Origin of the sequence: Nocardia sp. NPDC101769 (assembly GCF_044766925.1) — a bacterium.
GTDB lineage: Bacteria > Actinomycetota > Actinomycetes > Mycobacteriales > Mycobacteriaceae > Nocardia.
This window is the reverse complement of sequence record NZ_JBIWMX010000003.1, coordinates 113126-343811: the sequence shown is the minus strand read 5'-3', so window position 1 is coordinate 343811 and position 230686 is coordinate 113126. Positions and strand designations below refer to the sequence as shown.

The window sequence follows — 230686 nt, the reverse complement described above, 5'->3', positions numbered from 1 at the left end:
CGGCTGCTGGGTCGGCGCGTGACCCATGGGGTCGGCGGCGCGATCCAGCGGGGGCGGCACCCGATTGCCCTGTGGCGGAACGCGATTCCCCGGCGGCCGCTGCCAAGGGGCCGGGTTCCCGGGCGGGACCCGCGAATAGGCCAGGTCCGGACCGGATTCATGGTGTCGGATCACCTGAGTTGGTTCGATGCCCGGCCCGTCGTCGTTGACGGGCCGGCCGTCCCCGGGTGACCGCTGAGACGAAGGTCTCTGCGATTGCCGGAGATTCGCTGCTGGTCGAGGCGGATACGTCGGGGGCTCGCCCGGGCGTCCCGGCGGCGGCTCCCGGCGTATCCGTGCGAAGTGCTGGGGGTCGTCGCCGTTCATCACTGGAAACGGTACCGACCGCGGCGCCCGCGTGGCTCGTTCCGATTGGATCACGGCAGCCAGGAGACGTGTCCGTGCAGGAAGGTGTACCCGATGTAGGCGATCGTGTCGATGAGCGCGTGCGCCAGCAGCAGCGGCCAGAGCCGGTTGGTGCGTTGCCAGTAGCGACCGAAGACCAGCCCCATCACCAGGTTTCCGAGCCCGCCGCCCAGGCCCTGGTACAGGTGGTAGCTGCCGCGCAGGATCGCCGACGCGAGCAGCGATCGATTCTCGGTCCACCCGAGGGCCCGCAGCCGCGAGATCAGGTAGGCGACGACCAGTACCTCCTCGGCCGCCGAGTTCGCCCACGCGGACAGCACCAGCACCGGCAGCCGCCACCAGTGCGCGAGCGAACTGGGCACGATGGTGACGCTCACACCCAGTGCGTGTGCCGCGAGATACAGTCCCAGCCCGGGGATTCCGATCACAGCCGCGAGCGTGAGTCCCGGAAGCACGTCCGCCCGCCAGCGCAGCCGCCGCACCAGCCCGATCGCCCGCGGCGCGATCCCGCTGCGCCACAACAGATAGAGCCCCAGCGCCGCCCAGCCGAGCAGGCGGGCCACGCTCAGCAGCTGGAAGAGCAGGTCGATGGTCGACCGGGTGGCTCGCGACGCATTCAGCGCGATGGTCTGCCCGCCCACCCCGCCGGGCGCGAGGGCGCTCTCGAGCAGCGACAGTGCCGCATTGGCCCCGCTCAGCCCGAAGGTGACGACCAGCACCAGCGCGATCTCGAGTTTGATCGCCCGCCGGCCCGGTTCGGACGATTCGGGCGCGGGCCACACGGGTGCGGGATCAGCCGAAACCATGCCCGCCAATCTAGGCGGGCGCCCGGCGAACTCGTCAGATGCGGTGCAGGCCGCCGTGGAAGGGGTTGCCCGCCAAGGCGTGTACCGCGCGGCTGAGGGATTCGATGTCGTGCGCCGGGGCCTCGAACGGGATGCGGATGTCGTGGTCGGCCTCGATGGCCTCGACGCGCAGGGTGACGCCGTAGCGGTCGATGGCCAGCGGATGGATGAGAGCCCCGCGGCGCAGGGCGTGCGGTAGGTGGCGGGCCAGGCGATCCACCACATCGGGGTGATCGGCCTGAAGGTGTTGCAGCCAACCGGCTTCCAGCGCGCAGAACGGATCCGCACGGGCGTCGCGCAGCTGCTCGCGGTCGACCGAGTCGGCGCCGGTGGTGTCGGCCACCACCGCGGAGTCGATGACCAGCCGCAGCAGGACCGCGGTGTGGCCGACGTCGAGCAGGTCCGGATGCGGATGGTCGGCGGCGACCGCGCCGGCCAGCGCGCGCTGCGCGTGCGAGGGCACGGCGTGCGCCCAGCCGCGCAGCCAGACCAGGGCGCGGACGCGTTCGCGCAGCGGCAGGGGGACCTGGTCGGTGAGTTCGAGGACCGCGGGGGATCCGTTCGCGCCGCAGCCCAGCACGAGACCGGCGGCGGTGGAGTTCATCGGGACCGCCAGCACCATGTCCCCGCACTGCCGCAGCAGGTGCACGGAGGTGGGTACCGGGTCGAGGCCGGGCAGGGCCAGCACCGCGCTCTCGGCGTGCGCGCAAGCGGTGTGCACGCGTTCGGCGGTAGTGGGTGCGACGACCTGGGCCGCTGGTGGCATACACACCTCCGGGAGTAAATTTAGGTAAACCTAAGCTAAGTGATGTGGGTCGCGTGCGCAAGGACTTCCCGGGTGGCCGCGCCGGCAACGTCGCGCCGATCGCTACCGTGAAGGCGTGCCGCACGATTCGTCCCCCGCACCCGAACCGATCGCCCTCACCCTGTCCGTCCCGCCCCGCCCGGCCCGCGGACTGACCGAGGAGCTTGTCCGCCCGGTCTCCGTCGATCCGGGTGTCGAGGTGCTGGACCTGGCGCTCGACGACGAGGCGGTGTCGGAGTTCCTGGTGCGAATCGTGCACGGCGACAGCGGTTTCGTGGCCCGCACCGACTCGGGTGAGCGTGCGCTGGCGGGTGTGGCGGCGACCGTGGCCGCGCTCTGCGGAGAGGACATTCGCGCCGCGCTCGCCACACCGGACATCGCGTTCCTCGGCGGGCTGAAACCGCCCGCGGTCGAGGCCTTCCGCGAGGTGCTGCTGGCCATCGAAACCGGCGAGGTCGCGGCCGTGACCACCGCGCTCGCCGGGCTGGGCGGTTGAACCCGCCGCGCCCGGGGTGCGAAGTTACCCAGGAGTTGGCCAAAGCCGGGGGTGACCGGGCGCACGCAAGTAATGTCGTAACCGTGCCGCGTATCGCCTACTTCGGGCCGTCGGGAACCTTCACGGAGATGGCCCTCGCCAAACTGGAGTCCACCGGAGTCTTCGATGGACCGGTAGAGCGTGTCCCGGCCCCGAGCCAGGGCGCGGCCGTCGAGCTGGTGCGGGCCGGTAAGGCCGCGGGCGCGGTGGTGCCGATCGAGAGTTCGGTCGAGGGCTCCATCGCGCCGACGCTGGACGCGCTGGCCGTCGGCCCGCGGCTGCAGATCATCGCGGAAACCGACCTGGATGTGGCCTTCACCATCGTGGGCCGTCCCGGCATCGAGCTCGACGAGGTGCGCCGGATCGCGGCCTATCCGGTCGCGGCCGCGCAGGTCCGCATATGGCTGGCCGTCACCATGCCGCTGGCGCAGCTGTACACCTCCGCCTCCAATGCCGCGGCCGCCGAGGACGTCGTCGCCGGGCACGCCGATGCCGCCGTCTCCACCGCGCTGGCCGGCGCCCGCCTGGGGCTCACCACCCTGGCTGACGGCGTCGCCGATGTCGATCGGGCCATCACCCGCTTCGTGCTGGTCGCCGCCCCGCAGCCGGCGCCGCCGCGCACCGGGACCGACCGCACCTCCATCGTGCTGGAGCTGGCCAACGAGCCCGGCTCGCTCATGCGCGCCTTCGCCGAATTCGCCACCCGCGGTATCGATCTCACCCGCATCGAATCCCGGCCCACCCGCACCGGCATGGGCACCTACCGTTTCTACCTGGACTGCGTCGGGCACATCGACGACGCCGCGGTCGCCGAGACACTGAAGGCGCTGCACCGCACGGCCGCCCGGATCCGATTCCTCGGCTCCTGGCCCGCCACCGCGGCCACCGGCACCCCGCCGCCGCCGGACGCACCCGGCGCGGCTTGGCTGGCCGATCTGAAGAAGGGGGTGGCCGACCTGTGACCGGCAAACTCATCCTGGTCCGGCACGGTGAAACCGAGGGCAATGTCGGCAAGATCCTCGACACCCGCCTGCCGGGCCTGCCGCTCACCGAACGCGGTGTGGCGCAGGCGAAGAGCTACGGCGCGAACCTGACCGTCCCGCCGCAGCGGCTGTTCTCCTCGGCCGCGCTGCGCGCGCGGCAGACCGGCGGCTATATCGAGGCCGCCACCGGTGTCGCACTGGATGTGCTGGAGGATCTGCAGGAGGTGCAGCTCGGCGACCTCGAGGGTTTGAACACCCCGGCCGCGCACGAGGAGTTTCAGAAGGTTTATCACGCTTGGCATTTCGGTGATCTGAGCGTCCGGGTGCCCGGTGGCGAATCCGGTGAGGACGTGCTCGCCCGCTACGTACCGGCGCTGCAGCGACTGCGCGACGGCTTTCTGAGCCGCCCGGACGCCGACGATGTCATCGTGGTCAGCCACGGCGCGGCCATGCGGCTGGTCTCGCGCGAATTGACCGGGGTGCCCAGGCTTTTCGCCGCCAATAATCACCTGGACAATACCGAGACCATCGAGCTGCAGCCGTTCGAGGACGGCACCTGGGAGTGCACCCGCTGGGGCCGCTATGCCGCACCGTTCGGCGACGCCATTGCGGCCGGTGGCGATGACCCCATGGGCTAGGCCGGGAATTCCGTTCGCAGCGGCAGGGATTCGATGAGATCCCGCAGCGCCGTGCGCAACCGGGCCGGGGTACCGCCCGCCAGCGACGTCCACTTCGTCCCGTCCGCGGCGGTGCCGGTGATGGCGAGAAAGCGGCCGTGCCGGGTGTTGTACACCGCGAGGTGGGTGCCCGCCATGTCGCGTGAGCCGTCGCCGTAGCGCACGCCGACGATCTCCGCATGCGAATTCACCTGCACCAGAGCTGAAGCGAGGACCGGTGCGTCGCGGGCCGGTGTGCCTACCTCGGCGAGTCGCGCGGCCGTGGCGGCGGCATCGCCCGCATCGTCGAACACGGGGGCCAGATCCCTGGTGGGCGCGTTCATTCCGGACAGTTCCAGCGCATCGGCCGGGCCGAGCGCGGCCATCACGGTGCCCGGGAGATCGTGACCGGCCTCGTCGACGACATAGGAGCCGGGGCCGCGCAGCGCCACCACCTCGAAGTCGTCGCCCTTGGCCAGGCAGCACCGGTTGACCTGCCCCGCCATATACCAGCGCAGGGCCAGCACCCAGTGCGGCCGGTAGAGCACGCGCAGTCGTTCGGCCAGTTCCGGATGTACCTCGTCGCCGTCGAGCAGTTCACGCTCGGTCAGGGCGGCGGCCGCTGCGGACATGGCGGTGTCGTGGTCGGCGGTATTGTCGTAGCGGCCCATGCCAGCCAGCACCACGGGCAGCTCGTCGATCCCCAATGTCTCCAGCAGATACTGCATTTCGTCGAGCGACAGCGTGACCGACCGCAGCGTCGACGGCCCGCGGCCCGCTCCGAGGACGGTCACCGGTCGGCGGGCGGGTCGCCGCCGATGACCGCGGGCGCGATGAACCGGCCGTCGGTGAACACCTCCATCGAGCGGCCGTAGTCGTGGCCACGGTGCGACTCTTCCTCGTCATTGCCCCGGGTGCCGAGCAGCGGGGCGGCTCCGGCCGAACGGACCGGCGCGGTCGCGGTCGGGGTGGTGGTCACGGTCACGGGTTCGGCGATCGGTGCCGCGGGAGTCGGTGCGCCACCGGTGTTTCCGAGACCCGTGCCCCAGCCCTCGGGCAACTTCAGTGTGCCCGCGCCATTTCCGATGTGCACCGACGTGCCGCCGCCGGTGACGGCCACCGCCTGCGTGGCCAGTGCCGCGCCGCCCGCGCCGGTGGCCGCGGCACCCGCGCCCGCGGTGACCGCCAGGTCGGAGGTGCCGAGGCCGGACGTCTGTGTCACCGTGTCGACGACGGCGGTAATCGCCGTGCTCGCAACGTTTCCCGCGCTGGTGACCACCGTCCCCGCCACCTGCGCGACCTGTGACAGGGCACCGGTGACGGCCGGATTCTGCGCCAGCGCGGCGGCCGCGCCGAGCGCCGCCCGCAGCGGATCGCCGCCATCGGTGAGCCCGTCCCCGCCCGCATCGGCGGAGCCCGCGCCCAGGGCGATGGGCGGCGGCATCAGGAACCGGCCGGGCGTGGCCACCATCAAACTTGTTGCGGCCTCATAGGTTTCCATCACCAGCGCGGCCCGGATGTCCAGCGCCAGCTTGGCCGCCTCGGCCGCCTCCGCGGTGCCGCTGAGGGCGCCGCCGCTGGAATAGGCGGCCACCCGTGCAGTTTCGACGGCCATGATCTCAGGCAGGCTCGGCATGGTGAGGGCGGCCACGGTGTACGCGGTGGCATTGGCGGCGGCCTTGCCCGCCAGCACGCCGGCCATGACGGCCTGCTGTTCTGCCCACACGGTGAAACCGCCCAGCCGGGCCAGCACATTGAGCCCGTTCAGTCCTTCCAGACCGACACCGATCTCGGCCATCACCCGCGCCACCGTGGTGGTGGCGTCCACCCAGGAGGCGGTGAGCGCGCCCCAGGCGCTGCCCGCGGCCGCGATCGGAATGGCGTGCGCGCCGGCATTGAGGCAGAGGGAATTGAATTCGGCCATCCGAGGCAGCCAGAACACCCCGGTGATTCCCAGCGTCATGCGTGTGTCTCCTCGTCAGACCTGAATCGCGGCGATGCCGGCCGCGCGCACGGCGTCCTGGGCCAGGTACTGGGCCAGCTGGCTGCGCAGGGTGGCGGCGGCGTGATGCAGTTCGAGAATGCCCTGGGCGACCGAGTGGTCGTGGGTCAGCGCGGCATTGTTGAAATGCGCTGCGGCCAGGAAGGACACCTCTTCGGTGCCGGAGGGGAGCACATGGGTGGCTGGAGCCGTCGCACTCGCGGCCGCGGCGAGGCGTTCGGCGAGCAGTTCGAGTTCCAACGCGGCCGCGAGGATGACCTCGGGCTGCACCAGGACGTGGCCGACCATGATCGGGCTCCCTTCTCCGTTCCACCCCGGTTGTGAAGATTGGACGCGGAGGTTTGCCGATCGGTTCCCGGCGCGACTGGTCAGCCCCAGCCCAGCTGATGCAGGCGCTCGTCGTCGATCCCGAAATAGTGCGCTATCTCGTGAATCACTGTGATCGCCACCTCTTCGACCACCTCTTCTTCGCTGTGACACATCCCGAGGATGGCCTCGCGATAGATGGTGATGGTGTCCGGCAGCGCGCCTGCGTAGTGGCTGTAGTCCCGGTCGGTGAGGGCGATGCCGTGGTAGAGACCCAGCAGGTGCGGGTCCTCGTCGCTGCGCGGCTCGATGAGCACCACCACATTGTCGATCGCTCGTGACAACTCCGGTGGAATCAGATCGAGGGCGTCGCCGACCAATTCCTCGAAGCGGTCGTCGGACATGGAGACGGGCATGCCTACAACTTCCGCCGCATCACCGTGGCTGGGGGATGACCGGCGGGGCCGCGCCGGGTAGCGGCGGCGGGGTGTAGCGGCCGTTGTTGGGCGGCGGCACCGGGGCCTGGCCGTCGATCTGGATGTCGCCCTTGGCCGATCCGGTGATGGTGGCGAAGCCCTCCTGATCGGCGCCCTTGCCGACCATGCAGTTGAGGCTGCGGGAACCGGCCAGCCAGCTGCGGGCGTCGAGCGCGTCCCAGAACAGGGTGAGGGTCTTGTTGCGCAGTGCGTCGGGGGCGCCGAGGTAGTCGCCGGCGTCCTTGGCGCACTCGTCCTCCATGAACTTGTCCTGATCGTCCTTCGAGGGCGGGCCGCCATTGAAGTGGGTGGCCAGGTCCACGGTGGAGACGATCTCGAAGGCGTGCGGCTGGGTGCAGTCGACCGGATCGGTGGGCAGGTTGGACTTGATGCCGACGCAGGTGCCGATGTCGTAGACCTTGGACTGGTTGATGTCGCGCACGCTGCCGGTGATGGGCTTGGTGGCGAGGCCCTGGCTGCCGGAGACCTGCAGGCCGCAGCGCAGCGTCCGCTCGCCCGCCTTCCAGCCAGCCTCACCCGGATTGATCAGGCCGACAACGAATTTGCCGCGCGGGTCGAGGCGGCCGTCGAGGTATTCCTGGGCGGCGCTGACACAGTGCTCGTCGCGCAGCTCGGAGAAGCGCAGCGAGTCCGGGAAACGGGAGCCGGGCCCGAACTCCTTACCCGGGTACTTGCTCAGGTCGATGTCGGCGGTGACCTCGAACAGGTGCTTGCTGGCGCAGTCGACCTTGGTGAGGTCGCCGGCATTGGCCTTGGACCAGGTCAGGCAGTCGCCTTCCCGGGCGGTGCCGAAGGCCGCACCCGCGACCGCGCCGGTGGGCTGGGCGGCCCCCGGCGCGTGCGCCTTCACGCGATTGGAGTCGAAGCCATTGGAGACGAACATGGTGATGAGCACGGCCAGGGTGACGCCGAGCGCCATGGCCAGCAGCCCCCACCGCACCGTCGACGCCGAGAGCGGACCATTCTGGTCCAGCCTGGATTCCATGGCGCGGAACGGCGTCAGCAAACGATCCAGCGCCGTCGGTTTCCGACGATTCGGCGGCCCCTGCCGCTGCGGGGACGGAGGCGCGGGCCACTGCGGAGGCATTTGTTGCTCAGGCATCGCGTCCCATCCTATTTGCCTCCGCTTCGCTCCGGCGGGTTCGCGGCCCTGCAAGCTCGATTCTTCCCTCCTCCAAGGCGCAGGTCTATGGAGCCGTTCGCTCCCCCGCTCCGAGCGCGGGGAGGCGGAGCGCAGTCCAGAATCGAGCCGGGCCGCGAACCATGGGTGCTGTGGTTGGGCCGTCGGTGCCGGTGGGGGCCTTACGACAGGATGAGCTCGGCCGCCTTCTCGCCGATCATGACCGCCGGGGCGTGGGTGTGGCCGCGGGTGATCATCGGCATGACCGAGGCGTCGGCCACACGCAGGCCCTCGATGCCCCGCACCCGCAGTTCCGGATCCACCACACTGGATTCGTCACGGCTCATGGCACAGGTGCCGACCGGGTGGTACAGCGTGTGCGAGTGGTCCTCGAGGCAGCGCCGCAGCACCTCCTCCATCGGGGTGTCGGAGGCGACGGCCGGCTGCATGAGCTCGCCGATGTGCTCCTTCAGAGCCGGCTGGTTCGCCAGTTCGGTACAGATGCGCAGCCCCGCGAGCAGGGCGGCGCGGTCGGCCGGCTCGGCGCAGTAGCGCGGGTTGATGCGGGGCGCGGTGAACGGGTCCGGGGAGGTGAGGGTGACGCTGCCGATGGATTCCGGCTTGAGCAGCACGGCGGCGAAGGTGAGGGCGTGCCCGTCCGGATCACCCAGTCCCTCGGCGATATACGGCGCGGGCGCGAAGATGAGTTCCAGGTCGGGCAGGTCGAGATCCTCGCGGCTGCGCGCGAACCCGTAGGCCTCACCGATGTTCGAGGTCAGCTGCCCGCGCCGCAGTACCAGATAGTTGGCGAGCTCGAGCAGGTTCTTGTCCGCGCCGTACAGGCTGCCCGCGCCGGTGCGGTAGACGATGGGCGCGGCCAGGTGGTCGCGCAGGCCGCGCCCGACCTCGGGTAGGTGCTGCACGACGGGGATGCCCAGCTCCTGCAGCCGGTCGCCGTCGCCGATGCCGGAGAGCATGAGCAGCTGCGGGCTGTTGATGGCGCCGCCGGACAGGATGACCTCGCGCTTGGCGGTGATCTGCTTGGTCTCGCCGCCGACCCGGAATTCCACCCCGGTGGCGCGCTTGCCGTCGAACAGCACCCGGGTGGCGTGCGCGTCGGTGACGACGGTGATGTTGCGCCCCTGCAGGCGCGCGGGCCGCAGGTAGGCGTCGGCGGTGCTCCAGCGCGAGCCGCGCTTCTGGGTCACCATGGTCTGCGAGAAGCCTTGTGGCCGATCCTGATTCGCGCGTTCCACCGGGTATCCGGCTTCGGCGGCGGCCTGCAGGTAGGTGTGGGTGAGCGGGCGCGGGCTGCGCTGGCGGGAGATGTGCAGCGGTCCCTTGCGGCCTTCACCGGGTTCGCTGGCCTCCTCGACGGCTTCCATCCGCTGGAAGATGGGGAGCACCTGTTCGAAGGACCAGCTCGGTCCGGCGTATCGGGCCCATTCGTCGTAGTCGGCGGCGAAGCCGCGCACCCACATCATGGCGTTCATGGAGGAGGAGCCGCCGAGCATCTTGCCGCGCGGCCAGTAGACGCGCCGGTTGCTGAGTTCGGGCTGGGGTTCGGTGCGGTAGTTCCAGTCGTTGGGTCCCTGGAACAGCTGGTTGAACGCCGCGGGAATGTGGGCGAATTTGTCGCTGTCCTCGCCGCCGGCCTCCAGGACCACGACGCTGACGCCGGGTCGCTCGCTCAGTTTCGCGGCCACTGCCGCCCCCGCGGATCCGGCTCCGACGATCACGAAATCGGCGGTGTGCGGGGTGTATTGGGGCATGCTCACTCCTCGGAAAGACCACGGCGGAGCCGCTGCCGGACTCCCTGCCGTCCCATGCCGCTAACCCTAGGGCGCGAATCCCCCGGTCGTGGGCCGGATGGGTCGGATCAACTCGAAGGCTCGCGGCCCGGCTCGATTCTGGACTGTGCTCCGCCTCCCCGCGCTCGGAGCGGGGGAGCGAACGGCTCCATAGACCTGCGCCGTGGAGGAGCGGAAGAATCGAGCTCCCGGCTTCATAGGCCCGCGGCTTGGCCGCGAACCCGCCGGAGCGAAGCGGAGGCAATCAAACTACGCTCACTAGCCATGATCGACCTTCGATTCCTGCGGGAAAACCCGGATGTGGTCCGTGCATCGCAGCGTGCTCGCGGTGAGGACCCCTCCCTGGTGGATGCCCTGCTCGAGGCGGATGCCGCCCGTCGCGCCGCGGTCGCGACGGCCGACAATCTGCGCGCCGAGCAGAAGGCCCTGGGCAAGAAGGTCGGCAAGGCTTCCCCGGACGAGCGTCCGGCGCTGCTGCAGCTGGGTCAGGAACTGTCGGCGAAGGTGAAGGAGGCCGAGGCCGCCGAGACCGCCGCGGACGCCGACCTCGACGCCGCCCAGCGCGTGCTGTCGAATGTGGTCCAGGAGGGCGCGCCCGCCGGCGGCGAGGACGACTACATCGTGCTCGACACGATCGGCACGCCGCGCGAGTTCGATTTCGAGCCCAAGGATCACCTGGACCTGGGTGAGTCGCTGGGCGTGATCGACATGGAACGCGGCGCGAAGGTGTCGGGCTCGCGTTTCTACTTCCTCACCGGCAACGGCGCACTGTTGCAGCTGGGCCTGTTGCAGCTGGCCGCGCAGAAGGCGGTGGCCAACGGGTTCACCATGATGATCCCGCCGGTGCTGGTGCGTCCGGAGATCATGCAGGGCACCGGCTTCCTGGGCCAGCACGCCGCCGAGGTCTACCACCTGGAGGACGACGACCTGTACCTGGTCGGCACCTCGGAGGTGCCGCTGGCGGGCTACCACTCGGGCGAGATCCTGGATCTGAGCGCGGGCGCCAAGCGCTACGCCGGCTGGTCGTCGTGCTTCCGCCGGGAGGCGGGCAGCTACGGCAAGGACACGCGCGGCATCATCCGTGTGCACCAGTTCGACAAGGTGGAGATGTTCGTCTACACCACCCCGGACCAGGCCGACGCCGAGCACAAGCGGCTGCTGGCCTGGGAGCAGGAGATGCTCGCCGCCATCGAGGTGCCCTACCGCGTCATCGATGTGGCCGCCGGCGACCTGGGTAGCTCGGCCGCCCGCAAATTCGATTGCGAGGCTTGGATTCCCACGCAGCAGACCTACCGGGAGCTCACCTCGACGTCGAATTGCACGACGTTCCAGGCCCGTCGCCTGAATGTCCGGTACCGGGACGAGAACGGCAAGCCGCAGATCGCCGCCACCCTGAACGGCACTTTGGCCACGACTCGGTGGATTGTCGCTTTGCTGGAGAATCACCAGCAATCCGATGGTTCGGTGCGGGTGCCCGCTGCGCTGGTGCCTTTTGTCGGCACCGACGTGCTGGCACCTCGCTGAATATTCGCTACTCGGTGTGGCTTATTCCGCCGGTTGTGTCTACTGGTGTCAGGGCTTGTGTCTAGGCTAGGCAGCGTGCGAGGAATCGGGTCCCGCGGCGATACCCGGACCCGGGTACGGGCGGCATCGGCGCTGGCGACGGCAATGGTCATGGCTCGGACCACCGGGGCGTTCTACGTCATGGGCGGGGTCCTGGGCCTGGTTCTGACTGCGGTCGCTCCGGGTAACGAGGGCAATCGGCCGCTGGTGGGAGCGGCGGCGTTCGTGGCGCTGCTGTTGGGTATCAGTCTGCTGATCTGGGGTCCGCGGCTGCCGCATTCGGTGCATCACGCGTATGTGGCGACCGCGACCGTGTTGGTGACCGTTGCGGTGCACTGGTTTCCGAATACGGTCGGCGCGATCAGTCTGGCGGCGTTCTATGTCTTCGTCGCCTGTGATGCCGCCATCTTCTTCTCCTGGCGCTGGCTGGGCGGGCACATAGCGTTCGCCATCGCCTGCTGTCTGTGGGTGGTGCCGTCGCGCGGGTTGCCGTGGTGGTCGGGCATCATTCCGGCGGGTATCACGTTCGGAATCGGCATCGTGGTCGGCATTTTGACGCGCATGGCGTCGGACGCCGACATCGATGTGCTGACGGGGCTGCTGAACCGGCGTGGTTTCGATCGGGCGCTGAGCAATGCCATCGCGCACGCCACCCGCACCGGCCAGGGCCTGGCCCTGGTGCTGGTGGACCTGGACCGATTCCAGAAGATCAACGATCACCTCGGGCACCGGGCCGGTGACGCCGTGCTGCGGCGGGTGGCCGACAGCTGGTCGAAACTGCTTGCGCCGGAGCAGCGGCTGGCCCGCTACGGCGGTGACGCGTTCGCGCTGCTGCTGCCCGGGACCACCGAGCAGGCCGCGATCCTGCTGACCGAGGAGCTGCGGGCGGCCGTCACCACCGGCTGTTCCGCGGGTGTGACGTCCTGGCAGCCGGGCGAATCCGGGTCGCTGCTGGTGTCGCGCGCGGATGTGGGCCTGTACCGGGCCAAGCAGGCGGGCCGCAATCGCACGGTGCTGGAGTCCTCGCGGCAGCTACCGCTGGCGGTGGAGCTGCGGGAGGCCATCGATCGCGGCACGCTGGACGTGCAGTACCAGCCGATCGTCAGTCTCACCGAGGGCGCGACCCGCGCGGTCGGCGTGGAAGCCTTGCTGCGCTGGTCTTCCCACGCGCAGCCCGATGTGACCACCGAGGGACTGATCCGGGTCGCCGAGGAATACGACCTCATCTCCGATCTGGACGAGCTGGTGCTGCGGCGTGCCTGCGCCGATGCCGCCCGGTTGCAGGAGACGTTCGCCCAGCTGGATCTGACCCTGAATGTCAATGTGAGCGGGCTGGAGCTGGCCGAAACCGAGTACGCCGACCGGGTTTCCGGCATCCTCGCGGAAACCGGCTGGCCCGCCGAGCAACTGGTGCTCGAGGTGACCGAGAGCGAGCTGGCCGCCGAATCCGAGACGGCCATCGCGAACCTGCACACGCTGCGCGAGTTCGGCGTCCGCATCGCCATCGACGATTTCGGTACCGGCTACTCCTCGCTGAGCCGGCTGGCCACGCTGCCGTCGGACATCCTCAAGGTGGACCAGTCCTTCGTGGCGTCCATCCGATCGGATTCCCCGGCGCCGCCGCTGCTGGGTGTGATCGCGGCGCTGAGCAAGTCCCTGGACCTGCAGGTCATCGCCGAGGGCGTGGAGACCGACTACCAGGCCGCCGTGCTGACCGAGCTCGGTTTCGCGCTGGCCCAGGGCTACCACTACAGCGATTCGCACCCGGTGTCCGAGCTCATCAACGACCTCAATGACCGGCACGGTCTGGTCGGCGCGTCGGTGTCGGAGGGCGAGCCGTCCACCAATGGCTGGATCCCGCTGGACAATCCACTTGACGGTGGGGCTCCCGGCGCGCAGGGTTGATCTCATGCGGCTGCTCGTCTACGCCTGTTGATTCGTAATCCGTAGTGCGCTGCCCCGGGCTCACGCCGAGCGCGTGGGCTCGACATGTGCACCGACCCACCCGATACGGGTACAAGCCCTCTCGATACGCGCACTGACGCTGCGGGCGATGCTGTTCGCCGTCACGGCGGATCTGATCCCGCTCTACGCGATCTATGCGCTGTTGTTCGCCGACCACGGCCTGAACGCGGCGCAGATCTCGTCGCTGTTCGCCATCTGGTCCGCGACCTCGTTCCTGCTGGAGATTCCCTCCGGCGCCTGGGCCGACACGGTCTCGCGGCGCGGCCTGCTCGTCCTGTCGGGTGCGCTGCTGGCAGCGGGCTTCGCCGTGTGGACGCTGTACCCCTCCTACCTGGGATTCGCCGTCGGCTTCGTGCTGTGGGGCACCTCGGGCGCGCTCCGCTCGGGCACCTTCGAGGCGCTGATCTACGACGACCTGCACGCTCGTGCCGCGACGGCCGAATACCCGCGACTGATGGGCTATGTCCGCGCCGCCACCGAATCGGCCGCGCTGGCGGGCATTCTGGTGGCGGCCCCGCTCTACGCGTGGGGCGGCTACGCGCTGGTCGCCTGGTCCAGCGTCGCGATCGCCATCGTGCACACCGTCACCGCGGCACTGCTGCCGACCGCACCGAAGTCGGTGTCCTCGGCGGAGGTCGAGGAGCTCGAGGATGTGGATGACGCAGCCGAGGACGCGGATGACGGTGTCGCCGAATCGGAATCCGGTGGCTACCTGGCAATGCTGCGCGCGGGCTTGCGAGAGGCCGTGCGTGTGCGGGTGATTCGGCGCGGCGTGATCCTGGTGGCGCTGCTGAACGGCATCACCGCGTTCGACGAATATTTCGCCCTGCTGGCCGATCACGCCGGCGCCGGCCCGTCCCTGGCCGCGGTCCTGGTGGGTGTCACGGTGGCCGGAGCCCTGGCCGGCGCGACGCTGGCGAGCCGCACCGAGGGCATCTCGGCGCGAGTCATGGCTGCGGCCTTGGTGGTGGCCGGTGTCCTGTTCATCACCGGCGCGCTGCTGGCGGGCGCGGGCGCCGACCACCCGCAGGCAATGTATGTGCTGACGGCCGTGGGCTTTTCGGCGGTGGGCATCGCCTACGGCATCGACTACAACGCCGATGTCATCGCCTCGGCCCGCCTGCAGGACGCCATCTCGGGCCCGGCCCGTGCGACCGTGACCTCGGTGTCCGGCTTCGCCACCGAAATGATCGCCCTGCTGGTCTTCGCTTTCGCGGCATTTGCCACAACCTGGCTGTCACTGCCTGTGATGGTCGCTCTGCTCGGTGTACCGCTGCTGCTGGCCGCGGCACTGGTCCCCACCTGGCTACCCCGGGCGGCGTCGGTTGTCGGACGCTCGGGGTAGTGCCCGACTGTGGTTGGGGGACGTCCTGTGCTGGAGCGGGATCCGAGCACAGTGCGGCGCGGCGTGTCGCAGCGATGCGCGACATGATCTGGTCGATCGCTTCTGTGCCGGGGAAGGCGGGGACAATCGGGCGGTGGCGATGCGGCGGTGGGTGGGTTTGGGGTTCGGGGGGTCCATCGGCGCGGCCGTGGCCATTCAGGCGCGGATCAATGGGGAGCTCGGGCAGCGGCTGGGGGATGGGATCGCGGCGGCCACCATCAGTTTCGGGAGCGGGTTGCTGATCCTGGCCGTCGTGTTCGCGGGCAGCGGGCGCTTGCGTGCCGGGGTCGGGCGGGTGCGGGCCGCGCTCGGTACCGGTGAGTTGCGGTGGTGGCAGCTGCTGGGTGGACTGTCGGGCGCGTATTTCGTTGCGTGCCAGGGGCTTACGGTGGCGACCATCGGGGTGACGGCGTTCACGGTGGCTGCGGTGGCCGGGCAGCTGGTGAGCAGCCTCGTAGTGGATCGGCTGGGGTGGGGTCCGGGCGGACCGACGCCGGTGACGGCCGGGCGGATCGGTGCGGCGGTGCTCGGGCTGGTTGCCGTGCTGCTCGCGGTGGTCGGCCGGAGCGGCGCCGGCGCGGTCGCCGGGCATTCGGCGGCCTCGATGCTGCTGGTGGCGTTGCCGCTGGTCGCCGGCCTGCTGGTGGCTTGGCAGCAGGCGGTGAACGGCCGGGTGGGTGCGGTCGGCGGGCCGCTGTCGGCGACGCTGGGTAATTTCGCGACCGGCACGGCGGCGCTGGTGGTCATCGAGGCGGGCGTGCTGGTCCGGCGCGGTGATCTCGGGCCGCTGCCGAGCGAGCCGTGGCTGTATCTCGGTGGCCTGATCGGGATTTCGTTCGTGGCGCTGGCGGTGCTGGTGGTCCGCTGGATCGGGGTGCTGCTGCTGGGCCTGACCTCGGTGGCGGGCCAGCTGCTGGCGTCGCTGGTGCTGGATGTGGTGGCGCCGACCGGGGTCGCGGTCTCGGCGTCGGCGATCATCGGCTGCGTGCTGACCTTGGTGGCGGTCGCCGTGGCCGCTCGATCGCGCTGATGAAATCTGTTCCCCGGATTCGTAATTCGCTGTCCACATGAGTGTGCGATGGTGCGATCATGGCTATCGACTACGTGGTGTGGGTCGCGCGTCTGGTGCTGGCCGTGGTGTTCGGCCTTTCGGCGTGGGGAAAGCTCGCCGATGGGCCCGGCACCCGGAAGGCGGTGGGGGAGTTCGGGATCCCGCTGACCTGGGTACCCGCGGTGGCCTGGGCGCTCCCGGCGGTGGAGGCCGTGGTGGCGGTGGCGCTGCTGCCGCCGTGGACCGCGGCCGGTGCGGCGCTGGTGGCGATACTGCTGCTGGGGATGTTCACCGGGGCGGTGGTACGACTGCTGCGTCAGGGAAAACGGCCGGTCTGTTCGTGTTTCGGGGCCGCCAGCGCCGCGCCGATCGGGCGGGGCACCGTGGCGCGCAATATCGTGCTGATCGCCCTGGCCGGCGTGACGGCCGTGGCGACGCTGGCGGAGCCGCGGGTGCCGGGCGGTCTGCCGGTGGATCACGTGGTCGCGATGGGGGTGGCGGCCGGATTCGGTGCGGTGCTGGTTTCCCTGTGGGGTGAGCTGCGGGCCCTGCGCCGGCGTCTGGACGAGAAGGTGCTGTCGACCCTGGGGGAGGAGGGACTGCCGCCGGGTGCCGTCGCGCCGGAATTCCAGGTGCTGAGGACCGCGGGCGGCCGGGCCGGAGGCCGCGCTGCGGTATCGCGTGCGCGGGACGTCCTCGGGCGTCCTGATCGATGAGCAGAACCGGGTCGCGGCCGATGCACCGGGCATCGGCCGCGATCACCGGGTCAGGCCAGTTTCTGCGAGCGCAGCTCGTGGCCCTTGGAGGTCTTGCAGCGGCCCGATTCCAGGTCCCACTGCCAGCCGTGCAGGTTGCAGGTGAGCGTATTGCCCTCGACCACACCGAATTTCGACAGGTCGGCCTTGAGGTGGGGGCAGCGGCGCTGCACCTCCCAGCCGTCGAGCTCGGTGGAAGCGGAATCGTCGTGCGCCTCGGCGAACCAGCCGTCGGCGTAGGCGATGCGCTCGTCGGTGAGGCACTTGAAGAAGGTGTAGAGGAATTCGTTGTAGCCGCCGATGCGCCAGGTGGTGAAGCGCGTCGACAGGAAGATGGTGTTCACCCAGTCCGGTTCGTCGTCACGCAGCACGGTGCGCACCAGCTGCGGGTCGATGCGGAATCCGTAGCGGTACTTGCCTTCTCCCTCGATGGGCTCGCGCACCACCCGCTTGGGGAAGTCCAGCACCACGGTCTCCTCGCCCATGACCAGGCCGACCGGGTAGCCGATGCCGTCGCAGATGACATCGCTCTGCGCCATGATCGGCTCGAACTTGGCCTTGAGCGCGGGCAGCAGCGGCTCGCCCTCGGCCGGGGCCCAGGTGGCCTTCTCGGCGGCCAGCACGGGAGCCATGCGCTGGGCCATGGCCTCGATGTAGGCGGCCTTGTCGCCGTAGATGGTGTCCGGGTCGACCGGGTGGGTGAGCGAATTCAGTTCCTTGCCACGCAGATCCGCGGTGGAGCCGGGGATCATGAGCAGCCCGCCCTCGTTGCCGTGGATCTTCATCTGGTCCAGGAAGACGATCTGGTCGGGGAAGATATTGCCCTCGTCGCCGCGGTCGTCGTTGAGGTAGCGCAGCTCGTCGTCGAGGAAGACCGGCGGGCCGGCCGACGGGACGACCCAGGTGGCCCCGACCTGTTCGATGTAGGAGCGGCATCGGTCCATGCCGCGCTGGCGCTTCTGCTTGCCGAAGTTGGCCTTGGTCTTGGTCGGAATGTCGTAGACCATCGGGTACCAGATGGCGCCGGAGTACTGCAGCAGGTGGATGTCCACGTGCCCGAAAGCGTCGTGCAGCACGTCCATGTCGACGGGCCGGGCGTCGTTCATGTTGAAGCACACGGTTTCCCCGTCGGCGACGACCAGGGCGGAGTCGCCGATGGGGCCGTCGGCGGGCGCGCGCAACGCGATGATCATGATGTCCAGATCGCCGCCCGGACCGGTGACGGTGGTCTTGACCGAGTCCTCGGTCTCCACGAACTTGGTGAAGCCGAGCTTCTCGAGCTCTCGCTTGAGGTCCGGCACCGGGTAGTCGGGCAGCAGGACGGTGGCGTCCTTGTTGACCTTGTCGGCCAGATGCTTGGCGTCCCAGTGGTCACGGTGCAGGTGCGAGACATAGAGGAAATCGCAGTTGCCGAGCTCGTCCCAGTCCAGCTGGGTGTTGTCGGGGAACGGGAACCACGATCCGAAATAGGCCGGATTGACCCACGGATCGCACAGGATCGTTCCGGCAGCGGTTCGAATGTGGAATCCGGCGTGTCCGACGCTGGTGATCTGCACGAGCTTCATTCCTCCCTGACCGTTACCAGCCACCCAGAGTACTGGCTAGCCGGGGACGTCGCCGATGCAGTAACCCTCGGAGCCCGACTTCAAGGTGTATATCTGCTTTGTCTGGTTCCCGGTGCCGTCCGGATCCCAGATCCGGCCCGCGGCGCAGACCAGCGCCGGCAGCCGTCGGCCAGTTCGTCCAGTCCCCTTCCCCGCAGGTCGGTTTTCCACTCGTGTGAAGCTCTTTCAGTCTGGGGAAGTCACATCGACTGATTTGCTGTTGCCGGGATCACTGGATGCCGCGCGGGCAGCGACTACGCTAGCGGAACTGTGGAACCCGTCTACTACCCCGTCATCGGGCTCGCCCGCACGATCTTCGCGCTGCAGGGCCTGAAGTTCACCGTCAAGGGCGACGAAAACATTCCGGCGACCGGTGGCGCGGTGATCGCGATCAACCACACCGGGTACATGGACTTCACCTACGCCGGTCTGCCCGCGCGCGCCACCGGGCGCTATATCCGTTTCATGGCCAAGAAGGAAGTCTTCGACAATTCCATCTCCGGCCCGATCATGCGTGCCCTCAAACACATTCCGGTGGACCGTGCGGCGGGTGCGGAGTCGTACCACGAGGCCGTCAACCGCCTGCGCGCCGGTGAACTGGTCGGCGTCTACCCCGAGGCCACCATCAGCCGCAGCTTCGAACTCAAGGAGTTCAAGTCCGGCGCGGCCCGCATGGCCATCGAGGCCGGCGTCCCCATCATCCCCACCGTCATCTGGGGCGCCCAGCGCGTGTGGACCAAGGGCTTCCCGAAGCGCCTGGGCCGCACCAACACCCCCATCTCCATCGCGGTCGGCAAGCCCATCCAGCCCTTCGAACCGGCCTCGGCCCTGACCGAGCAGCTACACAAGACCATGTCGGAAATGCTCCTGGACCTGCAGAAAGACTACGTCCACGAGCCCGGCGCGTACTGGGTGCCCGCGCGCCTGGGCGGCAGTGCCCCCACCCTCGAAGAGGCCAACGCCATGGACGCCGCCGAAGCGGAGGAGAAGGCCGCCCGCCGCGCACAGAAGCCGACCGAGTAACACGGCCCTACGTTGAACGGCCTGCTACGGGGAATCGGAGCCCCCGGAGCAGGCCGTTTCCGCTTCGGGCACGGAGCCCGGATGGCTTCGGCTCAGCTCGGGTCGGAGCCGCGAACAGCCGCCAGCCAGGTGGCCGCTGCCGCCGCGACCAGCGTCGCGACCACGAATGCCGGCCATCCGCCGCCGGCGGAGTACACCCACAGCAGTCCCGCGAACGGCCCGACCACTGCGGACTGCGCATCCAGCAAGAGCCCCCGCCCGATCCCCGTCCGCCCCATCGCCTCCGGGTCCGGCCGCACCGGATTATCGATCAGCTTCCCCACCGGCTCCGAATCCCGCAGTCGCCCAGCCGGATACATCCGGTGCCCCCCGACATGTACAGCCCGACCGGCCAATTCGGCCGTGTCCTGCGTGAGCGTCACCAGCGCCGGATCGAAATACACCGGCAGCCAGTGATTCTTCCCCCCGATCGTGAACTCCAGCCACGACCGGCTGACCAGCCGATGCTGCTGCCGCACCCGCCGCACCGCCACCTCCCGGCGCTCCTGCCCGGCGGGCAACCCCCCGGGCAGATAACCCAGCGCGACAGCGAACCGAAACCCGCTGTAGCCCAGGACGAGCACGGCCGTGGTACCCAGCATGGCCACCTGCTCCGGATCAGCGAACGGGACCCAGGCGAGGGTGATCGCCAGGGTCCCGATCGTCACGAGCGCCGGATAGGCCAGGGGATGGCCCGTCCGGAGGTTCACTTCAGGAAGCCAACCTTCAGGTAATCGGCGGTCGCCAGGCCGAATGCGCCCCAGTTGGCCAGGTCGGTGCGGGCGGCGTGGGTGCCGGACGCCTGGTTGAACAGCATCGAATGCCCTTCGTCCCAGATCATCTTGTCGGCTTTGTTGGCCAGTTCGACGGCCTTGTCCGGGTTCAGCTCCGCCATCGCCTGATCGATGACCGCGTTCAGTTCCGGCGAACCGAGACGAGACTTGTTGCCCTGCCAGTTGTTCGGGTCGTAGTAGTAGAACTGCTTCAATGCCCCGATCGGCAGCACGCTGGTGCTGCGGCTCCACTGCGCGAGATCGTAGTTACCTGGGTCGATGACATTGGTGAACAGGCCGGTGCCGGGGACGGTCTGGATGTCCAGCTTGACGCCGATCTTCTGCAAGTCGGCCTGGATGATCTTGGCGGTGTTCACCCAGGAGTCCTGCTGATACATGACATCCCGGATGATCAGCTTCTTGCCGTCCTTCTCGCGCACGTCACCGTTGCGGATCCAGCCGAGGGCATCCAATTCCTTGGCGGCCTGGTCCAGATTGAAGGCCACGTTCTGCGAATTGTCCTGGTAGCCCTTCTGACCGTCGATGTAGACATGGTTGTTCAGCGGCTTCGGGTTGTCGACGATCCCGTGCTGGCTGGTGTCCACGATGGTCTGACGGTCGATTGCCTTGGCAATGGCCAGCCGCAGCTTCATGTCCTCGAACAGCGAGCCGGGCGCACCATTGAACGCGATGAAGCTGTAGGTCGGCTCCGCGGCCCGCCGGATTTCGACGCCGGGCGCTTGACGTGCACCCGTGACGGCCTCGAGCCCGGAGACATAGGCCTCATCGAGTTCGTTGTTCTGGATCGCGGGCACGATGGCGGAGTAGTCGAGCACACTGAAGGTGATGTTGTCCAACTTCGGCGCGTCACCCCACCATTTAGGGTTGCGGCTCAACGTGATCCGGTTCTGGGTGCGGTCGATGTTGGTGATCATGAACGGGCCGCCGCTGACCGGCAGCGAGTTGCGTGCCCAATCGTTGAAGGCCTGTGGGGTCTCGGTGTCCGCCTTGGGGAACAGCTGGCCGAACAGGCTCTGCCACTCGCCGTAGGGCTGGGCGAAGGTGACGACGGCCTGGCGGTCGTCGACGCCTCGCTCGACCTTGCCGACGTGGTCATAGCCCGAGGTGGAGGCCACCTGGTACTCGTTGTTGGTGCCGTTCGAGGCCTGCCACTGCGACTTCATGTCCTCCCAGGTGATGGGAGTTCCGTCGGTCCACACCGCCTTGGGATTGATGGTGTAGGTGACGACCTCCGGGTTGGTGGAGGTCAGCGTGATGTCGGTGAAGAAGTTGTGGTTGACGGTGAGTTCGCCGGCCGCATTGCTGTCGAACGCCACGGGCAGCGTCGGCGACACGACATCGGAGGTGTCCTGGGTATTTCCATCCACGTGCAACGCGTTGAACGAGGCTGGGAACGAGGTCAGAGACAGTCGGAGGTTGCCGCCGTCCTTCAGATCCGAGACCGGATGCGGGTTGATGGCATTGGTCGTGCCGAGGGTCGCGGTTCCGCCTTCGGTACTGCTGGAACTACACCCCGTCACGACCAACCCGAGAGCGACCATCGGGATCGCGAGTCGAATCATGGTCGAACGTATCCGCATGGACCGCTCCTTCCGCCGCTGACGGCTGTCGAAACTCTTGGCCGGGCCTATTTCAAGAACCCGATCGCGGTGTAGTCGTACGAGGCCAGCCCGGCGGAGCCGAAGTTGGCCAGGTCGGACCGTACCCCGTAGTTACCTTCATCCTGCATCAATGGCAGCGAGTGGCCCTCCTCGAAGATCTTGCGGTCGACCTGATTCGCCATCTGGATGGCCTTGTCCGGATCCAGTTCGGACAGGGTCTGGTCGATGAGGGCGTTCAGTTCCGGCGATCCGATGCGCCCGTAGTTGAGCTCCAGGTCATTGGGGTACAGCCCGAAAATCTGCGGGATACTGCTGAATACGAAGGCATCGCCGGAGAGGGAGAACTGGCAGACGTCGAAATCCCCGGGTTGGATGACGTCGGTGAAGAAGCGTTGCGCCGGGCGGGCGTCGATGGTCAGCTCGACGCCGATCCGGCGAAGGTCCTGCTGGATCAGCTTGGCGATCTGAACCCAGGTGTCATCGTTGTAGAAGACGTCCCGGATCGATAGTTTCTTGCCGTCCTTTACCCGATAGTCGCCCTGTTTCACCCAGCCGAGCGCATCGAGTTCCCGGCCGGCGGCGTCCGGGTCGAAGCCGAGACTGTTGTCCTGATAGCCATGCTGCCCGCGCAGGAAGACATGATTGTTCAGCGGCTGTGGGTTGTCGACCAGCCCGTTCTGCATGGTCTCGGCGATGCGCTGCCTGTCGATCGCCTTCGAGATGGCGACGCGTAGTTGGGGATCGGCGACGATCGAGCCCGGTGCACCGTTGAAGGCGAAGTAGCGCCACCGGTTCAGCGGTGCGTGGCGGATGGACACACCCGGCACCGAGCGGAGGTTCTGCAGATCGCCGACCGTGCTGAGCAGCGCCGCGTCGAGTTCGTTGTTCTGCACCGCCTGCGTCCACGCGTTGCGGTCCAGTACCCGGATTGTGACAGTGTCCAGCTTGGGAGCGTTTCCCCACCATTTGGGGTTGCGGGCGAGCGTTATCAGGCCGCCGGTGCGGTCGATGGATTTCAGCACAAACGGTCCGGCGGAGACCGGGAGCCCGTTCACCAGTGACTTGTTGAACGAATCGGGGTCGGCTGTCACCGATTTCGGGTACAGCATGGCGTTGCCCGCGAACTGTCCACGCCAGTCGGCGTAGGGCTTGTCGAAGGTGATGACGGCCTGCCGGTCGTCGGGGCCGCGCTCGACCTTCGCCACCCGGTCGAAACCGTTGCTGATGGCGATCTGGAAGTCCTTGTTCCTGCCTTTGAGCGAATTCGCTTCGGACGCAATGTCTTCCCAGGTAACAGGGGCGCCGTCGGACCACACCGCCTTGGGATTGATGGTGTAGGTGACCACCTGCGGGTTGGTGGACGTGAGCTGCACGTCGCTGAAGAAGTCGTGGTCGACGGTGAGGTTGCCTGCGCCGTCGGTGTCGAAAGATCGCGGCATCAGGAATCGGAGGATGTCCGCGTAATCACCGTCATTGCCGTCGATCTGGAGGATGTTCCAGTTCACGGGGACTTCGGGGGTAGGCAGCCGGAGGTTCCCGCCGTCCTTGATGGCGTCGCGAGGATGGGGATTGATGTCGGACACGGTGCCCAGCTGACCGGTCCCGGTCGGGGCCGGGGTGCCGCCACTGCACGCCGCCAGCGCCAGCCCGCTCGCGAGAACCATTGCGGCGCATGCTCGTCCATTCCGCATACGACACCCTTCCTATCGGGTCGCCACCGGTACCGGCACCGCGTCGATCAGTGCGCGGGTGTATTCGTGCTCCGGACTGGCGAAGATTCGTTCCGCCGGACCGTATTCGACGATCTGCCCGCGGTACATGACTGCAATGTCGTGGGCAAGGTTCCGCACCACCGACAGGTCGTGTGAAACAAACAAATACGACAGACCACGCTCGGTTTGCAGGTCGCGCAACAGGTTGAGTACACCGGCCTGAATGGAGACGTCCAGTGAGGAGACCGGCTCGTCGAGCACCAGCAGCTCCGGATCCAGGGCCAGCGCACGCGCGATATTGATGCGCTGCTTCTGGCCACCGGAGAAGTCCGCCGGGTACCGGTCTGCATGTTCGGGCCGGAGCCCCACCTGCTCGAGCAACTGCGGTACCCGCCGGTTGATCTCCTCGCGGGACCGCCCGTCGATGCGCAGCGGTTCGGCCAGCGCATCCGAGATCGGCAGGCGCGGATCCAGCGATGCCGATGGGTCCTGGAATACGATCTGCATCTTCCGGCGGATGCTCCGGCGCTGCTGCTTCGTCAGTGCGGCTACGTCACTCCCCAGGATTTCGATGCTGCCGCCCTCCGGCCGCAACAGGTCCATGATCTGGGTGAGCGTCGTCGACTTACCCGAGCCGGATTCGCCGACCAACGCCAAGGTGCGGCCTGCCCGCACCTCGAAACTGATGCCATCCACCGCCTTGACTTCGCCGACCCGGCGACGGAACACCACACCCTTGGTGAGTGGGAACGTCTTGCGCAGGTCGGTCACCTTCAGCACCACGTGCGAGGAGTCCACTTTCGCGATCTCCTCCGGTACCTCGATCTCCTTGCGATAGGCCGTGAACAGTTCCCGGCTGCCCACCTCCGCGGTCCGGATGCAGGCCGCTCGATGCCCGGGCCCGGTATCCTGCAGCGGCGGTTCGGCCGCGCGGCACTCGTCGATGGCGACAGGGCAGCGGGGCGCGAAGGAGCAGCCCTGTGGCAGGGCGTGCATGGCCGGTGGGTTGCCGACGATCGGGATCAGCGGGGTCCGTGCGGGCCCGTCCATGCGGGGGATGGAGCCCAGAAGCCCGACCGTGTAGGGCATCCGGGGCGCGGTGAAAAGCTCCTGCGCAGGTGCTGTTTCGACGATCCGGCCCGCGTACATGACCGCCACCCGATCGGCCAGCGTCGCCGCGATGCCCATGTCGTGGGTGATGAAAATGACGCCCGCACCGGTGATGTCGCGCGCCTTGCGCAACAGGTTCAGGATCTGCTTCTGCACGGTCACGTCGAGTGCCGTGGTCGGTTCGTCGCAGATGATGAGTTCGGGATCATTGGCGATGGCCATGGCGATGACAACGCGCTGGCGCATGCCGCCAGAGAATTCGTGCGGAAATGCCTTGGCGCGCTGGACCGCATCCGGAATTCCCACCAGGTCGAGCAGTTCCACCGCCTTGGCGGCGGCTTCCTGCTTGCTCATCTTCCGGTGCGCCAGCAGGGCTTCCGCGATCTGGTCGCCGATGCGGTACACAGGTGTCAGTGCGGAGAGCGGGTCCTGGAAGACCATGGACACCTTGCTGCCGCGCAGGACGGACATCTGTTTGTCGTTCAGCCCCAGCAGTTCCCGGCCGCGCAGCCGGATCGATCCCCGCACGCGCGCCTGCTCCGGCAGCAGGCCGATGACGGCCATCGCGGACACCGACTTGCCGGAGCCCGATTCGCCGACGATCGCCAGCACCTCGCCGTCATTGACCGTGAAGTTCACCCCGCGCACGGCATCGACGCGGCCCTCCTCACCGGGGAAGGACACACGCAGGTCGGAGACTTCCAGCAGCGGCGCGGTCGTCCTTGCCGACGGTGCGGCCGTATCCGCCCGCTCGGCCGAGTCCTGGCTCATTTGTGGGCCTTTCGTGCCTGCTTCGCCCGCGCTTTCCTGGCGGTCGGGTCGAAGGCGTCGCGCAGTCCGTCGCCCATGAGGTTGGCGGACAGCACGATGATCACCAGGAACGCGCCGGAGAACATGAACGTCCACGGGTAGGTGAGTGCGTTCTTGGAGTAGTCGCCGATCAGCGAGCCCAGCGATACATCGGGCGGCTGGACACCGAAACCTAGGAAGCTCAAACCGGTTTCGGCCATGACGGCCCCGCCCACGGCGAGCGTGGTGTCGATGATCAGGATCGAGGCGATGTTCGGGACGATGTGCGTGGTGATGATCGTCCACGTGGAGGCGCCCATATACCTGGCGGCGCGTACGAATTCGCGATCCCGCAGGGTCAGCGACAGTCCGCGAACGATGCGTGCCGAAATCATCCAGCCGAAGGCCGCGATCAGTACCACCAGCAGTACCACCGAGCTGTTGCCCTTGGTCTTCGGGGCGAACAGCGCGATGAAGATGAAACTGGGTACCACCAGCAGCAGATCGACCAGCCACATGATCGCGCGGTCGGTCCAGCCGCCCAGCAGGCCCGCCACCGAACCGGCGATGGTCGCGATGATCGCCGAGATGATGGCCGCGCCGAACCCGATCACGAGGGACTTCTGCAGGCCGTGCAGGGTCTGTGCCAGCACGTCTTCACCCAATGAGGTGGTGCCGAACCAGTGTTTTCCATTGGGCGGCTTGAGTTTCGCCGTGGTGTCGATGTCGGTGTAGCTGTACGGCAGGAAATGTGGGACAGCGAACGCGATCACGAACAGCAGGATCAGCACGATCGCCGCCGTCACCGCGATCTTGTTGCGCAGGAACCGCCGCCACACCAGCTTCCGGCGGCCTGCGGCGGCGATCTGTGGCGCGCCCTGGACGATGGTCTCCACCTCGGTCATCAGACACGCACCCTGGGGTCGAGAATCGCGTACACGATGTCGGACAGCAAGCCGGACAACAGGATCACCAGCCCTGCGAAGAGCGTCACCGTCAGCACGACATTGATGTCCTGGGCGTGGATGGAGTCCACCAGCCACTCGCCCATACCGTGCCAGCCGAAGATCTTCTCGGTGAAGGTGGCGCCGGTGACGAGTCCGCCGAAGCTGTACGCGAACAGTGTCGCCATGGGGATGAGCGCGGTGCGGAGCCCGTGCTTGAACAATGCGCGGGTCCGGGTGAGGCCCTTGGCACGGGCGGTGCGAATGAAATCGCTACCGAGCACGTCGAGCATCGCATTGCGCTGGTAGCGGCTGTATCCGGCCATCGCTCCCAGCGCCAGGCCAAGGGTCGGGATCAGCATGTGCTGGGCTCGGTCGACGATCTGGTTCCACAGCCCGTGCACGGCCGTCGCCGAGGTCTCACCGGTATAGAGGAAGATCTGCTTACCCATGGCCAGATTGATTTCGAGCGCACCGTATTTCAGCAGCGTCGCGAGCAGGAACACCGGTGTCGACAACAGCAGCATCGACACGATGGTGCTGAAGTAGTCGCTGAACTTGTACTGCCGGATGGCATTAGCCGCACCGATCAGCACACCGAGCACCGTGCCCACCACCGAACCGATCACCAGCAGCCGGAGACTGACACCGATGCGGCGGCCGAGCTCATCTTTGACCGGCTGCCCGGCCAGGGTCTTGCCGAAGTCGCCGTGGACAACCCCGCCCGCCCACGCCAGGTACCGCGTCGGAATCGGATCGTTCAGATGCAATTCCGCCCGTTTCGCGTCGATCACCGACTGCGGCGGCCGCGGATTGCGTTGCTCCAGATAGTCCAGCGGGGTGAACGTGAGGGACGCCACCGTGAACACCAGGAACGACGCCAGCACCAGCAGCACGACATAGTTCAGCGCACGTCGCAGCAGAAAACCGGCCATCATTCCCTTTCGGGGTCGAGTTCTGACCCAGATCATAGGGAGTGAGAAGCGTAAACGCGGGGTACGGACCGCGGACGCCGCGGCAATCCGTGTGTTATTGCGCCCGTCCTGGTTGGTATGGGGGTTGCGAGGTGGTGTGGTGCGGGGCGGTGTCCGAAAGATCTCGTTTGTACGGCGGGGTCCGGAATCCACGGGCGCGGCGGTTGTGGCTCGAGGCAGGATGGAGTAGGTGACGCTCTTTCACCTGCCCAAACCCAAGATGGTCGCCTCCGATGTGGACGGCACGCTCATCGACCACCGTGAGCAGGTGAGCGCCCGCACCAAAGCCGCCATCAACGCCCTCATCGCGGACGGGGTGCCGTTCGTGCTCGCTACCGGAAGGCCGCCGCGCTGGATCGATCCGGTCGTCGATGGGCTCGGCTTCTCGCCGCTGTGCGTGTGCGGCAACGGTGCGGTCATCTACGACAGCGCCGCGGATCGGGTGCTGGACACCCGCACCCTGGATATCGAAACCCTCACCTGGGCCGCGGATCTGGCCGAGCGCCTGCTGCCGGGCTGCGGCCTGGCCGCGGAACGGGTCGGTTTCAGCGCGCACGACGCGGCCACACCGCAGTTCGTCAGCTCGCCCGAGTACGAGCACGCCTGGCTGAATCCGGACGACACCCAGGTCTCCCGCGCCGAGGTCATCTCCGCGCCCGCGATCAAGATGCTGATCCGCCTACCCGGCGCCGCCAGCGGGGATATGCGCGCCGCGCTGGACCCGCACCTGGCCGGCCGCGCGGACCTCACCTACTCCACGGACAACGGCCTGATCGAGCTGTCCGCCCCCGGCGTCACGAAGGCCACCGGCCTCGCGACCATCGCGCAGCGCCTGGGCGTCCAGCACAGCTCCCTCATCGCCTTCGGCGACATGCCCAACGACGTCCCCATGCTCCTCATGGCCGGCCACGGCGTCGCCATGGCCAACGCCCATCCCGAGGCCATCGCCGCCGCCGACGAGGTAGCCCCCTCCAATATCGAGGACGGCGTCGCCCGCACCCTCGAACGCTGGTGGTCCTGAACAAGATCAGGGAGTTCTCAGTGCGGGCATTCGGACAGAATTCCGCGCTGAGAACTCCCTGACCCTCTAGTTGGGCGCGGGGATGGGGGCGACCTGGGCTGGGGTGCCGGGGGCGGGAATGGGCTTGCCGGGGATGGGGTCCTGGACGGCGCCGTAGTTCTTCAGGACGGTGGTGACAATTCCGGTGAGTTTGTCGAAGATCAGGGCGCCGTTCTGGAAGTCGGTGCGGACGCCGTCCTGGACCGGATATTCATTGCTGGTGGGCATGCCGAGAAGCCCTGTGCCCGCACCCAATTGCAGGAAGCGCTCCAGGATCTTCCCGACCACCGAGAAGATCTGACCCGTCGGCGAGGAATACACGTAGCCATTGGTGAATTGGCCGTACTGGCCGCCGTCCGCCAAGGCGATCGGTTCCGCTTTCGGTTGTCCCAGTGGGCCGTTCGCGCCACCCTGATCGTTCCAGTAGCGGGCCACCGGACTGCGGTCGAGCATGCTCAGGATCTTCTGGGTGAGGTCGGCCAGGGCGGCCAGATCCAACTGGTTGTCGACGTCGGGGGCGGGTGCGGGCTGCGGATTGCCCGCGTTCTGGCCGGGCCGGACCCGCGTCGGACCGGGTTGCTCGGGCGTGTTCGTCCCTGCCGCCACATCCTCGGCGATCTGCCGGATCCTGTCCATCAGGGCGTAGACGGCGTCACCCGGGCAGGTGGTATTGCCGACATCGCGGTGCGCGAAGATGTTCGGTAGATCGACCGCTTGTCCCAGAGCGTATTTCGTGTAGTCGCTGCCCTCCGAGTACATGGTGGTCCGGCCCTCGGGATCGATACCCGCCACCTTGGCACGCCAGCCGATGTACTTGCCGATCGCCTGGATGGACACGTCCGTCGGCGCCTCGTCCTCGTAGTCGCCCATCAGCGCGACACCGGCGGTATTGGTATTGAAGCCGCCCGCGTGCGCGCCCTCGACCGGCCGATCCAGGCCGCCGTAGCGACCCTCGAAGATCTGCCCGTACTTGTCGACCAAGGCGTTGTAGCCGATGTCGCACCAGTCCAGCGTCTTCGCGTGATACGAGTAGATGGCGCGCACGATGCCCGCGGACTCGGCCTTGGTGTAGTCGTTGCGACCAGCGGTGTGGTGCACCGTGATCGCGGAGACGCCGTCGTCGTAGGTGGGTTCCTCGCAGCGCAGCGATTCGTCCGCGCCCCACTGCGCGCGAGTGATCACCTTGGGCCCGCCGCCGGGCAGCGGCTCCGCCACTGTCTGCAGGTTCTCGTCGATGCTGCCGCGGCCCGGATCGATCAGCACCGCGGCCAGCTTCTCCAGTTTGATCTGCGCCGGATCGGCCGAACCGTCGTCCAGCGGTGTGGGTTCGGCGGGTGCGGCGGCCGGCTTGCGGGTCACCAGCATCTGCACGGTCTTGGTATTGCCGACGTAGACCGGCTCGGTGCCGGTGCGCTTGCCCGGCGCCGGATGGTCCTTGCCGTTCTCGGTTTCGGCGTCGTACCAGGGTCCCCAGGTGCCGTCGGGGCGCTGAGCGCGGAGCTTGGTGGTGGTGCCGGCCAGGTCCGGCGCGGTGAGCGCGACCATGCTGAACGGGGTGTCCCGGGTCAGCTCCTTGACCTGTGCACCGACTTTGTCGACCAGATCGGTGGGCACCGCGCCCGCGTTCAGCGCGGGGGTGCGCAGGTCACCGGTGAGGCCGGGCACGGGGTGCGGGCCGGGGGCAGCCGGATCATCGGCGGTCGGGATCGGAGCCGGAACCCCGGAATCGGCTGGGGCGACGGGTGTTCGACTGCCGGGATCGGGTGTGGTGGCGGAAGTTACTGGCGCGGACGGGGTTTCGTCGCCCGGTGGCCCGGGGACCTCGGGCCCGGGTTCGGCGATGAAGCCGGGCGCGCCCGCGACCGGGGGGGAGCCGGGGGTGATGGGGGTGGCGTTGGGGAGCGATCCCGGCAGGGTGGGGCGGGCCGAGCGCGGCGCGGTGGCGGGCACCGGCTGCTGCTGCGAGTCGTTCAGCCGCGGTAGTGGGATCTCGCTGGGTAGTTGGACGCCCGGAATGAGATTCGGCGGGATCGGAATCGACTTGGGCAGCGGCAACATTCGCAGATCGGACAGGTGCAGATCGGGCAGGTCCAGCCCGGTCAGCTCGCGCAACGGCAGCACGATGTCGGGCGCCGAGGACAGCGCGACCTCTGCCATTTGTGCAGGTATAGCTGCCCAGTTGCTTTCATCGGTGTTCCGGACATCCCGGGAATCGCTCAGCGCCAGAATGCCGACGGGAGCGGACAGCGCGAGGACGGTGATGACCGGGAGCGTATAGGCAGGTTTCGGTTTGCGATACGGCACAAGCATCTCCCATTCAGGTAAATCCGTCTAACCGCGCCCGGAGCACAAGCTTGCTACTTGGCGCATCAACGATCACACTAGTCCCTACTGTCACATTGTCTGAACGTAAGGTTGAGGCTTAGTTTTTTGGGTAACTCGAATGTAGCTTCGGCTCTCGACAGAACGGGTATGACATGCCGAACGGGTACCTAGCCGAGCGCCGTAGACGGCGCGGTCTGCTCACCCTCTCCCTCGCTGTCACGGCCACCACCGGCGGCACCGCACTGCTGTTCTGGGCCTGGCCCGACAATGCCTTCCTCTTCACCGCCGGCGCCGGTCACGGGCGCGGTCTGAGCCAGAACGGCGCCTTCGACAAGGCCGTCGCGGGCTGGAACGCCGACCGCATCCTGGCCAACTACTACTCCGGAGCCGATCTCGCCGACGTCGGCCGGACCACGGTCCGCGTCCGCCTCATGGAGCAGGACGACAAGACCCTCGACCTCGGCTCCGACTCCGTCTTCTACGTCGCCGGCCGCCGTGTCATCCCCGGCCAGGCCGCGCATCTGACCCCCACCGCCACCGGCGCCGACGTCACCATCACCCAGGGCTGCGGCGGAGACACCCTCTGGGAGGGCAGCACCGACGACCCGTGGGCCTACCCCGTCACCGACGGCACCGACCGCCCCGCCAATGAACAGCTCGCGATCTGCGGCGGCAATGCCTACCGCGGCGTCCTGGGCGTCGCCCTCGACGATGGCTCCCTCCGCACCGTCAACGAGCTCGACCTCGACGACTACCTCAAGGGCGTCGTTCCCGCCGAAATGGTCCCCGGGTGGGCCGACCAGGGCGGTACCGAGGCCCTGCGCGCCCAGGCCATCGCCGCCCGCTCCTACGTCCTCGCCGAAGACCGCTACTCCTACGCCCAGACCTGCGACACCACCGACTGCCAGATGTACCTCGGCACCGACAAGGAAGACCCCCGCACCACCAGCGCCGTCGAGGCCACCTCCGGCCGAGTCCTGGTGCGCGACAACCGCCTCCTGCGCGCCGAATACTCCGCCGCCCCCGACGGCGGCCTCCCCACCCCCGCCTCCGCCATGGAGGTCGGCCCCGCCCTCACCGACTTCCCCGCCGCCGTAACCCCCGGCGACCCCAACCTCCCCTTCCTCAACCCGCAGTCACCCCAAACCCAGCCCACCTCAACGGAATCCGACCCGGCCGCGCCCACCACCCCGGACGCCACCACCCCGGACCCCGTCACCCCGGGCACTGCGACCCCGGACGCGACGGTCCCGACCTACACCGACCCGACCAACACGGTCCCGGGCACCCGAGCTCCCGTGACCCCGGGCAATGTCACCCCGGCGACCCCGGTGCGCCCCACTCCCGACAACCGCTCACGGGTCACCATCCCCCTGCCGTCCCCCGGCAGCGCCGACCCCAACCCCACACTGTCCGACCCACGCACCGCCCCGGCCCCGGCCGGCTCGGGCCCGAGCAACCCGGTGATCCCGGCCGCGACTCCGGCTCCCCGGACCGTCTCCACCCCCACCCCTCAGACCTCCCCGGCCCCGGCCTCGGCCAACGCCCCGGCCCCAGCCAACGCCCCGGCCCCAGCCAACGCCCCGGCCCCGGCCGATGCTCCGGCCCCGGCCGATGCCCCGGCCCCGGCCAACGCCCCTGCCCCGGCCAACGCCCCGGCACAACCTGTCCCTCCCGCCTTGGCGCACTAGCGTTTTCGGCCCGCAGTTCAGTCCAAGGAGAGGTCGCCGAGGGATTCGGCGAACTTGCGGAGTAGGGGGATGAGGGCTGCGCGGTCGGTGGGGGAGAGGTCGGCCAGGAGCCGTTGCTCATTGTCCATGTGCAGAGGGAGGATTCGGTCGATCAGGGCTCGGCCGGAGTCGGTCAGGTGGACCTGGATGGCTCGGCGGTCCTTGGGGTCGGGGACGCGTTCGACCCAGCCTTTGGCGGTCAGGCGGTCGATGCGGTTGGTGATGGCGCCGGAGGTGATCATGGCGGCCTTGTTGAGAGCGCCTGCGCTGAGGCCGGATTCGTTGCCGGAGCGGCGGAGGGTGGCGAGGACGTCGAACTCCCAGCGTTCCAGGCCCTGGGCGCGGAAGAAGTCGGAGAGCTCGCGGTCGACCATGCGGCCCAGGCGGGCGAGGCGGCCGAAGATCTCCATGGGGGAGGTGTCGACGTCGGGGCGTTGCTGACGCCAGGCGGCGGTGATCTGGTCGACGGCGTCGGGCACCGGCGGGCTCCTCTCGGGGCGGAATAAATCTCAACATTGAGATACTTGACGGTGAGGTATCTGGATGGTGTTATCTCAACGTTGAGATTATCAATGAGGAGCTATCGATGACCACCGCACGCGCCGGAGCCGCCGGACTCGCCGGGACGCTCGCCCTCACCGGGCTCGCGCCACTGGTCTGGGGGTCGACCTACGCCGTCACCACGACGTTCCTGCCGCCCGAGCGGCCCATGTTCACCGCGCTCATGCGGGTGCTGCCCGCGGGGCTGCTGTTGCTCGCCATCACGCGGAAACTGCCGCACGGGCAATGGATTCCACGCGCGCTCGTGCTGGGCGGGCTGAACATCGGAGTATTCACCGCGCTGTTGTTCGTGGCCGCCTATCGGCTGCCGGGCGGAGTGGCGGCGGTGCTCGCCGCGGCCGCGCCGCTGTTCGCGGTCGGTTTCGCCGCACTCGGTCTCAATGAGCGACTCACCGTGCGCAAGGTGGCAGCGGCGCTGATCGGGCTGGTCGGCGTGGCACTTGTAGTGCTCAGGGCCACAGCCACTCTCGACACGATCGGCATCATCGCCGGACTGCTGGCCGCCATCGCCATGGCCGCGGGCACGGTGCTGACCAAGCGCTGGGGACGGCCCGAGGGCATCGGCCCGCTGGCCATGACGGGCTGGCAGCTCACCGCGGGCGGACTCCTGCTGCTGCCGGTCGCCGCCATCGCCGAGGGCGCGCCGCCCGCGCTGGACGGCCGGGCCATCGGCGGCTACCTCTACCTCGGCCTGATCGGCACCGCCGCCGCGTACGCGCTGTGGTTCCGCGGCATCGCCAAGACCAATGCCACCTCGGTGGCCTTCCTCGGCCTGCTCAGCCCGCTGTCGGCGGCCGTCATCGGCTGGGCCGCGCTCGGCCAGACGCTGGCCCCGCTGCAGATCCTGGGTATGGCCATCGCACTGGGCGGCACCCTGCTCGGCCAGACCGGATCCGCTCCCCGCGCAACGGAACCCGCGCCGCAAACCGATGACGACAATCCCAAGAACCGCGTCGCGGCTTGACCCGAACCCTCGATAAGGAGCGAAAGACCATGCAGATCACAGTGTTCGGAGCGAGTGGAGACGCCGGCAGCCGGGTCGTGGCCGAGGCGCTGAGCCGGGGCCACCGGGTACGGGCGGTCGCCCGCTCCGCCGAGCGGCTGCGGGACCTACCCGCGCAGGTCGAGGTGTGGACCGGCAATGCCGCCGATCCCGCCGATGTCGAGAAGGCGGCGGCCGGCAGCGATGTCGTTGTCAGTGCCACCCGCCCGGTCCCGGGCCGCGAGCATGAACTGGCCGAGGTTGCCGCCGCGCTGCTGGAAGGCCTGGCGGACAGCGGGATTCGGCTGTTGGTGATCGGCGGCGCGGGCAGCCTCACCGTCGCTGGGACCGGCAAGACCCTCACCGAGCAGCCGGGCTTCCCGGCCGAGCTGGTGCCCATCGCCGAGGGCGGCAGCCGCCAGCTCGAGGTGTTCCGGACGACCGCGCACGCGGTGAACTGGGCCTACGTCAGCCCGGCCGCACTGTTCGAACCCGGCGAGCGCACCGGCGTCTACCGCCTCGGCCGGGACGACCTGCTCACCGACGACCAGGGCAATTCGGCGATCTCCATGGAGGACATGGCCATCGCCCTGCTCGACGAGATCGAGCAGCCCGCGCACCACCGGACCCGGTTCACCGTCGGCTACTGAAAAACCGCACGACACAACCGAACACCTGCCGAATGCGCCGCGGGGCGTGACCGGACTACCCGGTCACGCCCCGCGGCGTAGCACTGTTTTGGAGATCAGGCGACGTGGAAGCCCGCGCCCGCACCGCCGTGGCGGTCGATATCCGCCAGCACGGTGCTGATATTGGTGGCCAGCTCCGGCTCGTGGATCAGGTTGCCGCCCCCGGTGCACAGCGGCAGCTCGATGCTGACCGGCCCGGCGTCGAAGTCGGTACCCGCCACCACCATGCCGATCAGCTGGTCGCCGCGCAGCACCGGCGCGCCGGAGTCACCGTGGTTGGCGCACACCTGGCTGCGGAAGTAGGTGGACTTGGTCTCCCAGACCGGGCCGCAGGTGAAGCCGGTGGTGCGGCCGTTCTTGCAGACGTTCTCCCCGATCTGCGGCGGCGCGCCGACCGAATTGATGACCGACTGCGCGACCTGACGGGTCGGGTTCACCCGGTCCGGGTTGAACACGATGATGCCCCAGTCCATCTCCTCGCTCTTCTCGGCGACGACGCCGATGCCCCCGGAGCGGGTGTACTCGGCCGCGACACGCGCGCCGACCTCGCCGCAGTGGCCGGCGGTCAGCCCCACGAGCTGGTTCTTGTTGTCGTAGCCGATGGCGGTGATGGTGCAGTCGTTGACCGAGCTGGAGTCGGTGAGGTCCTCGACGTAGACGCCGGAACCACCGCCGAGCACCACCGGTGCGGCCGCGTCCGCGGGCCCGGCGAACAGGAGCGTGGAGCTCACGGCGGTGGCGGCCACGGCCGCCCAGGACAGAACTCGGGCGCGGCCCGCAGACAACATTGGGTTTTCCTCATCCCCCGAATATCGAAATTCGTGCGCGCGCGGAAATCGGGAGTCCGGTAGCGCGCGCGTGGAGCATGTCACGCCCGCCTACCCGGCGCAAGTCACGTCCGGCCCGACCGATTCGATGGCCTATTCGGAAGGCTTTGCCCGCCAGCAGGTTCCGGCGCGAAACCGACTTGGCCGTGTCGGTGGCCCGTGATAGAACTCCGGCAGTGGTGATCGCACCACCGGAGTGCAAGCGGAGCGGCCATTTTCGCCGCTGCCGAATGGGGAGAATTTCTAATGGCTTTTTCGGGCAAACTCGCCCTGACCATGTTCGTTTCCGCTGCCGCGGTACTGGTTTCGACGGTGGGGGCCGGCGCCGCGAGCGCCGAGCGCGGACCGGACGGCTCACTGTACGGCTCGCTCGCCATGAGCACCGACGGCGGCACCTTCTACGGCGCGGCCTGGAACTACCCGAGCTGGGGCGGCTCCGACGCCGACGCGCTGGGCCAGTGCGGGCACCGCGGCTGCAAGATCATGGTGCAGTTCCGGGACGGCTGCGGCGCCATCGCCGAGAGCGACGACCACACCTACTACTACGGCGGTTCGGGCAGCAACCGCGCCGACGCCGAGCAGGACGCCATGACCCGGCTGACCAACTGGATGCCGTCGCCGCCGGCCATGTTCGGCAGCTCGGCCCCGGCGAAGCAGGGCGTGCACATCCGCTACACCCAGTGCACCGACGGCGCCTAGGCTTGACCTTGACGCAACGTCAACTTGCATCCTGAATTCGTCGAGGAGAACGAGGGGAAACGAAAGGCCTGAACGTGGCAGCCGAATGGTCCATCCAGGAATTGGCCAAAGTGGCCCGAACCACCAGCCGCACCCTGCGGCATTACGGTGACCTCGGGCTGCTGCCGCCCAGTCGGATCGGATCCAACGGCTATCGCTATTACGACCAGGAATCCCTCGTACGGTTGCAGCGCATCCTATTGCTCCGGGAACTCGGCCTGGGCCTGCCGGCCATTGCCGAAGTCCTCGCCGGGCAAAAGGACACCGCTGCCGCCCTGCGCACCCATCTGGAATTGCTGAAACACGAGCAGGACCGGATCGCGCGCCAAATCACCTCGGTGCAAACAACATTGCGTAAAACGGAAGCAGGTGAGCAACTGATGGCGAACGAGGTATTCGACGGATTCGACCACGCCCAGTACCAGGACGAGGTCATCGAACGCTGGGGCAAGGACGCCTGGGACAGCGGCAACCGCTGGTGGAACTCCATGAGCGAGGCCGAGAAGAAGGCCCACCTCCAGACCCACGTGGATATCGCCGCCGATTACGGTCGCGCCCGCGCGGCCGGAGTCCCGGTCGACAGCGACGAGGTACAGGCGATCGTGCAGCGCCACTACGACTGGCTCGGTACGACCCCGACGGGCGGACCCGTCAGCGCCCAGTACTTCAACGGTCTCGGTGAAATGTACGTAGCCGACCCGCGATTCGCGAAGAACTACGACAAGCACGGCGAGGGAACCGCCGAGTACGTCCGCGACGCGATCCGGATGTACGCCGCCACCCGGTTGTAGCCGGAACCCACCTCCGCAGCCCTTTCGGTCATGGCCGAAAGGGCTGCCGTCGTCACCGGCCCGGCACCGGACGAATCGTATTGCGGATGTCTGCGGAGCCTCGGATCACGGTGTGCACCAGAGCCTTCCGGGTCGACACCGGATGGTCAGCCGCCCAGCCCGGTGAGTTCGATTTCCATCTCGAACGGCTGGGTCGTCCGCAGCAGTTTCCGGTGGACGTCGACGGGGGAGTACTTACCGGTGGTGTCGTCCAGCCGGAAGGTGTAAACGGCGGGTTCGAAGTCCTCGGATTCGATTCGCCAGAAGTACGGAATCCCGGCGCGGGCGTAGTCCATGGGCCGGATCATCCGATCCTTCCGGCGAGTACCCGGCGAGACGATCTCGACTGGACTGCATGTCCACTGACCGGAAAGCGAACAGCCGCCCGGTCTTTCGACCAGGCGGCTGCGGTGCTCTCAGCGGCGGATCAAGCCGCGCACATGGACTGCATGACGCCCCGCAGGATCGGCGCACCATAGGTGGTGGGCGCGAAGGCGATGGCCTGGGCGATGCTCAGCGGGGTCAGGATGGTGTCGGCCACCCCCGTCCAGCCGGCCGCCGTATTGCCGACCGTCAGCAGCAGGCTGGTGGTGTCCAGAGCGAAGGTGATGAGCGCGAAGACGTTCTCCACCTTCACATCCGCCAGCGGCACGGTGTTCAGTGCGCGGCCCTCGTAGATGTCGAAGCCCAGGTTGGCCAGGAAGGTGAGTGGGCCGTAGTCCAGTGCGTCCACGATCGGCCCGAGCTGCTCGGTGCGGCGCAGCATCATGATATCGGCGACCCGGTTGTCGTGCAGGAAGCCCTGCAGCGCAGCGGCATTGGCGTTCACGGTTGCCGGATCGACGGGCAGCCCCGCGGCGGTGGTGAGGAAGCTGCGGGTGCGCTCGACCAGGTTGGAGGTCGTCAGCTCGGCCAGCGGGGTGCAGTTGCCGTCGGTCTTCACCAGCTGGTTGGCCAGATCGATGAGCGGCTGCGGCACGTCCACATGCTCATCGGGCAGGTCCAGCTGCAGCTTCTGGTAGACGCCATTGGCATTGCAGCCCAGCGACAGCTGCGATTGCACCGCCCTGGCCAGCGACTTCACGCCGTTGAACAGTTCGCCCACGATCGGCGAGAGCACAAAGCCGACAGTCGGCACCAGACTGGCGGCGAACTCGGCCGGGATCTTCACGATCCGGGTGGCGAGGATGAACACCTCGACCACGTCCTTCACCTTCAGCTGCGAGATCGCGATGGCCCGGTTCAGCCGCCCGGTCCGGATCGCGTCCAGGTTGTTGACGATGTAGGTGACGATCGGGTCGTCGAGGAACTGGGTGCGGTCGTTCACCTCGTCCGGACTCAGCGGCAAGCCGTCGCGGTGCACGTGGATCGTCGCGATGTTCTGCCGGAAGTCGTTGACCGCCTGGTCGTAGGCGGTCTGCTGGCCGGCCGGGACCACGGTGCGGACAGCGGTGGCGGCCGCGGTGATGACATCGTCGAAGGTGGCCGCGGACTTACCGCAGACATCCCCGGCGTCGGTGATTTCGGCGGCGGCGAGGGTGTCGCCCTCGTCGGCGTGGGCGGGCGCCACACCGGGGACCAGTGCGGCGGTGCTCATGACGGCGGTGATGGACAGTGCACCCACTAGTGGGGCGAATCGAGCGAAGCGCAATTACGTGGTCTTCCGGGTCGGGCGAGGGGCGCTGCCGCGCATAGCACACGACAACAAACTGGTCGGATGTTTAGTTTTAGGGTGGAGATGTAATACAGCTCCTGTGACGCCGCTGTCTGCGCCTTCATGAACTCTGCGCAAAAATCTTGCGACCAATCTCACTCGGCAGGATGGCCTGCGTCACTCTACGGAGCCCCGCGTGGGGTCGGTCACCGCCCTCCGCAGCGCCGCCGCATCGACTCGGCACCGAGCCCGTCGGCCTTCGCCGCCGGAGCCCACGCGCGCCGCCCGGCCATGCCGGTAGTCTGGGCACCCGTGACCGTCGCATCCCCGTTCGATCTCATCGTCGTCGGCTCCGGCTTCTTCGGGCTGACCATCGCAGAACGCACCGCCAACCTGCTCGGCAAGCGAGTTCTGGTGGTGGAACGCCGCTATCACCTGGGTGGCAATGCGTACTCCGAGGCGGACCCGGAAACCGGCATCGAAATCCACAAGTACGGCGCCCACCTTTTCCACACCTCGAACAAGCGCGTGTGGGATTACGTCAACCAGTTCACCGAGTTCACCGGCTACCAGCACCGCGTCTTCGCCATGCACAAGGGCCAGGCGTACCAGTTCCCCATGGGACTGGGCCTGCTGTCGCAGTTCTTCGGCCGCTACTTCACCCCGGACGAGGCCCGCGCGCTGATCTCGGAGCAGTCCGCCGAGATCGAGACCCAGGACGCCACCAATGTCGAGGAGAAGGCCGTCTCGCTGATCGGGCGCCCGCTCTACGAGGCGTTCATCCGGGACTACACCGCCAAGCAGTGGCAGACCGACCCCAAGGAACTGCCCGCCGGCATCATCACCCGCCTGCCGGTCCGCTACACCTTCGACAACCGCTACTTCAACGACACCTACGAGGGCCTGCCGAAGAACGGCTACACCGCCTGGCTGTCGAAGATGGCCGAGAACGACCTCATCGACGTTCGCGTGGACACCGACTGGTTCGAGGTGCGCGATGAGATCCGCGCCCAGAACCCGGACGCCCCGGTCGTCTACACCGGCCCGCTGGACCGCTACTTCGACTACGCGGAGGGCGAGCTCGGCTGGCGCACCATCGATTTCGAGACCGAAGTACTGGAAACCGGTGACTTCCAGGGCACCTCGGTCATGAACTACAACGATGCGGACGTCCCGTTCACCCGCATCATCGAGCCGCGCCACTTCCACCCCGAGCGCGACTACCCGACCGGCAAGACGGTCATCATGCGCGAGTTCTCGCGCTTCGCCCAGACCGGCGACGAACCGTACTACCCTATCAACACCCCCGACGACCGCGCCAAGCTGCTGGCCTACCGGGAGCGCGCCCGGGCCGAGACCACCGAGGCCAAGGTGCTGTTCGGTGGCCGCCTGGGCACCTACCAGTACCTGGACATGCACATGGCCATCGGCGCGGCGCTCAGCATGTTCGACAATGTGCTGCGCCCGCACCTGGAGTCCGGTGCGCCGCTGGTGGATCAGGAGGCCTGATGAGCCACACCGCGCAGCCCACTGATCAGGCCGACGGGGTGCGGGAACTCCCGCAGGATCGAGCCGCCGAATGACCGCCCAACTCACGCGGGAAGACATGACCACCGAGACTCGCGCCGTATCCCTGCTCCAGCGCGTCATCCTGCCCCGGCCGGGTGAACCGCTGGACGTGCGCAAGCTGTACCTCGAGGAATCCGAGACCAATTCCCGTCGGGCGCATGCCATTACACGCACCGCGCTGGCCATCGGCGCGGAGTCGGAGGTCTCCTTCTGCACCTACTTCAACGCGGTCCCGGCCAGCTACTGGCGGCGCTGGAGCGTTCTGAAGTCGGTGGTGCTGAAGCTGGAGCTGTCCGGCCACGGTCGCGTGGACGTGTACCGCTCCAAGGCCGACGGCTCGCGAATCCACGTGCAGGGCAACGAGTTCAGCACGCCCGGTGAGGGCGCGGCGGCCGCCGCCTTCGTGGAGTTCGAGGTGGATCTGGGCCCGTTCGAGGACGGCGGCTGGATCTGGTTCGACATCACCACCGACAGCCATGTCGAAATGCGCAGCGGCGGTTGGTACGCGCCGGTCGAGGCGCCGGGTGAGGGCAGCATCGCCGTCGGCATGCCGACCTTCAACCGCCCCACCGACGCGGTGAAAACCCTGACCGCCCTTGGCTCCGACCCGCTGGTGCTGGAGAAGATCAAGGCCGTCATCATCCCCGACCAGGGCACCCGCAAGGTGGTGGACGAGCCCGGCTTCACCGAGGCCGCGGCCCGCCTGGCCGATCGGCTGGCCATCCACGACCAGCCCAACCTGGGCGGGTCCGGCGGATACAGCCGGGTCATGTACGAGGCGCTCAAGACCACCGACGCCGAATACATCGTCTACATGGACGACGACATCGAGATCGAGCCGGACTCCATCCTGCGTGCGCTGGCGTTCTCGCGATTCGCCAAGTCGCCCATCCTGACCGGTGGCCAGATGCTCAACCTGCAGGAGCGTTCGCACCTGCACACCATGGGTGAGATCGTCGACCGCTCCATCTTCATGTGGACCGCGCCCGCGACCGTCGAGTACGACCACGACTTCTCCAAGCACCCGCTGCGCGACCGCGACAACTCCAAGCTGCTGCACCGGCGCATCGACGTCGACTTCAACGGCTGGTGGACCTGCGTCATCCCGCGCCAGGTGGCCGAGGAGATCGGGCAGCCGCTGCCGCTGTTCCTGAAGTGGGACGACGTCGAATACGGTTTGCGCGCACGCGAACACGGCTACCCGACCGTCACTCTGCCGGGTGCCGCCGTGTGGCACATGGCCTGGTCCGACAAGGACGACGCCATCGACTGGCAGGCCTACTTCCACCTGCGCAACCGCCTGGTGGTGGCGTCGCTGCACCTGCCGAACGACGGCCGGCCGATGGTGGTCAACACCATCAAGGCCACGCTGAAACACCTGCTGTGCCTGGAGTATTCGACGGTCGCCATCCAGAACGAGGCGATCCGCGACTACCTGGCCGGACCGGACAAGCTGTTCGAGCTGCTGCCGACCGCGCTGGGCAAGGTGCACGCCATGCGCAAGGAATACCCGGACGCTGTGATCGTGCCGTCCTCCACCGAACTGCCGCTGGCCTCGCACGCCGAGGTGGGCGCGGTCGGTGAGCCCGGCAATCCGATCGCCAAGGTGGCCCGGCTCGGCAAGGGTGTGCTGCACAACTTCCGCAGGGCCAACCCGAAGCACCACGAGACCCCGCAGCTGAACGTGCCCACACTGGACGCGCGCTGGTTCCTGCTCTCGCAGGTGGACGGTGTCACCGTTACCACCGCCGACGGCCGCGGCGTCGTCTACCGTAAGCGGGATCCGCGAAAGGCCATGGAGCTGTTCAAGGAAGCGATGCGGCTGCGCAAGGAGCTGGCCGAGCGCTTCCCGGAGGTGCGCGAGCAGTACCGTCGCGCGCACGCGCAGCTCACGAGCAAGGCCGCGTGGGAGAACGTCTTCGGTATCGATACTGAATCAGGAAACGAACCCAAATGACCGCTGCTCACACAGCTTCCGGCCCGGACCGCGGCCTGCACGTGGTCCCGGACGCGCCGGCGGCCCCGGTCGCGTCCCCGGCCGAGGTCAAGATCATCAACCTGGTGCAGGGCACCATCGGGCAGAACCCGGCGGTCGTCAAGGCCGCGCGCGGTATGTCGCATTTCGGTGAGCACTCGCTGGGCTGGCTGGGCATCGCCGCGGTCGGAGCGCTGCTCGACAAGCCGCGCCGCCGCCAGTGGGCGGGCGTGGCCGTCGGCGCGTTCGGCGCGCACGCGGCCTCGGTGGTCATCAAGCGCATTGTCCGCCGCCCCCGTCCGCACGATCCGTCCGTGCAGGTCAACGTGTCGACACCGTCGAAGCTCAGCTTCCCGTCCTCGCACGCCACCTCCACCACGGCGGCGGCTGTGTTGCTGGGCAGGCTCACCGGGCTACCCTTGCCTGCGGTGCTCGTCCCGCCGATGCTGCTCTCCCGGGTCGTCCTCGGCGTGCATTACCCCTCCGACGTGCTCGCGGGTTCCGCGCTGGGCGCAGCATCAGCCGCAGCCGTGCTCGCCGCCGAAAAGAGACTCGCCAAGTGACAGCCCAGGAAAGAGCCACCGTTGACATGAGCGAAGAGCTGACCAGCACCGACCTAGCAGAGGCGGTCATCAAGGGACCGCCGAAGACGTTGGGCGGCGGCTTGATCAAGGCCATGCGCCCCCGGCAGTGGATCAAGAACGTGCTGGTGCTCGCCGCGCCGCTGGCCGCCGGGAAGACCGCCGGCGGCACGCTCGTGATCACCGACCTGTCGGTGCTCGGGCACGTCGCCATCGCCTTCGTGGTGTTCTGCATGGCCGCCTCGGGCATCTACCTGGTCAACGACGCGCTCGACGTCGAGGCCGACCGGGCGCACCCGACCAAGCGTTTCCGGCCCATCGCGGCCGGCGTGGTGCCGGTGAACCTGGCCTACGGGCTGTCGGCGGTGCTGCTGCTCGGCTCGATCCTGTTGTCCTTCACCGCGAACTGGCATCTGGCCGTGGTGATGGCGGTGTACATCGGCATCCAGCTGGCCTACTGCTTCGGTCTCAAGCACCAGGCGGTGCTGGACATCTGCATCGTGTCCTCGGGCTTCCTGCTGCGCGCGGTCGCCGGTGGCGTCTCCTCGGATATCCATCTGTCCCAGTGGTTCCTGCTGATCATGGCGTTCGGCTCGCTGTTCATGGCGGCCGGCAAGCGCTACGCCGAGCTGAAGATCGCGCTCGACACCGGCGCCAAGATCCGGAAGTCGCTGGAGTACTACACGCCGACCTACCTGCGTTTCGTCTGGACCCTGTCGGCCACCGCGGTCGTCGTGTTCTACGGTCTGTGGGCGTTCGAGCAGGATCGCGCCAAGGACACCATCTGGTTCGCCATCTCCATGATTCCGTTCGTCATCGCCATCATGCGGTACGCGGTGGACGTCGACGGCGGCGAAGCGGGTGAGCCGGAAGAGATCGCCCTGGGGGACCGTGTCCTCCAGTTCCTCGCAGTCGCCTTGATCGGAGCCCTGGGTGTCGCTGTCTATCTCACCTGACGTGGTAGAGGGAGAAGAGCGAGAGACGGGCGCGCCGACGGCACAATTGCCGGTCGGTCGCGCCCGTCGGCGTGCGGATGCCTCCGCACGCTTCCCGCGACTATCCCGCGCCACGTTCATCGGTGGGATCGTGCTGACCGCGACGCTGTTCGCGGCCGGCGCGTGGCAGCGGCGCTGGATCGCCGACGACGGCCTGATCGTCCTGCGCACGGTGCGAAACCTGATGGCGGGCAACGGTCCTGTCTTCAACGCGGGCGAACGCGTCGAGACCAATACCAGCGCGGCCTGGACCTACGTCGTCTGGTTCTTCAGCTGGCTGACGCGCATGCGGCTGGAGTACGTGGTGCTCGGCATCACGCTCACGCTGTCGGTGCTGGCCATCGTGTTCGCCATGCTGGGCGCGGCCCGGCTGTGGGGCGGCACCCGGTCCGCGCTGCTGGTGCCCGCGGGCGCGATCGTCTACATCGCGCTGCCCCCGGCCCGCGACTACGCCACCTCCGGACTGGAGAACTGCCTGGTCATCTTCTGGCTGGCGGTGATGTGGTGGGGGCTGATTCGCTGGAGTCAGGCCGAGCGGGTGCGTCCCGCAGGCTTTTTCGGCCTGGTGTTCTTCGCCGGGCTGGCGCCGCTGGTGCGGCCGGAGATGACGGTGGTCGGCGCCCTGGCGCTGCTGATCCTGTTCTGCGCGCCGGTGCCGCAAACCCGGCTGCGGCCCTGGGTTTTCCGCTGCCTGGTGGTGGCGGTGGCCGGGCTGGTGCCGCTGGGATACCAGATCTGGCGGATGGGCTACTACGGTCTGCCCTATCCGAATACCGCCGTGGCCAAGGACGCCGGTGGCGCGAAGTGGCACCAGGGCGTCCTCTACATGTGGGACCTGGTGGGCCCGTACTGGTTGTGGCTGCCGTTGCTGGTGCTGGCGGTCGCCGCGATCGTGCTGGTCCGGCAGCGCCGGGCCGAGCATCCGGCCGTCGGAGATGCGACCGCCGGCGCCGGAGACAAGAACTGGCGCACGCGGATTCACCGTCTCAGCGTTCGGCTGCGCACCCCCGCCGCGATCGTGACGCTCATGGTCGGCAGCGGTGTGCTGCTCACCGTCTACGAGCTCCGGGTCGGCGGCGACTTCATGCATGGCCGCATGCTGCTGCCGCAGCTGTTCCTGCTGCTCCTGCCGGTGTCCGTGCTGCCGCTGCGGCCCGCGCGGGGCTTCGGCCGGGGTGAGTCCGGAATGCGCGGCCTGGACTGGGCTTTCGTTCTGGTGACGGCCGCCTTCGTGGGTACCGCCGGCTGGGCGCTGTTCGCGGCGAACACCACCGCCATCACCACCGGGACCAAGATCCGCGCCAACGGCATTGTGGACGAGCGCATCTACTACGTGCTCAATACCGGGCACGACCACCCGATCCGCGCCGAGGACTACCTGGACTATCCGCGCATGCGCGCCATGGTCCGGGACATCGCCAACTCGCCGGACGGTGCGCTGCTGCTCAACTCGCCCTCGTTCACGAACTGGTATCTGGTGCCCGCGCCGGTGCCGGAGGGCAATGGCGAGCACGTGGTCTTCTTTCTGAATCTGGGCATGACCAGCATGAACGTCCCGCTGGACGTGCGTGTCATCGACCAGATGGGCCTGGCGTATCCGCTTGCCTCGCATACCGATCGGCTCACCGACGGCCGTATCGGCCACGACAAGAACCTCTACCCCGACTGGGTGGTCGTGGACACCGGCATGGTGGACCGGCACCCGTGGATGCCGTGGTTCCTCGACGAGAAGTGGAGCGACCAGGCCCGAACGGCGCTGTCCTGCCCGGATACTCAGGCGATGCTGGCCTCCTCGCGGGCGCCGTTGACCTTCGACCGCTGGCGGCACAACCTGATGCAGGCGTTCGACTTCGCCAAGTACCGCATCGACCGGGTGCCGAAGTACGAGATCCAGCGCTGCCATCTGGAGGATCCGACCCAGCCGGCGCCGCCCGCGCCGCCGAGGTAATCCGCGCGCTGCACGTGTGAAAAGACCCCGCGTCCTGTCCGGATGCGGGGTTTTCGCTTCTCCATGAGGGGGTTTGACCGAAACGTCACGCTCAGGGGTGCGAGTTGTGGTTAGCTATCTCGATTTGGTAACACCCCGGCGTGGGTTTCGCGATAAGCTCCGCGAGTACTTCCGACGCCGACCAGAAACCCGCTGTGCGGCAACGGTTGTCGCAATACGAACCTGGGCGTATAGACAGGCTGGCCCGGGGCGCACGGGACGGAAGGCCGAATATGCGGGGCGTGACGGTTCAGGGTGGGGCGCGGAGCTGGTTGCGGAAGTCGGTGCTGGCCTTGGCATTGGCGACGATGGTGCCGATGGGGGTGTCGGTGTTGGGCGCGCCCGCCGCGCAGGCGGCCTTCGGCCCGGACGGTATGGACTTCTACGTCGACTCCAGCATGGGCCCGATCAAGTCGCGCGTCTTCCGTGCGGCCGACGGCAATACCAACCGGGTGGTCTACGCGCTGGACGGTGAACGCGCGCGCGAGGACGACAACGGCTGGGAGATCAATACCGATGTCGCGCATGCGCTGACGGCCGCCAATATCAATGTCGTCATGCCGGTCGGCGGCCAATCCAGCTGGTATGCCGACTGGAACTCGCCCAGCACCTTTCTCGGCGTCCCGGCGGGCGCCGCCTCCGGGCAGTCCGGATCCGGTGTCACCCAGGTACTTTCCGGTGGTCCCGGCAAGTCCTACACCTACAGGTGGGAAACCTTCCTCACCACCGATCTACCCAACGCGCTGCGGGATCGCCTGGGATTCAGCACGACTCGCAACGGCATCTTCGGCCTGTCCATGAGTGGCGGTTCCGCGCTGATGCTGGCCGCCTTCCATCCGAACCAATTCGCCTACGCCGGTTCGATGTCCGGTGCGCTGGACCTGTCGCTGCCGGAAATGCGCACCGCCGTCCGGCTGGCCATGGTGGACGCCGGCGGCTACAACGTCGACGCGCTGGCCGGGCCGAAGGACTTCAAGTGGCAGCACCTGGATCCGTTCCAGTTCGCGCCCAAGCTGAAGGCCAACGGCACCAAGATGTTCATCTCGGCGGGCAGCGGCCTGCCCGCGTCCACCGACGCCATCAATGCCTCGACCATCGAGGCCATGGGCATCGAGGCGGTGGCCCTGGTCGGCACCAAGGCCTTCCAGGCCCGCTGGGCGGCGCTGGGTGGCGGCAATGTCGTGTACGACTTCCCAGCCGTCGGCGTGCACAACTGGCGCAACTGGGAAGCCGAGTTGAATCGGATGCTCCCGGATCTGTCGGCGAACATCGGGTGAGCGGGCCGGCCAGCGGTGAGTTCCCTGAGACTTTCGAAAGTTGCAGCGCGCCTGCGGTATTCGCCTTGCAATATCGGGGATGCTGAAGTCGCGCAGTGTGGTTCGCGCAGTATGGAGTGATAGTTGATGCGCATGAGTCCGTGGGGGCGGAATTCGACTCTCGAGTCGCAAGCTGGCGCTGATGCGCGCCACATTCCTCGCCCACAGTGGCGCTCGTCACTTTTGTCACGATCCGATAACGTCTTGTTGGCCTGTGCACGATAGGGTCGCCGAGACCTCAAACGTGGTTACGAGCACACGGTGAGACCGAACGACCGGAAAGGCCGGACAAGTAAATGCGAGGCGATAGACGTCACAGATCCCGCGGTTGGCTCAAGAATTCCGTGGTCGGATTGGCGCTGGCGATTGCACTGCCGTTCGGGGTGTCGGCGGTGGGCGTCGGCACAGCGAACGCGGCACTGGATCCCGACGGGTTCGACTTCTACGTCGACTCCGCATCGATGGGCCCGGTCAAGTCCCGCGTCTTCCGCGCGGCCGACGGCAATACCTCCCGCGTCGTCTATGCCCTCGACGGCATGCGTGCCCAGCAGGACCTGAGCGGCTGGGAGATCAACACCGATATCGCGCACGCGCTGACCGCGGCGAACATCAATGTCGTGATGCCGATCGGCGGCCAGTCCAGCTTCTACGCCGACTGGAACGCGCCCAGCAGCGTGCTCGGCGTGGGCGACGGCACCGGCTCGTCCTCCGGCTCCTCCAAGCTGTCCTCCGGCTCGGGCTCGGGCTCGTCCTCCGGCTCGGGCGCCTTCCAGATCCTGGGTGGCGGCCCCGGCAAGAGCTACCGCTACACCTGGGAGACCTTCCTGTCCCAGGACCTGCCCAACGCGCTGCAGAGCCGGCTCGGCTTCAGCCGCACCCGTAATGGCGTCTTCGGTCTCTCCATGGGTGGTTCCGGCGCGCTGACCCTGGCCGCCTACCACCCGGATCAGTTCAGCTTCGCGGGCTCGTACTCCGGCTACCTGAACATCTCCGCGCCCGGCATGCGTGAGGCCATTCGCGTCGCCATGATCGACGCCGGCGGCTACAACGTGGACTCCATGGCTCCGCCGTGGGGGCCGCAGTGGCTGCACATGGACCCGTTCGTCTTCGCGCCGCGTCTGAAGGACAACAACACCCGGCTGTGGATCTCGGCCGCGAGCGCGCTGCCCGGTCCGGGTGACGTCTCGGGTGTGATGTCGGTGGTCCAGGGCATGCCGCTGGAGGCCCTCGCGCTGGTGAACACCCGGGCGTTCCAGGCTCGGATGGCGTCCCTGGGTGCCAACAACGTCACCTACGATTTCCCGGCGACCGGTGTCCACAACTGGAACAACTGGAACGCAGAGGTCTACCGGATGCTGCCGGACCTCTCGGCCAACATCGGATAACAGCGCCGGCTCTCCGCGCTGCAGAAAGCCCCCGCCTTCTCGGGCGGGGGCTTTTTGCATGTCTTGACACCATCTCATTGAGACTATAGTTTTGGTGCCATAGAAACGGTATCAATGAGACTATGGAGTGATCGTGAACAGTATGGCCGTCCATCCCGAACTGGCCGACGTCCTCGCCGCGATGCACGAGCGCCCGAACTTCTTCGATGACCTCGCGGCCACCCGCCGCAACTTCGAGGCGACGATGGATCGGTTGCCGCTGGACACCTCGCGGGTCGAGATCGAGAACCTCGAAATCGAAGGACCCGACGGCAATCTCGTGCCGATCAGCGTGTACCGGCCGAAGGGTGTGGCGGACGTGCTGCCCGCGGTGCTGCACCTTCACGGCGGCAGCTTCGCCTTCGGCCGATCCCGGCCCGGCGCGGACCGGACCGCCATCGCCATCGCGGAACAGGTTGGCGCGGTGGCCGTTTCGGTGGACTACCGGCTCGCGCCCGAGCATCGATACCCGGCCGGCATGGAGGACTGCTACGCGGCGCTGGAGTGGATTGCCGAGAACGCCGGTGACCTTCGCGTGGATCCGGAGCGGATCGCGGTCACCGGGAAGTCGGCGGGCGGCGGTCTGACCGCGGCGCTGGCGCTGCTGTCCCGGGATCGCGGCGGGCCGGCCATCGCCTACCAGTCGATGTACATCCCGACCGTCGACCACCGGCACGACACCGAGTCGGCCCGCGCGATCACCGACCGCCGGTTCCTCAACGACACCGATATGACCCAGACCTACGCGCACTACCTGCCGCAGCCGGTCGCCGATGCGGTCCCGGTCTACGCCAGCCCGGCGCACGCGACCGATCTGTCCGGTCTTCCGTCCGCCTTCGTCTTGGTCTGCGATCTGGATCCGCTGCGCGACGAGGCGCTGGACTATGCCCGCCGACTCATGGATTCCGGCACGCCGGTCACGGTGTGCAATGTGCCGGGCGCCTGGCACATGTTCGAGCTCTCGGCCCCCGACTCCGCGCTCGCCCGGGATACGCAGCGGAAATGGCTGGGAGAGCTGCGCGTGGCCCTGGATCGCTGAGAGCGCGGTACCGAATTGTTGAAGATCGATTCGCGACTCGCCGTAGTGTCCGCACCGGACACACCCAGTTGGACATCCGATACTCAGGTTGTACCGAAGATCAGTTCTGCGTGATCAATGTTCTGCTCAAACCGAGAAGGGCTGGGTCGATGCGGGTTCGAGGCTTCACACGGAAGGTACTGGGCGTCGCCGCTGCCGCCCTGCTGGTGCCCCTGATGGCGGTGATCGAATTGCCACCGGCCACCGCGGCGTTCGACCCGGCCACCTTCGATTTCTGGGCCGATTCCCCGGTCATGGGCCCGATCAAGACCCGCGTCCTGCGCGCTCGCGACGGCAATACCCAGCGCGTCGCCTACGTCCTGGACGGGATGCGCGCCCAGCCGGACCTGAGCGGCTGGGAGATCAACACCAATGTCGCCGAGGTGCTGGCGGACTGGAACATCAATGTGGTGATGCCGATCGGCGGCGAGTCCAGCTTCTACGCCGACTGGGATGCGCCGAGCTCGTTCTTCGGTGCCGCGCCGGGCACCGGATCCGCGTCCTACGGCACCGGATCGGGCGTCACCGAGTCCATGGGCGGCGGCCCGGGCAAGAGCTACCGCTACGCCTGGGAGGACTTCCTCACCAACCACCTGCGCTGGGAGCTGCAGAGCCGCCTGGGCTTCAACCCGTATCGCAACGGCGTTTTCGGGTTGTCCATGGGCGGCAGCGCCGCGCTCACCCTGGCCGCCTACCACCCCGACTTCTTCAGCTACGCCGGTTCGTACTCCGGCTACCTGAACATCTCGGCGCCCGGTATGCGCGAGGCGATCCGGTCGGCCATGATCGACGCCGGCGGCTACAACGTGGACTCCATGGCGCCGCCATGGGGGCAGCAGTGGCTGCGCATGGACCCGTTCGTCTTCGCGCCCATCCTGATCGCCCACCACACCCGGATGTGGATCTCCGCCGGCAGTGGCGCGCCCAGGCCCGACGATCTGAACATCCCGCTCGGCGCGGCAGCCGACCGGCTGATACGCGGCGCGCCGCTGGAAACGTTGGCGCTGGCCAATACTCGCGCCTTCCAGGTCCGCATGCTCACCCTGGGCGCGCAGAACATTGTCTGGGACTTTCCGGCCGCCGGGCTGCATGCCTGGACGAACTGGCAGGACGACGCCTATCGAATGATCCCGGATATGTCCGCGAACATCGGATAGACCCGACTCCCGGATGCGGCCGCCGTCCCTGGGGGGACGGCGGCCGTCGTGTATTTCGCACCGGGGTGGTGATCCATCACGGTTCGATCGCGGGAGGTGTTTCGATGCCCGGCGACTCCGAATATGCGCCTGAAAAGCTCCTGCGACAACAGTTTCTGCATTTCGGATGTGGTCATGGAGACCACGCTCGCGAAAGGCGAGTCGATGCGGTCTGTTCGGGTACGCGAGCCGGTGCGGCGGTCAATGGCCGGTTCGGTCCGGGCGGTTTCGGCGGGTTTGGCAGGGGCGGTGACGGTTCCGCTGGCTGGGACAATCGGGGCGATGGCGACTGCGCATGCGTCATTCGATCCGGGTGGTTACGACTTCTGAGTCGATTCCGGCATGGGCCCGATCAAGTCGCGCATCTTCCGCGCCGATGACGGCAATACCCGCCGCGTGGCGTACGCGCTGGGACGGATTGCGCGCCCGCAACGACTTTCCGGATGGTAGATCGACACCGATATCGAGCATGCCCTCACCGCGTGGAACATCAATGCGGCTGGGCTTCGATCCGCGCGAGATCGGGGTGTTCGGGCTGTCCATGGGTGGCAGCGGCCCTGGTGCCGGGGCCTGTCATTCGGGCCAGTTCCGTTATGCCGGACCGTATTCCGGCTATTTGAACATTTGGCCCCGGGTATGCGGACGGCGCTGCTGGACGCGGGCGGCTTCGACATCGACGCCGTGTGGGGGCCGCCCTGGAGCGTATTGTGGCAGCGCAACGATCCTTTCGAATTCGCACCGATGTTGCGGGACAACGGCACCGGGATGTGGATCTCCAGCGGCAGCGGTGTTCCCGGTCCGCGGGATGTCGTGCAATCCCCACTGGACGCAGCCGACCTGACGATTGCGATGGTCTGGAATCCATAGCACTTGCGAATACCCGCGCGTTCCAGGCGCGCATGGACTCCCTGGGCCGCGGTAATGCGGTGTTCGACTACATCACCGAGGGTGTGTACGCCTGGCTCCACTGGTCGGATCAGGTCTACAAGATGCTGCCGGACCCGAGCGCCGACCCCGGCTGAGCGAAACCGCCAAGCTTCCTTGCGGCGTAAGGGATTTGCATGTTGCCGCGACATCATGAGGGATTCGCGATATGGTCACCGCACCATTACGGTCGTATGCGACAGTGACTGAGTTGATTCACTGAACCAGCCACTCATTAGCGTGGCCTTGCCAACCGCTCGGAGCGTCGAATACCCTCCAGCGAGCAAGTGTGACCAACCCGTGGTAGCGCTTCACTCACAGGGAAGTGTCGGGATTCGCTGTGAGTGGTGATCGTGCATGTCCGCGCATGACTTTGTCATGCCCGGGGGTGCGTGATTGACAACTTAAGACACCGCAGCAGCGCAGTGCTGCGGTAGAGAAGGAGCAATATCCATGCGTTTCGGCAGGTCCGCCGTGCCGGGAGGAGTTTCGTCGCGACGCCGTGCGCAGAGTGCTTGGCGCACACGGCTTGTCGCGGCCACCGTCACCGCAGCGGCGCTCGCGGTCCCGACCGCCTCCCTGGCCGTCCCGTCCATCGCCTCGGCCGCCCCGGCGTTCGGTCCGATGCACCGCGGTATTCCTGGCAGCTTCGAAGAGCTGATGGTGCCGTCCAGCATGGGCCCGATCAAGGTCCAGGTGCAGTGGGCCAAGAACGGCGGCAGCTCCGCGGTCTACATGCTCGACGGCATGCGCGCTCGCGACGACCGCAACGCGTGGGCCAATGCCGATGAGGGCGACGCCCCCGGCATCTTCGCGAACGACGACGTGAACGTCATCATGCCGGTCGGTGGTCAGTCCAGCTTCTATGCCGACTGGGTGTCCCCGTCCAACACCAACGGTCAGAAGTACACCTACAAGTGGGAGACCTTCCTGACCAAGGAACTCCCCGATTTTCTTTCCGGCTACGGCGTCGCGCGTAACAACACCGCCATCGCGGGTCTGTCCATGGGTGGTTCGGCCGCCCTCATGATGGCCGCCTACCACCGCGACATGTTCAAGCAGGCCACCTCGATGTCGGGCTACCTGAACCTGTCCGCGCCGGGCATGCGCGAGGCCATCCGCCTGGCCATGCTGGACGCCGGCCGTTTCAATGTCGACTCGATGGCCGCTCCGTGGAGCCCGGCCTGGCTGCGCATGGACCCGTTCGTGTTCGCGCCGCAGCTCAAGGGTCTGCCGATGTACATCTCGTCCGGTAACGGCATCCCCGGCCAGTACGACGGCATCGGTTCCGCCGCAGACGTTTTCAATACCGGTAACGCCGTCGCGCTGGAGGCGCTGGCGAGCGTGAACACCCGTGCCTTCCAGGCGCGGCTGGGGCAGATCAGCATTCCGGCCCAGTTCGACTTCACCGCGACCGGTACCCACAAGTGGCGCTACTGGCACGACGAGCTGGTGAAGGCCCGCCCGCAGATGCTGAGCGCGCTGGGTCTCGCCTAGTAGAAACGACCGCTACTCGCCCCGGGCGATAGCGTGAACGAATGAACCGGCCATCCGACAGGGTGGCCGGTTCTTTTTATGACTCCCCATCATTCGCCGCGACGCGGTAGAAACCTACTGTGACAGCTGTGGCAATTGGTAGATGGGGGAGAGGCGGCCGCAGAGGGCTGGTCGCGCTCGCGGTAGCCACGACAGCTTTGCTGACGGGTGGGGTTGCCGGCGGGGGCGCAACGGCATTCGCGGAACCGGGGGCCGCTCCACCAGCGGCCGAGCCGGCGAAACCCACCAAGCCCGATATTCGAAATGTGTTGTGGCTGAGCGACAGACGCGTGACTCTGTGGGTCTACTCCCCCGCCATGGGCACGCAGATCCAGGTGCAACTGCTCCTGGCCAGAGACTGGAACACCAAGCCGGACACCAGATTTCCCGTGCTCTATCTACTCGACGGTCTGCATGCCGGCGACGATCAGAACGGCTGGACCAAAAATACTGGGGCGGAAGGCTTCTACGCCGACAAGGACATCACGGTGGTGTTGCCTGTCGGCGGCGCGGCCAGTTTCTATTCCGATTGGAAGCAGCCCGACAACGGCAAGGCCTACAAGTGGGAAACCTTCCTCACCAAGGAATTACCGCCGCTGCTGGACCGCGACTGGCGCACCACGAATGTGCGCGGCCTGACCGGGCTCTCCATGGGCGGCACCGCGGCCATGACGCTGGCGTCCCGCAATCCCGGATTCGCGCGCTACGCCGCCTCCTTCTCCGGCTTCCTCACGCTGACTACTCTCGGTATGCCGCAAGCGATCGCGTACGCCATGCGTGACGCGGGCGGCTACAACGCCGACGCCATGGACGGCCCGCCCACCGACGCGGAATGGGAATCGCACGATCCCTACGTGCTCGCGGAAAAACTGAAGGGCCTCAGCCTGTATGTGTCCAGCGGCAGCGGCCTGGCGGGCGTCTACGACATTCCGGCCGGGGTTCCGGGCGTGAGCACCAACTGGACGGGCATGGCGTTGGAAGTGTTGGCGCGCTTCTCTTCTCAGCAGTTCGTGGCCAAGCTGGACAAGCTCGGCATCCCGGCGCAGGTGAACTACCGGCCCTCGGGCACGCATTCCTGGCAGTACTGGGATTTCGAGATGCGGCAGTCCTGGCCGCAGGCGGCGGCCGCGCTGGGGGTGGAGGCGACCAAGCCGGACTGCGCCGCAGCGGGCGCGATTGCGCCTGTGGCGCTGGCGAAGTCGTGGCTGGGCGACTGCCTGACCGCGGAGTATCCGCTGGCCGGTGGTGCGGCGCAGGACTTCCGGGGCGGGCGGGTGGTGTGGTCGGCGGCCACCGGCGCGCATCCGGTGGGCGGCATGATCGGCGGCGCGTACGAGGGCGCGGCGGGACCCGCTGGGGCACTCGGCTTTCCCACCTCCGACGAAACGCCCATACCGGGCGGAGCGCAGCAGGCTTTCCAGCACGGCACCATCGTCTTCCACGACGGTACGGTCGAGATACACGCCAGCTGAACCGGATACCCGCCGACAACCTCCGGGACGAAGGTAGAGTGCACGGTTGTCCGTGACTCCCGTCACGTCGGTGTGGTTCCCCCTGCGGTTCAGGAGATCGATCTCTATGGCAGTACAGGGCGCTTCGTCATGCCCGCAGCACGGTTCGATTCGGATTTCCGGACGCGCCCGCGTCAGACACGGTTGGCGGCGCGCCCTCGCGGTCGTCGCGGCAGTGCTGGCGCTCCCGGCGCTGGCGGGGCCCGCCCTCGCCATGCCCGCGCATCCCCAGCACCGCGCCCGCGAGGGCGGCTTCGAGGAGCTGATGGTGCCCTCCAGCATGGGCCCGATCAAGGTGCAGGTGCAGTGGGCCGCGCACGGTGGCGACGCGGCGCTGTACCTGCTCGACGGCCTGCGCGCCCGCGACGACTCCAATGCGTGGGTCCTCGAGACCAATGCTCTGCAGCAGTTCGCCAATGACAATGTCACCCTGGTGATGCCGGTCGGCGGGCAGTCCAGCTTCTACACCGACTGGCGATCGCCGTCGAGCACCAACGGGCAGAAGTTCACCTACAGGTGGGAGACCTTCCTGACCGAGGAGCTGCCCGCGTTCCTCGAGGGCTACGGCGTCTCGCGGACCAACAACGCGGTGGCCGGGCTGTCCATGGGCGGGTCGGCGGCACTGGCGCTGGCCGCCTATCACCGCGGCCAGTTCAAGCATGCCTCCTCGTTCTCCGGCTACCTGAACATCTCCGCGCCCGGCATGCGCGAGGCCATCCGCATCGCCATGCTCGACGCCGGCCGGTTCAATGTCGACTCCATGGCCTGGCCGTGGAGCCCCCAGTGGCTGCGCATGGACCCGTTCGTCTTCGCACCGCAGCTGCGCAACCTGCCCATGTTCATCTCCGCGTCCTGGGGCGTGCTCGGCCCGCACGACCACCCGGACTCGCCCATCGGCATCTTCAACACCGCGAATGCCGTTGCGCTGGAGGCCCTGTCGATGGTGAACACACTCTCGTTCGTGGGCCGGATGACCCAGCTCGGTATCGGCGCCCATTACAACCTCCAGGTCGAGGGCACCCACTCGTGGCCCTACTGGCAGGACCAACTGGCCACCGCCCGCCCCGATATCCTCGCCGCACTGGGGGTTTGACCGGAATGGGCGTTTGACCGGACTCGGGCGTTTGACCGGACTCGGGCGTTTGACTGGACTGGGAGTCTGATTCTGGACGTATGCCAACGCGGCGGCTGATTTCGTGACGGTCGGGGTAACTCCGGGGGTACGTCCGAAATAGGTTTGCTACCTGACCGCCGGCACGCGTGCGGGACGCCGACGGCTCTCGGCTATGCGCTGAAGGTGCGGGGCGGCGGGCCGGCAGGTGCGGGGCGGCGGGCCGGCAGGTGCGGGGAGGCGGGCCGGTAGATGCGGGGAGGCGGGCCGGTAGATGCGGGGAGGCGGGCCGGCAGGCGTGGGGAGGCGGGTTGGCAACTGGACGTTTGCTGTCGAACGGTCCGTTTCCGTGTGTCCTGCCGGGTCTCACGCGTGTTCGGAGGTACAACACTTGTGTGGCTGGAGTTGTCCGTGGGATCAAAGGAAGGCGCGTGCGCTGGATGGCATGTGCTGTAACGGCGCTGCTTCCGCTGGCCGCGGGCACTTTCGCGCAGTGTGGACCGGCAGGTGCCGCACCGGATGCTCCCGCCGCTCCCGCGGCGTCCATCCAGAAGATGTCGTGGCTCAACGACCGCCGGGTCGCCCTGTGGGTGAATTCGCCGGCCACCGGCGCACCCGTCGAAGTCCAGTTGCTGCTGCCGCGTGACTGGAACTCCAAACCGGATGCCAGATTCCCCGTCGTCTACATGCTCGACGGCCTGCGGGCCACCGACGACGAGAACGGCTGGACCAAGGACGCGGGCGCGGCCGGCTTCTACGCCGACAAGAACTCCCTCGTGGTGCTGCCCGTCGGCGGCCAGTCCAGCTTCTACACCGACTGGCTGGCCCCCGACAACGGCCACAACTACCAGTGGGAGACCTTCCTGGTGAAGGAGCTCCCGCCGCTGCTGGAGAGCCAGTTCCGCGCCACCGACGTGCGTGCGGCGGAGGGACTCTCGATGGGCGGCACCGCGGCCATGACGCTGGCCGCCCGCAATCCCGGCTGGGTGCGCTCGGCCGCCTCCTACTCCGGCTTCCTCACCCTGACCTCGCTCGGCATGCCGCAGGCGGTCAACTTCGCCATGCGCGACGCGGGCGGCTTCGACTCGTCGAAGATGTTCGGCCCGCCGACCAGCCCGGCCTGGAAGGAACACGACCCCTACGAGCTGGCCGACAAGCTCAAGGGCGTGGCCCTCTATGTCTCCAGCGGCAACGGCGTCGCGGGCACGACCGACCCGCTCTCCGACATTCCGGGCATCACAACCAATTACGCGGGCCTGGGCCTCGAGGTGCTGTCCCGGCTGAGCACCCAGAATTTCGTGGCCAAGCTCAACAAGCTGAATATCCCCGTCTCGGTGAACTACCGCCCGTCGGGCACCCACACCTGGCCGTACTGGGATTTCGAGATGCGCCAGGCCTGGCCGCAGACGGCCACCGCGCTGGGCGTGGACTCGACCCCCGTCGACTGCCGGGCCGGTGGAGCGATCGCGCCGGTGGCGCAGGGCAACTCCTGGATCGGTGACTGCCTCACCGCGGAGTATCCGGTGCCCGGCGGCGTGGCCCAGGACTTCCGCGGCGGCAAGGTGTTCTTCTCGCCGGGCACGGGCGCCCAGCCGGTGGCGGGCGCGATCGGCGGCAGCTACGGCGGACTGGGCACGGCGGCAAGCGCTCTGGGCTTCCCGACCGCGGGCGAGGGCGGCCTGCCCGACGGCCGCGGCAGGCTGCAGCCGTTCCAGCACGGGTCGATCTACTGGACTCCGCAGACCGGTGCACAGGCGGTGCGCGGGGCCATCCTCGACGAATGGGCCAGGCAGGGCTACGAGCGCGGCCCGGCCGGGTACCCCACCGGCCAGGAGGCCCGGACGCCCCAGAGAGACGGCGCGGTGCAGGGTTTCGAGAACGGGTCCATGTACTTCAGCGCCAAGACCGGCGCGCACCTGGTGCAGGGCCTGATCCTGGGCAAGTACGCGCAGCTCGGATTCGAGAACAGCCCTTACGGTTTCCCGACCTCGGGTGAGCAGCCGCTGCGCGATTTCGGCCGCTGGTCCGGCTTCGAGGGCGGCAATATCTACTGGAGCCCGCTCTCGGGCGCCTGGGGCGTGCGGACCGGTCCGATCATGGACGCCTGGGGTGCGACCGGATTCGAGAACGGACCGCTCGGCTACCCGATCTCCGATGAGAGCCAGACCCCGGGCGGCACCCAGCAGACCTTCCAGGGCGGCACCATCACCATCCGCGACGGCCGGGCCTCCGCGGCCACCCTCGACGGCCGCCCGATCGCCATCCCAGGCAGCGAGCAGCCCAAGCCGGACCCGGCCCAGCCGGCCGCCCAGCAGCCCGCACTTCAGCTGCCGGGCCTGCCCGCCCTGCCGCAGCCGGCGCCGCCGGCCCCCGCTCCGGCGGCTCCGGTCCCCGTGCCGGCGACCCCGGCCGCCGCGCCGGCCCCTGCCGCGATCCCCGCGCCCGCTCCGGCCCCCGCGCCTGCCGCAGCTCCGGCCCCCTCACCTGCCCCGGCGCCCGAGCTCCCACCTGCCGATCCCGCGCAGCCCACGCTCATTCCGGCGCTGGGCCCGGAGGTCCGTCCCAACTGAGACTTCCGGCCGAACGACCCTAATCAGCCCTAAGAAGTAGGTGTGGTTCCGTTGTGGCCCGGGACTCCGTCCCGGGTTGCGGCTAGCCTGGGGGCGACCTCTTGCCCCCGGACAGATATAGGAAGCGAATTGATGCACGGTACCCGTGGAAAGGTATTCGGCGTGGTGGCCGCCATCGCCGCCACCGGACTGCTCGCCGCCTGCGGTAGCAATGACTCGACCGCCAAGAGCACGCCCACGCTGACCACCACCAAGACCACGGCCGCCGCGCCCGCCACCCCGGGCGACGCGACGCCGTCCACCGATCAGCAGGCTCCGCAGGCCGCGCCGGATGCCGGGACCCCCAGCTCCACGGTCGAGCGCCCGGCACCGGTGCCGAGCCAGTTCATCACCACCCCGAACGGCTCCCCGGCGCTGTCGGACAAGGAGAAGAGCTTCCTCGACGATCTGAAGAAGGCCGGTATCACCCCGGGTTCCCCGGACATCGCCATCACCGCGGCCAATCTGGTGTGCCAGGGTAAGTCGGAGAACGCCCCGCAGGATCAGATCATCACCTACGTGACCGCGATCGCCGGTTCCGATCCGTCCTTCGATCCGTCCAAGATGACGGTCGAGCAGGCGGGCAAGATCTACTACGACGTCGCCTCGAAGAGCTACTGCAACAAGTGACGACGCGACGCCGAATCGGACAACGCCGGTCGCGGCCGGTGGGTTGCATGCTGCTCGTCATCGCCGCGATCGTGATCGTGGTCGTGGTGGCGCTGCTGCTGTGGTACCTGCTGGCCGGGCGGCTGCGGCTGCCCGGCCCCAAGCCGCCGGCCCCGCCCCGTCCGAGTTCGCAACCGGCCGCCTGCCCGGACGTGCTCATGCTGTCCGTGCCGGGCACCTGGGAGTCGAACAGCAATGACGACCCCTTCAACCCGGCCGCGAACCCGGCGTCGTTGATGTTGAACATCTCCAATCCGATTCGGGCCAAGTTCCCCGATGAGCGGGTCGAGGTCTACACCGTCCCGTACGTCGCCCAGTTCTCCAACCCGGTCGCCATTCCGCCGGACGGGCAGTCCTCCTACAACAACAGCCGTTCCGAGGGCGCCAAGCGCGCCACCGACAAGCTCGCGCAGACCGCCGCCCAATGTCCGCTCACCACTTACGTTCTGGCGGGTTTCTCGCAGGGCGCGGTGATCGTCGGCGATATCGCCGCGCAGATCGGCGCCGGCAAGGGCCCGGTGGCCGAGGACCTGGTGCTGGGCGTGACCACCATCGCCGACGGCCGCCGTGATGTCGGCGATCCGAGCGACGCCACCGAGATCGGCCCGACCCCGCCCGGGGTCGGCGCGGAGGTGGCGCTCAAGGGCCTGAACGTCCCCGGCATCACCATGACGGGACCGCGCGGCGGCTACGGCAAGCTCACCGGCCGCACCTTCACCATCTGTGCCGCAGGCGATTTGATCTGCGATTCCCCTCGCCAGGCGCTGAGCCCGAGCAATATCCTCGGCAGCCTGAACATCCTGGTCCGCGCCGCGGGCAATCCGGTGCACAGCCTCTACAACGGCTACCAGGTGGACGACAACGGCACCACCGCCACCGAGTGGACGGTGACCTGGGCGTCCGGTCTCATCGAAAACGCTCCGCACCCGGCACATACATAAGCATTCGCCAAGGCTTCCTCATGTGAGGGCAGCCACCCTTGACGGGTAGGCCTGCTCCACCTCGAGCCAGTTGGAGCGGAGCCTTCGGGATGCGGATTCGCACCCCCTCTTTCGCGGATCACCAGGCTGTTCGCGGCCCGCCTCGGTCTGGACTGCGGCTTGATAGACCTCCGCCTTGGAGCGGGGGAGCGAAGCGGAGGAGGGAAGACCGAGGTAACAGGGCCGCGAACCCGCCCGGAGCGCAGCGAAGGGCAATCAAACACAGCCCCCCCAGTTTCGGGGTCACCCGGTAAAGTGCTCCGGGTTGCGACACTGCCGAGACCCGGTGCGTGCGGCAACTCACATCCAGTCCTAGTTGTGTCCTATGTGGGGCGCTCCCCACCCATTTGGAGGCATTCGCACCGGTGAAGCACTAGTCCAGAGGTGTGAGCTGGGAGATGTTCGGCCGCTCCGAAGCATGGCCGGGCAGCTCCTCTGTAACATGTCCCTGGTTTGAGAACATCTAGCCATTAGACGGTCACCGCGCAGACCGCAACACAATTCTGCAGGTTGGCTCTCGTATGGAGCTCCCGCGGGCGAAGAGAGTCGGGGCCTCACAGGTAACAGCGGCAATGCTTGCCGTCTCATGCCGCGTGTGCCTCGGAGGAGAAGAAGGAATGGACGAGACTTTCGACGATTACCTCGACGAAACGGGGAACATCACGATTCCCGAGGGACGCACCCTCGTCGACTACGTCGAGAAGCACACTCACGGTAACGACGCCAATGACTTGGCCTACCGCTACATCGATTACTCACGCGAGCGCGACGGTGAGTACCAGGACCTCACTTGGAGTCAGTTCGGTACGCGGCTGCGCGCGGTGGCCGCCCGACTGCAGCAGGTGACCAAGCGGGGCGATCGGGTCGCGATCCTGGCTCCGCAGGGCCTGGATTACGTCATCTCCTTCTTCGCCGCCATCTACGCGGGCACTATCTCCGTGCCGCTGTTCGATCCGGACGAGCCGGGCCACACCGATCGCCTGCATGCGGTCCTCGGTGACTGCACGCCCTCCGCGATCCTGACGGCGAGCTCCTCCGCCGCCGGTGTCCGCCAGTTCTTCCGGTCGCTGCCCGCGGCCCAGCGCCCGCGCATCATCGCCGTCGACGCGATTCCCGACAGCGTCGGGGAGTCCTGGATCCGCCCCGACATCGTGGTCGACGACATCGCCTACCTGCAGTACACCTCCGGCTCCACCCGGGTGCCCGCCGGTGTCGAGATCACCCACCGCGGTGTCGGCACCAATGTGCTGCAGATGGTGAACGCGCTTGACCTGAACGAGAGTTCGCGCGGAGTGACCTGGCTGCCGCTGTACCACGACATGGGTCTGCTGACGGTGATCCTGCCCGCCGTGGGCGGCAAGTACATCACCATCATGTCCCCGGCCTCGTTCGTGCGCCGGCCCTCGCGCTGGATCAACGAGCTGGCCGCGGTGTCCGACGGCGCCGGAACCTTCGCCGCCGCACCGAACTTCGCCTTCGAGCACGCCGCCGTGCGCGGTCTGCCCAAGCCTGGCGAGTCGCTGGACCTGTCGAACGTGCTCGGTCTGATCAACGGCTCCGAGCCGGTGACCACCACCTCGATGAAGAAGTTCAACGAGGCGTTCGCCCCGTACGGCCTGCCCAAGACCGCCATCAAGCCGTGCTACGGCATGGCCGAGGCCACCCTGTTCGTGTCGGCCACCCGGCACGAGGACGAGGCCAAGGTCATCTACGTGGACCGGCTCGAGCTCAATGCCGGTCGCGTGAAGAAGGTCGAGCAGGGCGCGGAGAACTCCATCGCCCAGGTGTCCTGCGGTTACATCGCGCTGTCGCAGTGGGCGGCCATCGTGGACGGCGACTCCATCGACTCTCCCGATGGCGCGCGTGAGCTGCCCGACGGGCACGTCGGCGAGATCTGGCTGCACGGCAACAACATCGGTATCGGCTACTGGGGCCGCGCCGAGGAGACCCAGAAGACCTTCCGTAACCAGCTCGCGCATCGACTGTCCGAGCACAGTCACGCGGAGGGTGTGCCGACCGACGGCATCTGGCTGCGCACCGGTGACTACGGCGTCTACGTGGACGGCGAGCTCTACATCACCGGCCGCGTCAAGGACCTGGTCATCGTGGACGGCCGCAACCACTACCCGCAGGATCTCGAGTACTCCGCCCAGGAGGCCTCGACCATGCTGCGCCCCGGTTTCGTGGCCGCCTTCGCGGTGCCCGCCAACCAGCTGCCCGCCGAAGTCTTTGCGCAGGACAGCCATTCGGGCCTGAAGTACGACGCCGACGATGCCAGTGAGCAGCTGGTCATCGTGGCCGAGCGCGGCCCGGGCGCGGGCAAGGCCGATCCGGGTCCCATCGCGGACGCGGTCCGCGCGGCCATCTCGTCCCGGCACGGTGTCACCGCTCGTGACATCCTCCTCGTTCCGGCCGGTTCGATCCCGCGTACCTCCAGCGGCAAGATCGCGCGTCGCGCCTGCAAGGCGGAGTACATCGGAGGCACGCTGCGTGGTGGTTACACGCAGCAGGCCTTCCCCGATGCACCAGACGAGGAGTGAGACGACCGTCTCGAAGTTGGATGGCGCGAGCCCGTTCGGTTCGCGCCATTCACGCATGAAAGGCAGTGCCGTTCCGGCACGCGAAGACAGAGCCGTTCGGGCAGGGAACGGCGAGAGTCCCGACAACAACGCCGCGCACCGTGAGCAGACAGGTAGCTTGAGGAACTGATGGCTGAGAACGAGGGCACGGACCCCACCCAGACGACCGAGAACGCACCGGCGGCCGATGGTGCGGCCACGCGGAAACCTGCCGCGGCCGACATGTCGGTAGCCGACCTGCGGGAATGGCTATGCCGCTGGGTCGCCGACGCGACCGGGCAGCCGATCGAGAACATCACCGTGGACCGGCCGATGGAGGAGTTCGGCCTGGCCTCGCGCGATGCCCTCGCACTCGGTGGCGATATCGAGGAGCTGACGGGGGTCGTGCTGAACGCGACCATCGTCTACCAGCACCCGACCATCGCGTCGCTGGCCGAGCGAATCATCAATGGGGAGCCCGACCTTCCGGCCGAGGCGGCCGACGACTCGTTCTACACCCAGGGTTTCCAGCCGGGCCAGGCGCACGATGTCGCCATCGTCGGCCTGTCCACCCGGCTGCCGGGTGCGGGCGATACGCCCGAGTCCACCTGGGAATTCCTGATCAATCGCGGTGACGCGATCCGCGACCTACCCGAGGGCCGCTGGGCGGAGTTCCTCGACGATCCGCGCCTGGTGGAGCAGATCGCCAAGTCCAACGTCAAGGGCGGCTACCTCGACCAGGACGTCCTCAAGAGCTTCGACGCCGAGTTCTTCGCCCACTCGCCGGTCGAGGTGGAGCGCATGGACCCGCAGCAGCGGATGGCGCTCGAGCTGACCTGGGAAGCACTGGAGCATGCCAGGATTCCCGCCAACACCCTCAAGGGTGAGCAGGTCGGCGTCTTCATCGGTTCGACCAGCACCGAGTTCATGATCATCGCGGGCATGGCGGTCGGGACCACCGATCCGGGCACGCCGCTCTCGGCCGAGGGCTACGGCATCATGGGCAGCGTTTCGGCCATCATCCCCAACCGTGTCTCGTACTTCTACGACTTCCGCGGCCCGTCGGTGGCGGTCGACACCGCGTGCTCGTCCTCGCTGGTAGCGGTGCACCAGGCCGTTCGGGCACTGCGCAACGGCGAGGCCGACCTGGCGCTGGCCGGTGGCACGAACGTGCTGCTGTCCCCGGCCGCGACGCTCGCCTTCGACGCCAATGGCGGTGTGTCGAAGGACGGTCACATCAAGGCGTTCTCGTCGGACGCCGACGGCATGGTCCGCTCCGAGGGCGGCGGTCTGGTGGTGCTCAAGCGCCTCGCCGACGCCGAGCGCGACGGCGACACCATCTACGCGGTCATCAAGGGGTCCGCGGTCAACAGCGACGGCCGGTCCAACGGCCTGCTCGCCCCGAACCCGGACGCGCAGGCCGCCGTGCTGCGCAGCGCCTACCGCGATGCCGGGATCCCGCCGTCCCAGGTCGACTACATCGAGGCGCACGGCACCGGCACACCCATCGGCGACCCGATCGAGGCGGACGCCCTCGGCCGCGTCATCGGCCGCGGCCGCGAGGACGACAAGCCCGCGCTGCTGGGTTCGGCCAAGACCAACTTCGGCCACCTGGAGGCCGCCGCCGGCGCTGCGGCCCTCGCGAAGGTCATCCTGGCGTTGCAGCACAACGTCATTCCGCCGCATCTCAACTACGCGGGTCCCAGCCCCTTCATCCCGTTCGACCAGGCGCACCTGAAGGTCACCGACCAGCCGACCGAATTCCCGCGCTACAGCGGCAAGGCCACCATCGGCGTCTCCGGCTTCGGCTTCGGTGGCACCAATGCGCACGTGGTCGTTCAGGAGTACGTGCCGCCCACTGTCGCAGCGGAGGTTCCCGAGACCACCGACCTCGACAACGAGACCACCGATGTGGTCGCCGAGGCCGAGGCCATCACCGAAGTCGTTGCGCCGGAACCGGAGTGGGGCAATCGCGAAGAGCCGATGCCGCTGATCCTCCCGGTGTCGGGCTACCTGCCCTCGCGGCGCAAGCGTGCCGCCAAGGACCTGGCCGACTGGCTGGAATCCGAAGCGGGACAAGCGACTCCGCTCGAGGATGTGGCCCGCACCCTGGCGAAGCGCAACCACGGCCGTTCGCGCGGCGTGGTCGTGGCCAAGACCCATGACGAGGCCATCGCGGGCCTGCGGGCCATCGCCGAGGGCAAGCCGGGCAATGGCGTCTGGACCGCCGATTCCCCCGCCGCCAAGGGCGCGCTGTGGGTGATGGCCGGTTTCGGCGCGCAGCACCGGAAGATGGGCAAGCAGCTCTATACCGAGAACTCGATCTTCCGTAAGGCCGTCGATCAGGTCGACGAGCTGGTCATCGACGAGGCCGGGTACTCGGTCAAGGAGATGATCCTCGACGACTCCATGGACTGGGACATCGGCACCGGCCAGGTCGGTACCTTCACCATCCAGGTGGGTCTGGCCTCGATTCTGCGCGCGCACGGCGCCGAGCCCGAGGGCGTGGTCGGCCACTCCCAGGGTGAGGTTGCGGGAGCGTACATTTCGGGCGGTCTGCCGCTCGAGGACGCGGTGCGGGTGATCTGCGCGCGCTCGCGGCTGATGGCCGAGGGCGAGGCCATGCTCACCGACGACCAGGTCCGCAATATGGCGCTGCTGGAGTACTCCGCCGAGGAGGTCGCCAAGCTCGTCGAGACCGAGTTCCCCGAGATCGAGGTCGCGGTGTACGCCGCGCCCAACAACACGGTGATCGGCGGCATGCCGGACCAGGTGCACGCGATCGTGGCGCGCGCCGAGGCCGAGGGCAAGTTCGCCCGCGTGCTGCAGACCCGCGGCGCGGGCCACACCTCGCAGATGGACATGCTGCTGGGCGAACTCGCCGCCGAGCTGGCCGGCATCGAGCCCACCAAGCTCAAGCGGGACCTGTACTCGACCGTCCACAAGGACACCGTCTACCGCGCCGGCCACGCGCCCGTGCACGACGTGGACTACTGGGTCATGAACATGCGCGGCTCGGTGTACTTCACCAACGCCATCCGGCAGGCCGTCGACACCGGTATCACCACCTTCCTGGAACTTGCACCGAATTCCGTTGCTCTCATGCAGGTCCTGGGCACCACCTTCGCGGCGGGCGTGCACAATGCGGCACTGATCCCGACCCTCAAGCGCAAGGAAGACGAGGCCGCGGGCGTCATCTCCGCACTGGCGCAGCTGTACGTGCAGGGCCACAAGGTGGACCTGCCCTCGTTGCTGCCCGCCGGTGACTACGCGGCGGCGCCGCGCACCGCGTTCCTGCGCAAGCAGTACTGGCCCAGGGTGACCGGTGGCTTCGGCGGCGGCGCGGGCAATGCTCGTGTCCCGGGTGCGCATGTGGCGCTGCCGGACGGCCGCCACGTCTGGGAGGTGCAGGCCCCGGCCGTCACCGACCTGGCCGCACTGGTGAATGCCGCTGCCGCGCAGGTACTCTCGGACGTGACCGTCGGCGCGTCGGTCGCGCACGGCGCGGTCCCCGCCGCGGGCACGCTCACGACCACGCTCACCCCGCACCCGGGCGGCGCGTCGGTCTCGGTGCACGCCAAGGAGGGCAATGCCTTCCGCCCGCTGTTCGACGCGGTCGTCGTCTCCGGCGCGCCGCTGCCGGAATCGGCTGTGGCACAGCCGGTCGCGGTCGTCCAGGCGGCGCCGGCGGTCGAGGTGGCCGCGGCGGCTCCCGGCGAGCGCTGGGATCCGAAGGGCACGCAGACCATCGAGCAGCGCCTGGCCATCATCGTGGCCGAGTCCATGGGCTACGCGGTCGAGGACCTCCCGATGGAGATTCCGCTGATGGAGCTGGGCCTGGATTCGCTCATGGCCATGCGCATCAAGAACCGTGTCGAATACGAATTCGACATTCCGCAGCTGCAGATCCAGGCCGTGCGCGACGCCAGCCTGCTCGAGGTCGGCAAGGTGCTGCGCTACGCCATCGAGCACCGCGATCAGCTCGACGACATCGCCGCGCGGCAGGCCGCCGGCGAGGACATCACCGTCGACGCCGACTTCATCTCCGCCGCGCGGGCCGCCATGGACGCGGGCGAGGACCCGGCCGCGCTGCTGCCCAAGGCCGAGACCACCGACGTGGTGGCCGAGGCCGAAGAGGTCGTCGCGGAGCACGATTCCGCCGCGCCGATCGCCGAGACCGACGCCGACAATGTGCCCCCGCGCAATGGCGAGGAGCGGCTCGCCTTTGCCACCTGGGCGCTGGTGACCGGCAAGACGGCGGGCGGCATCTTCAACCCGCTGCCCGAGATCGACGACGCCACGTTGGAGAAGCTGGCGGGCCGGCTGTCGGAGCGGGTCAAGGCGGAGGTCGATCCGGCCGAGGTGCGGGCCTGCAAGACCATCGAGCAGCTGTCCGAGGTCGTTGTCCGCTACCAGGGCAAGAGCTCCGATCTGGAGGGCTTCGTGCGCACGCTGCGCGCGAAGGAGGCTGGTTCGAATGCGGTGCCGGTCTTCGTGTTCCACGCCTCGGGCGGCAACACCCTGGTGTACGAGCCGCTGCTGAACCGACTCCCGGCCGGGACACCGATGTACGGCCTGGAGCGGGTCGAGGGCACCATCGAAGAGCGTGCGCGCCAGTACATTCCGGAGATCCGCAAGCGGCAGCCGGAGGGCCCGTACATTTTCTACGGCTGGTCGCTGGGCGCGGTGTTCGCGTTGAAGGTCGGCGAGATCATGCGCGCCGAGGGTGCGGACGTCCGGCACATCGGCCTGATCGACCTGGCCATTCCGGTCGAGCCTTTCAGCGACGCTCCCGACGAGCGGGTGGAGCGGATCCGCCGCTACCAGTCGTTCGCGCAGAAGACCTATGGCTTCAACGGCGAACTCGATCAGGAGCAGCTCGAGGAGCTGGCCGCGGCGTCCGACGCGGAACAGATCGACATCATCATGGAGTTGCTGAAGTTCGCCGGAGTCGACATCCCGGGCGGCGTGATCGAGCATCAGCGCACCTCGTGGATCGACAGCAAGGAGCTGCAGAAGATCGAGCCGTCGAAGTACGACGGCGCTGTTGCCCTCTATCTCGCCGATCGCTACCACGACGGAATGATCGAGCTGGAACCGCGTTTCGCGGACCGGCGGCCGAACGGCGGCTGGCAGGAACACATTCCGAATCTGGAGATCATCCACATTCCGGGCGATCACATCCAGATCATCGACGAGCCGCGGATCGCCACCATCGGCGCCGATCTCAGCAAGAAACTGTCGGAGGTCGACACCACAACGAAATAGCACCACCGCTACACGGATTCTGCGAAAGTAGGTTTTGCCGAAAGGAGTCCCAGTGCGCACCACCGCCGAGAAACTCGCCGACCTTCGACATAAGCTCGACATCGCGAGGGAACCGGCGGGAGATGCGGGAATCGCCAAGCGGGCCAGGAAGGGAATTCCCTCGGCACGCGACCGCATCAATATGCTGCTGGATCCCGGGACTTTCGTGGAAGTCGGTGCGCTGGTGCGCAATCCGGGCGACAAGAGCGCCCTCTTCGGGGATGGCGTGGTCACCGGCCACGGCCTGGTGGAGGGCCGCCCGGTGGCCGTCTTCTCGCACGACCAGACCGTCTACGGCGGTTCGGTCGGCGAGATGTTCGGCCGAAAGGTCGCGGGCATCATGGAATTCGCCGCCAAGGTGGGCTGCCCGGTGGTCGGTATCAACGACTCCGGCGGCGCCCGCGTGCAGGAGGCGGTGACCTCCCTGGCCTGGTACGCCGAGCTGGGCCGGCGTCAGGAACCGTTGTCCGGCTTGGTGCCTCAGATCTCCATGATCCTGGGCAGCTGCGCGGGCGGCGCGGTGTACGCGCCCATCAATACCGACGTGGTGGTGGCCACTCGGGCGGCCTACATGTTCGTCACCGGCCCCAAGGTGATTCGCGAGGTCACCGGCGAGGACGTCAGCCTGGAGGAGCTCGGCGGCGCGAATTCCCAAGCCCAGTACGGCAATATCCACCACGTGGCCGAGAACGAGGCCGCCGCCTTCGAGTGGGTGCGCGACTACCTCGGCTATCTGCCGTCGAGCTGCCAGGAGCTGCCGCCGGTGGTGAATCCCGGTCTGGAACCAGAGATCACCGACACCGATCTGGAACTCAACGGCATCGTGCCCGACGCCGACAATTCCGGCTACGACATGCACGAGATTCTGCTCCGCATTTTCGACGACGGCGCGTTCCACGAGTTCGGTGAGGCCGCGGGCAAGAACGTCATCTGTGGCTTCTCCCGGGTGGACGGCCGCACCGTCGGGGTGGTGGCCAATCAGCCCATGGTCTACGCGGGTGCGCTCGATGCCCGGGCGTCGGACAAGGCCGCCCATTTCGTACGGCTGTGCGACGCGTTCGAAATCCCGCTGGTCTTCGTCGTCGACACACCGGGCTTCCTACCCGGTGTCGAGCAGGAGAAGATCGGCGTCATCAAGCGCGGCGGCCGGTTCATCTTCTCCTTCGTCGAGGCCACGGTCCCGAAGGTCACCGTGGTCATCCGCAAATCCTACGGCGGCGGCTATGCCGTCATGGGGTCCAAGCAGCTGGGCGCGGATGTGAATCTGGCCTGGCCCACCGCCCGCATCGCGGTCATGGGTGCGGAGAGCGCGGTCTCGCTCATCGGTGCCAAGACCCTGGCGGCGGCGCCGGAGGAGCAGCGCCCGGCCATGCGCAAGCAGATGATCGACTTCTACAACGCCACGGTCGCGACCCCGTGGGTGGCGGCCGAGCGCGGTTATATCGACGCGGTCATCGAACCGGCGAGCACCCGGCTGGAAATTCGCCGGGCCCTGCACCTGCTGCGAGACAAGAGAATTCCCCAGAACCCCCGTAAACACCACCTGCTTCCGCTGTAATCGGCCGGAACCGTTGCAACCCGCCCCACCGTGTGAAACCATCTCATTTCAATTTAGCTCGGCAATGAGAGTTGGGGCGAAGCGCTTATGGCTACCCATCGAATTCGGAACACGCTCATCGGCGGCGCGGCGACCGCCGCCACCGCCCTGGCGGTCCTCTCGGCCGCGCCGGCCGCGGACGCACAGGTCACCGGGCTGTCGGCCGGGACCGGGCTGGCGCACATCAATACGACCTACACACTGACGGCGTCCGTCGGCGGCTCGAACGCGGGCAGCCAGGTGGGTTTCTGGATCGAAAGCCCGTCCGGCGGCGCAGCCGCGTACATGGGCGCCTCTCCGGTGGATTCCACCGGTCACGCGACCTACCAGTGGACCCCGACGACTGCGGGTACGTACACGCTCATCGCCAGTGACGACGGCAGCAGCACCAGCAGCAACGCCCAGACCATCGGCATCAGCGTCACCGCGGTTCCGGTCGGCGGCATGGGCACCGGCAGCGCCTCGAAGATTCCGATCATCGGTGGTGTGCTGAGCAGCCTGCTGAGCCAGTTCGGCCTCTTCTGATACCGATTCCTTCCGCCTGAGGCCGACCCGTGCCCGGTTCACGGGCGGCTTGTTCAGGCGGCTCGCCGATTGCGCTGAATCTATCGGGTGACCCGTATAGATGTGAGAGCCTTCAGCTATGAGTACCTCACCTTTGGCGCTACTCGAAGGCGGGCCGGATGGCCTCGAAACGCGGATCGTCCCGATCACGCCACCGGGCGTCGAGCTGCGAGTGGCGTTCGGGGGCGGGTACGAGCGCTACAGAGTGACCTCACGCTGGCAGGACACTCCGGAGGGGAGTCTGCCCGTCTACGAGTGGGTGGCGCACGTGGAAGCAAAAAAATAAGGTCCAGGACGCGGCAACTGATTTCACGCGGTTCCGGGTAACTCGTCGGGTACGACCAAAATCCGCTCGGCTCTCGACCTCCGGCACGGGTGCGAGACCGGTAACGGCTCTTGGCCGCCCGCTGAAGGCCCGGGGAGGCGGAACAGCGGTGGCCGCCCGCGAAGTCGCGGGCGGCCACCGGTTACGGCGTGTCCGGGGTTAAAAAACTCGCATCTTCCCCGGCGACCAGAACCCGGAGCGGGTCACCACGTGGGTGTCGACCTGCGCGGGCTTGGGGAACTTGGCCTTGGCCGGGTCGGACGGATCCGGATAGAACGGCTCGTACTGCTCCAGGGAGCCCCAGTCGCGGGCGTAGTTGTCCTTCAGATAGGTCGGCACCGTCTTGGAGGCCGACAGCATCTCCGCCCAGCCCAGCGGACCACCGAATTCCTCGGCCTGCCAGGTATTGGTGGAGCTGATGGCCAGCGGCCGGTCGGGCAGGATGCGGTACTCGGGCGCCGCGTCCACCACACCGTTGCGGTGATCGAACGGGTGCTGGCACGGGAACTGCAGGCCCACGGCCCAGTCCAGCAGGATGGGCTGGGTGGAGCCCAGATAGCTGTTGAGCGACACCAGCTTCGGCACCCGCGGCGGGGTGAAGGCCAGCCACTGGTCGCCGATCAGCACCCGGCGTTCGGCGTGGATGCGCACCACATTGGCGTCGCCGGGCAGCGCCGAGAACGGGATGCGCAGGTTCCGCCACGAGGGGGCCGGGCCGATGTCCAGCGGGCGGTACGACTGGATCTCACCGATGCTGCCGTCCGGACTCCGGTGGGCGTACTCGAGGAACAGATCCTGTCCGTAGGTCATATTGCCGGTGTCGTCGAACGACATGATGCGACCGGCCGCCGAGATGACGATCAGCGGTGTGTCATCCGATCGAGCCGGCAGCTCGTACCAATTCGAGGTGAGCGAGGCGGGCTGCTGCACACCGTCCTGGTAGGCGCCCTGCACCGGGGTGGTGGCCGGATCCAGGCCGAAGGGCAGCGCCACCGTGGAGCCGTTGACGCCCTCTGCGCCCTTGCCGCCTCCGGTACCCGCGTTCTGGCCCTTCTCGAAGGCCGGGCCGACGGTCTGGGTGGAGGTGTTGCCGGTGCCCGGCTTCACCTCGACACTGTCGGCATCCAGCTTGTCGGCGACGCCGTTGGGGGAGAAGCCCTTCGGGTTCTCGCCCGCCAGCGGATCGCCGTTCAGCGGCGGGTGGGCCGGATCGATGATCGGGGTCAGGTTGCCGCCGTTGACATTCCTCTCCACCAGCACGTCATTGGCCAGCCCGCAGGTCTTGCCGGTGAGCGCGTCGATGTTCGAGCGCGCCAGCGAGTACGCAGGGTACTGCTGTACCGCGCCCTTGAGCAGCGACATCACCTCGAAGGCCACCATGAGCGCGGCGACCACGGTGAGCGGGATGGCGGCGAACTTGCGGACCCGCCTGCCGCGCTTGGTCTTCCCGTTCTCCATCGGCTTGGCGTAGCCCTCGCGCAGCGACTGCCAGGCCACCACGGCCAGCGCCAGCCCGAACAGCACCAGCATCAGAGTGTTGGATTGGAAGCCGTGCAGGGAGACGGTCTTGTCGAACCATGGCACCCCGTAGCTGGAGACGTACCAGTAGCCGTTGATGCCGGAGAAGGCGACGGCGAGGGTGAAGAGCAGCCCGGCCAGGAACACCGACCGGTTCTTCCGGGAGCGAAGTGCGGTGGCGGACACGGCAACCGCCGTCACCGCTGCCAGCGAACCCGCGATGCCCGCGTACGAACCGAAGTGGTGGGTCCACTTGGTCGGGTTGAACATCATGAAGAAGATGGTTCCGAAGACCACGCCCATGAGCCGCCAGGTCGGCGCGCTCGCGATGCCCGGCACCTGCCGCCGGCGCAGCAGCACCAGCATGGTGGTGATCAGGCACAGGATCATGAGCAGGAATGCGAAGCGGCGCGCCAGCGAGCCGTCCACGGTCTCGACGAAGAGGTAGTAGTAGCGCAGGTAGTCCTCGTACCAGGCCAGATTCGGCCCGGTCACCTGCCGCACCCGGTTCGCCTCCATGATTCCGGCGAAGGTCTGGTCGGCGAAAACCACCACCAGCACCAGGAATCCGGCCGCCGCGATAGGGGCGAGCAGGGCCAGATCGCCGAACTGCTTGCGCCGCCGCACCACGATCCGCACCAGCGGCCGGATGCCCGCGAGCAGCGCCGCCACACACATCAGACCGGTCGGCGCCGCGGCCAGCGTGAACGCTGCCACCAGCACCGCGACCGCGGCGGGCAGCAGGCGCGAGGTGGCGATGGCGCGCTCGATCGAAACCCAGGTCAGCAGGGCGCCCAGGGCCACGATCGGCTCCGAGCGCAGGCCGTTGTCGTAGGGCAGCCAGAAGGCCAGGAACACCATGCCGCCGGTCCACAGCGCGACCTGGGACTTCGCCACCGCGTTGCCCAGTCGCAGTACCACCTCGCGGCTGATCACCAGCCAGCACAGGATTCCGCAGAGCAGCGCGGGAATTCGCACCCACGGGCTGGCGGTGGAGACCTCTGCGAAGGCCTGGATGACGTAGTAGTACCAGCCGAACGGCGCCTCGGGCACGCCGAACCAGCGGAAATAGTTGGCCAGGTAGCCCGCGTGCGGTGCCACCCGCACCATGGTCAGGATGTAGCCGTCGTCGGAGGTGTTGGCGCCCACGAAGTGCCACAGCAGCAGGGTGCCGATGATGCCGCCGTCCGCCCAGGTCGGCTTCAGCCAGTGCGCCGGCAGGATGCGCCGGTGCCCGCGGCCGTCACTGGTGTCCAGCCTCGCCAGCGCGCCCATGGCCAGCAGGGTTAGCAGGACCGCGGCGATGATGGCCACCAGCTTGATGACCGTCGGCGAGGAGGAGAATCGGGAGTCCACGGTCATGTGGAATGAAAGGCCCTCCGGCACGCCGCCTTTCATATCGGTGAACACGCCGACCACCTGGGGACGCAGATCGCCGAGCAGGCGGCCGTCGACGGGCACGGTGGCCAGTTCCCGTCCGCCGTCGGCGGTGGGCTTCTCGACGGTGCGGGTGACGCCCTCGAAATTGGCGTAGGTCTGGGTGCTGTCGGAGGTGATGACCAGCTGCGAGCACTGGTTCATCTCGGCGCGGGTGGCGCTGGCCACCACGGCATTGCGGTCCAGCACATCCACGCTCTCGCCGGAGACGCGGACGAACAGGGCCTCCAGGTCCGCGCTCCTGCCCTGCGGCGGCGCTGTTGCCAGCAGGATGCCGCCGCGCGGATCCAATTGCTGGACGGCGGAACACGGGATGGTGGCCTTCGCGTCGATGGGCACCTGCGACATCAGCGCCGCCTGCACCGGATCGAGCGAGCCGCCCTGCGGCCAGCTCACCTCCGCCTGGGTCTGCTGCACCGGCAGGAACGGTGTCGCCAGCGCGAACAGCGCTCCGAGCACGCCCGCGACGATCGCTATGAGCTTCGCGACGCGGTAATCGCGCGGTGTCGCGGGGGCGGTCGCCGGGCTATTCGGCTTTGTCAGTACAGCAGATGCGTCTGGCACGGTTGCTGATGGTAGCCCCCCCGCCTCCCCGAGACTTGGCGCACGGCTTGGGCGCCGTTGCCAGTTTCGCACGCGCGCCGGCGGTTGGTGCCAACCCGATTTTGGCCGTACCCGACGAGTTACCCTCGCCTCACGAAATCAGTGGTCACCTTTCACTTCGTCCTGATGGGTGAATCCTTGGCCAGGCCGGAGCGGGACTGGACGGTCACGTCCAGGGTGGGCTTGGCATTCGCATCCGGGACATACGGGGTGAACTTCTCGAGCGAGCCCCAGTCTCGCGCCCAGTCGTGATTCAGGTACGACGGCCGGGTCTCCGACTTGAGCAGCAATCCCGTCCAGCCCAGTGGTCCGCCGCCGATGTCGTCCTGCCAGGCATTGGCGGCGTCCTGGCCGACGCGGTCCGGCAGAATGCGCCATTCGGGCACCTCGGCCACGCCGTCGTGGTGGTCGAAGGGACGCTGGCACGGGAAGGCGAGGCCGACGTGCCAGTCCTCCAGCACCGGAACACTGTCGCCGACAAGGGAATTCAGGTTCTGCAGCCGGGGCAGCCGGGGCGGGGTGACGGCCAGCCACTGGCGCGGGGTGATGTCGGCGTCGATGAGCACCAGGCGAATCGCGTTGGCGCCCGCGGGAATCTGATCCAGCGGCACGCGCAGGTTGCGCCAGGACGGGCTCGGGCCGATATCGATCGGCCGGATCTGCCCGGTGTTCGTGACGGTGCCCTGGGCATCGCGGGTGCCGTACTCGACGAACAGATCCTGCCCGTAGGTCTCCACGCCGTCCTTGTTGAAGGACCGGATGCGCCCCGCGGCCGTCACGACCAGCACCTTGTAGGCGGGATCATTGCGGACGCTGTTCAGCTTCTCCGCGTTGTACCACTGCGTGGTGAGCTTCGAAACCTGCTGCTCGCCATCGGTGTAACTGCCCTCGACCGGGGTCCTGGCCGGGTCCAGGCCGAAGGGCAGGGCGACGGAGCTGCCGTTGATGCCGGTCTCTTCGCTCTTGCCGCCGCCGGTGCCCGCGCCGGTGGTCTTGGACGTCTTGTTGCCGGACTTCTCGTTCACCGAGTTGGCCCCGCCGGTGACGGTTTCCTCCGCGTCCGCGGTGAGGTCGGAGGCGACACCATTCGGGGTGAACCCGGTGTTCTCGGCGGACAGGCCGTCGGCGTCGGATCCGGTCCACGGGTGCAGCAGTGAATCTGCGGTATCTGTCTCCACCAGTACCTCATTGGCCAGCGCGCACGAATCACCGCGCAGTGCACGCAGATTCGACTCCGCAATGGAGTAGGCCGGGTACTGGCCGACGGCCGCCTTGGCCAGCGACAGCACCTCGAACAGCACCAGCGCGGCCGCCGCGATGGTGAGCGGCATGCTGGCGAACCTGTCGAAGCCGCGCACCGGTTTCGGCTGCGTGTACGGCTCGCGGAAGTGCTGGTAGGCGGCGATGAGCAGGCACAGCACCGCCAGGCCCAGGAACAGCGTGGAGAAGCCCTTGCCGGCGATGAGCGGCGCCTTGTCGAACCACGGCACGCCGTAGCTGGACACGTACCACCAGCCGTTGGGCCCGGTGAAGGTCATGGCCAGCAGGAAGAACACCGCGGCGGTGAACAGCGTCCGGTTGCGCGGTGAGCGAATCCCGTTGACCCCCACCGCGACCGCGGCCAGCGCCGCCACCGATCCGGCCAGTCCGGCGTACACGCCGAAGTGGTGGGTCCACTTGGTGGGCGTGAACATCATCAGGAACAGCGACATGAAGATGATGCCCAGGATCCGCGCCGACGGCCCGCGCGAGGTCCCCGGGATGCGGCCGTTCTTGCGCAGCATCACCATCACGCACACACCCAGGCACAGCAGCATGGCCAGGATGCCGAAGCGGCGGGCCAGCGAGCCGTCGGGGGAGAGCATGAGCAGTGAGTCCCAGCGCGTGCGCTCGTCGAACCAGGCCACATTGGGGCCGATGAGCTTGCGCACCCGGGTCGCCTCCATGACCGAGGCGAGGGTCTGATCGCCGAAAACAACCACCAGCACCAGGGTTCCGGCGGCCACGCCGGGCGCCAGCAGCGCGCCGTAACGCAGCAGCCAGGACCCCTGGCCCTTGGCGCGCTTGATGACGACCATGAGCACCGGTCGCGCGCCCGCGATGAGCGCCGCGATGCAGATGAGCCCGGTCGGCCCGGCGGCCAGCGAGAAGGCCGCGATCAGCACGCCCACGGCGGCGGGCAGCAAACGCCCGGTGGCAACGGCCCTTTCGATGGAGCACCAGGTCAGCAGCGCGCCCGCGGCGATGAGCGGCTCCGGGCGCAGGCCGTTGTCGTAGGGCATCCAGGCGGCCAGGAACACCAGTCCCGCGGTCCAGATGGCGATGGTGTCGCGTCGCACTCGTGAACCCAGGCGCGGCAGCACTTCCCGGCTGATGACCAGCCAGCACACGATGCCGGCCAGCAGTGCGGGCAGGCGCATCCACGGGCTGGAATCGCTGATCCGGGTCATCCAGGCCAGCACCTCGTACGGCCAGCCGAAGGGCGCCTCGGCCACCCCGAACCAGCGGTAGTAGTTGGCCATGTAGCCCGAAACCTTCGAGGCCCGAGCCATATTCAGGATGTAGCCGTCATCGGAGGTGTTGGCGCCGATGAGGTGCCACACCACCAGCGTGCCCAGCACCGCGACGTCGGCGAGCCGCACCCGCCACCAGTGCGCGGGCAGGAACCGGCGCGGCTTGCGGCCGTCGGAGGTGTCCAGCAGGTGCAGCGCGTAGAGGGCGAGCAGGGTGAAGAGCACGGCGCCGAGCGTCGCGATGCGCTTGAGCCAGGTCGGGCTGGAGGTGAAGCGCGCGTCGATATCCACGGTGGCGGTGGCGTTCCCGAGCTGATCCCGCTTCAGATCGGTGAACAGGCCCACCACCTGCGGCCGGGTGTCCCCGCCGACCCGGCCGGCGAAGGACGTGCCGTCCTGGCGGTGCACCCCGGCGAATTCGACCCGGGTCTCGGCGGCGTCCGAGTGCACGGTGATCGCCGTGCAGTCCTGGATCTCCGCCGCCGGCGCGCTGAGCAGCGGAATCAGCCGCACCAGTACCGATACCGTGCGTCCCTTGCCGGGCTCGTCGGTGACCTTGACGACCAGGCCCTTCGACTCGGCCTGCCCCGAGGCCGCGGGCACCGTCGAGAACAGCGTGCCGGTCGGCAGTTCCCGCAGCGCCTGGCACGGCAGTGTCACGTACAGCTGCAACGGCACGTACGACACCAGCGGCGCCGCGACGTCGGCCGTATCCCCTTGCGGCCAATGCAGTGTCGGCCGGTCCTGGTTGACCGGCAGGATCGGCGTGATCACCGCCAGCAGGAATCCGAGTAACCCGGACGCCAGGGCGAGGATGCGGATGCGGTGGAACGCTCGGGAGTCTGCGCGCACGAGCACCGACTCTAACCATCGCGCCCGCGGTGGCTGCACATCTCCCGGCGTTCCGGCCGCCTCGAAGCGGCTGACCTGTAGCCGAATCGGCGGATGTCCGTCAGGATGGTTGTTATCCGAACTGGGCGTGGGGCCGGGCCGGAAGATGAAGAGGAAGCATGACCGAGCTGCGACCTGGCGAAATCATCGCCGGGTATGTGATCGCGCGGCGAATCGGGGCCGGGGGTTCGGGCGTCGTCTACGCGGCGCGGCATCCGCGGTTACCCCGGCTTACGGCCCTCAAGATCTTGAAACGTGACGACGTCGCCGACGACGACGAGGTCTGGCGGCGTTTCGAGCGCGAGGCCGATATCGCGGCCCACTTCGACCACCCCAATATCGTGCAGGTCTACGACCGCGGTGTCGCCGAGCACCAGTTCTGGATCTCCATGCAGTACATCGATGGCGTGGATGCCGCTGAACTGCACCATGTTTCGCCCGACCGGGCGCTGCGCATCGGCACCGAGATCGCGGCCGCCCTGGATTACGCGCACGGCAAGGGCGTCCTGCACCGGGATGTGAAGCCCTCCAACATCCTCATCGCCGATCCCGACAGCGGCCGCCCCGAGCGCGCCCTGCTCACCGACTTCGGCATCGCCCGGCTGCGCGACGAGACCACCAAACACACCCATACCGGAAATATCTCCGCCACTTTCGCTTTCGCATCACCGGAGCAGGTGAGCGGCCGGCCGGTGGGCCCGCGCTCGGACCAATACTCGCTGGCCTGCACGCTTTTCGTGCTGCTCACCGACCGCCGGCCGTTCCGCGCGGACAATCCGCTGGGCTGGGTGCACGCCCACACCCGGGAGCGGCCGCTGCGCCCGAGCGCGGTGAATCCCGAGCTGCCGGCGGCCATGGACGAGGTCTTCGACCGGGCCATGGCCAAGAATCCCGAGGACCGCTTCGACAGCTGCGCGGATTTCGCCTATGCCGCCACCCAGGCGTACTACTCCGATCCGGCCCTGGCGGTGACCGCGACGGCCGGTCTGCGGCCGCATCCAGCGCCCCGGCACATCCGGGGCTGGGGCCGGAAACCGCTGTGGCAGCGCGTCTTACACCGGCGCGTCCTGGTCCCGGTGGCGGTGGCCGCGGTGACGGCCGTCGGCGTGGGTTTCGCGCTGCGCCAAGTCGATTCGCCACCCGTCCGGTCCGCGCCGGGCCTGGTGCCGGACACGTTCGTGGGCACCTGGCTGGCCACCGAGGGGCAGACCAACTACCGGCTGACCGTGCAGCAGGCCAAGATCGGCGATCCGGTGCTGTCCAATCGCGTCGACGGCGTGCTGCCGGACGGTTCTCCGTTCCACTGCGAATTCTCCGCGCCACTGGACCGGGTGCCCCGCGAGGGCGACCGCCTCATCATCGGCACCTCCGAGATCGTGGCCCGGGAGCCGGCCAATGCCTGCCGCGCCAACGGTCCCACCACCCTCACCCTGCTGCCCGACGGGCGGATCAGCCGCAAAACCGATGTGAGCGGACTGATCACGTACAGCAGTGCGGACGCGGTGGTCTCGTCCTGGGGGCGCGACGACTCCGCCATCGCCCGCGCCTTCCCCAGCCTGGTCGGGCAGCTCGCCTCGACCGGCACCGCGGTGGGCTGGCAGGGCGGGTCCTGCCGGCCCCGGGATCCGGGTCCGGGCGAGGCGGCCCAGGGCGCGCATCGCGTGCTGTGCAATGGCGACGACGGCACCGGCCAGGTGCACTTCGACGTCTTCGACTTCGACACCCGGCCGGGCAGTTCCGTCGCCGCGGTCTTCTTCGACAACAAAGCCCGTGTCACCACCCGCACCCACGAGGATGTGGCGGGCGCATTGACCGTCACCACGGCTGCCGGCGTGGACCCGGCCGCCACCCAGGACACCGAGGCCCACCGGGCGCTCGCCGCCGTCTCCTTTCCCGACGGTGATCCGAGATCGCGCTTCGTCATGGTGCTGCGCTGGCCGGGGCACACGGTGAACAGCCTCCTGACCGACTGGCTCGAAAGGGCTCCCCTGAAGTAGGTAGGTGCGCGACCATGGCCGATCTGAAGCCGGGCGAGGATATCGCCGGATACGTCATCGAACGCTGGATCGGGGCCGGGGGTTCGGGCACCGTCTATGCGGCGCGGCATCCCCGGCTACCGCGCCTGGCCGCCCTCAAGGTCTTCAACCGGGACGAGGTGACCGCCGACGCCGAGGGCTGGCGGCGTTTCGAGCGGGAGGCCGACATCACCGCCCGCTTCGACCATCCGAACATTGTGTCGGTGTACGACCGCGGCCTCGACGACGGACGCCTGTGGATCGCCATGCAGTTCGTGGAAGGCCCTGATGCGGACAGTCTTTCGGGCCTGGCTCCCGAACGGGCGCTGGGCGTCGGCGGCGGCATCGCCTCCGCCCTGGACTACGCCCACGGCAAGGGCGTGCTGCACCGGGACGTGAAGCCGTCGAACATCATGCTCTCCCCCGCCGAGGACGGCCGCCCGGAACGTGCCCTGCTGACCGACTTCGGCATTGCCCGGCTGCGCGACGAGACCACCCATGTCACCAAGACCGGGGACATCTCCGCGACCTTCGCCTTCGCCTCGCCGGAGCAGGTGTCGGGCCGCTTCCTGGATCCGCGGACCGATCAATACTCGCTGGCCTGCACGCTTTTCGTGCTCCTCACCGGATCCCGGCCGTTCCTGGCCACCGATCTGGCGGGGCTGATCTACGCGCACACCAGCACTCCGCCCCTGCACGTCACGCAGGTGCGCCCCGATCTGTCGGCGGGCTTCGACGCCGTCTTCGACCGCGCGCTGGCCAAGCATCCGGACGAAAGGTTCTCCAGCTGTACGGATTTCGCCGACGCCGCCTGGGCGGCGTGGCGAGCGGCGACCACACCTACCGTGCTGAGCGCACCCCCGACCGTGCTGACCACGCCGCCGATCGGCTTCGTCACCGATCCGGCCGCGTTGCGCTCGGCCCGCACGGATCCGACGGTGCTGCGTTCCCCGCACACCGATCCGGCCCTGCTGCGCTCACCCCGTACGGATCCGACCGTGCTCGGTCCCGGGCGCTACTACACCGAGCCCGGCGCACCCGCGTACGGCGTGGCCTACGGTGCGAACAGCGGATCGTTCGAAGACGCTGCGCCGCACCTGCATCGGGTCCCGGAACCGGCGCTGACCGGGTCCGGGGTGGGCCGCGGCGTGCTCACCGGGCTGCTGGCGGTGCTGGCCGCGACCGTGATCGCGGGCGGCGCCATCCTGGTGACGGTGGATCTGGAGAGCCACGGAAGAACAAGTGGCGCACCGGTGTCCGCGTCGGTGCCGACCGTGGCGACCGCAATGTCCACCGGCGGGCAGACCCCGATCGCCGCCGTGCCGCCCTCGACTCTCGCGGGCCGGGTGCCGGGCGACTTCATCGGTGAATGGGCGGGCACCAGCGACGCCAATGCCGACGACTACCGCCTGGTCATTCGGCAGGGCAACCTGAACGACGATGTGGTGACCTCCACGGTGCTGCGCGACAACCGGCCGATCTGCGTCTTCGACTATCGCCTGCTGGGCGTTCCCGGCGCCGGCGACATCACGGTCGGCGCCGGCACCCTCGTCTCCGGCGGCTCCGGCTGTAACCCGCAGAGCACCCACGAACTGCTGTTGAGCAATGGCAGGATCACGCGCACGCTCTCGACCAGCGGCTACGTGACCTACACCCGGGTCGGCTGACTACGCCGGAGCGCTCGCGCCCACCAGATCGCGCACGTCCCAGAGCGATACGCCGTCGACGTATCTGGCCGGGAAGCCGATCAGCTGGTCGACGGTCAGGCGCAGGGTGTCGCTGTTGTCGGTGGGCGGCAGCACCACCACGTCGGCCCGCCAGTAGCGCAGATCGGCCAGCGCCTGGGCCCGGGTGGCGTCGTCCACCACCGGAATCGTGTTGGACTGCTGCGCCTTCATCAACAGGCTCGCGGTGGGCCGGTCGTCCGGGCCGTAGCGGCCCTTCTTGGAGGTGCCGGTCGGGCCGACGAAATAGCCTCCCGCGAGCGGGAACTCGAATCCCGATTCGGCCTGCCAGTGCAGCGCGCGGGCATCCGGCGGGGTCGGCGGCGGCGCGACCACCACCGAACCGTGCGAAACGTATTGGCGCACCGTGCCGTCCGCGAAGAAGTCGGGGGTGGGCGGGCGCTGCACCACGGGCAGGATGGTCGGGGTGAGCGGCAGCAGGGCGAAGGCCAGCGCGCCGAACAGGCCCAGCGGCCGCCAGTCGGTCGCCGAGACCTTCCAGTAGTCCAGGGCACGCTGGGTGGCCAGCGCCAGAATCAGGGCGATGGCCGGAATCGCGGCCATGGTGAAACGCGACTCCAGCACCGAATTCAACAGCGGCACATCCTCGAGCCGCTTCCACGGCAGGGTGATGCCGGTGTTGTGGTGGCCGATCATCAGGGTCGCGCCCAGCGACAGCACGGTGAACGCCACGATCACCGCGGCGGCCGCGCGCACCGCCCGCTCCCGCCACATGAGCACCACGGCCACCGTGACCACGATCCACAGCGGCCAGCCGAAGTACGAATTCTCCTCGGTGGGATTGATGGCCACGTTCTGCCCGTGCGAGAACATCCCGCCCAGTGACTCGGACGGGAACTGGAACAGCGCCTTGAGGTCGTTGTTCATCGGCCCGTGCTCGATGGATCGGTAGGACTGCGGGCCGAAGAACTGCCACCACAGCGGAATCTCGGTGAATGCCACCGTGATCAGCGCGGCCAGCAGCACCGTCGGGGTGATGGCGCGCAGCGCGCGCAACCCGGTGCGCGGGGTGTGCAGGTGGTAGACGAGCGCGAAAACGCCGAAGGACAGCGCGAAGATGAGCAGCGGCTCCTCGCCGAGCGCGATCTGCAGGGCCACCAGCAGGCCCAGCACAAAGCTCTGTCGAATTTGCCCTCCGCTTCGCTTCGGGCGGGTTCGCGGCGCTGGAAGTCTCGTTCTTCCCTCCTCCGCTCCTCCGCTTCGCTCCCCCGCTCCGTCAGTCCAGAACGAGACGCGCCGCGAACCACCGGTGTGTCTCGCCATGTGGATCAGCTGCAGCGCGGTCAGCGGAAGCAGCGCCAGCACCACGAAATTCGGGTGTGCGTTGGCGTGCGAGATCATGGCCGGGGCGAAGCCGCAGAACAGACCGCCCACGGCCGCCGCGAATTTCGACGCCACCAGTTCCCGCGAGAACAGCCAGTACCAGGCGAACGCGGTGCCGAACAGCCCCAGGGTGAGCACCAGCACGAAGGTGACGGTCGGCCCGAACGCCAGGGTGACCGGGGTGAGCGGCACGCCGACACCGAACATGGCGGTATTGGCCATCATGTTCACGCCGTCGGGATAGTTCTGCAGCATGGAACCCAGCGGGTTCTCCAGATGCGCGACATTGTGGGCGGTGACCGCGAAGAACCACTCCCACATGGTCTGGTCCTGGCCGCTCTTGATCAGGTAGCCGCGATCGGTGTGCAGCCACTGACCCGACAGCACCAGCATCGCCAGTGACAGATAGGCCGCGGCGATGATCAGATCGGCGCGGGCCAGCCGGATGCGGCGGGCGACGCGCTGTGGCCGAGAAAGCCTGGGGCGAGCCGTTTCCGGGGCGGCGCGGTCGAGCACCGCTACCGCCGAACCACCGTCATCCCCCGGGCTGGATGCCCACCCCTGTGTCACGCGCAAACTCCTCGCTGCCTTGCAACGCAAACGTTCGGGTGCCTTGCAATCAGCGGCCCACGCTACCGGGTTCGACTGAGATTGCACTGGCAAGTCGCGAAGTTATCCACAGAAGCTGGCGTTTATCCACAGAAACCGGAGGGTTTTTGGGGATAAGTGATCCGCGTCTCGCGCTGGTGCTCAGACACGCACCACCAGGGTGAACGGTCCGATATCGGTGATCCGGTAGTGCGCGTCGTCGAACAGCGCCTTGGGGAAGGACACTGTGAACCGCTTCACATTCGGGTCGTTCGGGTACACGTCCTGCGAGAGCCGCAGCGTGTAGTCGTCGCCCGAACGCCGGAACAGGAAGGCATCCGGCGCGCGCCAGCGGCAATGGTTCAGCGCGTCGGTCAGCTCCTGCGGCGTCTTCAGCGTGCTCCACCGCTGGATTTCGGCGGTGCGCGCCGCGAAGTCGGCCAGCGGGTTCGCGTAATGCGAAGTGAGAGCCTGAAATCCGTAGTACGGGTAGATGGCCAGGAAACTGGTGTCCGCGGTGAGCACCACGCTGGCGTCCCGCGGCCGGCCGGTCTGCTCAAGCAGTTTCGCGTCGACCTCCCGGTAGTTCGACACCGCCGACGGCGGCCGCGCGTCGGCACGGAAGCCATTGCCGTCGGTATCGGTGTAGGCGGTGGTGATCTCCGACGCCAGCACCGTCGGAATGCCCTGGCTGAATCCGATCGCACCGGCCATCGCGACCGCCGCCGCGGCGATCCGGAACCGCCCGGGCTCGTTCAGCACCTGGTAGATCGCCCGCGCGCCCTCGGCGAAGGCGAACACACCGGCGGCGGACAGCAGTGCCATGAGCGGGGCCTCGAGCCGGAACGAGAGCAGCGTGGTTCCGGCCGCTGTCGCGGCCATGGACAGCAGACACCACAGATAGATGGCGACGACGCCGATGCCGAGCGCCTGTGCGCGACGCGAACTCGCCGCGCGCAGCACCAGCCAGATGGTCCCGGCCAGACAGAAGACGCCGAGTAGATTGAATTCGGTCATCGGCAGCGGCAGCCGCGAGCCCGTCTCGGGCAGGTAGTGGAAGGCGGAGCCCGAGCCGAGAGATGCTTTGCCGGACAGGAACTTCAGCAGGAAGGGCGTCCACACGGTGAGCGCCAGCAGGCCCGCGACCGCACCGATTCCGATGAGCCGTACCAGGATCGGCATGATCGCCCGCCAGGTGTGCCGTGCCCGGATCGCAAGTCCCGCGGCGATCACCGCCATGAGGCACACCGCGAATACGGCGACACCGAAGTACAGGCTGTAGAAGGTGGCGGCGAGCCCGAGGAAGAGGCCGGTACCCAGCACCGCGCCCCACCCGCCCGCGGTCGGTTCCGACGCATCGCCGTCAACCTCGGCGGGCCGGTGCAGCGCACCCCAGGCCAGCACCAGCGCGGGTCCGAGCAGCAAGGTGAGCACCGCGCTGTACGCCTCGGGGGAGCCGTAGGCGAGGGTCACCGACGTGGTCGCGGCGGCGACAGCCACCGCCCAGTCCGCCCGGATCAGGTTGGACCACAGTACAAGAGCGACAGCCGCCGCCACTGCCAGGCCGATGATCGCGAAGGGCTTGAACGCCTCCCACCCGGCCATCCCGGTCAGACCGGCGAACCGGCCCCCGATCCAGAACCAGCCCGCTGGGTAGAACGGCGGCAGGTCGATGTAGTTCATGTCGTGCAGCGCCGCACTGTCGGTCAGCCGCGTCAGATACTGAGTCCGGAACTCCTGGTCCACGGACATCCCGAACAGGTACAGCTTCGTCGCGGCCAGCGGCATGCCCAGCGTCACTGTCACGAAGGCCGAAAGCCCGCCCCAGGACAGCACTTTCGCCAGCCGACGCCACTTGTGCAGCCGCAGCAGTACGACTGCGACCACCAGCACGGCCAGGGCGACCACCTGCCCCACGGTGGTGAGCGCGCGAGTCACATTGGAGGAGTTGAACGCCGGCCAGTGCACGGTCGCGAACGCCTCGAGCCCGACCCCGGCCACCACACCCGCCACCACCGCGGCGAGCACCGCCTCCCCGACAGCCGCACCGGCCTGGCGCGCCAGCACCCCCATCCGCCCGCTCGCCCGCTCGCTCATCCGCACCCTGCCTCCGCATTCGTGTCCATGGACCGCGCGTCAGCCTAGCCAGTGCGGTGCACTGGAATCCGACCGCCGGGCCCAACCTGCCCTGCAACCTCGTGGAACGACCGGCAATGGCAGGGCCGGGTCTTTCTCCGCTCGCCGATCCGCCGCCGTCCATCCACGGAGGTCCGGGGTCTGCGGGCCGGAACGGCGCATGCCGCGCCCGGGTGTCGGACGCGGCATGCGTATCGGTGCGAGAACGTCTCGCCTAGATGGGGAGGCGGCGGAAGATCGGGCGCGGCACGTGGCGCAGGATCATCATGACGTAGCGGAAAACGCCGGGGGCCCAGACGATTTCCTTGCCCTTCTCGGAGGCGGAAACCGCGAGGAGGGCGACATCCTCCTTGTTCACGGTGAGCCCGTTCTCCTTGGCGTGCGCGGAGAGCCGGGTGCGCACCATGCCGGGGCGGATGACCGTGACGCGCGGACCGAACTTCGCGACCGCCTCGCCGAGACCCAGGTAGAAGCCGTCCAGGCCGGCCTTGGTGGAGCCGTAGACGAAGTTGAACCGGCGCACGCGCTCACCGGCGACCGAGGACATGGCCAGGATGCGGCCGAAGCCCTGCGCCTTCATCTTCTCGCCGAGCAGCACGCCGACGGAAACCGCCGCGGTGTAGTTGATCTCGGCCATCATGACGGCCTTGCGCTGGTCCTGCCAGAAGATCTCGCCGTCGCCGTCGATGCCGAACGCGACGATGGCCACGTCGACGTCACCGTCCGCCCACGCCGCGTCGATCACGGCCGGGTGGCTCTCGGTGTCGAGCGCGTCGAAGTCGATGACCTGCACCTCGGAGGCGCCGGCTGCCTTCATCTGCGACACGGCGTCCTCGCGCAGCGGATCGCCGGGCAGGGCGGCCAGGATGATGCGCGCGGGACCCTTCTTCAGGTACTCGGCGCAGATCGCCAAGCCGATCTCCGAGGTGCCGCCCAGCAGCAGAATGGATTGCGGGTTCCCTACCGCATTGATCACTGAAGCTCCAGCCTTCTCGCCATATCGGACATGAAAACGCCTGTGGGATCCACACTTCGGCGGATCTTGATCCACTCGTCGATTCGCGGGTACATCTTGTGGAAGGTCTCCGCGTCGGTCCGTGAATCCTTGGCAGTGTAGAGGCGACCGCCGAATTCCAGCACGCGCCGGTCCAGTTCGCGCACGAAGTGATTGAGACCGGGGCGGACCGGGAAGTCGACGCAGATGTTCCAGCCCTCCATGGGGAAGCTCAGCGGCGCCGGGTTACCCGGGCCGAAGAACTTCAGCACATTGAGCGCCGAATGGTGACCGGAGCGCTGGATATCGACGATGATCTTGGTGAATTCGTCGAGCGCCTCGGGCGGCAGCACGAACTGGTACTGGATGAATCCCTTGGACCCGTAGGCCCGATTCCACTCCGAGACCACGTCCAGCATGTGGTAGAACTGCGTCAAGTTCATGACCTTGCCGGTGTAATCGCCGCCGAGCGCGTAATACGCCTCGCCGACCATCCCCAGCGTGAGCTTGTTGGCCGCGAAACTCGGGAAGATATCCGGCACCGTCAGCAGATTCGGAGCATCGAACTTCAACGGATTCCTGCGCAGCTTCTTCGGCAGCTCATCGAGCTTCGCCAGCCGGCCGCGAGACACATTGGCGCGGCCCAGTTTCGGCGGCGCGCTGATGGCGTCGAACCAGGTGGAGGAGTAGGTGTAGTTCTCCTCGGACCCGTCCTTGTGGACGGCGATGGTCTCTTCCAGGCCGGTGGTCTTGATGCCGTCGGAGATGAAATACGCCGTCTCGGTGGGCGTCATCTCGATGGTGGCACGCAGGATGATGCCGGTCAGACCGTTCCCGCCGACGGTGGCCCAGAACAGCTTGGCGTTCTTCTTCGGCCCGATGGTCTGCACCTTGCCGTCGGCGGTGAGCAGATCGATGGACCGCACGTGATTGCCGAAGCTGCCCGCGCTGTGGTGGTTCTTGCCGTGGATGTCGGAGCCGATGGCGCCGCCCACGGTCACCTGCCGGGTGCCCGGCAGCACCGGAACCCACAGGCCGAACGGCAGCGCCGCCTTCATCAGCTGGTCGAGGCTGACGCCCGCGTCCACGTCCACCAGCCGGGAGTCCCGGTCGATGCGGTGGATGCGGTTGAGTGCGGTCATGTCGACGACCAGGCCACCGGCGTTCTGCGCGTGATCGCCGTACGAACGGCCGAGGCCGCGGGCGATGACACCGCGACGCAGGTGCGCGGGCTTGGAGTCGTTGTCCTCCGCGACCATGGCGACCGCCTTGGCGATCAGCTCCGGGTCAGCGGTGGAGAGCACTTCCGAGGTGGTGGCTGCGGTGCGACCCCAACCGGTCAGGCGCCGGGTCTGCGTCGGCAGGTCGAACGAACCCGGTGACGCCGTGCCCGCTGTGTCTTTGCCTACGACGGGGCCCTCGCCTGCCGAGCTGGGCTCGGTGGCGGCCGCGGTGGTGGTCTGAGCTTTCGTGGACATCGGCATAGAGGCTACAGGCATAACCGTCTCGAGGCTTGTGTCCTTTGTCCCGGGCATTACTCTTCTGCGTTGTGACCGCGGAACCCCATCTGCCCCTGCCGCCCGAGCTGCCCCTCGTCGATGAACCGGGTGGTACGGACGTCGATCTCAAGACGCAGATCATCCGGTTCGCAGTCACCGGTGGCCTGTCCGCCATCGTGGACTTCGGCCTGTACACCCTGCTGTTCAAGCTGGTCGGACTGCCGCTGCCGGTGGCCAAGTCCATCAGCTTCATCGCGGGCACGACCACGGCCTATCTGATCAACCGGCGCTGGACCTTCCAGGCCGAGCCGAGCCGCAAGCGCTTCATCGCCGTGGTGCTGCTGTACGCGGTGACCTTCGCGCTGCAGGTCGGCATCAACCAGCTCTGCTATTACGCGCTGCCCGATGCGTGGTGGCGGATCTGGCTCGCCTTCTGCGTCGCGCAGGGCACCGCCACCGTGATCAACTTCATTGTCCAGCGCGCGGTGATCTTCAAGATCAGCTAGGACTCGACCAGGGCGTTGGTCTCTTCCTTCGCCCGGAAGTAGTCGCCGCCCTTGGCGCGCACATTGTCGGTACCCCACTGGCGCTGTTCGCGCTGGGCCGGGACCAGGTGCGGAATGTGCTTGCGGCAGTGGATGTAGGCCTCCTCCACATCCACCACCACCCAGCGCTCCGGAATTCGGCCCCGGGTCTCGGCCGGCAGGTCGGGGACGCAGCGGCGCATGAGCGCGTCGTCCACGATGCGGGCGGTGCCATTGAGGTGCAGGCCGATCAGGTCGTGCACGAAATCGATCATGAGAATGCCGACGTGGGGGTTCTCGAGAATATTGCCGAGGCTTGCCATGACGCCGTTGCCGCGGTATTCGGGATAGGCGACGGTGCGATTGTCGATCACGTGCAGGAAGCCCGGTTTGCCGGCGCGGAAGCTGGAATCGCATTCACCGTGCTTGTCGGAGGTGGCGATGAAGGCCATGTCCATGCGCCGAATGAAATCGATCATGTGGGTATTGAGCCGATCTCGCACCTGATCGGCGTAGAAGCGTTGCGCCCGCTCCTCGGTACCGTATCGCTCCTGTAGTTCCCGTTCGCCGTCGCTTCCGTTTCTGATACCGGGCATCGTGCGCCCCCTTTGGTAGCTGAATACCGGATGGAAGAGGCTCGGCCACGAACTTCGGCCACCCGAAATCCTATACGGTTTAACTATTTTCGTGTGGCGAATGCGTGAACCGGCGCATCTGCCCCGGTGGGGTTTCCTCGACTGCTGCTGGACAAACCTTCCCGGGGGAGGATCCTCCCGGATGAAAGGACCCACAAGGGACCTTCGGCCCTCGGCTGCGGGGATGCTGCTCGTTGTTCCGGGCGGTAGGTGTGCGAGATCCCCAGGGGGCGCGGGGATTTCGCACTTCTGATTTGCCTGCTTCAGAGAGTTTCGGGGATGTGGTGCGGCCGTCATCCCCCTAGGTGGCGCCGATCTTCGGTACTCGAGACACAAATACCGAAAGGTCTTTTAAGGCACATCGATTCCGGCCGCAACGCACGGTGTGGTCCGGCTCCGCCTCACGCCCGGGTGAGCGTCACCGGCACGCCATTGAACACGGCGTTCCCGGACGGGGCGTCCACCAGCGAATCATCGGTCAGCGTATTGGCATTCACTCCGGCGTGCTCGCGCGCGACGGTCTGCGTGCTGTCCCCGTGTCCCCAGCCGTGTGGCAGGCTGACCACGCCGGGCATGATGTCCTCGGTCGGCTCGATGTCCACGGTCAGCGTGCCCGCCGCGGACTTCACCACGGCCTGCCCGTTCAACCCCAGCCGCGCCGCGTCCTCCGGATGAATGTGCAGCGTGCACCGATTCGACCCGCCCACCAGCGGCGGCACATTGTGCAGCCAGCTGTTGTTGGATCGCAGCTGCCGCCGCCCCACCAGCACCATCTCCGGCCGCTCGACACCCAGCCGGGCCCGGAGCCGCTCCAGGTCGGCCAGCAGTTCGGCGGGCGCCAGCTCGACCCGGCGGGAGGCCGTCCGCAGTACACCGGGCAGCCGGGGCTCCAGCGGCCCCAGGTCGACGCCGTGCGGATTATCCAGCAGCACTTGCAGATTCAGCTTGCCACGCCATTCGTTCTCGCCGTCCGGCGCGGTGGCCCATTCGCCGAAGGGGCCCAGCCGCAGCATCAGGTCCAGCCGCTGTTCGGTGGTGTTGGCGCCGAGCAGTTCGCCGCGGCGGTCGGCCAGGCCGGCCTTGTGCAGGGTCCCGGCGATGACGATCTCGTCGACCGCGCCGAGCGGATCCAGCCCGGGCTGGGCTTCCTGGCCCGACACGGCCAGGGCCAGTCGGGCCAGCACCTCGGCCTCGGACAGCTCGTTCTCGCCGAGCGGCACCAGCGGCCGCGAGTAGCGGGCGTAGTTGTGGACCGCGAAATTGAGCAGCGCGAAGTCGTAGTGCGGCGACTGCAGGATGCGCGGGGGCGGCAGGATGACGTCCGCGTGGCGGGTGGTCTCGTTGAGGTAGCGGTCCACGCTCACCATGAATTCCAGTCCGGCGAAGGCGGTGTCGAGGCGCGCGCCACTGGGTGCGGACAGCACCGGATTGCCCGCCACCGTCACCATGGCCCGGATCTGCCCGTCGCCGGGCGTGCGGATCTCGTCCGCCAGCGTGGCCATCGGCAGTTCGCCCATGGCCTCGGGCAATTCGCGCACCCGGCTGGTCCAGCGCGCGAGGCGGAATGGCCGCGACCGCACGATGCCCAGCGCCGCCCCCGTCGCGAACATGGCCCCGCCGGGCGAGTCGAAATTGCCGGTGAGCACATTGACGACATCCACCAGCCATTGCGTGAGCGTGCCGAATTCGGCCGTGCAGGTGCCGATCCGCGCGTAGACGGCGGCCGTCGGCGCGGCGGCCAGCTCGCGCGCGATCCGCACGATGGTCTCGGCGGGCACCCCGGTGCGCCCGGACACCAGCTCCGGCGTGAATTCGGCTGCCGCTGCCCGCACCTCGTCCAGTCCGTTCACCTCGACCCGGACGTCGGTCAGGCCCTCCGCGAACAACGTGTGGACGATCCCGAACAGCAGGTAGGCGTCGCTGCCCGGCCGCACGAACACGTGCTCGTCGGCCAGCTTGGCAGTGCGCGTACGCCGCGGATCCACCACCACCAGCCGCCCGCCGCGCTGCCGCAGCGCCTTCAGCCGGCCCGGGAAATCCGGTGCGGTGCACAGCGATCCATTGGACTCCAGCGGATTCGCGCCCAGCATCAGCAGATAGTCGGTGCGGTCCAGGTCGGGCACCGCCACGGTCAGCGGATCACCGAACATGAGTCCGCTCGACACCTGCTTGGGCATCTGGTCGGCGGTGCTGGCGGAGAACAGATTCCGGGTGCCCAGCGCCCGGATCAGCAGCGGCACGTACAGCGCCCCGGCCACGGTGTGGGCATTCGGATTGCCCAGGTAAAGTCCCACCGCCTGATTGCCGTGCGCGGCCGTCACCCGCGGCAGCCGCTCCCGGATCACCCCGAAGGCCTCGTCCCAGCTCGCCTCCCGCCAGGTGTCGGTGGCGCGGTCGCGAATCATGGGCGCGGTCAGCCGATCCGGATCGGCGTCGAGATGTCCGAGGGTGGCGCCCTTGGGGCAGATGAAGCCCCGGCTGAAGGGATCGGCGTGGTCACCGCGGACCGACACGATGTGATCGATGCTGTCCAGGGTGAGCTCGAGGCCGCACACCGCTTCGCAGAGCGGGCAGGTGCGTAGCAATGTCCGGGGGCTGTCCGTGACGTGGGTCATACCCTCATGATCGCCCGGAAACGTACCGGGCGGAACACCTCTGGCCGCCGGGAATGCCAGACACGGACTCGTGGCGGCCGCCAATGCCGGAGCCTCGGATTATGTTCGCTATCTCTTAATTTGCAACGTTTGGACCGGGATGCGGCGAAACCCGCGAGCGCCGGGGTGCACTCGCGGGTTTCGTGTCGTTGTGAGAGCTGGTGGTGTCAGGAGGCGATACGGGCCGCCTGCGGCGCTCCTTTGGCGGCGGCGCGGACGCCGGCGGCAATGGCGACCACCGGCGGGATCCAGCGGGCCTCGTGCGGGGCGACGCCCCAGCAGGCCGCACCGGCGGACAGCTTGCTCGGCGGCAGCGGGATGCCCGCGCCGTCGGCGTAGACCACCACGCCGGACTCGCGCAGTGCCTCGATGGCCCGTTCGGCCTTGCGCAGGCCGGTGACGAGATGGATCTCGCGGCGCTCGGCACCCGGGATCTCGATGACCGGGCCGGTCAGGTCGTTGGCCCGCAGGTAGCGGCGCACGAAGGCGGCGGTGTCGCCGGTGACCTCGATGCCCGCGATGTTCTCGTCGGTGACCAGGCACACGCCATTGGCGGTTTCGGCGACCGTCCAGCCGCGCCGGATGTAGTCCTGCGCAGATTCCGCAACGGCTGACGAAAACGTCGTACGCACTGGATTCTCCATTCCCCGGTAGATCTCGTTCCTGCTCTGTGCGTCGTATCGGAGCGGGGGGTTCGGGGTGTTACACACTCTTTTTGACCTTGGGTCCGTTTGTGTCCCGGAATGTCATGCGTCGGGTCCGATTCGACCCAATGGTGACCATGTCCCAGCTGCGACACGACCTCGATGTAGTGGCCCTGCCAGCGACAACACCGTCAAGGAGTCTGTCGTCGGATCCGGAGCCCAGCGCCCGCCCGTGAGCGTGACGTGTTCTACACCACACTGTCTCGTCCTGCGGCATCCCGGTGTTACCGGAGACACTGAGTCGGCCGAAAAGGTCTGCGGGAGAGGAGATCGTCGGCATGACCGATCAATCGGGCGGGAACACAGCCGAACTCGAGGAATTCGACGAGTTCGACGAGATCATCACCGAAGGGCGCTGGGCCGCCTTCAAGGAGTCCGCCACCCGCCGCATGTCCCGGCGGCTGGCCGCGGACGAGGAGGCCGAGGAGCCGGTCGAACCCTTCGCCAGCCCAGGCGCTTTCGGCTCATGGAGCGTGGACGCCGCCCGCGCCCTGCTGGACCTGCAGTTCCAGCGCGCCGCCACCCGCACGCTGCTGCCCCTGGCGTATCTGCTGGGCCTGGCGAGCGCCGTCGCCATCCCGATCGTGGGAACCATAGGGCTGTGGCGAATTTCGGCCTGGCTGGGCATCGTGTTCGCCGTGGTGTTCGCGGTCCCGCTGGGCCTGGTGATCGCCGCGGTGGTGCGCCTGCTGCTGGAGTTCGTGCTCAATGCCTCCCGGCTGGCGGCGCGGGTCGCGCACATCTCCGATATGGCCGACGATCTGTTCCAGGCCCTCTCGGATGTGGCCGAACCGGTCAATCAGCTGTCCAAAGATGTTCAAGCAGTGCAGTTCTGGCGCTTCCGTCGGCGCTCGTCCCGGAAGTAGGCTGGACAGCGGCCGCTATCCCGGCCACCGGGCGGTGCGAAATCTGCCCCCGGCCCGTGTCCCGCGTCCATGGATCGCTGAGTTCTCCTGTGCAACAATGCGATCGCAACACTGGTTTAGGGGGACGAATGGCTCTACCGCAGGGGATTACCGGATCGACCGTGCCGCGCCGCCAGCTCGGCCGACACCTGCGCGACCTGCGCAATCGCGCGCGCATGACGACCCGGGTGGCCGCGCAGCGATTGGAATGGTCCGAGGCCAAGATCTGGCGAATAGAAACCGGTCAGACGTCTTTGCGCAGTCTGGATGTCGAGGCCATGTGCCGCATCTACGGCGCTCCGGAGGACGCCATCGAACCGCTCACCACGCTGGCCCGGGAAACCAAGGCCCGCGGCTGGTGGACCGAGTTCGGTGACGTGATCGACGAGGGTTACGAGGTCTACATCGGCCTCGAGGAGGCGGCGAGCCGGCTCACCAGCTATGAGAACGAGCTGGTACCAGGGCTTTTGCAGACCGAGCCGTACTACCGGGCGGTGCTGGCCGGGGCCTACCCGGGCATCTCCGCCGAGCAGCTGGACCGCCGGGTCCGGGTACGCACCGCGCGCCAGTCGCTGCTCACCCGCGCGGAATCGCCGCTGCAACTGGATGTGGTGATCGCTGAGGCCGTGCTCTGGCATCGCATCGGCGGCGACGACGTGACCCGCGGCCAGCTGGACCGGCTGCGCAAACTCGCCGAACTGCCCAATGTCCGGCTGCGGCTGCTGCCGGCCGAGTGCGGCTACCACCACGGCATGGACGCGGGCCGCTTCGTACTGCTCGAATTCCCCACCGCCGCAGGCGAACCCACCGAACCGCCGGTGGTGTACGTGGAAGCCCTCACCGGCTCCTCGTATCTGGACAAGGAGCACGAGGTCGAGCGCTACCGTGAGGCGTTCGGCGGCGTGAGTTCCCTTGCCGTGGACGCGCTTCCGGTGATCGACACGCTCCGCGCCGCGGTCTGATCAGGCCTGCGGAGACCGGAGGGTCTCCTCGAGTACTTCCCGGTGTGTGGGCGCGGCCTGTTTGTGCAGTTCGCGCCCCTTGTCGGTGAGGCACACGAAGATCGCCCGGCGATCCTCGGTGCACAGCGTGCGATCCACGAGCCCATCACGCTCGAGCCTGGCCACCGTGCGCGAGAGCGCGCTCTGGCTCAGATAGATGTCATTGGCGAGATCGCTCATCTTGCAGCTGTCGCTGCCCGCTTCGACGAGGCGGTCCAGGGTTTCGAATTCGCTGAGCCCGATGTGGTGGCGGCCTTGCAGTTCCTTTTCCAGAGCGCACGAGGTCGTCGCGTGCCGGGCCAGCAGATCGCGCCACTCACCCACCAGCCCGGACGTCTCGAACGACGTCGACACAGGCCGGTCGACAGGCGCTGTCGGCTTCGGCATGCGGCCATCCTAGTCTGCTCGCTGAACCCATGCAACTGCATTAGTTGCTTGTGCATTTGATGCATGCGCATGTACTGTCGCTTCTCGTGACTTCCACCGACATCCGCCCCGCAGTGAGCACCGCGGCCGACACCACGCAGTGGACCGCCCGGCTCTGGGGCATGCTCATCACCCTGTGCATCGTGCTGTTCCTGGACGGCCTCGACGTGTCGATGATCGGCGTCGCGCTGCCGTCGATCGGCACCGAACTCGACATTCAGACCTCCACCCTGCAGTGGCTGGTCAGCGGATACGTGCTGGGCTACGGCGGCCTGCTGCTGCTGGGCGGCCGCACCGCCGACCTGCTGGGCCGCCGCAAGGTCTTCCTGATCGCCCTGGCCGTCTTCGCATTGGCCTCGCTCGCGGGCGCTCTGGTCAGCTCGCCGGGGCTGCTCATCCTGACCCGCTTCGTGAAGGGCCTGGCCGCCGCGTTCACCGCGCCGACCGGTCTTTCCATCATCACCACGAACTTCCAAGAGGGCCCCGCCCGTAACAAGGCGCTGTCCATCTACACCGTCTTCGGCGCCGGCGGCTACTCCATGGGCCTGCTGTTCGGCGGCCTGATGACCGGCCTCGGCTGGCGCTGGACCTTCCTGCTCCCGGTTCCGGTGGCCCTCGCCGCGCTGGTCTCCGCGTATTTCCTCGTCCCCAAGGACAAGCCCGCCGAGGAGGGCGGACACGACCTGATCGGCGCGCTGCTGTCCACCGCCACCATGCTGCTGCTCGTCTACACCGTGGTCTCCGCGCCGCAGGCGGGTTGGGGCTCGGCCCGCACCATCGGATCGTTCGTCGCGGTGGCCGTGCTGGGTGCGGCGTTCGTCTACGCCGAGAGCAAGGTGCGCTACCCGCTGGTGCGCCTCGGCATCCTGCGCAAGCCCACCCTGGTCCGGGCCAGCCTGGCCATCATCGCGGTCGCCGGTTCGTACTTCAGCTGGCAGTTCATCACCACGCTGTATCTGCAGGACACTCTCGGCTGGTCGCCGCTGAAGCTGTCGATGGCGCTGCTGCCGGTCGGTCTGCTGGTGGTCGCCTCGGCCTTCGTCTCCGACAAGCTGGTCGATCGCTTCGGCACCGGCCCGATCATCGCGATCACCATGGTGATCATGGCCGTGGGCTACCTGCTGTACCTGCGCATCGACACCGCGCCGTCCTACCTGACCGTGCTGCTGCCCGCGGTGCTGCTGGTCGGCATCGGCTGGGTCGGGTTCCCGGCCATCAATATTCAGGCCACCAGCGGCATCGACGATGACGAGCAGGGCCTGGCGGCCGGTGTGCTGCAGACCGCCATGCAGGTCGGCGCGGCCATCGTGCTCGCGGTGACCACCGCCATCGTCACCTCGAGCGTGCCGAGCCACCCGACCCCCGCGGCCATGCTCGACACCTACCGTCCCGGCCTGGAATTCGCCGCCGGTGTGTCGATCGTCGGCGCCCTGGTCGCCCTGACCGTGTTCCTCCCCAGGCTGCGGGCTCGCCGCCAGGAGACCCGTGACCTGGAGGTCGAACTGGTCGGTTGACACAGATGGTTCCGCCCGCAGCTCACACGGGCGTAGCCTTCGAAAAATACCGGGGCGCACCGCATTACGCGGTGCGCCCCGGTGACGTAACAACTGATTTCGTAAGGATCCGGGTAACCCGCCGGGGACGTCCAGAGTCGGGTTGGCACCGACCGCCTGGCACGGGTGTGGGACGGGCGACGGCTCTCAGCCGTCCGTTGAAGTTCCGGGGAGGCGGGACAGCAGTTTCAAATCCGCCAGGCGGGGGGCGGCCGCGTCCTTGTCCGAGCGGACGAAGGTGAGCGGTTCGCCGTTGCGGCCCACGGCCGGCCACTCGATGGCCAGGTCCGGGTCGAAAGCGTCCAGGTCCCGGTCGAATTCGGGCGAGTACTCCAGTGAGCACAGGTAGTTGACGGTGGAGTCGTCCTCCAGCGACAGCAGCGCATGCCCCAGGCCCTCGGCCAGGAACACCGACTTGCGCTCCACATCGTCGATGACAACCGCGTCCCAGCTGCCGAAGGTGGGGGAGTCGCGGCGCAGGTCCACCACCACGTCCAGGAACGCCCCGCGCACACAGGTCACGTATTTGGCCTGCCCGGGCGGATTCTCGGTGTAGTGGATGCCGCGCAGCACACCCGCTGCGGAGGTGGAGATATTGACCTGCAGCAGGTCGAAGGGCCGTCCCACCGCCTTCTCGAATTCCGAGGCCTTGAACGACTCGTAGAAGACGCCGCGCTCGTCTCCGTGCAGCCGGGGCGCGAACTCCCACGCGCCCGGCACCGACAGTTCCCGAATCCGCATGCCTACCTACTCCCAGCTTCGCCCGTGGTCCAGCAGGCCCAGCAGGTACTTTCCATAGCCCGAGCGCACCAGGGGTTCGGCCAGCCCGGTGAGCTCATCGTCGCTGATGAAGCCGAGCCGCCAGGCCACCTCCTCCGGCACGCCGATCTTGAGGCCCTGCCGCTCCTCGATGGTGCGCACGTAATTGGCGGCGTCCAGCAGGGAGTCGAAGGTACCGGTGTCGAGCCAGGCGGTGCCGCGGGCCAGCACCTGCACGTGCAGCCGGCCCTGCTCCAGATAGGCGCGGTTGATATCGGTGATCTCGTATTCGCCGCGGTCCGACGGCTTCAGATCGCGCGCGATGGCGAGCACGTCGTTGTCGTAGAAATACAGCCCCGGAATCGCGTAGTTGGAGCGCGGCGCCTTGGGCTTCTCCTCGATGGAAATGGCCCGGCCCTCGGCGAATTCGACCACGCCGTAGGCGGTGGGATCGGAGACCCGGTAGGCGAAGACCGCGCCGCCGTCCAGGTCGTGGAAGGTCTGCAGCTGGGTGCCCAGGCCCGGGCCGTGGAAGATGTTGTCGCCCAGCACCAGCGCGGCGCTCTCGGCGCCGATGTGATCGGCGCCCAGCACGAAGGCGCGGGCCAGCCCGTCCGGTTCCGGCTGCACCACATATGAGATGGACACGCCGAACCGGCTGCCGTCGCCGAGCAGGCGGGTGAAGGCGTCGGCGTCCTCGGGAGTGGTGATCACCAGGATGTCCCGGATCCCCGCCAGCATGAGGGTGGACAGGGGGTAGTACACCATCGGTTTGTCGTACACCGGGACCAGCTGTTTGCTCACCCCGCGCGTGATCGGGTGCAACCGCGATCCGGTGCCCCCGGCCAGGATGATTCCGCGCATGTCTCGACAGTCTGCCAGTTCCATGGCTGAGCGCGGCGGTCAGGTTCCGACTGGACTTCGAATCGATCACGGGCGTTTACGGTGACGCCAATACGGCGATAACTGTTGCGTAGGTCACGTTCTCATGGTGTTCTGAAACAACGCTATGTGAGATGTCAGCGCCGACTCTCGCGCGCCGGGTGCCGAGCCAACGTATCGGTCGCTCCGGACGAACGGCTCGGCGCGCCAACAACGAGGTAGGTGCGCGATGGCTCACGAACGGCCCGCGATGGCTCACGAACGGCCTGTCAACGAAACGGCCCACGAGGACGTCCCCGTCCAGAACCCGAACCGGACCAGTGCCGCCGCCCGTGCCCTGACAGTGGTGGCTCGCACCATGATCCGTCCGGCCGGCGAGCTGGTGCCGGTCACCGTGGCATCCATGCCGGTGGCCAGCACCGTCATCAACAGCCTGGCCAAGCTGCGCCCGGCTCCGCGGGGAGTGGAGCGGGAACAGGTGCGGCTCAATGGCTTCCGCATGGAGATCGTGCGGCCGGCCGGGGCCCGCAAGGCGCTGCGCGACGGCGCGGTCCTGTACATGCACGGCGGCGGTTTCTTTCTGTGCGGGCTCGACACCCACCGCCCCGTGGTCGCGGCTATCGCCCGGCGCACCGGGCTGCCGGTGGTGAGCGTGGAGTACCGGCAGCTGCCCGAGACCGATATCGCCGGATCCGTCGCCGACTGCCTGACGGCCTACAAATGGTTGCTGGCGCACGGCGTCCCGGCCTCGAAGGTGGTGTTCGCCGGCGACTCCGCGGGCGGCTACATGACCTTCGCGACCGCCCTGCGGGCCCGCGACGCCGGGCTGCCCGTCCCCGCCGGACTGGTCGGGATGTGCCCCGCACTGGATCTGGACTGCACCGAGAAGCGCGCCCACCCCAACTACCGCCGCGACGCGCTGATTCCGCTGTCCACACTGGAATCGGTGATCAAGCTGGGCGCCGAGGTGAACGGCCGCCTGGATCCGCGGCTGTCGCCGGTCAACAATGTGCTGGCGGGCCTGCCGCCCGCGCTGCTCATCGTCGCCGAGGACGAGGTGCTGCGCCGCGACAGCGAGATCATGGCCCAGCGCCTGGCCCAGGCCGGCGTGCCCGCCACGCTCGAGATCTGGCGCGGCCAGGTACACGCCTTCATGGCCATCTTCCCCGCCATGCCGGAGAGCCGGGCCGCCCTGGCCCACGTGGCCCGCTTCGTCCGCGACCGCATCGAGGCCGGGCAGGTCGCCCGCACGGCGTGATCGGACGGGTGCGGCCCGATCGATTCGGGTGGGGTGCAGCCTGATTGATGATGTGGGGCTCGGGGCGCCGATCTCGGGCCCCACATCTGTTTCGCCGCAGTGGTTCCAGGAGAACGGCGAAACCCCCGCCCGGATGATCCGGGCGGGGGTTTCGTGATGCAGCGGGCCGCTTACTTGGACTGGATGTGCGGCTCGTTGATGGTGGAGAAGTACTGGATCGCGGCGGCGATCGCGACCGGCGCGGTCACGAACACCTGGCCGGCCAGGGTGCCCAGAAAGCCGACGGTCGAGGCGCCGATGAGGCAGCCGGCCAGCGGGCCGGCACCGAACATGGTGGCCAGCGGGGCGGTGGCGGTGGCGAACACGACGCCGCCGATGACGCAACCCAGGGCAGCACCACCGATACCACCGACCACGGTGCCGATGGTGGCGCCGGTGGAGATGGTGTCCTTCAAGCGGTTCCAGGCAGCCTGTTCACGGTCGTAGTCCGACTTCCAGGGAGCCTGGTCCTCGTAGGGGAGGGCGACGTCCTTGGGCGCGTAGGTCGCGTGGTCCAGGTCGAACTGCGGCGTGACGGTCGCGGTGTGGTCGTCGCTAATCTGCGCGGCGATCGGGAACGAGAAGTTGTCGACCCGGAACGAGAGCGGCATGCCGGCAACAACGGTGCCGTTGGCGGCCTTGAGCTCCAGGTTGCCGTTCTCGATGACCAGCGAGCCACCGTCGGTGTGCAGGGTGCTGGTGCTGCCATCCTGCGTCACGGCGTAGTTGATCGCGTTGTTGTCATCGGCGGCCGGAGCAGCGTTCACGGTACCGGCGGTGATGCCAAGGGCAGCGACGGCCAGCGCTGCGGTGGCGGCGAATTTCCTCATCAGCATTTGTAGAAACCTCATCGAAGAGCTCGGGGGGACACGACGAATCGAAATGGAGAACAGCTAACGAGCGGTGAACCCATCGTGTCCGTCCGTTCAAATTTTGTTCACCAAGTCGATCGTGCGGTCTGCAAGGTAGTGGAAACGCGCTGCAAGGGAAAGGTTTTGACGCAGATATACGATCCGCCCGATCGTTACCCGGAGCAGTCTGTGTGAGGAAGGTCACACACGTCGTGTGGATAGTCGTGACGCTGGTCGCACGAATGTCGCGGAAGGACCGTGGAATTGCGAGATTTCGACCGAGCGGCCGCCTTTCAATTACGTGCGTTTGTTTCAACCGGATGTCCGATTCCGCGCACAACGACCGCCCGGCTGGTGTAAAGAAGGCAACTTCCCGTACCCATCGCGGGCGGACGCCCCGGCCGACGTAGTGTTTCCTTGTGCGACTGCTCGTAACCGGCGGCGCCGGGTTCATCGGCGCGAACTTCGTTCACCAGACCGTGACTGCACGTCCCGGCGTGCATGTCACCGTGCTGGACAAACTCACCTATGCGGGCAACCGCGCCTCACTCGACCCGGTCGCGGACCGAATCGAGTTCGTGCACGGCGACATCGCCGACACCGCGCTGGTGGACCGCCTGGTGGGTGGTGTGGACGCGGTGGTGCATTTCGCCGCCGAATCACACAACGACAATTCGCTGGCCGACCCGTGGCCGTTTGTCCAGACCAATATTGTCGGCACCTATTCGCTGCTCCAGGCGGTGCGTCGCCATCAGGTGCGCTACCACCACATCTCCACCGACGAGGTGTACGGCGATCTGGAACTCGACGACCCCTCGGCATTCGGCGAGAACACCCCCTACAACCCGTCGAGTCCGTACTCGGCCAGCAAGGCCTCGAGCGACATGCTGGTCCGCGCCTGGGTGCGGTCGTTCGGGGTGCGGGCCACGATCTCCAACTGCTCCAACAACTATGGGCCATACCAGCATGTGGAGAAGTTCATCCCGCGGCAGATCACCAATCTCATCGACGGTGTCCGCCCCCGCCTGTACGGCGCTGGTCACCAGGTGCGCGACTGGATCCACGTGGACGACCACAACAGCGCGGTCTGGGAAATCCTGGAACGCGGGCGCATCGGTCAGACCTATCTGATCGGCGCGGACGGCGAGCGCGACAACAAGTCCGTGGTGGAGCTGATCCTGGAGGCATTCGGCCGTGCCCCAGACGATTTCGATCATGTCACCGACCGTCCCGGCCACGATCTGCGCTACGCCATCGACGCCTCCCTGCTGCGCACCGAACTCGGCTGGGAGCCGCGGTACCGTGATTTCCGCCAGGGCCTCGCGGCCACCATCGACTGGTACCGCGACAACGAATCCTGGTGGCGTCCACAGAAAGCCGAGACCGAATCCGCCTACATCGCCGCGGGCGAAAAGGTCATCTAGCCGCTGCGGCCGGACCGCGAACTAGGCCCAGTCCTGCCGGTAATCCGCCCAATCCTGTTGAGTGGCCGCGAAATCCACATAGAGCGCGACCCCGAATGCCCCGCGGTCCCGCGCGGTGCGGCCCAGCCCCAGGCGCACGCCGCGCAGCGCGGCGGCGACGGTCTCGGCCGCACCGTGATGGGCCGGGTTCTCGGCCCGGAAGGCGGGCAGCCCCATGAGCAGATCCGTGCCGGGCGGCGTGACCTGCAGGGCCAGACCGGTCTGCTGGGCGACATATCCGCCGTACAGTGCGCGGGTCGGCATGGCGGTGTCATAGGACATGACGGCGATTTGATCCACCCGCCGGGCAACCTCCGCGAAATAGGCTTGTGACCACCATTTCCCGTGATCGAACAAGGCCACGCCGAGCGAATGCAATCCGGGTAGCGGATCGATAACCGGAGCGGAGACCGACAGCAGTGCGTGCCGGGCCGAAGTGACGGCGCGGACCTCATCCAGGATGGTGGTATAGCCGCCCGATCCCGAGCGCACCGGTTCGAAATCGAAGTGAATACCGTCGAATCCGAGATCGAGTACCTGCGACGATGTCGTGACGACATGATCGCGAGTCCTCGGATCATCGGCATTCAGACCGTCGAATTCGGGAGTGAGCACATCTCCGAGCCACGCCTGTACGCGAATTCCGGGCAGTGTCCGATGCACGGCCCCGAGGAACCAGCGGGCCTGTGGATAGAGCCCGGGGGACAGCGTGCCGTCATTGTCGAGCGGCCCGGTGTGCACGTAGAGATCCTTGATTCCGGTCTCCGCCAGCAGAATTCCCAGCTGGGCGATATCGGCGTCGGATTTACGGCCGTCGACCCAGGCGTGCCCCAGCCAGACGGCGTCGTGGCCGCGGGTGCGGGTATCGTCCCGCAGGGTGCCGGCGTCCTGCAGGCGCAGGAACACTGCGGCCGCCGCGACGGGAGTCAGCAGGATGGCGACAATGATCAGCAACACCACGGCAATTCGCCGCGTCCGTGACCATCGATGCCATCGGACTCCCCAGCGGGTCATCCCCAGACGATAGTCGAATACTTGATCACCGCTGCGATGAGCGCGACCGAGGTGGCCGTCACCACCGTGATCGCCGCGCCGCGCACCGGGACCCGGCCCGCGGCGTCGGTGAGCCGCAGCGGCATCCAGCGCAGCACCACCGCCAGGCCCAGCACCGCCAGCGGCACGAAGTAGCGGCCCTGCACCCCGTCGATGATGAAGTAACCGACCGGCGTGAAGGACATGTACAGCGTCACGTAGATCATGGCCACGCTGGCCGCGACGGTCAGCAGCACCAGCCAGGTGCGCGCGCGGTCCGCACCGCGCGCCGGGAAGCGCTCGGCCGCACCGATGCTCATGGTGAAGGCCAGCAGGCTCGCCAGGATGGTGAGCGCGGGCACCTCGACATAGGAGAAGCCGAGCGCGCCGAAGAACTGGGTGAACCAGAGCTGGTCGCGGCGGGCGATGCTGTCGCCGAATATCTGCAGGAAGTGCACCGGGTCGGTGAGGATGCCGTGCAGCTGGTCGCCCGGACGCACCGTGCCCCACTGCTTCTCGGGCCGCATCAGGCTCATGCCGTCACCGGTCGGGGCGGCGATCTTCATCCACACCGCGAACGAGATCGCGCCGACGCCCGCGGCCACCCACGGCAGCACCCGCTGCCACACGGCGATTCGCTCGGTGCCGCCGAAGCCGAAGCGGCGCACCGGGATGAGCACGGTGAGCATGGCGATCAGGACATAGGTCGGCTTGCACACCGGCAGTAGCACGGTGGTGGCCAGCGCGGCCACCGTCTCCGGCCGGGTGAGCCGCTCGCCGAGGAACAGGCCCTTCACCACCAGCGCCGACACCAGCAGGGCCAGCGCATTGGTGACGGTGTCCGCGGTGACGGTCCCGGCCTGAAACAGCGCGATGGGCAGCACCGCGACGGTGAAGGCCAGCCACTGCACCCGGTGCCCGCGCAGCACGCGCAGCGCGAAACCGACGATCACCAGGTAGGCGATCAGCCCGGCCCAGCGAGTGGCCAGCACCATGCCGCCGACACTGAGGTCCAAGGTCTCGGCGATGCGGATGCCCGCGGCGGGCGGCAGGTACGGAACGGGGGAATAGGCAGCGGTATTGGTGAACCACACCTGCTTGGTCTGATCGGAGACCGCGGCCCCGCCGAGCTGGTCGTAGGCGTGCGGATCCGCGACCATGGGCTCCGGCTCATCCGGATTGTCCTGATAGTCGTTGAAGGCGTAGTTCATCAGCGCGTCGATGCTGACCGGCACGTCGCCGCCCCACGCCGGGCCGCGATCGTCGTGGATCTTCTCGGGCAGAAAGCCGCCGTGCGCGACCTGGTAGGCCCGGCCGAACTGGGTGATCTCGTCGTGGCCCCAGAACGGGGGCGTCAGCACCGACCACACCGCGCCGAAGATGCCGGCGATCAGCACGAAAACCACGGCGGCCGAACCGAACCGCCGCTCGACGCCGATCACCGCGCGCCGCAGCCCCGCCGTCTTCGGCGCGGGAGCGGCCGGTTCCGGTGTCGTGATGGTCGTGCTGTCGTCAACTTCGGTAACCACGGTGTCCGATTCTGCTTTGCCGTCGGGATTCTGCCCGGCAAGCCGCACCGTCATCGCGGCGAACCGCCCGGCCGGGCATCGGGGCCGGTCTCGCCGACCGCCGAATAACGCAGGTACATCAGGCGGGCGGCCTCGTGCCGGGAGCGACGGATGCCGTCCAGGATCAGGCCGGCGGTCCAGGCCAGGCTGCCGAGCAGCAGCAGCGTGAAGCCGAGGAACAGCGTCGGGAACCGCGGGACCTGGTGAATCTCATAGAACTCGATCACGATCGGCGTGATGAGGATGACCGAGACGATCCAGGCCAGCGTGCCGAACAGCCCGTAGAAGGCGACCGGTCGCTCGTGCCGGGCCAGGCCGATGATCAGGCGCAGGATCTTGAAGCCGTCGCTGTAGGTGCGCAGCTTGGATTCGCTGCCGGCGGGCCGATCACGAAAACCGACCGGAACCGCCGTCTGGGGGACCCCCAGGTGCTGCGAGTGCACGGTCAGCTCGGTCTCGATCTCGAACTCCCGCGACACCGCCGGGAAGGACTTCACGAATCGGCGGGAGAAGACCCGGTAGCCGCTGAGCATGTCCTCGACGTTCTCACCGAAGACCTTGCCCACCACGCCATTGAGGATCTTGTTGCCGGTCTCGTGCCCGGCCCGGTACGCCGAGCCCGCCTCGACCTCACGGCGCACGCCCAGCACGTGGTCGTACGGACCCGCCAGCAGGGTGCGGATCATCTCGGGGGCCGCGGCGGCGTCGTAGGTGTCATCGCCGTCGACCATCAGGTAGACATCGGCCTCGATGTCGGCGAAGGCGCGCCGCACCACATTGCCCTTGCCCTTGCGGTTCTCGGTCCGCACGATCGCCCCGGCCGTGCGCGCCTTCTCGGCGGTCGCATCCGTGCTCAGGTTGTCGTAGACGTAGACGACTATGCCCGGGACGGCGGCCTTGAGGTCGGTGACGACCTTTGCGACGGCGGCCTCTTCGTTGTGGCACGGCACAATGGCGGCAATACGAAGCTCGGTGGAGTCCACCCGGTCAATCCTCTGATCGGAGGCGAATATGAACACCGGGAGGGTACCCGACCTTCACAGGTATAGGGGTGCGGCGGGTTACGGTACCGTCGGCCGGTGCCTGCGAACGAGTCCACGGCGGTGGATGAACCCACCCCGAATGCCTCTCTGACCGGCAAGGTCCGTGCCCTGCTGCAGCGGGGCGGGGCATTTCTGGTGGTCGGCGCGATCGGCTTCGTGGTCGATGCGGGCACCTACAACCTGCTGGTCTTCCTCGGCGGCGAGGGCCCTCTGTTCCACGCCCCGCTGGTCGCCAAGATCATCTCCATCGGGGTGGCCACGGTGGTCACCTATTTCGGCAACAAGTGGTGGACCTACTCCGATCACCGGGGCGATACCGGGGCGCGGCACATCCTCGTCTACGCGCTGCTGAATGTGCTGGCCATCGGCCTGCAGCTGGGGTGTCTCGGATTTTCACGCTACGTTCTCGGGCAGGACAGTCCGTTGGCGGACAACGTTTCCGGGACACTCATCGGCCAGGCGGTGGCCATGGGCTTCCGATTCTGGGCCTACGGGAAATTCGTCTTCACCAATCCATCCTCTGGAACGAATGACGCTTGATCACCGAAGGTTCGCGGCCCGGCTCGATTCTGGACTGCGCTCCGCCTCCCCGCGCTCGGAGCGGGGGAGCGAACGGCTCCATAGACCTGCGCCTTGGAGGAGCGGAGGAGGGAAGAATCGAGCTTGCAGGGCCGCGAACCCGCCGGAGCGAAGCGGAGGCCAATAGGCACTGATATTCTCGCCCCGCCGAGCAAGACAGTGACAGTGGCGGTGCGACCACGTCGGATGAGCCGGTGTCTTAAGTATTCAAAGGATGTCGAGGGATTCATGGATGCGTCGGCTGGGCAGGCCGTGACCGAAACCGAGGACCGCGAGAACGTCGAGGAGGCTCCCGCCACGCTGATCGCGGAACTCACCACGCCGGAGCGGCTGGTGCTGGCCCGCGGCATCTTCTGCGGACCCGCGCCGAAGATCAGCGACGACCTGTACGCGGTCGCCAAGGGCAAGGTCACCCGTGAGCGGCAGACGCTACGCCTGGAAAAGGGTGCGTCGGTCAACACCAATACCTACTTCGGGCGCTTCGCCGCCGCCTACTGGCAGCGCTGGACCACGGTGACCGAGGTCGAGGTGGGGATGACCCTCGAGGCGACCGGCAAGGTGCGGATCCGGCTGGCCGCGTCCGATATCGCCGGACACCGCCGGGTGGTCGACACCGCCGTGGTCAAGGAGACCGGCCGGGTGGTGCTGCGCGCACCGCTGGACATGTACATCGACGGCGGCGCGCTGTGGCTGGAGATCGAGGCCCTCGGCGGCGAGGCCGTGATCACCGATCTGGAGTGGAGCGCGGCCGCGCCCGAACAGGTGCGCCCGGTGGCCATCGCCATCTGCACCTTCAACCGCGCCCAGGACTGCGCCAATACCGTTGCGGCCCTGGCCTCCGACACCACCGTGCTGTCGCTCATCGACGCCGTCTACGTGGTCGACCAGGGCACCGACCTGGTGCAGGACCAGACGCTGTTCACCGAGACCCGGCCGAAGTTCGGCGACAGGCTGCGCTACATCCGGCAGCCGAATCTCGGTGGCGCGGGCGGATTCACGCGTGGCCTCTACGAGGTGTCGGGCGCCAACGAGCACGCCGACGTCATCCTCATGGACGACGACATCCTGTGCGAGCCGGAAACGGTGCTGCGGCTCAACGCCTTCGCCAATCTGACCGTGGAACCCACCCTGGTGGGCGCGCAGATGCTGTTCCTGTTCAACCCCGACTACCTGAATGTCGGTGCGGAGGAGACGAATCTGGGCAAGCTGCGCCACGGCCAGAAGGTGGCCAAGGCGCTGCGCAACACCTCCATGCTCAAGAAGCACCAGGAACGCCGCGTGGACGCCGGCTACCAGGCCTGGTGGACCTGCCTCATCCCGGCCGAGGTGGTCAAGAAGATCGGGCTGCCGGTGCCGATCTTCTTCCAGTGGGACGACGTGGAATACGGCCTGCGCGCGCGGGAGAACGGTTTCGTCACCGTCACCCTGCCCAACGCCGCGGTGTGGCACGCCGACTTCTACTGGAAGGACTTCGACGACTGGGCGCGCTACTTCTCCTCGCGCAACTCGCTCATCGTCTCCTCGCTGCACCACGACCTGGACGGGAAATCCATTACCCGCCAGCTACTCCGGGAGATCGGCGAGTACCTGGTCGGCATGCAGTACGGCCTGGCGCACACCACCCTGCAGGGCATCGAGGACTACCTGCGGGGTCCGGAGATCCTGCGCGACGGCGGTATCGAGGCGCTGGCCAAGGCCCGCGGCTCACGCTCGGACTACCCGGAGACCGTCAAGCATCCGGCCGCCACCTCCTCGGTCCCGAACGCGCACCTGCACGTTCGCCGCGCCGGCGGCGAGCCGAGCCACCCGCTGCTGGTGCTCTACAAGCGCGCCCTCAACCAGTGGACCGGCCGCGTCATCCCCGGCCCGGTCGCGGTCACCCGCGAGGACGCCCACTGGTGGCACGTCGGCCTGTTCAACCACGTGGTCGTCACCGACGCCTCCCAGTCCGGCGTCCGGGTCCGCGTGCGCGACAGGGAAACCGCCCGCCGCCTGCTGCTCCGCACCGTCCGCGTGCTCCGTCAGCTCCGCAAGGACCTCCCCGACCTGCAGCGCCGCTGGCGAGCCGCCATGCCGGAACTCACCAGTCGCGAGAACTGGGAACGCCTCTACGGAATCGACTAGAGGCCAAGATATTCGAGGGACCACGGCCCGGGACCCCGTGTCCCGGGCCGTGTTTCGTCTCAGTGGCGCGGGCTGCTCCGGACCGCCACCCTCGGTGGCCGTCCAGCCGATCACGACCCGATGCTGGACGAACTCCCCGCCTCGCGGGCCAACGGCCTCGGCTGAGCGAGCTCAGCCGAGGCAGCCGCGCGGGGTCAGAGGAACAGGTCCGTGGTGAGCGGGCCGTCGCCGGGCACCACGCGATACTTGTCGAGATCGGTGATGCCGTGTGCGGCAAGGACTTCGTCGTCGATGAAGAAGTTGCCGGTGGTGTCCTTGGCGGGCGAGGTGAGCACCAGGTAGGCGGCGTCGGCGTAGATGTCCGGCGTGCGTGAGGTGGCGACCATCTCCTCGCCGCCGAGCAGGTTCTTCACCGCCGCGGTGGCGATGGTGGTGCGCGGCCACAGCGAGTTCACGCCGATCCCGTACTTGCGCAGTTCCTCGCTCAAACCCAGTGTGGTGAGCGACATTCCGTACTTGGCGATGGTGTAGCCCAGTGCCGTGCCCGCCCACTTCGGATCCAGGTTCAGCGGCGGCGACAGGGTGAGGATGTGCGGATTGCGACCGGCCTCGGCGGATTCCCGCAGCGCCGGGATGCTGAGCTTGGACAGCAGGAAACTGCCCCGGCAGTTGATGTCCTGCATGAGGTCGTACTTCTTCATCGGCAGGGACTCGGTGGGGGACAGATCGATGGCCGAGGCATTGTTCACCACCATGTCGATGCCGCCGAAGCGCTCGACGGTCTGCCGGACCGCGTCCGCCACCGCCTCGTCGTCGCGCACATCGCCCAGGTACTTCAGCACGGTGCCGCCCGCCTGCTCCAGTTCGGCAGCCGCGGTATGAATGGTGCCGGGCAATTTCGGATGTGGCGCATCGGTTTTCGCGATGATGGTGATGTTCGCGCCGTCGGCCGCCGCCCGCTTGGCGATCTCCAGCCCGATGCCGCGACTCCCGCCCGACATGATCATGGTCCGGCCCGCCAGCTGCTTCGATGCTTCGGTCATGGATCCGCTCCTGTCCGCTGTTGTGTCGCCCCGTGTCCGATCATCCGCGCCCGGGTGACCCGGCGGGGCGGAACTCTCGCATCTCGGACATTAAGCCAGATATCGGCTCTATGCAACAAGGTGCATATAGCTGGCTGTGCGTCCAGGCAGCGCCCAGGGTGGTCATACCGCCACCCCGGGCGCCGCGCCGGTCAGTGCTGCTTGCCGCCGCGCTCCTTGTACATGCGCCGCTGGCTCTTGTTGATGTCCTTCCACACCTTCTTGCGCTCGGCCTGGAGGCGGGCGTTGGTGCGGGAGGCCAGCCAGTCGTTCTCGCGGCCGAGCTTGCGGTAGCTGTCGAGGCGACGCCGGGGCAGGGCTCCCGCATCGATGGCCGCCAGCACCGCGCAACCCGGTTCGGTCTCGTGCGCGCAGTCGGCGAAACGGCAGTCCGCGGACAGGGATTCGATATCGCTGAAGGTCCGCGCGAGCCCCTCGGCGGCATTCCAGAGCCCGACCGACCGCAGCCCCGGGGTGTCGATGAGGGTGCCGCCGCCGGGCAGTGGGCGTAGTTCACGGTGCACGGTGGTGTGCCGCCCCCGCTTGTCGCCCGCCCGCACCGCGTCGGTGGCGAAGACCTTCGCGCCGAGCAGCGCATTGGCGAGCGTGGACTTGCCCGCACCCGACGGTCCGATCAGCGCGACCGTGCCGAACAGCAGCGGCATCAGCACGTCCATCCCGGCCCCGGAGGCGGCACTGACCGCCAGCACCGTCACACCGGGCGCGGCGGAGCGTACGGCGTCGATCGGAATATCGTGCGCCAGATCGGCTTTGGTGAGCACCACGGTCGGCCGGGCGCCGGATTCCCAGGCCAGCGCGAGCAGCCGCTCGATGCGCCCGAGATCGACATCCCCGTCGCCGGCGGTGCACACCAGCACGGTGTCCACGTTCGCGGCCAGCACCTGATCGGCCGATTTGGCGCGGGCATCGGGCTGCCCGGACACGGCGGCCCGGACGATGGCGGTGCGGCGGGGCAGCAGGGCGCGTACGGTACGCCCGGCGTCGATGGCCACCCAGTCGCCGGTGCACAGCCCGCTGACCTCGGAGTCCGAGCGGGGGAGCCGGGCCCGCACCACCGCGGCCGTCAGGCGGCTCTGGTAGTCGGCGGTGGGGAGCGGTGCCGCGATATCACATTCACTGCGATCCATGCGGATCACGCGGGCCGGAATCAGATCGTCACCCGGCAGCGGCAGGTAGTCGGCGGCGAGGGTGGCGTTCCAGCCATAGGGAACGAGCAGGTCGAAATCGACCGAAGACATGTGTGGAGTCCTTTGACGGGCCGAGCCCGAATCACGGACTCAGCGAGAGGAATTCGAGGTGGATGCGCGTGGGGCGGACACTCGCCCGGGCACGGCAATCCGCACTGCCGTCGTCACGTAACTCCACCTCCCATCTCTCCTCATGCCGTCACCGTGGTGACCGCGCCGAACAAGAACGGGGACAACCTTGTCAGGCTGTCCCCGTCGGTGCAACGTATTTTCCGGGTCAGGATTTCGGCTTGTCGAACTGCTCGCGGCGGCCCATCCGCTGCAGGCGCAGCCACTCCATGAGCCCGGCCGGATCCTTCTGCTGCACCAGGAAGAACCATCCGAAACGGGCGACCTCCTGCGGCAACAGTTTTCGCATGCCCGGCTGCGCCATCAGGTAGCCGCGGTTGCGGTAGGTGAAGTGCCGCTTGATCGGATCGTCCGGGTACTGGGTGTGCATGCGGCCGCCCAGAATCGGCTTGAACTCGGCCGATCCGTTCGGGTGCAGGTACGCGGTCTGCAGGCAGGTGCCGAACGGCAGCCCCGAACGCACCAGCCGCCGGTGCACCTCCACCTCGTCGCCACGCACGAACAGCCGCAGATCCGGCACACCGATCTTGTCCACGGCCTCGGCCGAGATCAGCGCCCCGTTGAACAGCGAGGCGATCCCGGGCAGGAAGTCCTCGTCACCCAGCTCCGACCGCAGCCGCCGCCACACCACGCCCCGGCGCAGCGGGAAGGCCAGCCGATCCGGGTCGTCGATATCGGCCACCACCGGCGACACCTCGACCAGCCCGTGCCGCTTGGCACAATCGAACAGTGTGGCGAGCACGTCCGGCCCGTCGGGACGGCCGTCGTCATCGGCCAGCCACACCCAGTCCGCGCCCATGGTGAGCGCGTGCAGCATGCCGAGTGCGAACCCGCCCGCGCCGCCCAGATTGTGTTCCGAACCGACATAGGTGGTTTCCATGGGCTGCTGCTTCACCAGCTCGCCGACCTCGGCTTCATTGCCGTTGTCCACCACGATCAAGTGGTCGATCTGCCGGGTCTGGCTGCCCAGCACCTTCAGTGACTCGGCCAGCTGCTCCCGGCGTTTGTGCGTGACCACGATGGCGACGATGTGCGCATCATCGCCGTAGACGGGGGCGGACTGTTCACTCATGCGGGATTCCGTTCCGGTTCACGTTCACGTTCCAGATCCCGCAGCACCTGCGCCACGTGATCACCCGCCTCCGGGCCCTCGTAGGCTCGCACGACATCCTCGATGCCGCCCTGCATGCGAATCTGCCCGTGATCGATCCACATCGCGGAATCGCACAGCTGCGCCAGGAATTCATTGGAGTGGCTGGCGAAGACGAGAATGCCCGAGCGCGAGACCAATTCCTGCAGCCGGACCCGGGCCTTCTTCATGAACTCCGCGTCGACCGCGCCGATGCCCTCGTCGAGCAGCAGGATCTCCGGATCGATCGAGGTGACCACGCCCATGGCCAGGCGGACGCGCATACCTGTCGAGTAGGTGCGCAACGGCATCGCCAGATAGTCGCCCAATTCGGTGAACTCGGCGATCTCGTCGATCTTGGCCAGCATCTGCTTGCGGCTCTGCCCGAGGAAGAGCCCGCGAATGATGATGTTGTCGTAGCCGGAGATCTCCGGGTCCATGCCCACGCCGAGATCGAAGACCGGAGCCACCCGCCCGCGGATGCGCGCGCTGCCGCGGGTCGGTTCGTAGATGCCCGAAAGCAGCCGCAGCAGTGTGGATTTGCCCGCGCCATTGTGGCCGACCAGGCCCACTCGATCGCCTTCCTTCAGCGACAGCGTGATATCCCGCAGCGCCTCGACGACCACCACATCGGATTGATTGCGCCCGATGGCGCCGCCGGCCGAACCGAGCACCGCCTTCTTCAGCGATCGGGATTTGGCGTCGAAGATCGGGAATTCCACCCACGCGTTCTGGGTCTCGATACTCACATGGTCGGTCATTGAGCCTTCACACCCAGTAGGGGACTCGGGAACGGAACTTCTTCATAGCCAGTATCGCGACTATCCAGCCGACGATGGTGATCGACAGCACCACCACCCAGCTGCGCAGGTGGATCGGGTCGCCCAGCAGGGGCGCGCGCACGATCTCCAGATAGTGGAAGGTGGGGACGAGCTCGGCCAGCTTGGCGCGATCGCTCGCGGTGCCCGAGAGCGACGAGGTCTTCCACATGACCGGAGTGAGGACGAACAGCATGAGCGTGGTGCTGCCCAGGATCGGCGCCAGATCGCGGTAGCGGGTGCTGAAGATGCCGAACACGATCGTCACCCAGATGGCATTGAGGAACAGCAGCAGCAGACCCGGAATCGCGAGCAGGGCCGACCAGTGCAGGTGCCGCCAGATGCTGAAGGCGGCCACCATCACCACGTAGATGATCAGGTTGTGCGCGAAGAACAGGAACTGCCGCCACACCAGGCGGTACACGTGCACGCTCAGTGCCGACGGCAGCTGTTTGATGAGGCCCTCATTGGCGATGAAGACATCCGAGCCCTCGAGAATGCTGGCATTGATCACATTCCAGACGATCAGGCCGACAGTCACATAGGGCAGATAGGAACTCAGCGACTGCCCGAAGAGGGTGGCGTAGAGGACACCCATCGCGGCCGCCTGCAAACCGGTGGCGATGGTGATCCAGAACGGACCCAGCACCGAGCGCCGGTATCGCTGCTTGATGTCCTGCCAGCCGAGCGCCAGCCACAGCTCACGCTGGGAGAATCCGTCGCGGAAATCCTTGAATGCGCGACCGAAGGACTGGGAGTCCGACACGAGCGGTACCGGTTCATTGTCCGGGCGCACGTCGGTCATCGCCGAGTCGGGGGGAGCAGCAGCAGGCACAGCACCCGACCTTAGCCGAATTATTTTGCCCTCCGCTTCGCTACGGGCGGGTTCGCGGCGCTGGAGGTCTCGTTCTTCCCTTCTCCACTCCTCCGCTTCGTTCCCCCGCTCCCAAGGCGGAGGTCTGTTCCAGCCGGAGACCAGAACGAGCGCTCCGCCTCCCCGCGCTTGTGCCGCGAACTCACGGCGTACGCGTCCGAACAGTTGATTCAGAGGTACTGGCCGCCGCCGGGATTCTGCTGGCCGCGCGAGTCGCCGTGGCTCATGCCCGGGGGCAGCGCCTGGCGCATCTGCTCGAGCTGGGCGCGCGCGGCCATCTGCTGAGCGAACAGCGCGGTCTGGATGCCGTGGAACAGACCCTCCAGCCAGCCCACCAGCTGGGCTTGGGCGATGCGAAGTTCCGCGTCGGAGGGGACGGTGTCGTCGGTGAAGGGCAGCGCCAGCCGCTCGAGCTCCTCGCGGAGTTCCGGGGCCAGGCCGGTTTCCAGCTCGCGGATGGAGGTGCGGTGGATTTCGCGCAGCCGGGTGCGGGAGGCGTCGTCCAGCGGTGCGTGCCGGACCTCTTCGAGCAGCTGCTTGATCATGGTGCCGATGCGCATGACCTTCGCTGGTTGCTCCACCATGTCGGCGAGCGACTCCTCTTTGTCGTGCGCGTCGCCCGACTCGCCCGAAAGATCCTCACCGACAACCTGTCCGGTGATCTCCACCGGGTCCCCGCCGATCTGCGCCGCCGCCGGGATGAACAGCGGCTTTCCCTCGGGGCCGATCACGACGATGGATTCCGGAACCCCATCCGATTGCGTCATGCCCCCCATCCTGCCGAACTTCCCCCGAACCCGCTAAGCGCCGCCCCAAGTTCGTAACACGCCGAAGATGCGACACGAAGGGACAAGTCGAGGTGGTTCGCGGCCAAGCGCGGGGAGGCGGAGCGCTCGATTCTGGACTGCGGCTGGAACAGACCTCCGCCTTGGAGCGGGAGAGCGAAGCGGAGGAGCGGAGGAGGGAAGAATCGAGACCTCGGGGGCCGCGAACCCGCCCCGGAGCGAAGCGGAGGGGCAAATCAAATACAGCCCCGTCCAGTTTGTACGGTAGACGCAGGTCGTCCTGGTCCTCGAAGGTTGCTTCCCTCCCTACCGTTACCTTGTTGTGCCCTCTCCCTTTAGAGTGGCCACCATGACTTACGACGTCGCAAGGGTGCGGGGCCTCATACCGTCCCTGGGCGACGGCTGGATCCACCTCGACCCGCAAGCGGGCATGCTGGTCCCGGATTCGGTATCCCGGGCCGTCTCAACAGGTTTCCGGACCTCCGCCTTCTCGCACAGCAATCGGCACGGCGCGGCCAAGCGCAGCGCCGCGATCCTGGAGGCCGCGCGCGAGGCCGTTGCCGACCTCGTCGGCGGCGATCCGGCGGGCGTGGTGCTCGGACCCGATCGCGCGGTGCTGCTGGCCTGGCTGGCCGAATCGCTGAGCTCCCGGCTGGGTCTGGGCACCGGGATCGTGCTGTCGCGTCTGGATGACGAGGCGAATGTCGCGCCGTGGCTGCGGATAGCGAATCGCTATGGCGCGCACGTGCGCTGGGCGGAAGTGGAGATCGAGACCTGCGAGATGCCGGCCTGGCAGTTCGAGGAGCTGATCGGACCCACTGCCCGGCTGGTAGCGCTGACCGCCGCTTCACCCATCGTCGGCTCCGCGCCCGCGGTGCGGGTGGCCGCGGACCGCGTGCACGAGGTCGGCGGCCTGCTGGTCGCCGACTGTTTCGGCGCCGCGCCCTACGCGCTTCTCGACATCGACGAACTCAATGCCGACGTGATCGCGCTGAGCGCGCCCGCCTGGGGCGGTCCGCAGATCGGCGCGCTGGTCTTCCGCGATCCCGCGTTCCTGGACCGCATCCCGTCCATGTCGCTGAACCCATATGCCAAGGGCGCGGAACGGCTCGAGGTGGGCGGCCACCAGTACGCCCTGCTGGCCGGCCTCACCACCTCCATCGACTACCTGGCCTCGCTCGACGAGCGCGCCGAGGGCACCCGGCGCGAGCGCCTGGAACTGTCGATCACGTCCCTGCAGGACTATCACGACCATCTCTTCGAGCACCTGATGTCCGTGCTCGACACCATCCCCAACCTGACCGTCATCGGCCGCGCCTCCACCCGCATCCCGACGGTGAGCTTCACCATCTCGGGCACGCAGGCCGAGAAGGTCTCGGCCAAGCTGGCCGACGCCCGCATCGGCACGCTGAGCGGCTCCCACGGCGGCAGCCGCCTGCTCGACGCGCTGGGCGTCAATGATGAAGGCGGCGCCGTGACCGTCGGACTCGCGCCCTACACAACGAAATTCGAGATCGACCAGCTGGGCCGCGCGCTGGCGGCGCTGGACACCTAGAGCTCGCGGATCTGCAGGATCACCTTGCCGACCGTCTCGGCGGAATCCAGCAGGCGATGGGCCTCGGCGGCGTCGGTGACCGGCACCTCCGCCGACACCACCGGCACGACGGTCCCGTCGGAGATGAGCGGCCACAGGTGGCGGCGCAGCTCGGTGATGATCTCCGACTTCGATCCGCGCCCGGTCTCGGGGCGGCGCCGCAGATTGGTGGCGTGAATCGATCCTCGCTTGCCCAGCAACGCGCCCAGATTCAATTCCGCGGTGACCCCGCCCTGCAGGCCGATCACCACCAGGTGCCCGTCCTCGGCGAGCGCCTGGACATTCCGCTCCAGATACGCCGCGCCCATATTGTCGAGAATGATGTCCGCGCCCGGATATTCACTGTGCAGCGTGGTCACGAAATCGTGCTCGCGGTAATTGATCAGCACCGTCGCACCCAATTCGGCGCACCGGTCCAGCTTGTACTGGGAACCCGCCGTGACCGCGACCCGCGCGCCCAGCGCTCGCGCCACCTGGATGGCGTGGGTGCCGATTCCGCTGCCGCCCCCGTGAATCAGCAGCAACTGCCCGCTGTGCAGGCCCGCGGTCATCACCAGGTTGGACCACACCGTGGCCGCAACCTCGGGCAGCGCCGCCGCCGCGGCCACATCCAGTCCCTCCGGCACGGGCAGCAGCTGGGTCGCGGGCGCGACCACCCGCTCGGCGTAGCCGCCGCCGGACAGCAGCACGCACACCGGATCCCCGGCCCGCCAATCCCGCACGCCCGGACCGACTTCCGCGACCACCCCGGACACTTCGAGGCCCAGAATCTCGCTGGCTCCCGGCGGCGGCGGATAGAAACCCTGGCGCTGCAGCAGGTCCGCGCGATTCACCCCCGCGGCCACCACATCGATCGCAACCTCGCCCGGTCCGGGCGCGGGCAGGTCGTCCACCTGCGCCCATTTCATGACCTCGGGCCCACCGAATCCGTCGAGCGTCACCGCATACATGAAAACGAGCGTACGGCCGGAGCTCACCGATTACTGTCAGGCCGTCCTCGGCGTGGGCCCAGCATCCTCTCAGCATCGGCCGTCACCGTGGAGCGGAGGGATTCGAAAGGAGACTCCATGATCACCACCCTGGCCGTCCTCGGCGGCATGGTCATCCTGGCGGCTATGGCGATGTCCGGATTCATCGCGACCGATGCGCCGCGGGCTCTGGTCCGTGTCCGCAAGCGCTGAACCGGGCCGCTGCGTAAACCCCGATAACGCCGCACGTCCGGGCTGGAGAGGTTACGCCCGCAGAAAGTAACTTCGACCCCCGTCCGCACAGGGGTGGAAGGTACTAGCGTTCCGGGGCATGAGCAGTTTCGTCGATTTCCAGAACGAGATCTATCTCTCCGGCCTCGCGGGCATCGTCCCGGCGCTACCCATGACGGCGGCAGGCCTGGAGGAGAAAGCTCGGGAGGTACTGGATCCGGCGGCTTTCGCTTATGTGGCGGGTAGCGCGTCCACCGAACGCACCGCACACGCCAATCTCGCCGCCTTCGAGCGGTACCGGCTGCTGCCGCGCATACTGCGCGGCGCCAGCGGGCCCGGGGCGCGCGACCTGTCGGTGGATGTGCTCGGAACCCGTTTGGCCGCACCGATTCTCACCGCGCCGATCGGCGTGCTGGGGTTGCTGCAGGAGCGCGGCGAGACCCTGGTCGCCGAGGTCACCCGGGAACTGGGCATCGGCATGTGCCTGTCCACCGCCGCCTCCTCCACCATCGAGGAGGTCGGCGCGCGGGCCGGCGACTGGTGGTACCAGCTGTACTGGCCCAATGACATGGAGCTGGCCCGCTCCTTCGTCGAGCGCGCCGAGAAGTCCGGCGCCAAGGCCATCGTCGTCACCGCCGACACCCCCAGCCTGGGCTGGCGGCCGCGCGACCTGCAGCTCGGTCACCTGCCGTTCCTGCAGGGCAAGGGCATTGCCAACTATCTGTCCGATCCGGTCTTCCGCGCCAAGCTCAGCGCCCCGCCGGAGGAGAGCGAGGAGGCGATGCGGGCCGCGGTGCTCACCTGGATCGGGCTGTTCGGCAATCACGGTCTGCGCCCGGCCGACATCGCCCGGCTGCGGGACTGGACCGAACTGCCCATCGCGGTGAAGGGCGTGCTGCACCCCGACGACGCCCGCCAGGTGGTGGACGCGGGCGCGGACGCGGTGGTGGTGAGCAATCACGGCGGCCGCCAGGTGGACGGGGCGGTCGGTGCGCTGGACGCGCTGCCGACCATCGTGGCCACCGTCGGCGATCGCGCGGATGTGCTGTTCGACTCCGGCATACGCACCGGCTCCGATGTCATGATCGCGCTCTCGCTGGGCGCCAAGGCCGTCCTCTACGGCCGCCCCTGGGTGTACGGCCTGGGCCTGGCCGGCGCCGACGGCGTACGGCACGCGCTGCGCTGCCTGCTCGCGGATTTCGATGCGGCCATGGGACTTTCGGGCTGCACCAGCCTGCACGACCTGAGCCGGACCATGATCTCCACCTATCGCGTTTAGGCCGTCCCGGCGGAAGGAATCCTGCTGTGGGAACGCGTTCGTCCGGGCCGCGAGCTGAGGAGGAGCGATCAAACGCCGTCACAACAACGAGCCGGTGGCCGGGGGCCGGGCCGGGGCCGAACCGCGGTGGCTCACCCCGGAGCAGCAGCGCGCCTGGCGGGCCTACATGGACGGCAGCCAGCGGCTCATGGCCGACCTCAACCGGCAGCTACAACGCGACTGCGACCTGTCCTTCGCCGACTACCGCATCCTGGTGAAGCTGTCCGAGGCGCCCGGGCGCTCGCTGCGCATGAGTGATCTCGCCGACGGCGTGCTCTCCTCCCGTAGCCGGCTCACCCACCAGATCCGCCGCATGGAGGCCCAGCAGATGGTCCGCCGCATCGCCTGCGAGGACGACGGCCGCGGCGTGCTGGCCCAGCTCACCGAGGAGGGCATGCGGCGCCTGCGCGCCGCCGCACCCGGCCATGTCGCCGCGGTGCGCCGCTTCTTCGTGGATCTGCTCACCCCCCAGCAGCTGGTCGCCGTGGCCGCCGCCCTGGACCTGGTGAACCTGGCCGCCGACCACCGCGCCGGCGCCCCCGCGACAGCCGATCTCGACTGACGGGTCCACCCGAACCGGAAGTGGGAGGCAGACCGCACACGCCATCGGTTAGGATCGATCGCCTGGAAGCGTGGCAGAGCGGCCGAATGCACTCGCCTTGAAAGCGAGCGTCGTGAAAGCGACCGGGGGTTCAAATCCCTCCGCTTCCGCTGAGAACGTGCAGGTCAGACCCTGTTTTCGAGGGTCTGACCTCGCGGTCGGCAGTTGCGGTCGACATGGCGGACATTGAGGGATGCCGACGGACCTGACCGACACCCCGACACATGGGGTTACGACATGTCGACAGTCCGCGTTCGCACACGCGCCGACAGGTCCACCTACACGCAAATCTGCCTCCGCCACAACGGGGTACAGACGTCCGAGTCCTTCGTGGCCCAACGCGACCGGTCTTCGCTGGAAGAAGCTGCTCGACGAAGTCGGCCTCGATGAATCGCGCCGAGTTCTCGCGGCACAGGTCGGAGCCGCCGCCGATCAGACGGTACTGCTTGGTGATTGGCTTCCTACCAATATTCCAACCGAGGCCCTTCTGGGTCGTCGTGCGGCGGACGGCCATGGACGGTCCTCCTCGAATGGTCGAGGCGCGGACCGGCAGCGCCGCCCGCCTGCCTGTCAATCGATGCTCTGCACTCGCAGGCGGATCGGTTCGTCATCGATTGTGGTTTCGACGATGTCGCCGAGCAGCTGCCCCAAGAGGGCCTGGCTCGCGGGCAGGCTTTCCGAGTACCGGTCCGAGATTGCATCAGCTTCGCAGTCGGGCACGATCGTGTAGCGGAACTGCATTGCCATCGTGCCGTCATAGTGGCGGGCGGTGGTGCCGTCCTCATTGACCTTGGTCAGGATGAGGCGCGATCCGACTAGCACGATCTTGGTCTTGGGGAGGAGGTTCACTCTCCACCTTTCCGTAGCTGGGCAAGGCTGGGATTAGCTTGCCCGCCTTGGTATCTCGCAGTTTGCGGATGCCGTTTCAGGGTGGCGTGAACCGTCTGTCGTTGGCGGTGACGGTCAGTGGTGCGTAATAGCCGGCCCGGCTGTGGCACCGCAAGCGCTCGCCGCTGCGTAGCTTCCTCGGGCATCGCCGACCAGGCGGGCGACCGCATCGCGATTCGCGGCGACGATGAGCACGCGGCGGCTGGCGCGCATGTCCACGTGCGCCGCGTCCAGAGCGGCGGACATCAGCGGTGCGCGCCGTAGGCGAGTGTGGCCAGGATGGCCGCCGACCAGTCGTCGCCTGGCTGGGCCTTGTGCGTGCCGTGCGCCGATCGGGCGGTTCCCGGCAAATGCGGACTGAGGGTCTCTGCTGAACGCCGACCGGCGGTTTCTGGTAAATGTGGCTGGGTGGCCAGCCGTCGCGTCGCGAGTCGATTGTTCGGTGCCTTCGCGAGCGCTGCCCTTCTCGCCGGTGCGGCGACCATCGAAGCCCCACTCGCCGTGACCGATCCACCCGTGGAGACCGGCTCCAATGAGGAGTCCGCGCCGGGCCTCGATCCGGTCCACCCCGCCCAGGCGCGCATCGAACGGGTCGAGACCGTGGCCGGGAACCTGCTCGCCGTCTTCGTCGCCTCCCCGGCCATGGACCGCACCGTCGAGGTCCAGGTACTGCTACCCGCGCACCGTGACAGCCCCCGTCCGACCGTCTACATGCTCGACGGCCGCAGTGCCGCACCCGATGTCAACAACTGGACCGCCCGCGGCGGCGCGCTGCCCTTCTTCGCAGACAAGAACGTGAATGTGGTCTTCACCCTCGGCGGCCCCGCCAGCTACTACACCGACTGGCGGCGCAGCGATCCCAAGCTCGGCACCAATCGGTGGGAGACCTTCCTGACCCGCGAGCTGCCGCCGCTCATCGATGCCCGCTTCGGCGGGGACGGCATGAACGGCCTGGAGGGCGTCTCCATGGGCGCGGAGGCGGCCATGATGCTGGCCACCCGCAATCCGGGCCTGTATCGCGCGGTGGCGGCGCACAGCGGCTGCTACGCAATGAGTTCCGACTTCGGGCAGGCGCAGGCCCGGGCCGTGGTCGGGACGTTCGGCGGGGATCCGGACAATATGTTCGGCCCGTCCGACGATCCCCAGTGGGCCGACCACGACGTGCTGGCCCGGGCGGAAGCCTTGCGCGGCAAGGCGATCTACCTGTCGTCCGGCACCGGATTGCCCGGGGAACACGACACTCCGGGCAATCCGGACCTGCGCAACGCCGTGCTGTTCGGCGGGCCGATCGAGGCGGGCGCCGACATGTGCACCCGCCAATTGGCCGACCGGCTGGCGCAATTGGCGATCCCGGCCACGGTCCACCGCCGGCCCACCGGAACGCACTCCTGGCCCTACTGGGCCGACGAACTGCCCCGCTCCTGGCCGACCATGGCCGCCGGACTGGGTATCGGGTAGCGGGCCGTTCAGCCGACGAAACGGGCGACGATCTCCGGATCCGTGGCGAAGCGCAGGAAGGCGTCGTTCTCGTGCGGGTCGCCCGCGGTGACGCGTACGCCGTCGGTGCCGTAGGGCCGGATGATGACGCCCGCCTCGGTGCTCGCCGCACCGTATTCGGCGCTGCGCTCGCCCAGTGGCAGCCAGACGAAGTTGGAGTGGCTCACCGGCACCCGGTAGCCCGCCGCGAGCAGCGCCTCCCGCATGCGATCGCGTTCGGCCACAACGGTATCGGTGCGCTCCAGCAGTTCGTGCCGCGCCTCCAGCGAGGCGATGGCCGCCGCCTGCGCTACCCGGCTCACGCTGAACGGGATGTGCACCTTCATGAGCGCGGTGATCACCTCGGGTGCGCCGACCGCGTACCCGACCCGCAGGCCGGCCAGGCCGTACGCCTTCGAAAACGTCCGCAGCACCAGCACATTCGGCCGGGTGCGGCCCAGCTCGACGCCGTCGGGGAAGTCCTCGGCGGGCATGCGCAGGTATTCGAAGTACGCCTCGTCCAGCACCACCAGCACGTCGGAGGGCACCCGGTCGAGGAACTCGACGATCTCCGCCCTGCCGCGGGCGGTGCCGGTCGGGTTGTTGGGGTTGCAGACGAAGACCACCCGGGTGTTCGGGGTGATGGCCGCCGCCAAAGCGTCCAGATCATGGGTGAATTCGCCGTCCAGCGGCACCTGCACCGCCCGGGCGCCCGCCACCTGGGTGACGATCGGGTACGCCTCGAACGAGCGCCACGCGAACAGCACCTCATCCTCGGGATTGCGGCAGGTGATCTGCACCAGCTCCTGGCACAGCGCCACGCTGCCGCAGCCGGCCGCCACGTTCCCGAGCTCCACACCCAGGAAATCCGCGAGGGCGCCACGCAATTCGATGGCATGGTTGTCCGGGTACCGGTTCGACAGCTCGACGGCCTCGGCAATGGCCTTGGTCACCGACGGCAGCGGCGGGAAGGTGGTCTCGTTGCTGGCCAGCTTCACCGCGCCGGGGTGCGTCTTGCCGGCGACGTACGCCGGGATGGCATCGAGGTCCGGGCGAATGTGCGCGCTCACCCCTCCACCCTATGTCCCGGCCGCCCGCGGTCGCTCCGGGGTGTCGCCTGGTCTGCCGATCGGGAGTTGCGTGGGATCGAATGGGACTCGGCCGGAATATCTCCGGGATATCGGACCCTGAGAAAGATTTATCCCGTTTTTACCTAGCGCAACTACAGTGGCCGTATGTCGGGCATCTATCGAGATCTCGCCCCTGTGCACGACACGACCACGGTTCCGCTCACTGTGCTAGAACCCGAGGGGCATGCGCGCGGCGGCATCGTGGTGTTGCACGAATCACGTGAATTCACCGAGCCATTACTCGAACTCATGCGTGCGCTCGCCGACGACGGGTGGACCGTCCTGGCCCCCGACCTCTTCCACCGCCCCGCCAACGGCAGCACCCACCCGATCTTCGGCGAGGACCTGTTCGCCGACTTCGACGCCTGCTTCGAATGGCTCACCGGCCACGGCGTCTACCGCGACTGCATCGGCGTGCTCGGCTTCGACTCGGCCGGCACGGCCGCAGCCCTGGTCGCCACCAATCGCCGTATCGGCGCGGCCGTGAGCGTCGCGGCCCCCGGCATCGAAACCCCGCTCACCCCGCAGGCCGTCGCTCTGCTCGCCGCCGCCCCCGCCTTCCAGGCGCCCTGGCTCGGCCTCTTCGGCGAGGACGACCCGCTGACCCCGCCCGACCAGGTCGACCGCCTGCGCGAGGCCGCCGCCCACGCCGACGTTGCCACCCTCGTGGTCACCTACCCCGGTCTTCACCACCGCCCCGACCACCCCGGCTTCGACCCCGCCGCCCTCGACGACGTCTCGGTCCTCGACGCCCAGACCAGAATCTACGAATGGTTCGACTCGCACCTACGCTGACCAGCCGATTTGGCCTATTGGTCACCCGCTGTGTAATCTTCTGTCCCGGCGGTTCGAAAGGAACCGGCGCCCTCGAAGAGGGGCACCAGGAGGCGTGCCAGAGCGGCCGAATGGGACTCACTGCTAATGAGTTGTCCCTTCACGGGGACCGGAGGTTCAAATCCTCTCGCCTCCGCCACCGCCCGGTACGCCGGGTGCACATTTGAATAGCCATGCGCCCGTAGCTCAACGGATAGAGCATCTGACTACGGATCAGAAGGTTGGGAGTTCGAGTCTCTCCGGGCGCGCTTCAGGTCGGAGGCCCTTTCGCTCAATGCGGAGGGGCCTCCGTCGTTCCATTGACGACATCATTTGACGATAATCCCGGTCTACCGGAACTCGTCACGGTAGGCGAACTCCGCGGGAATGATCGGGCGCGGGCGATAGCGCTGGCGATCCGGTCGCAGTCTTAGTGGGTTACCTCGTACACGCGGGTGCGGCGGAACCAGGCCGGCCGTCTTCCCGCACGTGGCAGACACCCGGGTGGTGAACGGAATCTCATCGCACAGCGAGCCGCGATCCTTGGCGCCGTGACCGTGGATCATGGTGACCTGAGTCGGTTCGGCCATCTGCAGCCCGATCCAGTAGGGCAGCAACTGTCGTTGCGGCGCATTCTCTTTCGACGGGTCGACCACGGTCTCGACGACCGGGAACCGCGGGGCGCGGCGTGCGAGAGCAGCAGCCCGTGAGCGTGCTTGAACTTGACCATCAGACGTGCTTTCAGGCCCACACGTGCAGTCGTGCCGAGCCCGGACCGGCAGTGGTCAGCGGGTTCGGGTTTTGCGTGCCACCGCGGCGTGCAGCATGACGTCGCGGTCGCGCTCGGCGAGAGCCTGCTCCGAGAGGTTGATGCGAGCCGGGTCCGGTCGCCACCGGTGCGGTGTGGTCAAGCCGGGGGCGAGGAAGTCGAGCTCGTCGAAGAACCGCAGCACCTGTTCCCGGTCACGCAACACCAAGGCCACGCCGTTGGCGTTGCACACCGCGGCGAGACGCGCGGATCCCTCGGGGTTCAGATCGGCGGCGGCGTGGGACCCGATCAGATACGAGCCCGCCGGCAGCGCGTCGACGAGCATGCGCACCGCGGGGTAGGCGTATTCGTCGGATACGAAGTGCAGCAACGCGATCAGGCTCAACGCGATCGGCTCGGTGAAGTCGAGGGTGGCACGGACTTCCTCGGCGCCGAGGATCGACTGCGGGTCGGCGACATCGGCGAGAACGTACGCGATGCGGCCCTCGTCGGTGCCGAACATCAACGCCCGCGAATGCGCCAGCACCAGCGGGTCGTTGTCGGTGTAGATCACTCGGGCGTCCGGTGTGACGGCCTGGGCGACCTGATGCAGGTTCGGCGCGGTCGGCAGGCCGGTGCCGATGTCGAGGAACTGTCTGATCCCCGCCCGGGCGACGTGGCGGATCGCGCGGTGCATGAAATGCCGGTTCGCCAATGCCGCGATCCGCACGTTCGGGTACACCCTCTCCACCTCGGCGGCCGCTTGCCGGTCGGCCTCGTAGTTGTTCTTTCCACCGATGAACCAGTCGTACATTCTGGCGCAGTGGGGGCGGTCGAAGTGCAGATTCACCGCCGAAAAGTGAGCATCACCGTGAGCGGATATCGCAGGTCGTCCCTTCTACTCCGAAAACTCTTGCTACCAAGGTGATTCGAGTGCGAACAAACGATGCGACGAACGCATTTTACCGTCGGTGGTCCGCGCACAGGGCCCGAACGGCAATACCGGAGCCGGCCGCTGGGTAGCGTCGCCGGCGCCCTGGACGCCTGGAACACCGGATCGGTCAGCGCAGCCACCGCCCGCGGCTTTCCCGGGGGCTCCTGTCGATGGGTTCACGGCGGGCCGGAAGGGAGTGCTCGGGGGACATCCCGTTCGGGATGTAGAGATGGGCGTGGAGTCCCCGGTAGATGGGTTCTCGACACAGGATCGCGTCCCGGAGGGATTCCACGTGATCGCCTATCCTGCGGTGCTCGACGTTCCCCCGGGGGAGTTCGGGTACGTGTCGCGGCTGCTGGACGCCGAACGGCGGGCGCGAGGCGCCCGCCGTTATGAGTCGGACCACAATATCTCTCGCCGACCAAGTCGCGCCACAATGGTGTGGCATATCAAACCAGCCTCAGCGCGGCGCAGGGCATTCGCTCGGTGCCGGTGCGCCACCCAGCCGTTCGTTGATCCACTCGTCGAGTCCGGGATACCCGGTGACGTAACCGATCAGGTGCTCGCCGGGCACGACGCGAAATACGGCCGGAACACCGCGGCTGCATTGTTCGCCGTACATACGCTGAGCGTCCTGGATGGGAATCCAGGGATCCCACGCACCGTGGTAAATGTACAGCGGTACACCCGACGTCCGATTGGTCAGATCCAGCTGGCCGTACAGCTCTTCGGCAATCGGGCTGTCGAGCGAGTTGCCGATATTCGCCGCGACGTCCATCGGGATACCGACCGCGCCCAGCGGCCCATCGGCGTCACCACACATATCTCGCATCGGAGAAGTCGCCACCAACTGCCCGAGATGGTTCATGTACTGGAGCATCTCCGGATGTTCGCGTGCTATCGCCAGCGACACCGACATGAGGATGCCGGACGCGATCCAGCCGTTGAAGCGGTGGGCCATGTCCGAGTAGTCGGTGACCAGTCCACCCGAGGCGACGCCAGTCAGGACATTCGACAGGTCTGGCGCGTACTCGCTTTGCAGCATTGCAGTCGCGTAGGAGGCGATCGCTCCACCCGAGTAGCCGATGGCCACATAGCGGCTGTCACCGAACTCGGCCGACAGGGCGTTGCGGACGGCGCGAATAGAATCGAGCATCACGTGCCCGGCCACATTCGGCTCGCCATATGCCATCAGTGGGCCCTCATGGTCGGGCACGAGAACCGCGTGCCCCTGGCCGAGGGCCCACCACATGGCCGGCATAAACCAGGCGAGATCGGTGTTGGGTTTGTCGAGTATGCCGTGTGACAGCTGATAGCCCGGGGTGCAGTGAGCCCCGAGTGCGTTGATCGGCAAGGCATTCACCTCTACCGGGCGGGGCCCCGGACCGTTCCATCCGGCCGCCGGGATGATCAATGTCGCGGTGCCGAAGGAGGGTGCGCCCGTCGCCGAGGTGGAGCGGAACTTCAACAACAGCGCACGCCCGATCGGTGTTGCCATGTGCTGGCCTGCCGTCGCTGTCACGTCACGTGATTCGATGATCTGCCCGGGATTCAGGTCGGCGAGATTCGCGGGCCATTCGTCGAAGGTCGGATCCCCTGTCGGTGGTGACAACACCGCACGCCACAATGCCGACTGATCGCCGGCGGGTTGTCGCGGATCTACAGGCAAAAATGGCGCCGGTATGTTGTCGTTGATCCAGTTCTGTAGTGGCGAGGATAGGGGATTCCCCGGTGGCGTCGCCGGCCCGCCGGGCGGGTCCTCGTCCGCCCGAGCGGGCTGATTGCCCAACAGGGAACAACCGACAAGAACGGAAACCACAACTGTCAGGAACGCTCTCACAAGCCCACATCCTTTTCTTGGACGAAGCTGCCGGGAGTATCGCCTATTGTGGACGATGCGAAACGACTTTATCAAAGGGGCTGTGGTCGCTCTCTCGCTATCTGGGTAGTGTCTATCGCATCGGGGTCGACGACACGTTCGAGAGCAATGAGACGGGGCACATCTACTCGCTGATGACGGTTCACTGTTGTCGTCACCGGAACCAGTGCGGCTCTCCAATGACTGGAAATTGAATACCTCAACGCCCGGGAAACGTACACGAATGTCATAGCGAGTTCATCGAGGAACTCGATCATCCCGAGACCTGGACGCAGCAACCCTTACCGAGCGAAACGCCCCCCGCCAGTGCGCTTTCTGTGCAATGTGTCCCGCGCGGCGCGCCAGCACGCGGTAGAAGTCCAGGAGACGATCGGATCATGCCCCCATTCGATCCCCGACGTCTTCGACACCGAAAGATTCACGCGCACACCATCGCCTGTCATTGAAACTGGTTGTGGACCCAGTCATGCGGTGGCGGCCTCGCCCCGGTTTGCCAGGATTGTGTTGCGCTTTCGGGGCTGGATATTGGCGCGGGTGATGTCGCCGTTGTAGTGGGCCAGGACCCGGGGATCCATCACACGCCGCCACAACGGAGGTACGGCCGCGAGCAGGATCATGGTGGCGTAGCCGGCTGGAAGCTGCGGTGCCTCACCGGAACTGCGCAATGTCTGGTACCGGCGTCCCGGATTGGCGTGATGGTCGCTGTGTCGCTGCAAATGGAACAAAAAGATATTGGTGACCATCCGGTCGGAGTTCCAGCTGTCGGCCGGAGAACATCGGGCCCAGCGGCCGTTGGGCAGCTGCCGCCGCAACAGCCCGTAGTGCTCGACGTAATTGACCGTTTCCAGTAGTCCGGCCCCGATCACTGCCTGCAGCAGCAGGTAGGGCAGCATTTTCGGGCCGAACGCAAGCAGCAGGGTCGCATACAGTACCAGTGTCATCGACCAGGCTTGCAGGATGTTGTTGTGGATGGTCCACCACCGTAACCCCTTGCGCTGCAAGCGCCCCTGCTCCAGCCGGAGCGCCGAACCGAATCCGCCGATCACGCTGCGCGGCAAGAATTCCCACAGCGACTCGCCCAGCCGGGCGCTGGCGGGGTCTTCGGGGGTGGCCACTCGGGCATGGTGGCCCTTGTTGTGCTCGACGTAGAAGTGCCCGTAACCCGACTGGGCGAGGGCGAATTTCGCCAGCCACCGCTCCAGGTGTTCGACGCGATGACCGAGTTCGTGCGCGGCATTGATCCCGATCGCGCCGGCGACACCGACGGTGGTGGACAGACCGAGTTTGTCTACGACGCTGAGTTCGTCGCGAGACCACATATGAGCCGCGATCGCCAGGCCGATCAGTTGAACTGGCAGGAACAGATATATGCACCACCGGTAATACCGGTCGTTGGACAGCAACTCGTAGTCCTCGTCACGTGGATTTGTGCCGTCCTCACCCACCAGCCAATCCAACGCTGGTACCAGGATCAGCGCGATGATCGGCCCGATCCACCACAGCACCTCCCACCCGGTCCGCGCAACCAACTGGGAAGGCAACAGCGCACAGGTAGGAGCGATCGACCCCAGCACCCATAGGTACCGCTTGGCATCCGGTGAAGCCGAGTGTTTGCCGGCCCAACGCGCTTTTCTCGAGGCTGGCTTCATCAGTATGTCCTTCCCAGTAGCAGCGGTCGCAGCCGTCGGCCGGTATCGAATTGTTCTTCAGCTGTCGCGGGGCCTGAGCGAAAGCTTGTGAGCCGCACGCAAACTGGCCGGATCGTGCCTATTCCGATCCGCCACGGCCCAATTCATGATGATCTTGGTTCCCCGGTTGGCGCTGACCCTGAACCATCGGGCTCGCCATGGACTACGAAGCATAGCGGGTGCGTGTCCCCACCCGGGGACGACGTCGACGCTCGCGAACCTATTCGGGCAAAAGGAGAATTTTGCCCGGACTGGGGGTTCTGAAATGTGATGACTTTCGTTCTGTTTTCACGTCCGTCACCGACCGCCTGTGAATGTTCGAAGTCACGTACAGCGCTGGCGTGCGGATTCGGTGCTGTCTGAAGAGGTCTTCGATCATCGGCGTGTCTCGCACTCGGGTTCAGTGCAGTGCTTTCTGCACGTACTCGTCCTCAGCGGGAGTGTGGCGGATGATTCTTCGGTGCAGATGGCGGATCTGCCGTGGATGAGGCGCGCTGGCGGTGCGGAGGGCGGAGGCGCTCGGCAGTCTTGCGCAGCCGAAGTCGGATCTCGCGAATCTCATGGCCCCTGATGTGGCTACTGTCGAGTTGGGGCGTGATGCGGCGGCAGGTGTATGCGCGGCCCTAGGTGGCGGACCGGCGAGCGGGCGTCGAATCTGTTGCTGGGCAGTCTGTCCGGTGGTCGAAATGTGAACGTTCCACCACCACACCGGTGCTGCCGCAGGCGCTGCATCCCGTATGTTCCGCTAAATCGAGGTCGGCATCTCTCAACGGCCACGGGCACGCCGAACTGCAGTGATCCGGGCACATGTCGGTGACGAATGCATGTCATGACCGACTTGATCTCCATCGATGCCGGCCCGGTGACAGGCAACCTCGACGATCTCAACGCGGAAAGGCACCAGCAATTGCTGGACACGGCTGCACAGTTTCGTGCCGCGGCCTGCAGAACGATCGGCCGGCTGGTCGACCTCGATTCCGAACCGGATCTGCAGACGGTGCTGTTCGACGAGCTGGGCCTACCGCAGAGTCCCGACCGTGCCACCGACACGGCTGCGCTGTATGCCCTGCGGGACGAGCACCCGCATCTGTTCCTGACCCACCTGCTCGCCTACCGCGCCATCCGCGCAGTCAGCGCCGCAACCACCTGGTAACGACACACACCCCGATCCGACTCCGTGCTCCGGTTGATCGCGACCCGGCCGAGCCGCCGGCGGGCAATGGCCCACCGACGGTCCAGCCGCATTCGCTCTCAGACGTAGGTGTAGGCGACACCGTTGCTGGTTCCGCCTGACGCGGTGACGGTCACCAGTACCGTCCCGGCCGCCTCCGCCGGGGCGACGGCGGTGATCTGGGTGGCGGAGTTGATGGTGAATGTCGTTGCGGTCGCGCCGAATCGGACGGTCAACGGGCCGGTGAATCCGGTGCCGGTGATCGTCACGTTGTTGCCGCCCGTGGTGGGTCCGGAGGCCGGGGACAGGGAGGTGATGGCCGGAACGACGACGTAGACGTAGGTGACCGGATTGCTGGTGCCACCCGGTCCGGTGACGGTGACCGACACGATCCCGGTGCCCGCGGGGGCGACGGCGGTGATCTGGGTATCGGAGTTGACGGTGAACGAGGTCGCGGGTGTGCCACCGAAATTCACCGCGGTGACGCCGGTCAGACCCGACCCGGTCAGTGTCACCGTCGTTCCGCCCGCGGTCGTGCCTTGGCTGGGACTGATGCTGCTCAGCGCGGGTACCGCGAGGTAGGTGTAGGGCACCCCGTTGCTGGTGCCCGCCGAGGTGGTGACGGTGACCTGCACGGTACCGACCGAGCCGGCGGGGGCGATCGCGGTGATCTGCGTCGCGGAGTCCAGGGTGAAAGTCGTTGCGGTAGTGCCGAACAGCACGGTGGTCGGCCCGGTGAACCCGGTACCGGTGATGGTGACGCTGGTTCCCCCGGTCGTGGGCCCGGAGGTCGGCGACAGGGACGTGATGGTAGGCATGATGCTTGCCTCCTTACTGCTTGTGGTAATTCCTCGGTCGCAGCCGTGTGGTTGCCCGAGTTCTCATGGCGGCCCGCTACTTCCATTAACAACCCTGAAACACGCCGCTGACCAGCCCGGGGCGTTCGCTTTTGTTCGTTATCGGATTCGCACAGCGGGTCGGTGTCTGAAGGATTCCGGTCGGTCGTCAAGCACTACCGGTCCTGCATCCGAGCGCCGTGATCACGAACGCCATCGCAGTCGTTGAATCCAGTGGACTGCGCGTAATCCAAAGTCAAGCGCCGCAACATGTTTCGTCATCGACGGGGCCAACCATCGGCCGTGCTCCGAACTGATCGCCGCACAGGTATGGTCTCCGACTCGAAGGATTTCGCGTGCACCAGTCCGACGGCGTCCAGTAGCGCATCAGGAGCCCAGGGCGGAGCGGTCATCGGGAAGCGCGGCATCCCCGCGCTGGACGGTCCGAATGCCGGCACCCCGGCTTCCGGATGGTCGGGTTCGTTCCGACCTGAGAACCGGTCGATCAAGTACGGCATGGGCCGTGGCCCGTTGAGCGGGCCGATCGTCGCGGCGGGCGGACCGCAGGTGCGCATCGAGATGCGCGCGTTCTTTTCTGACGAAGACCCGCATGCCCAGCCGCCACCAGATTTTGATCGGTGCCGACGGCACCGTGGCCGACCCGCGATCCCAACCGGCTATGACCGAAGGTGCACGCGACCCCACACGAAATCCCTGAGCCGGTGACCAGTAGTAGAGATGGTCGTGACCTCGACCGGGCAAACAATGCGAACACGGACAAAAGCGGATCGGAGATGCATTGCCCTGCAACGGTGTAGGGGGCTTAATGGAAAGAGCGAGCCATCAATCGAGTTGGGCAACCATCCAGTGCAGTAGGGGAAACCATCGCGGCAAAGGAGATAGTGCCATGCCTACCATCACCTCTCTCTCCCCCATCTCGGCTCCCACGACGGGAGGTGCGAACGATATGTCGGGTATTGACTCCGCTGGTCCTTTGATCGTGCGGTTCGGCATTACCGTGGCCACCTCCACCGTCAGCTCGGATACGTAGTTCAAGGCGATCGCCTCCGCCGATACTGTGTATGTCCGGTACCGCCACGGAGGGAACCGGTAACAGGGTCTGTTGCGTTGGCGTACCTGCCTTGAACAACATCAGGCCCAGCCAAGGGGCCGGTGCATGCGGCGCTATCGCGCAGCCTCACCGGGGCTGGCCTGTCGATCGCCAAGAGGAGTACTGCGTCCGGGTGGTCTCCGGACATCGTTGATGGCCCAGCCGAGTTACGGTTGTCGGTCGAGTCGCCGCCACCATTGTGGTTGCCGGGGTTAGGGGGTTTCATTGGCTACCGTCCTGAAAATGCTGCTGGCGGATCTGCACCTCAAGAGCCACGCGGAATTTCTGTCTGCATACGATCGGTGTGCCGCACAGCTCGATCCTCCGGTCCCTCCGGGGTACGGGCCGGCGAAGACACAGTTCTATCGATGGCTTTCGGGCAGGATGGTCGGGCTTCCCCGCGACTACCATTGCCGGGTGTTGGCCAAGATGTTCCCCGGCTGGACAGTTGAGAGACTGTTTCAGACGGCAGAGGCCGCACCAATAGTCGCTCGAGCGCACGAATCGGGTCTTCTCGGAGCAGACATCGAACTCGGGGAATTCCTCGGGGCTGAGATGATCAGCAGTGGGATTACTCTCGTGTACCCGACCTTCGAGCTACCGCTGCGGCCCGTGCAAGCATGCCGGACGGCCGAGGTTCCCTATCGATGCACATTCGGGGGGAAGGTCCGAGCGTGTGCCGCTGAACATCGCTCGGATATTTTGGTTGCCTTGCCGCAGAAGGAAGTTCGCGGACTGCTGTACGTATTCTCCGTCCTGCAGCGCCACACCGCTATATCGATTGAGATCCGCAGCGACCGCGACATCGTTGCGGATAGCGACCGCCCTTACATCAGCTTCGGACTGACCTGCAACGACTGCACGCGTATGTACCTCGAAACCGTCGAGCGTCCGCTGTTCACTCTCAATGGCAGTGGTGCTGAGGGTGGATCCCATTTCGAGCAACTGGAATTGAGGGACGGTAGCCGGTATGACTCGAGCGCAGATCACAACGTCGGCGTCATCGCGCGGGTGCGGCCTAGTCCCCAGCTGCATCCCGGCCGATACTGGATATTTTGTGCCGGCTTGGGCCCGCGTGGTACCACCGGGGCGAGCTGGTATCTCGCCAACTCCTGGAGTCTCCTGCAGCGACATGCCGGTGATCGCGAGTTCGTCGCAGTGGTCGGCGTCGGTGAGAACTCTGACGGTGCGGTCCACTTGGAGCATATTCTGATCGAATCGCTACCCTGATACAGACCCCTATTCCGTTGTATTCCAGGAGGTTTCCGCAGCAATAGCGATTCTGACGATACCGCGGCCGCCCCGGCGCTGACATCTTGCGAATAGACATACCGCTCAGACGCTGTCTCAGGTCGTTTTCGGTATGCCGTAATCGGATGGGCGGCATGATGTTCGGCCGTGACCGACGAGTTGTCGGAGCGGCTGGCTGGATGAGTTGTCGGAGCTGGTCGAGCCGTTGCCGCCGAAGTTCGAGCGGCGCCGCCAGGGCGGTGGGACCGGACCGGTCGGCGAGCGGGCGGTGTTCATCGCGGTGGTGTACGTGCTGACCAGCGGTCGTGTATGGCGGCTGCCGCTCTCACCGAGTCCGGTCGATCGCGGCGAATCCGGCTCCAAGATCCACGTCCCCGATCGTGCGGAAACCCTGTGCCGGTGGGGATTTCGGCGGCCAACACCGACGCCCGCACCGGGCCCGCTGGTGAAAGCCATCCCGGCGGTACGGTCGCGGCGCGGGCCACGTCGGTGCAGATCGGCGAAGCTGCATGCGGACAAGGCATACGCCGTCGCGCAGCTATGCCGATGGTTGCGTGAGCGCGGTATCGGTGTCCGGATTGCCCGCAAGGGCGTCGAATCCAGCGAGCGTCTGGGTCGACACCGCCTCAGCGGTGCGATCCGCTGGACATACAAACGAACGGAGGCCCACACGTGCTCAATTCGGAGACAATTTTGATAGTTGATTGCTGTCCAACAACCCGATTATCAGGGCCTTGGTTGGTTTCGACTCGGTTGTGGAGCGTGCGCAAACTGGCAAGGATCGCCCTCCTGGCGAAATTCGCAGACTCGTTGTCGCCCTTGCTGGTACTGCGATCGTCAGAGCGTGTACTGTGTCGCAGGAAATTACTGCCCACGTGCTGTATTCGAATGTCGTCGGTGTCGGCGAAGTCCGTAGCCCATTGCTGGAGAGTGGATTTCGTGCCACCGCGCGAGTCGTACAGCCGATTCCACAACTCGATCGGGGAGCATTGCATTGGACTTCACCGTGAATGAGAGTCAAGATGCTGTTGCTGAGCTTGTCGTGAGTTTGCTGGAACGTGATAGCGCGCGCGATATCGCACTATGGCCCAAGCTTGTGGACAGAGGGCTGCTTTCGGTAGCGCTGCCGCAACGCTATGGCGGAGACGGCCTCGGGCTACTCGAGGTCTCCGCCATGCTGACCGAGCTGGCCACTGACGCTGTCCAAGTGCCGGCGCTGACAACCTTGGGCTTCGGGGTACTGCCGTTGCTGCGCTCTGCACCGGAATCCGTGGCAGAGAAAGTCTTTCCCGCTGTCGCTGACGGCGCAGTGCTCACCGCTGCGCTCAATGAACCCGGTGCGCCGTTCGCGATGAAGCCCGAGACCACCGCGGCTGTCGACGGCAACACTGTCCGTATCCGAGGGCGCAAGGTCGGCGTGCCGTACGTTGACCGGGCTCGGTGGATCCTGGTCCCGACCGATTCGGGCCTTGCCGTCGTGGATGCGGAGGCGTCGGGTCTCGAACGTGCCCAGAGCCCGTCCGGGACCGGAGCGCCGGAATTTTCGCTGTCTTTCAACGACGTGGAGATTCCCGCTGAACAACTACTGCCCAGCGGCATCCCCGAGCTGTACCGATATGCGCTGGCGACGATAGGTTCTGTGGCCGATGGACTGCTGAAGGGCATCCTGACGCTGGCCGCAGAACACCTCCGGATCCAGGATCGCACGGTCTTGCGTGGAAATACGACGTCCGCATCTCGGACGATTGCCGATATCTATGTCGCATCCCGTGCGCTGCACGCAATTGCGCTGTCGGCGAATTGGGCGCTCGCGCAGGACGATGACAGCGCAGAGCATCACGAACGAGTCGACAACGGCCTCGATGTGCTGGCCTACTACGTCGCCTCCGAGCTACGCGCGATCATTCGGATGGGTCATCATCTACACATAGCCAACCTTGTTTCCTCGCATCCGCTGCACCGCTACTATTCCCAAGCTGCGGACGTTGCCCGCTGGCTCGGCGGCACATCTTCCGGCTTGGTCAGTCTGAGGAATAGGTTTTCATCGGTAGGTAAGGCTTCGGACCGGTCAAGTGAGAGAATCTCGGCTTAGACGAGCGATTCCTGATCCGACTGGGGTGTGAGGGGCACGAGTTCTGTCGTGGCGGAGGGTATCGAGGTCGATTCGTGACGAAAGACCTCGATACCCTCCCATCCGCACTCCATGTCCACGTCGATGACCGGTGGCGAAGACCCGCACGCGGCCGGGCCGGTCCAAGAGCCTGACCGACGCCGAGCCGGTCTGTCCGGCTGTTGTCCAAACCCTCGGTCTCACAATGTCTCCGGTACGTCTCCAGTTTCGTATCGGCGTGAATGGTTGTGGGCCCGTGAATGGTTGTGGGCCAAGGACAAGAATCTTCTGGCGATGGTGGTCGGCGGATGCGGCCGGGGCAGGCAGTTCAGAAGCTGATGCCGAGTGGTTGGGTTCCGTCGGGGCACGTCGCATAGAGCCTGCGACTACTGAGTGGCTCGAGCAGGGCGCTGACCGGCAGTGAGATCCCGGTCGCGCATACCGCCGTTCCATTGATAATTTGCGGCGCAGTGGTGGTGTTTGCACAAGTCATCCCGGCGCACAGCACGCCGGCCGGCGGAATCGCAGCCGTCGACGGACCGGCGCCGAACACGGCAGCAGAAATCGCACCCGCCACCGCAGCGACGGTGAATGCGACATGCTTCATTTCTCTGTTCCTTTCGTCGTGCGAAGCAATTCGACAGCAACCCACTGCCGCGGCAGCGTACCCGCGGCTATGCGTTCGACTCACCAGGCGCGCCGCACATGAGGTGCGCCCAGCTCTCGCGCACCCGGGAGTTGCCGCACTCCTGGCTATTCCACCGACTCGATGTGAGCGGGCCGAGCACGGCCGGCCGAAGAGGTCGACCGAGGATGAACTTCTTTGTCCGGCACGGGTACCAACCGCAACGGTAGAGACTTCTTCGTTCGGTGCTGTGGATTTGCCGGAAAGCTGTGCGAAATTTGTGCGCGTGGCCTTTCGTGGGCAGACGGGTCTGCCCGGGCCCGGTCGTCGTAGGCCCTTCAGGACGCTTTTTCGTCCGTGTGTCACCTCGAGAGGGGCAGTGTCCCATCAGAGTTGGTCAGGATTGTTCGAGATGTCAAGGGAGGGGATGGAATAGAGTTTCTTCTGTTCAGGTGGTGTGATTCGATTCAGGTACGGTTGGCATCGTCGCAGTCGGCGGTAGTGTAACGAGCATTCGTAGTCGACGGAATTCATGGCAGTAAGCCGGATATTTATAACTCCTAGTGGAGTGACTATCCGTCATGGCCTATTCCGTCGGCAAGCGTGAATGACGTTCTCGGATATAGGCATCGCATCCGCTGGTTGATAGGATTCGTCCCGCATTCAGTGTTGTGCCAGCAATCGATGATAGATCCGGATTGCTGTGTGGCATCGACTATGAGGCAAGGTCCAGATCGGCCGTCAGGACATCGTCGATGAATGGATTATCGATATCCAGCCCGTTCGGTCGCGGCAGATGCGTTGTCGCGGGGCTCGGGTGGCGCGGACTTCGCCATGCCGACCACCGTGCGCCACCCGACGGCGTACTCACGTTCGATGGCGGGCTCGGAGAATGACCTCCATGCAGTCCACTCCGATAGCTGGGGACTGCTGCACGATCGGGTGACAGGTTCGACCTGGCCTGTCGTTTGGGTTCCAGTCGTGGCGGCCAACTGACAGCGCGGATGTCGCCGTTCTCGAACCTGGCGGCGCAGCTGCCCGGGGGTGGCCCGGTTCGTTGGCGGGCAGCACGTAGCTCGGTCGACGACTTGCCTGGTCGCGGGCCGTGGTCAATCTCGTCCTGGCGCAACCACTTCGACAGTGTCACCGGATAAATCCCCAGTTCGATTGCCGTGTGCTCGGACGGTTCACCAGCGCGCACGAGCGCGATCGCTCGCGCACGGAACCCAGCAGGACGGAGACGTGGCATGTCGATCAGCCTTGGTGAAGACCGTCGGTTGGCCACCGAAACTGGAACCTGAGAGTGGGGCAGGTCAGGTTGTCACCTATCCGTACAGCAATCCCTTCTGGTGCAACCGGTATGAGGAGGGGACGTGGGTCTGTGAACCCGGTGGGCAGGACCTGGTTGTCCAGGTGGTGACTGCCGGGGCGCAGCTCCGACAACATTCCACCGTCCGCTTCGGCGCCATGTGTGGACGCTCGGAGGGGTGGGAGACGCGCGTCGAGTGTGACGGCTGTCGCGAGAAAGGTTGACGCCCGAGTGTTCAGCTTCGAGCCGCAGAACCATGCGTTGCTATTTCCCGGTCCGGATCTTGCCATGTTATGCTCGTCGCCACCTGATGTTGGATCTCGCGCTGCCGAATCACTCTGAATAGCAGCGCACTTCGTGCGTCTGATTGCTGCCTGACCCTTTCGTGGTGAGTGAACGCATTGCAGCATGACGTTTGGCGGGCCGAAACGCTGTATGCCGGGTGGGCCGAGGGGCTGTGTTGTGGCCTACCCGTCCTGTGCGAGCCGTGAGATAGCTGCTTGCATGTGAGCCTGCTTTGTACGCCAGATGTTCGAAATGTCCGATCTTTCAGATTTCGAGATACCGGGAGACGTCGATAAATGGACGTTGTGGGAGTTATCGCACTACAACGTGGCATCCGAGCTGGATTCTGGTGTCCGACAAGGTGAGTCATATGCTCTTCTGATTAGCGTGTTCCGGCGCAGGGGATTGGGTGCCGCTTCGACGTGGATGAAACGCTTATATAGGCAATTTCGGGCACTAGCGAGGGGGTTGCTCCGCTGTGTTCTGGTGCCTCCGAGTCTGAGCGAGGGGATTAGATGAAGTTGAAGTCTGCCGAACCTGTCGACCACCAGTCGGACCTGATTCCGCTGTCGAGGGCGCAGTACGGCATGTGGCTTGCGGACAATCTGCCCGGCGGGCAGGCGATGAATATCGCGCACTACGTGGAGATCTCGGGACCAATCGACATCGATGCATTCGTCAAGGCAGTGAACGACGCCGGCCGCGAAACCGAGTCTCTCGTCGTCCGGGTGGTCGAGTCCGATGGCGTCCCCTATCAATTCGTCGACCGCAGCATTACGTACGACGAGTCTGTACTGGACGTCAGCAGCGAGAGCGATCCGTTCGCGGCGGCAATGGAATGGATGCGGCGTGATTACAACACCAAAGCTGTTGATTTGAGCCGTGACCGGCTCACCGCGACACGGTTGATCCGCCTCGCCGAAGATCGGTATCTGTGGTACGGGCGTGCCCATCATCTCATCGTCGATGGCTACGGTGCGTTCAACGTCTTGAAGCGGATGGCCGAGCACTACAACGCATTGCTCGAGGGCAGGCCGCCCACGCCTTTGGATGCGGTCGGGTTGCGCGACATCATCGAAGCGGAGCATGCGTATCGCGCGAGTTCTCGGTTCGGGAACGACCGGGCGTACTGGCTCGGCAAGGTCGCCGACCTGCCAACACCGACGAGTCTGTCGGGTCGCACCGCACGGCAGAGCAAGGTCGATCGTGTCTCCGGCCTGGAGCTTCCGTCGCAGTTGTCCGACATGCTCGACCGTTTCTCCGGCAATCTGCAGGCATCACCCGCGCAGGTGGTCGTGGCGGCCTTCGCTGCGTTCCTCGCGCGGATGACCGGTGGCGATGATGTGGTGTTGTCGATGCCAGTGAGCGGGCGTGTGACCAAGCGCCTGCGCAATGCCGCCGCGATGTTGGCGAACATGGTGCCGATCCGGTTCACCGTGGATGCGACGACCACCGTGGGGCAACTGGTCCGTGCGTCGGTGTCCGAACTCGTCCTCGCGATGCGGCACCAGCTCTATCGGTTCGAGGATCTGCGCCGCGACTCGAGTGCGCTGGATGCGGCTGCGAACTCGTTCGGTCCGATTGTCAATATCCTCTTCTTCGACTCGGAAATCCGCCTCGGGTCGGCTGTCGGCCGCTACCGCGCCTTGACCTCGGGTGCGTTGGACGATCTGCAGCTGAATCTGTACCGTTCCGGGGCCGACGCGCCGCTGTTGATAGAACTGCATGGCAACGCGAATCTCTACAGCCAGGATGAACTCGACGCACATGCCAGCCGGTTCATAGCCTTCCTGCAACGCGTCATGGACTCGCCCGTCGAAACAGCTCTGAGCGCTATTCCGCTCGTCGACGCCGTTGAAGAGGCGCGGATCGTTGGGGTGCTGGCCGGCCGCGACGGTGCGACGAATACGGCTACGCTCGTGGATTTGCTGACGCGGCAGGCTGTTTCGACGCCGTCAGCGATCGCGGTCACGTCGGGTGGGACCGCCCTCACCTATCGGGAGCTGGACGAGCGTTCCAATCGGTTCGCCCGCACCCTGATCGCACTCGGGGCGGGCCCGGATTCGCTGGTAGCGATCGCGATGCCACGCGATGCCGATCTCATCGTCGTCACGCTGGCCGTGCTGAAAACCGGCGCGGGGTACTTGCCGTTGGATATCGCGCATCCGGCCGATCGGCTGGAATACGTGCTGGACGACTCCAATCCGATCGCCGTTGTGACGACTCGTGCCATGCATGAGCACGTGCCGGGCGACCCGGGTCGCGTAGTGCTGTTCGACGACCTTGTCGGCGCGGTCGGTGATGAGGTCGCGGCACCGATCACCGACGCTGACCGGATACGCCCGCTGTGCCTCGACAACATCGCCTATGTCATCTATACGTCGGGGTCGACGGGACGACCCAAAGGCGTGGCCATCGCCCATCGCGCGGTGGCGACGTACCTGGTGAACGCGTGCGCCGAGATCGGCGTCCGGACCGAAGATGTGTGGACGTTGTTCCATTCGTTCGCGTTCGACTACTCGGTGTGGGAGATCTTCGGCGCGTTGGTCAGTGGTGGCCGCTTGGTTGTCGTGGACAGCCTCACTACCCGCTCACCGGATGATGTCGTGCGCTTGGCGGCACGTGAGAAGGTGACCGTCTTCAACCAGACGCCGTCCGCGTTCCAGCAGTTCGGTGCGGCGCGCCAGCGGTACGAGGATGCCGGTGAGCCTGAAGGGGAGCTTTCGCTGCGACTGGTCATACTCTCCGGCGAACGTCTCGACCCGGCGGGATTGGCGGACTGGTACGAGCACAACCCGACGCTCCCTGTGTTGGCGAACAGCTACGGTATTACCGAAACTACCGTTTTCGTGACGTATCTCGGCCTGACACCGAGCATTGCGACGCCGGGCGCGCCGAGCGCGATCGGTTCGGCACTGCCGGGTCTGCGCACGTATGTTCTCGATGAACGACTGCGGCCGTCACCGTTGGGCGCCTGGGGCGAGATCTACGTTGCCGGAACTCAACTCGCCCGCGGTTATCTCAACCGCCCTTCGCTGACCGCTACCCGTTTTGTTGCCAACCCGTTCGGTCGGCCGGGCGAGCGGCTCTATCGCAGCGGCGATGTCGCACGATGGAACCACAAGGGCGAGCTGGAATACCGCGGCCGTGCCGATCAGCAGGTTCAGTTGCGTGGGTTCCGCATAGAATTGGACGAAATTCGCAATGTGCTGCTGGCCCATAGCGCGGTTTCAGCGGCAGTTGTGACCGTGCATCTCCCCGGCACCGAGGCGGCCAGGCTCGTCGCTTATGTCGTGCCCGCTGGTGACGAAGCGTGTGCGGCTGACACCTTGCGCACGCATGTCGCGACATTGCTGCCGGAGTACATGGTGCCGGCCGCCGTCGTGGTGTTGCACGAGCTGCCGCTGACGGTCAACGGCAAGGTGAACCTTCGAGCGCTGCCGGAGCCGATCTTCGATTCCGTCGCGGCCTATGTGGCGCCGAGTTCGCCCGTCGAGGAGATGATCGCGGACATCTTCGCCGAGGTGCTGGATCTCGACCGAGTCGGCGTGCTGGACAGCTTCTTCGACCTGGGCGGCAATTCGCTTACCGCGACCAGCGTCGCCGCACGAATCGCAGAGGTGACCCGATCCGATGTGTCGGTCCGCGATCTGTTCGGCAAGCCGACCGTCGCCGAACTCGCCGCACATATCGACGCCGAGTACCGCCCCGGGAGGCCCGCGCTGCGCGCACAATCGCGCGTCGAGCCAATTCCGTTGTCGCCGGCACAGAACAGGATGTGGCTGATCAATCAGGTCGACCCGGCCTCCCCGGCGTACAACATTCCGCTGGTGGTGCAGCTGAGCGGCCGACTCGATGTCACTGCGCTGCGCGCCGCTCTGATTGATGTGATCGGTCGGCACGAGTCCCTGCGCACTGTCTATCCCGACGTGAAAGGAGAAGGGACACAGGTTGTTCTGGCTGCCGAGCACGTTGTTGCCGGTCTCGATCTGATATCGGAGACGATCGACCTTGCCGACATCACGCAGCGGATCGGTGAGCTCACGTCGATCGGCTTCGACGTGCGTACAAGTCCACCGATCCGGGTCTCGCTGCTCGCGTCCGGGGACCGGTCCAGGCACGTCCTGGTAATGGTCCTGCACCATATTTGCTGTGACGGCTCGTCTCTTCCGCCGCTCGCGGCCGATGTCGCGGCCGCCTACGAAGCCAGGTCGCAGGAAAAGACCCCGGATTGGCAGCCCCTGACCGTGCAGTATGCCGATTACAGCATCTGGCACCGCAGCATGCTCGGCGACGAGAACGACCCCGAGTCATTGGCGGCACGTCAGTTGCGTTACTGGGTAACACAATTGGCGGGGATGCCGCCGGTGCTGGAGTTGCCTACGGACCATCCGCGTCCTGCTCGCCGATCCATGCATGGCGATATCACCGACAGCGTGATCCCAGCCGAAACATTCGCTGCGATCGAGCGCCTGGCCCGCACGGCCAGCGTCACTACCTTCATGGTCGTCCATGCCGCGTTGGCGGTTCTGCTGGCCCGGCTGTCGGGTTCGAGGGATGTCACCATCGGAACGCCGGTCGCGGGCCGAGGCGAGCGTGCGCTCGAGCCGCTCATCGGCATGTTCGTCAATACGGTGGCGCTGCGCACCGAGGTGCGTTCCGATGAATCTTTCCTTGCGCTTCTGGCGCGGGTCAAGGACATCGATGTCGATGCCTTTGCCAACAGTGATCTTCCATACGAACGGGTTGTCGACGAAGTAGATCCCAAGCGGTCGGCCGCGCATGCACAGCTGTGCCAGGTCTACCTCGCCTTCGAAAACATGGACCGCCCGACCGTGGAGCTGTCGGAACTTTCGGTCGAGATCCTGGACCCGGGGCCGCAACCGGCAAAGGTGGACCTCATTGTCACCATCGCCGAAAATGCTTCCGCGGGAGGCGATGTCGCCCTGCGGATCAATTACGCCACAGAACTGTTCGATCGAGAGACGGTCGAAGAGTTGGCCGGGCGGCTGAATCGGATCCTCGATGCAGTCGTGTCGAATCCACACCTGCGGGTGGGCAGGCTGAACGTGCTGTCGGGGGTCGAGCGGGCAGGATTGGTGCCCGCGTCGGGGGGCCATGCCGAGGCTCCACGGGTATTGGCGGAGTTGTTGTCGGTCGCGGATCCCGATGCGGTGGCGGTGGTTGCCGGTGACCACACGGTGACGTACGGCGAGTTGGATGCTTGGTCGAATCGTCTTGCGCGGCAATTGATCGCGTGGGGTGTGGGCCCGGGCGATCGAGTCGCGGTGGCGATGGCGCGGTCGGTGGAGTTCGTGGTCGGGATGTGGGCGGTGACCAAGGTGGGCGCGGCGTTCGTGCCGGTGGATCCGCGCAATCCGGCCGAGCGGGTCGCCCTCATGGTGGCCGATGCCGGCGTGCGGGTGGGGATCACCGTCGAGGCGTTGCAGGATCTGCTTCCTGACTCGGTCCGGCGGTTGGTGCTCGATGCTCCGCACGCAACGGCCCACATCGCAGCTCAGTCCTCGGCTGCGGTGACGGATGCGGATCGGGTGCGTTCCTGCTGTATCTCCGACACGGCCTACGTGCTGTACACCTCGGGGTCGACGGGGACGCCGAAGGGTGTCGAGGTCACGCATGAGGGGCTGGCGAATTTCGCAGCCGAGCAGCGGGACCGCTATCGGGTCGACAGCTCTTCGCGAGTGTTGCAGTTGGCAGCACCGGGTTTCGACGCGGTGGTGCTGGAGTTGCTGATGGCTCATGCAAACGGAGCGGCGCTGGTGGTATCGCCTCCGGATGTGTTCGCGGGTCATGAGCTGGCGGAATTGATTGAGACGCAGCGGGTGTCGCATGCGTTCGTGACACCGAGTGTGCTGGCGACGATGTCACCGTCCGGTCTGGATTCGCTGCAGGTGCTGGTGGCCGGGGGAGAGGCGGTGTCGGCGGAAACGGTCGCGGTGTGGGCACCGGGCCGTCAGCTGTTCAATGGCTACGGGCCCACCGAGACCACGATCATGGTCGCGATCAGCGAGCCGTTGTGTGTCGAGGACCGCGTCACTATTGGCGGTCCGATTCGTGGTGTCGAGGCCGTGGTACTGGATGCGGGCCTGCAGCCGGTGCCGGTCGGGGTAGCGGGACAGCTATATGTCTCCGGAGTGCAGCTGGCCCGCGGATACCTCAACCGGCCGGTCGCGACGGCCGGCACCTTTGTGGCCAATCCGTACGGCCTCCCGGGGGCCCGCATGTACCGCACTGGTGACCTGGTGCGGTGGACCTCCGAAGAAACACTCGAATATCTGGGCCGCGCCGACTTCCAGGTCAAGATTCGGGGGCAGCGCGTCGAACTCGGCGAAATCGAGGCCGTTCTCGCGGCGCACCCCGCCGTGGCGGTAGCGGTGACGGTGGGCGCCGCAATCGACGGCGTGTCGCGATTGGTGGCCTACGTCGTGCCGACCGATGACACCGTCGACACCGAGGATTTGCTGGACTACGCAGCGCAACGCCTGCCGTCGCACATGGTCCCGGACACCGTGATGGTGCTCGAGACCTTGCCGCTGTCGGCAGTGGGCAAGATCGACCGTGCGGCATTGCCCGAACCGGTTTTTGCCGCCACTACGACCGAATACGTCGCACCGCGCGACGCGGCCGAGCAGATGGTCGCCGATGTGTGTGCTGCCGTGCTGGGGATCGAGCGTGTCGGCATCTACGACAGCTTCTTCGATTTGGGCGGCAACTCGCTGTCAGCCACCAGGGCAGCAGCGCAACTGAGTGCCGCCTTCGGCGTCGATGTTTCGTTGCGCGCACTCTTCGAGGCGCCGACCGTCGCCGCGTTGGCAGAAGGCATTCGGACCAGCGACGCGGACGGTCGAGAGCCGTTGGGCCCGCAGGAGCGCCCGGGCCGAATCCCGCTGTCGTCCGCGCAGACACGGATGTGGTTCCTGAACCAGTTCGACACCACGTCGCCGATATACAACATTCCGATGGTCGTCCACATGTCGGGCAACCTCGACGTGGCCGCGATGCACGCGGCGATCGCGGATGTGATCGAGCGGCACGAAACACTGCGAACCGTCTATCCGGACAGCGACAGCGGACCGCACCAGGTGGTCGTGCCGGTGGAGACGGTACGGCCTGCACTGGTGCCGGTCGAGGAAAGCGCCATCGAGGCGTACATCGCCGCGGAGGTGGCCGCCGGGTTCGATGTCACATCCGAGGTTCCGTTCCGGACCACTCTGCTGCGCAGCGCACCCGACGATCACACCCTGGTTCTGGTCGCCCATCACATCAGCTTCGATGGGTCGTCGCTCGCACCGCTGGCCGCAGACTTGACGACCGCGTACAAAGCCCGCGTCGGGCAACAGGCACCGCAGTGGTCTCCGTTGACGGTGCAGTACGCGGATTACACGCTGTGGCAACGGAAATTGCTCGGTACCGAGAACGATCCGCACAGTCTGACCGCCGCTCAGATCGAGTATTGGCGCGCGGCTCTCGCCGACTTGCCCGAGGTGCTCGACCTGCCGGCCGATCGTCCTCGGCCGGCCAAACAGTCCTTCCGAGGTGCGACGGTGTCGGCGATGGTGCCCGCAAGCCTGTATCGCGAGGCGATAGCGTTGGCCCGCCGCCACGATGCGACGGTCTTCATGGTGATGCACGCGGCTTACGCGGCGCTGCTGGCGCGGCTTTCGGGAAGCGGCGACATCGCGGTCGGCACACCGATCGCCGGCCGTGGCGAGCCCGGACTGGATGGTCTGATCGGAATGTTCGTCAATACGCTGGTATTGCGGACCCGCGTCGAGCCTGCGGTGTCCTTCTTGCAGATACTCGATCAAGCCCGGGCCACCGATCTGGCCGCATTCGAGAACGCCGACATCCCATTCGAACGGCTCGTCGAGGTGCTGAATCCGCCTCGCTCAACGGCACACGCGCCGTTGACGCAAGTCGGATTCTCGTTCCAGAACATCGAGATCCCGACTGTGGAGTTCGAGGGCCTGACGGTTTCGGCCCGGATGGCTGATCCGAGCGTGGCCAAGTACGACCTGCATCTGAACCTCGTCGACACGCTGGGGCCGGACGGTGAACCCGGCGACATGACAGTCGAATTCGGTTACGCGACCGATCTTTTCGATGAGGCGACGATCACCTCGATGATCGACCGCTACCTGCTGCTGTTGCGGGCGATCGTGGCCGATCCCGCCCGCGCTGTCGGTGATATCGACCTGCTGACCGCCGATGAGGCGCGCGCGCTGGCGGCGCGGTCGAGCGGGGAGTCGGCGCGTGTTTCGTCCGCGACGATCGCGTCCCTGTTCGCGGCGCAGGCAGCGGCGAACCCGAACAGCACGGCGGTCGTCGATGCCGAAGATGGTGGCCGGCTCAGTTATCAAGAATTCGCGGCGCGGGTGAATTCGCTGGCCCGGGTGCTGATCGGACGCGGGGTCGGCCCGGGAGCCGTCGTTGCCGTCGCGATGCGTCGCAGCGTTGATCTGCTGACCACGTTGTACGCAATCCACGCGGCAGGCGCCGCCTATCTGCCTCTGGATCCAGATCATCCGGTCGATCGGGTGCGTGCGGTGGTCACCGACGCGAGGCCGAGTGCCGTGATCACCCGGCAGGCCGACGAGGCGAAGTTGCCCGATGACGTACCGGTGTGGGCGTTCGAGCAGTTCGGCGCCGAGCACGCGGATGCATCGATGGTGACGGACGCCGATCGGACCCGGGCCTTGTGCCCGGATGATCTGGCGTACGTCATCTACACCTCCGGCTCCACGGGCGTGCCGAAGGGCGTGGCGGTACCGCATGCCGCGGTGGTGAATCAACTGCGGTGGCTGCGGGATCACTACGAGCTCGGCGGCGACGACGTCATGCTGTTGCGGACGCCGGTCACCTTCGATCTGTCGGTCTGGGAGCTGTTCTCCGCATCGACCTGCGGCGCGGCGTTGGTTGTCGCAGGTCCCGACGCGCACGGCGACCCAGGTGCCGTGGCCAGGCTGATGGTCGAACATCGCATAACCAGCGTGGATTTCGTGCCCTCATTGCTGTCGGCATTTCTCGATGCCGCCGGCGCGCGCGAATTCCCCGACCTGCGGCGGGTGCTGTGCATCGGTGAGGCACTGCCGGCCGACACCGTCCGCCGCTTCCGGGAACTCAGCGCCGCGCGCATCGACAACCTGTACGGGCCGACGGAGGCCGCGGTCAGCGTCACCGCTCACCGCATCGATACGCTCGACGCCGTTGCGGTGCCCATCGGCATCCCAGAAGCGAATATCGTTGTGCGAGTACTGGACTCGCGGCTGCACTCGGTTCCCGCCGGGGTGACCGGAGAGCTGTATCTGGGTGGCGTCCAGCTGGCTCGCGGTTATCACGAACGTCCCGGTCTGACGGCAGCGACGTTCGTCGCCGATCCCTTCGATGGTGCCGGCGGTTCTCGGCTGTACCGGACGGGCGACCTGGTTCGCTGGGACGCGGAGGGCAGCCTGCGCTATGTCGGCCGTGCCGACACCCAGGTGAAGGTCCGCGGTCTGCGGATCGAACTCGGTGACATCGAAGCCGCTTTGGTCGCGCACGAGCAGGTGACCGCGGCCGTCGTGCAGGTGCGCGCCGACCGCGGCGAGCAGTTCTTGATCGCCTACGTGGTGGCCGCGGAGGTGTTGGACGTCAAGCAGGTCCGGAAGTTCCTGCTGGAACGGCTGCCGGCGTATATGGTGCCGTCGTCTGTGATGCGGATCGACGCGATTCCGCTCACGGCCAACGGCAAGGTCGACTACCGCGCCTTGCCGGTGCCGGACCCGAGAAGCCGGGAATCCGAATACCGCGCACCGCAGGGTTTCATCGAGCAGGCGGTGGCCGGAATCTTCGGCGACCTGCTCGATCTTCCGGAGGTCGGCGCGGATGACAACTTCTTCGACCTGGGCGGAAATTCGCTGGTCGCGACGCGCGCGCTGAGCCGGATCGGCGATATCGCCGGCGTGGGTGTACCGGTGCAGGTGATCTTCGAAGCACCCACCGTGGCCGAGCTCGCCGAACGCATCGTGCAGCTGCGTGCGATACCGAACCTGCCCGCGCCGGCTCGGAAGCCGCGCCCGGATCGCCTTCCGCTGTCGCTGGCACAGGCACGGATGTGGTTCCTCAACCAGTTCGACCCGGATTTGCCCGGATACGTTGTGCCACTGGCGATGAGGCTGGAAGGCGTCCTCGACATAGATGCGCTCGCAGCGGCCGTCGGTGATGTCGTCGAACGGCATGAGAGCCTGCGCACCATGTATCCGGCCGTCGACGGCATGGCCTCACAGGTCGTACTCGATGCAGCCGACGTCGTCGGGACCTGGGACCTCACACCGCAACCGGTCGGTGAGCGCGAGCTGCCGGCCCGATTGTCCGAGTTTTTCGGCGCCGGATTCGACGTGTCGAAGGGTGTGCCGCTGCGCTTTGCGCTGTATCAGCTGTCCGACCAGTCATGGGTGGCCGCGTTGGCCGTCCACCACATCAGTTGCGACGGGTTTTCGGTCGCGCCGCTGGCCGCCGACATAGTCACGGCCTATCGTGCGCGGTCGAGTGGCGACGCACCGGACTGGGCGCCGCTGGCCGTACAGTTCGCTGATTACGCTCTGTGGCAGCGTGAAGTGCTCGGCTCGGCGGACGACCCGGACTCCTACGTGGCCCGCGATATCGGTTACTGGCGAACGCAACTCGCGGGCGTCCCCGATGTGATCGAAGTGCCGACCGACCGGCCGCGCCCGCTGGTGCAGACGCAGCGGGGCGCGGTCGTCTACGCCGTGATCCCGGGTGAGCTGCAGGGCCGGGTGGAGGCGCTGGCACGGCGCGCCGGAGCGACGACGTTCATGGTCGTGCACACAGCGCTGGCGGTATTGCTGTCGAGGCTTTCGGGCAGCGACGACATCGTCATCGGCGTGCCTCATGCCGGCCGCGGCCACCGATCGCTCGACAACCTCGTCGGGATGTTCGTCAACACCTTGGTGATGCGCAGCAAGGTCGAGGTCGACCAATCGTTTTCGAGCCTGCTGAACCAGGTACGACGCACAGCCATCGAGGCTTTCGACCATGCCGCGGTCCCGTTCGAGCAACTGGTGGAAGCACTGAATCCCGCCCGGTCGACGGCATATACGCCGTTGTTCCAGGTCATGCTCGCCTATCAGAACATGGCGCAGGCTCGGGTCGAACTTCCGGGGCTCTCGGTCGAGAACGTGGATCCCGGCGACAGTGCCGCGATCTACGACCTGCTGCTGATGATGACGGAGGGGCACGGCACCCATAACGAACCGACCGGCATGACGCTGCGCCTCACGTATGCCACCGACCTGTTCGACGAGGACTCCGTACGGCGTTTCGCCGAACAATTCGTGCGGGTGCTCGACGCCGCCGTGACCGATGCCGATACGGCTGTCGGCGGCATCGAGCTGCTGGATGCCGCGGAGCGGTACCTGGTGCTCGAGCGGTGGAACGACACCGGCGGCCCCGCCGCGGTCGGCCGAACGCTCGTCGACGCCTTCGACGAACAGGTCGCCCGCACCCCGGATGCACGAGCGATCTGCCTTCCTGACGTCACCGTGCTGAGCTACCGGGATTTCGACACCCACGTCAACCGTCTGGCCCGATGGCTCATCGCCCGTGGCGCAGGCCCGGAAACCGTTGTTGCGGTGGCCATCCGGCGATCGGTCGAACTCATCACGACGCTGTACGCGGTGATCAAGTCGGGCGCCGCGTTCCTGCCGATCGATCCGGATCATCCGAGCGCACGGGTCGCTGGTGTGCTGGACGCGGCGCAGCCGCTGCTGGTGCTCACCACATCCGGGGACGGCGACGCACTTCCGGGCGGATTCGAGACCGCACGCATCGATCGAGTCGATGTGGCTGATCTTCCCGGCACTCCGATCACGGATGCGGAGCGACGTGCGCCGCTGCGACCGGACAATGCGGCCTACGTCCTGTTCACCTCCGGCTCCACCGGAGTACCGAAGGGCGTCGCCCTGACCCATGCCGCGACGGTGAGTCAGTTGGCATGGGCACAGCGGCAGTGGCCGCACGACGCGTCCGATACCGTCTTGCACAAGACCCCGATCACCTTCGATATCGCGGTATGGGAGTTGTTCTGGCCGTTGCAGGTTGGGGCGCAGATCGTGGTCGCCGAACCCGACGGACATCGCGACCCCGCGTATATCGCAGGCGTCATCGCGAATCATCGGGTCAGTACCGTGCATTTCGTACCGTCGATGCTCGATGTCCTTCTCGAGACCACCACTACCCAGCTGCCGTCGATCCGGCGGGTATTCGTCGCCGGTGAGGCGCTGGCGCAGCGTACCGTCGACGGCTCGGCGCGTGTGTTCCCGCACGCCGAGGTGGCGAACTGGTACGGCCCGGCCGAGGCGGAAGTCGTCACGGCTGCACGTTGCCTGCCGGGTGCGGCAACCCTCTCGACGGTCACGATCGGTACGCCGGTGGCCGGCATGCAGGTCTACGTGCTGGATTCACGGCTGCGACCGGTGCCTGTCGGTGTCGTCGGTGACCTCTATGTCTCGGGTGTCCAGGTGGCGCGCGGTTATCACGCCCGCGTCGACCTCACCTGCGGCGCCTTCGTCGCGGATCCGTTCGGTGCGTCGGGTGAGCGAATGTATCGCACCGGTGACCTCGGGCGGTGGACGAAGGCCGGCGAGCTGGAATACATGGGCCGCAGTGATTTCCAGGTGAAGGTTCGCGGCCAGCGGGTCGAGCCCGGTGACATCGAAGCGGCGTTGTCCGCGCTCCCGGACGTCGCACGGGCTGTCGCCGTCGCCACCGCCGAACGAATCGTCGGATACGTGACGCTGGTACCGAATACGGCGACCGATGGGCGCGCGATTCGTGCCCAGCTCACCCGTTCACTGCCGTCCTACCTGGTTCCGGCCGTTGTACAAGTGCTCGAGGCGATGCCGCTGACACCGAACGGCAAGCTCGATCGAGGCGCCTTGCCGCAGCCGGTGTTCGACGACGGCGAGGAGGTCGTGCCGCCTCGCACCGAATGCGAAGCAGTCCTTGCATCGATCGTCGCTGAGATGATCACCGATAGCGATCGGGTGAGCGTGACGGCGAACCTGTTCGAGATCGGGATCAACTCGCTCTCGGCCGCTCGCATCGCGGCCCGGGCCGCCACAGCGCTCGGTGTCGAGGTCGGCATCCGCGACATCTTCGACGAACCGACGATCGCCGGATTGGCCGAACGTCTGGGCGGGCGAACCGGCTCCATGGTGGTCCCGCTCGTAGCCCGGCCGCGGCCGGCAGCGGTCCCATTGGCGACGGCGCAACGGCGGATGTGGTTCCTGAATCAGTTCGATACCGCCTCGGCGGCATACAACATCTGCTTCGCGGCTCGGTTGACCGGCCGGCTGAATGTCGATGCGCTACAGGCCGCATTACTCGATGTGGTGGAACGGCACGAGCCGCTGCGCACGGTGTATCCCGCCGTCGACGGCGAACCGTGCCAGGTGGTGCGGGATGTGGCCGCCGTGGCCGGGGAGCTGGTGCTGGCCCCGGAGCCGGTCGCCGAGCAGGCGGAACTGGCCGACCGGATCCGGCAGGCCGTCGGAACAGGTTTCGATGTCGCGCAATCGGTGCCGGTACGGGCACGGGTGTATCGCACCGGCGCCGAGGAGCACGTGATCGTGCTCGTGGTCCATCACATCGCGGCCGACGGCTCGTCGATGGCACCGCTGGCCGGCGATATCTTCACTGCCTACGCAGCGCGAGTGAACGACGAAGCACCGCAATGGCAACCGCTGGAAGTCCAGTACGCCGACTACGCCCTGTGGCATCGCGAAATGCTCGGTGCGGAGGACGATCCGTCGTCGCCGATCGCCCGGCAGATCGCGTACTGGAACGACGTTCTCGGTGATGCTCCGGAACTGCTCGACCTGCCGACGGATCGGTCTCGGCCCGCCACCATGTCGATGGCCGGTGGCAGTGTCGGCTTCGCGTTGCCGGCGCGGCTGCACGACGATGTCGTACGGCTGGCACACCGTGAGGGCGTCACGGTGTTCGTCGTGCTGCATGCCGCACTGGCGATTCTGTTGTCGCGCACCGCGCACAGCGAGGACATCTCGATCGGCTCTCCGATTGCCGGTCGAGGCAGCCAGGCGCTGGACGATCTGGTCGGCATGTTCGTCAATACCGTGGTGTTGCGTACGCGGGTTCGGGACGACGTGTCCTTCCGCGAACTCTTGGCGGAGGTACGCGCCGTCGACATTGATGCGCTCGCCCACGCCGACGTGCCCTACGAACGGCTGGTCGACGTCCTCGACCGCGCCCGATCCACGGCGTATACGCCGCTGTATCAGGTGATGTTCGGGTTGCAGAACATGCGTGCGGCGCGATTCGAGCTGCCCGGTATCGATGTCGAACTGCTCGACCCTGGTATCGCGCAGGCGAAAACCGATCTCACCGTGCTGATGACCGAATGCGTCGACGGTGAACAGCTGGCCGGTATCGACGGCGAGATCATCTATGCCACCGACCTTTTCGCGGCATCCACGGCGGAATCGCTCGCCCAGAGGTTCATTCGGGTCATCGAAGCGGTCACCGACGATCCGGGCCGCGTGGTGGGCGACATCGATCTGCTCGACGCCGAGGAGTCCGAACGGCTCCTCCCGGTGCGCGGCGGTGAGACCACGTCGCCGCGTCTGCTGCCCGACCTCCTGGCCGAGGCCGTGGCAGCAGACCCTGCCGCGATCGCCCTGATCGGGGACACCGAGACCCTCACCTACATCGAGCTCGATCAGCGGTCCAACCAGCTCGCCGCGCACCTGCTCACCCTGGGAGCCGGGCCGGGGACGTTCACCGCGCTGGCCGTGCCACGATCGGTCGACTACCACGTCGCCATGTGGGCGATCGCGAAGACCGGTGCCACGTTTGTACCGGTGGATCTGCGATATCCCGCGGAGCGGATTGCGCACATGGTGAACGATTCCGGTGTCACCGTAGGGATCACGGTCGCGTCCGCGCGCATGTCACTTCCGGGCGATGTCCGATGGGTGGTGCTCGACGAACCGGATTCAGCCACCGAGATCGCCGCGCACTCCGGCCGGGCCGTCACAGATGCGGCTCGCGCCCGGGCACTTCAGCTTCGGGATGCCGCATACGTGATCTACACGTCTGGATCGACCGGAACACCGAAAGGTGTCGTGGTCAGCCACGAGGGATTGGCCGGCTTCGCCGCCGAGCAGCGGGTCCGCTATCGCGTGGACGCCACGTCGCGTGTGCTGCAGGTGGCGGCGCCCGCCTTCGACGCGGTGCTACTCGAGGCATTGATGGCGTGCGCGGCCGGCGGTTGCTTGGTCGTGTCGCCGCCGGAAGTCTTCGGCGGCCCGGACCTTGCCGCACTGATCCGCGAGCATCAGGTGACGCATGCGTTCCTGACGCCCAGTGTGCTGGCAACGATGTCGCCGGCGGACTTCGCATCGGTGCAGGTGCTGGCGGTCGGCGGTGAGATGGTCTCCGCGGACCTGATCGCTTCCTGGGCGCCCGGGCGGCAATTGCACAACATCTACGGTCCGACCGAGACGACGATCGTGGTCACGATCAGCGATCCGGTACAGCCGTCCGACACGATAACCATCGGTGGTCCGATCCGTGGTGTCGATGCTGTGGTGCTCGACGCCCGGTTGCGTCCGGTGCCGGTCGGTGTGAGCGGGGAGTTGTACTTTTCCGGTGGTGCACTGGCGCGTGGCTATCTGAACCGCCCTGCAACGACTGCGGGTGCGTTCGTAGCGAACCCATACGGTGGGCGCGGGTCGCGGATGTATCGCACCGGCGATATCGTCCGCTGGACCGCGCAAGGTGCGCTGGAATACATCGGCCGCACCGACTTCCAGGTCAAGATCCGTGGCCAGCGCATCGAACTCGGCGAGATCGACGCCGCGCTGTTGGCACACCCACAGGTTGCTTCTGCTGTCACCGTGAGCCGCTCGGGACCCGGTGGACAACCCTTGCTCGCCGCGTACATCGTGGCGGAGCACGCAGCGAGCATCGAACCCAGTGCCGTGGTCGATCATGTCGCTGCTGTCCTGCCCGCCCACATGGTGCCGTCGACGATCACCGTGCTCGACCACATGCCGCTGACTTCGACGGGCAAGGTGGATCGAAAAGCACTGCCGGAACCCGTTTTCGATACTCGCGACGCCGCTGCCGCCGCTGCGGCGACCGACCTCGAGCGCACCATCGCGGCTGCTTTCGCGGACGTGCTCGGCGTTGCGTCGGTCGGCGTGACGATGTCGTTCTTCGCGCTCGGTGGTGACTCCATCATGTCGATCCAGTTGGCCTCGCGGCTGAAGACGGCAGGCGTCGTCGTGACGGCGCGGGACATCTTCGAGCGCAAGACCGTGCGCGGGCTGGCGCAGGTGGCTGCGGCGGCGGGCCGGGCATCTCTCGCGGAGCTGCCCGGTGGTGGCGTGGGAGACATCCCCTTCACGCCGATCGTGTCCTGGTTCGTCGAGCGGCTCGGGAGAGCTGATCGGTTCGCGCAGTCGATGCTGGTTCGCTTGCCAGGGGACGCGCGAGTCGACGATGTGACCGCGACCGTGCTGGCAGTGCTCGAACAGCACGACATGCTGCGGTCGCGAATGCGCGAACGGTACATGGACGTGCTGCCTCCCCACGCCGCCGATGCCGTCGGCGCGGTGTTCGTGCGACGCTTCCGAGCGCACGAGGCGCCGGGCAGCGACGGTTTCACCGCCGTAGTGGAAGCGGCGTTGACCGAGGCAGCCGGTCGTCTCGACCCCGCCGAGGGCCGGATGTTGCAGGTCGCGTGCCTGCTTCCGGAATCGGGCGTCGAGGCCGATGCCCGTGCCCTCATCGTGATTCATCACCTGGCCGTCGATGGTGTGTCGTGGCGGATACTGCTGCCCGACCTTGTCACCGCTTGGCAGCAGATCGGTCAGGGACACACGGTCGAGTTGCCGGCACAGGGCACATCAATGCGGCGATGGGCGCACGCGTTGACCGCGGCCGCCATCGACCGTGGCAGCGAACTCGAGCTGTGGCAGCGGATGAGTACCGCAGCCGATCCGCTCCTCGGGACCGCGGAATTGGATCCTGTAGTCGACACCCACGCTACGGTGCGGAACCTGACGGTCTCCGTTCCCGCCGCGGTGACCTCGGCGTTGCTGGACTCGGTGCCGCGGTCTGTGCGCGGCAGTGTCGATGATGCGTTGCTGGCCGGGCTGGCCGTCGCACTGACCCGTTGGCGCAGACGGCGCGGCATTCTGTGCCCGGGCATGAAAGTCCTCCTGGAAGGACACGGCCGCGAAGAGCAGATCGCTCCGGGAGCAGATGTTTCACGCACCGTGGGCTGGTTCACGAGTGCGTACCCCGTCAGCCTGGACCTGGCCGGAATCGATGACGCGGACCTGCGTACGGCAGTGAAGTCCGTCAAGGATCAGCTGCGCGAGATCCCCGACAAGGGCATCGGGTATGGCTTGCTGCGCTATCTGAACCCAGACACGGTCGACCGGCTGTCGGCGGCGCCCCAGCCGCAGATCAGTTTCAATAATCTCGGCCGCGCCGGTGTGGACCTCACGTCGCTGTCGGATCTTGCATGGGTCCCGACCGATGAGCAGTTCGACCGGCGATCCGCCTTCGATCCGGATATGCCTGCCGCAGCGGTGATCACGATCGACGTCAATATCGTGGACACCGAGATCGGACCGGAGCTGTCGGCACATATCGGCTACGCCTCGCGATTGCTCGAACACGATGATGTGGCCGAACTCGTCGCCGGATGGGTCGACGCCGTGACCGAGATCGCCACCATTGCCGGTGCCGGCGACGAGTGGGGATTGTCCCGGGCAGATGTTCCGCTGGTCGACCTCACACAGCGCGATCTGGACGACTTCGCAGACCGGTACGGTCCGCTGAGCGACGTGTGGTCGTTGGCGCCGCTGCAGGAGGGTCTGCTGTTCCACGCCGAATTCGCCGCGGGCGAACTCGACGTCTACACCGCGCAGTCGGTCCTCACCCTCGCGGGCGCGGTCGACGAGAATCGGCTCGAGCGTGCCGCGCAAGCTCTGCTCGAGCGGCATCCCAACCTGCGGGCCGCCTTCACGCGAACGGTCGATGGCGTTCCCGCACAGGTCATTCCGGTCGACGCTACGGTGTCCTGGCACAGCGTCGATCTCTCCGGCGACACAAGGGAAGTAGATGAGCTGATCGAAGCCGAGCGGGCGGTCGTGTTCGATCCCGCCGACCCGCCGCTGCTGCGGTTCCTGCTCATTGCCGTCGGGCAGAGCGAGTTCCGGCTGGTGTTGACGGCGCACCATCTGCTGCTGGACGGTTGGTCGTTGCCGCTGCTGTGGCGTGAGCTGATCGGTTTGTATGCCGTTGCCGCACAGCCGGAGTTGCTTGCACCCGCGGCCTCGTATCGGCAATACCTGGAATGGCTGGACCGACGCGATCGCGACGCCAGCATCGAGGTGTGGCGGGACGCGCTGCGGGAGATCAGCGAGCCTACGCTCGTCGCCGATCCGCGAACGGTGACGACGGCAGACATTCCGATCGATCTGCCAATCGTTGTCGATCGAGCCACCACAGCAGACCTGGTGACATTCGCGCGGGCATGTGGCGTGACAATGGCGACGATCATGCAGTTCGCCTGGGCAGTGGTGCTGGGCAACCTGATCGGCGCCGAACGTGTGGCCTTCGGCAGCACGGTATCCGGCCGGCCCCCGGAACTGCCGGGCGTCGAGTCGATGATCGGCCTGTTCATCAATACGATTCCGGTCGTCGCCGATGTGCGGCGGGACCTGACCATCGAGGACGGGCTGCGCCTGCTGCAAGCCGGCAACACCCGTCTGCTCGACCACCACTACCTCGAACTGTCGCAGATCATGGCGGCCGCAGGCAGCAGCCATTTGTTCGACACCCTGGTCGTGTTCGAGTCGTATCCGGTCGACAGCAGTGGCCTGGGCGATGCCGACATCGACGGTATGCGTGTGGTCTCAGCGGACGGCTCCGACGCGGCGCATTACCCGATCACCGTGCAGGCACACCACACCGACAAGCTGTATATCCGAGTCCGCTACCAACGAGCCCGCGTCGACGAGGTGATGGCGGCCGGTCTCGCGGCCCGTCTGGAAACCGTGCTGCGGAACCTGACCAGCGATCCGGCTACAAGTCTCGGCGCGATCGATCTGCTGACCGCGGACGAGCGGCGCGAGCTCGTGCCCGCGTCGGGCGGCAGCGCCGTATCACCATGCCTCACAGCGGAATTGCTGGCTGCGGGCGTGGTGGCGAATCCCGACGCGGTGGCGGTGGTGTCCGGTCCGCGTATGGTGTCCTACGCGGAGCTGGATGCCAGGTCCAACCAGGTGGCGCGGCAGCTGATCGCGTGGGGTGTGGGACCGGGTGATCAGGTCGCCCTGGCGATGCCGCGGTCGATGGAATTCGTGGTCGGCCTGTGGGCGGTGACCAAAGCGGGCGCGACGTTCGTGCCCATCGATACCCGAAATCCGGCCGAGCGCATCGCACTCATGGTGGCGGATGCCGAGATCCGGGTGGCGGTAACGGTCGAGGGGGCGCGAGATCTGCTGCCCGGCACAGTGCGCCCGCTGGTCCTCGACGATCCAGACGCACAGCTGTCGATCGCCGCGCGACCGACAGCCGGCGTCACGGACCCGGAGCTCGTGCGTACACCGCACGTTCAGGATGTGGCATATGTTCTCTACACCTCCGGCTCGACCGGAACGCCGAAGGGTGTCGCGGTCACCCACGAGGGTCTTGCGAATTTCGCTGCCGTGCAACGGGACCGGTTCGGTGCCGACACAGAATCACGAGTGCTGCTTGCCGCCGCTCCCGGGTTCGATGCGATGGTCCTCGAGGTGCTGCTGGCCCACACCAGCGGCGGCGTGCTGGTGGCAGCGCCGCCAGCGGTGTTCGCTGGTCACGAGCTGTCGGAACTGATTCGTACACAGCAGGTCTCGCATGCATTCGTCACCCCCAGTGTCCTGGCGACGATGTCGCCGGCCGGTATGGATTCGCTGCGGGTACTGATAGCCGGGGGCGAGGCGGTGTCGCCGGAAACGGTCGAGGTGTGGGCGCCGGGCCGAACCCTGCTGAACGGGTACGGCCCGACCGAGACCACGATTCTCGCCGTGATCAGTGCTGCGTTGCAGCCAGGTGGTGCGGTGACGATCGGCGGGCCGAACCGTGGTGTCGAGGCCGTCGTGCTGGATGCGTGGTTGCGGCCGGTGCCGATCGGGGTGGTGGGTGAGTTGTATCTCGCGGGAGCGCAACTGGCGCGCGGCTACGTGAACCGGGCATCGGCTACAGCGGGCGCATTCGTGGCAAATCCGTTCGGTGCGGCAGGTTCGCGCATGTACCGCACCGGCGACCTGGTCCGCTGGACACCCGAGCACACTCTGGAATACCTCGGCCGCAGCGATTTCCAGGTCAAGATCCGCGGCCAGCGCATCGAACTCGGTGAAATCGAAACTGTTCTGGCCGGATATCCCGGCATCGAACAAGCGGTCGTCCTGCGACGGAAAGACCAACGTGGCGTCGACCGGCTCGTCGGCTATCTCGTCACCGACGATGACCTGGATCCGGGCGACCTTCGGGCCGCTGCGCGGTTGCGACTGCCCGCCCACATGGTGCCCGAGGTATTCATGGTGCTCGACGAACTTCCTTTCACCAGGACCGGCAAACTCGACCGCTTGGCGCTTCCCGTCCCGGAATTCGCGGACGGCCGCGAATGGGTCGCTCCACGCACCGACGCCGAACGACGTGTCGCCGCGGTGTTCGGAAGCGTCCTGGGCGTCGACCGCGTAGGGGCGACGGACAGCTTCTTCGACCTGGGCGGCGATTCGCTGTCCGCCACCCGCGTCACTGCGCAGTTGAGCACGGCATCGGGAGTGCGTCTCGGGGTCCGAGACCTGTTCGAGGCGCCCATGGTCGACGAACTCGCTGCCCGCCTGGCAACCTTCGACCACGACTCCCGGGTGGCATTGACGACGCGGCCTCGGCCCGCGCGCGTACCGCTGTCACCAGCGCAGCAGCGGATGTGGTTCCTCAACCAGTTCGACACCGCCGGCGGCGGGTACAACATCCCGCTGGTGATCCGTCTGCGCGGAGAACTCGACGTCGATGCGCTGCGGCACGCGTGTGAACTGGTCATCGACCGGCACGAGTCGCTGCGGACCAAGTTCCCGATGGTGAACGGACAGCCCTGTCAGGTTGCCGTCGCCACCGACGAGGTCGCTCCCGCGCTGAGTCCGGTCCACATCGACCAAAACCAGGTCATGGACCGGGCGATCACCATGGTCTCGACCGGTTTCGATGTGACACAGGCACCCCCGTTGCGTTTCGAATTGTTCGCTCTCGACGATCGGGACCACGTTCTGGTCATCTGTGTGCACCACATCTGCGCCGACGGCCAGTCGATGATCCCGCTCGCGCGGGACGTGGCGATGGCATACGAGGCGAGCAGGCAAGGCACAGAGCCGATATGGCCGGTACTTCCGGTCCAGTACGCCGACTATGCACTGTGGCAGCACGAGATGCTCGGATCGGCGGATGACCCGGACTCTGTCATGTCCCAGCAGTTGCGATTCTGGAAGGACACCCTCGACGGGCTGCCCGAGCTGCTCGAGCTGCCGACCGACCTTCCCCGGCCGGCGGTCGCGTCGATGCGTGGGCGCGTGGTCGAGTTCGAGGTTCCTGTCGAACTGCACGAGCGGATCGTCGCCCTCGCACGCGCGAGAAACGCGACAGTCTTCATGGTCCTGCACGCCGCGCTGGCCGTGCTGCTGTCCAAACTCGCCGGCGTCGACGATATTGCGATCGGCACCCCGGTAGCCGGACGTGGAGAGCGTGATCTCGACGATCTGATCGGCATGTTCGTCAATACCCTTGTGCTGCGGTCACGGGTGTCGACGCGGCAGCCGTTCGCCGAACTGCTCGCCTCGACCCGTGAGATGGAATTGGCAGCATTCGCGCACGCGGATGTGCCTTTCGAGCAAGTCGTGGAAGCGCTGAATCCGCCCCGGTCGACCGCGCATCTTCCGCTGTACCAGATAACGCTCGATGTCCAGAACCTGAGCAAGGCCGCGTTGGAGCTGTCGGAGCTGAGCATCGAGCCGCTGGAAAACGGTTTCGAGCAAGCCCAGGCCGACTTGAATGTGAAGCTGGTCGAGCAATTCGGTCAGGGAGGCCGTCCCGGTGGCATGGCGGGACGACTCACCTTCGCCACCGATCTCTTCGTGGACGAGACGATGACTCGGTTCGCCCACGCTTACGTGCGGATTCTGGAGCACGTCACTGCTGATCCGGCGGTGCCGGTCGGCGATGTCGATATCGTCGATCCGATACAGCGGCGCGAATTGCTGGACTCGGCAGGAGAAGAAGGCGCTGTGGTCGCAGATGCGACGCTCGCGCACTTGTTCGCTGCCCGAGCCCTGGCCCAGCCGGACGCTGTCGCAGTCACCGACGGTGTCTCGCAGCTGACCTATGCGGAACTGGATCGGAGGTCTGCCCAGGTCGCGGCTCGGCTGGTCGAACAGGGAGTGGAGCCGGAGTCACTGGTGGCCGTGGCTTTGCCGCGTTCGATCGAACTGGTCGTAGGCCTGCTTGCGGTGATTCGGGCAGGCGCCGGTTATCTGCCGCTCGACGTGGCGTACCCCATCGACCGATTGCGCTTCGTGCTCGACGACGCGCGTCCAGTGGTGGTGCTCACATCCGTGAAGACGGCTTCGGACCTGCCGGAGTGCGCGGTACCGGTGGTGCACATCGACGATTGTGCCGACGCCGCGGTCGGCTCCGTTCCGGTGGTGCCGAACCTGCGGCTGGACAACGTCGCGTACGTGATCTACACCTCCGGGTCCACGGGCCGTCCCAAGGGAGTGACGGTCAGTCACCGCGAGGCAGTCACGTTGTTCGCCAATACGGCCGAACGTTTCGACCTCGGCCCGGACGATGTGTGGACGATGTTCCATTCGTACGCCTTCGATTTCGCGGTGTGGGAAATGTGGGGCGCCCTGCTGTCCGGTGGCAGGTTGGTCGTCGTCGACTACGACACATCCAGGTCGCCGGAGGCGTTCGTCGATCTTGTGGCGCGGGAACGCGTGACGGTGTTGAGCCAGACCCCGTCGGCGTTCTACGGTTTCGCCGAAGCAGAGCGCGAGTATCGCGAATCCGGTTGCACGGCTGGTGGACTCGCCCTGCGTTACGTCATATTCGGCGGCGAGTCGCTGGATGTATCCCGGTTGGCCGATTGGTTTGCGGCTCACGATCTGCGATCACCGTGCTTGGTCAATATGTACGGAATCACCGAGACGACGGTGCATGTCACGTTCCGCGAGATAGACGGGACAAACGTAACCGGGATCGGATCACCGCTGCCGGGGATGCGGGTGTATGTGCTCGACGACCGGCTTCAGCCGGTGCCGATCGGCGTCGCGGGGGAGATCTATGTGGCCGGCGGGCAACTGTCGCGGGGCTACCTGCGCGCCCCGGCTTTGACCGCGGGCCGATTCGTGGCAAATCCTTTCGGCCCGCATGGTTCGCGGCTGTACCGATCCGGTGATCTCGGCCGGTGGAGCAAGTCCGCGCGCGGGCTCGAATTGACCTACGCCGGCCGAGCGGACGCGCAGGTGCAGCTGCGCGGCTATCGCATCGAACTGGGTGAGGTGGAGTCCGCATTGCTCCGGCATCCTGATGTGGTGCGTGCTGCTGCGGCGGTGCATCGCCATGCGCAGGGCGTCGATCAGCTGATCGGCTACGTTGTGGGCGTCGATGGCCGGCCGATCGATCCAGGCGAGGTCCGCGAGACCGCCGCCCAGGTACTGACCAGCTACATGGTGCCCTCGACGGTGATGGTGCTCCCCGATCTGCCGTTGACGGTCAACGGCAAGCTCAATCGAAAGGCTTTGCCCGTTCCCGATTTCGACATATCGTCGACCGAGTTCGTCCCACCGCGAACCCATTCCGAGAAAATGATCGCTGACGTCTATGCGCAGGTCTTGGGCATCCAGCGGGTCGGGGCTTCGGATAGGTTCTTCGACCTGGGCGGCAATTCGCTGCTGGCCACGATGGTGGTGAACGAGCTGCGCGCTCGTGGTGTAACGATCGCGTTGCCATGGATGTTCGACGACGCGACACCGAAGGCACTGGCGCGCAGGGCCGACGAAGCTACGGGCGGCTCCGGTCTGGCGGTGCTGCTTCCGCTTCGTGCGAGCGGATCGAAGCCTGCGATATTCGGTGTGCACCCCGCCGGAGGGTTGGCATGGTTCTACGGCGGCCTGGTCGAGCATTTGGACAAGGATCGACCGCTGTACGGCCTGCAGGATCCGCACGTCGTCGGGGGCGAACCGGGTGCAGAATCAGTGGATGAATTGGCCGAACGTTATGTGGCCGAGATTCGCCGAGTGCAGCCGCATGGTCCATACCACTTGCTCGGATGGTCGTTGGGCGGGCAGATCGCGCACGCGATGGCGGTTAAGCTCCAGCGAGACGGCGAACTTGTCGGAACTCTGACCCTGTTGGATTCCGCCGCCGACGTATCGGATCTGCCTGCTGAGTCGACGATCAGCACTGCGGACGAGCCCGGGCCGGGAAGCCTGATGGCAGACCTCCTCGGCGGCTGGCGGGAACTGTTCGAACTCGGCGATACGGTTCAGGCGCACACCCACGAACAAGCATGGGCGGTCATCCGTAGCCAAGTGGTCGGGACCGGGCTGTTCACTGCCGAACAGACGGATCGGGTGATGGAGAGTTTCGAGACCGCGAGCGACATTGCCGGCGATTACCGGCCTGAGGTTTTCGAAGGAGACCTGCTCTTCTTCACCGCGGGCAAGGACCGCACGGATGTCGACGCTCTCGCCCAGGCGTGGCGCCCGTACATCACAGGCAAGATTCACAACACGGTCGTCGACGCACGTCACCTCGAACTCAGTCATCCGCATGCGATGGCCGTCGTCGGCTCGGTCATGGAAAGGTTCATGAACGAATGCTGATCATCTTCCGACCGGCGCCTACCCGACACCCTCGAAAAGGGTTGTTTCAACGAGAAGCGCCGGCATAGCAGCTGATCTGATCTCGGTCCCTTCCTACCGGCCTGGCGAGCCGGCAGGAAGGGACCGACTCATGTCGGGGACATTCGAGTCCGCGGCGAACGAGGACGCGGCGGACATCAGGAAGCTGGGCCGGCAGTCGCCGGCCCAGCTCGAAGAGCGGGACGTCGATCCGATCGGCCCGCTGGTCGACCAGCCGGGCAGGACTGTGCATGAGACCGCCCTGGAAGGCGGAGATCACCGTGCGTGTCGGCTACGACAGGACATGACCATGGTCGCGGAATGCGCAACTCCTGCAATGGATCTCGACCGGAGACGGTGATCACCGACATCGGGTCTGTCGAGATCGACGTGCCGCACGGTCACCGGAGTCGCGCGCGAGTCTGGTGTGGTGAAAGTAGACATTGCCGGGCAGCTCACGGCGACATCGCCCACATCCGCACGTGGGAGGCAAGCTGGATCGGGCGATCAGCTTCGTGGCGCAGTTGCGGATCAGCCGATGGGCTGGTGGCCGCGGACGCGTGGCCCGGTGTGCACGGGAAGGCGCTCGTAACCGTGCAGGGTGAACAGCGGCCGCCAGGTGGGCGGATCAGTCAATCGCAGGTCCGGAAACCTCTCGAACAGTGCGCGCAGGGCGTGCGCTGCTTCCATACGGGCCAGACCGGCACCCAGGCACACATGGATGCCGTTGCTGAATGACAGATGATTTTTGGCGTTGTCCCTGGTGATGTCGAAACGGGCCGGGTCGGTGAACACGGCGGGGTCACGGTTCGCGCCGGCCAGTGACAACACCACGGTCGACCCCTTGCGCAACCGAACACCGCCGATCTCGAGCGCTGTGCGGGTGGTGCGCGCGGTAGTCTGCACCGGCGGATCGATCCGGAGAATCTCCTCCACCGCATTGGGCCAGAGTTGCGGCTCGGCGCGCAACCGGTCCAGCTGATCGGGGTGGCCCAGCAGCCAGACGATGCCCTTGCCGATCAGATTGACCGTGGTCTCGAAGCCCGCGGCCATCAGCAGGGTCGCCGATGCGCACAGTTCGTAGGTGCTCAGATCGCCCGCAGTGACCAGGCTGCTGAGGATGTCGTCGCCGGGTTCGGCGCGCAGGCGCTCCACGTGCTCGATGAGATACCGGTGCACCCGCTCCGAAGATTCCATCGCCCGCTGGTGTGTCCTCCAGGAGATCCCGAGGTCGAACAACGGACTGATGTCGTCGCCCCAGCGCAGGAACATCTCGCGGTCGGAGTCCGGGAAGCCGAGCATTTCGGAAATGATCGCTATGGGCACCTGCGCCGCGTATTGCGCCACCAGATCGGTGGGCCCATCGTCGGGCAGCGCCGCGAGCAGTTCCTCGGTAACCGTCTCGATCCTGTCGCGCAGCCGGGTGATGGCGCGCGGGGTGAAGGCCGCGGTGACCGGTTTGCGCATCCGGGTGTGCTCGGGCTGGTCGATCACCAGCATCGACGGCGGATCGGCCGGGTTCGGTGGGACGGGCCGGCGGCGCAGCGCGCGCCGCACGAGCCGGGGCGTACCGAACACGGCCGGCACACCGACACCGAGACGGTTGTCGCGCAGTATCTCCCGGACCATATCGTGATCGAAGGTGATCCATACCGGAAGGGCCCGGTGCAACCCACCCTCCCCGCGCATCTCCTCGATCAGTGCGTATGGATTCTCGATACCCTCCGAGCTGCCGTTCAACCGTGCGAACAGGTCACCACGACGAAACGGTGCCTTCTTGAACAGGCGGATCAGCCCGTGATTGTTGACCCACCGATACACGTACTGCGGTTTCATCGATCCCCTCCATCGTCGAAGCTTCCCGTCCCTTCTCACCCATCCCGAACGCCGCCTACTCGCATAGAGGTCGGTGAGATCGCCTCGGTGGCAACGGAGTTCTCGGCGAACACCACACCCCCGGCAAGGAGGAATTCGCGGACGCCTTCACCAATCGGCGGACCGATGGAAGCCGGTGCCCACGCCTGCGTTGTGGCCCTCGTCGACCGGTCGGCCCGACTCCAGATCCCGCGACGGCAAATCGGGCCGACTACCGGTGGTTTCAGTCGTCGACCGTCCGCGGGGGTGCGCTGAGTGCTTGCACCGCACCGAGAGATGCGCCTATGCCGGCACCGATGGCCGCAAATGGAACCTCCATGAGGGCCATGCCGTAAGCGGCGCCTATGGGACCCGCTGCAAGGCCGATTGGCGCAAATGGCAGGCCGATCGCCGTACCCATCATGCCGCCGACGACCCCGCCGAACAGCCCGAAGGGGCTCACGACCGCTGCTCCCACCACCGCGCCGGTCACGGCGCCGCCAATCGTTTCTCCTGCGACGCGGTCCGACCGGCTGCGCTCCATTCCGATCGAGTCGAGGAACGTTGCTGTGCCGGCCTCGGCTTGGGCGGCGCCATCGTTCAGCTGGATTGCCAGCTCACGATTCAGCCACCCCGGTGAATCGACTTGCACGTCACCGAAACGCAATTTGCCCGGCGGGGGCGCAATTGGCGGCACCGGGGCTACCGACACGGGCCCGTGCAACGCTCCCAGGGGAGCGAGGTACTTGTTCTCCGGTATCGGCCGCGCCCACTGCAGCGAACTCAGCGTGTTATCTGGAATCCGAAACCCCTGGTACGGATGCACATTGGGTGCTTCAGCCGCGGGCCACTGCACCGGCTGGTCGCCTCCGGGCTGGTCGGGTTGAGTCTGCTCGGGTTGATTCTGGTCAGGCTGACTCTGGTCGGGTTGATTCTGGTCGGGCTGAGACGGGTCGGGCTGAGATTGTTTGGTGCGCTCGGTATGCGCGGCGTTCGCGGCCCCGGTTCCCGCCAGCCCGAATGTCAATGGAACTACTCCCGCGACGACCAACGACACCATTTTGTATCGGACCAACTGGGGAGCTCTATGTTTGCCTGTGCCCATGGATCGCCTTTCATGTGGAAAGAGATTTCAACTCCCACGTACGCGCTGATTCGGCCTCGGGGTCAAGCGTCGACGACCTGAGCTACCGAGGAATCGGCGGATATCGACTGCCTCAGGGTTTTCGGACGCATATCAGTCCAGTTCTTCTCGATGTATTCCATGCAGGCGTTTCGGCTGTCCTCGCCGAACGCTCGATGCCACCCGTTCGGGATCTCGGCAAAGCTTGGCCACAAGCAATACTGTTCTTCGTGATTGATCAGAACGGAGAACTGGCCGTCTTCGTCGTCGAATGGGTTCGTGCTCATTTCACCTCACTATATAATGGCATTGTGTGCGGATGTATGGCATCTGCCCTGCGTTGTAGAAGTTCGGACAGAATCAGCTGGACCCGCCGAAGTTCCGAACAATTGCAGCACTAATTGTGTAGTGGGGGGAGCAGGACAATAATCCCGGGTGCGTACATGCCTTGTACGCACCCGGGATGACTAGATCAGCACCATCTGTTCTCCGTCCGTGCGAGTCGACATCTCCGCAGATCATGCCTGCGAACCGCACAGTATTCGGTACCGGACGGCGCACGGATGGGAACTGGCCGGAAATCTATCCACCGTGGACCGGGACGTCAAGCACTGCCGCACAGCGGGCGTGTCATATGGCTTGTTCGTGCAAAACGGGCAAAATGTGAACATTGGTCATCGGGTGCGGGCCACTGGCGGCGAGAATTGCCCCCATCTACGACGGCCGTAGCTTCGAACTGCACATAGTGTTCTCCGCGGACCGCAGCATGGAAAGGCAAACGTTACGTGCGGCATGCGACTTCGCAGCAGGACCCCTGATCCTGGATCGCCGCTGCCCGTCGCTAACTGGGCATGTGACCGAAAGGTGCATATATCGGCACGCGGGAAGATCGAATGTTGCTTGCTCTCATCGGGGCAGGGATTTCAGGGCTACTCAACGCCCCCACTGCCGGTCGCGGAAATCCACGGGTTTCCAGTACCGGCGATCGGGTCGCTCCTGCGGTATCGGAACAACTATGCCGGCCGTTGTTCCGGGGCAGTGAGCTGACCATTGGTTGCGCACTATTCGCCACAGCATGTGGTGAGTTCATTCTGGAGGATTCGTCCATTGATGCCCCAAACGCAGGCGTGGTCGACAAGCGCGAGGTTGTTAGTCGCCGCGACGCTCGTATTCATTACCTCCACTATGGCGGTGGGGTCGGCAGTGGCCGAGCCTGCAGATGGCGCTACCTTGGATTTGCGCTCGTGTCCGAGCCTGTTTCTTCTCGGGGTGCAGGGAACGAGTGACTCGTCGCCCGACACGCCCGTTTCCGTCGATGGTGGCACATTATCGGCGGTCTTCGTTCCGGTAATGTCCGCCGTCGGTCAGGCGGTAGCGAGCCGTGCATATGTTCCTTACCAAGCATCTTTCGGCGGATTCATGCCCGGTAGCCGGGTGCCGTACGCGAAGTCCATGACCGGCGGCCTATCCCGTCTTCGGTCGATGGCCCGCGAAGTCGTCTACCACTGCCCGAATACAGAACTTGGGTTGGTCGGGTATTCGCAAGGTGCGCATGTTGTTTCGATATTCGCGCGCGAGATTGGCGCCGGAGAAAGCCTGGTGCCTGCGGACAAGGTAGCAGGGGTGGCGTTGTTCGGGGATCCGACCCGTAGCCCAGCCGCGCCGGTATTTCCCGGAGATCCAGGCAAGGATCATCCCGACCCGGCCCCCGGCACCGTCGGGACAGAAGTGGCTGCGCTGCCGAAGTTTTCGCTTCCAACGCCGTCGGGTGGAGGCATCGGGCCGGTGCGAGACATCGCCGAAGACTTCGGGCAGCTCACCGGGCGGGTTGCCTCGGTGTGCCTGCCCGGTGACCTCGCTTGCGACGCACCCACCAGGTCTCCGCTGCTGCATATGATCGTGACCATGGTCGGCCAGATTGAATTCACGCCGGCCAACCCCGTCGCGACGCTATCGTCCATCCACCGCGTAATCCAGGCGACAATCGCGAAGACTCTGACGGCAGTGGTGGACGAGGACCTACACGGCTACTCGCTCGGAACGCTGTCGTTGACTCCGGAAAAGCCTCTCAGCATCCGTCTGGCCGAAGCCGCCGATCTGCGCGTCCAGGCCGACCTGCAGTCTCGCGAGGCGCTGCTGAAGCTGGCCACCGCTGCGTTCAACACACTCCTTTCGATCACCGGGGCCGTGCTGTCCAGCTCGGAATATGCCGACATCGCCAGCATTGCGACGCTCGACCCTCTTGCCGCCATCGCCCGGCTGGAAAGGGCTATCGGGTCCGCGTCGACCAGCCGGCCGCCACAGCAGGATGTGTTCGGCCTGCTCATTCAGATCTTCGATGCTCTCGGACAGATCGGTGCCGACAACGCGGAACTTCTCGACCCGCAAACCTGGCTTCGCTTTGCTGACACCGCTCGCCGCCACGTCGGTTATACCCGCGCCGATGGCGGCGGCCGCCCCAGCACCGCAGTGCTCAGCGACTGGTTCACCGCATTGGCTCGTGACTTGGCTGGTCGCAACCTCCCGTCACACGGCAGCGAGGCGGTCGGGTCGGCCCCATCCCAAGGTCCGGCAGGAACCGAGCACGACTCTCCGATCGCGCCTCCTTTCACTACATCTGCACCGCGAATCGGCACCACTGCCCCGACCGCGGCGCCACCGATCAAGACCAACTCCGACGATGCTCTCGGCTTGCTCGACCGCGTGTCGAGTCGACTAGCGGTGTTGGTCCTGCTCGGTCTCACCGTCGCCCTGGTAGTGGGTCGACGTGCTTCCAATCTCCGCCGCGCAAATCGCTCGCCTGCACGCGACCCGAGTGAAACGGCAGAGGACATGGATCGGACGTGACCGACGCCGGCAGTGGTGACCTGCCACCTGCCCGGAGTGGCTACCCGTCGTCTGGGGAAGCTCTCGTATCTCTCGGCATCACAAGCCTTTCCAGGTTGGAAGTCTCGATGATCGCGTACGGCGTGAACGTTCGTCGAAGCGTTGCGCACCAGGCCACTCGATCAAGCGTCTTACGCGTTCGTCGGCCCCGGCCCCGCTGATACCGAGGTGCGCGAGAACGAGCGCCTGGTCGAGCTGGCAGCACTGTCGCACACAGTGAACTTGATGGCGGTCTGTCCGATGAGCTCATGGTTGCTGCGCCTCTGCCTGTTGTCGGCCTTTCTGATGGAGCGTCGAAACTCTTTGGATATCAGGCTCTCTGGCGAATTGAGCGCGGTAGCGGTTGGCGGTGGTGGCGAGTGAACCGGTCGCGGTGGCCCGAAATGCCCGACGCTGAAACGCCGCCGGGAAGCGTGTGGGAGAGCGCCCCGTGTGGCTACACTCATCGACGCTGCTGAAGGATGGCTGATGGACGGATTTCTCAGCGAATGTTCGTCGGCTGCGACCTTTCCGATCGTAAGATGCTGGGAGGTATCGCAACGTGGGGCTGGGAGGAATCGTCGCACGTCGGTGCCGAGCCACATCCCGGTGAGTGACGCGCTGAGCTGATAGTTGTCTCGCGAAAACGCCTTGGGTAACTGACGTGGTGACGCCGCTCCGATGTCGATGAAGTTGCCGTGCAAGTGATCTCGAGGATCAGCAGGAGCCAGGTTCACTGTGCGGCGATGCCGCCGAGTGTGAGCGAGAGAAGAAGCGAATGCGAACTCAGCTGGAAAGTGTTCGTGTTCGATGGAAATACGGTATGGATCCACTGCTTACGCACACGCGTAGCGCCTTTGTCACCGGCCATGACCGGCACCAACATGGTCGTCGGCGCGCAAGTCTGCCCAGAGCTGAGAAACCCCGGACACTCTGGCCGTCGTCGGCCCCGACTGAAAGGTTCACCAACGTATGTTGACCACCCTCCAGCCGTTGCGACTCGACGATGACAGGATGGTGACCTGCACGAGTCCGGCCGAGGCGCGCATGCTGTGGCGCGAGGCGATGGCGACGAACGGTTTCTACCGACACGCCGCTGGGCACCTGCGGCCCGGAGAGATCGTCCTGGATATCGGCGCGAACATCGGACTCACCGCGATGATGTTCGCCGAATCCTGCCCCGGAATTCGGGTCATCGCAGCCGAGCCCGTACCGGCGATTTTCCACTGTCTGCAGCGCAACATGGCCACTCATGTGCCTCAGGGGGTGTCGCTGCAGGTTGCGGTCGGCGCCGTGCCCGGGATTATGCCGTTCACCTGGTACCCACGAGCGTCGGCCAATTCCGGTCTGTATGCCGACCGCGAAGGAGACGACGAAACGACCAAGATCTTTCTGCGCAACAGCGGCCTGGATGACGAATCGATCGGACACATCACTGCCGGCCTGCACGACGGCCAGCAGATCGACGTGGAGGTCACCACGGTATCGGCGCTACTGGCCGAACATGCCCGCGACGCCGAGATCGGATTGCTCAAAGTGGATGTGGAGCGGGCGGAATTGGACGTTTTACACGGCATTTCCGAAATGGACTGGCCCCGTATTCGCGCCGTGGTGGCCGAGGTTCACGACACCGATGGCCGCCTGGCCCAATTCTGCGAGTTGTTGAGCCGACACGGACTGTCCCCGCACAGCAGGCAAGACCCCTGCTTGGCCGGAACCGAACTGCACGAGATCTACGCGGCCCGGTCGTCGGCCAACTGACCCGATTGGAAGAGGGACTTTCGAAATAACGGCGGATCTTGACCTTGGTCCGACTGGCCGAACCTGACGGTTCGGCCAGGAAGGATCGAGCGGTGTCGGAGATGCTCGACACCGTCGCGAAGAAGGGCGCGGCAGATCCTGCGAAGACCGCGAAAGGCCTTGCTACCGGGGAGATCTCGGCCTACTTCGCCGAGATCTACGGGCGCCGGTGTCCAAGTGCACCGTCTCGGCGATCATACGGGCGAATGTCGCGACCATGGCCTCGAGGCACTGCGGCTCGCGGTCGATTCTGCTGACGATGCTGGGTCGCCGGTGACGTCGAAGTCGAAGTCGCCACTGCTGCAAGCTCATTCAAAGTTTCCAGGACTCGTCGGTCACGGCGATCGGCAGTCTCGCCGCCGTCGTCGGCCGAATTCGAATGATTCGACGACAAACCGTGCTGTCCCGTGTGAGACAGGGACCGGCCCCCGGATCCGATCCGCACATTTGAGCTTCCGGAACAGGCCGCTCGTCCGTACTCGGTTTGGCGTTGTCAGCGGCGACACGGAACGTCGCACCCATGGACGAATGGTGCGGGGTTGCTGGCTTTCGGGACCGGCGGCCCGAATCGCCTCGGCCCCCGGGGCCGCCGCTTACTTCCAGGCGGCGAGGTCGGGGAGATTGCCGGTGAGGTCGGTGCCGGGGGAGCGGCCGATGAGCCAGGCGGCCAGTGCGGTGGCAGGGCCGGTGACAGTGGTGGTCGGGGTGCCGACCGTGCCGGTGTAGCCGGTGTCGGTGGCGGTCACCGTGAAGCCGGTGCCATCCACGGGTTTGACCTCGCTGATGGATTGGGTCAGGAGCCGGGTGGTGAAGTCCTCGGACCAGTCGGCGGGGGTGTAGCCGACGGCGAGGTCTACATGGTGGATTTCCACTTCGAGCAGGCGCATCCAGGGGATGCGGGTGGCAGGGATTTCGCCGCCCTGGCGGTTGCGGACGAGGGTGGGCCAGCGGTCGGCGGGCATGACCCGGGCCAGGTCCAGCCAGCGTTCGGCGGAGGCGGTGAAGTCCTCGAGCTGGTCGCGCAGGGGGCGGTTCGCGCCGGCCTCGATGTCGGCCTCGCGGAGGAATTGGCTTGCGTACTGCGGGGTTTCGATGCCGGTGCGGGCCCACAGCAGCAGATTGACCAGGCTGTCGGCATTGCGGGAGAGGTGGGCGAGCACGTGGCCGCGGGTCCAGCCGGGCAACAGTGAGGGTTCCACCAGGTCGGCGTCGCCGAGGGCGGCGATCGCGGGGAGCAGGCGCTCGGTCGCGGCGGCGACGGTGTCGAGCAGGGCTGCGGTGTCGGCGAGTTGCGCATCGCTGGTCACGAGTCCGACCCTACCCAGTCGGAGCGGTCGGTGACCGGATCAGCGCGCGGTGTGCCGATGCCGGGTCGGGATTCCGGAATCCCGTTCGGCCACAACGATTTGCACCGCCAGCGCCACCAGCCACATCGACATGGCCCCGACCTGGATGCGTTGTGCGATGCCCAGGCCGTAGTTGCCGGGCAGATTGTCGGCGATCAGCATCCACGCCGTCACCGCCGAACCGACGATCAGAATCCACAGTCCGGTGTGCCGCAGAATCGGCCAGCGCCGGTATTTGAAGGCCGCCACGGTGAACGCGATCATCGCGATGTAGATGGAGAACACCGCCAGCGTGCTGGTCAGCGCATGGATCTGGTGCAACTGCGGGAACAGGCCGGTGTCCACATACCGTTTGGGCCCGTTCGGATCGTCCGGCACGATGGGCCATTGCGCGTCCGCGATGGTGGACGCGCCGAAGCAGACCAGCGCGGCCCAGCCGATGGTCGAGTACCGCCGTCGCGAGAACAGCAGCAGTCCGCCAAGTCCCGCCACCACCAGCAGCATGCCGGACACGGTGTCGCCGGTGGTGAACACCCAGTGGAACGGCGCGCCCTTCTCGGCCAGCTGGCTCAGGAAGGTGTTGGTGGGGTTGCTCTTGATCGGGAGGATGAATTCCAGGACCCAGGAGGAATAGCCGAGTCCGGCGACCGCGATCAAGATCGCGATGAACCAGCGCAGCACCCGTCGCCATCGCGGCTGGAGAGTGTCCTCCACAGGAACCGCCTCGGCTAGTTTCTGCTCGGTTGGCATCACCGCGCTCGCTTTCGCTGGCCTCGCTTACTCGTACTGCCCTGCCCGCAGCTTCTGATCTGTCCGGACTGGTCCGCTGGTCCGGTCGTAGGACCATTGTCTCCCATGCGCCGGCGAGGACGTCAGACGCCGCGCGCCAAAGCCCGCATCACCAGGTCGGCCGCCGACTCCGCGGCCTCGTGTTCCCACACCCGCACCACGGTCCAGCCCGCCGCGGCCAGCCGGGCATCGGTATCGCGATCGCGTGCCACATTGCCCGCCAGTTTGTCGGCCCACCACTGGGCATTGTTCTTCGGGCGTGTCGCATGCTGCGGGCAGCTGTGCCAGAAGCATCCGTCCACATAGACCGCCACCTTCCGCCGCGGGAACACGAGATCGGCCCGCCGCCGCAGTCCCGGCAGCGGAGCCCGGTCCACGAAGAAGCGTTTTCCGCGCCGATGCAATTCCCGCCGCAGGGCCAGCTCCGGCTTCGTCCCCACACGCCGCTGCCTGGCCATGCGCGCGCTGGTCGCCGCATCGGTGCCCGGTCGCCGCGCATCCGCCATCGGGCCATCCTCGCCGCGCCCGGCGCCGCCGGCAAGGTGCCCCGAAGGTGTCATGCGGCCTCGCGCGGTGCGCCCCCCATGCGCTCGAGATGGTTCTCCACATCGTCGAGGAACCCCTCGGGGAAACGCAGCGAACCCATCCGGGTGCGACGCAGGAAACCCGCGGTCGCCCGCGCGGACAGCAGCCGGGAGTCGTCGAGGAACCAGCGCAGATCCTCGTACGGCGCGTGAACGGGCCAGGTGGACACCGGAACCCGATGCACCTCCCCGCGATGCCCCCAAGCCGCCGTCGGCCAGCTGCGGCGGGTCAGCGATTCGCCGTCCGGGATCGGATCGTCGGACGGGTTGGTGACGCGCTCGGCGATCCAGGACGCCATGCGCACACTCACCGCATTGCCGACCAGTTTCCAGCGATGCCCCGGCCGCACCCCGGGCACGGCGAGAGCGGCTGTGGTCCAATCCCGGTCGAAGCCCTGCAGCCGCTCGGCGTCGGTGATGCCGGGCGTGACCAGTTCACCCGATGGGAGCCGCACCGCGGGCGGGCTCGCAATGCCCAGGGCCGAACCGCCTTTCAGGGTGGGCACGGCATTCACCGCCCAGCCCAGGCCGCGGGTGCCCTCGGTCCAGTAGAAGCCGCACGGATCGTGCGCCGGGTCGCCCATCTCGCGGGGCCCGGCGTCCGTGCCGAACAGGATCGGCCGCGGGTCCTCGGTGCGGGAGGCCAGCATCAGCACCCGTTCCCGCCGCTGCGGCAGCCCGAACGCGCGGGCGTCCACCACCCGGTAGGCCCAGGTGTAGCCGAGGTCGGTGAGCGCGGCGGTGATGTGCCGCATCGCCGCGCCGCCGCCGAGCTGCAGCATGAACGGCACATTCTCGATGAGCAGCCAGCGCGGGCCCTTCTTGCGCTTGACCAGCCGGAACACCTCGTCCACCAAACCCGAACGGGCCCCGGTGATTCCGGCCGTCCGCCCGGCCTGCGACAGATCCTGGCAGGGGAAGCCCGCCGCCACCAGCTCCGTCCCCGACGGCAGTGCGCGCAGCTTCGTCACATCGGAATGCAGTGGCACGTCCGGGAAATGCGCGGCCAGCACCGCCTGCGCTCCGGAGTCGATCTCGCACAGCAGTTCACTTCGCCATCCGTGCGCCGCGAGCCCGAACTCCAGCCCGCCGATGCCGGCGAACAGGCCGACCATCCGCGCGCCCGTCACAACAGTCCTTTCACCCCGGAGTCCCCGTGCCCCAGAGCACGTTACTCGAGTCCCCGCACCCCCACCGTGACCAACACCCCTGCCCACCCCCGGTCCAGAGCCCCTCGCTATGACTCGGGTGGGTGATCGGTACTCGATGTCGTGCGCAAACACCGGGAACCGGTCGGCACCATTGCATGTTGATCACGATGTGCCGCCGGGGGAGTGATACCGGCCGGGGATCGCGGGTGCGCGGGCGCGGGGAACTACGGTTATAGGCGTGACGGATATCGGGAGTGAGGACGCCAACCCGGTTGCGCCGCGGTGGCCGGCCATTCTCACCTGGCGGGCGCACAACGCGTCGCGCATGGAGTCGGTGCGGGTGGTGCTGAGCGGCAACCGGATTCGCGCCGCGGGCCGCATCATCGCCGGCGACTGTGAGGACCACCCTGCCTTCAGCGCGTCCTACGACCTGGTCACCGACGAATCCGGGGTGACCAAGCGGCTGTCGCTGCGCAGCACCCTCGCCTCGGGCGAACGCCACGCCTCGATCGCCCGCGACGAGGAGAACTACTGGCTCATCGACGCCGGAAACACCCACGTGCGCTCCACCTTCGGCGGCGCGCTGGATGTGGACGTGGTGCTGAGCCCGTTCTTCAACACCCTGCCCATCCGTCGCTACGGGCTGGCCCACGCCAGCGAGGACGTGCAGGTTCCGGTCGTCTACGTGCGCCTGCCCGATCTCCTCGTGCAGGAAGCGGGCCTCACCTACAGCAGCGGCCCCGACGGCATCCACGTGCTCTCGCCCGTCTCCAGCGCGACCGTCACCGTCGACGAGGACGGCTTCCTGCTCGACTACCCGGGCCTGGCCGAACGGATCTAGCCGAGGCCGGGCGTGCCTAGTCCAGGGTGGTCAGGACGCCGCCGGAGCGGCCCGCGTCGATGAGCTTGGTGAGCCAGTTGTGGTCGCCGGGGCGGACATCGGTGATGACCCAGCGCTCGTTGTCCTCGTAGTCGTTGCGGGCGTCGTGCCCGGCTTCGGTGAGTTCGGTGATGGTGCCGTTGGCACGCAGGCTGTCCCGGGCCTGGGTGAGGACCTCGAGGGTGTCGTCGAGCACGTCCAGCAGCGCCGCGGCGTTCGGTTCGCAGATGGCGCGGACCAGGTCGGGGGCGGTGGCGGCGACGCGGGTGCCGTCGCGGAAGGAGCCGGCCGCGAGTCCGAGGGCCAGCGGGCCACCGTTGGAACCCTCGATGGCGAGGGCCTCGGCGAGAACGTGGGGCAGGTGCGAGATGCGGGCGACCGCGCGATCGTGTTCCACCGCCAGTACCGGCACCACCACCGCGCCGCAGTCCAGTGCGAGCTGCGCGACTCGCCGGAAGGGGTCGGCATGTACGCCCGGATCGACGCTCACCGCCCACGCCGCGTTCTTGAACAGCTCGGGAGAGGATGCGGCCCAACCGGATTCACTGGTCCCGGCCATGGGGTGGCCGCCGACGTAACGGGCGCCCAGTTCGTGACGCTGCACGGCCGCCGCGACCGGCGCCTTCACGCTGACCACATCGGTCAGTACGCAGCCGGGAGCGAAGGTCTTCACATCCGAGAGCACGGCGTCGATGGCGGGCATGGGCACGCCGATCACCACCAGCGCATCGCGCTCGGCCGCCCGGGTGAGCACCGCCTCCGCATCGCTGATCACGTCGTATCCGTCCAAGCGGGCCGCCTTCGCGCCGACCTCGGACCGGTTGTAGCCGAACGCCTCGTACCCGGCGACGGTAGCGGCGCGCAGCACCGAACCGCCGATCAAACCGGTACCCAGGACGCAGACAGCTGGTTTCGGAGTGCCCGTCATGCGATCAGATTCGCATACGACTTCAACATTTCCCCCGAAGCGGACTACCGTTGCGGCCATGGCAGCACAGCGCTCGAGCACGAACAGGGCGGCGTCGGATGAATTCGACGACGTGGAAGGGTTCGCAGTGGCGGTTGTCCGCGAGGAAGCCAACTGGAAAGTGACGCCCCTGAGCGACGCCTCACTGTCCAGTCTGTCCGCGGCCGAGCACGAGCTGCGGGCATTGCGAAGTTCCGGCGCGGTGTTCGGCCTGCTCGATGTCGACGACGAATTCTTCATCATCCTGCGCCCGGGCCCCACCGGCAGCCGCATCCTGCTGTCCGACGCCACGGCCGCCATCGACTACGACATCGCGGCCGATGTGCTCGAGGAACTCAATATCGAGATTCCCGACATCGACCCGGACGAGATCGACGATGTCGAGCCCTGGGAGGAAGGCGACCTCGGCGTCCTCGCCGATCTCGGCCTGCCCGAGCCGGTGCTGTCGGTCATCCTCGCGGAGACCGACCTGTACCCGGACGAGCAGCTCGGCATGATCGCCCAGCGCCTCGGCTTCGCCAACGAATTCTCCGCGGTCCTGGACAAGCTCCCGCGTTGATCGGCTCGCTCGCCTCGGACGAGGCGATGATGCGGGCCGCCATCGCTGCGGCGGCTGCCGCCGACCCGCGCGATGTCCCCGTCGGCGCGGTCGTTTTCGATGCCCAGGGCCGGGAGCTGGCGCGTGCCGCCAATGCCCGTGAAGCCCTGGGCGATCCGACCGCCCACGCCGAGGTCCTGGCCCTGCGCGCCGCCGCCCGGGTGCTGGGCGACGGCTGGCGCCTCGAGGGCGCGACCCTGGCCGTCACCCTCGAACCGTGCACCATGTGCGCCGGCGCCCTGGTCCTCTCCCGCATCGGCCGCCTGGTCTTCGGCGCCTGGGAACCCAAGACCGGCGCCGTCGGCTCCCTGTGGGACGTGGTCCGTGACCGACGTCTCAATCACCGCCCCCAGGTTCGCGCCGGCGTCCTCGAACCCGAATGCGCCGCTCTCCTCGCCGATTTCTTCGATTCCCACCGCCCCTAGCCCTCTCTCCAGGCGATTTCAGGATCCGGCGGGTGCTCGGGTAGAGTCACCAGCGGTGGCGTGTCCGAGCGGCCTAAGGAGCACGCCTCGAAAGCGTGTGAGGGGTAACCCCCCTCCGAGGGTTCAAATCCCTCCGCCACCGCCACAGCCCCTGGTCTGCGAAAGCAGGTCAGGGGCTACTTTTTTGATCGGGCAAGGCGCCGAATCCCTGATCGGGCGCCGGATCAGTCCATCAGTGCGCTCAGCGGTGGCTGGTTCCAGCGCTGGGTCTCGAGGTCGTACGGAGCGAAGGCAGGGGCGAAAGACCAGCAGCCCCAGGAGAATCCGTACTCCTCGGCCAGCCGCCGGTTGAAGTCGGTCCACCGGGCACGGCTCGCGGTGTCGGCGTTGGTGCTGGTACCGAACTCGCCGACGAAGATCGGGCGGTCGTTGGCCGCGGCCCAGGCGGCGCGCGCAGGGTGTCGTTCCACAGCGGGTCGAGGGCGTCGCGGGGTTCGGTGAACGGCTCCGGCACCAGCGACCGCGGGCGGTCGGCGAGGAACAGGTCGAGGACGCGGTTGATCGCGGTGGGGTAGGGCTCGGTGAGGGCGGCCGGGGCGCGGGCATCCCGGTCCGCAATGCCGTCACCCGCTTCGGGCGGTGAAACGAGCAGTGACGCAAAAGAACTCGGCCCCCACCCGGGGAATCGGGTGGGGGCCGAGCGGCTTTCGTGCGGGGGTCAGCCGACCGTGGCGGGCTGCTTGTCCTCGACCGGGGCTGCGGACTGCTTCAGCTCGGCGAGCTTGGCGCCTTCCACGTCGATGTCGGGGAGGATGCGGTCCAGCCACTTCGGGAGCCACCAGGCCCACTTGCCCAGCAGGGCGAGCAGGGACGGGATGAGGACCATGCGGACGATGAAGGCGTCGAAGAAGACGCCGGCCGCCATGGCGAAGCCCATGGACTTGGCCACCACGTTGTCGTCGAGCATGAAGGCGCTGAACACCGAGATCATGATGATGGCGGCGGAGGTCACCACGCGGGCGCCGTGGTGGTAGCCGCTGATCATGGCGTCCTTGGCGGACTTGCCGTGCACGTACTCCTCACGCATGCGCGTGACCAGGAAGACCTGGTAGTCCATGGCGAGACCGAAGACCAGGCCGATCAGCATGATCGGCAGGAAGCTCACCAGCGGATGCGCCTCCACCAGGCCGAAGTGGCCCTCCTGGAAGATCAGCACGGTCGCGCCGAAGGTGGCCGCCATGGAGAGCAGGAAGCCCAACGCGGCGGTCAGCGGCACCAGGATGGAGCGGAACACCAAGAGCAACAGGATGAATGCCGCGCCGGCCACGATCGCCAGGTACGGAATGATCTTGTTCAGCAGCGCCTGCGAGACGTCCGCGTAGATGGCGGTGGTGCCGGTGATGCCGTACTCCATGCCGTACCGGTCATGGAATTCGGACTCGGCATTGCGGGCGTTCTTGACCAGGTCCTTGGTCTCCTGGTTGTTCGGTCCGGACTTGGGCACGCCCATGAACATGGCGGCCTGCTTGTCCGCGCTGGGCCGGGCCAGGGTCAGGTAGTCCATGCCCGGGTAGGAGGCCAGCTTGGAGCGCAGCGCGTCGAGGGCCTCGGTGCGCTGGTTCTCGGGCGTCTTGCTGAGGTCGACGGCCACCAGCAGGGTGCCGTTGGCGCCCTCGCCGAAGCCCGCGGTCTGCAGGTCGTACGCCTTGCGGACGGTGGTGTGCTTGGGCATGGAGTCGCCGCCGGGCAGACCCAGTTGCAGGTTCACGGCGGGCGCGGCCAGCAGACCCAGTAGCACCACGGAAATGCCCAGCGTCAGCGCGGGCGCCTTGCCGATGAGGCGGGCGAAGCGCATGCCGTTGGTGACCGAGGTCTCGTCCTCGGGATCGTGCTTGGCGACCAGCGGCAGCTTCGGCTTGAACAGGAAGCGGCCGAACGCGCCCATCAGCGCCGGCATCAGGGTGACGGCGACCAGCACAGCCATGGCTGCGGAGACCGCGCCGAAGATGCCCATGTAGGTGAGGAAGCTGACACCGACGAAGCTCAGGCCCGCCAGCGCGATGATGACGGTCAGACCCGCGAAGATGACGGCCGAACCCGCGGTGCCGACCGCGGTGCCCGCGGCCTCTTCCGGCGAATTCGACACGGCCAGTTCGTGTTTGTAGCGCGAGACGATGAACATGGCGTAGTCGATGGACAGCGCCAGGCCGATCATGGAGGCCAGGATCGGGGTGAAGGTCGGCACGGTCAGGAAGTGGGTGCCGAACATGATGATGGAGATGGCGGTGCCCACACCGACGAGCGCGGTGAGGATCGGCACGAAGGCAGCCACGATCGCGCCGAACGCGATCACCATGACCACCAGCGCCACCGCGATGCCGATCAGCTCGGAGGAGCCGTTCGACCCGCCCGGATCCTGCGCGATCGAACCGGTGAGCTCGACCTGCAGCCCGGCCGCGCGCGCCTCGTCGCCCACTTTGTAGGCGGCGTCGCGGTCGGCCTGCTTGATGTCGGAGAACTTCGCGATGTCGAACTTGGTCTGGACCGTCGCCACCGAATCCGGGTTGGTCTTGTTCAGCACGTTCAGCGGCGCGCTGGAGCAGATCGCGGAGAAGTTCGGGTTGGAACGGTCGCCGCCGAGGCAGTCGATGCCCGCCTGCTCACCGATCTTCTTGGTGGCGTCGATGGGATTCATCAGCGGCGACGACTTGTCCACGATGGGCAGGTCACCGAGCTTGGTCAGGAACTGCGACAGCGCGGCCTGCGGCCCGGGATCGGTCAGCTTCTGACCCTCCGGCGCGGCGATCACATAGGTTCCGCTGACGGCATTGGGGTCGAACTCCTTGGATGCCCCCGGGAAATGCGCGTCGAGGATTTCCGTGGCCCGCTCCGAAGGCAGGTTCGGCATGGTGAAGGAGTCCTGGAACGGCTTGGCGAGAGCCCCGCCGAGTCCGCCGATGACGAGCAGCGCGGCGATCCACGCCGTGATGACTATCCATTTCCGGCGGAAGGCGAACTTTCCCCACCGATAGAGGTATACGGACACAGGGGTTCTCCTGGCGATGGTCTGTGCGGGCGAAAACTGGGGTGCTGGTGTGCGAGCGCGTAGACAGCACTGCCGCCGGGAGCTCTGCGGGCTCCCCGCCTCCACGAAACTAAATCTGCCTACCGTGCGGTAGGTAGACTACCGAGCAAATAAGCGGAGGAACAACCTCGACTCTAGGTGGCGTTGATCGCACACCGAGCGCGGGTGAGAGGATGAGAATATGGGTGGCCAGGTCGGTTCCGGAACAGTTGTCGCAGGTAGAAGTACCAAGAACGCAATCCGGGATGCCGCTCTACAGTTGTTTTCGACCAAAGGGTTCGATCACAGCAGCCTGCGCGAGGTCGCCGATGCGGTGGGAATCACAAAAGCCTCGCTCTACTATCACTATGCTTCGAAGGTCGATCTTCTGGTCGCGATCATCGAGCCGATGTTCGAGGAAGTGCGTGATCAGGTCGAGGGTCTCGATGACATTCCGCACACCCCCGAGAACGTGCGCGAGGTCATCCGCCGGCGCCTGCAGTCGACACTGGCCAACCGTCAGGTGGGCGTGCTCTGCATGCGCGACACCGTCGCGATCGTGAATGCCCTCGGCAACCGCTATCCCGACATGATCGAATTGCATCACCGTATGTGCCGCTGGATGGCCGGGCCCGATGCCGACAGTGACACCCTGCTGCGCGCCGCCGCGGCCATGCAGGTGCTCAGCACCGCGATGATGTCCCAGGAGATCGTGCCCGACGCCGATGCCGATCACGTCGAGACGACATTGTTGAATGCCGCACTCGGCGTGCTGAATCCGGCGCGATAGGGTTCTCCCTCACCACCGATCTGTTTCAGGAGTTCTCGTGCACATCACCGCGAAGGTCGATTACGCGGTGCGCACCCTTGTAGAAGTCGCGAAGGCGCAACCGGATTCGGTGAAGGCCGACGCCATTGTGGCCGCCCAGGACATTCCGCCCAAGGTGCTGGAATCGGTGGTGGCGGATCTGCGCAAGGGCGAGCTGGTCGTCAGCCGCCGCGGTCCCGACGGAGGTTATCGCCTGGCCCGCCCGGCCGCCGAGATCAGCATCGCGGATGTGATTCGCGCGGTGGAGGGTCCGCTGGCCTCGGTGCGCGGGCAGCGGCCGGAGGATGTCAGCTACCCGGGTGCGGCCGAACCGCTGCAGCGGGTGTGGATCGGGCTTCGGGTGAATATCCGCTCGGTGCTGGAGCGGGTCACCGTCGCCGATATCGCCCACGATCTGCTGCCGTCCTTCCTGGACGAGCTGCTGCACGATCCCGATGCCTGGACCCGCCGTGCCCGCCCCGCGAGCGGACCGGTCGCGGCAGGATCGGCGTCCGATGGGGGATCGCCGGGTGTGCCCGCGGCGGGCGGGTGGCGAGATCTGGATCAGCCCGACATCTGAGCGAACGTGCCGAGAGCGGCCGATCCGCGCCGTTGTCCGACGGTGCCGGAAAACGTCGCGGCGAGCTCCGGAGGATGACGGTAGCCTGCCACCATCATGTTGATCCGACTTCTACGCACCTTCCTCTGGCCCTACCGCAAGCAGTTGGCGGGGGTCGTCGTGCTCCAGCTGATCTCGGTCATCGCCATGCTGTACCTGCCCACGCTGAACGCCGACATCATCGACAACGGCGTCACCAAGGGCGATATCGGCTATATCTGGTCCACCGGCGGGTGGATGCTGCTGGTGACGGGCATCCAGATCGTCGCGCAGGCCGTCTCGGTGTATCTGGGCGCGCAAGCGGCCATGGGCGCGGGCCGCGATATGCGCGCGGCGCTGCTGCACCGCGTCGGCACCTTCTCAGCGCGGGAGGTCGGCGTGTTCGGCGCGCCGTCGCTGATCACCCGCAATACCAATGACGTCGGCCAGGTGCAGCTGCTCGTGCTGATGAGCGCCACCATCCTGGTGATGGCGCCGATCATGTGCATCGGCGGCATCTTCATGGCGTTGCGTGAGAGCTTGCAGCTGTCGTGGCTGCTGCTGATCGCGGTGCCGGCGCTGGGCCTGTCGATGGCCTTCATCATCAGCCGCATGGTGCCGGGCTTCCGGCGCATGCAGGAGCGCATCGATGCGGTGAACCGCGTACTGCGCGAACAGATCACGGGCATTCGCGTGGTGCGGGCCTTCGTGCGGGAGCGGCAGGAGACCTGGCGTTTCGGGGTCGCCAATACCGAGCTGACCGAGCAGTCGCTCTATGTCGGCAAGTACATGGCCCTCATGTTCCCGGCCGTCATGCTCATCTCGAACGTCACCACGGTCGGCGTCATCTGGTTCGGCGGACACGCGATCGACAACGGGGAGATGCAGATCGGCTCGCTCACCGCGATGCTGGCCTACATCATGCAGATCCTGATGGCCGTCATGATGGCGTCCTTCCTGGCCATGATGGCCCCGCGCGCCGCCGTCTCGGCCGAGCGCATCGGCGGGGTGCTGGACACCGAGTCCTCGGTGTCGGAGCCGCGGCTGCCGCAGCCGTTCAAGGGTGATCCGGGCACGGTGGATCTGGCCTTCGCGGAGTTCAAGTTCCCGGGCGCCGAGAAGCCGGTGCTGCGGGCCATCCGCTTCGAGACCCGGCCGGGCACCACCACCGCCATCGTGGGCGCGACCGGTGCGGGAAAGACCACGCTGATCAACCTGATCCCGCGGCTGATCGATGTCACCGACGGCGCGGTCTACGTGGGCGGCACCGACGTCCGGCACCTGCCCCTGGAGACATTGCGCTCCGAGATCGGCCTGGTACCGCAGAAGGCGTACCTGTTCTCCGGCACCGTGGCCTCCAACCTGCGCTACGGCAAACCGGATGCCACCGATGAGGAGCTCTGGCACGCGCTCGAGATCGCGCAGGCCGCCGACTTCGTGCGCGAGATGCCGCAGGGCCTGGAAACGCCTGTGGCACAGGGAGGTACGACCGTCTCCGGTGGTCAGCGCCAGCGGTTGGCCATCGCCCGCGCGCTGGTGCGCCGCCCGCGCATCTACCTGTTCGACGACTGCTTCTCCGCCCTCGACGTCGCCACCGACATGCGGGTGCGCGAGGCGCTGCGGCCGGAGACCTCGGACGCGTCGGTCATCATTGTGGCGCAACGGATCTCGACGATCCGCGATGCCGATCAGATCGTGGTGCTGGAGGACGGCGCGATGGCCGGCATCGGCACCCACGAGCAATTGCTGCGGGACTGTCCCGAATACCGCGAGATCGTGGAGTCGCAGTTCAGCGTCGAGGAGGTGCGGTGAGACACGATCGCGAAGCGCTCATCGCGCCGACAGGGTGCGGGATCTCCCGCATGGCACAGCTGGAGGTGCGATGAGGCCCGGAGCCGTCAATCCCGGTGCGCCGGATGCCAAGGCGAAGTCCTTCGGCCCGTCGCTGAAGCGCCTGCTGCGCATGCTCGCCCCCGACCGGTTCTATCTGGTCGTGGTCTTCCTGCTGGCCGTCGGTTCGGTGGTGCTCAACACCCTGGGCCCGCAGATCCTCGGCAAGGCCACCAACCTCATCTTCGACGGTGTGGTCGGCAAGCAGCTGCCCGCCGGGCAGAGCAAGGACCAGCTGGTCGAGGGGCTGCGCGCGAACGGCAACAACACCTTCGCGGACATGCTGGCCAGCATGAACGTGATTCCCGGCACAGGAATCGATTTCACCGCGGTCGGGCATGTGCTGGCCTGGGTGCTGGCGCTCTACATCGGCGCCTCGGTGTTCGGCTGGCTCGAAGCCCAACTGCTGATCATCGTGATCAACCGGACCGTGAAGCGGTTGCGCGCGCAGATCGAGGAGAAGATCCACCGGCTGCCGCTGCGCTACTTCGACTCGATGCCGCGCGGCGATGTGCTCTCCCGCGTCACCAATGACGTCGACAATGTCGCGCAGACGCTGCAGCAGACCATGTCCCAGCTGATCATCAATGTGCTGTCGGTGATCGGCATCCTGATCATGATGTTCTGGATCTCATGGCTGCTGGCCCTGATCGCACTGCTGACGGTGCCGCTGGCGGTCATCGTGACCGCGCAGATCGCCAAGCGCTCCAAGCCGCACTTCGTGGATCAGTGGAAGCTCACCGGCGAGGTCAACGCTCAGGTCGAGGAGGCGTTCACCGGGCACGAGGTGGTCAGTGCCTTCGGGCGGGTGCGCGAGGTCGGCGAGAAGTTCGACGAGACCAACCACAAGCTCTACAACTCCTCGTTCAAGTCGCAGTTCATCTCCGGCCTGATCATGCCCGCCATCATGTTCCTCGGGAACCTGAACTACGTGCTGATCGCCGTGGTCGGCGGCCTGCGGGTGGCGTCGGGCAATCTGTCGCTGGGTGAGGTGCAGGCGTTCATCCAGTACTCGCGCGGGTTCACCCAGCCGCTCACCCAGATCGGCTCGATGATGAACCTGCTGCAGTCGGGTGTGGCCTCGGCGGAACGGATCTTCGAGATCCTCGACGCCGAGGAGCAGTCGGCGGATCCGGATCCGGAGGATTCGCGGCCGGTGGATCGCGGGCGGGTGGCGTTCGAGGACGTGTCCTTCCGCTACGAACCGGAGACGCCGATCATCGAGGATCTCTCGCTGGTGGCCGAGCCCGGGCACGTGGTGGCCATCGTCGGCCCGACCGGCGCGGGCAAGACCACCCTGGTCAATCTGCTCATGCGGTTCTACGAGGTGGATTCCGGCGCCATCACCATCGACGGCGTCGACATCACCCGCATCACCCGCGACCACCTGCGGTCGCGCATGGGCATGGTGCTGCAGGACACCTGGCTGTTCGGCGGCACCATCCGGGAGAACATCGCCTACGGCAATCCCAGTGCCTCCGAGGAGGAGATCCTCGAGGCCGCCCGGGCCGCCTATGTGGATCGGTTCGTGCACGCGCTGCCGCATGGGTACGACACCGTCATCGACGAGGAGGGCTCCGGCGTCAGTGCCGGCGAGAAGCAGCTCATCACCATTGCCCGCGCCTTCCTGGCCAAGCCGTCCATCCTGATCCTGGACGAGGCCACCAGCTCGGTCGACACCCGCACCGAGCTGCTGGTGCAGCACGCCATGGCGGCGCTGCGCCGGGATCGCACGAGTTTCGTGATCGCGCACCGGCTTTCGACGATCCGCGATGCCGACACCATCGTGGTGATGGAGAAGGGCAAGATCGTCGAGCAGGGAACGCACGAGACGCTGCTGGGGTCCCGGGGCGCGTACTACCGGCTCTACAACGCGCAGTTCGCCGCCGCCATCACCGACGGCGAGGGCAACAATGTGGACGATCCGGAACCGGATGCCGTCGGAGCGGCCGCGAACTGACCCCTCGGCAATCCACATCGGCCGCGGCCCACACCTTGCGGGCCCTGCCCTGATCGACCCGAACCGGCCTGGCCCGCACCCTCCGGTGCGGGCCAGGCCACTTTTCACGAAGTGAGAAGATGGCTCGGTGTCTGCTGCTTCGGAGTTCTCGTTCAAGGTCGGTGCGCGCCTGGAAGGGCGGCACGGTCGAACCGGTGTGATCAGCACTCCGCACGGTGACATCGCGACTCCCGCCTTCATCCCGGTCGGTACCAAGGCCACGGTCAAGGCGGTGCTGCCCGAGACCATGAAGGAGCTCGGTTCGCAGGCACTACTGGCGAACGCCTATCACCTGTACCTCCAGCCCGGTCCCGACATCGTGGACGAAGCCGGGGGTGTGGCCGAGTTCATGAACTGGCACGGCCCGACCTTCACCGACTCCGGCGGCTTTCAGGTCATGTCGCTGGGTGTCGGCTTCAAGAAGGTGCTGGCCATGGAGTCGGTCGGCGTGCAGAACGACGATGTGATCGCCAAGGGCAAGGAGCGGCTGGCTCACGTCGACGACGACGGCGTCACCTTCCGCTCGCACCTGGACGGCTCCACGCACCGCTTCACTCCAGAGGTGTCCATGGGCATCCAGCATCAGCTGGGCGCGGACATCATGATGGCCTTCGACGAGCTCACCACGCTCATGAACACCCGTGGCTACCAGGAGGAATCGCTGGAACGCACGCGGTTGTGGGCCAAGCGCTGCCTCGACGAGCACGAGCGGCTCACGGGGGCCCGCTCGCACCGGCCGTACCAGGCGCTGTTCGGCGTCATCCAGGGCGCGCAATATGAGGACCTGCGCCGCAAGGCATGTCGCGATCTGGAGGACCTGCGTGGCGCGGCCGGAACGGGATTCGACGGCTACGGCATCGGCGGGGCGCTGGAGAAGCACAATCTGGGCACCATCGTCGGCTGGTGCAGTGACGAGCTGCCCGAAGGCAAGCCGCGGCACCTGCTCGGCATCAGCGAGCCGGAGGACATCTTCACCGCGGTGGAGAACGGCGCGGACACCTTCGACTGCGTGAATCCCTCACGTGTGGCCCGCAATGCGGCGCTGTACACCGCCGAGGGCCGCTTCAACATCAATACGGCCCGGTTCAAGCGGGACTTCACGCCCATCGACGAGACCTGCGACTGCTACGCCTGCGCCAACTACACCCGCGCCTACATCCATCACCTGTTCAAGGCGAAGGAGATGCTCGCGTCGACGCTGTGCACCATCCACAACGAGCGCTTCACGGTGCGGCTGGTGGATCGGGTGCGGGAGAGCATCGACGGCGGCTATTTCGACGACTACCAGGCCGAGTTCCTCGGCCGCTGGCGCGGTCGCATCAAAGCCCCTGGGCTGTAAGGGAATTCGATACGACCGCGCCGCGTGTTCCGGGCCGTGGCCCCGGGGCTCACACTCACTCGTAGATGGCGGACCGTTCGCGCGGCCGGTACGAGGGCTCGCGGTGCTTCAGAAAGGCGATGCAGCGGTAGCTGATAGGCAGCACCATCATCTCGACGAGGGTCTTCCAGATGAAGCCCACCAGGGTGTAGTTGAAGTAGTCGCCCCAGGTGTGGATGCCGATGGCGGTGGCAGCGATGGAGCAGAACACGAAGGTGTCTCCGAATTCGCCCGCCACGGTGGAGCCCAGCAGCCGCGCCCACAGGTGCTTCTCCTTGGTGCGCTCCTTGATGAGCACCAGGGTGATGGAGTTGAGGAACTGGCCCACGAAATAGCCCGCGATGCCGGCGAACGCCAGCTGCGGAGTGTGGCCGAGCACGTCCCCGAACGCCGAACCGTTCTGATCCAGGTCTCCGGTGGGCAGCTTGATGACGATCTGGAAGCAGGCGATCATCAGCAGCAGCGCGCCGAACCCGTAGTAGACGATGCGGCGGGTCGCGCGGAACCCGTAGACCTCGCTGAGGACGTCGCCGATGACGTAGGCGAGCGGGAAGAGGAAGAATGCGCCGTCCATGGTGAGCGGCAGCACGGTGATGGGGCCGAAGGACACATGGTGTCCGGTGAAGAATTGGACGCCTTTGGCGACACAGACGTTCGAGATCAGCAGGACAGCGGTGAAGGCCACCGCCACCGGCGTGAAGTATCCCCCCGCCGCGTCCGCGAATGCCGCGTGTTCGGGCGTGGGGTGCCCAGATCGGTCGGTGTCGACCTTTTCGATTTCACTCACGCCGAAAAGTATCCCTGCCTCGACCGATGGGCACGGGACCGATGGGTTGCCCTAGTCTGAGCAAATGACGAGTCCCGGCGATTCCGACGAGTGGTGGAAGCAGTACGGAGGTGAGGGCGTGACGCCCGAGACCCCGCCCGCCGCGCCACAGCAGCCGGCTCCGCCCCCGGCCGGCTACACCTCCGCTCCGCAGTACCAGTACCCGCCGATGACCCCGCCGCCGCAGCCGGTGTATCCGAATTATCCGCCGCCGCAGGCGAATCCGACGCCGTCCTATCCGGCCGCCGGGCAGCAGCCCCCGGCCTACGGGTATCCGGGCTATCAGCCCTACGGCTACGGTCCGCCGGTGCAGCAGACCAATTCGCTGGCCATCGCCTCGCTGGTGGTGTCGATCATCGGCGTGCCGGCCATGTTCTTCTGTGCCTTCCTGCCGGTCGTCTCGATCGTCGGCCTGGTGCTCGGCATCGTGGCGCTGAACCAGCTCAAGAACACGCATCAGCAGGGCCGCGGGCTGGCGCTGGGCGGCGTCTGGGTGGGCGGCATCAGCATCGTGGTCGGGCTCGCGCTGTTCCTGATCCTGATCATCGCGGGATCGACGGGGTCATCCTGACGGAAGGCTTTGCGCAGCAATGAGAAAAGGCCGTGCGCAGCAATGAGAAAATGCCGTGCGCAGCAATGAGAAAAGGCCGTGCGCAGCAATGAAAATGGGGACGCATCCGGAAGGATGCGTCCCCATTTCGTGCTCAGCGGAGCCGGGCTCAGCCCTTCAGCACCTGGGTGCCACCCGCGAACTTGTCGTGCCAGCCCTGCTTGTTCGGGTCCTGCTCGATGGTGATGGCGATGTAGATCGCCATACCGAGACCGATCAGCCAGCCCAGGCACGGGATCAGCTGGACGATCACGTACAGGTTGCGCTTGGCCGAGGTGGCCGGGTCGAGCGGGCCGCCGCCGGGGCCGACCACGCGCAGACCCAGCAGCTTCTTGCCGAGCGTCTGGCCGCCCTGCTGGGTCTCCATCAGGATGAAGTAGCCGAACAGGATGATCGGCAGCAGCACGTCCCAGGCCCAGGCGATGCTGTTGGGCAGCAGCGCCGCGATGATGCCGCCCGGGATACCGATGATCAGGCCGTCGATGACGCGGGCGGCGAACCGGATCCACAGGCCACCCGGCTGCGCGCCACCGAAACCGCCGGCGCCGAAACCGGGCTGGCCGCCGCCCGGGTAGGGCTGGTACGGCTGCTGGCCGTAGGGCTGCTGCTGGCCGTAGGCGTCGGACTGACCGAACGACTGCGGCTGCTGCCCGTACGGGTCGGGCTGCTGTCCGTAGGGCTGCTGCGGCTGCTGGCCGTAGGGGTCGGACTGCTGGCCGTACGGCTGCTGCGGCTGCTGGCCGTACGGCTGCTGCGGCTGCTGGCCGTAGGGATCGGACTGCTGCCCGTACGGCTGCTGGGGCTGTTGCGGCTGCCCGTACGGCTGGCCACCCTGCGGATACTGGTTGGGGTCGTACCCACCGCTCGTCATTGTTTCGCCGTCCTCGTCGAATTCGTTCGGGATCTGGTCGAGTGCGTACGTTACGGATACGAACTGGGTTGCAACAACCCGTCGGGGTCGAGTGTCCACGGTTCGCGTGGCAGGCTTTCCGGATCGAATTGTGTCAGCAAGGCGGACGGCGTAGTTGCGCCCGAGTAGCCCAATGACGCCGCCAGTAGTCCCAGCACGTGTTGCGGGGATTCGCCGAGGGCCATCCGGTCGCGCAGGGTGACCGCGCCGTCGCGTTTCGCGAGCCGTTGCCCGGAGCTGTTGAGTACCAAGGGGACATGGGCGTATTCGGGCACGGGCAGCCCGAGCAGGGTCGCCAGATACGCCTGCCGCGGAGTGGAGGGCAGCAGGTCGTCGCCGCGAACCACCTGGTCGATGCCCTGCTCGGCGTCGTCGACCACGACCGCGAGGTTGTAGGCGGGGGTGCCGTCGCCGCGCCGCAGCACGAGATCGTCTACCGCGCCGCGGTATTCGCCGAGCAGACGGTCGATGACGGTGAATTCGCCGACCTGGGCGCGCAGCCGCAGCGCGGCGGGCCGGCCCGCGTCGCGCCGGCGCTGCTTCTCGTGCTCGGTGAGGTCGCGGCAGGTCCCCGGGTAGGCGCCCATCGGGCCGTGCGGGGCGGTGACCGCCTGCTGGATCTCCTTGCGGGTGCAGAAGCATTCATAGGTGTGGCCGACGGCGGTCAGGCGATCGATGGCGGCGTCGTAGAGCGGTAGCCGCTGCGACTGCCACACCACCGGCGGATCCCAGTCCAGCCCGATGGCCGCCAGATCCTCCAGCTGTCGCCGTGCCGCACCCTTTCTCACCCGATCCAGGTCCTCCACCCGCATGAGGAATCCGCGGCCGGTGGAGCGGGCGAACAGCCAGGCCAGCAGTCCGGTGCGGAGGTTGCCCAGGTGCAGGTCGCCGGACGGGCTGGGCGCGAAGCGGCCCACGCCGCGCGTGGTCGGACCGTGGCCGGGGCGGGGATCCCGACGGCCGGTTGTTGCTGTGGCGGGGTCGGTGAGCACGATTGTCGATGGTAGTTCGCACCCTTCGCAAGGCAGCTGGTCCTTCGCGTTCGTGCGGGCGCACACACCGGGTGCGCTGTGACAGCGGGATTGCGAATTCAGTGTGGGATTGTGAGCCGGGGCCGAAGATCGTTGTCGGAGATGGGTTTTCCCTGGTCGAGCGCGGTGACCAGGGCGTGGGCGCGGGCCTCCAGGCCGGGTGTGTCGATGTCGTAGGGGGCGGGTCCGTAGGCGGCGAGGCGCTGCGCCGCGCGCTTGAGCAGGGTGCGCGCCCCCTTCGGATTCCCGCGCTGAATGTGGGTGAGTCCAACGGCAAATTGCGCGAGGCCCTGCCACAGCGATTTCTCGGCGAACGGACCGCTCTTCCAGGCGGCCTCGAGGACCTCGTGTGCGTTGAAGGCCAGGCCGTCGTCGAGCAGGCGCTGGGCGTAGTCGAGGGTTTCGAGGGGCGGTAGGTCGAGATCATCGGGTATGCGGGGGACACCGGCGCTGCCGAATGGGAGAGGTCGCCCAAAACGGTCACGAGGCCGGGCATTCCGGGCGCGTCCGTTCTCGTCGCGGTCCCGTCCGGTGTCGTCCTGGGTCGGCTGGGGCATGCCCTCCATGATTCCCCATGGCCGACGCCGGAGACGCGCGTGGAGTATGCCCGCGGGTGTGCGAATGGCCGGGCAACGGAATTCGGACTTCTGAAATCCAAAAGCCTCAAATTCGGGCTATTTCTGTGCAAATAATTAGCTGGCTAACCTTGCTGCAAATTTGCTGGTTGAAAACGAAAGAATGCGATCTCCCTATGACGAACCCTGCTAGGGTTTAGCGCGGGAACGGCCACCGGGGGTGCATTCCCATCGCGAAGTGCAGAGAACAGGTTGCACGGAGCGTTTGCGTGCGACCCGTAGCACACCTGGGATTCGTGATTATGGATGGATCCCGAGGTCGCCAAGATCGATGCCAGCAAGATTCCAAGCTTGACGCAGAAAAGGAGCTAGTACCGTGAAGGTGGATTTCACCGGCGCCGTGTGGCGCAAGAGCAAACACAGCGGGCCCAACGGCAACTGCGTGGAGGTCGCTTTCCTCGGAGACGGCAATGTCGCGGTCCGCGACAGCAAGGACCACGGCGGCGGGCCGATCCTGGCCTTCACCCCCGGCGAATGGGATGCCTTTGTGGCGGGCGTCTCCGATGGCGAGTTCAAGCGGGCCTGACCGCTGCACCACCGGGAAGAAATTGAAGCCCCCGAGTCCCGGAGACTCGGGGGCTTCTGTTTTTTTTGGCCCTCCGCTTCGCTCCGGGCGGGGTTCGCGGCCCTGAGGTCTCGATTCTTCCCTCCTCCGCTCCTCCGCTTCGCTCCCCCGCTCCGTCAGTCCAGAATCGAGACGGCCGCGAACCTTTGGGTGCTGTTTCAGCGGGAGCGGTCCTGTTGCCCTCCGCTTCGCTCCGGGCGGGTTCGCGGCCACGGCGCAGGTCTATGGAGCCGTTCGCTCCCCGCTCCGTCAGTCCAGAATCGAGACGGCCGCGAACCATTTGGTGCGGTCTCAGCGGGCGCGGTCCTGGGCGTTGCGCAGCACCGTCAGCTGCGCGTGCTCGGCCGCGTGATCGTTGGCGGCATTGAGCTCGCGCTCCTCGGGCGGATCGGCCCAGAAGAACGCGCCGGTGCCGGGGTGGCCGGCGATCCCGAGTTCGTTCATCTTCCGGGGTACGCGGGCACCCTGATACGCCAGGGGAATTGGATGGCCGTGCTCGTCCACCGGCCCCAGCGGCTGGTGCACCTCGATGTACTCGCCGTGCGGAAGCCGCCGCACCACACCGGTTTCGATGCCGTGCTCGAGTACGCTGCGGTCGCCGCGCTGCAGACCCACGCACAGCCGGTAGGCGATGGTGTAGGCCAGCGGGGGGACGGTCAGTAGCGCGATGCGGAAGGCCCAGGTGGTGGCATTGAGCGAGATGTCGAACTTGAAGGCGATGATGTCGTTGACGCAGGCCAGGGTGAGGATCAGGTAGAAGCTCAGCGACATGGCCCCGATGGCGGTGCGCACCGGCACGTCGCGCGGCCGCTGTAGCAGGTTGTGCCGGGCTCGATCGCCGGTGAGCCGCTTCTCGATCCATGGGTAGGTGATGATCAGCGTGAAGATGAGCGGCATGAACAGCGCCACCGAGAACGCGCCCGGGACGGTGTGCCCGAAGGGATAGGCCTCCCAGGCCGGGAACAGGCGCAGGAAGCCGTCGGTCCACATCATGTAGAAGTCGGGCTGGGTGCCGGCGGATACCTGGGAGGGGTTGTAGGGCCCCAGGTTCCAGATCGGATTGATTTGCAGCAGCCCGCCCATGAGCGCCAGCACGCCGAGGGTGAAGGCGAAGTACGCGCCCTGGTCCAGCGAGAAGACCGGCACGATGCGGGTGCCGATGACGTTCTTCTCGGTCCGGCCCGGGCCCGGATACTGGGTGTGCTTCTGGTACCAGACCAGCGCGATGTGAACTCCGATGAGCGCCAGCATGATTCCGGGTAGGAGCAGCACGTGCGCGATGTAGAGCCGCGGGATGATGATGTTGCCGGGGAAGTCCCCGCCGAACATGAGCCAGTGCAGCCAGGTGCCGATCACCGGGCTGCCCAGGGTGATTCCGGCGAAGGCGGCGCGCAGGCCGGTGCCCGAGAGCAGGTCGTCGGGCAGCGAGTAGCCGAAGAAACCCTCGAACATGGCCATGATGAACAGCAGTGCGCCGATCACCCAGTTGGCCTCGCGGGGCTTGCGGAAGGCGCCGGTGAAGAAGACCCGGCACATGTGGATGATCATGGCCGCGGTGAACAGCAGTGCGGCCCAGTGGTGCACCTGCCGGATGAAGAGTCCGCCGCGGATGTCGAAGGAGATGTCGAGCGCGCTCTGGTAGGCGCGTGACATGGTGACCCCGCGCAGCGGCTGATAGGCGCCGTTGTAGGTGACGTCCTGCATGGACGGGTCGAAATACAAGGTCAGATAGACGCCGGACAGCAGCAGGATGATGAAGCTGTACAGCGCTATTTCACCGAGCAGGAACGACCAGTGGGTCGGAAATACCTTGTTGATTGATCTTTTGAGGAATGCGGCGCCTTTGTAGCGCTCGTCCATGCCATCGGCTTGTTGCGCAAGTCGACCGGCGAGCCTGTTGGTGGTTGCCATCGCGGTCACCCCGCCCCCGGGAGAATGGTAAGGCTTCTACTACAAACGGTAGCACCCAGAGCCGCTGTGTCGTCCGGGGTTTCGTTATGGTCATCGGGTGAAATCCCTGGCCGCCCGGGACGCCACCATGTACTGGCTGTCCGCGCGTACCCGCAACGACTTGTTCCTGCTCTACTGCTTCGCCGACACCGGACGCGAGGCCGGCGAGCTGCGGGCGGCCGTCGCGAACCGGGTAGTCGACATTCCGGATTTGCTGATACGCGTGCTGGATACTCCTGCAAACATTGCGTATCCAGTTTGGGTGACTTGCGAATTCACGAACGAGCAGTTCGTCGACCATCACCACGTGGAGGCCACGTGGGCGAATGTCACTGCCGCCGTGGGTGACCTGCTCGGCACGGGGCTGAATGCGAACGACCGCCCCTGGCGACTGCACGTGTTCCGAAATATCCGGGACGTCCCGGGATTCGCTACCGGTGAGTCCGCCCTCGTGGCTGTGCTCCAGCTATCCCACGCCCTGGCGGACGGCCGCCGCGCTGCCGCCATCGCGCGAGCGTTGTTCTGCGGCAGTGAATTTCCGGCATCTACCATCTCGAACCGCTCGGGCCGGCTCGTCGATCGGTTCCTCCCGCGCAACCTTCGTGATGCGGTGACGAGCGCCCTCGCCGCTACTGTTGCGCTGCCCGGCATACCGATCGGCATGGCGCGCACCGTCGTTCGCGGTCTGGCCGCCGCCCGGGCGCAGCGCGGGCTGGCCGAGCTCACGGCCGCCGGGGAGCTGCCGCCACCCGCACCCGATACCGAACCGACGGCCCTGAACGGCACCGGCGCACCCCCTGCCGGGCATATCGTGCGAATGCTGGTGTGCGACAAGAACCGGCTGCGGGTATCGGATCACTCGATAACGGTCGTGGCGCTCACCGCCATTTCATTCGCGCTGGAGACCTATCTCTCGGGGCGCGGCGCCGCGGTTGCCGACCTCCGCGCCCAGGTCCCCATGGCGATGGTCATCGCAGCAGGCGGCCGCAACGGCTACCGCGACCTGTCGGTGGATCTGGCCGTCGCCGCGCCCTTGCCTCGTGCCCGCGCCGACCGCATCGCCGCCGACCTCGCCGCGCGCCGAACTCGCGCCGCGCATCCGCTCCAGGCCGCGCAGGACTCGGTGACCGCGGTCCTGCCCGCCCCGCTGCTGCACCATGACGTGACACACGCCGCGATCGATATACTCCCCGAACGAGTTTCGGGTCATACCGTCGTCTCCAGCGTCGACCGCGGTCCGGCGGACCTCCGGTTCGGCGGCGGCACAGCCCGATTCACGGCCGGCTTCCCAGCCCTCGGCACGGTCATGCACCTGACCCACGGCATCCACGGACTCGGCGACACAGTCACCGTCTCCATCCACGCCGATCCCGCCGTTCTCCCCGACATCGACCACTACGCCGACCTGCTGGAGTCCGCACTCGATGAGGTCGCCCGCGCATTGCGGGAATCCGGCGCCGCGGGGTGACCGGGTCGCCGGCGCTGGATATATCGCCGGGTTGGATATGCGGAAGGCTCCGGCCGGACCGAGTCCGGCCGGAGCCTTCGAAGCGAAGGACAGGGGACGGCTCCCCTGATCATTTGCGGGCCCAGCAATGCTGCCTGTTTGCCCAGATTACGTCTGATGCTTTCGATCAAGCGAATGGATGGTCGAGTTCAACGGCGGGTCAAACCATTCCGTTGACCAGCGGATGGTCCGACACGCCCTCGGGGAGGCCCCATTGGCTATGTGCGAGTGCTTCGAAAACACAGATCAACAATAATTTTCGGGCGCGTTGCCCGGAATTGCCTTCGGATTCGATGCCTGCTTCCTGGCTGCGCATACCGACCACTGGGCCGCGCCGCAGTCCGGGCTCGGACAACATCCAGAACAGTTCCGGCCCCATCAGTGTCGAGCGTCCGCCCGTCTCGCTGAACCACCGGCCGGAGTATTCGATCATCAGATCGGTGAATGCTTCGACGTTGCTGACTGCGTCGGTGAACTGTGTCATCGCACCCGATCGATCCAGACTGTTTTGGATGATCGAAGCCAGCCGGCTTGCGATTTCTCGAAACTGATCTACTCCTTGGTCTTGCCACATGGTCATCGCCATTTTTCGCTCCAGAGAGGGTTTCAAAGGGGACTGAGGGTCGATCGAGCTGTATCGGCCATTACATTTGCGCGGCGGTCGTCGAGACCTGGGGTCGTTCGACGCCGTCCGGCGAAGCTGACCTGTGCTGTGAGCCGACGCCGGCGGTCTGCCCTCGGGAATGCCCGGGCCCCATGGATTCGAGTGGGTAGAGCCGGGGCTGACGCACTGCAAAGGGTTCCGTGGAGCGCTCCAGATCCTGTGAGGCGGACGAGTCGGCTTCGAGCCGGGTGGCCTCGAGGTCGGCCTCGGGCTGGGTGGCCTCGAGGTCGGCCGCAAGCTCGGTGGCCTCGAGGTCGGCCGCAAGCTCGGCCGCGACCTGCTTGCCGCGTTGCCAGAGCATCAACGTGAGGTGCACCGCGAACAGCATTGTCAGCGGCATGCCTGCGTAAATGATCATGGCCACAGCGCCGCCACCGATCTCGTAGGCATACTGGACATTCCCGGCAATCGAGAGCAGGGTTGAAAGAACGAACAGCACGGTCGAATACCACCAGCCCGCGCTCCATTGCCGGAACGAAGCGGTGGCGATGATCGAACCGACCACCAGGCCGTCGATAGCGACCGGCACGTTCGAGGCAAGGTCGGGTGGCACCAGATTGCGTATCGAGAGCTGGTGCAGGGCGGCGAAAGACATTTGAAATGACTTGACTGCCACTACGCCCGCGACGATTAGCGAAGCATGCGCTAGCCGGGGTCTGAACGAACTCAGTCGTCCCATGAGTGCCGCTGCTCTGCGTAGCGGGGGCGCTTGCGCGTCGCCATCTGTGGGTCTCGCGGATGTGATCTCCATCATGGCGGCGAGGGTACTGTGCGCCCGGTCTCGGATGGCGCACCGCCTGATTTTCAGATTCGAGGCCATGTGCACGCGCGCAATAGAGTTCTTCGCAGTTAGCTAGTTGTTAACTCAAATCCCATGTGCTGCAACGCATCACGCCTGTCCGCACCGATCGAGGGGCGCAAGTACTCAACCGATAGGTGTTTCATGTCAATAATCCGTTTTGGTCGGTCATCTCGTTGTGCCCCAGGGCGTTTCCGGTAGCGAATCATGAATTGACTCGCGGCAAATGAAACCTCAGGTGGCCTGATCGGTGGCGACTGTGCGGGTGGTGGGCGTGGTCTCCGTTCTCCGCACGCTGCGTGTCCGGGGTGCCCGTGTGACCGTGAACGTGATGGCCCAGGCTGTGATCGCGACTACCGCCAATCCGGTGCCGCCGAGGATCAACCCTCGTGCGGGTGCCGGTGCGATCAGCGCCGGTTGCGACCATCGGTGCGCCGGCGGTCGCCCAGGCCGGACAGAACTGCGACAGGAACGCCGCCGGCCGGATCCCGCTGTTGCGCAGAGGCCTGTGGCCAAGGCCCGCGCCGACGCGCCTGCCACGCCGGCGGCTGCCGGATACAGCAGTGCCACCATCGACACGGGATATGCGGAAGGCCCCGGCCGGACTGGGTCCGGCCGGGGCCTTCGAAGCGGAGGATAGGGGATTTGAACCCCTGAGGGCTGTTAACCCAACCCGCGTTCCAGGCGAGCGCCATAGGCCACTAGGCGAATCCTCCGCCGAGCAATATACCGGGTGCCCCCCTGGTGGAAGCAAATGCCGTGGTCGGCGGCTACTTCTTCTTCAGATTGCCGAGGGCCTTCTGGGCCTGGTCCTTGCAGACCTGGGCGATCTCGTCCTTGCTGACGTCCTGGCCCTTGGCCATGCGCAGCCGGATGTTGACCTTGACCGAGGCGTTGTCGTCCTTGACCGCGACCGTGTAGTCGGTGGTGGTCCAGTAGGTCCAGTCGTCGACCTTGGCCGACCAGTAGCCCGCCTCACCGATGCCGTTCACGTCGCCGGCGGTGCGGCCGCTGCCGGTGGTGCCCGTGTCGGACGTCTTCCAGGTGTCGTATTCGGGCCGGTTGTAGGCGGTCGATGAGCCGCTCAGGAAGGACACGTCGAGGGTGAGGTCGGCGGTGTTGGTGGTGTACTTGTCGGTCTTGCTGGCCTCTTCATTGCCGGCGCGGCATTCGAAGCGCCCGCCCGAGTAGTCGGTGGGCTTGGTCTCGGAGTGCTCGGGGGCGCCCTTGGAGGTGGGCACCCACTTGCTGAGCACCGAGGTGTCGATCACATTGCAGCCGTTGGTGACACCGTCCATCGTGTACTTGCCGGCGTTCTTCTTCTTGTCGTCGCTCAGCGGCGAGGGGCCGTCGCCGCCGGAGAGGGCGACCGCGCCGATGATGACGCCGACGATCACCACCAGGCCGATGACACCGCCGACGATCCAGCCGGTCTTGTTGCCGCCCGAGCGGGGCGGCTGTGCCGGGTAGCCGTAGGCGGGCGCGATCGGCGGGGTCGGAGGCGGCGGGGTGTACTGCTGCTGCGGGAAGCCGCTGGACATCGGCTGCTGCGCATAGCCCCCGGAGGCCGCCTGCGGCGGGTAGCCGCCCGACACGGCCTGCTGCGGGTAGCCGCCCGACAACGGCTGCTGCGAGAATCCACCCGACACCGCCGGGTAGCCGCCGGAGGGCTGGCCGGTCGAAAGCGGCTGGGCGGGCGGCGTGTACGGCGGCATGCCGGCGGCGTTGTAGTTGAGCATGGTCGGGTCCGCGCCCTGGACCGGTTGGCCGGCGTCGGTTCCGGTGGGCGGGGTGGCCCACCACTGCGCGGTCTCCTGGGCTTTCGCCGGGTCGTGCGGCCCACCCGATCCTGGATCGGAACTCGTCATCTCGTCTTTCCCCTCCGGAATTTCGCGGGGGACCCCGCTTATCGCAGGCATCGTATCGACCCCGTGCCGCACGGGGCGCGGTGAGCCGCTACACTGGCCGACGGATCCAGCGCGGCGCGCATCCTGTGAACTCCCCCAGGGCCGGAAGGCAGCAAGGGTCAACGGGCTCTGCCGGGTGCGCTGGGTCCCCTTTCATTTTCGGGGCCCGGTCGCCTGGCGGCGGAACTGTATATATCCCTGCCGAATCGGAGCGGCTTCCTAGTAACGTGGTCGGTTGGGTTCGCGGTGCGCGCAACCCTGGACAAACATCCCACGCCATTGGAAAGGCTGTCAGATGCCTCGGCAGACGCAATTCGGTTTGATGAGCCATGCGGAACTCGTGACGGAACACGAGACGCAGACCGCGAACTACGCGAAGCTCAAGACCGAGAAGCTGACGCTGGACATTACGAGGGGAAAGCCCTCGCCCGAGCAGCTGGACCTTTCGCAGGAACTCCTCGAGCTGCCGGGCACCGCCGACTACCGCGACGCCAACGGCACCGATGTGCGCAATTACGGTGGCCTGCACGGCCTGCCGGAGCTGCGCGCCATCTTCGCTGAGCTGCTCGGCATTCCGGTGTCGAACCTGCTCGCCGGCAACAACGCCAGCCTGGAGATCATGCACGACCTGCTGGTGTTCTCGATGCTGCACGGCACCGCGGATTCGGTGCGCCGCTGGGCGGACGAGCCGGTGCTCAAGTTCCTGTGCCCGGTGCCGGGTTACGACCGGCACTTCGCCATCACCGAGTCGCTGGGCTTCGAGATGATCCCGATCCCGATGAAGGGTGACGGCCCGGACACCCACCTGATCGCGGAGCTGGCGGCGTCGGACCCCAGCATCAAGGGTCTGTGGGCGGTGCCGAACTACTCCAACCCGACCGGCGTCACCTTCTCCGAAGCCGTTACCCGCGAACTGGTTTCGATGCCGACGGCCGCGCCGGACTTCCGCCTGTTCTGGGACAACGCCTACGCGGTGCACCCGCTCACCGACACCGCGGAGCCGGTGCTGGACGTGCTGGGCCTGGCCGAGGCGGCAGGGCACCCGAACCGCCCGTTCGTGCTGGCCTCCACCTCGAAGATCACCTTCGCGGGTGCGGGCGTGAGCTTCTTCGGCTCGTCGACCGCCAACCTGGAGTGGTACCTGAAGCACCTGGGCAAGAAGACCATCGGCCCGGACAAGGTGAACCAGCTGCGGCACCTGCGCTTCTTCGGGGACGCCGAGGGCGTGCGGGCGCACATGCAGAAGCACCGCGCCATCCTGGAGCCGAAATTCAAGCTGGTGCTGCGGATCCTGGAGGACCGGCTGGGCGCCTCGAAGGTGGCGTCCTGGACCGAGCCCAAGGGCGGCTACTTCATCAGCCTGGACGTGCTGGAGGGCACCGCGAGCAAGGTGGTGGCGCTGGCCAAGGACGCGGGCATCGCGCTGACCCCCGCCGGATCGTCCTATCCGTACGGAAAGGACCCGGAGGACAAGAACATTCGCATCGCGCCCAGCTTCCCGTCCGAGGGTGAGCTGGAGAAGGCGATGGACGGCCTGGCCACGTGTGTACTGCTGGCCGCGTCCGACAAACTCATGAACTCCCCCGCCTCCCCGAGCCTTTAGCGGGCGGCTCGGGTGCCGTGATCGGTTGGCAACCCGTGCCGGCGGTTGGGCGCCACTACCATTTCGGGGGTCCCCGGCGAGTTACCCTCGCGCCCCGAAATCAGTTGTTGCGAAGCATTTTCTCGCCTTGGGCGCGCACCGAATCGGTGCGCGCCCAAGAGGTTTCTCAGTGCGGCTTGTGGGCCAGCACCGCGAAGATGGTCACCGACAGGTGGATGTCGCCGCTGGCGGCACCGGCCTCGAGGTCGGCGAGCAGCTGGTCGCGCTGGCGCTCTGTAATCGCGCTGCGTGCGACGGCCCGGTCCGCCACACGGGCCACGAGCGCGCCCGCGCCGATGCGGCCGTCCTGCACCAACGCGTGCGAGCCGATGTCGTCGACGACCAGCCCGGCCTTGGTGAGCTGACCCGCCAGCCGGCGGCCCGCGTAGGGATTGGTGGTGCCCGCGATCATGGTCTCGATGACCTCGTGCACGACGTGCCGGTCGCCGGGATGCACGATGGCTGTGCCCCAGTCGCTGTCCATGACCACCACGCGCCCGCCGGGGCGCAGCACCCGGGCGATCTCCCCGGCGGCCCGGGCGGGTGAGGTGAGGTGCTGGAAGACGCGCTCGCACAGTGCCACGTCGAAGCTCTCGCTGCCGACGGGCAGACCGTAGGCGTCACCGCTGATGAATTTGGCGGCGGATCCGGCCTGGGCGGCGCGGCGTTCGGCGGCGCTCAGCAGGTGCGGGTCGGGTTCGACGCCGAGCGCGGTGCCGGTGGGGCCGACCAGGTCGGCGAAGGTCAGTACCTCCGACCCGGAACCGGACCCGATGTCGACGGCGCTCTCGCCGGTCCGGGGGGCCAGGGCCTCGTGGGCCCAGGCGCGCAGGCTCCGGATGCCCGGCAGCGCTGCCTGTAGATCGTGAACGTCGACGAGCTGGTCTTGTCCATCGCGGTCGAAACGGTCCGGTCGCAGTCCGGACTCAGCGGCAGGGTGCGCCGCGGCTCGCACTGAAGAATTAGCCATGGTGTCGGGCATGGCCGAAGCCTAGTCCTTCGGCGGGCGCAGCGTGACCCGCGTCACCGCGACCCGGAATGAATGGGATGATCGATGCATGGTGAGCCGCACGCTGTGTATTGCGCAGGAATCCGATGCCGACGAGCTGCTTTCGACCGATGATTTCGCCCTGTTGGTCGGAATGATGCTGGATCAGCAGTTTCCGATGGAGCACGCATTCCGCGGCCCGTGGAAACTCGCCGATCGCATGGGCGGGTTCGATGTCCACAAGATCGCCGCCGCCGATCCCGAGGAATTCGAGGAGCTGGCCGCGACCCCGCCGGCCATCCACCGCTACGGCCGGTCCATGGGCCGGCGCGTGCAGGAGCTGGCTCGATTCATTGTGGAGAACTATGACGGCACGACCGCGGCGCTGTGGACCGAGGGTGATCCGGATGGCAAGGAAATCCTGAAGCGGCTGAAGAAGCTGCCGGGTTTCGGAGATCAGAAGGCCCGGATCTTCCTGGCGCTCCTGGGTAAACAGGGCGGTCTGACCGCCAAGGGTTGGCGCGAGGCCGCGGGCGCGTACGGTGAGGACGGTTCCCGCCGCTCGGTCGCCGATGTCACCGACGCCGAATCCCTCACGCAGGTACGGGAATTCAAGAAACAGGCGAAGGCAGCCGCCAAGGCAAAGTAACTCGGTCCGGTTCACTCGGATCGAATCAAGCTGGTTTTTAACCTCCAGAAAGCTTGGAGGTTGCTTGATGCTTGCCGCCGACAGTTCAGTTCGCGGCAGTGGGAAGCAGTACCAGAATGAAGATGAGGAAATTCGCCGGGATCGCGGCATTGACGATCGCAGCGACGGGCGTGACGGCCGGAACCGCGTACGCCGGTCCTGCCTCGGCCGACGCCGATGTCATCAATTACACCAACCAGGCCACCGACACCGGTGCGATCATCCGGACCGACGCTGGTTCGCTGGTGATCGAGGACGGCGCGCTGAAGATCAAAGCGGCCGATGGAACCACCGTAGCGGGCACGGAATTGAAGTTCCGTGTCGACGAATTCGAGTTCCCGATCGCGGCCGAGATCAAGGACCGCAGTGCCACGCTGACCCCGCAGTTCGACGAGGCGCACGCGGCGTACAAGCCGGTCGCGCTTCCGTACGAGGATCAGGCCCCGTGGAAGACTCAGTACGACCGTGAGCAGGCCGCGTGGAACCGGCTGCGCGACACCATCAGCCTCGGCGCAGCCGTCGGCACACTGGTCGGTGGTCTGGGCGGCGCCGCGCTCGGCTGCGTCATCGGTGGCGTCGTCTTCGCCGCGGCGACGGCTCCGCTGGCCACCATGTTCGGTGTCGGCCCGGTGGCGGGTTGCCTCGTCGGTGCTTCCACCGTCGGCTTCCTGGGCACCATCGCCGGTCAGGTGTTCGTGACCGCTCCGGTCGCGATTGCCGCTGCGGTGCAATACTTCACGACTATCAATCAGCCTTTCACGCCTGCCAAGTAGGCAGTTTCAGCAACCGCTGGGCAAAGGTTCATCGTCTTGGAACCGCCATGCCACATTGCGTTCGACCAGGCTGGATTCGATCACTGCGTCCCGGGGGTACACCTGACACTGTCCCCTGGGGCGCATCTGATCGTCTGAAGAGGAATTCCCGAATACATGCGTCTCAAGAAATTCGCAGCGAGCTCCGCACTGGTTATCGCTGCCCTGGGCATCACCGTCGGTACCGTCAACGCCGCCCCGGCCGCGTCCGACAACGGCGCGATCAACTACACCGCCACCACCTCCGAGACCAACAGCGTCATCCGCACCGACGCCGGCTCCCTTGTTGTCGAGAACGGCATCTTCGAGATCAAGGCCGCCAACGGCACCGTCGTGGCGGGTATGCCGTTGTCGTTCCGGGTGGATGACTTCGAGTTCCCGATCGCCGCGGAGATCTCGGACCGCACCGCGACCCTGACCCCGCAGTACGACATGGACCATGCGGTCTACAAGCCGGTCGCTCTGCCCTACGAGGACCAGGCCCCGTGGAAGTCGGACTACGACCGTGAGCTGGCTGCCTGGAACCGTATGAAGGACACCATCTCCCTCGGCGCTACCGTCGCGGCCGTGGTCGGTGGTATCGGTGCCGCCGCGGTCGGTTGCGCCATCGGTGGTGTCGTCTTCGCCGCTGCGACGGCTCCGCTGGCCACCATGTTCGGTGCCGGCCCGCTGGCCGGCTGCCTGATCGGCGCCAGCACCATCGGCTTCCTAGGCACCATCGCGGGCCAGCTGTTCATCACCGCTCCGGTGGCCATCGCCGCGGCGATTCAGTACTTCACCACCATCAACCAGCCGCACATCGCTACCCCGGCGAAGTAAGAGCGAGGGACTCTATAGGCATCAGCAACCACCTCATCAGGACAGCCCGTTCGGCCATATGGCCGAACGGGCTGTCCATTTCAACTGTTCACCGGCTCAGCACCACGGATACATACTTCGTTCGGGTCGGCCCGTTTCGATCATGCGGTCCATTCCTGCGGACTGCCCGATGAGGAAACGAAAAGAAATGTGCTTCAAGAATTTCGCCGCTACCGCGGCATTGGTGGCCGCCACCCTGGGCGTCACCGCCGGGACCGTGAACGCCGCTCCGGCTGCCGATGACAACGGCGCCATCAACTACGCCGTCACCCGGACCGACACCAGCAGCATCTTGCACACCGATGGCGGCTCGCTGGTCGTGGAGAACGGCAACCTGAAGCTCGAGGCAGCCAACGGCACCGTCGTGGCCGGTATGCCGCTGTCGTTCCGGGTGGACGACTTTGAGTTCCCGATCGCCGCGCAGATCAGTGACCCCCACACCGCCACCATTACCCCGCAGTACGACATGGATCACGCGGTCTACAAGCCGATCAACCTGCCCTACGAGGACCAGGCCCCGTGGAAGTCGGACTACGACCGTGAGCAGGCCGCCTGGAACCGCATGAAAGACACCATCGCCACCGGTGCCACCATCGGCACTGTGGTCGGTGGTATCGGTGGCGCGGCTCTCGGCTGCGTCATCGGTGGTGTCGTCTTCGCCGCTGCGACCGCTCCGCTGGCCACCATGTTCGGCGCCGGCCCGGTGGCCGGCTGCCTGATCGGCGCCAGCACCGTGGGCTTCCTGGGCACCCTGGCCGGCCAGGTCTTCGTGACCGCGCCGGTCGCCATTGCCGCCGCCTACAACTACTTCGTCACCATCAACCAGCCGCACATCGAGGCGCCGAAGTAACAATCGCGAGGATCTCGACCCCGTCCGGTGCCTGCCGGGCGGGGTTTCGCATTGTCCCGCAATAGGATCGCGGCCGCCGACTTGCAATCGAGGTGAATGCAATCCTGTCGCGGCGCGTGCGCCGGTGCTGGAGTGGGGTAATGGGCGAGCTGACCTCGATTCACGGCGCGGCCGACGCGCTCACTCCGGTCGACGGGACCGATCTGCGGCGGACCTTTTCGCACTTCCCCAGCGGGGTGGTGGCCGTGTGCGCACGCATTGGCGGGACACCGTATGGCCTGGTGGCGAGCACCTTCGTGCCGGTCTCCCTGGACCCGCCGCTGGTGTCGATCTGCATTCAGTATTCGTCGGAGACCTGGCCGCGGTTGCAGCAGGCGAGCCGTTTGGGCCTGAGCCTGCTCAGCAGCGAGCAGGAGCCGGCGGCGCGTGGGCTGAGCTCGCGGCGCGGGGACCGCTTCCGCAATGTCGACCTGCATGCCGGGAACGGGAACGCGGCGTTCGTCGCCGGGGCCACGGCGTGGCTGGAAACGTCGGTGCACGAGCAGGTTCCGGCCGGTGATCACGCGGTGGTATTGCTGCGGGTGCACCGGCTCGGCACCCACCCCGATTCCGAGCCGCTGGTCTTCCACCGCAGCGGTTTCCGCGCCCTCTACGACCCGGCCCCGGAGCGCGACGAGGCCGCGGGCTGATCTCCCCGTTTCCACCGGAATTCAGGAAAATGGCTGTCATGCAATTGAATTCACGTTGATCCTGATCGGCGACATACGCAGCCGGAATTCGTAGTGTCGTCTACACCATCCAGAGCGATCGAGAGACCCGGCTCGAAGACATCGCAGCAACCCCCGCGCACGTGGTGCGGGTGCTTCCGCCGGGACCGATGGAGGACGAATCCATGAGTACGCTGGCGGCGCCCACACAGACGGAGCCCGAAGCCGAACACCACGACGGGGATCTGCCGGTCGTCCGCGCCCGACACCCGTGGCGCTGGGTCACCGCGGCGATCGCACTGGTACTGGTCGCGCAGTTCGGGCACGGGCTGATCACCAATCCGGGCTGGGACTGGGGAACCTTCGCGCAATATGTCACCGCGAAGTCGGTGTTGTCGGCTTTGAAGGTGACGCTGGAGCTGACCTTCTGGGGCACCCTGCTGGGCTTCTTCCTCGGTGTCTGGCTGGCTGTGGGCCGGTTGTCGAAGAACCCGGTGCTGCAGGCGATCTCGTGGACCTATGTCTGGGCTTTCCGCTCGATCCCGCTGATCGTGCAGCTGCTGTTCTGGTTCAATCTGGCCTACCTGTACAAGTCGCTGTCGCTGGGCATTCCGTTCGGGCCGGAGTTCGCGCGGTTCCAGACCAATGGCGTGATCAGCGGATTCACCGCGGCCGTCATCGGTTTGGCGCTGCATCAGGCCGCGTATTCGGCGGAGATCATCCGGGCCGGGATCATCTCGGTGGACGAGGGTCAGTGGGAGGCGGCCCGGTCGCTGGGCCTGCCGTGGCGTCGGCAGTTCTTCACGATTGTCGCGCCCCAGGCTATGCGCGGAATTCTCCCGAACGCCGCCAATGAGGTGATCAGCCTTTTCAAGGGCACCTCGATCGTGTCGACCATGGCGATTGCCGAGCTGTTCTATCAGGTGCAGGTCATCTATGGCCGCAATGGCCGGGTGGTGCCGCTGCTCATGGTGGCCACGGTCTGGTACATCCTGCTGACCAGCGTGCTGAGCGTCATCCAGTTCTATATCGAGCGGCATTTCTCGAAGGGGCGTCGTTCGAAGGCCGGTGATCGTCGGTGACCGAGTTCGCGATCGAATTGCGCGGCATCCGAAAGTCATTCGGCCGCAATGAAGTGCTCTCCGGTATCGACTTGGCGGTACGTCCCGGCGAGGTGACGGTGATCCTGGGCCCGTCGGGTTCGGGCAAGTCGACGCTGCTGCGCACCATCAACCATCTCGAGCAGGTGGACGGCGGCACCGTGCGGGTCGGCGGCGAGCTGGTCGGCTACCGGCGCAGGGGCGGCAAGCTGCACGAGTTGCACGAGCGCGAGATTCTGCGGCAGCGGGCGCGCATCGGATTCGTGTTCCAGAACTTCAATCTCTTTCCGCATCTGACGGTTCGGGAGAATGTGGCGCTCGCGCCGGTGGCCGCGCAGCGCCGCGCCAAGGCCGAGGTGAACGCCGAGGCGCTGGAGCTGCTGGCGCGGGTCGGACTGGCGGACAAGGCGGACGAGTATCCGAGCCGGTTGTCGGGTGGGCAGCAGCAGCGCGTGGCCATTGCGCGGGCGCTGGCCCTGCGGCCGGAGGTGGTGCTGTTCGACGAGCCCACCTCCGCGCTGGATCCCGAGCTGGTCGGTGAAGTCCTCGATGTCATCAAGGATCTGGCGCGCGGCGGTTCGACCTTGGTGATCGTCACCCACGAGATCGGTTTCGCCCGCGAGGTCGCCGACACCGTGGTGCTGATGGACGCCGGCCGCATCGTCGAGCATGGTCCGCCCGCGCGGGTGCTGGACAACCCTTCGCACCCACGCACCAAAGCCTTTCTCGCGCACGTCCTCTGACGTGTTCTCACCAGGTAAGGAAAAGCCCATGTCTCTGGCGAGCCGTCGCAGACGGATCAGCGCCTTGATCGCCGTCACCCTGCTGAGTCTGTTGGTGGGCGGCTGTGGCAAGGGTGATGGCGGCGTCAGCGACACGCGCAGCGTGAACGGCCTGACGTACGACCTGTCACCGGAGCAGAAGGGGCGCATTCACGCCGACAAGGTGGATTCGATTGCCGCGCAGGTCCCGCAGGCCATTCGCGACCGCGGCACGCTGGTGGTGACCGGCACCATCGGCGCGACCCCGCCGCTGGGCTTCTACGCCACCGACGATCGCACCGTCATCGGTTCCGAAGTGGATGTCGCGGAGCTGATCGCCGACATTCTCGGTCTGAAGGTGGACCGCCGGAACGGGGACTGGGCGCAGAACTTCGTGAAGATCGACTCCGGCGAGGCCGACCTGTTCGTCAGCAATGCCACGGTCACCGAGGAGCGCAAGGAGAAGTACGACTTCGCCACCTACCGCAAGGACAATATCGCCCTGGAGGTGCCCAAGGATTCGACCTGGACCTATCAGGATCGGAAATCGCTGGCGGGCAAGAAGATCGGCGTCGCCTCCGGCACCAATCAGGAGCAGCTGCTGGTCGCCTGGAACGACCGGAACGTGGCCGAGGGCCTGCCCGGGCTGGAGCTCGCCTACTACCAGCAGCCCGCCGACTACTACCTGGCGCTGTCCTCCGGCCGCATCGACGGTTACGTGGGGCCCAACCCGTCGGCGCAGTACCACGCGTCGACGACCGGCAACAAGGTCCTAACCACCTGGTCCGGCGCGGGCGACGCGCTGCAGGCCGAGATCGCGGCGCTGACGCGCAAGGACAACGGGCTGGTCGGGCCCGTGCAGCAGGCCATCCAGTACGCCATCGACCACGGCACCTACAAGCAGGTACTGGACCGGTGGGGCCTGGGCGGCGAAGCCGTGTCGCAGGCGCGGATCAATCCGCCCGGACTACCCAAGAAGAAGGGATGAGCGTGTCGCGCACCGTATTCCACGTCGCACAGCACGATCCGCTGGCCGCGCCGCTGCTGGCGGAGCTGGCCATCGAATACAGCAGCCGCTACGGCCGCACCCCGGGTGAGGTGCACGCGGATCTGACCGGCTATTCGGCCAGTCATTTCGCGCCGCCGCACGGCGATCTGCTGATCGTGGTGGAGGACGGCGAACCGGTGGCGGGCGGCGCCTTCCAGCGCCTCGACGCGGAAACCGCGGAGCTGAAACGGATCTGGACGTCGAGCGCGCACCGCCGCCGGGGGCTGGGCCGGTTCGTGCTCGAGCAGCTGGAGGCCGAGATCGCCCGGCGCGGCTACCGGCGCATCTACCTGACCACCGGACCGCGTCAGCCGGAGGCCGTGGCGCTGTACACGGCCGCGGGCTACACCGCGCTGCCGCGCGACATCGTGAAGGAGGTCGGACACGTGCACCCGTTCGAGAAGTACGTCCCCGCCGGCGAGCGCTCCCGCGACACCGAGGCGGTCCCGGCATGAAATTCCTGCTCTTGACCCTGATTACACACACCCCGGACCCGGTGACCGGCACCGTCGAGACGCCCCGGCGGCGGTTGCGCCGCGTGATCGACAGCGCCCGGCTGGCCGAGGACCTCGGCTACGACGGTTTCGCGGTGGGGGAGCGGCACGAGGATCCGTTCATCTCCGCCGCCCCGCCGGTGGTGCTGAGCCATATCGCCGCGGTCACCTCGCGCCTGGCCCTGTTCACCGGTGTCACCACGCTGAGCCTGCTGGATCCGGTGCGTGCGTTCGAGGACTACTCCACCTTGGACAATCTCTCCGACGGGCGCCTGGAACTGATCATCGGCAAGGGCAATGGCGCGGCGCAGGCCAAGCTGTTCCACGTCACCACCGATGACCAGTGGGATCGCAATCGCGAGGGCTACGAGCTGTTCCGCAAGCTCTGGGACAGCGACAACGTCACCTGGTCCGGCCGCTTCCGGCCGGCACTGACCGAGGCCAAGGCGCTGCCCCGGCCACTGCAGCCGCGCCTGCGCATCTGGCACGGCAGCGCGACCAGCCGGGAATCTGCGGATTACGCGGCGCTCCACGGGGATCCGCTGTTCTCGGCGAATGTCACCTATCCGATCGAGCCGTATGCCGAACTGGTGGACCACTACCGGGAACGCTGGGCGGCCTATGGGCACGATCCGGCCGACGCGCTGGTGGGCGCGGGTACGGCGGGCTTTCTGGTGACCCGGACCTCGCAGCAGGCCGTGGACCTGTATCGCCCGGTCTTCGAGGCTCGTCAGGCCGTGGCCCGGAAGTTCGGCGTACCCATCGTCTTCGAGACGGCGGAGGATTTCGTCGAACGCTCCTCGGCGCTCATCGGCAGCCCGGAGCAGGTACTGGACAAGGTGAGCCGCTACCACGAGCGGTTCGGGCACGAGGTGATCCACCTGAGCGCCGACGCCGACGGCCGCACCGAGGCCCAGCATCGCGAGAGCCTCGAGCTGTTCCAGGCCGAGGTCGCATCCGAACTGCGCCAACGCATTCCGAGCCGCCCGCTGGGCGGCGATCGCTACCCGTCCGGAGACCCCGCATGAATCACCCCTTCACCGCCCGCGCGGTCCGTCCCCTGGCGCTCGCGGGCGCGCTGGCCGCCACTTTCGCGCTGACCGCGTGCGGTGGTAGCGGAACCACTGGCGGCAACGGCGAGCCGACGGGCCCGCCGCGGCCGGGCGGCACCCTGCGCTACGGTCTGTCGCTGGCTCCGACCTGCTCGGATCCCGCACAGTCCGCCACGAATCAGACCATCTACGTGACCCGCCAGATCGTGGACTCGCTGGTCGATCAGGACCCGGAATCCGGTGCACTGAAGCCGTGGCTGGCCGACACCTGGACTGTCTCATCGGACGCCAGGTCGTTCACCTTCCACCTGAAGGACGGCATCACCTTCAGCGACGGCACCCCGCTCACCGCGGACTCGGTGCGCAAGAACTTCGATTCGATCGTCGCGCTCGGCGGGGCCAAGGCGCCCCTGGCCGCGAGCTACCTGGCCGGATACACCGGCAGCACGGTGGTGGATCCGCGCACGGTGCGGGTGGACTTCGCGGCGCCGAATGCCCAGTTCCTGCAGGCGACGTCGACGCCGCAGCTGGGGATCCAGTCCGACGCCACGGTCGCCAGGCCTGCCGACGACCGTTGCCTGGGCGCGAATATCGGCAGCGGCCCGTTCACCTACGCGGAATGGAAGCAGAACGCCTCGGCCACGCTGGCCAAGCGCGCCGGATATGCCTGGGGTTCGGCGGTTTTCGCCACCGAGGGTGAGGCGTACCTGGACAAGATCGTGTTCACCGTGGTCCCGGAGTCAGGGGTCCGCACCGGCAGTCTCGCCTCCGGTCAGCTCGATGCCATCAGTGACGCGCTGCCGCAGGATGTTTCGCAGATCGAGGCGGGTGGCGGGCGGGTGCAATTCACCGCGAATCCGGGCGTGCCGTTCGGCCTCCAGGTGAATGTGACCCGCGGACCGCTGCGGGACCCGGCGGTGCGGGCGGCGCTGTTGCCCGCCCTCGACCGCAAGGAATTGGTGGACACCGTGCTGGGCCCGCAGTTCAAGCCGGCCACCAGCGTGCTCGCCTCGAAAACCCCGGGCTATGTGGATCTTTCATCACGCGTGAAGTACGACCCGGACGCGGCGAAGAAGCTCCTCGACCAGGCGGGCTGGGTGCCCGGCGCGGACGGGATCCGGGTCAAGGACGGGCAGCGGCTGGCCGCGGGTGTCATCTTCGCCCCGGTCTTCGCGGGTAACCAGGCCATCCTCGAACTGACCCAGCAGCAATTGAAGGCGGTCGGATTCGATCTCCGCCTGGAGCCGCTGTCGGTGGCGGAATCGAATGTGCGCCAGAACAACAAGGACTTCGACTTCGACTATTACAACTCGACCCGTGCCGACGGCGACATCCTGCGCACCACCTTCGCGGTGGACCAGCGCAACCTGAACGCCCGCGGCCCGGCCGAGCCGCTGGACTCCCTGCTCTCGCAGCAGCTGTCGGCCACCGACCCGGCCGCGCGGGCCCGCATCATCGGCGACGCCCAGTCGGCGGTGCTGGATCAGGGCCTGTGGATTCCGACCATCGAACTGTCCCAGGCCATCGGCGTGGGCAAGGGCGTGGCCGGGGTGAAGTTCGAGGCGTCGGCCCGGTTGCAGTTCCACGACACCTGGCTGCAGCGGTAATCCCATGGGCCGCTATGTGATCGGACGGGTTCTCCAGGCAACAGGCGTGCTGTGGGCGGCGTTCACGCTGTCGTTCGTGGTGCTCTATCTGCTGCCGGGAGATCCGGTGGACATGGCCGCCAACGCCGCCACCGGCACCCCCGTGGACGCGGCGGCCGTCGCCGAGATGCGGGCCAGATACGGCCTGGACCAGCCGCTCTGGACGCAGTACTGGACGGCGCTCATCCACGCGGTGCACGGCGATCTGGGGCATTCGATCTTCAGCGGCCAGACCGTCACCGGCGCGCTGGCCGACGCGCTGCCCCCGACGCTGGCCCTGGCCGCACTCGGCCTGCTGCTGGCGTTGCTCGGCGGCACCGGGCTCGCCCTGGCCGCCGCCTATACCGAGCGGCCGTGGCTGCGCGGCCTGCTCACCGCACTGCCGCCGATCGGGGCGTCCATGCCCGGATTCTGGGTGGGATTGCTGCTGCTGCAGCTGTTCTCGTTCCGGCTGCGGCTGGTGCCCGCGATCGGCGGGACCGGCTTCAGCGGCACCATTCTGCCCGCGGTCACCCTCGCCATTCCGGTGGGCGCGGTGATCGCCCAGGTGCTCTACGGCAGTCTGATCGCCACCTGGCGGCAGCCGTTCGTGGCCGTCGCCTTCGCCAAGGGCGCCTCCCGCTGGTGGGTGCAGTTGCGCCACGTGCTGCGGCCCGCCGCGACCCCCGCGCTCACGGTGGCGGGTCTGTGGGTCGGCCAAGTGCTGGCGGGCTCGGTCGTCACCGAGACCGTGTTCTCCCGGCCGGGACTGGGCCGGCTCACCCAGGAATCGGTGCTGAACCAGGACATTCCGGTGGTGCAGGGCATCGTCGTGTTCGCCGCGCTGGTCTTCGTCACGGTCAACCTCCTCATCGATCTCGCCTATCCACTGTTGGATCCCCGTGTGGCGCACCGGGATACCCGCAAGGAGCGCGCCCATGTCTGATCTCCTGCCCGCTCACCTGATCCGGAACCTGCGCGAACACCTGCGCGTCCCCTCCGGCCCGCGCTCCCGGCTGCGAGTCATCACGCTGACCCACCCGCTCCTGGACCCGGGCATCGCGTACTGGGTCGGAGAAGAGGAGGAGTCCGATGCGTGAGGACCTGGTGTTGCGGCCGGCACCCGCGGCATGGGTGCGGGGGAATCTCGGGCTCTTGGCGGCGAGTGCCGTGGTAATCCTGGTGCTGGCGTGGGCGGTCGCGCCGGCGGTATTCGCCGGAAGCGATCCCCTGCGCGGCGTCCCGGTGCAGAAGCTGCGCGGGCCCAGCGCGGAGCACTGGTTCGGGACCGACAATCTCGGACGGGACCTGTACGCACGCGTGGTGCACGGAACCGGACTCTCGGTGAGCGCAACCGTGTTCGCGGTGCTGCTCGGGCTGGTCGCGGGCTCGCTGCTGGGGTTGGTGGCGGGCGCGGCGGGCGGCGCGGTGGATACCGCGATCATGCGGGTGGTCGACGTGTTGCTGTCCATTCCGGATCTGCTGGTCGCGCTCGCCATGATCACCGTGCTGGGGCTGGGCACCCGCAATGTGGCCATCGCCGTGGGTGTTTCGCTTATCGCTCGGTTCGCGCGGGTGATGCGGGGCGAGGTGCTGCGGGTGCGGCGCGCCCCGTATGTGGAGGCGGCCTTCGCCTCCGGGGTGCGATGGCACACGGTGCTGTTCCGTCACGTGCTGCGCAATGCCTACGGTCCGGTGGCGGCGCTGGCGGCGGTCGACTTCGGGGTCGCGGTGCTGTTCGTGGCCTCGCTGAGCTTCCTCGGCTACGGCGCGGTGCCGCCGACGCCGGAATGGGGATCGCTGGTCTCCGACGGCCGCGGCTTCCTGGCCACCGCGTGGTGGCTGACGACCATGCCCGGGCTGGTGATCGTCGTGCTGGTGCTGTCCACCCAGCGCATTGCCCGCGCACTGCAGAAGGACGGTGCCCGATGACCGATCTGCTGTTGAGCATTGAGGGGCTGCAGGTCGAATATCGCGGCAGTACCGGGACGACGGCTGCCGTACGCGGTGTCTCGCTGGAGGTACGGCGCGGTGAGACGGTCGCGCTGGTGGGCGAATCCGGGTCGGGCAAGTCGACTCTCGCGCACGCGGTGATCGGGCTGTTGAACGGCGGCCGGATCACGGCGGGTGCGATCGGTTTCGCCGGGGAGCGCCTCGAACACGCCTCGCAGCGGGCGCTGCAACGGATCCGGGGTGCGCGCATCGGCCTGGTCCCGCAGGACCCGGGCACCTCGCTGAATCCGGTGCTGCGCATCGGCGATCAGGTGGGGGAGGTGCTGCGCATTCACGGCCGGGCGGATCGTCGCACCGCCCGGATCGAGGCTGTGCGAATTCTGGAGCAGGCCGGGCTGGATCGGCCGGACGTGCGGGCCGGGCAGTATCCCCAGGACCTGTCCGGTGGCCAGCGCCAGCGGGTGCTGATCGGCATCGCGCTGGCCTGCGGCCCGGACCTGGTGATCGCCGATGAGCCGACCAGCGCCCTCGACGTCACCGTGCAGCGCCGCATCCTCGACCACCTCGCGCAGCGCACTGCGGAATCCGGTACGGCGGTCCTGCTCATCACCCACGACCTCGCGGTGGCCGCCGAGCGCGCGGACCGCATCGCGGTCATGCAGAACGGACTGATCGTCGAAACGGGCACGGCGGCAGAGGTACTGGGCAATCCTCAGCACGAATACACGAAGCGGTTGATCGCCGCCGCCCCGACGCTCGACCGGGATCAGCATCCGCGCCCGGCCCGCGAGCACGGGGCGCCGTTGGTGTCGGCGACCGGGCTGCGCAAATCCTTTCGTGTCACCGGGGATTTCACGGTCACCGCGGTCGACGACGTCGCCTTGGAGATCAATCGTGGCGAAACCCTGGCGGTGGTCGGCGAATCCGGTTCGGGCAAGTCCACCACCGCCCGCATCATTGCCCGGCTGGCCGAACCGGACGCGGGCACCGTCACCTTCGACGGGCAGGACATCACCGCGTTGAAGGGGGCCGGGCTGCGTGCGCTCCGCCGCCGCGTCCAGGTCGTCTATCAGAACCCATACGTGTCCCTGAACCCCAAGCTGAGCATCGGCACGATCGTGTCGGAACCCTTGCAGGCGTTCGGAATCGGCGATCGCCGGTCCCGCCGCGCGACGGCCGCCGAACTCCTGGACCAGGTCGCGCTGCCTGGCGCCTACCTGGATCGCCGACCTGCCGAACTCTCCGGCGGCCAGCGGCAGCGCGTCGCCATCGCCCGCGCGCTGGCCCTGCGCCCGGACCTGCTCGTCCTCGACGAACCGGTATCGGCCCTGGACGTCTCGGTGCAGGCCCAGATCCTGGATCTGCTCGAACGGCTGCAAACCGACCTGGACCTGGCCTACCTGTTCATCTCCCATGACCTGGCCGTGGTCCGCCGCCTGGCCGACCGCGTGGCCGTCATGCGCCCGGGCCGTGTGGTCGAAACCGCCACCACGGCCGAGCTTTTCGGCAATCCGCAGCAGGACTACACCCGTGAGCTGCTCGCGGCCGTCCCCCGGGCGACCCCGCCCGATGTCCCCCTTCCGCTCGAAAGGACAGCCTGATGCCGCACCTCACTCCGCTGCTGCTGGGCCTGGAACTGTCCGGCACCGGCGTGCACCCGGCCTCCTGGCGGCGCGCCGACTCCCGCGCCGAGGACCTCTTCGATGCCCGCTACTGGGTGGGCGCGCTGCGGGCCGCCGAGGACGCGGGCTTCGATCTCGCGTTCCTGCCCGATGGATTCACCGTGCAACCGGCGGGTGCGATCGGTCGCCTGGACGCCGTGGCGGTGGCCGCGCGCGCCGCCGCGCAGACCCGGCGCATCGGCCTCGTCCCGCAGGCGTCGGTCACCCACACCGAGCCCTTCCACCTCTCCAAAGCCATTGCCAGCCTGGACTTCGCCACGAAGGGCCGGGCGGGCTGGGAGGTCACGGTCCCGGAGGGGGAGGCGGCCCTGTTCGGACGCAAGCCGGAGCAGGACGACCGCTCCCGCTGGCGGGAGGCGGACGAGGCCGTCGAGGTGGTGTCGCGGCTGTGGGACAGCTGGGAGGACGACGCCGAGATTCGCGACACGTCCACCGGCCGCTTCATCGACCGCGACAAACTGCACTACATCGACTTCGCCGGCGAGCACTTCTCGGTGAAGGGCCCGTCCATCACCCCGCGTCCGCCGCAGGGGCAGCCGCCGGTGGCGGTGCGCGCCGCCGATCCGCACAGCACCCGGGTGGCCGTGCACCGCGCCGACCTGATCCGCATTGCCGCACCGGATCTCGCGACCGCCGCCGCCACCCGCGCCGAACTGCGCTCCGCGGTCGCCGCCGCCGGGCGCGACCCCAACCGGGTCCGGGTGCTGCTCGATCTCGACATCCATCTGGCGGACACCGTGGACGCGGCCACCGCCGACGTCGCCCAGCTGGAGGAGTGGACCTCCACCCCCGCCCCGGCGACGGTGTTCCACATCGGCACCACCTCGGAACTCCGCGACCTGCTGCGCAGCGTCGAAAGCGACTGCGCGGCAGACGGTGTGGTGCTGCGCCCGCTGGCGCTGGCCGCCGCCGTGCCGCACCTGCCCACTCTCACCCCGTCCCTGCGCGAGCGACTGGGCCTGCCGCGTCCGGCCGGCCGCTACGCCGGTGGCGCACACGTCACCGCTCACGCCTGAGGAGTCACCATGCCGGATCGGCGGATACGCAAGCAGATTCACCTGGCCGCCCACTTCCCGGGCGTCAACCAGCACACCGTCTGGACCGACCCGGACTCGGGCAGCCAGATCGACTTCGACTCCTTCGTGCACCTGGCGCGCACCGCCGAGCACGGGCTGTTCGACTTCTTCTTCCTGGCCGAGGGCCTGCGCCTGCGCGAACACCGCGACCGCATCCACGACCTGGACGTGGTGGGCCGCCCCGACACCTTCACGGTGCTCAATGCGCTGGCAGCGGTCACCGACCGGCTCGGGCTGGCCGGGACCATCAACACCACGTTCAACGAACCCTTCGAGCTGGCAAAGCAATTCGGGACGCTGGACCACCTGTCCGGCGGCCGCGCCGCCTGGAACGCGGTGACCTCCTCGGATGCCTTCACCGGCGAGAACTTCCGGCGCGGCGGATATCTGGAGCACGTCAAGCGCTACACCCGCGCGCACGAGGTGGTCGACGCCACCCGCGCGCTGTGGGACAGCTGGCCCGCCGACGCCCTCGTGATCGACCGGGAGCGCGGGGTTTTCGCCCGGCCGGTGCCGGAGGTCCACTTCAGCAGCGATCAGTTCGAGATCGACGGCCGGTTCGTGCTGCCACGCAGTCCGCAGGGTCGTCCGGTGCAGATCCAGGCCGGCGACTCCGACGAGGGCCGCGAATTCGCCGCCGCCAAGGCCGATGTCATCTTCAGCGCGCACGGCGAGCTCGAGGACGGGCAGCGGTTCTACCGGGATGTGAAGGACCGGCTCGCCAAGTACGGTCGCGGTCGCGACGATCTGAAGATCCTGCCCGCGGCCGGGTTCGTGCTCGGCGACACCGCGGCCGAGGCGGCCGAACGGGCCAGCCATATCCGCCGGCAGCAGGTGACGCCGCAGACCGCCATCGCCTTCCTCGAACAGGTCTGGGGCCGTGACCTTTCCGCCTACGATCCGGACGGACCGCTGCCGGATGTCGATCCGGCCGAGGATGTGAACATCACCCGCGGCAGGCTCCGGCACGCCCGCGATCCGCGCGCCGTCGCCGAGGCGTGGCGGGCCAGGGCCGAGGCCGAGAAGCTCTCCATTCGCGAGCTCATCATCGCCACCACCGCCCGCCAGCAGTTCGTGGGCACGCCCCGGCAGGTGGCGGCCGAGATCGACCACTACGTCCAGTCCGATGCCGCCGACGGTTTCGTGCTGGTCCCGCATCTCACACCGACCGGTCTCGACGAGTTCGTCGAGAAGGTCGTCCCGGAACTGCAGTCCCTGGGCAGCTTCCGCACCGAGTACACCGGCGCGACCCTGCGTGACCACCTGGGCCTGCGCCACCCCCATCACGGCACCGAAGGAGTCCGCGCCTCATGACCGCCACCGCCACCGAATTCGACCAGCAGTGGGCCACGTTCCGCGCCGAACGCGCCGCCTGGGCCCGCCAACCGCTGGGCTGGCTCAGCCTGACCGGCCTGCACTGGCTCGGGGAACACTACGAGACCGTCGACGGCCTGCCCGGCCGCTGGCGCGCGGACGGCGAGAACGTCCATGTGACAGTCGAATCCGAGGAGGCCGGGCAGTTGCTGCTGAACGGCGCGGCACTCGCTGGTTCGGCGGTGCTCACCCCGGGCGAGGGCGCACCGGGCCTCGAGGTCCACACCGGTGACCGTGTCATCGAGGTGATCCGCCGGACCGGACAGTTCGCGCTGCGCGTCCACGATCCCGCGTCGCCGACCCTGGCGGCCTTCACCGAGATCCCGGTCTACCCGCCGGATCCGGCCTGGGTCGTGACCGGCCGTTTCGAACCCTTCGAGGTGGCCCGCGTGGTCACCACGGGCGCGGTGGTCGAGGGCCTCGAACACCACCACACCGCCACCGGAACCGTGACCGTCGAATTGGACGGCGAGCAGCGGCAGCTCATCGTCTTCGGCAACCAGACGGCCGGCCTGCACGTACTCTTCACCGACGCCACCAGCGGCGTCACCACCTACGGCGGCGCCCGGCGGCTGGACCTGTCCCGGCCCGCCGCCGACGGCACCGTGCTCCTCGACTTCAACCGCGCGGTCAATCTGCCCTGCGCGTTCACCGACTACGCCACCTGCCCGGTCGCCCCGGCCGGGAACCGGCTGCCGCTGGCCGTCGAAGCGGGCGAACAGGATCCGCGGAAGGAGCACACCGCATGACCATTCCGCTATCAGTCCTGGATCTGGCGCCGATCAGCGCGGGCTCCACACCGCAGCAGGCGGTGCGCAACAGCATCGACCTGGCCCGGCAGGCCGAGCGGCTCGGCTACCACCGGTTCTGGGTCGCCGAGCATCACTTCGTGAAGGTGGCCGGCGCCGCGCCGGCGACCCTCATCGGATTGATCGCCGCCGCAACCGAATCCATTCGCGTCGGGTCGGCGGCCGTGCAGCTCGGGCACCACACCTCGATCTCGGTGGTCGAGGCCTTCGGCACCATCGATGCCCTCTACCCGGGCCGCCTGGATCTGGGGCTGGGACGCTCCGGTCACCGTGGGGACCAGGTGCGGTCGGCGGGTGTGCCTCCGGTGCCCACGCCGGATCGCCCCACCGAGGTCCGCGACGGCGTGGTCATCCCGCCCCCGTTCTTCCCCGGCCAGCTGCTCGACTTCTCCAGGGTGCGAGCGGGTTTGGGCGCGCTGCATTTGCCGGGCGCGCGACCGCTGCCCTACACCGAACAGATCCCGGAGATTCTCGCGCTGCTCGATGGCACCTACGTCACGCCCGACGGCGTCGACCTGCACGCCGTCCCCGGTGAGGGCGCCGACGTGCAGCCCTGGCTGTTCGGCAGCAGCGGCGGTGAAAGTGCCCAGCTGGCAGGGCGATTGGGCCTGCCGTTCGCGGCGAACTATCACGTCTCGCCGGGCACCGTCGTGGAGACGGTCGAGGCCTACCGCGCGGCCTTCCGCCCGTCCGCCCGCTTCCCGCGCCCGTACCTGGTGGTCTCCGCCGATGTGGTGGTCGCCGCGGACGACGCCACCGCTCAGCACCTGGCCGCCACCTACGGCCACTGGGTCTACAGCATTCGCAGCGGTGCGGGCGCGGCGGAATACCTCGATCCCGACACCGCTCCGCCACTGTCCGATCAGCAGCGACGCCTCGTCGACGACCGGCTCACCACCCAGTTCGTCGGCTCCCCGGTTACCGTCGCCGAACGCCTGCGCGCATTGCAGCGGCTCACGGGCGCGGATGAAATCCTGGTCACCAGTGTCACTTTCGACTACGAGGACCGGGTGAACTCCCACCGCCTGCTGGCTCGCGAGTGGGGGCTGTCCCCACAGGTGCGCGCCGCCTGAGACCACCGCCGCCCGCCCGGAAGGGGACTCCGGGGCGGGCGGCGGGGAAACCCGCAGCGCGCGCAAGGGCCTCGCGTGCGTGCGGGACCGGGGGTCGGGCCGGACCGTGGACCGTCCGGTCCGACCCCCTTCGGCCACAAAGAAATCCCCGCCGGACGCACCGGCGGGGATTCCGTCGTATCGGGTTAGCGGGCCCGGGTGGCCCGGCGCATGGCCGACAACGGATCGGCGTAGAACACGCTCACCGAGGTCACCGCCGCCGCGAATTCCTGCACCCGACCGCCGAATCGGCTGATCCGCAGATCCGCCGCCGGCAGGGTGGTCGACTCCGCGAAGGCCTTGGCGACCCGCTCCATGCCGGGCCGCCAGCCGGTGAACGCCTGACCGCCCAGCACCACCCGGTCCGGATTGAACATGTCGCGGACCAGAGCCGCGGTGCGGCCCAGGATTTCGGCCCGCTCGATGAGCAGGTCGCGGGCGGCGGCATTGCCCGAGTCCGCGGCCCGGTACAGATCGGTGATCGCCGGGCGGCGCGGGGCCTCCGGCTTGGGCAGCACGCCCTTGCGTACCGCGCGCTCCAGCAGAGCGCGCTCACCGATGGCGGCCTCCAGGCAGCCGCGACGGCCGCAGGTGCAATCCACCTCCGACCCGGTCGGCAGGTGCGCGATCGAGCCCGGGCCGTTGGCGGGCGTGTGCACCCGATCGTGCAATGTCACTGCCACACCGGCGGTTTCGCGGGCGTAGACGAACAGGCTGCTGCCCGGTCGCGCCTCCTCGCCCGGCTCGCGCGGGGTGAGCAACAGCTCCGCCGCGGCCATCGCCTCGACGTGCGCGGATACCGAGACCGGCAGATCCAGTACGCTGCTGAAGACCGCCGCTACCGGCGCGGCCTGCCAGCCCAGGCGGGGATGGTCCACCACGCCCGCGGCAGGATCCACCCGCCCGGCCAGCGCCACGCCGGTCCACAGCGGCCGCCGCCGCGGCAGCCGGTCCAGGAACGCCTTGGCGCTGCGGGCCACTATGGTCAGCGCCGCGTCCTGACCCGTTTGGGGCGTGGCGATTTCGAGCCCGCCCAGAATGCGGCCGGACAGGTCCGCGGCCACGATGCGGGTGACGGTGAAGCCGATGTGCACACCCAGCGTCACGTACGTGTCGGTGTCGACCTCGAACGGCACCCGCGGACGGCCCACCGCGCCGGAGGCGGTCAGATCGGCGCGCTCCCGCAGCAGTCCGGCCGAAAGCAGCGCGGACACTTGGCGATTCACGGTGGCGATGCTCAGGCCCGTGGCCTGCGCGGCGATATCGCGAAAGATGGGTCCGCGGGTGGCGGCGCGCAGCACGGCGGCCGCCGGATTGTCGGTGATGCGCAGCTCCGGCGGCACCGCCGGGCGGGCCGGAGCCAGCCGTGCGGTCGCGGCGGAGACGGCGGTATGGGGACGTTCGAGCGTGGGGCTGGACATTTTTCGCAATCCTTGCTGCGGTCCCGCCTGCCGACAGGGGGACGAATGCCTACATGGAGGAATCAGCGGTGCAGCGAGGAACCCGGATCCGGGTGAGCGGTGACGTTCGAACGATCCGGGTCAGAACTCGGCTGCGCGACGGCAGGGACAACACAGTTCCCGTTGCCGCGGCAGCCGAACGCCCAGCGCGATGGTCACGTAGGTGACCCGCGGCGCGGAGAGAGGGCGACTGGCAGACATAGGATCAAAGTATCATTCCGATCACGACGAACGGAAGGCGTGCGTGTCCGTCCCGGCAGCCCGGGGCCTGTCGGGCCGCCTCGGCTGCAAACCCTCCGAACAACCTCCACTGTGGCCGAATCTTTTGTACCGGTTGATATTTCACGCCATCGGCCCGGCCGGGCACAGTCGCGTGAAAATGTGGTGCACGCCACGGCGCCGTCCCGCATCTCGAGAAAACGGGCCTGTCCCGACCCACTCCGGACCCGGGTCCGGTGCACACATTCCGCTCACCGTGATTCCAAGTCCCCTACCCCGGGTCACGGTGGCGCAATAGCTCGAATCACCGCCATTTCGGCAGGCCGCGCGCCCGGCCGGGCGGCGGAGAAACGCACCGCCCGCGCGGCCCTCCGGTGAGTGTCCCGGCGCCCTCCCGCATCGCCTCTACAGTTCTGAAACCACAGGTCAAAGGCGTTGAGAGGAGTCGAGGTGTCGCCGGAACCGGTACCGCTGCGCGCACCCCTGCGCCGGGCCGATCGTGCCCGTCAGGTCGCCGATGTGCTGCGTCAGCAGATTCACGCGGGCGCGTTCGAGGGGGCGCTGTCCCCGGAACACGAGCTGGCCGCCGAATTCTCGGTGTCGCGGAACACCATCCGCGACGCCCTCGCTCTGCTCAAGGACGAGGGCCTGATCGAACGCGCCCCGAAGATCGGCACCCATGTCGCCCAGCGCAAATACGACCACGGACTCGACGCCCTGCTCGGTCTGAAGGAGACGCTGCGCGGGCACGGCGAGGTCCGCAATGAGGTGCGCGCGGCCCGGCGGCTCCTGCCGCCGCCCGCGGTCGCCCGCAAGCTGCGGCTCGAACCCGGCGCACAGGCCGTCTATATCGAGCGCCTGCGGTACCTCGGCGACCTGCCGCTGAGCCTGGACCTCACCTATCTGGCCCCCGACATCGGCGACGAGGTCGTCACCCGCGATCTCGAGACCAATGACGTCTTCGCCCTCATCGAGCAGATCAGCGGCGGCCCACTCGGTTCCGCCGATCTCGCGCTCGAGGCCATCACCGCCGACGCCCATTCGGCCATGACCCTGCAGATGCCGGAGGGCGGCGCGCTGCTGCTGCTTGAGCGGCTCACCAAACTCGAGGACGGCCGCCCGGTCGACCTGGAATACATCCGCATGCGCGGGGACCGGATCACCATGCGCGGCAGCCTGATCCGGCCACCGGAGTTCTCACCGGGTGCCGAAGCGGGCATCGACTGGAGGTTGATCTAGATGGCTGTGGTCGAGCACCGGGCCGACGTGCCGGTGACCATCGACGAATCGCTGTGCATCCAGGGCTGCACGCTGTGCGTCGAGATCTGCCCGCTGGACTCGCTGGCGATCAACCCGGACAACGGCAAGGCGTACATGCACGTCGACGAGTGCTGGTACTGCGGTCCCTGCGCGGCCCGCTGTCCCACCGGCGCCGTCACCGTCAACATGCCCTACCTGCTGCGTTGAGGAAAACCCATGCTGTCGACCCTTCGTGAGAACCACCCCGCCCGCCTCGCCGCGGCCGCCCTGGCCGCCGCCCTCTCCCTGACCGCGTCCGGCTGCTCGCTCGAGAGCACCGGCGGCGGTGACACCGTCAAGGTTGTCATCGGCTACCAGTCCAAGACCATCAATACCGTCACCGCCGGAACCCTGTTGAAGGCCAAGGGCTTTCTGGAACAGCGCCTGAACGCCCTGAGCGGCCACAAGTATCAGGTCGAGTGGCAGGACTACGACACCGGCGCGCCCATCACCGCGCAGATGGTCGCGGAGAAGATCGACATCGGCTCCATGGGTGACTATCCGCTGCTGATCAACGGCTCCCGCACCCAGGCCAATGAGCGGTCGAGGACCGAGTTGGTCTCCATCACCGGCTACAACCCCAAGGGCGCGCTGAACATGGTGGTGGTCGGGCCCGACTCCAAGGCGCGGTCGATCAAGGACCTGGCCGGGCAGAAGGTTTCGGCCAGCGTCGGCTCGGCCGGCCACGGCACGCTGGTGCAGGCGCTGACCCGCGCGGGCATCGATCCCAAGAACGGGGTGGAGGTCCTCAACCAGCAGCCCCAGATCGGTTCCTCGGCACTGGAATCCGGTCAGGTTGCGGCGGTGTCGCAGTTCGTGGCCTGGCCCGGCCTGCTGGTCTTCCAGAACAAGGCCAAACTCCTCTACGACGGCGCGGAGCTGAACGTGCCCACCTTCCACGGCGTAGTGGCCCGCCGCGATTACGCCGCCCAGCACCCGGAGGTGCTCGATGCCTTCCTGCAGGCTCAGCTGGACGCGACCGATTTCATCCACCAGCACCCCTTGGAAGCGGCGAAGATCGTCGCCGACGACACCGGGCTGCCCCAGGAAGTCGTGTACCTCTACAACGGGCCGGGCGGAACCTCCTTCGACACCACGCTGAAACCCGCGCTGGTCAGTGCCTTCAAAGGCGATGTGCCGTACCTGAAGTCGATCGGCGACTTCGCCGACTTCGACATCGACAAGTTCGTCGATCCGACCGCCCTGAAGCAGGTCTACCAGGAACGTGGCCTGAACTACGAGACCGAACTGGCCAGCACCGCCAACCCGGCGCCCATTACCGGCACCGACCCGGTCGCCGGCCGTCCCGCCTCGAATCCCGCACTGGCGAGCGAGATCTGGTTCGCCCGCCAGGACACCACCCAGCCCGCGGCCGACCCCACCAGCCTGCTGCGCGCGGTGAAACAGGCGCGTGCACAGGGCAAGACGGTACGCGCCGCCTACGTCCCCGACGCCGAGCTCGGCACCCGCTGGTTCGCGGACAAGGCACTGTGGGTGCACGATGGCGACACCTACCTGCCGTTCTCCACGCCCGCGGCCGTGCTGCGCTACCTGGCGCAGCACCCGAGCGGTAAGGCCATCGGCTACGACGACGCGGTGAACGAGGTGCGGCAGTGAGCGCGTCGGGCACGCCAGGGGCGGTGCTGTCATGAGTGCCACAGCCGTCGCTCCCCTGGAAGCGTCACTCACCGTCCCCGGACCCGCGGCCGCGCCGGCCCGAGCGCATGCCGGACGGGCGGTGCGGTCCTCGCGGCTGATCCGCATCCTGTCGGTCGTCGGCGCGATCGGGGTCTGGCAGTTCCTGACCTCGCAGCACATCCGGCTCTGGGTGCGATTCGACACTTTGCCCACCGTCACCCAGATCGTGCACGCGCTCCGGCATCAGCTGGGTACCGACACCTACTACCTCGACCTCGGCCAGTCGCTCATCCGTATCCTCACCGGCTTCGGCCTGGCCGCCGTGCTCGGCGTGAGCAGCGGTGTGGCACTGGGCCGTTCGCGCTGGTTCGCCGACATCCTCGGTCCGCTCACCGAACTCGCGCGGCCCATCCCGGCCATCGCCATCGTGCCCGTCGCCATCCTGCTGTTCCCGGACGGCGAGGCCGGCATCGTGTTCATCACCTTCCTGGCCGCCTACTTCCCGGTCATGGTCGCCACCCGGCACGCGGTGTGGGCGCTGCCGACCATCTGGGAGGAATCGGTGCGCACCCAGGGCGGCACCCGGTGGGACGTGCTGTGGCGAGTGGTGCTGCCCGGCAGCCTTCCCGGCGTGTTCAGCGGCCTGTCGGTCGGCATCGGCGTGGCCTGGATCTGCGTGGTGTCGGCCGAGATGATTTCGGGCCGCCTGGGTGTCGGCTACCGGACGTGGCAGGCGTACACCATCGTCGACTACCCGGGCGTCTTCGTCGGCATCATCACCATCGGCGTGCTCGGCTACACCACCTCCGCCGCCGTGGAGCTGCTCGGGCGGCGCGTCACCCATTGGCTGCCGCGCGGACAGGAGACGGTGAAATGAGCACCGCTGGAATCGGTTTGACCATGGACCGGCTGCGCCTGTCCTACACCGGCGCCCCGGTCATCACCGACCTGTCGCTCCAGGTGCGCCCCGGCGAGATCCTGATCCTCACCGGCCCCTCCGGCTGCGGCAAGTCCACGGTGCTGCGCGCCCTGGCCGGCCTGCTGCGTCCGGATGCCGGCCGGGTGCTGGCCGACGACGTCGAGGTGACCGGCACCGACCGCGACCGCGCCGTCGTCTTCCAGGACAACGCCCTGCTGCCGTGGAAGAGTGTGCGCGCCAATATCGAACTGGCGCTGAAACTCCGGGGCGAGCCCCGCGCGGGCCGTCGCGCACTGGCCGACCGCTGGATCGAGGAGATCGGCCTCACCGACTTCGCCGGCTTCCTGCCCAAGTCGCTGTCCGGCGGCATGCGCCAGCGTGTGCAACTCGCCCGCGGCCTGGCCGGCGCGCCCCGCGCGGTCATGATGGACGAACCGTTCGGTGCCCTCGACACCCGGACGCGAAACACCATGCAGCGCCTGCTGATCGATACCTGGCGCACACATCCCACCACCATCGTCTTCGTCACCCACGACGTGGACGAGGCGCTGTCGCTCGGCGACCGGATCGCCGTCCTGGGCCGTGCCGGGGAACCACTGCGCGCCGTCCTCGACGTCCCGCGCCCACGCGAACTCGGTGTGGACCGCACCGGCCTGCGCGCCGAAATCATCACCGCCCTGGACCATTCGGGCGATCTCACGGAGGTACCCGCCTGATGGACATCCCCGATCTCGCCGACACCACCCGTCTCGACTGCGACGTGCTGGTGATCGGCGGCGGCACCGCCGGCACCATGGCCGCGCTCACCGCCGCCGAAGCGGGCGCGAACGTACTGCTGCTGGAGAAGGCGCACGTCCGCCACTCCGGCGCGCTGGCCATGGGCATGGACGGCGTCAACAATGCCGTCATTCCCGGCAAGGCCGAACCCGAGGACTACGTCGCCGAGATCACCCGCGCCAATGACGGCATCGTCAACCAGCGCACCATCTATCAGACCGCCACCCGCGGCTTCGCCATGGTGCAGCGGCTCGAACGCTATGGCGTGAAATTCGAGAAGGACGCCTACGGCGAATACGCCGTGCGCCGGGTGCACCGGTCCGGGTCGTACGTGCTGCCCATGCCGGAGGGCAAGGACGTGAAGAAGGCGCTGTACCGAGTGCTGCGGCAGCGGAAGATGCGCGAGCGCATCGGAATCGAGAACCGGCTGATGCCGGTGCGGGTGCTCACCGAGAACGGGCGTGCCGTCGGCGCGGCCGCCTTGAACACGCGCACCGGTGAATTCGTCGCGGTCGGCGCGAAGGCCGTCATTCTGGCCACCGGACCGTGCGGCCGCCTCGGGCTGCCCGCCTCCGGGTACCTCTACGGCACCTACGAGAACCCCACCAATGCCGGCGACGGCTACGCCATGGCCTACCACGCGGGCGCGGAGCTCTCGGGCATCGAATGCTTCCAGATCAACCCGCTCATCAAGGATTACAACGGCCCGGCCTGCGCGTATGTGGCCAACCCGTTCGGCGGGTACCAGGTCAATGCCCTCGGCGAGCGCTTCGTGGACTCCGACTATTGGTCCGGTCAGATGATGTCCGAGGTGAAGCGGGAGATCGAATCCGCGCGCGGCCCCATCTATCTCAAGGTCTCACACCTGCCCGAGGAGACCCTCGACGCCCTCGAGGGCATCCTGCACACCACCGAACGCCCCACCCGCGGCACCTTCCACGCCAATCGCGGCCATGACTACCGCACCCACGACATCGAGATGCACATCTCCGAAATCGGTTTGTGCAGCGGGCATTCCGCCTCCGGCGTCTGGGTCGACGAACACGCCCGCACCACCGTGCCCGGCCTCTACGCCGCCGGTGATCTGGCCTGCGTCCCGCACAACTACATGATCGGCGCGTTCGTCTACGGCGACCTGGCCGGTGCGCACGCCGCATCCACCCTGAGCGAGGTCACCGCTCCCGCCGAGCTGCCCACCGACCAGCTCGCCGCCGCCCACGAACTCGTCTACCGTCCGCTGCGCAATCCCGACGGGCCGCCACAGCAGCAGGTCGAATACAAACTGCGGCGGTTCGTGAACGACTATGTGGCCCCGCCCAAGACTGCCGCCAAACTCTCCCTGGCCATCGAGACCTTCGACCGCATGCTCGATGATCTCACCGCCATGGGCGCACGCACTCCGCACGAGCTCATGCGTTGCGCCGAGGTCACCTTCATTCGCGACTGCGCCGACATGGCCGCCCGTTCCTCGCTCACCCGCACCGAATCCCGCTGGGGTCTCTACCATGAGCGCGCCGACCTGCCGGAACGCGACGACGTCGAATGGCGGTACCACCTCAACCTGCGCAAGACCGCCGATGGCCGGATGGAATTCCTGAAGCGTCCGGTCGCACCATATTTCGTTCCGGTGCCCGGGTTGGACGACCTGCCCGGCACCGAGGACGCCGTCATCCCGGTGGATCAGCCCGCCCTCATCGGCACCCCGCCCAACCTCGGGGCGCAGGTGCGCTCCCACACCCCGGCCGCGGGCATCGTGACGAAAGACATTGTGGCACCGCGGATCGCGTCACTGCTGAGCCTCGACGCACCCGGTATCCCGGAGTTGCTGCCGTTCCTCTCCGACGCGGATCCCCGGGTCCGCGCCACCGCCCTGGCGGTGCTCACCGAGCACACGCCGGACGGATTCGCCGACCAACTGATCGCGGCGCTCGCGGACGAGGACTCCGAGGTGCGCTCGGCCGCCGTGTCCGGCCTGCGGGAACTAGCCGAAATCCTGCCCGCTGCAACCGGTCTCGCGCCGCACGCCGATTCCCCGGACCCGATCGTGCGTGCCGCGGTGGTGGATCTGCTGCGCGCCCTGCGGTCCGGCTCGGCGGCGCTCTTCGCCAAGTCCGCCGTCGACGCCGACCACCGCGTCCGCATCCAGGCCGTGCACGCCCTGGTCTCCCTGGACGACTGGACCGCCCTGACCACCGCCGCTCACGACGACAATCGCGAGGTCAGGATGGCCGCCGCGCGCGGCCTGGCCACCATCGGACGCGGTGGCGCAGACACTGTCCGAGCCCTCACCGCGGACCGCGACCCGCTGGTCCGGGCGGCCGCCTTCACCGCGCTGTCACGACTGGGCGCCGACTCCGACGCCACGGCACTGACCGCCGCACTGGGTGATTCGGCGTGGCAGATCCGGGAAGCCGCAGCCCGCGGCCTGGCCGCGGTCGGACCGGACCGAGCGGTCGAACCGCTGAGCCGGGCCCTCGCCGATATCCATCCCGACATCCGCAAGGCCGCGGTGCTGACCCTCAGCACCTGGCCGGAATCCGCCACCGCCCTGACCGCCCTCGAATCCGCCCGCACGGACAGCGATGCCGATGTGCGCGCCTACGCCCGACGCGCGCTGCAGGCCCTCCACCAGCGCATCGGTCGTTCCGAGCGGGTCAGCGCTGGTCGGCGGTCCTGAACAACCCTTCGACGGCCGTGATGAAGTACGGGAAGTGCGCGCCGAAACGCTGCAGCGCGCGGTCGCCCTCGAAGCCGCCGAACCAGTACAGGCCCGGGCTCCCGTCCGCCGTCGGATCCAGCTCGCGGAAGGTGCGCACCCACTGGTCCCCGCGGCGCGCGGCCACCAGGAACGGCAGCGCACGGGAGAACACCAGCTCCTGGTCGGCGGCCGGAATGCGGTGCGGCGCAATCGCGTCCAGTCCGCGCTGCATGGCCTGGACGCGACCGGTCAGCTCCCGGCCCGGCGCCGTGCGGGCGGGCAGATAACGCGGCAGCAGCAGCGCCGCCACCCCGCCGAGCGCGATGGCCGCCCCGACCAGGGCGTGCCGCTGTGGGCCGAAGGCCAGCGCCACGGTCGCGATGACCCCCAGCAGGATCAGCGCGACGCCGAGCCAGAACTCGAAACCCCGGCGGGTCCGGTCGATGAATACCCCGGCGGCCACCGCATCCCCGATCAGCGCCGCCCGCACCGCGCTGGCATCCACCCGGCCCTTGCGCTCGGACAGCAGCACCGACTCGACGCCCTCCGGAATCAGCGCCGCGTACACCGCGCGCTCGTAGCCGGTCAGCTGCTCGTCGGGCGGATTCACCCGGGAGAAACGCCAATCCGAATCGCCGACGGCGCTCACCCACAGATAGTTGCGGACCGCCAGATCCACCACGGTCGACGCCATATCGGGCACATCGGCGTGGCCATCGAGCAGCAGCCCGGCCGTGCTCGGCAGCATCCCGTCGGGCGAGGTGAACTGGACATGGGCGCCCGCGCGCACCAGCGGATCGAGCACCTCGGTGCCCGCCGGCGCTGACCGCCGCGACCACACCACGTACCCGGCCGCCGCCGCCAGCGCCGCCAGCAGCACGCCGAACGCGGCGAACACCGGACCGGTCAGCGAGAAGGCGCCGGGCGCATTGTCGTCGCGCACATCGGCATTCGCCTTGACCGTGCTCGGCGGCAGCTGCAAGGTCACATCCAGGATGTCGCCCTTGTGCAGGTCGGTCTTCTCCAGATGCGCGAACCCGTCCGGCTCCACGCGAATATCCGCGCAGTCCTGGGGATTTCCGGGCGGGCCCACCGTGCACCTGGTGATGCCCATGCGGAAGCTGGGGCTCGACACGGTCGCATTGATCGACGCCACATCGGTATTCAGCACCCCGGTCCACTGGAACACCTGCGCGCCCGAAGCGTCACTGACGGTGTTGTGCACCGTGTACTTGAAGGTCGCCGAACCCGGCCGGGCCTCGATGGTGAACTGGTCGTCGGCGACCTTGGCATCGCCGTCCCCGTCGGCGGACACGTCGGTCACCTGAAAATTGCGCTGCACGCCCGAGCCCACCTGCACCCGCAGCGGCAGCACCTGCCGAAACTCGCCGCCCTCGGGCACTTTCACGGTTTCGGTGACCCGCAGCAGACCGTCGTCGCCCAGATTCACCTCGGCGGTGATATCCACACCGGCCGGCTGCGCCACCGCGGCCGGCGCCGCCACACCCGCCACTGCGAGCAGCAGCGCGACCAGGGCGGCCCCCCGAAAAATCTGCATGACTGGCTACTCTAGCCAGCTTGCTATCCTTCCTCAGCGGCAAGTCACAGGTCTATGGAGCCGGCAGGTTATCTCTGAGGAACGAGGGGGTGCGGGGGAGATGACTCGCCCACCGTCCGAGCACGGACCGACACCCCCGGGCCAGCGTCCCGTGCCACCGCGCGGAACCCCGCCGCCGCAGGGCAATCCACCGCAGCCCGCCGTGCCGCCGGGCAATCCACCGCAGCCCGCCGTGCCGCAGGGCAATCCACCGCAGCCCGCCGTGCCGCAGGGCAATCCACCGCAGCCCGCCGTGCCGCAGGGCTTCCCCGCCGTCCCGCGGCAGCATCCGGCCGGTGGCCCGCCGCCGGGCGGCACACCCCCGCCGGCCGGGTCGCAGCAGCCGCCCGGATACCAACGGCCGCCGGGATATTCGCCGCAGCCGGGTCGGCCCACTCCGCCGCCGCCCGGGTATCCCGCCCAGCGCCCGGGATATCCGCCCCCGCCCGCTGCGGGTGCGCCCCGGCCGGGATATCCACCGCACCAAGGCTTTCCGCCGCCCGGCTACAGCCAGCCGTTCGGTTACCCGGCCCGGCCCGCCTACCGCGCACCCATGCCGCCGCCCACCGCCGCCCCGCCGACCGGCGCGATCACGATGACCCGGCCCGCGCCGCCGCGCCGCGGCCGGATCGGTGTGCTGGTGGTGATCCTGGTTCTGCTGGTGACCGGCGTGCTGCTGCGCACCGCCATCACCACCGGCCTGAATTCCATCAACGCCGGCTCGACCGTCAAGACCACCTACTCGGGGGATGCGGGCGAGAACCGCGGCGTCCCGGCCACGGCCGACAACCCGCTGCTCACCAATGCCGATTACACGCTGCTGCCCGCCAAGTGCGCCTATGCGCCGTGGGGCACTCAGGTCGAGGTGGCGCGCAAGTTCTTCGAAACCGCGGCGGACTGCCTGCACTCGACGTGGAAACCGTTGTTCGACAAGATCAATCTGCCGTTCGAGGCGCCCAAGCTGAACGTGTCCGCCGACACCAGCGGAATCACCACCCTGTGCACCGGGAACAGCACCAATTTCGCGGCCTTCTACTGCTCGGCGGACATGACCATCTACATGCCGATCAGCCAGCTGCAAACCGATCTCTTCGGCAACAACTGGGTCGTCTACCTGTCCGTGTTCGCCCATGAATACGGCCATCACGTCCAGGCCCAGGCCGGCATTCTCGGCAAGGTGCACCAGCAGCGGCGCGACGCCGGCTCCCGCAGCGACACCGGCCTGGAACTGTCCCGCCGGACCGAATTGCAGGCCCAGTGCTTCGACGGCATGTACCTGTCGTCCTCCAGCAATGGCGGCTCGCTGACCAGCGCCCAGATCGGCGTGGCCCGCAACGACGCCTACCACCGCGGCGACGGGCCCGGCGACATGCGCGACCACGGCACCGCCCAGAACATGGGCGGTTGGTTCGAGATCGGGTACGACAAGGACCGCACTCTCCAGTGCAATACCTTCAGCGTCCCCGCGAGCAAGGTGAACTGAACCGGACCGCAAAGCATTCGAGCCCCGCTGCGAGACGCAGCGGGGCTCGAAAGGTCTGACAGCTCAGTGCCCTATATGTCGCACAGCTCAGTGCCCTATATGTCGCACAGCTCAGTGCCCGAAATATCGCACAGCTCAGTGCCCGAACTATCGCACAGCTCAGTGCCCGTGCGGCTTGCCGATCCGGCTCGGCGCGTGCCCGTGCACGCCCTCGGCGTAGGCGGTCTCCGCGTGCAGCGCGAAGTCGATGCCGCCGATCTCGTCCTCCTTGGTGATCCGGAAGCCGATCAGCTTGTCCAGCACCTTGCCCAGCAGGAAGGTCACCCCGAAGGCGAAGGCCGCCACGGCCAGCACGCCCACAGCCTGCTTGCCCAGCTGACCCAGTCCGCCGCCGTAGAACAGGCCCTTCGGCCCACCGGTCATGACCGCCGAGGCCAGGAAGCCGATGAGCAGCGTGCCCACGATGCCGCCCACGAAGTGCACGCCCACCACGTCCAGCGAATCGTCATAGTTGCCCTTGAACTTCCAGCTCACCGCGAACGAACACACCACGCCCGCAACCAGACCCACGATCACCGCGCCGGTGGTGTTCACCTCGCCGCAGGACGGCGTGATCGCGACCAGACCGGCCACCGCACCCGAGGCCGCGCCGAACGTGGTCGGCTTGCCGTCGCGCCGTGCCTCGACCACCAGCCAGCCCAGCATGC

General features: G+C 67.2%; 171 protein-coding genes, 5 tRNA genes, 1 other RNA gene, 1 pseudogene and 1 riboswitch (1 of these 179 only partly in view). Of the genes and pseudogenes, 103 read left to right on the top strand and 75 right to left on the bottom strand.

From position 1 onward, the window contains the following. Nucleotides 1-416: 416 nt before the first annotated feature. Together ACIRRA_RS07360 and ACIRRA_RS07355 are read right to left on the bottom strand one after the other, a co-directional pair. A complete protein-coding gene (locus ACIRRA_RS07360; RefSeq protein WP_402764353.1) occupies nt 417-1211 on the bottom strand; it encodes a CPBP family intramembrane glutamic endopeptidase in 795 nt (264 codons plus the stop codon). 34 nt (nt 1212-1245) lie between these two features. Beyond that, nucleotides 1246-2016, bottom strand: a complete 771-nt coding sequence (locus tag ACIRRA_RS07355) for a DUF2470 domain-containing protein (RefSeq protein WP_402764351.1) — start codon at nt 2014-2016, stop codon at nt 1246-1248. 115 nt (nt 2017-2131) lie between these two features. On the opposite strand from ACIRRA_RS07355, the gene ACIRRA_RS07350 reads away from it, so the two are divergent. The 3 genes from ACIRRA_RS07350 (at nt 2132) to ACIRRA_RS07340 (ending at nt 4211) form a co-directional block, all read left to right on the top strand. Beyond that, nucleotides 2132-2551 (top strand): hypothetical protein, encoded by a 420-nt coding sequence (locus ACIRRA_RS07350; RefSeq protein WP_402764349.1) that lies wholly within the window; start codon nt 2132-2134, stop codon nt 2549-2551. A gap of 83 nt (nt 2552-2634) precedes the next feature. Continuing rightward, nucleotides 2635-3552: a prephenate dehydratase gene (gene pheA, locus ACIRRA_RS07345; protein WP_402764346.1), complete on the top strand. Its 918-nt coding sequence runs from the start codon at nt 2635-2637 to the stop codon at nt 3550-3552. Beyond that, nucleotides 3549-4211, top strand: a complete 663-nt coding sequence (locus tag ACIRRA_RS07340; protein ID WP_402764343.1) for a histidine phosphatase family protein — start codon at nt 3549-3551, stop codon at nt 4209-4211. Before pheA ends, ACIRRA_RS07340 begins: the two co-directional genes overlap by 4 nt. Here ACIRRA_RS07340 and ACIRRA_RS07335 read toward each other — a convergent pair. From ACIRRA_RS07335 to ACIRRA_RS07310, 6 genes are all read right to left on the bottom strand, one after another. Then, nucleotides 4208-5023, bottom strand: coding sequence for an ESX secretion-associated protein EspG (locus ACIRRA_RS07335; RefSeq protein ID WP_402764340.1), 816 nt, complete (start codon nt 5021-5023; stop codon nt 4208-4210). The two genes, ACIRRA_RS07340 and ACIRRA_RS07335, sit on opposite strands and share 4 nt — an antisense overlap. Continuing rightward, nucleotides 5020-6192, bottom strand: coding sequence for a PPE domain-containing protein (locus ACIRRA_RS07330; protein ID WP_402764337.1), 1173 nt, complete (start codon nt 6190-6192; stop codon nt 5020-5022). The genes ACIRRA_RS07335 and ACIRRA_RS07330 overlap by 4 nt, the downstream gene beginning before the upstream one ends. A 15-nt stretch (nt 6193-6207) precedes the next feature. Next, nucleotides 6208-6519: a PE domain-containing protein gene (locus ACIRRA_RS07325; RefSeq protein WP_356996205.1), complete on the bottom strand. Its 312-nt coding sequence runs from the start codon at nt 6517-6519 to the stop codon at nt 6208-6210. An 80-nt stretch (nt 6520-6599) separates the two neighbouring features. Next, entirely contained in the window at nt 6600-6953 is a 354-nt protein-coding gene (locus ACIRRA_RS07320; protein ID WP_402764333.1) for a metallopeptidase family protein, read from the bottom strand. Between the two features lie 19 nt (nt 6954-6972). Beyond that, on the bottom strand, nt 6973-8019 hold the full coding sequence (locus tag ACIRRA_RS07315; RefSeq protein WP_402764331.1) for a septum formation family protein: 1047 nt from the start codon (nt 8017-8019) through the stop codon (nt 6973-6975). Between the two features lie 317 nt (nt 8020-8336). Continuing rightward, nucleotides 8337-9926, bottom strand: a complete 1590-nt coding sequence (locus ACIRRA_RS07310) for a GMC family oxidoreductase (RefSeq protein ID WP_402764328.1) — start codon at nt 9924-9926, stop codon at nt 8337-8339. Nucleotides 9927-10229: 303 nt separating this feature from the next. On the opposite strand from ACIRRA_RS07310, the gene serS reads away from it, so the two are divergent. The 5 genes from serS to ACIRRA_RS07285 all read left to right on the top strand — a co-directional run bounded on the left by serS (nt 10230) and on the right by ACIRRA_RS07285 (nt 16644). Continuing rightward, the gene (gene serS / locus ACIRRA_RS07305) at nt 10230-11489 is read left to right on the top strand and encodes a serine--tRNA ligase (RefSeq protein ID WP_402764325.1); all 1260 of its coding nucleotides are present in this window, start codon (nt 10230-10232) and stop codon (nt 11487-11489) included. Nucleotides 11490-11564: 75 nt separating this feature from the next. Then, a complete protein-coding gene (locus tag ACIRRA_RS07300) occupies nt 11565-13433 on the top strand; it encodes a putative bifunctional diguanylate cyclase/phosphodiesterase (RefSeq protein ID WP_402764322.1) in 1869 nt (622 codons plus the stop codon). 148 nt (nt 13434-13581) lie between these two features. After that, on the top strand, nt 13582-14838 hold the full coding sequence (locus tag ACIRRA_RS07295; RefSeq protein WP_402764319.1) for an MFS transporter: 1257 nt from the start codon (nt 13582-13584) through the stop codon (nt 14836-14838). Between the two features lie 139 nt (nt 14839-14977). After that, a complete protein-coding gene (locus ACIRRA_RS07290) occupies nt 14978-15907 on the top strand; it encodes a DMT family transporter (protein ID WP_402764851.1) in 930 nt (309 codons plus the stop codon). Between the two features lie 59 nt (nt 15908-15966). Then, nucleotides 15967-16644: a MauE/DoxX family redox-associated membrane protein gene (locus tag ACIRRA_RS07285; RefSeq protein WP_402764316.1), complete on the top strand. Its 678-nt coding sequence runs from the start codon at nt 15967-15969 to the stop codon at nt 16642-16644. A gap of 50 nt (nt 16645-16694) precedes the next feature. On the opposite strand, the gene ACIRRA_RS07280 is transcribed toward ACIRRA_RS07285, so the two are convergent. Continuing rightward, complete coding sequence (locus ACIRRA_RS07280) at nt 16695-18239, bottom strand: Rieske 2Fe-2S domain-containing protein (protein ID WP_356996322.1); 1545 nt, start codon at nt 18237-18239, stop codon at nt 16695-16697. A 318-nt stretch (nt 18240-18557) separates the two neighbouring features. Between ACIRRA_RS07280 and ACIRRA_RS07275 the strand changes: the two genes are divergently transcribed. Then, on the top strand, nt 18558-19310 hold the full coding sequence (locus ACIRRA_RS07275; protein ID WP_402764313.1) for a lysophospholipid acyltransferase family protein: 753 nt from the start codon (nt 18558-18560) through the stop codon (nt 19308-19310). Between the two features lie 92 nt (nt 19311-19402). Here ACIRRA_RS07275 and ACIRRA_RS07270 read toward each other — a convergent pair whose 3' ends face one another. Genes ACIRRA_RS07270 through ACIRRA_RS07245 form a run of 6 tightly spaced genes read right to left on the bottom strand, consistent with a single transcriptional unit; the run spans nt 19403 to nt 27234 of the window. Next, complete coding sequence (locus ACIRRA_RS07270; protein ID WP_402764310.1) at nt 19403-20059, bottom strand: hypothetical protein; 657 nt, start codon at nt 20057-20059, stop codon at nt 19403-19405. After that, nucleotides 20056-21723 carry an ABC transporter family substrate-binding protein gene (locus ACIRRA_RS07265; RefSeq protein WP_402764308.1) on the bottom strand — a complete coding sequence of 556 codons (1668 nt, stop codon included), beginning with the start codon at nt 21721-21723 and terminating at the stop codon, nt 20056-20058. Before ACIRRA_RS07265 ends, ACIRRA_RS07270 begins: the two co-directional genes overlap by 4 nt. A gap of 47 nt (nt 21724-21770) precedes the next feature. Then, complete coding sequence (locus ACIRRA_RS07260) at nt 21771-23408, bottom strand: ABC transporter family substrate-binding protein (protein ID WP_402764306.1); 1638 nt, start codon at nt 23406-23408, stop codon at nt 21771-21773. 39 nt (nt 23409-23447) lie between these two features. Continuing rightward, nucleotides 23448-25337, bottom strand: coding sequence for a dipeptide ABC transporter ATP-binding protein (locus tag ACIRRA_RS07255; protein WP_402764303.1), 1890 nt, complete (start codon nt 25335-25337; stop codon nt 23448-23450). Beyond that, complete coding sequence (locus ACIRRA_RS07250) at nt 25334-26260, bottom strand: ABC transporter permease (protein WP_402764300.1); 927 nt, start codon at nt 26258-26260, stop codon at nt 25334-25336. The genes ACIRRA_RS07255 and ACIRRA_RS07250 overlap by 4 nt, the downstream gene beginning before the upstream one ends. Further along, nucleotides 26260-27234, bottom strand: coding sequence for an ABC transporter permease (locus tag ACIRRA_RS07245; RefSeq protein WP_402764297.1), 975 nt, complete (start codon nt 27232-27234; stop codon nt 26260-26262). Before ACIRRA_RS07245 ends, ACIRRA_RS07250 begins: the two co-directional genes overlap by 1 nt. A gap of 259 nt (nt 27235-27493) precedes the next feature. On the opposite strand from ACIRRA_RS07245, the gene ACIRRA_RS07240 reads away from it, so the two are divergent. Beyond that, complete coding sequence (locus ACIRRA_RS07240) at nt 27494-28294, top strand: HAD family hydrolase (protein ID WP_402764849.1); 801 nt, start codon at nt 27494-27496, stop codon at nt 28292-28294. Between the two features lie 66 nt (nt 28295-28360). Here the strand turns inward: ACIRRA_RS07240 and ACIRRA_RS07235 are convergent, their stop codons facing one another. Further along, on the bottom strand, nt 28361-30490 hold the full coding sequence (locus tag ACIRRA_RS07235) for an N-acetylmuramoyl-L-alanine amidase (RefSeq protein ID WP_402764294.1): 2130 nt from the start codon (nt 30488-30490) through the stop codon (nt 28361-28363). A gap of 320 nt (nt 30491-30810) precedes the next feature. On the opposite strand from ACIRRA_RS07235, the gene ACIRRA_RS07230 reads away from it, so the two are divergent. Then, a complete protein-coding gene (locus ACIRRA_RS07230; RefSeq protein ID WP_402764292.1) occupies nt 30811-32349 on the top strand; it encodes a SpoIID/LytB domain-containing protein in 1539 nt (512 codons plus the stop codon). 17 nt (nt 32350-32366) lie between these two features. Here the strand turns inward: ACIRRA_RS07230 and ACIRRA_RS07225 are convergent, their stop codons facing one another. Continuing rightward, nucleotides 32367-32867, bottom strand: coding sequence for a MarR family winged helix-turn-helix transcriptional regulator (locus tag ACIRRA_RS07225; RefSeq protein ID WP_402764289.1), 501 nt, complete (start codon nt 32865-32867; stop codon nt 32367-32369). 107 nt (nt 32868-32974) lie between these two features. Here ACIRRA_RS07225 and ACIRRA_RS07220 point away from each other — a divergent pair, with 107 nt between their 5' ends. Then, nucleotides 32975-33913 (top strand): EamA family transporter, encoded by a 939-nt coding sequence (locus ACIRRA_RS07220; protein ID WP_402764287.1) that lies wholly within the window; start codon nt 32975-32977, stop codon nt 33911-33913. A 29-nt stretch (nt 33914-33942) separates the two neighbouring features. Beyond that, entirely contained in the window at nt 33943-34581 is a 639-nt protein-coding gene (locus ACIRRA_RS07215) for an NAD(P)-dependent oxidoreductase (RefSeq protein ID WP_402764284.1), read from the top strand. A 95-nt stretch (nt 34582-34676) separates the two neighbouring features. Here ACIRRA_RS07215 and ACIRRA_RS07210 read toward each other — a convergent pair whose 3' ends face one another. Then, the gene (locus ACIRRA_RS07210) at nt 34677-35408 is read right to left on the bottom strand and encodes a S1 family peptidase (protein ID WP_379438613.1); all 732 of its coding nucleotides are present in this window, start codon (nt 35406-35408) and stop codon (nt 34677-34679) included. 285 nt (nt 35409-35693) lie between these two features. Here ACIRRA_RS07210 and ACIRRA_RS07205 point away from each other — a divergent pair, with 285 nt between their 5' ends. Both ACIRRA_RS07205 and ACIRRA_RS07200 read left to right on the top strand, forming a co-directional pair. Continuing rightward, complete coding sequence (locus tag ACIRRA_RS07205) at nt 35694-36146, top strand: DUF4189 domain-containing protein (protein ID WP_356996226.1); 453 nt, start codon at nt 35694-35696, stop codon at nt 36144-36146. 74 nt (nt 36147-36220) lie between these two features. After that, on the top strand, nt 36221-36976 hold the full coding sequence (locus ACIRRA_RS07200) for a MerR family transcriptional regulator (RefSeq protein WP_402764280.1): 756 nt from the start codon (nt 36221-36223) through the stop codon (nt 36974-36976). A 146-nt stretch (nt 36977-37122) separates the two neighbouring features. Here ACIRRA_RS07200 and ACIRRA_RS07195 read toward each other — a convergent pair whose 3' ends face one another. Next, a complete protein-coding gene (locus ACIRRA_RS07195) occupies nt 37123-37356 on the bottom strand; it encodes a hypothetical protein (RefSeq protein WP_402764847.1) in 234 nt (77 codons plus the stop codon). Nucleotides 37357-37442: 86 nt separating this feature from the next. Continuing rightward, nucleotides 37443-38612, bottom strand: a complete 1170-nt coding sequence (locus ACIRRA_RS07190; RefSeq protein ID WP_402764277.1) for a hypothetical protein — start codon at nt 38610-38612, stop codon at nt 37443-37445. A gap of 369 nt (nt 38613-38981) precedes the next feature. Here ACIRRA_RS07190 and glf point away from each other — a divergent pair, with 369 nt between their 5' ends. The 9 genes from glf to ACIRRA_RS07145 all read left to right on the top strand — a co-directional run bounded on the left by glf (nt 38982) and on the right by ACIRRA_RS07145 (nt 50751). Next, entirely contained in the window at nt 38982-40178 is a 1197-nt protein-coding gene (gene glf / locus ACIRRA_RS07185) for a UDP-galactopyranose mutase (RefSeq protein ID WP_402764274.1), read from the top strand. A gap of 70 nt (nt 40179-40248) precedes the next feature. Next, the gene (locus ACIRRA_RS07180; RefSeq protein ID WP_402764271.1) at nt 40249-42195 is read left to right on the top strand and encodes a glycosyltransferase; all 1947 of its coding nucleotides are present in this window, start codon (nt 40249-40251) and stop codon (nt 42193-42195) included. Next, on the top strand, nt 42192-42776 hold the full coding sequence (locus tag ACIRRA_RS07175) for a phosphatase PAP2 family protein (RefSeq protein ID WP_402764269.1): 585 nt from the start codon (nt 42192-42194) through the stop codon (nt 42774-42776). Before ACIRRA_RS07180 ends, ACIRRA_RS07175 begins: the two co-directional genes overlap by 4 nt. 26 nt (nt 42777-42802) lie before the next feature. After that, nucleotides 42803-43750, top strand: coding sequence for a decaprenyl-phosphate phosphoribosyltransferase (locus ACIRRA_RS07170; RefSeq protein ID WP_402764266.1), 948 nt, complete (start codon nt 42803-42805; stop codon nt 43748-43750). Between the two features lies 1 nt (nt 43751). Beyond that, complete coding sequence (zomB, locus tag ACIRRA_RS07165; protein WP_402764263.1) at nt 43752-45737, top strand: flagellar motor control protein ZomB; 1986 nt, start codon at nt 43752-43754, stop codon at nt 45735-45737. Nucleotides 45738-46009: 272 nt separating this feature from the next. Then, the gene (locus ACIRRA_RS07160; RefSeq protein ID WP_402764260.1) at nt 46010-47053 is read left to right on the top strand and encodes an alpha/beta hydrolase; all 1044 of its coding nucleotides are present in this window, start codon (nt 46010-46012) and stop codon (nt 47051-47053) included. A 335-nt stretch (nt 47054-47388) separates the two neighbouring features. Beyond that, entirely contained in the window at nt 47389-48477 is a 1089-nt protein-coding gene (locus ACIRRA_RS07155; protein WP_402764257.1) for an alpha/beta hydrolase, read from the top strand. Nucleotides 48478-48619: 142 nt separating this feature from the next. After that, nucleotides 48620-49555, top strand: coding sequence for an alpha/beta hydrolase (locus ACIRRA_RS07150; protein ID WP_402764844.1), 936 nt, complete (start codon nt 48620-48622; stop codon nt 49553-49555). 149 nt (nt 49556-49704) lie between these two features. Beyond that, entirely contained in the window at nt 49705-50751 is a 1047-nt protein-coding gene (locus tag ACIRRA_RS07145) for an alpha/beta hydrolase (RefSeq protein WP_402764254.1), read from the top strand. Nucleotides 50752-51090: 339 nt separating this feature from the next. On the opposite strand, the gene ACIRRA_RS07140 is transcribed toward ACIRRA_RS07145, so the two are convergent. Next, nucleotides 51091-51333 carry a hypothetical protein gene (locus ACIRRA_RS07140; RefSeq protein ID WP_402764251.1) on the bottom strand — a complete coding sequence of 81 codons (243 nt, stop codon included), beginning with the start codon at nt 51331-51333 and terminating at the stop codon, nt 51091-51093. 93 nt (nt 51334-51426) lie between these two features. Between ACIRRA_RS07140 and ACIRRA_RS07135 the strand changes: the two genes are divergently transcribed. The 13 genes and pseudogenes from ACIRRA_RS07135 to ACIRRA_RS07075 all read left to right on the top strand — a co-directional run bounded on the left by ACIRRA_RS07135 (nt 51427) and on the right by ACIRRA_RS07075 (nt 70442). Then, complete coding sequence (locus ACIRRA_RS07135) at nt 51427-51657, top strand: hypothetical protein (RefSeq protein WP_402764249.1); 231 nt, start codon at nt 51427-51429, stop codon at nt 51655-51657. A 32-nt stretch (nt 51658-51689) separates the two neighbouring features. Further along, on the top strand, nt 51690-51812 hold the full coding sequence (locus tag ACIRRA_RS07130; RefSeq protein WP_402764246.1) for a hypothetical protein: 123 nt from the start codon (nt 51690-51692) through the stop codon (nt 51810-51812). Nucleotides 51813-52167: 355 nt separating this feature from the next. After that, the gene (locus ACIRRA_RS07125; RefSeq protein ID WP_402764243.1) at nt 52168-53211 is read left to right on the top strand and encodes an alpha/beta hydrolase; all 1044 of its coding nucleotides are present in this window, start codon (nt 52168-52170) and stop codon (nt 53209-53211) included. 119 nt (nt 53212-53330) lie between these two features. Next, nucleotides 53331-54701: pseudogene (locus tag ACIRRA_RS07120) on the top strand (alpha/beta hydrolase-fold protein); the annotation flags it as partial. 127 nt (nt 54702-54828) lie between these two features. After that, entirely contained in the window at nt 54829-55854 is a 1026-nt protein-coding gene (locus ACIRRA_RS07115; protein ID WP_402764240.1) for an alpha/beta hydrolase, read from the top strand. A 458-nt stretch (nt 55855-56312) separates the two neighbouring features. Then, nucleotides 56313-58442 (top strand): alpha/beta hydrolase-fold protein, encoded by a 2130-nt coding sequence (locus ACIRRA_RS07110; protein WP_402764842.1) that lies wholly within the window; start codon nt 56313-56315, stop codon nt 58440-58442. A gap of 132 nt (nt 58443-58574) precedes the next feature. Next, a complete protein-coding gene (locus ACIRRA_RS07105) occupies nt 58575-59111 on the top strand; it encodes a DUF732 domain-containing protein (protein ID WP_402764237.1) in 537 nt (178 codons plus the stop codon). A 47-nt stretch (nt 59112-59158) separates the two neighbouring features. Continuing rightward, entirely contained in the window at nt 59159-60091 is a 933-nt protein-coding gene (locus tag ACIRRA_RS07100) for a cutinase family protein (RefSeq protein ID WP_402764234.1), read from the top strand. A gap of 656 nt (nt 60092-60747) precedes the next feature. After that, nucleotides 60748-62670 (top strand): long-chain-fatty-acid--AMP ligase FadD32, encoded by a 1923-nt coding sequence (gene fadD32 / locus ACIRRA_RS07095; protein ID WP_402764232.1) that lies wholly within the window; start codon nt 60748-60750, stop codon nt 62668-62670. Nucleotides 62671-62838: 168 nt separating this feature from the next. Beyond that, nucleotides 62839-67956, top strand: a complete 5118-nt coding sequence (gene pks13 / locus ACIRRA_RS07090; RefSeq protein WP_402764230.1) for a polyketide synthase Pks13 — start codon at nt 62839-62841, stop codon at nt 67954-67956. 52 nt (nt 67957-68008) lie between these two features. After that, nucleotides 68009-69553: an acyl-CoA carboxylase subunit beta gene (locus ACIRRA_RS07085; protein ID WP_402764227.1), complete on the top strand. Its 1545-nt coding sequence runs from the start codon at nt 68009-68011 to the stop codon at nt 69551-69553. 87 nt (nt 69554-69640) lie between these two features. Continuing rightward, on the top strand, nt 69641-70117 hold the full coding sequence (locus ACIRRA_RS07080) for a hypothetical protein (protein ID WP_402764224.1): 477 nt from the start codon (nt 69641-69643) through the stop codon (nt 70115-70117). A 118-nt stretch (nt 70118-70235) separates the two neighbouring features. Beyond that, nucleotides 70236-70442: a DUF5988 family protein gene (locus ACIRRA_RS07075; protein WP_402764221.1), complete on the top strand. Its 207-nt coding sequence runs from the start codon at nt 70236-70238 to the stop codon at nt 70440-70442. A gap of 198 nt (nt 70443-70640) precedes the next feature. On the opposite strand, the gene ACIRRA_RS07070 is transcribed toward ACIRRA_RS07075, so the two are convergent. Together ACIRRA_RS07070 and ACIRRA_RS07065 are read right to left on the bottom strand one after the other, a co-directional pair. Then, complete coding sequence (locus ACIRRA_RS07070) at nt 70641-74000, bottom strand: arabinosyltransferase domain-containing protein (RefSeq protein WP_402764218.1); 3360 nt, start codon at nt 73998-74000, stop codon at nt 70641-70643. 152 nt (nt 74001-74152) lie between these two features. Next, nucleotides 74153-77404: an arabinosyltransferase domain-containing protein gene (locus ACIRRA_RS07065; RefSeq protein WP_402764215.1), complete on the bottom strand. Its 3252-nt coding sequence runs from the start codon at nt 77402-77404 to the stop codon at nt 74153-74155. A gap of 158 nt (nt 77405-77562) precedes the next feature. On the opposite strand from ACIRRA_RS07065, the gene ACIRRA_RS07060 reads away from it, so the two are divergent. Together ACIRRA_RS07060 and ACIRRA_RS07055 are read left to right on the top strand one after the other, a co-directional pair. Continuing rightward, a complete protein-coding gene (locus ACIRRA_RS07060) occupies nt 77563-79440 on the top strand; it encodes a serine/threonine-protein kinase (protein WP_402764212.1) in 1878 nt (625 codons plus the stop codon). Between the two features lie 14 nt (nt 79441-79454). After that, nucleotides 79455-81125, top strand: a complete 1671-nt coding sequence (locus ACIRRA_RS07055; RefSeq protein ID WP_402764210.1) for a serine/threonine-protein kinase — start codon at nt 79455-79457, stop codon at nt 81123-81125. Here ACIRRA_RS07055 and ACIRRA_RS07050 read toward each other — a convergent pair whose 3' ends face one another. The 4 genes from ACIRRA_RS07050 to ACIRRA_RS07035 all read right to left on the bottom strand — a co-directional run bounded on the left by ACIRRA_RS07050 (nt 81126) and on the right by ACIRRA_RS07035 (nt 87728). Beyond that, the gene (locus ACIRRA_RS07050) at nt 81126-83042 is read right to left on the bottom strand and encodes a glycosyl transferase (RefSeq protein WP_402764840.1); all 1917 of its coding nucleotides are present in this window, start codon (nt 83040-83042) and stop codon (nt 81126-81128) included. A 234-nt stretch (nt 83043-83276) separates the two neighbouring features. After that, the gene (locus ACIRRA_RS07045) at nt 83277-85211 is read right to left on the bottom strand and encodes a galactan 5-O-arabinofuranosyltransferase (protein WP_402764207.1); all 1935 of its coding nucleotides are present in this window, start codon (nt 85209-85211) and stop codon (nt 83277-83279) included. 253 nt (nt 85212-85464) lie between these two features. Further along, the gene (locus tag ACIRRA_RS07040; protein WP_402764204.1) at nt 85465-86226 is read right to left on the bottom strand and encodes a decaprenylphospho-beta-D-erythro-pentofuranosid-2-ulose 2-reductase; all 762 of its coding nucleotides are present in this window, start codon (nt 86224-86226) and stop codon (nt 85465-85467) included. Then, the gene (locus ACIRRA_RS07035) at nt 86223-87728 is read right to left on the bottom strand and encodes an FAD-binding protein (protein WP_402764201.1); all 1506 of its coding nucleotides are present in this window, start codon (nt 87726-87728) and stop codon (nt 86223-86225) included. Before ACIRRA_RS07035 ends, ACIRRA_RS07040 begins: the two co-directional genes overlap by 4 nt. Nucleotides 87729-87793: 65 nt before the next feature. On the opposite strand from ACIRRA_RS07035, the gene ACIRRA_RS07030 reads away from it, so the two are divergent. After that, nucleotides 87794-88249, top strand: coding sequence for a GtrA family protein (locus ACIRRA_RS07030; RefSeq protein WP_356996253.1), 456 nt, complete (start codon nt 87794-87796; stop codon nt 88247-88249). Here ACIRRA_RS07030 and ACIRRA_RS07025 read toward each other — a convergent pair. From ACIRRA_RS07025 to ACIRRA_RS07015, 3 genes are all read right to left on the bottom strand, one after another. Further along, nucleotides 88246-88863 carry a pyridoxamine 5'-phosphate oxidase family protein gene (locus ACIRRA_RS07025; RefSeq protein WP_402764197.1) on the bottom strand — a complete coding sequence of 206 codons (618 nt, stop codon included), beginning with the start codon at nt 88861-88863 and terminating at the stop codon, nt 88246-88248. The genes ACIRRA_RS07030 and ACIRRA_RS07025 overlap by 4 nt on opposite strands. 440 nt (nt 88864-89303) lie before the next feature. Then, nucleotides 89304-91517 carry a molybdopterin-dependent oxidoreductase gene (locus ACIRRA_RS07020; RefSeq protein ID WP_402764195.1) on the bottom strand — a complete coding sequence of 738 codons (2214 nt, stop codon included), beginning with the start codon at nt 91515-91517 and terminating at the stop codon, nt 89304-89306. A 206-nt stretch (nt 91518-91723) separates the two neighbouring features. Continuing rightward, a complete protein-coding gene (locus ACIRRA_RS07015; protein WP_356996256.1) occupies nt 91724-92188 on the bottom strand; it encodes a hypothetical protein in 465 nt (154 codons plus the stop codon). 350 nt (nt 92189-92538) lie between these two features. On the opposite strand from ACIRRA_RS07015, the gene ACIRRA_RS07010 reads away from it, so the two are divergent. Both ACIRRA_RS07010 and ACIRRA_RS07005 read left to right on the top strand, forming a co-directional pair. Next, complete coding sequence (locus tag ACIRRA_RS07010; protein ID WP_356996257.1) at nt 92539-93126, top strand: DUF4282 domain-containing protein; 588 nt, start codon at nt 92539-92541, stop codon at nt 93124-93126. Between the two features lie 128 nt (nt 93127-93254). Next, the gene (locus tag ACIRRA_RS07005) at nt 93255-94127 is read left to right on the top strand and encodes a helix-turn-helix domain-containing protein (RefSeq protein WP_402764191.1); all 873 of its coding nucleotides are present in this window, start codon (nt 93255-93257) and stop codon (nt 94125-94127) included. Here ACIRRA_RS07005 and ACIRRA_RS07000 read toward each other — a convergent pair whose 3' ends face one another. Next, entirely contained in the window at nt 94128-94553 is a 426-nt protein-coding gene (locus tag ACIRRA_RS07000; RefSeq protein ID WP_402764188.1) for a MarR family transcriptional regulator, read from the bottom strand. Between the two features lie 86 nt (nt 94554-94639). On the opposite strand from ACIRRA_RS07000, the gene ACIRRA_RS06995 reads away from it, so the two are divergent. Continuing rightward, a complete protein-coding gene (locus tag ACIRRA_RS06995; protein ID WP_402764185.1) occupies nt 94640-96106 on the top strand; it encodes an MFS transporter in 1467 nt (488 codons plus the stop codon). A 186-nt stretch (nt 96107-96292) separates the two neighbouring features. On the opposite strand, the gene ACIRRA_RS06990 is transcribed toward ACIRRA_RS06995, so the two are convergent. Beyond that, complete coding sequence (locus tag ACIRRA_RS06990; RefSeq protein WP_402764183.1) at nt 96293-96886, bottom strand: dTDP-4-dehydrorhamnose 3,5-epimerase family protein; 594 nt, start codon at nt 96884-96886, stop codon at nt 96293-96295. A gap of 6 nt (nt 96887-96892) precedes the next feature. Continuing rightward, a complete protein-coding gene (gene rfbA, locus ACIRRA_RS06985) occupies nt 96893-97768 on the bottom strand; it encodes a glucose-1-phosphate thymidylyltransferase RfbA (protein WP_402764180.1) in 876 nt (291 codons plus the stop codon). 247 nt (nt 97769-98015) lie between these two features. On the opposite strand from rfbA, the gene ACIRRA_RS06980 reads away from it, so the two are divergent. Beyond that, nucleotides 98016-99044: an alpha/beta hydrolase gene (locus ACIRRA_RS06980; RefSeq protein WP_402764177.1), complete on the top strand. Its 1029-nt coding sequence runs from the start codon at nt 98016-98018 to the stop codon at nt 99042-99044. 170 nt (nt 99045-99214) lie between these two features. On the opposite strand, the gene ACIRRA_RS06975 is transcribed toward ACIRRA_RS06980, so the two are convergent. Beyond that, nucleotides 99215-99919 carry a hypothetical protein gene (locus ACIRRA_RS06975; protein ID WP_402764175.1) on the bottom strand — a complete coding sequence of 235 codons (705 nt, stop codon included), beginning with the start codon at nt 99917-99919 and terminating at the stop codon, nt 99215-99217. A 434-nt stretch (nt 99920-100353) separates the two neighbouring features. Here ACIRRA_RS06975 and rfbB point away from each other — a divergent pair, with 434 nt between their 5' ends. After that, nucleotides 100354-101358, top strand: coding sequence for a dTDP-glucose 4,6-dehydratase (gene rfbB, locus ACIRRA_RS06970; RefSeq protein ID WP_402764172.1), 1005 nt, complete (start codon nt 100354-100356; stop codon nt 101356-101358). A 21-nt stretch (nt 101359-101379) separates the two neighbouring features. Here the strand turns inward: rfbB and ACIRRA_RS06965 are convergent, their stop codons facing one another. Genes ACIRRA_RS06965 through ACIRRA_RS06955 form a run of 3 tightly spaced genes read right to left on the bottom strand, consistent with a single transcriptional unit; the run spans nt 101380 to nt 104980 of the window. Continuing rightward, nucleotides 101380-102411 (bottom strand): hypothetical protein, encoded by a 1032-nt coding sequence (locus tag ACIRRA_RS06965; RefSeq protein WP_402764169.1) that lies wholly within the window; start codon nt 102409-102411, stop codon nt 101380-101382. Further along, the gene (locus ACIRRA_RS06960; RefSeq protein WP_402764166.1) at nt 102408-103958 is read right to left on the bottom strand and encodes a DUF2142 domain-containing protein; all 1551 of its coding nucleotides are present in this window, start codon (nt 103956-103958) and stop codon (nt 102408-102410) included. The genes ACIRRA_RS06965 and ACIRRA_RS06960 overlap by 4 nt, the downstream gene beginning before the upstream one ends. A 50-nt stretch (nt 103959-104008) precedes the next feature. After that, nucleotides 104009-104980 carry a glycosyltransferase gene (locus tag ACIRRA_RS06955; protein ID WP_402764164.1) on the bottom strand — a complete coding sequence of 324 codons (972 nt, stop codon included), beginning with the start codon at nt 104978-104980 and terminating at the stop codon, nt 104009-104011. A 96-nt stretch (nt 104981-105076) separates the two neighbouring features. Between ACIRRA_RS06955 and ACIRRA_RS06950 the strand changes: the two genes are divergently transcribed. Beyond that, on the top strand, nt 105077-105580 hold the full coding sequence (locus tag ACIRRA_RS06950; RefSeq protein WP_402764162.1) for a GtrA family protein: 504 nt from the start codon (nt 105077-105079) through the stop codon (nt 105578-105580). Between the two features lie 267 nt (nt 105581-105847). After that, nucleotides 105848-107743, top strand: a complete 1896-nt coding sequence (locus ACIRRA_RS06945; protein WP_402764160.1) for a glycosyltransferase — start codon at nt 105848-105850, stop codon at nt 107741-107743. Between the two features lie 194 nt (nt 107744-107937). On the opposite strand, the gene ACIRRA_RS06940 is transcribed toward ACIRRA_RS06945, so the two are convergent. From ACIRRA_RS06940 to ACIRRA_RS06915, 6 genes are all read right to left on the bottom strand, one after another. Further along, nucleotides 107938-108786, bottom strand: coding sequence for an SDR family oxidoreductase (locus ACIRRA_RS06940; protein ID WP_402764157.1), 849 nt, complete (start codon nt 108784-108786; stop codon nt 107938-107940). 191 nt (nt 108787-108977) lie between these two features. Continuing rightward, nucleotides 108978-110084 carry a ribosome small subunit-dependent GTPase A gene (gene rsgA / locus ACIRRA_RS06935; protein ID WP_402764154.1) on the bottom strand — a complete coding sequence of 369 codons (1107 nt, stop codon included), beginning with the start codon at nt 110082-110084 and terminating at the stop codon, nt 108978-108980. Between the two features lie 226 nt (nt 110085-110310). After that, on the bottom strand, nt 110311-111234 hold the full coding sequence (locus tag ACIRRA_RS06930; protein ID WP_402764151.1) for a glycosyltransferase: 924 nt from the start codon (nt 111232-111234) through the stop codon (nt 110311-110313). After that, the gene (locus ACIRRA_RS06925) at nt 111231-112052 is read right to left on the bottom strand and encodes an ABC transporter ATP-binding protein (protein ID WP_402764149.1); all 822 of its coding nucleotides are present in this window, start codon (nt 112050-112052) and stop codon (nt 111231-111233) included. The genes ACIRRA_RS06930 and ACIRRA_RS06925 overlap by 4 nt, the downstream gene beginning before the upstream one ends. 7 nt (nt 112053-112059) lie before the next feature. Beyond that, nucleotides 112060-112914, bottom strand: a complete 855-nt coding sequence (locus ACIRRA_RS06920) for an ABC transporter permease (protein ID WP_402764146.1) — start codon at nt 112912-112914, stop codon at nt 112060-112062. Nucleotides 112915-113153: 239 nt separating this feature from the next. Next, the gene (locus ACIRRA_RS06915; RefSeq protein WP_356996277.1) at nt 113154-113750 is read right to left on the bottom strand and encodes a bacterial proteasome activator family protein; all 597 of its coding nucleotides are present in this window, start codon (nt 113748-113750) and stop codon (nt 113154-113156) included. A gap of 367 nt (nt 113751-114117) precedes the next feature. On the opposite strand from ACIRRA_RS06915, the gene ACIRRA_RS06910 reads away from it, so the two are divergent. Then, nucleotides 114118-115323, top strand: a complete 1206-nt coding sequence (locus ACIRRA_RS06910; protein ID WP_356996278.1) for a cysteine desulfurase-like protein — start codon at nt 114118-114120, stop codon at nt 115321-115323. Here the strand turns inward: ACIRRA_RS06910 and ACIRRA_RS06905 are convergent. Next, nucleotides 115320-116312: an NAD(P)H-quinone oxidoreductase gene (locus tag ACIRRA_RS06905; RefSeq protein ID WP_402764144.1), complete on the bottom strand. Its 993-nt coding sequence runs from the start codon at nt 116310-116312 to the stop codon at nt 115320-115322. The two genes, ACIRRA_RS06910 and ACIRRA_RS06905, sit on opposite strands and share 4 nt — an antisense overlap. A 349-nt stretch (nt 116313-116661) precedes the next feature. Between ACIRRA_RS06905 and ACIRRA_RS06900 the strand changes: the two genes are divergently transcribed. From ACIRRA_RS06900 to ACIRRA_RS06890, 3 genes are all read left to right on the top strand, one after another. Next, on the top strand, nt 116662-117840 hold the full coding sequence (locus ACIRRA_RS06900) for a lactate 2-monooxygenase (protein ID WP_402764141.1): 1179 nt from the start codon (nt 116662-116664) through the stop codon (nt 117838-117840). A gap of 166 nt (nt 117841-118006) precedes the next feature. Then, nucleotides 118007-118441 carry a MarR family winged helix-turn-helix transcriptional regulator gene (locus ACIRRA_RS06895; protein ID WP_402764837.1) on the top strand — a complete coding sequence of 145 codons (435 nt, stop codon included), beginning with the start codon at nt 118007-118009 and terminating at the stop codon, nt 118439-118441. Between the two features lie 64 nt (nt 118442-118505). Then, nucleotides 118506-118590, top strand: a tRNA-Ser gene (locus tag ACIRRA_RS06890). 460 nt (nt 118591-119050) lie between these two features. On the opposite strand, the gene ACIRRA_RS06885 is transcribed toward ACIRRA_RS06890, so the two are convergent. Continuing rightward, nucleotides 119051-119329: a GreA/GreB family elongation factor gene (locus ACIRRA_RS06885; RefSeq protein WP_402764138.1), complete on the bottom strand. Its 279-nt coding sequence runs from the start codon at nt 119327-119329 to the stop codon at nt 119051-119053. Nucleotides 119330-119776: 447 nt separating this feature from the next. Here ACIRRA_RS06885 and ACIRRA_RS06880 point away from each other — a divergent pair, with 447 nt between their 5' ends. Beyond that, nucleotides 119777-120826 carry an alpha/beta hydrolase gene (locus ACIRRA_RS06880; RefSeq protein ID WP_402764135.1) on the top strand — a complete coding sequence of 350 codons (1050 nt, stop codon included), beginning with the start codon at nt 119777-119779 and terminating at the stop codon, nt 120824-120826. A gap of 8 nt (nt 120827-120834) precedes the next feature. Here ACIRRA_RS06880 and hisC read toward each other — a convergent pair whose 3' ends face one another. Beyond that, nucleotides 120835-121914 (bottom strand): histidinol-phosphate transaminase, encoded by a 1080-nt coding sequence (gene hisC / locus ACIRRA_RS06875; protein ID WP_402764132.1) that lies wholly within the window; start codon nt 121912-121914, stop codon nt 120835-120837. Between the two features lie 165 nt (nt 121915-122079). On the opposite strand from hisC, the gene ACIRRA_RS06870 reads away from it, so the two are divergent. The 3 genes from ACIRRA_RS06870 to ACIRRA_RS06860 all read left to right on the top strand — a co-directional run bounded on the left by ACIRRA_RS06870 (nt 122080) and on the right by ACIRRA_RS06860 (nt 123056). Continuing rightward, on the top strand, nt 122080-122769 hold the full coding sequence (locus ACIRRA_RS06870) for a dienelactone hydrolase family protein (RefSeq protein ID WP_356996285.1): 690 nt from the start codon (nt 122080-122082) through the stop codon (nt 122767-122769). A gap of 88 nt (nt 122770-122857) precedes the next feature. Then, nucleotides 122858-122947 (top strand) — tRNA-Ser (locus tag ACIRRA_RS06865). Nucleotides 122948-122983: 36 nt separating this feature from the next. Beyond that, nucleotides 122984-123056: transfer RNA gene (locus tag ACIRRA_RS06860), tRNA-Arg, on the top strand. Between the two features lie 81 nt (nt 123057-123137). Here the strand turns inward: ACIRRA_RS06860 and ACIRRA_RS06855 are convergent. The 4 genes from ACIRRA_RS06855 to ACIRRA_RS06840 all read right to left on the bottom strand — a co-directional run bounded on the left by ACIRRA_RS06855 (nt 123138) and on the right by ACIRRA_RS06840 (nt 127997). Next, nucleotides 123138-123443 (bottom strand): hypothetical protein, encoded by a 306-nt coding sequence (locus ACIRRA_RS06855; RefSeq protein ID WP_402764130.1) that lies wholly within the window; start codon nt 123441-123443, stop codon nt 123138-123140. A gap of 129 nt (nt 123444-123572) precedes the next feature. Next, the gene (locus ACIRRA_RS06850) at nt 123573-124385 is read right to left on the bottom strand and encodes an SAM-dependent methyltransferase (protein ID WP_402764127.1); all 813 of its coding nucleotides are present in this window, start codon (nt 124383-124385) and stop codon (nt 123573-123575) included. Between the two features lie 544 nt (nt 124386-124929). After that, on the bottom strand, nt 124930-126384 hold the full coding sequence (locus tag ACIRRA_RS06845) for a lipase family protein (protein ID WP_402764125.1): 1455 nt from the start codon (nt 126382-126384) through the stop codon (nt 124930-124932). A 428-nt stretch (nt 126385-126812) separates the two neighbouring features. Next, nucleotides 126813-127997 carry an alkane 1-monooxygenase gene (locus ACIRRA_RS06840; RefSeq protein ID WP_402764123.1) on the bottom strand — a complete coding sequence of 395 codons (1185 nt, stop codon included), beginning with the start codon at nt 127995-127997 and terminating at the stop codon, nt 126813-126815. An 868-nt stretch (nt 127998-128865) separates the two neighbouring features. On the opposite strand from ACIRRA_RS06840, the gene ACIRRA_RS06835 reads away from it, so the two are divergent. Then, nucleotides 128866-129189 carry a hypothetical protein gene (locus tag ACIRRA_RS06835; protein WP_402764121.1) on the top strand — a complete coding sequence of 108 codons (324 nt, stop codon included), beginning with the start codon at nt 128866-128868 and terminating at the stop codon, nt 129187-129189. A 98-nt stretch (nt 129190-129287) separates the two neighbouring features. On the opposite strand, the gene ACIRRA_RS06830 is transcribed toward ACIRRA_RS06835, so the two are convergent. After that, nucleotides 129288-130025 carry an IPT/TIG domain-containing protein gene (locus ACIRRA_RS06830; protein ID WP_402764118.1) on the bottom strand — a complete coding sequence of 246 codons (738 nt, stop codon included), beginning with the start codon at nt 130023-130025 and terminating at the stop codon, nt 129288-129290. 1372 nt (nt 130026-131397) lie between these two features. Here ACIRRA_RS06830 and ACIRRA_RS06825 point away from each other — a divergent pair. Both ACIRRA_RS06825 and ACIRRA_RS06820 read left to right on the top strand, forming a co-directional pair. Then, entirely contained in the window at nt 131398-132384 is a 987-nt protein-coding gene (locus tag ACIRRA_RS06825; protein WP_402764116.1) for a hypothetical protein, read from the top strand. Nucleotides 132385-133399: 1015 nt separating this feature from the next. Next, nucleotides 133400-134497 (top strand): acyl-CoA dehydrogenase family protein, encoded by a 1098-nt coding sequence (locus ACIRRA_RS06820; RefSeq protein WP_402764113.1) that lies wholly within the window; start codon nt 133400-133402, stop codon nt 134495-134497. Nucleotides 134498-134843: 346 nt separating this feature from the next. On the opposite strand, the gene ACIRRA_RS06815 is transcribed toward ACIRRA_RS06820, so the two are convergent. After that, nucleotides 134844-135122, bottom strand: a complete 279-nt coding sequence (locus ACIRRA_RS06815) for a hypothetical protein (RefSeq protein WP_402764110.1) — start codon at nt 135120-135122, stop codon at nt 134844-134846. 2127 nt (nt 135123-137249) lie between these two features. Here ACIRRA_RS06815 and ACIRRA_RS06810 point away from each other — a divergent pair. Beyond that, entirely contained in the window at nt 137250-161717 is a 24468-nt protein-coding gene (locus ACIRRA_RS06810; protein ID WP_402764107.1) for a non-ribosomal peptide synthase/polyketide synthase, read from the top strand. 130 nt (nt 161718-161847) lie between these two features. Continuing rightward, a complete protein-coding gene (locus ACIRRA_RS06805) occupies nt 161848-162096 on the top strand; it encodes a hypothetical protein (RefSeq protein WP_402764105.1) in 249 nt (82 codons plus the stop codon). Nucleotides 162097-162266: 170 nt separating this feature from the next. Here the strand turns inward: ACIRRA_RS06805 and ACIRRA_RS06800 are convergent, their stop codons facing one another. From ACIRRA_RS06800 to ACIRRA_RS06790, 3 genes are all read right to left on the bottom strand, one after another. After that, complete coding sequence (locus ACIRRA_RS06800) at nt 162267-163571, bottom strand: cytochrome P450 (RefSeq protein WP_402764102.1); 1305 nt, start codon at nt 163569-163571, stop codon at nt 162267-162269. 262 nt (nt 163572-163833) lie between these two features. Next, the gene (locus tag ACIRRA_RS06795; RefSeq protein ID WP_402764099.1) at nt 163834-164616 is read right to left on the bottom strand and encodes a hypothetical protein; all 783 of its coding nucleotides are present in this window, start codon (nt 164614-164616) and stop codon (nt 163834-163836) included. Between the two features lie 140 nt (nt 164617-164756). Beyond that, the gene (locus ACIRRA_RS06790) at nt 164757-164999 is read right to left on the bottom strand and encodes an MbtH family protein (RefSeq protein ID WP_402764097.1); all 243 of its coding nucleotides are present in this window, start codon (nt 164997-164999) and stop codon (nt 164757-164759) included. A gap of 823 nt (nt 165000-165822) precedes the next feature. On the opposite strand from ACIRRA_RS06790, the gene ACIRRA_RS06785 reads away from it, so the two are divergent. From ACIRRA_RS06785 to ACIRRA_RS06775, 3 genes are all read left to right on the top strand, one after another. Further along, nucleotides 165823-167559, top strand: coding sequence for a cutinase family protein (locus tag ACIRRA_RS06785; RefSeq protein ID WP_402764095.1), 1737 nt, complete (start codon nt 165823-165825; stop codon nt 167557-167559). 207 nt (nt 167560-167766) lie between these two features. Beyond that, complete coding sequence (locus tag ACIRRA_RS06780; RefSeq protein ID WP_402764093.1) at nt 167767-167961, top strand: hypothetical protein; 195 nt, start codon at nt 167767-167769, stop codon at nt 167959-167961. Between the two features lie 588 nt (nt 167962-168549). Then, complete coding sequence (locus ACIRRA_RS06775; RefSeq protein ID WP_402764091.1) at nt 168550-169338, top strand: FkbM family methyltransferase; 789 nt, start codon at nt 168550-168552, stop codon at nt 169336-169338. Nucleotides 169339-169970: 632 nt separating this feature from the next. Here ACIRRA_RS06775 and ACIRRA_RS06770 read toward each other — a convergent pair. The 4 genes from ACIRRA_RS06770 to ACIRRA_RS06755 all read right to left on the bottom strand — a co-directional run bounded on the left by ACIRRA_RS06770 (nt 169971) and on the right by ACIRRA_RS06755 (nt 173211). Beyond that, nucleotides 169971-170684: a maleylpyruvate isomerase family mycothiol-dependent enzyme gene (locus tag ACIRRA_RS06770; protein ID WP_402764088.1), complete on the bottom strand. Its 714-nt coding sequence runs from the start codon at nt 170682-170684 to the stop codon at nt 169971-169973. Between the two features lie 39 nt (nt 170685-170723). Then, nucleotides 170724-171437 (bottom strand): DUF998 domain-containing protein, encoded by a 714-nt coding sequence (locus ACIRRA_RS06765; RefSeq protein WP_402764085.1) that lies wholly within the window; start codon nt 171435-171437, stop codon nt 170724-170726. Between the two features lie 158 nt (nt 171438-171595). Continuing rightward, nucleotides 171596-172018, bottom strand: a complete 423-nt coding sequence (locus ACIRRA_RS06760; RefSeq protein WP_402764083.1) for a very short patch repair endonuclease — start codon at nt 172016-172018, stop codon at nt 171596-171598. Nucleotides 172019-172068: 50 nt separating this feature from the next. Then, on the bottom strand, nt 172069-173211 hold the full coding sequence (locus ACIRRA_RS06755) for a DNA cytosine methyltransferase (protein WP_402764834.1): 1143 nt from the start codon (nt 173209-173211) through the stop codon (nt 172069-172071). A 283-nt stretch (nt 173212-173494) separates the two neighbouring features. Between ACIRRA_RS06755 and ACIRRA_RS06750 the strand changes: the two genes are divergently transcribed. Continuing rightward, entirely contained in the window at nt 173495-174088 is a 594-nt protein-coding gene (locus tag ACIRRA_RS06750) for a putative glycolipid-binding domain-containing protein (protein WP_402764831.1), read from the top strand. A 16-nt stretch (nt 174089-174104) separates the two neighbouring features. On the opposite strand, the gene ACIRRA_RS06745 is transcribed toward ACIRRA_RS06750, so the two are convergent. After that, complete coding sequence (locus ACIRRA_RS06745) at nt 174105-175055, bottom strand: prephenate dehydrogenase (RefSeq protein WP_402764080.1); 951 nt, start codon at nt 175053-175055, stop codon at nt 174105-174107. Nucleotides 175056-175113: 58 nt separating this feature from the next. Here ACIRRA_RS06745 and ACIRRA_RS06740 point away from each other — a divergent pair, with 58 nt between their 5' ends. The 3 genes from ACIRRA_RS06740 (at nt 175114) to ACIRRA_RS06730 (ending at nt 176262) form a co-directional block, all read left to right on the top strand. Then, nucleotides 175114-175653: a tRNA adenosine deaminase-associated protein gene (locus ACIRRA_RS06740; protein WP_357001154.1), complete on the top strand. Its 540-nt coding sequence runs from the start codon at nt 175114-175116 to the stop codon at nt 175651-175653. A 26-nt stretch (nt 175654-175679) separates the two neighbouring features. Beyond that, nucleotides 175680-176117 (top strand): nucleoside deaminase, encoded by a 438-nt coding sequence (locus ACIRRA_RS06735; RefSeq protein ID WP_357001211.1) that lies wholly within the window; start codon nt 175680-175682, stop codon nt 176115-176117. 54 nt (nt 176118-176171) lie between these two features. Continuing rightward, a tRNA-Ser gene (locus ACIRRA_RS06730) sits at nt 176172-176262 on the top strand. Nucleotides 176263-176341: 79 nt separating this feature from the next. On the opposite strand, the gene ACIRRA_RS06725 is transcribed toward ACIRRA_RS06730, so the two are convergent. Both ACIRRA_RS06725 and ACIRRA_RS06720 read right to left on the bottom strand, forming a co-directional pair. Further along, nucleotides 176342-176587 carry a cellulase family glycosylhydrolase gene (locus ACIRRA_RS06725; protein ID WP_402764077.1) on the bottom strand — a complete coding sequence of 82 codons (246 nt, stop codon included), beginning with the start codon at nt 176585-176587 and terminating at the stop codon, nt 176342-176344. Nucleotides 176588-176835: 248 nt separating this feature from the next. Next, a complete protein-coding gene (locus tag ACIRRA_RS06720) occupies nt 176836-179163 on the bottom strand; it encodes an MMPL family transporter (RefSeq protein WP_402764074.1) in 2328 nt (775 codons plus the stop codon). Between the two features lie 220 nt (nt 179164-179383). On the opposite strand from ACIRRA_RS06720, the gene ACIRRA_RS06715 reads away from it, so the two are divergent. From ACIRRA_RS06715 to tgt, 5 genes are all read left to right on the top strand, one after another. Further along, on the top strand, nt 179384-179971 hold the full coding sequence (locus ACIRRA_RS06715) for a TetR/AcrR family transcriptional regulator (protein ID WP_402764071.1): 588 nt from the start codon (nt 179384-179386) through the stop codon (nt 179969-179971). 37 nt (nt 179972-180008) lie between these two features. After that, entirely contained in the window at nt 180009-180569 is a 561-nt protein-coding gene (locus ACIRRA_RS06710) for an RrF2 family transcriptional regulator (protein WP_402764068.1), read from the top strand. Nucleotides 180570-180665: 96 nt separating this feature from the next. Then, nucleotides 180666-182399, top strand: a complete 1734-nt coding sequence (locus ACIRRA_RS06705; protein WP_402764066.1) for an ABC transporter ATP-binding protein — start codon at nt 180666-180668, stop codon at nt 182397-182399. Between the two features lie 70 nt (nt 182400-182469). Beyond that, the gene (locus ACIRRA_RS06700; RefSeq protein ID WP_402764063.1) at nt 182470-184437 is read left to right on the top strand and encodes an ABC transporter ATP-binding protein; all 1968 of its coding nucleotides are present in this window, start codon (nt 182470-182472) and stop codon (nt 184435-184437) included. Nucleotides 184438-184564: 127 nt separating this feature from the next. Continuing rightward, entirely contained in the window at nt 184565-185815 is a 1251-nt protein-coding gene (gene tgt / locus ACIRRA_RS06695) for a tRNA guanosine(34) transglycosylase Tgt (RefSeq protein ID WP_402764061.1), read from the top strand. Between the two features lie 55 nt (nt 185816-185870). Here tgt and ACIRRA_RS06690 read toward each other — a convergent pair whose 3' ends face one another. Beyond that, on the bottom strand, nt 185871-186641 hold the full coding sequence (locus ACIRRA_RS06690) for a queuosine precursor transporter (RefSeq protein ID WP_402764058.1): 771 nt from the start codon (nt 186639-186641) through the stop codon (nt 185871-185873). Between the two features lie 64 nt (nt 186642-186705). Between ACIRRA_RS06690 and ACIRRA_RS06685 the strand changes: the two genes are divergently transcribed. Continuing rightward, entirely contained in the window at nt 186706-187251 is a 546-nt protein-coding gene (locus ACIRRA_RS06685; RefSeq protein ID WP_402764055.1) for a DUF4190 domain-containing protein, read from the top strand. Between the two features lie 148 nt (nt 187252-187399). Here ACIRRA_RS06685 and ACIRRA_RS06680 read toward each other — a convergent pair whose 3' ends face one another. The 3 genes from ACIRRA_RS06680 to ACIRRA_RS06670 all read right to left on the bottom strand — a co-directional run bounded on the left by ACIRRA_RS06680 (nt 187400) and on the right by ACIRRA_RS06670 (nt 189788). Beyond that, complete coding sequence (locus ACIRRA_RS06680) at nt 187400-188161, bottom strand: RDD family protein (RefSeq protein ID WP_402764053.1); 762 nt, start codon at nt 188159-188161, stop codon at nt 187400-187402. Between the two features lie 50 nt (nt 188162-188211). Beyond that, nucleotides 188212-189117, bottom strand: coding sequence for a tRNA glutamyl-Q(34) synthetase GluQRS (gene gluQRS / locus ACIRRA_RS06675; protein ID WP_402764828.1), 906 nt, complete (start codon nt 189115-189117; stop codon nt 188212-188214). A 173-nt stretch (nt 189118-189290) separates the two neighbouring features. Continuing rightward, a complete protein-coding gene (locus tag ACIRRA_RS06670) occupies nt 189291-189788 on the bottom strand; it encodes a DUF309 domain-containing protein (protein WP_402764050.1) in 498 nt (165 codons plus the stop codon). A gap of 394 nt (nt 189789-190182) precedes the next feature. Here ACIRRA_RS06670 and ACIRRA_RS06665 point away from each other — a divergent pair, with 394 nt between their 5' ends. Continuing rightward, complete coding sequence (locus ACIRRA_RS06665; RefSeq protein ID WP_354838731.1) at nt 190183-190392, top strand: DUF397 domain-containing protein; 210 nt, start codon at nt 190183-190185, stop codon at nt 190390-190392. A gap of 330 nt (nt 190393-190722) precedes the next feature. Here ACIRRA_RS06665 and ACIRRA_RS06660 read toward each other — a convergent pair whose 3' ends face one another. Continuing rightward, nucleotides 190723-192342: a cytochrome bc complex cytochrome b subunit gene (locus ACIRRA_RS06660; RefSeq protein WP_402764047.1), complete on the bottom strand. Its 1620-nt coding sequence runs from the start codon at nt 192340-192342 to the stop codon at nt 190723-190725. Nucleotides 192343-192439: 97 nt separating this feature from the next. Between ACIRRA_RS06660 and ACIRRA_RS06655 the strand changes: the two genes are divergently transcribed. After that, nucleotides 192440-193849: a wax ester/triacylglycerol synthase domain-containing protein gene (locus ACIRRA_RS06655; protein ID WP_402764044.1), complete on the top strand. Its 1410-nt coding sequence runs from the start codon at nt 192440-192442 to the stop codon at nt 193847-193849. A 199-nt stretch (nt 193850-194048) separates the two neighbouring features. Here ACIRRA_RS06655 and ACIRRA_RS06650 read toward each other — a convergent pair whose 3' ends face one another. The 4 genes from ACIRRA_RS06650 to ACIRRA_RS06635 form a co-directional block, all read right to left on the bottom strand. Continuing rightward, on the bottom strand, nt 194049-194474 hold the full coding sequence (locus ACIRRA_RS06650; RefSeq protein ID WP_402764042.1) for a hypothetical protein: 426 nt from the start codon (nt 194472-194474) through the stop codon (nt 194049-194051). A 58-nt stretch (nt 194475-194532) separates the two neighbouring features. Further along, complete coding sequence (locus ACIRRA_RS06645; RefSeq protein ID WP_402764039.1) at nt 194533-195306, bottom strand: DUF2637 domain-containing protein; 774 nt, start codon at nt 195304-195306, stop codon at nt 194533-194535. 675 nt (nt 195307-195981) lie between these two features. Next, a tRNA-Ser gene (locus ACIRRA_RS06640) sits at nt 195982-196067 on the bottom strand. 54 nt (nt 196068-196121) lie between these two features. After that, complete coding sequence (locus ACIRRA_RS06635; RefSeq protein WP_402764036.1) at nt 196122-197219, bottom strand: hypothetical protein; 1098 nt, start codon at nt 197217-197219, stop codon at nt 196122-196124. Between the two features lie 99 nt (nt 197220-197318). Here ACIRRA_RS06635 and ffs point away from each other — a divergent pair. Beyond that, nucleotides 197319-197413: signal recognition particle sRNA small type (ffs, locus tag ACIRRA_RS06630), an RNA gene on the top strand. A 140-nt stretch (nt 197414-197553) separates the two neighbouring features. After that, complete coding sequence (locus ACIRRA_RS06625; protein WP_402764034.1) at nt 197554-198861, top strand: aminotransferase class I/II-fold pyridoxal phosphate-dependent enzyme; 1308 nt, start codon at nt 197554-197556, stop codon at nt 198859-198861. A gap of 166 nt (nt 198862-199027) precedes the next feature. Here the strand turns inward: ACIRRA_RS06625 and ACIRRA_RS06620 are convergent, their stop codons facing one another. After that, the gene (locus ACIRRA_RS06620; RefSeq protein WP_402764031.1) at nt 199028-199882 is read right to left on the bottom strand and encodes a methyltransferase domain-containing protein; all 855 of its coding nucleotides are present in this window, start codon (nt 199880-199882) and stop codon (nt 199028-199030) included. A gap of 76 nt (nt 199883-199958) precedes the next feature. Here ACIRRA_RS06620 and ACIRRA_RS06615 point away from each other — a divergent pair, with 76 nt between their 5' ends. The 19 genes from ACIRRA_RS06615 (at nt 199959) to ACIRRA_RS06525 (ending at nt 217850) form a co-directional block, all read left to right on the top strand. Beyond that, nucleotides 199959-200537 (top strand): HhH-GPD-type base excision DNA repair protein, encoded by a 579-nt coding sequence (locus ACIRRA_RS06615; protein WP_402764028.1) that lies wholly within the window; start codon nt 199959-199961, stop codon nt 200535-200537. 116 nt (nt 200538-200653) lie between these two features. After that, on the top strand, nt 200654-201349 hold the full coding sequence (locus ACIRRA_RS06610) for a hypothetical protein (RefSeq protein ID WP_402764025.1): 696 nt from the start codon (nt 200654-200656) through the stop codon (nt 201347-201349). Between the two features lie 156 nt (nt 201350-201505). Next, a complete protein-coding gene (locus tag ACIRRA_RS06605; RefSeq protein WP_402764023.1) occupies nt 201506-202207 on the top strand; it encodes a hypothetical protein in 702 nt (233 codons plus the stop codon). 187 nt (nt 202208-202394) lie between these two features. Next, on the top strand, nt 202395-203096 hold the full coding sequence (locus ACIRRA_RS06600; protein ID WP_402764020.1) for a hypothetical protein: 702 nt from the start codon (nt 202395-202397) through the stop codon (nt 203094-203096). 140 nt (nt 203097-203236) lie between these two features. After that, complete coding sequence (locus ACIRRA_RS06595; protein WP_402764017.1) at nt 203237-203785, top strand: flavin reductase family protein; 549 nt, start codon at nt 203237-203239, stop codon at nt 203783-203785. A gap of 102 nt (nt 203786-203887) precedes the next feature. Next, nucleotides 203888-203980: riboswitch (SAM riboswitch) on the top strand. Nucleotides 203981-203988: 8 nt separating this feature from the next. After that, complete coding sequence (locus tag ACIRRA_RS06590; protein WP_402764014.1) at nt 203989-204885, top strand: amino acid ABC transporter permease; 897 nt, start codon at nt 203989-203991, stop codon at nt 204883-204885. Next, a complete protein-coding gene (locus ACIRRA_RS06585) occupies nt 204882-205646 on the top strand; it encodes an amino acid ABC transporter ATP-binding protein (protein WP_402764011.1) in 765 nt (254 codons plus the stop codon). The genes ACIRRA_RS06590 and ACIRRA_RS06585 overlap by 4 nt, the downstream gene beginning before the upstream one ends. A 28-nt stretch (nt 205647-205674) precedes the next feature. Then, entirely contained in the window at nt 205675-206652 is a 978-nt protein-coding gene (locus tag ACIRRA_RS06580) for an ABC transporter substrate-binding protein (protein WP_402764009.1), read from the top strand. Continuing rightward, nucleotides 206649-207167, top strand: a complete 519-nt coding sequence (locus ACIRRA_RS06575; protein ID WP_402764006.1) for a GNAT family N-acetyltransferase — start codon at nt 206649-206651, stop codon at nt 207165-207167. Before ACIRRA_RS06580 ends, ACIRRA_RS06575 begins: the two co-directional genes overlap by 4 nt. Further along, on the top strand, nt 207164-208234 hold the full coding sequence (locus ACIRRA_RS06570) for an LLM class flavin-dependent oxidoreductase (RefSeq protein ID WP_402764003.1): 1071 nt from the start codon (nt 207164-207166) through the stop codon (nt 208232-208234). The genes ACIRRA_RS06575 and ACIRRA_RS06570 overlap by 4 nt, the downstream gene beginning before the upstream one ends. After that, nucleotides 208231-209865 (top strand): ABC transporter substrate-binding protein, encoded by a 1635-nt coding sequence (locus ACIRRA_RS06565; RefSeq protein WP_402764001.1) that lies wholly within the window; start codon nt 208231-208233, stop codon nt 209863-209865. Before ACIRRA_RS06570 ends, ACIRRA_RS06565 begins: the two co-directional genes overlap by 4 nt. A gap of 4 nt (nt 209866-209869) precedes the next feature. Then, on the top strand, nt 209870-210829 hold the full coding sequence (locus ACIRRA_RS06560) for an ABC transporter permease (RefSeq protein ID WP_402763999.1): 960 nt from the start codon (nt 209870-209872) through the stop codon (nt 210827-210829). Then, complete coding sequence (locus tag ACIRRA_RS06555; protein ID WP_402763996.1) at nt 210822-210983, top strand: hypothetical protein; 162 nt, start codon at nt 210822-210824, stop codon at nt 210981-210983. Before ACIRRA_RS06560 ends, ACIRRA_RS06555 begins: the two co-directional genes overlap by 8 nt. Then, nucleotides 210976-211815 (top strand): ABC transporter permease, encoded by an 840-nt coding sequence (locus ACIRRA_RS06550; protein ID WP_402763993.1) that lies wholly within the window; start codon nt 210976-210978, stop codon nt 211813-211815. The genes ACIRRA_RS06555 and ACIRRA_RS06550 overlap by 8 nt, the downstream gene beginning before the upstream one ends. Continuing rightward, the gene (locus ACIRRA_RS06545; RefSeq protein ID WP_402763990.1) at nt 211812-213437 is read left to right on the top strand and encodes a dipeptide ABC transporter ATP-binding protein; all 1626 of its coding nucleotides are present in this window, start codon (nt 211812-211814) and stop codon (nt 213435-213437) included. Before ACIRRA_RS06550 ends, ACIRRA_RS06545 begins: the two co-directional genes overlap by 4 nt. Continuing rightward, the gene (locus ACIRRA_RS06540; RefSeq protein ID WP_402763987.1) at nt 213437-214534 is read left to right on the top strand and encodes an LLM class flavin-dependent oxidoreductase; all 1098 of its coding nucleotides are present in this window, start codon (nt 213437-213439) and stop codon (nt 214532-214534) included. Before ACIRRA_RS06545 ends, ACIRRA_RS06540 begins: the two co-directional genes overlap by 1 nt. Nucleotides 214535-214543: 9 nt before the next feature. Beyond that, nucleotides 214544-215908: an NtaA/DmoA family FMN-dependent monooxygenase gene (locus ACIRRA_RS06535; RefSeq protein ID WP_402763984.1), complete on the top strand. Its 1365-nt coding sequence runs from the start codon at nt 214544-214546 to the stop codon at nt 215906-215908. After that, nucleotides 215905-216717: a DUF1684 domain-containing protein gene (locus ACIRRA_RS06530; RefSeq protein WP_402763981.1), complete on the top strand. Its 813-nt coding sequence runs from the start codon at nt 215905-215907 to the stop codon at nt 216715-216717. Before ACIRRA_RS06535 ends, ACIRRA_RS06530 begins: the two co-directional genes overlap by 4 nt. After that, nucleotides 216714-217850, top strand: coding sequence for an LLM class flavin-dependent oxidoreductase (locus ACIRRA_RS06525; RefSeq protein WP_402763978.1), 1137 nt, complete (start codon nt 216714-216716; stop codon nt 217848-217850). The genes ACIRRA_RS06530 and ACIRRA_RS06525 overlap by 4 nt, the downstream gene beginning before the upstream one ends. 185 nt (nt 217851-218035) lie before the next feature. Here the strand turns inward: ACIRRA_RS06525 and ACIRRA_RS06520 are convergent, their stop codons facing one another. Continuing rightward, nucleotides 218036-219310, bottom strand: coding sequence for an ROK family protein (locus tag ACIRRA_RS06520; protein ID WP_402763976.1), 1275 nt, complete (start codon nt 219308-219310; stop codon nt 218036-218038). A gap of 708 nt (nt 219311-220018) precedes the next feature. On the opposite strand from ACIRRA_RS06520, the gene ACIRRA_RS06515 reads away from it, so the two are divergent. Genes ACIRRA_RS06515 through ACIRRA_RS06490 form a run of 6 tightly spaced genes read left to right on the top strand, consistent with a single transcriptional unit; the run spans nt 220019 to nt 226878 of the window. Continuing rightward, nucleotides 220019-220807, top strand: a complete 789-nt coding sequence (locus ACIRRA_RS06515) for a GntR family transcriptional regulator (RefSeq protein WP_402763974.1) — start codon at nt 220019-220021, stop codon at nt 220805-220807. After that, complete coding sequence (locus tag ACIRRA_RS06510) at nt 220808-221035, top strand: ferredoxin family protein (protein ID WP_040853885.1); 228 nt, start codon at nt 220808-220810, stop codon at nt 221033-221035. It abuts the gene before it with no gap. 9 nt (nt 221036-221044) lie between these two features. Then, nucleotides 221045-222484 (top strand): ABC transporter substrate-binding protein, encoded by a 1440-nt coding sequence (locus tag ACIRRA_RS06505; protein WP_402763971.1) that lies wholly within the window; start codon nt 221045-221047, stop codon nt 222482-222484. Nucleotides 222485-222515: 31 nt separating this feature from the next. Then, nucleotides 222516-223382, top strand: a complete 867-nt coding sequence (locus ACIRRA_RS06500) for an ABC transporter permease (RefSeq protein ID WP_402763969.1) — start codon at nt 222516-222518, stop codon at nt 223380-223382. Next, nucleotides 223379-224140, top strand: coding sequence for an ABC transporter ATP-binding protein (locus ACIRRA_RS06495; protein WP_402763967.1), 762 nt, complete (start codon nt 223379-223381; stop codon nt 224138-224140). Before ACIRRA_RS06500 ends, ACIRRA_RS06495 begins: the two co-directional genes overlap by 4 nt. Next, nucleotides 224140-226878 (top strand): fumarate reductase/succinate dehydrogenase flavoprotein subunit, encoded by a 2739-nt coding sequence (locus tag ACIRRA_RS06490; protein ID WP_402763964.1) that lies wholly within the window; start codon nt 224140-224142, stop codon nt 226876-226878. The genes ACIRRA_RS06495 and ACIRRA_RS06490 overlap by 1 nt, the downstream gene beginning before the upstream one ends. On the opposite strand, the gene ACIRRA_RS06485 is transcribed toward ACIRRA_RS06490, so the two are convergent. Continuing rightward, nucleotides 226856-228457, bottom strand: a complete 1602-nt coding sequence (locus tag ACIRRA_RS06485) for a DUF2207 family protein (RefSeq protein ID WP_402763962.1) — start codon at nt 228455-228457, stop codon at nt 226856-226858. The two genes, ACIRRA_RS06490 and ACIRRA_RS06485, sit on opposite strands and share 23 nt — an antisense overlap. A gap of 100 nt (nt 228458-228557) precedes the next feature. Between ACIRRA_RS06485 and ACIRRA_RS06480 the strand changes: the two genes are divergently transcribed. After that, complete coding sequence (locus ACIRRA_RS06480) at nt 228558-229979, top strand: neutral zinc metallopeptidase (RefSeq protein WP_402763959.1); 1422 nt, start codon at nt 228558-228560, stop codon at nt 229977-229979. Nucleotides 229980-230138: 159 nt separating this feature from the next. On the opposite strand, the gene ACIRRA_RS06475 is transcribed toward ACIRRA_RS06480, so the two are convergent. Then, on the bottom strand, nt 230139-230686 hold the 3' end of the coding sequence (locus ACIRRA_RS06475; RefSeq protein ID WP_402763956.1) for an ammonium transporter. Its footprint extends 748 nt past the window's final position; the window shows 548 of its 1296 coding nt (coding positions 749-1296); the start codon falls outside the window, past its right edge; it ends in the stop codon at nt 230139-230141.

Excerpts from the sequence above, each read along its gene's own strand:
- ACIRRA_RS07360 (WP_402764353.1), bottom strand. The coding sequence starts at position 1,211 with ATGGTTTCGGCTGATCCCGCACCCGTGTGGCCCGCGCCCGAATCGTCC.
- ACIRRA_RS07355 (WP_402764351.1), bottom strand. The coding sequence starts at position 2,016 with ATGCCACCAGCGGCCCAGGTCGTCGCACCCACTACCGCCGAACGCGTG.
- ACIRRA_RS07330 (WP_402764337.1), bottom strand. The coding sequence starts at position 6,192 with ATGACGCTGGGAATCACCGGGGTGTTCTGGCTGCCTCGGATGGCCGAA.
- ACIRRA_RS07325 (WP_356996205.1), bottom strand. The coding sequence starts at position 6,519 with ATGGTCGGCCACGTCCTGGTGCAGCCCGAGGTCATCCTCGCGGCCGCG.
- ACIRRA_RS07320 (WP_402764333.1), bottom strand. The coding sequence starts at position 6,953 with ATGCCCGTCTCCATGTCCGACGACCGCTTCGAGGAATTGGTCGGCGAC.
- ACIRRA_RS07315 (WP_402764331.1), bottom strand. The coding sequence starts at position 8,019 with ATGGAATCCAGGCTGGACCAGAATGGTCCGCTCTCGGCGTCGACGGTG.
- ACIRRA_RS07310 (WP_402764328.1), bottom strand. The coding sequence starts at position 9,926 with ATGCCCCAATACACCCCGCACACCGCCGATTTCGTGATCGTCGGAGCC.
- serS (WP_402764325.1), top strand. The coding sequence starts at position 10,230 with ATGATCGACCTTCGATTCCTGCGGGAAAACCCGGATGTGGTCCGTGCA.
- ACIRRA_RS07295 (WP_402764319.1), top strand. The coding sequence starts at position 13,582 with ATGCTGTTCGCCGTCACGGCGGATCTGATCCCGCTCTACGCGATCTAT.
- ACIRRA_RS07290 (WP_402764851.1), top strand. The coding sequence starts at position 14,978 with ATGCGGCGGTGGGTGGGTTTGGGGTTCGGGGGGTCCATCGGCGCGGCC.
- ACIRRA_RS07285 (WP_402764316.1), top strand. The coding sequence starts at position 15,967 with ATGGCTATCGACTACGTGGTGTGGGTCGCGCGTCTGGTGCTGGCCGTG.
- ACIRRA_RS07265 (WP_402764308.1), bottom strand. The coding sequence starts at position 21,723 with ATGCGGATACGTTCGACCATGATTCGACTCGCGATCCCGATGGTCGCT.
- ACIRRA_RS07260 (WP_402764306.1), bottom strand. The coding sequence starts at position 23,408 with ATGGTTCTCGCGAGCGGGCTGGCGCTGGCGGCGTGCAGTGGCGGCACC.
- ACIRRA_RS07255 (WP_402764303.1), bottom strand. The coding sequence starts at position 25,337 with ATGAGCCAGGACTCGGCCGAGCGGGCGGATACGGCCGCACCGTCGGCA.
- ACIRRA_RS07250 (WP_402764300.1), bottom strand. The coding sequence starts at position 26,260 with ATGACCGAGGTGGAGACCATCGTCCAGGGCGCGCCACAGATCGCCGCC.
- ACIRRA_RS07245 (WP_402764297.1), bottom strand. The coding sequence starts at position 27,234 with ATGGCCGGTTTTCTGCTGCGACGTGCGCTGAACTATGTCGTGCTGCTG.
- ACIRRA_RS07240 (WP_402764849.1), top strand. The coding sequence starts at position 27,494 with ATGGTCGCCTCCGATGTGGACGGCACGCTCATCGACCACCGTGAGCAG.
- ACIRRA_RS07235 (WP_402764294.1), bottom strand. The coding sequence starts at position 30,490 with ATGGCAGAGGTCGCGCTGTCCTCGGCGCCCGACATCGTGCTGCCGTTG.
- ACIRRA_RS07230 (WP_402764292.1), top strand. The coding sequence starts at position 30,811 with ATGCCGAACGGGTACCTAGCCGAGCGCCGTAGACGGCGCGGTCTGCTC.
- ACIRRA_RS07220 (WP_402764287.1), top strand. The coding sequence starts at position 32,975 with ATGACCACCGCACGCGCCGGAGCCGCCGGACTCGCCGGGACGCTCGCC.
- ACIRRA_RS07215 (WP_402764284.1), top strand. The coding sequence starts at position 33,943 with ATGCAGATCACAGTGTTCGGAGCGAGTGGAGACGCCGGCAGCCGGGTC.
- ACIRRA_RS07210 (WP_379438613.1), bottom strand. The coding sequence starts at position 35,408 with ATGTTGTCTGCGGGCCGCGCCCGAGTTCTGTCCTGGGCGGCCGTGGCC.
- ACIRRA_RS07205 (WP_356996226.1), top strand. The coding sequence starts at position 35,694 with ATGGCTTTTTCGGGCAAACTCGCCCTGACCATGTTCGTTTCCGCTGCC.
- ACIRRA_RS07190 (WP_402764277.1), bottom strand. The coding sequence starts at position 38,612 with ATGAGCACCGCCGCACTGGTCCCCGGTGTGGCGCCCGCCCACGCCGAC.
- ACIRRA_RS07180 (WP_402764271.1), top strand. The coding sequence starts at position 40,249 with ATGACCGCCCAACTCACGCGGGAAGACATGACCACCGAGACTCGCGCC.
- ACIRRA_RS07175 (WP_402764269.1), top strand. The coding sequence starts at position 42,192 with ATGACCGCTGCTCACACAGCTTCCGGCCCGGACCGCGGCCTGCACGTG.
- ACIRRA_RS07170 (WP_402764266.1), top strand. The coding sequence starts at position 42,803 with ATGAGCGAAGAGCTGACCAGCACCGACCTAGCAGAGGCGGTCATCAAG.
- ACIRRA_RS07160 (WP_402764260.1), top strand. The coding sequence starts at position 46,010 with ATGCGGGGCGTGACGGTTCAGGGTGGGGCGCGGAGCTGGTTGCGGAAG.
- ACIRRA_RS07155 (WP_402764257.1), top strand. The coding sequence starts at position 47,389 with ATGCGAGGCGATAGACGTCACAGATCCCGCGGTTGGCTCAAGAATTCC.
- ACIRRA_RS07150 (WP_402764844.1), top strand. The coding sequence starts at position 48,620 with ATGGCCGTCCATCCCGAACTGGCCGACGTCCTCGCCGCGATGCACGAG.
- ACIRRA_RS07145 (WP_402764254.1), top strand. The coding sequence starts at position 49,705 with ATGCGGGTTCGAGGCTTCACACGGAAGGTACTGGGCGTCGCCGCTGCC.
- ACIRRA_RS07140 (WP_402764251.1), bottom strand. The coding sequence starts at position 51,333 with ATGGACAGCCCGAACACCCCGATCTCGCGCGGATCGAAGCCCAGCCGC.
- ACIRRA_RS07135 (WP_402764249.1), top strand. The coding sequence starts at position 51,427 with ATGCGGACGGCGCTGCTGGACGCGGGCGGCTTCGACATCGACGCCGTG.
- ACIRRA_RS07130 (WP_402764246.1), top strand. The coding sequence starts at position 51,690 with ATGGACTCCCTGGGCCGCGGTAATGCGGTGTTCGACTACATCACCGAG.
- ACIRRA_RS07125 (WP_402764243.1), top strand. The coding sequence starts at position 52,168 with ATGCGTTTCGGCAGGTCCGCCGTGCCGGGAGGAGTTTCGTCGCGACGC.
- ACIRRA_RS07115 (WP_402764240.1), top strand. The coding sequence starts at position 54,829 with ATGGCAGTACAGGGCGCTTCGTCATGCCCGCAGCACGGTTCGATTCGG.
- ACIRRA_RS07110 (WP_402764842.1), top strand. The coding sequence starts at position 56,313 with ATGGCATGTGCTGTAACGGCGCTGCTTCCGCTGGCCGCGGGCACTTTC.
- ACIRRA_RS07105 (WP_402764237.1), top strand. The coding sequence starts at position 58,575 with ATGCACGGTACCCGTGGAAAGGTATTCGGCGTGGTGGCCGCCATCGCC.
- ACIRRA_RS07100 (WP_402764234.1), top strand. The coding sequence starts at position 59,159 with ATGCTGCTCGTCATCGCCGCGATCGTGATCGTGGTCGTGGTGGCGCTG.
- fadD32 (WP_402764232.1), top strand. The coding sequence starts at position 60,748 with ATGGACGAGACTTTCGACGATTACCTCGACGAAACGGGGAACATCACG.
- pks13 (WP_402764230.1), top strand. The coding sequence starts at position 62,839 with ATGGCTGAGAACGAGGGCACGGACCCCACCCAGACGACCGAGAACGCA.
- ACIRRA_RS07080 (WP_402764224.1), top strand. The coding sequence starts at position 69,641 with ATGGCTACCCATCGAATTCGGAACACGCTCATCGGCGGCGCGGCGACC.
- ACIRRA_RS07075 (WP_402764221.1), top strand. The coding sequence starts at position 70,236 with ATGAGTACCTCACCTTTGGCGCTACTCGAAGGCGGGCCGGATGGCCTC.
- ACIRRA_RS07060 (WP_402764212.1), top strand. The coding sequence starts at position 77,563 with ATGACCGAGCTGCGACCTGGCGAAATCATCGCCGGGTATGTGATCGCG.
- ACIRRA_RS07055 (WP_402764210.1), top strand. The coding sequence starts at position 79,455 with ATGGCCGATCTGAAGCCGGGCGAGGATATCGCCGGATACGTCATCGAA.
- ACIRRA_RS07045 (WP_402764207.1), bottom strand. The coding sequence starts at position 85,211 with ATGAGCGAGCGGGCGAGCGGGCGGATGGGGGTGCTGGCGCGCCAGGCC.
- ACIRRA_RS07035 (WP_402764201.1), bottom strand. The coding sequence starts at position 87,728 with ATGCCGATGTCCACGAAAGCTCAGACCACCACCGCGGCCGCCACCGAG.
- ACIRRA_RS07025 (WP_402764197.1), bottom strand. The coding sequence starts at position 88,863 with ATGCCCGGTATCAGAAACGGAAGCGACGGCGAACGGGAACTACAGGAG.
- ACIRRA_RS07020 (WP_402764195.1), bottom strand. The coding sequence starts at position 91,517 with ATGACCCACGTCACGGACAGCCCCCGGACATTGCTACGCACCTGCCCG.
- ACIRRA_RS07010 (WP_356996257.1), top strand. The coding sequence starts at position 92,539 with ATGACCGATCAATCGGGCGGGAACACAGCCGAACTCGAGGAATTCGAC.
- ACIRRA_RS07005 (WP_402764191.1), top strand. The coding sequence starts at position 93,255 with ATGGCTCTACCGCAGGGGATTACCGGATCGACCGTGCCGCGCCGCCAG.
- ACIRRA_RS07000 (WP_402764188.1), bottom strand. The coding sequence starts at position 94,553 with ATGCCGAAGCCGACAGCGCCTGTCGACCGGCCTGTGTCGACGTCGTTC.
- ACIRRA_RS06990 (WP_402764183.1), bottom strand. The coding sequence starts at position 96,886 with ATGCGGATTCGGGAACTGTCGGTGCCGGGCGCGTGGGAGTTCGCGCCC.
- rfbA (WP_402764180.1), bottom strand. The coding sequence starts at position 97,768 with ATGCGCGGAATCATCCTGGCCGGGGGCACCGGATCGCGGTTGCACCCG.
- ACIRRA_RS06980 (WP_402764177.1), top strand. The coding sequence starts at position 98,016 with ATGGCTCACGAACGGCCCGCGATGGCTCACGAACGGCCTGTCAACGAA.
- ACIRRA_RS06975 (WP_402764175.1), bottom strand. The coding sequence starts at position 99,919 with ATGCTGATGAGGAAATTCGCCGCCACCGCAGCGCTGGCCGTCGCTGCC.
- ACIRRA_RS06965 (WP_402764169.1), bottom strand. The coding sequence starts at position 102,411 with ATGACCCGCTGGGGAGTCCGATGGCATCGATGGTCACGGACGCGGCGA.
- ACIRRA_RS06945 (WP_402764160.1), top strand. The coding sequence starts at position 105,848 with ATGGATGCGTCGGCTGGGCAGGCCGTGACCGAAACCGAGGACCGCGAG.
- ACIRRA_RS06940 (WP_402764157.1), bottom strand. The coding sequence starts at position 108,786 with ATGACCGAAGCATCGAAGCAGCTGGCGGGCCGGACCATGATCATGTCG.
- rsgA (WP_402764154.1), bottom strand. The coding sequence starts at position 110,084 with ATGTCTTCGGTCGATTTCGACCTGCTCGTTCCCTATGGCTGGAACGCC.
- ACIRRA_RS06930 (WP_402764151.1), bottom strand. The coding sequence starts at position 111,234 with ATGAGTGAACAGTCCGCCCCCGTCTACGGCGATGATGCGCACATCGTC.
- ACIRRA_RS06925 (WP_402764149.1), bottom strand. The coding sequence starts at position 112,052 with ATGACCGACCATGTGAGTATCGAGACCCAGAACGCGTGGGTGGAATTC.
- ACIRRA_RS06920 (WP_402764146.1), bottom strand. The coding sequence starts at position 112,914 with ATGACCGACGTGCGCCCGGACAATGAACCGGTACCGCTCGTGTCGGAC.
- ACIRRA_RS06915 (WP_356996277.1), bottom strand. The coding sequence starts at position 113,750 with ATGACGCAATCGGATGGGGTTCCGGAATCCATCGTCGTGATCGGCCCC.
- ACIRRA_RS06910 (WP_356996278.1), top strand. The coding sequence starts at position 114,118 with ATGACTTACGACGTCGCAAGGGTGCGGGGCCTCATACCGTCCCTGGGC.
- ACIRRA_RS06905 (WP_402764144.1), bottom strand. The coding sequence starts at position 116,312 with ATGTATGCGGTGACGCTCGACGGATTCGGTGGGCCCGAGGTCATGAAA.
- ACIRRA_RS06900 (WP_402764141.1), top strand. The coding sequence starts at position 116,662 with ATGAGCAGTTTCGTCGATTTCCAGAACGAGATCTATCTCTCCGGCCTC.
- ACIRRA_RS06895 (WP_402764837.1), top strand. The coding sequence starts at position 118,007 with ATGGACGGCAGCCAGCGGCTCATGGCCGACCTCAACCGGCAGCTACAA.
- ACIRRA_RS06870 (WP_356996285.1), top strand. The coding sequence starts at position 122,080 with ATGTCGGGCATCTATCGAGATCTCGCCCCTGTGCACGACACGACCACG.
- ACIRRA_RS06840 (WP_402764123.1), bottom strand. The coding sequence starts at position 127,997 with ATGAAGCCAGCCTCGAGAAAAGCGCGTTGGGCCGGCAAACACTCGGCT.
- ACIRRA_RS06835 (WP_402764121.1), top strand. The coding sequence starts at position 128,866 with ATGACCGACTTGATCTCCATCGATGCCGGCCCGGTGACAGGCAACCTC.
- ACIRRA_RS06830 (WP_402764118.1), bottom strand. The coding sequence starts at position 130,025 with ATGCCTACCATCACGTCCCTGTCGCCGACCTCCGGGCCCACGACCGGG.
- ACIRRA_RS06825 (WP_402764116.1), top strand. The coding sequence starts at position 131,398 with ATGCTGCTGGCGGATCTGCACCTCAAGAGCCACGCGGAATTTCTGTCT.
- ACIRRA_RS06815 (WP_402764110.1), bottom strand. The coding sequence starts at position 135,122 with ATGAAGCATGTCGCATTCACCGTCGCTGCGGTGGCGGGTGCGATTTCT.
- ACIRRA_RS06810 (WP_402764107.1), top strand. The coding sequence starts at position 137,250 with ATGAAGTTGAAGTCTGCCGAACCTGTCGACCACCAGTCGGACCTGATT.
- ACIRRA_RS06805 (WP_402764105.1), top strand. The coding sequence starts at position 161,848 with ATGTCGGGGACATTCGAGTCCGCGGCGAACGAGGACGCGGCGGACATC.
- ACIRRA_RS06800 (WP_402764102.1), bottom strand. The coding sequence starts at position 163,571 with ATGAAACCGCAGTACGTGTATCGGTGGGTCAACAATCACGGGCTGATC.
- ACIRRA_RS06790 (WP_402764097.1), bottom strand. The coding sequence starts at position 164,999 with ATGAGCACGAACCCATTCGACGACGAAGACGGCCAGTTCTCCGTTCTG.
- ACIRRA_RS06785 (WP_402764095.1), top strand. The coding sequence starts at position 165,823 with ATGCCCCAAACGCAGGCGTGGTCGACAAGCGCGAGGTTGTTAGTCGCC.
- ACIRRA_RS06775 (WP_402764091.1), top strand. The coding sequence starts at position 168,550 with ATGTTGACCACCCTCCAGCCGTTGCGACTCGACGATGACAGGATGGTG.
- ACIRRA_RS06760 (WP_402764083.1), bottom strand. The coding sequence starts at position 172,018 with ATGGCGGATGCGCGGCGACCGGGCACCGATGCGGCGACCAGCGCGCGC.
- ACIRRA_RS06755 (WP_402764834.1), bottom strand. The coding sequence starts at position 173,211 with ATGGTCGGCCTGTTCGCCGGCATCGGCGGGCTGGAGTTCGGGCTCGCG.
- ACIRRA_RS06745 (WP_402764080.1), bottom strand. The coding sequence starts at position 175,055 with ATGACGGGCACTCCGAAACCAGCTGTCTGCGTCCTGGGTACCGGTTTG.
- ACIRRA_RS06740 (WP_357001154.1), top strand. The coding sequence starts at position 175,114 with ATGGCAGCACAGCGCTCGAGCACGAACAGGGCGGCGTCGGATGAATTC.
- ACIRRA_RS06735 (WP_357001211.1), top strand. The coding sequence starts at position 175,680 with ATGATGCGGGCCGCCATCGCTGCGGCGGCTGCCGCCGACCCGCGCGAT.
- ACIRRA_RS06715 (WP_402764071.1), top strand. The coding sequence starts at position 179,384 with ATGGGTGGCCAGGTCGGTTCCGGAACAGTTGTCGCAGGTAGAAGTACC.
- ACIRRA_RS06705 (WP_402764066.1), top strand. The coding sequence starts at position 180,666 with ATGTTGATCCGACTTCTACGCACCTTCCTCTGGCCCTACCGCAAGCAG.
- ACIRRA_RS06700 (WP_402764063.1), top strand. The coding sequence starts at position 182,470 with ATGAGGCCCGGAGCCGTCAATCCCGGTGCGCCGGATGCCAAGGCGAAG.
- ACIRRA_RS06685 (WP_402764055.1), top strand. The coding sequence starts at position 186,706 with ATGACGAGTCCCGGCGATTCCGACGAGTGGTGGAAGCAGTACGGAGGT.
- ACIRRA_RS06680 (WP_402764053.1), bottom strand. The coding sequence starts at position 188,161 with ATGACGAGCGGTGGGTACGACCCCAACCAGTATCCGCAGGGTGGCCAG.
- ACIRRA_RS06670 (WP_402764050.1), bottom strand. The coding sequence starts at position 189,788 with ATGCCCCAGCCGACCCAGGACGACACCGGACGGGACCGCGACGAGAAC.
- ACIRRA_RS06660 (WP_402764047.1), bottom strand. The coding sequence starts at position 192,342 with ATGGCAACCACCAACAGGCTCGCCGGTCGACTTGCGCAACAAGCCGAT.
- ACIRRA_RS06650 (WP_402764042.1), bottom strand. The coding sequence starts at position 194,474 with ATGGCGATGACCATGTGGCAAGACCAAGGAGTAGATCAGTTTCGAGAA.
- ACIRRA_RS06645 (WP_402764039.1), bottom strand. The coding sequence starts at position 195,306 with ATGATGGAGATCACATCCGCGAGACCCACAGATGGCGACGCGCAAGCG.
- ACIRRA_RS06635 (WP_402764036.1), bottom strand. The coding sequence starts at position 197,219 with ATGACGAGTTCCGATCCAGGATCGGGTGGGCCGCACGACCCGGCGAAA.
- ACIRRA_RS06625 (WP_402764034.1), top strand. The coding sequence starts at position 197,554 with ATGCCTCGGCAGACGCAATTCGGTTTGATGAGCCATGCGGAACTCGTG.
- ACIRRA_RS06620 (WP_402764031.1), bottom strand. The coding sequence starts at position 199,882 with ATGCCCGACACCATGGCTAATTCTTCAGTGCGAGCCGCGGCGCACCCT.
- ACIRRA_RS06615 (WP_402764028.1), top strand. The coding sequence starts at position 199,959 with ATGGTGAGCCGCACGCTGTGTATTGCGCAGGAATCCGATGCCGACGAG.
- ACIRRA_RS06610 (WP_402764025.1), top strand. The coding sequence starts at position 200,654 with ATGAAGATGAGGAAATTCGCCGGGATCGCGGCATTGACGATCGCAGCG.
- ACIRRA_RS06605 (WP_402764023.1), top strand. The coding sequence starts at position 201,506 with ATGCGTCTCAAGAAATTCGCAGCGAGCTCCGCACTGGTTATCGCTGCC.
- ACIRRA_RS06600 (WP_402764020.1), top strand. The coding sequence starts at position 202,395 with ATGTGCTTCAAGAATTTCGCCGCTACCGCGGCATTGGTGGCCGCCACC.
- ACIRRA_RS06595 (WP_402764017.1), top strand. The coding sequence starts at position 203,237 with ATGGGCGAGCTGACCTCGATTCACGGCGCGGCCGACGCGCTCACTCCG.
- ACIRRA_RS06590 (WP_402764014.1), top strand. The coding sequence starts at position 203,989 with ATGAGTACGCTGGCGGCGCCCACACAGACGGAGCCCGAAGCCGAACAC.
- ACIRRA_RS06580 (WP_402764009.1), top strand. The coding sequence starts at position 205,675 with ATGTCTCTGGCGAGCCGTCGCAGACGGATCAGCGCCTTGATCGCCGTC.
- ACIRRA_RS06575 (WP_402764006.1), top strand. The coding sequence starts at position 206,649 with ATGAGCGTGTCGCGCACCGTATTCCACGTCGCACAGCACGATCCGCTG.
- ACIRRA_RS06570 (WP_402764003.1), top strand. The coding sequence starts at position 207,164 with ATGAAATTCCTGCTCTTGACCCTGATTACACACACCCCGGACCCGGTG.
- ACIRRA_RS06565 (WP_402764001.1), top strand. The coding sequence starts at position 208,231 with ATGAATCACCCCTTCACCGCCCGCGCGGTCCGTCCCCTGGCGCTCGCG.
- ACIRRA_RS06560 (WP_402763999.1), top strand. The coding sequence starts at position 209,870 with ATGGGCCGCTATGTGATCGGACGGGTTCTCCAGGCAACAGGCGTGCTG.
- ACIRRA_RS06555 (WP_402763996.1), top strand. The coding sequence starts at position 210,822 with ATGTCTGATCTCCTGCCCGCTCACCTGATCCGGAACCTGCGCGAACAC.
- ACIRRA_RS06550 (WP_402763993.1), top strand. The coding sequence starts at position 210,976 with ATGCGTGAGGACCTGGTGTTGCGGCCGGCACCCGCGGCATGGGTGCGG.
- ACIRRA_RS06545 (WP_402763990.1), top strand. The coding sequence starts at position 211,812 with ATGACCGATCTGCTGTTGAGCATTGAGGGGCTGCAGGTCGAATATCGC.
- ACIRRA_RS06540 (WP_402763987.1), top strand. The coding sequence starts at position 213,437 with ATGCCGCACCTCACTCCGCTGCTGCTGGGCCTGGAACTGTCCGGCACC.
- ACIRRA_RS06535 (WP_402763984.1), top strand. The coding sequence starts at position 214,544 with ATGCCGGATCGGCGGATACGCAAGCAGATTCACCTGGCCGCCCACTTC.
- ACIRRA_RS06530 (WP_402763981.1), top strand. The coding sequence starts at position 215,905 with ATGACCGCCACCGCCACCGAATTCGACCAGCAGTGGGCCACGTTCCGC.
- ACIRRA_RS06525 (WP_402763978.1), top strand. The coding sequence starts at position 216,714 with ATGACCATTCCGCTATCAGTCCTGGATCTGGCGCCGATCAGCGCGGGC.
- ACIRRA_RS06520 (WP_402763976.1), bottom strand. The coding sequence starts at position 219,310 with ATGTCCAGCCCCACGCTCGAACGTCCCCATACCGCCGTCTCCGCCGCG.
- ACIRRA_RS06510 (WP_040853885.1), top strand. The coding sequence starts at position 220,808 with ATGGCTGTGGTCGAGCACCGGGCCGACGTGCCGGTGACCATCGACGAA.
- ACIRRA_RS06505 (WP_402763971.1), top strand. The coding sequence starts at position 221,045 with ATGCTGTCGACCCTTCGTGAGAACCACCCCGCCCGCCTCGCCGCGGCC.
- ACIRRA_RS06500 (WP_402763969.1), top strand. The coding sequence starts at position 222,516 with ATGAGTGCCACAGCCGTCGCTCCCCTGGAAGCGTCACTCACCGTCCCC.
- ACIRRA_RS06495 (WP_402763967.1), top strand. The coding sequence starts at position 223,379 with ATGAGCACCGCTGGAATCGGTTTGACCATGGACCGGCTGCGCCTGTCC.
- ACIRRA_RS06490 (WP_402763964.1), top strand. The coding sequence starts at position 224,140 with ATGGACATCCCCGATCTCGCCGACACCACCCGTCTCGACTGCGACGTG.
- ACIRRA_RS06485 (WP_402763962.1), bottom strand. The coding sequence starts at position 228,457 with ATGCAGATTTTTCGGGGGGCCGCCCTGGTCGCGCTGCTGCTCGCAGTG.
- ACIRRA_RS06480 (WP_402763959.1), top strand. The coding sequence starts at position 228,558 with ATGACTCGCCCACCGTCCGAGCACGGACCGACACCCCCGGGCCAGCGT.